Below are 230686 nucleotides of genomic sequence, written 5' to 3'. Positions count from 1 at the left end.
ATCGCCAATTGGCCGTACCCCAAGATCCAATCCAGCAACATATACAGGCGTATTCGATGATATACGCGACTTATATGCGGCGACAAACGAAGCAAAAGTAAGAGGATATAAAAAAGGTAGATTCAGCTTTAATGTAAAAGGCGGACGTTGTGAAGCATGTCGTGGAGATGGAATCATTAAAATTGAGATGCACTTTTTACCAGATGTCTATGTTCCTTGTGAAGTATGTCATGGGAAAAGGTATAACAGAGAAACTTTAGAAGTACAATACAAAGGCAAAAACATTGCAGAAGTATTGAAAATGACAGTAGAAGATGGATTAGTATTTTTTGAAAACCATCCGAAAATTAGTCGAAAACTACAAACGATTGTCGATGTGGGTCTAGGTTATGTGGAATTAGGTCAACCAGCAACAACACTTTCAGGAGGAGAAGCGCAGCGTGTCAAATTAGCTTCTGAATTGCATAAACGATCTAATGGTAAAACATTTTATATTTTAGATGAACCGACGACCGGTTTGCATGTAGATGATATTGCTCGTTTACTTGTTGTGCTGCAACGTCTTGTAGATAATGGTGACTCTGTACTAGTTATTGAACATAACTTGGATGTTATTAAAACAGCTGATTATATGATTGATTTAGGTCCTGAAGGTGGGGACAAAGGTGGCACCATAGTAGCGGTTGGAACACCTGAAAAAATCATCGAAGCAAAAAAATCATATACTGGTAAGTACTTAAAGCCTATTCTTGAAAGAGATCGCAAACGAATGGATGAAGTTGTGTTAGAAGCTTCTACGAAGAAATAACCAACCGTTCAATCATAAATGAAACTTTATTCAAGTTTAATCGTATTTAATAGAGTAAGTAACTCGTTTTATATTTTAAACTTATAAGGAGGCCTTTCACTATGCAAGAAGAACGAAAACGTATTTTAGATATGGTTGAAAACGGCACGATTACTGCACAAGAAGCATTGGCACTACTAGAGGAACTTGGTAAACAATCTACACCAGCCTTTTCACTAGAAAAGGAAGAGCCAAAACAAGAACAAAAACATGCACAAAACAAGCATCAAGGCGCAGATTTTATAGAGGATTTAAAGCGTGATTTCACGGTAATGGGTGAACGCTTTATGCAGTTTATGCAAGGAACTGTAGATAAGATGAAGGACTTTGATTTTGAAATGCCATTTGGCGAGCCAGTTGTTTTCGAAGAAAGATTAGCAAAAGAACAAGCGACTTTCGAAGATATTTCGGTTAATATTGCCAATGGTAAAATAGAAATTCTACCTACAGAAGAAGCTTACGCACACGCAACGGTAAAAGTAAAATCCTTCAGAAACTCAACTGAAGAAGAAGCGAAAGCACGTTTTGCAGAAGAATTTATCTTCACAACAGAAGGAAATAAATTACGAGTGTATAGCGATATGAAAACGACTTCTGTTCAAGTAGCGCTTTATGTACCGAAACAAACATATAATCATATTTCAGCACGATTGTTCAATGGAGAATTTTCTGCGAAGAATTTAGAGGCAAACTCTTTGAAAGTTAAAACAACGAACGGAAAAGTAACTCTAGATGCATTGACGTTTAAAAGAGCAGATATAGAAACGGTAAATGGATCCGTTCAAGTGCAACATGTTGAAGGAGATTCCATCGAAGTAGAAACAATGAATGGTCGTATTTATGTAGATGGAAAGCTGAAAGAGTTGGAAGGTTCTTCGGTTAGTGGGCATGTGATTTTAACGACAAAAGATAAAGACGCACGTAAAATCGAAGGTACTGCTGTTGCAGGAACGGTTGAATTATACGTACCAAAAGATGTGTCGCTAAAAGGAGAGGCTACTTCTCAATTAGGAAAGATTGATGTACAACTGTCAGATGTCACGCAGCTTAATCAATCAGAACAAATGTTGAACAAAAAAGTAGGATTTACTAAAATAGTGGACTCCGAAGCAGAACCGCTAAGAGTATACGGAGATGCAAAAACAGGATCCGTTCTTGTACGTTATACAGTAGACAGTGAATAAGAAACATCCAAAAGCCGTAAGGGGGCACCAAACCCCTTTCGGCTTTTTTTATGAAAGTATATACATGGAAAGATTCTATAAATAGCATTGGTTATGTTATTAACGCTCTTGCAGGGTCTCATACCATCATACAAAATTCCAAAGAATGGCTAAGGGCAATCAAACATCTATTGAAGGCAACTAATTTCAGTACGAAAGCAACTAAAATTAGCATGAGAGCAACTAAATTACCGATGAAAGCAACTAATTTCTTACAATAACAAGTTTACTTGGAGTGAGACGACGATGATTTCTACATATTATAGGAATAATATGCCTAAAAGCACGCCGAACTCCTTTAATAAATAGCAAACAAAAGATAAATGAATACAAAAAGAATGACTAATCATGCTAAAATAAGAACTATGTGTAGAAAGAAGTGGGAAGGAGTGGAGAGATATGCCTCATGTGACGACAAAGGACATTAAAGAAAAGTTCAATCTTTCATTAGTAAGTGGGGAGGAAGGAATTGGGCGACACGTTGCAATTAGCGATATTTCTCGACCGGGGATTGAAATGGCGGGTTACTTTACCCACTATCCATCCAATCGTATTCAACTAATGGGGAAAACAGAAATCTCGTTTTTTGCTTTATTAACTGAAAAAGAAAAAAGCGAGCGAATGATGAAATTGTGTGCATCCGATACACCTGTTATTATCGTATCGCATGGAATGGAAGTACCAGAAGAATTAATTGCAGCTTCCAATGCAAACTCAGTTCCTGTCTTAACAACAAGTATGCCGACTACTAGATTTTCTAGTATGTTAACCAACTTTTTAGAGAGCATGCTTGCACCTACGACTGCCGTGCATGGCGTATTAGTAGATATATATGGGGTAGGGGTCTTAATCACTGGGAAAAGTGGCGTTGGTAAAAGTGAAACGGCGCTAGAATTAGTAAAAAGAGGGCATCGTCTTGTAGCAGATGATTGTGTAGAGATTAGGCAAGAAGGGGAAGATACACTCGTTGGTAGTGCGCCTAAATTAATCGAACATCTTCTAGAAATACGTGGACTTGGTATTATTGATATAATGACGCTTTTTGGTGCAAGTGCTATTCGAAATTATAAGCGAATTACATTAGTAATCGAGCTTGAAATATGGGATGAGAAAAAGACCTATGATAGACTAGGCTTGGAAGAAGAAAAAATAGAAATTATTAACACGGCCATTACAAAATTAACCGTTCCAGTTCGTCCAGGTCGAAACTTGGCTGTTATTATTGAAGTAGCAGCGATGAATCATCGATTGAAGCGAATGGGCGTTAATGCTGCAGAAGATTTTGCCAAACGATTAGACGATGTAATCGGGCAAAATGGAGAAGCAAATTACTAATGAGCCAGTTGAAGGGAGTTTCGTATGAATTTATTACAAGCAATTGATCCGGTGGCTTTTTCATTAGGATCATTAGAAGTGCGTTGGTACGGAGTAATAATTGCATTCGGTATAATCGTAGCTTTTTTAGTAGCACAAAAAGAGATGGTGAAACGGGGATTTCATCCAGATTATTTAACCGATTTACTTATTTGGGCTGTACCAATCGCGATTATTAGTGCTCGTATATACTATGTCATTTTTAAATGGGATTTTTATGGTCAAAATCCGGGAAAAATTATTGAAATTTGGAATGGTGGAATTGCCATTCATGGTGCTTTAATCGGTTCATTTTTAACCGCGTATTTCTTTACGAAAAAAAGAGGGACTTCTTTTTGGAAAGTAACCGATATTGTAGCTCCTAGTATTTTAATCGGACAAACAGTTGGACGCTGGGGGAACTTCATGAACCAAGAAGCGCATGGTGGAGAAGTGACTAGAAGCTTTTTAGAGAATTTAAAGCTTCCGGACTGGATTATTAACCAAATGTATATAGAAGGTAAATATTATCACCCAACATTTTTATATGAATCGGTATGGAACTTAATAGGAGTTATCATATTAATTTTACTTCGTAAAGTGAATTTACGTCGTGGGGAAATGGTTCTGTTTTATTTAGTATGGTATTCCGTAGGACGTTTCTTTATAGAAGGAATGCGTACAGATAGTCTTTATTTAATAGGAGATTTACGACAAGCACAAGTTATTTCATTAGTAACAATTGCCGTCGCAATTATTATATTTGTATATAGAAGAATGACGGTTAAACCAGTCGTTCGATATCAGGATAAGTGAGTGAAAGAAGGGAAATAGTGTGGGGACATTACAGAGGGGGCTTTTAGCAGGTCTAAAAACGACGTGGACATTGAGTAAAGTAATTTTTCCAATTACTTTAATCGTAGTTATTTTGCAATACACACCAGTTCTCCCGTGGATAATAGATTTAATATCACCGTTCATGGGGCTACTCGGACTTAGGGGGGAAGCGGCTATTCCACTTGTATTAGGAAATGGAGTAAACCTCTATGCTGGTATTGGTGGAATCCTTGCTTTAGAACTGACGGTGAAAGAAGTTTTTATATTAGCAACGATGTTATCATTTTCACATAATATCTTTATAGAAACAGGGGTTGCACTTCGAGTAGGAGTGAAACTTTGGGTTGTTTTAGTCGTTCGTTTTGGATTAGCTATTTTGTCAGCGATAGTAATAAATTTAGTTTGGCAAGGTGGCGGAGAAATTGCTAAGTATGGTGCGATTACCGCTGTCGAGAAAATCCCGGATGGTTGGGGAGAGATTATTTTACTTGGCTTGCAAAAAGCAACTTTTGGCGTTTTACAACTAGCCCTAATTGTTATTCCATTAATGATTATTATACAAGTTTTAAAAGACCGAAATTATTTACAAAAGTTTTCTGAAAAGATCGCACCCTTTACAAAAGTTATTGGCATTCAACCAAATGCTTCTTTGACACTTGTTGCAGGGTTAGCAATAGGTCTTGCTTATGGTGCTGGCGTTATGATACAAGCAGTGCAAGAAGACGGAGTAAGTAAAAAGGATGCGACACTAGTCTTTATCTTTTTGGTGGCATGTCATGCTGTAGTGGAAGACACGCTAGTCTTTCTTCCATTAGGAGTGCCAATACTGCCCTTATTTTTAATAAGACTAGCAACAGCATTTGTATTGACGATAATTGTCGCTTACATATGGCGTAAATCGGAGCAAAGAAAAAAAGAGGAAGTGGTTACGCTATGAAGGGAAAAGCCTACAAAGCATTATTGTTTGATTTTGACGGAACATTATTAAATACCAATGATCTAATAATCGAAAGCTTTTTACATGTTTTAGGAGAAAGATTTCCCGGGAAATACGATAGAGATAGTGTTTTACCATTTCTCGGACCAACTTTGCAAGAAACATTCCATTCCATCAATCCCGAACTAACGGAATCACTCATAGCAGCTTATCGTGAATGGAATCTTCAACACCATGATGAAATGGTTGTGCCCTTTGATGGCGTTGTCGAAACTTTACAGAAATTAAAAGAAGAAGGCTACAAACTAGCCATCGTATCGACAAAAAGAAAAGAAATGATTGATAGAGGGATTAACCTGATGAAATGTGGAGCATTATTTGACACCATCATCGGAATTGACGATGTAAAAAATGCCAAACCAGATCCTGAGCCAATTGAACTTGCACTTGAAAGACTAGGTGTTGGAAAAGAAGAGGCATTAATGATTGGTGATAATTTACATGATATCGTGGGAGGACAAAGAGCGGGAGTAGATACGGCTGCTGTTGCCTGGTCCGCGAAAGGAGAAGCTTTTTTAGCAACTTACTTGCCAACGTACATGATTCATCATATAAGTGAGCTTCTCGAAATTGCTAAAGGTCAGACAGTATGAGGAGAACGGAAAGATATCCTGTAAGTGGTGCCAATTCATTATGGCATGTGTATGATACAGTTCCTTTTTGGAAAGTAGTGAAAAACTTTATCTTCATACAAGCAGCGAGATACTCTCCCTTTTTAAGTTGGAAAAACTTTTTTTATCGTGTATTTCTGCGAATGAAAGTTGGCAAAGAAACGTCTTTTGCTTTGATGGTGATGGTAGATGTTATGTTCCCAGAACGGATTAAAGTAGGGGATAACACGATAATTGGCTACAACACGACGATATTAGCACATGAATATTTGATAGATGAGTATCGCATCGGTGATGTAATCATTGGTGACCGAGTGCTGATCGGAGCCAATTCTACTATTTTACCTGGTGTTACCATAGGGAACGATGCAATCGTGTCTGCAGCTACACTTGTCAATGCTGATGTTCCAGAAGGTTGTTTTGTCGGAGGCAACCCTATGCGCATTATTTACACGAAGGAACAAATGATGGAACGAAATAGTAAGTAACGAAAAAAGCTATTCTTCATGTGAAGGATAGCTTTTTTTGCTTTAGGGCAGAGTAATTGCACCTCCTATTTATTGTAAGGATGGAAGCTGTCTTGCGATTTAGAGTGTGTATCTTGCGATTCCCAGCGGCAACCTTGCGATTCAAGCTATATATCTTGCGATTGGCGGTTATTGCGTAAAGGGAAGAAGTATTTATTCCACATAATCAATTTTCTCGATGCTAACCACTTTATTCACTACTAGCTAGAAAGCTACAGAAAACTATGGACTTACATTTTTCTTACTATTCTAAAAGGAACAATCGGAAAGATTGACGAAATGAATAATATAGGATAAAATCTATATAATTTAATATATTAGTACTCTAGCAAGGTGAAGTGAATTTAGGAGGGCTGAAATGGGTAAAATTCAAATGTTTGAAAAACCTTTGGGAATGAGAGATTCGTTTCCAGAAGTAAATGAACAAAAAGAATACATACGATCAACAGCGAGAAACTTTATACGAAACAAAGGTTACGATTTTATCAAAACACCATCTGTTGAGTATTTTGAAACAATCGGAAAAGCTTCCGCAATTGATGAATCGTCTCTATTTAAACTAGTGGACAATCAAGGGGAAACACTTGTATTGCGTCCCGACATGACAACACCTATCGCAAGAATTGCGGCTTCCAAATTGTTGAAAGAAAAAAATCCATTAAGATTAGCTTATTATGCAAATGTGTTTCGTGCACAACAACGGGAAGGCGGCCGTCCTGCTGAGTTTGAACAGCTAGGATTGGAGTTGATTGGTGATTTTAGCGCATACGGCGATAGTGAAATTATTCATACTGCAGCAGAACTAATAAAAACGATTGGTGTGGAAAGTTTTCGGATTACGATTGGGCATGCAGGATTATTAACGGCGTTTCTAACGAATAATACAAATACAGTGGAACAAGTAGATGCGCTAAGACAGTTATTAGTAGAAAAAAACTTTGTAGGATTCGAACAAAAGTTAGACCAGCTTGGCTTATTAGAAGAACAAAAAGGGAATCTTACAAAGCTAATAGATTATACGATTGACTTTAAAACATTTGAAAACTTCCGACCATTTTTAACGGAAAAACAGCAATATTTAATAGATCAATTGGAGCAGTTAAAACGTTTATTGGAACTTCAACTAAATGATCCATCCATTATCTCTTTCGACTTCTCACTTGCAAGTCATATGAGCTATTATACGGGCATGCTGTTTGAAATTTATGCTGCAGGAAGTGGCTTCCCGATTGGAAATGGCGGAAGATACGATGAATTATTCCAACAATTTGGCGAGCAGGTAGGGGCCATTGGATTTGGTATACGTGTAGACAGACTTTTAGAAGTTTTGAGCAAAGATGTCGTATTAGAAAAGAATACGCTTATTTTATTTACAGAAGGTGCCTATTTGAAAGCCAATGCTTTAGCAGAAGCGAGAAGGGATAATGCGGAACGTGTAACGCTTCAATATATAGATAGTGTCTATGATTTGGATGTATATAAACAAAGTTTTGATGAAGTACTAATTGTCTAAAGAAGGTGGTTCTTTACGTGAATGAGTTAACAATTGCCATGCCAAAAGGGCGTATTTTCGAAGAAGCATATCAATTATTTGTAGAAGCTGGATTTGATCTGCCACAAGAGATTAGTGACTCTAGAAAGCTGATTGTCGAAGCCCCCGAGGAAAGAATTCAATTTATATTAGCGAAGCCAATGGATGTTCCCGTTTATGTGGAGCACGGAGTTGCGGATATCGGCATAGCGGGAAAAGATGTTTTGTTAGAACAACTCCGAGATGTACATGAGTTACTTGATTTGCATATTAGCAATTGCTATATCGCAACGGCAGGACTTCCGAATACGACGATGAACGAAATAGCACCACGAGTTGCGACAAAATATCCGACTATTGCTACAAACTTTTATAAAGAAAAGGGAGAGCAAGTGGAAATTATTGAGCTCAATGGATCGATAGAATTGGCGCCGATGATCGGACTAGCTGATCGAATCGTGGACATTGTTTCAACCGGTCAAACATTAAAAGAAAATGGGCTAGTTGAATATGAAAAAATTGTGGATATATCCTCTCGTTTAATCGTCAATCCTGTCAGTTACCGAGTGAAAAGTGAACGTATCCGAGAATTTGTTGCACAATTAAAAAATGAATTGATTAAAAGGTAGGGGAATCGTATGAAAATAGAAAAGCTTACAAATACCATTTCACTACAACGATCTGTCGAGCAGGCAAACGAGAATCACTTAGAGATTGTGCGGGAAGTAATCGAGCAAGTGAAAAAATATGGCGATGAAGCCCTTTTTACATATACGGAAAAATGGGACGGTGCAAAACTTTCTTCTTTACAAGTAACAAAGGAAGAAATAGAAGAGGCATTTGCTAGCTTTGATCCACAATTGATTGAAGATTTAGAAGAAGCGGCTGCTAATATTCGTGCATTTCATTCACAACAAGCACGACAAAATATAGATTTCCCATTGGATAAAAATTCTTATATTCAATATAAAATTTCACCACTCGATGCAGTAGGACTTTATGTTCCTGGAGGTACTGCAGCGTATCCATCGTCGGTATTAATGAATGCAATCCCTGCTATTGTAGCTGGAGTGAAAAGAGTAGTCATTACTTCACCTCCTTCAAAAGATGGGAAGCTTCCGGCATCTGTATTGGTTGCTGCACGTATTGCTGGTGTAACCGAGATTTATAAAGTAGGAGGAGCACAAGCGATTGCTGCTCTTGCTTACGGAACAGAAACGATTAAAGCAGTCGATAAAATTACAGGTCCTGGGAATAGTTTTGTCGCACTTGCGAAAAAAGAAGTGTTTGGAAAAGTAGCGATTGATATGATTGCAGGTCCAAGTGAAATAGCAGTGCTAGCAGATAAAACGGCTTATGCAGACGAAGTAGCCTCCGACTTATTGGCACAAGCAGAGCATGACAAATTTGCCTGTTCGGTATTAGTTACAACGAGCGAAAAACTAGCAGAACAAGTTTCATTAGAAGTAGAGAAACAATTAAAGCAACTGCCTAGAGAAGAAATTGCTAGAGCTTCCATCGAAAATTTTGGATGCATCTATATTGCAGAATCATTAGAACAAGCGATTGCTGCTATTAATGAGCTTGCTCCGGAGCATTTAGAAATAATGACAGAACATGCAGAAGCAGTTTGCGAACAAATCCATCATGCTGGCGCAATCTTTATCGGCAGATTCAGTAGTGAGCCGGTTGGGGATTATTTTGCTGGTACCAATCATGTATTACCAACTAATAGCACTGCACGTTTTTCCAGTGGACTATGTGTCGATGATTTTGTGAAGAAAACGAGTGTTGTCTATTACTCAGAAGAAATGTGGCAAGCACAATATCCAAAAATTGCACGACTTGCAAGGTTGGAACAATTAGAAGGACATGCACGATCGGTCGAATCGAGAAGTTGGGATAAGGGGGATTCAAATTGACAAGTAAAAGAACGGCTAAAATAGAAAGAATGACAAATGAAACAAAAGTGTGGGTGGAAATAGATTTAGATGGAGAAGGAAAAGCAGAGATTGATACGGGTGTGCCATTTATGGATCATATGCTCGATCTGTTTACAAAACATGGCTTATTTGACGCAACGATTAAAGCGAATGGCGACACACATATCGATGACCACCATACGACAGAAGATATCGGAATCGTACTTGGTCAAGCAGTAAAAGAAGCACTAGGAGATAAGAAAAGCATCAAACGGTACGGAAATGCCTATGTTCCAATGGATGATGCCTTAGCTCAAGTAGTGATTGATATTTCCAACCGTCCGCATTTAGAATTTCGTGCACAATTTCCAACACAAAAAGTTGGCAATTTCGATACAGAGCTTGTGCATGAGTTTTTATGGAAATTTGCACTGGAAGCACGTATGAATGTGCATGTTATTGTACATTACGGAGTCAATACACATCATATGATTGAAGCTATTTTCAAGGCACTAGCTCGCGCAATTGATGACGCAATTACGAAAGACGAGCGAGTGAAAGGTGTACCTTCCACAAAAGGACTGCTTACATAAGAAAAGAGCAAGTGCTAAAGTCTAGACAGTTAATAGGGGGAAATAAAATGACGTCCATTCAAGTGTATCCAGCCATTGATATGAAAGGCGGAAAATGTGTCCGTTTATATCAAGGAGATTATGAGCAAGAAACGATTTATGGCGATTCACCATTTGACATGGCCAAGAAATTTGCAGATGAAGGAGCGACTTGGATTCATCTAGTCGATTTAGATGGTGCCAAAGATGGCGAGAAAATTCATACAAACGAAGTCATTCGAATCGCTAAGGAACTACCAGTTAGTGTTCAAATAGGTGGAGGTATTCGTTCTAAAGAAGATGTCAGCTACTATTTAAACAATGGTGTGACGCGTGTCATTATCGGAAGTCTTGCTATTTCACAACCAGAACTAGTAGCGCAATTATTAGAGGAGTTTGGCGGTGAACGAATCGTCATCGGGCTAGACGCAAAAGACGGCATGGTAGCAACGCATGGTTGGTTGGAGACATCTTCTCAATCTGCAATAGAAGTAGGACAATACTTTGCTTCAAAAGGTGCTAAGCATGTTATTTTTACCGATATCGCAACGGATGGAACGCTTCAGGGACCTAACTTAGCGGCAAACCAAGAGCTTGCAGAAGCAACCGGATTATCCGTTATCGTTTCAGGTGGGATTAGCTCACTAGAAGATTTAGGAGAAGTAGCGAAACTGGCAAAAAATTCGACGGTAAGTGGCGTTATTACAGGAAAAGCATTATACAACAATCGTTTCACATTGACGGAAGCATTGCAGGAGGTTACAAAATGGTAAAGAAAATTATTCCATGTCTAGATGTGAAAGATGGGCGTGTTGTAAAAGGGATTCAATTTGTTGGGCTAAGAGACGCTGGGGATCCAGCGGAGTTAGCTGCATTTTATGATAAAGAAGGAGCAGATGAACTTGTATTTTTAGATATTTCTGCGTCTGTCGAAGGTCGCGATACAATGCTGGATGTCGTGAAAAAAACAGCTGCTCAAATTTCTATCCCTCTAGTGGTTGGCGGTGGAATTCGTACTACCGATAATATGAAACAACTGCTAGATGCAGGTGCTAGTAAAGTATCTATTAATAGTGCAGCCATTAGCAATCCCGACGTTATTACGGAAGGCGCAAAAGCATTTGGGTCCAATAAAATAATTATCGCAATCGATGTGAAATGGTCGGAGGAAGAGCAAGATTGGTTCGTCTATACACATGGCGGTCAAAAGAAAACGGACTGGAAAGCGGTTGATTGGGCAATCGAAGTAGAAAAGCTTGGAGCGGGAGAAATATTGTTAACGAGCATGGACCGTGACGGAGAAAAAGACGGTTACGACATTGAAATTACAAAACGAGTGAAAGAAGCTGTTGCGATTCCAATTACCGCTAGTGGTGGAGCCGGAAATGTCGAGCATATATTAGCTGCGTTTACGGAAGCAAATGCGGATGCAGCACTTGCAGCATCCATTTTTCATTTCAAAGAAACAAGTGTAGCGGAAGTGAAAAATTACATACGCGAAAGAGGAGTCGAAGTGAAATGACCAATTTAAACTATGATGACAAAGGGCTTATTCCTGTAATTGTTCAGCATGCTATTACGAGAGAAGTATTAACACTCGCTTATATGAATGAGGAATCGTATAACAAGACGGTAGAAACAAAAGAGACATGGTTCTTCAGTAGAAGTAGACAAGAATTATGGCATAAAGGGGCAACATCTGGAAATACACAAAAAGTTGTATCTATTTGTACGGATTGTGATTCAGATGCTTTAGTGGTAGAGGTTTTACCTTCTGGACCTGCTTGCCATACTGGAGAAGACACATGCTTCCATAAGTCTTTAGAAAAGTTTGACGAGACTGTTGGTTATAATGTGGTCACTTCCCTTATTAATACGATTAAGGAAAGACAGGAAACGATGCCAGAAGGTGCCTATACGACCTATCTATTCGAAAAAGGCGTAGATAAGATTTGTAAAAAAGTTGGGGAAGAGTCTGCAGAAGTTATTATTGCTTCTAAAAACGATGATGCAGAAGAATTGAAATGGGAAGCAGCAGATTTAATTTATCACTTGCTCGTTCTATTACAAAATCAAAAAGTAAACTTTTATGATCTATTGCAAGTACTGCAAAAAAGACATGAAGAGAAAGCCGATAAAAAATAATACTTTATGATATACTGAAGAGTATACTAATAAGGGACGTTGAAACGTCTCTTATTATTTTTCGGAGGATTATCTTGAATAAAAAAAGTAAAAAGATTTTTAAAGAAAATATAATTTCATTTTTGCCTACGGGCGAATACTACTATAAAAAAGCATTAGATGAATTACAAAAAGAAAAATATGAAAAAGCACATAAATATTTAAAAAGGGCTGTAGATTTAAGTCCTGAAGATCCCGTCATTTTAATGCAATATGCCATTTTACAAATGGAGTTAGATAAATTCGATGTAGCCCATGAATTTTTAAGAAGTGCTTATAAAATAGATCCGGATGATCCTGAAATCGTTTTCTTTTTGGCAGAAGTAAATGCCCATATTGGCAACTTTATGGATGCAAACCGGTTTGCCAAAAGGTATTTGGAGATGAATATAAACGGGGAATACACCGAAGACGCAATGGAAATTGTAGATTTTACGGAGCAAGAAGATGTCATATCTCTTCAAATGGACGCACCTTCCAGTGAGGCCCTTTTTTTACAAGAAAAATCGCGTCGATTAATGGAACAAGGCAAATTTCCTGAAGCAGTCGAATTATTAGAGGACATTATTACACAATATCCTGATTTTTGGGCAGCATTTAATAATTTGGCGCTTGCCTATTTTTATATTGGCGAAGAGGAACAAGCAAAGGCATTACTTCATGAAGTGTTAAGAGAAAACAGAGGGAATATTCATGCGCTATGCAATTTAGCGGTCATTTATTATTATGAAAAAAATCAAGAAGAGCTAGAAGAAATAACGGAGTTTTTAAGTAAAATTAATCCTTATTTCATCGAACATCGATATAAACTAGGTGCTACCTTTGCGCTTATTGGCAAATACGAGCAAGCATTTAAGTGGTTAAGAAGTTTGCAACGTAAAGGTTTTGAAGGGGATCCAGGGTTTTATTTTTGGTTATCGCATTCAGCTCATTTTTCTGGACATGAAGAAATAGCGAAAAATGCTTGGAAGACATTATTAAAATTGGATCCAGAAAAAGCAGGTTTTGAACCTTGGTTGCCGCATTTAAAAAGCGTAGATGAATCACAGATGGAAAATCAAAAAGAGTTCATTTTAGAAAAGCTACATAGCCCACACTTAAGTGAGCGTATTTTAGGTTTTTATGTACTAGGTAAATCAGGGCATAGGCAAGAAATTATTTCCCATCCAAAATGGATTGTTGTAGAAGAATTGACGACAATGGAAAAACTATTTTTGGCCCATTCTTTAGGACACTCATTTGAGGAAAAGTCCGTTGCGGAAAAAGCTTTTTTAAGAGCAATTGCAGCCACAGATTTACTTTATGAAAAGCATAAATCGATGGAACAATCGGCTACGTTTTTATTTCAAATGTGGTTTGTCTTAGTGGAACGTGCATTGAAAAAGGCATATGCATTCAAAAATCCACGTGCATTAGCTGCTGCGACAGAGTATATGTTTGAATCTTCCAGAAAGAAAAATGTAACGAAAAAGCAATATGCAGAAGAATACGGGATTACGACTACCACATTGACAAAATATGTAAATGAACTTATGCAATTCTTGCCATTATTCGATGCGTAAGCATAAAAGTTGAAGCATGCATAAAAATCATTTAGATTGATGGTAGAAGCAATGTGGGAGGAATGTAAGATGACGGAAGAAAAAATTTATGATGTGATAATAATAGGAGCAGGTCCTGCAGGGATGACTGCCGCTGTATATACTTCTCGTGCGAATCTTTCTACTTTAATGATTGAACGCGGTATCCCAGGTGGACAAATGGCAAATACAGAAGAAGTAGAAAACTATCCAGGTTTTGAAATGATTTTAGGACCGGAGCTTTCGACTAAAATGTTTGAACATGCGAAAAAATTCGGTGCAGAATATGCATACGGAGACGTGTCTGAAATTGTCGACGGAGAAGATTATAAAACAGTTAAAGTGAGCGGAAAAGAATATAAAGCACTTGCAGTTATTATATCATCTGGTGCCGAGTATAAGAAAATGGGAATTCCAGGTGAAAGTGAACTTGGTGGACGCGGCGTAAGTTATTGTGCAGTTTGTGATGGTGCATTCTTTAAAGGGAAAAACCTTGTGGTTGTTGGTGGAGGAGACTCTGCTGTTGAAGAAGGTGCATTTTTAACGAAATTTGCAGATAAAGTAACAATTGTTCACCGTCGTGATGAGTTGCGCGCGCAGAAAATTTTACAAGACCGCGCATTTGCAAACGAAAAAATCGATTTCATTTGGAATACAACGTTAAAAGAAATTCACGGTAAAGATGGTAAAGTAGGAAGCGTCACATTAGTTTCGACAGTAGATGGTTCTGAAAAAGAATTTGAAACAGATGGAGTTTTTGTTTACGTTGGAATGCTTCCATTAACGAAACCATTTTCAAATTTAGAAATCTTAAACGAAAATGGATATATCGTAACGAACGAAAGAATGGAAACAGTGGTACCTGGTATTTTTGGAGCTGGAGACGTACGTGATAAAATGCTTCGTCAAATTGTTACGGCAACAGGCGATGGAAGTATTGCAGCACAAGCAGCACAACATTATATTGAAAATATGAAAGATAAAACAGCAACGAATGCTTAATTTAATTATTTCTTAATCGATTTGTAACCTTCTTGAAACAATTAAAGAGTATAGTTAGAAATATAAATTGACCCCCCTTTTTATATAAGAAATAGTTGAACAGGCTGTTTCGCGATTTTAATCGTGAAGCAGCCTCTTTTTGTGAAAATTAATGTATAATAAAATTATTAACACATGAAAGATGTGGAGTGACAAATCGTGCAAAGAATCGCAAATTTACTTATATGCAAAGATGACAAAGTGCTATTATTAAAAAAGCCTCGGAGAAACTGGTACGTAGCTCCAGGTGGTAAAATGGAAGCAGGAGAATCTATCCTCGTGGCTGCTATTCGAGAGTTTTCCGAGGAAACGAATGCAATACCTATTGACCCCCATTTAAAAGGGATTTACACGATGGTAATAGAAGAAGATGGAGAACGAATAGATGAATGGATGTTATTCACATTTGTTGCAAATGATTTGGAAGGTACGCCATTTCAAGAAACAAAAGAAGGTATTTTAGAATGGCATCCAGTAGAAGCTTTACACACGCTTCCAATGGCTGAAGGGGATCGAACGAACTTGTTATTTGCTGTGCAAGAAAAAGGAATGCAATATGGAACCTTTGTTTACACACCTGATTTTTCATTGATAACAGAAACGATTCAGCAATCATCGGAGGGAGAAGTACACAATGGATAGTACTATACAAAAGCCGGAAACTGAAGTGGTCATTATTACAGGAATGTCTGGAGCAGGTAAGACAGTTGCCATTCAAAGTTTTGAAGATCTAGGGTATTATTGTATTGATAATTTACCACCGGAGCTTTTAAGTACATTCATCAAGCTAATGATCGATTCCAATAAACAACCTCGCAATATCGCAGCAGTAATGGATTTACGTGGTGGTGAAATGTTCCATTCATTAGTTGAATCGGTCAATCAGCTGCAAGAAGCAACAACGATCACTCCAAAAGTATTATTTTTAGATGCCAAAGATGAAGTATTAGTGAGAAGATACAAAGAGACTAGACGGTCTCATCCACTAGCTAATTCTGGCCTCCCACTAGACGGGATAAAGAAAGAGCGAGAGTTACTTTCTAAGTTAAAAGGAAGAGCGCAATTTATTTATAATACTTCTACGATGAAGCCTCGTCAGTTAAGGGAAAAAATACAAGCTGAATTTTCGCCAAAAGGTAGTAAAGTATTTACTGTTAATGTTATGTCTTTTGGCTTTAAACACGGAATACCTATTGATGCTGATTTAGTATTCGATGTACGCTTTCTTCCCAATCCATTCTATATAGAAGAACTAAAGCCAAAATCAGGTCTAGATGAAGAGGTATCTAGTTATGTTTTAAAATGGGCAGATACAAAGACATTAATCGAAAAGCTGACGGATTTATTCTTGTTTATGATTCCACAATATAAACGAGAAGGTAAAACGCAGCTAGTCATTGCATTTGGCTGTACGGGCGGACAACATCGCTCCGTTACTTTAGCTGAATACTTTGGTAAACTATTAAAAGCGGAAGATAAAACGGTTATCACGCATAGGGATGTAACGATAAGAAAGGAATGAAGGAATGGAGCGTACAAAACACCGTAAGAAAATAGTTATTATTGGTGGTGGTACGGGACTATCTACATTGCTTCGTGGTTTAAAGAAATTCCCACTCGACATTACAGCAATTGTCACTGTAGCAGATGATGGTGGAAGTTCTGGTCGATTACGGGATGATTATGATATTCCACCACCCGGGGATGTTCGAAATGTGTTAGCGGCACTTTCGGATGTAGAACCTTTAGTGGAAGAAATGTTCCAGTATCGTTTTTCTAAATCAGAAGAACTTAAAGGGCATTCTTTAGGAAATCTAATGCTAGCTGCGCTAACTTCTATTACAGGTGATTTTGCTAATGCCATTAGTGAGATGAGCCGTGTGTTAAAAGTGCATGGAAAGGTTCTACCAGCAGCCAACCAATTAGTCACGCTACATGCACAATATGAAGATGAGACAATTGTAAGTGGTGAATCTAAAATCCCACTATATGGAAAGAAGATAGAAAAGGTATTTATTTCGCCAGCCAATGTGAAACCGTTACCAGAGACGATTAATACAATCCGCGAAGCCGATATTATCGCAATTGGACCAGGAAGCCTATATACTAGTATTTTACCGAATTTATTGGTGGAAGGTATAAAAGAGGCAATTATTCGTTCAAAAGCGAAGAAAGTATATATTTGTAATTTAATGACGCAAGCCGGGGAAACAAATGATTACACTGTATTTGATCATGTGAACGCCTTAATTGATCATGTAGGTGAAAATTTCTTAGATACAATTCTCATTAGCAATGAAGAAATCCCTGAAAATGTGCAGTATTTATACAAGCAGGAAAAAGCATCGCCTGTCAAAATAGATATAGAAAAATTAGAAACATTAAACTTAGAAGTCGTGAAAAAAGATATTTCCATCGTACATGGTGGCGCAGTGCGTCATGATGCGATGAAAGTAGCGAAATGGCTTAAAGAATATGCATAATGATTACATACATAATGAATCATTGTAATCATTAGCAAGGAAGGGGGAAACGGATTATGTCGTTTGCTTCTGAAACGAAAAAAGAAATGACGCAAGAAGAGTCCAAACCATGTTGTGCCAAAGCCGAATTATCGGCACTTATTCGAATGAACGGCTCGCTTTCATTTAGCAATAAGTCACTTAGTTTAGATGTGCAAACTGAAAATGCGGCAATCGCGAGAAGATTGTACACATTGATCAAATCATTCTATCCGTATCAAGTAGAATTGCTCGTTCGTAAAAAAATGAGATTGAAAAAAAATAATATATATATTTGTCGTATCCGTGAAGGGTCAAAAGAGTTGCTAGAAGATTTACAAATACTGAAAGATCATTTTCAATTTGAATATTCTATCTCAAAAGAACTAGTGAAAAAGAATTGCTGTAAACGTGCTTATTTAAGAGGTGCTTTTTTAGCAGGAGGTTCTGTAAATAATCCGGAAACGTCTTCTTATCATTTAGAAATTTATTCATTATACAAAACACATAGTGATGCACTAGTAGAATTGATGAATGGATTTGAGTTAAATGCAAAAACAATTGAGCGGAAAAAAGGCTTTGTTGCCTATTTAAAGGAAGCAGAAAAGATTTCTGATTTTCTAAGTATCGCCGGTGCTCATAGTGCATTATTAAAATTCGAAGACGTCCGGATTATCCGAGATATGCGAAATAGCGTAAATCGTTTAGTTAACTGTGAAACGGCTAATCTAAATAAGACGATTAGTGCAGCTATTCGTCAAGTTGAGAATATACGATATATAGAAAGTTCAATTGGTCTAGACCAATTACCGGAGAAACTACGGGAAATCGCACGTTTACGTGTAGAATATCAAGATGTCACGTTAAAAGAGTTAGGTGAAATGGTTTCTACTGGAAATGTTAGCAAATCTGGTATTAATCATCGGTTACGAAAAATAGATGAAATCGCAGATGCACTTCGTAGAGGCGAAACAATTTAGTGAAATGGAGCGTATTTTAATGACAGAGAAACAAGTCGAAGTGAAATTACCCGCAGGATTACAAGCAAGACAAGCAGCATTGTTCGTGCAAGAGGCAAACCGCTATATCGCGGATGTATACTTAGAAAAAGATGAGAAAAAAGTAAACGCTAAAAGTATTATGGGCATCATGAGCTTAGCAATAAGTAAAGGCATTACTGTCAACCTAAGTGCAGAAGGTTCCGACGAAGAAGAAGCAGTAGAAACATTAGCAAAATTCATTTCCAATGAAGAATAAAAAGAAAGGGCTATCCCATTTGGTCAACTTGGACTTAGGGATGGCTCTTTTTATTACTTAGATGCCAGTAAATGGCTTAGGGCAACCAATCGGTCAGTAAAAGCAACTAATTCATAAAACAGCTCTTTACTTGGAATGAGACGAGGATGACAGCAACTCGTTTTTGTAAACGTTGCGCAAATGGCCAAGAATGTTGCGCGTTTGAAGGGAAACGTTGCGCATATACAGTTCAATGTTGCGCGTTTATAAATTGACGTCAGTCTCCAGGTAAAAGAGCTGATACTTTGCCGCATACACGACGCTTAATGTCTCGACTAAAATATTTCCCACACAAAAATACCCAAGGAAAATAAGGCATCCTTGGGTACGATTTTTTTATTATGATTTTTTCATTTCGCTGCGTTCGATAATGTGGTCGATTAAACCATATTCTTTTGCACGTTCAGCAGTCATGAAGTTATCGCGATCAGTATCTCTAGCAATTACTTCAATTGGTTGACCAGTACGTTCCGAAATAATCGTATTCAATTTATCGCGTAAGAATAAAATGCGTTTAGCAGCAATTTCGATTTCCGTTGCTTGCCCTTGAGCTCCACCAAGTGGTTGGTGAATCATTACTTCTGCGTTCGGAAGTGCATAACGTTTTCCTTTTGTTCCAGCTGTAAGTAGGAATGCTCCCATAGAAGCTGCCATACCGATACAAATTGTTTGTACATCTGGTTTGATGAACTGCATTGTATCGTAAATTGCCATACCTGCTGTGATGCTTCCACCCGGGCTGTTGATGTAGATAGAAATATCTTTGTCTGGGTCTTCAGCTTCTAAAAATAGAAGTTGGGCAACGATTGAGTTCGCAACATTGTCATCAATGCCACTTCCAAGCATAATAATACGGTCTTTTAATAATCGTGAGTAAATATCATATGCGCGTTCCCCACGATTTGTTTGTTCGATTACTGTAGGAATTAAATTCATCCTGTTTGCCTCCTTCAAAGGTGGTGTTGTAAGTTGATTACTGAAAAGTATATCTCAGTTGTAACTTTATCATACACATTATGGTCAAGGAAGGTCAAATATTAAGCATTGAAAAGTTAGGTTGAATTATTTACAAATCATTTGTATAATAGATTAGTCGCTTGCCCTCGTAGTTTAATGGATATGACACAAGATTCCGGTTCTTGGGATGGGGGTTCGATTCCCTCCGAGGGCGTTATAAAGTAATTCAGTATTAAACTGGAATTATAGGGGAAAACACGCTAAAACGCTATTGTAACGTTTCGGCGTGTTTTTTTGATGTCTAAATGAATCGAGCAGAACTTTTCGCTTGTTATCTCCATAATATAAAGTGATAATAAAAGAAAAAGGCATTATCTTGGCATTTGAATTCGAAAAAGTGAATAGGGAGTTTTGCGGTATATGGACGTTGTAACGGAATTTTTTCAAAGAAAAGGAGTAAAAAGAGTTTTAATTTTTGCTTTAATTGTTTTCATACTCTATTGCATGAGGAGTATGATCAACTTAATCTTATTGACCTTTATTTTCACATTTTTGATGGATCGTCTTATAGAATTTGTAGTCAGATACATACGATTAAACCGGAAAACCCTTGTTATCATTATGTATGCACTTATTGTCGGGCTATTGACCTTAGGTATCGTGAAATACTTGCCTATCATCACCGTGCAAATCAGTCAACTTGCTAAGCAAATTACTGCTTTTTATACAGAGCCACAGGAAAATGTGTTAATTGGTTATATAGAAATGATTATTTCTAAAAATCAGCTTGCTGCTTATTTAGAAAACGGTTTTTCTTTCTTACTAAAATATTTTACGGGTATTAGTAAAATAAGTGTTCAAGTTATTATCGCTTTAATTTTGAGTCTGTTTTTCTTGTTAGAAAAACCTAGGTTAAAAGAGTTTACAAGCAAGTTTAAACATAGCAAGATTGCCCCTTTTTATTTTGAGGTTGAATATTTTGCATCTAAGTTTACTCGCACTTTTGGTAAAGTAATTGAAGCCCAATTTATAATTGCTATAGTCAATACTATTTTGACTGTTATTGCATTAAGTATTTTAGGATTCCCACAAATATTCGGGTTGGCAATTTTGATATTCTTTTTAGGCCTTATTCCAGTAGCTGGGGTAATTATATCGCTTATTCCGCTAGCTTTAATTGCTTTTACAATCGGAGGGTTGCTGAAAGTATTTTATGTCCTGCTAGCAATAATGATTATTCATGCGATCGAAGCATATATTTTGAATCCAAAGCTGATGTCTTCCAAAACAGATTTACCCGTTTTTTATACCTTTATCGTGCTCATATTTTCGGAAAGCTTTTTTGGTGTATGGGGATTAATCGTCGGAATTCCGATTTTCGTTTTCTTGCTCGATGTACTGGAAGTAACGAATAAAGAAACGATAAGTCACCCACCTGATCGAAAAAAATAGATTGAAAAACACCCTTTTCTAATTGGAAAGGGTGTTTTTGAAACCAATTATTCTTTTTCACGTATACATAGTATGTTTTATATTTTCAATTTTAAGGTACATTAACAATATACTTAGTTAGAGGTGAATAGGATGAAAAAAGTTTTAGGACCGTTAGTAATAATCATTGTGATTATAGCGATTTTTGCAGCAATATTAATACCGAGTTATAACGGTTTTGTGAATGGCGAAGAAGACGTGAATAGTGCTTATGCCCAAGTGGAAAATCAGTTGCAACGTCGTTTAGATTTAATTCCAAACTTAGTGAATACAGTAAAAGGTTTCGCATCGCATGAAAAAGAAGTACTTAGTAACATCGCGGATGCGCGTTCCAACTTAGCGGGTGCGAATACGCCGGAAGAACAAGCAGCAGCAAATGATCAATTATCCGGCGCTTTAAGCAGATTATTAGTAGTTGTAGAAAATTATCCAGAATTAAAAGCGGATGCGAACTTCAAACAATTAATGGATGAGCTTGCTGGGACGGAAAATCGTTTATCAGTAGCAAGACAAGACTATAATGCAGTAGTTGCTGGTTACAACAAAAAAGTAAAACGTATGCCTGGAAGTATTGTTGCTTCTATTTTTGGTTTTGATGAAAAAGAATATTTCAAAGCGGACGCAGCTGCACAGGATGCCCCAGTAGTGGACTTTGAAGGAGATGGGGAGTAATGAGTAAAGTTGCGCGTTTGCTTATAGCTGCGCTACTTATATTTGTTTCCATCCCAATAGTAGCTATGGCTGCTTCAGATATACCAAAGCAGATACCTGGAGAATCATATGTGCAAGATTATGAAGGCTTTTTATCTGAGTCGACTAAGCAACAAGTAGAACAATTAGGCAAACAATTGGATGACGCAACAGGCGCACAAATTGTTGTAATGATTATCAACTCTTTAAATGGACAGAATGTTAATCAGTTTAGCGTGGATGTCATACGAGAGTGGGGAATTGGTGATCCAAAAAAGAATAATGGTGTGTTGCTTGTAATTGAAACAGATCCTACAAAGCAAGGTCAACGCGACGTATATATTACAGTAGGTCAAGGTCTTGAAGGTGCTTTGCCTGATGGAAAAATTGGGCGAATAATTGATGAATATACGTTGCCTTTTTTAGAACAGGGTTCTGTCGATGACGCGGTTCTTTCCACATATCAAGTGCTATACAATGAAGTTGCAACAGAATACGGCTGGGACGGAGAACTAGTAGAACCGAAAGATCCTAATGCATCAGATGGCGGCTTCTCGTTTTCTACGATCATTATCATCATCGTTGTTATTTATCTCATTTACACGATGATGTCTGGTGGTCGTGGTGGCGGCGGTGGGAGACCAGGATCTGGTGGAGGACGCCCGAGAACGAGAATGTATGGACCAGGAAGTTTCGGAGGTGGCTTTGGCGGCTTCGGAGGCGGAAGCGGAAGAAGTTCGGGCGGTGGTTTCGGAGGATTTGGCGGAGGTAGCTCCGGAGGCGGTGGAGCAGGACGCAAGTGGTAATCCATTAATGAAAAAAGCCCTTTCGAGGGCTTTTTTCTGTTATTAATTGTCCGCAAATTCATCAAGCATCAGCTTGAGCTCCTCATATAAGAAAACATGCGGTTCTGTAGTGATGTCACCAGCAATTCCAAGGTTAGAATCGGGAGCGAACACCAAAATTCCATCTTCGTATAATGTAATAGTATACAAAGTCGTTTCTTGATCCACATCGTTTGTTAGGTATATCTGATAATTTTCAATCTGAGGGAGCAGTTCAGCCCTTTCATTGGTCTCTTGCTCAGTTGTTTCTTTAATGGGAAGAAGGTTAATTTTGTTCATGATGGCTTTAATTTGTTTTGTATTGGATGTACATCCCGACTCAAATTCTACTTTACCTTGTTGATCGGCCATGCGCCCATTGAAGCAAAGTGTGTCGAAAGAAACGTCAATCGATGGTGTTCTTACATCCCCGACATATGCTTTAAAACTAGCTATTTTCTCTCGAAGCCCTATGTCTTCACCATCTTTAATCATATTATACCTTCCTATTTTTCCGGGTTCTGTTGTAGAAAAGATAAATTCTTCTCGTATTGTATGATAAATTTTCTGTCCTTGGCTGTTTGTTAAGGATACCTCTATTATAGATCGATAAATATTCGGATAATCTTTCTCCTGTTTAATGTCCACGTTTTCTAAATGCATTTCTAAATCTGTATCCTCTAAATAATGATTATACTTGAACACCAAAACGGAAGAAATCACATGTTTCAACTCATCCTCCGTAAAGTATTCACCGAAAGCAGTATAATAATAATCTATATAATCTTTGTATTCCTTTGATTGCAGCAGTTGATCATACTCTTCTTGGCTCTTTGTATCTGTGTTACTTTGGAGGTTGAACCAATCATTTTTTAAACGTATGAGCTCCTTGTCTGGTCCGTTGTATTCCCTCTCTAATACTGCTCTAATAACTTCTGCATTAGAAAGTGGTTTAGCTGATTTCTCTGACTCCAAAGGATTAGCAAAAGTAAAGAATAGAAAAGAGGCAATTGCAATGATTGCTAATGAAATAAAAGCAGGAAATATAGGACGTTTTCTCTTTTTTACCATTCTATCCTTTAAGGCTATCCAAGTGTTATTCTTTGCTTTTTCGGAGCGCTGGACGTCTTTCATTTCTTCAAAAAGCTCATCGAATTCGTTTGATGGTTCCATTTGTATGGCCTCCTTCCTGATGAAATTCCTTTTTGAGTGCTACAAGTGCTCTTGTCATTTTCATCTTTACTTTTGCTTCCGTCCAGCCGAGTATATAGGCTGTTTCTTTGATGGAACATTCCTGTATTTTGCGCAGGAGCAACACTTCCTGGTAGTCTTTTTTTAATTTACTTAAGGCGTCATACATTTTAGCGAGCTGTTCTTTTTGTTCAAATCGGCTCTCTGGTGACATTGCGTTTATTTCTAAATCATGTTCTTTATCAAAAGTGAAAAATTGAATAACTCTTTTCCTTCGAAAATAGTCATAGGTTACATTACGTGCTATTTTTAATAGCCAAGTGGCAGTAGAGGCCTGTTTATTAAAAGAATCTAGACCTTTATATGCTTTATAAAAAGTTTCTTGTGTAAGATCTTCGGCACATTCTTTATGACGGACAAGTAAGTATATATAGTTGTAAATTCTATCGCTATGCTCTTTGTAAAGCTCTTCCATTCCCATCTTTTGACCTCCCCTTATGGCTATAGACGAAGCATCGAATAAAAAGTATCACTTTAATTGTAACCTTTATAAGGAATAAGAAATTTAAAAGGACTATAATAAAAATGAATCAATAATTTTTTGGAAGGATGGTATGTAATGGAAGTTTATTTCTATACAAGACCCGGCTGTCATTTATGTGATGATGCTAGACTTATGTTGAAACTTGTCCAAGAAGATGTTTCATTTGAAATAAAGGAAGTAAATATTGAAGAAGATGAGGTACTTCATGAAAAATATATGTTGATGATTCCAGTCATTGAGTTGGAAGGGAAAATTATTCAATTTGGTCAAATAGATTACCCAACAATTCTGGATGCATTACTTAGATGATGCTCCAGAATTTTTTGAAGTTTTTGGGAATCGCAAGATAGATAGCCAGAATCGCAAAATACGACCTACGAATCGCAAGATCCCCGCTCAGAATCGCAAAATAGCAGTCCGAAATCGCAAGATCCAAGCCCAAAATCGCAAAATCCACACCTTTATTCACAAAAAAGACAAAAAGTAATACACTTCAGTTGCGGAATTGCATATTCTATTATATGATGATTTATAGAAATTCACTTTTTTTTTAACTAAGTGGGACATTTTTTGACTAAGTGGGACAAAAACGTCATAACCAATGAGGAAGTGAAATATGGAATCATTGCTCACTGCTCAGCTAAAGCTAATACCGGAAATGAGTGAGTTGTTACAAAAGAGGTATCGAATACTTCAAACAATTCAGCTGACGAAAGGGATTGGCAGGCGAGTTTTAGGGGAACAATTAGGGTTGTCAGAAAGAGATACTCGAAAAGAGTTAGATACTTTGAGAAACCAAGGTTTAATCGATATTTCAAGAGACGGCGGAGCAATAACTCCTAAAGGAACACAATTATTAATTGACTTAAAAGAAGTTGTAAGAGTGTGGTCAGGAAGATTACAACTGGAACAACAACTAGAAAAACATTTACACATTAAAGAAGTAATTATTGTACCTGGAAATGTAGATACTAATACAAATACGGCCATGCTTTTATCACAAGAAGCAGCCAAGTATTTGGAAAGTATATTAACAGACGAAAAAATAGTCGCGGTTACAGGTGGTTCTACGATTGCTTCCATAACAAATTTTGTACAAGAAACAACGAAGTGGAAACAGTTACTGTTTATCGCTGCTCGAGGTGGAGTCGGAAAAGATGTTTCCTTTCAAGCAAATACGATTGCTTCCCTTTTTGCGGGGAAAATGAATGGAACATACCGAACCTTATATATGCCGGATAGTTTAAGTGAAGAAGCGTACACTACGATGAAGAAAGAGCCTTTCATTCAAGAAATGATGGATCTATACGAAAGAACCAATATTGTCATTCATGGCATTGGCGACGCGGAAGAAATGGCTCGTAGAAGAAATACAAACGAGCAAGAAATCGAGCGCTTAAAAGAAGCAGGCTCGGTCAGTGAAGCATTCGGCTATTATTTTAATGAACAAGGCGAAGCAGTTCACCGCATTCGAACAATTGGTATTCAGTTAAAACAGTTACAACATATAGAGCATTTACTTGCAGTTGCTGGTGGTGCAAAAAAAGCAAAAGCATTATTGTCTTACTTTAAACAAGCACCGAAGCAAACTGTGCTAGTAACAGATGAAGGTGCGGCAAATGAAATGATGAAAATCATCACAGAAACCAATTAGGAGGAATTTAACATGACAGTAAAATTAGCGATTAATGGATTTGGACGTATTGGACGTAAAGTATTTAGAGAAGCATTATTAAAAAATGATATAGAAGTAGTAGCGATCAATGACTTAACAGATGCAGCAATGCTTGCACATCTACTTAAATATGACTCCGTACACGGAATTTTAGATGCAAAAGTATCTTCAGAAGGCGAATACTTAGTGGTTAATGGGAAAAATATTCGAGTTCTTGCAGAGAAAGACCCAGCTGCACTTCCTTGGAAAGAGCTAGAAATCGATATCGTTATCGAATCTACTGGAATTTTCAGCACGAAAGAAAAAGCTGGCAAACATATTGAAGCAGGAGCGAAAAAAGTTATTTTATCTGCTCCAGCAAAAGATGATATGGCTACATTTGTAATGGGAGTAAATGAAGACAAATACGATCCAACAACAGATCATATCGTGTCAAATGCTTCTTGTACAACAAACTGTCTATCACCACTTGCAAAAGTGTTATCTGATAAATTTGGTATTAAACGTGGAATGATGACGACTGTTCACTCATACACAAATGACCAACGTATTTTAGATTTACCACATAGTGATTACCGTCGTGCTCGTGCAGCGGCAGAATCTATGATTCCAACGACAACAGGAGCAGCTTCAGCTGTAGCGAAAGTGCTTCCTCAACTAAAAGGAAAATTAGACGGTATGGCAATCCGCGTACCAACACCAAATGTTTCATTAGTAGACTTTGTTGCGGAGCTAGACAAAGAAGTAACAGTAGACGAAATTAATAACGTATTAAAAGAAGCAGCTGAAAATGAATTAAAAGGCATTTTGGCATTTAGCGAACTTCCATTAGTTTCAATTGACTATAATGGAAACACTGCTTCATCAACAGTAGATGGACTTTCTACAATGGTGCTTGGAGATAATATGGTGAAAGTATTATCTTGGTATGATAACGAATCAGGTTACTCTGCTCGTTGTATCGACCTTGCATTACTGATGGCTGAGCGCGGACTTTAATTTGTAAGGAAGAACCTCTATAATATAAGAGGGTAAAAGGAGCAAGGGTTACCCCTCGCTCCTTTTTTATACATAACAAGGGGGCTTATTCCATGAAGGAAAAACAATCATTAAGCGATGTAACTTTACAAGGAAAGCGTGTGTTTTGTCGAGTAGACTTTAACGTACCAATGGAAGACGGAGCAATTACAGATGATACTCGCATCCGTGCAGCATTACCGACGATTAACTATTTAATCGAACAAGGGGCGAAAGTAATTTTAGCTAGTCATATGGGACGCCCAAAAGGGGAAGTAAAAGAAGAGCTACGTTTGACAAAAGTAGGAGAGCATTTAGCGACACTTTTGAATAAGCCTGTAAAAAAATTAGATGAATCCATCGGACAAGCAGTGGAAGAAGCTGTTTCTGCAATGACAGATGGCGACGTTATTTTACTAGAAAATGTCCGTTTCCATGCGGGAGAAGAAAAAAATGATGCGGAGCTTGCAAAAGCATTTGCTTCTCTTGCAGATGTATATGTCAATGATGCATTTGGTGCTGCACACCGCGCCCATGCAACGACAGAAGGTATTGCGAAATTATTACCAGCTGTATCGGGATTATTAATGGAAAAAGAGTTAGATGTATTAGGTAAAGCATTATCCAATCCAGAACGTCCATTTACTGCTATTATCGGTGGGGCAAAAGTAAAAGATAAAATTGGTGTAATCGATCATTTATTAGATAAAGTAGATAATATTTTAATCGGTGGAGGATTATCGTATACATTTACGAAAGCACAAGGAAATGATATCGGTACTTCTCTTTTAGAAGAAGACAAAATCGAGTTAGCGAAAGGATTTATTGAGAAAGCGAAAGAAAAAGGTGTTTCTTTCTATTTACCAGTAGATGTTGTCGTAGCAGATGGGTTTTCAAAAGATGCCAACACAAAAGTGGTGGATATCGACCAAATTCCATCTGACTGGATGGGGTTAGATATCGGACCGAAAACAGCTGCACTATATGCGGATGTTATTAAAAATAGTAAGCTCATCATTTGGAATGGCCCAATGGGTGTATTTGAAATGGAAGCTTTTGCAAATGGAACAAAAGGTGTTGCAGAAGCAATGGCTGAAACGGCTGGATATACAATTATCGGCGGTGGAGATTCAGCTGCTGCAGTAGAGAAATTCGATGTTGCCAATAAAATGGACCATATTTCTACTGGTGGAGGAGCTTCTCTTGAGTTTATGGAAGGCAAAGACTTACCAGGCGTATCTGCTTTAAACGATAAGTAATGGAGGAGAATGTATATGCGTAAACCTATTATTGCAGGAAATTGGAAAATGTATAAAACACTTTCAGAAGCGAAAGATTTTGCTCAAGAGCTAAAAGAAAAACAAGTAGATAGCAGCAAAGTGGATGCGGTTATTTGTGCACCGGCGCTATTTTTAGATCAATTGGTGCAAGTAGCGAAAGATTCTTTTATCGGGATCGGTGCTCAAACAATGCATGAAGAAAAAGAAGGGGCATTTACTGGAGAAGTAAGCGGCCACCAATTGCAAGATTTAGGAGTTAACTATGTCGTTATCGGACATTCCGAAAGACGCCAATATTTCAATGAAACAGATGAATCTGTTCAGAAAAAAGTACAAGCGGCTTTTGAAAATAACTTAACTCCGATTATTTGCGTAGGCGAAACATTAGAAGAGCGCGAGCAAAATGAAACAGTAAATATTGTATCTGCACAAGTAATGGCAGCATTAGAAGGACTATCGGAAGAAAATGTGGAAAACTCCGTTATCGCTTATGAGCCAATTTGGGCGATCGGAACTGGGAAAACAGCAACTGCTGACGATGCAAATGATGTATGCCAAGCGATTCGTGAAACAATTCTCGATGGATTTGGAGAAGAAGTTGCAAGCAAAGTGCGCATTCAATATGGCGGAAGTGTAAAACCGGAAAATATTGAAGAATTGCTTTCAAAAGAGCATATCGATGGAGCTCTAGTAGGGGGAGCAAGTTTACAAGTAGATTCTTTCGTAAAATTATTGGAGGCTGGACAAAATGCCTAAAAGTCCAGTAGCCTTAATCATTTTAGATGGATTCGGACTGCGCCATGAAGCATTCGGAAATGCGGTCGCACAAGCAAATAAACCAAATTATGATCGCTATTGGAAAGACTTTGCCAATGCTACATTGATCGCATCTGGTGAAGCAGTAGGATTACCGGAAGGACAAATGGGAAACTCCGAAGTTGGGCATATGAATATCGGAGCGGGAAGAATTGTCTATCAAAACTTAACGCGTATTCATAAGTCTATTCGAGAAGGCGAATTCTTTATAGAGCCTAAGCTTTTAGCTGCAATTGAGCATGTAAAACAAACGGGTGGCAAGTTGCATTTGATGGGGCTACTATCTGATGGTGGCGTCCACAGTCACTACACGCATTTATTTGCTTTATTGAAGCTAGCAAAGGAGCAAGGGCTACAAGACGTATTCGTTCATGGCTTTTTAGACGGGCGAGATGTAGGACCTCAAACGGCTGTTGGCTTTGTCGAAGAAACGGAAAAGCAAATGAAAGAAATCGGGGTTGGAAAATTTGCTTCCATCAGTGGCCGCTATTATGCCATGGACCGTGACCGTCGTTGGGAACGTGTTGAACTTGCTTACCGAGCACTTGTAGACGGTATAGGAAGAACTGCAGAATCTGCAACAGCTGGTATTTTGAAGTCTTACGAAGAAGATGTGACGGATGAATTTGTATTGCCTTTTGTCATTGAAGAAAATGCAAAGCCGGCAGTAACAATCGATTCTGGAGATGCGGTTATCTTCTTTAATTTCCGTCCAGATCGTGCTATTCAATTATCGATGGCCTTGAATACTCCTACATTTGACAGTTTTGCACTAAGTGAAAAGCATCCAACGAATTTGAAGTTTGTAACATTTACCCACTATAGCGACGATGTTGTTTCAGATGTGGTATTTGAAAAAGGAAACTTAAATAACACGATAGGTGAGGTACTCTCCAAGCGCGGTAAAACTCAGCTGCGTATTGCGGAAACGGAAAAATATCCGCATGTAACATTTTTTATGAGTGGAAGTCGTGAGGAACCATTCCCTGGAGAACAACGAATTTTGATCAATTCTCCTAAAGTGGCAACTTATGATTTGCAACCAGAAATGAGCGCATATGAAGTAACAGACGCGCTTCTAAAGGAAATTGCCAATGATAAGTTCGACGCTATCATTTTAAACTTTGCCAACCCAGATATGGTTGGTCATAGTGGAATGCTCGAACCAACCATTAAGGCAATTGAAACAGTGGATGAATGCTTAGGAAAAGTAGTAGATGCTATTTTAGCAAAAGGTGGAAAAGCTATTATTACAGCAGACCACGGAAATTCAGACGAAGTAACAACACTAGAAGGGCAACCAATGACTGCACATACAACAAATCCAGTGCCAGTTATTGTCACACAAAAAGAAATTTCGCTTCGTTCTGACGGAATTTTAGCCGATTTAGCACCAACCATGTTACACTTGTTAGGGATAGAAACACCACCTGAAATGACAGGTAAAACACTAATCGAAACGGAGAGTTAAAAATGCCAATTATTACACATTTACAAGCTCGTGAAGTATTAGATTCACGCGGGAATCCAACAGTAGAAGTAGAGGTTTTTACAGATAGCGGAGCATTTGGTCGTGCAATCGTTCCATCTGGCGCATCTACTGGTGAATATGAAGCAGTAGAACTTCGTGATGGTGACAAAGAAAGATACCTAGGGAAAGGTGTTTTAAAAGCAGTTGATAACGTAAATAATATCATTGCTGCAGAATTAGAAGAGAACTTTTCGGTTCTTGACCAAGTAGGAATTGACCAAGCGATGATTGAATTAGATGGTACAGAAAATAAAGGAAACCTAGGTGCAAATGCAATTTTAGGTGTATCGATTGCCGTAGCACATGCTGCAGCTGACTATTTAGATATTCCTTTGTATCAATACCTGGGCGGATTCAATGCAAAACAACTACCAGTTCCAATGATGAACATTGTTAACGGTGGGGAACACGCAGACAATAACGTAGACATTCAAGAATTCATGGTTATGCCGGTTGGAGCAGAATCATTCCGTCATGCATTACGCATGGGAGCTGAAATTTTCCATAGCTTAAAAGCAGTTTTAAAAGAAGCAGGATTAAACACAGCAGTTGGAGACGAAGGTGGATTTGCACCGAACTTGAAATCGAACGAAGAAGCACTTTCTACGATCATGACTGCTATTGAAAAAGCTGGTTACAAACCAGGTGAAGAAGTACTTCTAGCAATGGACGTTGCCTCTTCTGAATTATTCAACAAAGAAGACGGAAAATATCATTTAGCTGGTGAAGGTGTAGTAAAAACTTCAGAAGAAATGGTAGCTTGGTATGAAGAGCTTTGCGAAAAATACCCAATCGTTTCTATTGAAGACGGTTTAGACGAAAACGACTGGGCAGGTCATAAATTACTGACAGAACGTTTAGGTAAAAAAGTTCAATTAGTTGGAGACGACTTATTCGTTACAAATACGAAAAAATTAGCACAAGGAATTGAACAAGGCGTTGGAAACTCGATTCTTGTGAAAGTAAACCAAATTGGTACTTTAACAGAAACTTTTGATGCAATCGAAATGGCCAAACGTGCTGGTTATACAGCAGTTATTTCTCACCGTTCGGGCGAATCAGAAGACGTAACAATTGCAGATATCGCAGTTGCTACAAACGCTGGTCAAATTAAAACGGGTGCACCATCTCGTTCAGACCGCGTAGCAAAATACAACCAATTACTACGTATTGAAGACCAACTAGATACAACAGCTCAATACTTAGGAAAAGATACTTTTTATAACTTAAAAAAATGATTAAAAAAGCTACTTAACGACACTTGTTGTTAAGTAGCTTTTTTCAGTTAAAACAAATAAGGTCCAATTAAGAAAAATAAAACGGTTAAGTTCATAAAGGTTGTATAAACGACAAATACATTAAAATTATCTTCCGATACCTTTTCACGAAGTATATAGATAGGTACAGTGGAAAGAATGCTTGAGAGCAGCAATAAAATCACAAAATGCCAATTTTCCGTTATAAAGGGAATATGGGATATGAGATTTTCGATAGAAGTGAAGTTAAATAAAAAATAAATTTGAATCACAGGTAATGCAACTATATGTACAAAAAATGCAATGGTATGGGAATGAGCATGTTTCCTCTTCAGCAAAATGAGTAAAGTGACATAGGTTAAGATTAAAGCAGTGACGATCCAAACAAATGATAAAAGGATAAGAATAAATCCATAGAACAGCTTTTCAATTAGTTTGTATAATGCCGCTTTATAATCTCCCTTCATAATCCCGCTGCTAGCTTGTACTTTTAATTCATCAGCAGATGAATAGGCAAGAGATCGATTTGCACCGCTCATTTTTAAATAAGCTACAGTTTGCTCATTCAAAAGAATAGGCCGTTCATATCGACCTTCTGATTTCGTAACTGCATGAGCTTGAATGGTCGTTTCAGAAAAATCACCTACAAAAACTTTCGTAACTTTTTCTCCAGAAGAATCAGTGAACGTGGAGGAAAACGTGATGATTGGTCCTTGTTTTCCCGGGAAAATAGTCGGAGCCTGAATATGTTTTAATAACAGAGCTGTTTGACCCTCAACAAAGGATAATTTGTTAAAAATAGGTGATTGATCCACGGAAAGATCGAATGATGCCATTTCGATATTCTGTGTACTCGTCCCGCCAGCGGATACTTTTTTATCTAATAGCAAAAAGTAATTAGTAGCTGATTGTTGGATAATTTGCATCGAGGAAAGAATCTCTGTTGCATTTATCTCAAATTGAAAAAGTTGATTCGACTCATCAGATAAGTTATATAAAGTAAATAGACTAGTTTTTTCATTTTTTGTTACAACAAAGATTTGGTCCTCAAAAATTTGAACAAATTCCACAGGCTCGCTCATATTGTAATGGCGGTCTTCGGCAGAAAAAGGACTGTTTAAAACGATGATTTTTTGATCATCGGTCCAATATACTATCCTATCTTCTGTCTTAGCAAAATCTAATACGTTTGGAGCAATTGTTTTTTCTCCGTCTGAGCTACTCCAATGAATCAGCGCATTATCCTTTATATAATAAGAATTTGTATCATCGTTCCAACTGTTTGCATATGTATTAAACGCGTCTATTGTCCGTTTCTCTTCGCAATCCAAATCCATATTACAAGATAGCACTATTTGCTTTTTGAAATTCTTCATACTTATTGTATAGCCATTTTCTGTTGGTACGCTTTGCAATTTGGAGAAATTACTTTCAATTGTGTCTACCGGAAAAGACCGACTCCACTGCTCGGATGGAAGTTCCGTTTGAATTTGTAGGGAAATCCAATACTGGAATCCAAATAAGCATAATACGATTAGTGTACAGATGATGATTAGTTTATTTTTCAACGTAAGCCTTCCTTTTTAGTTCAAATTTCATTGCTTTCTAATATCTTTAAATTCGATATAACCTAGGCTAATTCCTTTATTTAATAAATGTAAGTAGGAAAGATACAAGTTAAGTGTATGATATTTATGCTAGATTGTTGTATGTTTGCACACTTTTTGAGATGGAAAATCGTTAGTTGGAAATTCGGGCTGTTTAGTTGGAATCTGGAGTTACTTAGTTAGAATGCCCAGTAAAATGGAAGTGCCAGATAGATTAATTTTCTTAAAGAGTTGTATGTTCGCACACTTTTTGGTAAAATTACTTATGTTGTGAACGTTTTATCAGGAGGTGGAACAAATGCATACGTTACTTATGATTTTACTTGTCATTGTATCGCTCGCATTAATCGTTGTTGTATTGTTACAATCGGGGAAAAGTGCAGGTCTCTCAGGAGCCATCTCTGGTGGAGCTGAACAACTTTTTGGAAAACAAAAAGCTCGAGGCATGGACCTTGTGTTACATAGAATAACGGTTGTACTTGCAGTGTTATTTTTTATTTTGACAATTGCTATTACAAGATTTTAATAATTGATTCTAACCGAACCGCCTGACCGACATCTGCTTGGTTAGGCGTTTTCTTTTACATATAATAGTTGTGTAGTTGATTGGAGGTATTTATTATGAAAATTTCAACACCAAAACCATTTTTCTTTGAGGCTGGAAAACGTGCTGTTCTATTGCTGCATGGGTTTACAGGGAATTCATCGGACGTTCGCATGCTTGGTCGTTTCTTAGAGAAAAACGGATACACATCACTTGCGCCGCACTATAAAGGACATGGCGTACCGCCGGAAGAGTTGCTAGAAACCGGTCCAAAAGACTGGTGGAAAGATGTCATGCGTGGCTATGACCGTTTAAAAGCGGAAGGCTATGAAGAAATTGCCGTAGCTGGACTTTCACTGGGAGGAGTATTTTCACTCAAATTAGGGTATACAGTTCCTGTGAAGGGAATTGTCACGATGTGCTCTCCGATGACGATGAAGACAACAGACGTTATGTTCGAAGGAGTATTAAAATACGCCAAAGAATATAAGAAGTATGAAGGAAAAACAGAAGCGCAAATAGAAGAAGAAGTAGAAGCAATTCGAAAAATGCCCATGGAGACGCTGTCGGAACTAAGAGAGTTTGTCTACAATGTGCGTGATCATGTCGATCATATATACGCACCACTACTTGTCACCCAAGGCAAGAAAGATACGGTCATTGATATAAATTCGGCAAATACCATTTTTGAACAAGCAGAATCATTGGAGAAACAACTAAATTGGTATGAAAACTCCGGCCATGTCATTACACTTGGTCCGGAAAAAGAACAATTACATGAAGATATATTAAACTTTTTAGAGTCGCTTGATTGGAATGTGTAAAACAGTCCAAATGTGCACACGCTGAAAAAGGAGGGATGATTACATGGAAAATATGAAAGAAAAATTATTAGAATTAATGCAAACAGAAGAATATAAACCATTAACAACAAAAGAATTAGAGGACCATTTTGCATTAGAAGATGCAGAAGACTTTAAAGAATTCGTCAAAACTCTTGTTCAAATGGAAGAAGAAGGACTCGTTGTACGCTCAAGATCCAATCGTTATGGTACACCAGCTCGAATGAATTTAGTAGTTGGGAAATTTATCGGCCATGCCAAAGGATTCGGCTTCGTTGCACCAGAAGAAGATGGGATGGATGATATTTTTATCCCACCGACGGAAGTGAATGGAGCAGTGAACGGAGACAAAGTGCTTGTTCGTGTGTCCCGTGAATCACATGGTGACCGTAGTGAAGGTTCCATTATTAAAATTACACAAAGAGGCATTACTCAAGTTGTCGGAACGTTCCAAGACAATCGAGGGTTTGGCTTTGTTATCCCTGACGATAAAAAAGTGCCAATGGACGTATTTATCGCAAAAGGTGATACATTAGGTGCCATTGAAGGGCATAAAGTAGTCGTAGAAATTACGGAATGGCCAAATGAAAGAAAATCTGCAACAGGAATGGTAACGAAAATTCTTGGACATAAAAATGATCCAGGTGTCGATATTTTATCCATTATTTATAAGCACGGCATTACAATCGACTTCCCACAAGAAGTGGTTAACCAAGCAGAAGCAGTTCCAGATGAAATTGATGAAAAAGATTTGGAGAATCGCAGAGATTTGCGAGAGGAAGTAATCGTCACAATTGATGGAGCAGATGCAAAAGATTTAGATGATGCGGTTACTGTAACGAAGCTACCGGACGGTACATATAAACTAGGCGTACATATTGCGGACGTTAGTCATTATGTGACAGAAGGTTCCCCGATTGATCGCGAAGCGTATGACCGCGGTACGAGTGTGTACTTAGCAGACCGTGTTATTCCGATGATTCCACACCGTCTATCAAACGGGATTTGCTCATTGAACCCGCAAGTAGATCGTTTAACATTATCTTGTGAGATGATCATTAACGGGTCTGGTACGGTCGTATCTCATGAAATTTTCCAAAGTGTGATTCGGACAACTGAACGTATGACTTACCACGATGTATTTAAAATATTAGAAGAAAAAGATGCAGCGTTAATGGAGCGTTACGAGCCTTTAGTGCCAATGTTTGAACTGATGGGTGAACTTGCTGCGATTTTAAGAGAAAAGCGTCAAGAACGTGGAGCAATCGACTTTGACTTCCAAGAAGCAAAAATTCTTGTAGATGAAGACGGCTGGCCAACAGATATTGCAACACGCGAACGTACAGTTGCAGAACGTCTAATCGAAGAATTTATGCTTGTTGCCAATGAAACAGTAGCAGAGCATTTTAAATGGATGGACGTCCCATTTATTTATCGTATTCACGAAGATCCAAAGCCAGAAAAACTACAACGCTTTTTCGCATTCCTAACGAATTTTGGTCTTGTTGTTAAAGGAACGGGCAATGAAGTACATCCGAAAGCACTACAAGAAATTATTGAAAATATTGAAGGTATGCCGGAAGAACCTGTTATTTCTACCATGCTATTACGCTCTCTACAACAAGCAAAATATTATGGGGAATGTTTAGGACATTTTGGTTTATCTACTGAGTTCTATACGCATTTCACATCTCCAATTCGACGTTATCCCGATTTAATCGTTCATCGACTAATCCGAACGTACTTAGTAAATGGAGATGTAAGCTCAGCAACCATTAATCATTGGGGAGCAATCATCGATGATATCGCCGAGCACACATCGAAACGTGAACGCCGCGCAGTAGATGCAGAACGCGATACGGATGCGCTGAAAAAAGCTCAATATATGTCCGATAAAATCGGTGAAGAATTCGAAGGTATTATTAGCTCTGTTACAAACTTCGGTATGTTCGTCGAGCTGCCAAATACAATTGAAGGACTTGTGCACGTCACGAATATGACAGATGATTATTATCGATTTGATGATCGCCAAATGATCATGATCGGTGAACGTTCAGGCAAGCAATTCCGAATCGGTGATGAAGTAACGGTTCGTGTATCCGAAGTAAAACCAGAAGAATCAGCGATCGATTTTGAAATCGTCGGCATGAAAAAAGCATTCCATCGAACGAGAAAAGAAGCACCAAAAGTAATTCATGCAAAGAAAAAAGAAGGCGCAGGAAGAAGAAGTTCCTCTCAACCAGGCCCGAAAAAAGAAGTAAAACAGAAAAAGAAATTTTACGAATCCGTTGCCAAAAAATCGCAACGTCGTAAACGACCAAAGAAGAAAAAATAAAAGGAGCGCTTAGTCGCTCCTCGTAAGCTTTAAAGAGGTGAATGAGATGGCAGCAAAGAAGCATGACGATAAAGTGCTGGCACAAAACAAAAAAGCAAGCCATGATTACTTTATCGAAGAAACAATCGAAGCAGGCATTGTATTGCAAGGGACCGAAATAAAATCCATCCGTAACGGAAAAGTCCAACTAAAAGATGCCTTCGTACGCATCCGTAATAACGAAGCATGGATTTCCAATATGCATATTAGCCCGTACGAGCAAGGAAATCGCTTCAACCATGACCCATTACGATCTCGAAAACTACTTTTACATAAAAAACAGATCAATACATTAATCGGTGAAACAAAACGAGAAGGCTACACAATCGTTCCGTTAAAAATGTATGTGAAAAATGGCTATGCAAAAGTATTAATCGGCCTAGGTAAAGGGAAGAAAGACTACGACAAACGAGATGTCTTGAAGAAAAAAGAAGCCAAGCGCGATATGGAAAGAGCGTTCAAAGAGCGCAATCAATAAGGACTCTCCATTATTGGTAAGATGTATCACTTGAAAATTGACCATTTTTGATGTATAGTTAGCTATGTAACAAAGCTTACATTATTCCATAAACGGGGACGTTATGGATTCGACAGGGATAGTCTGAGCTTGAGTTGCGCGTCGGAGGCTCGGCTCCGCAAAAACGGACTTTATAATAACAGGCAAAACAAACAACAACTTAGCATTCGCAGCGTAAGCTCGGATCTGCTTTATCTATCCATCGCCCATGTGGCTAGGTAGAGCTCACTCTTAGTGGGATACGGTTGGCAGTGCCACTTGAGCTGTCAGCAAGAGATTTCCAAGTTAGCGTACATGACGCCCGCTTGTCGGCATAGTGCTACGCGAAACCTAAATAGGCAAGATACACGCGTAGAAGCTTAAGTGTTAGAGTTTCTGGACGCGGGTTCAAATCCCGCCGTCTCCATAGTTGAATATCATGGAGTTTCATTGAACGTCATAAACCTTGTCATATCAAGGTTTGTGGCGTTTTTTAGTGTCATACAATTTCATTGGATTTCAACGAAATATAGTCAAAACATAGTCAATCCATAGTCAAAACCATAGTCAAAAACAGGGTCGAAACATCGATGAAATCAGGCTTTGTGAAATTGAATGATCAACGAAAATTCATCAAACCATAGTCAAAAGTCGAATTTAGTTCGATAGGTAGTTATTGAACTTTTCAATCGTGCTTGCCTTTGCTTGTTTCGTAACGTGTGCATAAACATCCAATGTTGTTTTCACGTCTTTATGTCCTAAACGAACCTGAACTTCTTTAATTGTCGCACCCGCCTCAAATAACAAAGAACAATGCGTATGACGTAATCCATGTGTCGTTATAGGTTCAAGCCGATACTTATCTAAAACACGTTTTAGCCATTGATATGTTTTATTGGGTTCGTGCAAATCGTTTTCTGTATTTGGAAATACAAGCTGACTTTTTATCAACGTGTTAAAACCGCGTTCTAAATATTTCTTTGCTTGTTCCTTCTTCCAACTCTTTAACAGTTTCATCGTAGTATCATCCATCTTTATCGTGCGTGGTAATCCGTTTTTAGTTGGTCCAAGGTAAAGACCTTGCTCACCACGTGCAACTGCTTTATTAATGCGTATTTCACTGTTGACGAAGTCAATGTCCCGCCACATCAATCCAAAGCCCTCGCTCTTACGCATACCGGAAAACGAGAGTAAATGGAAGAAAGCATAGCGTCGTAAATTATTTTCCTTTTTAAAGCAATTCAGCAACTCGATCAATTGTTCTCGCGTATAAAAGTTTTCCTCTTCGTCTTCCTCAAGAGAGATTCTTTTCTTCAGGATTGGGATTTCAACAAGGTCAAAAGGATTTTTATCAATCAAACCCCGCCTTATAGCAAATGTAATAACCATCGCTGCATACGCTTTAACCATATTAAACCTTTTTAACTTCTTGGCCCATTGATCCACGTGTTTTTGACACACAACCACATCAATCTTGTTGATTTTGTATTCGCCCATTGCCGGTAAAATATGATTTTTAAAAATACGAGAAGTTTTTAAAAACGTACTGTCTTGGACTGTGTTTTCATAGTGATCAATCCAAATGTGATAAATATCTTCGTAGGTTTCTACAGCTTGTTTTTTATACGTTCCATTGTTCACTTGTACCTTTAACTCTGCTAATGCATCTTGGGCTTCTTTCCTCGTTTTAAAGCCACGTCGTGTTGTCGTCATCTCTTTTCCTGTTAACGGATCTACACCCATATAAAGTTGAAACATAAAGCGGGTCTCATTGTTGTTTTTGAGCTTGTAGCTTTTAATTGTGTTATTACTCATCTGTATCCTCCTGAAGCTTACGGAGACAAGAGGATGTAGCGATACCGCTACATGTTTATTCTATACAACTATAGACGTCTTAACAAATAGGAGTTAGGCGGGAATGGATTACTGCATTTCCAACAAATCATGGTAAATACATTGATATTAATTTACTGAATGTTTCTGAAGAATTGGAACTTATTGTGATAAGATGTGTATATTGGTATTCAATACACGGATAAATTAGAGGAATGAGTTATCAGGAAAAATTGGATTTTATAATAGAAGGGTGGGTTAAGGGGTAATGAATAAAAATATTATCACAAAAATTGGCCGTGAAAATAAGTTGAGTCGCTATGTAGACGCTGAAGGTAAAGCCTTCAGTAGAGAAGAAATTATTAATAGTTGGAAGTGTTCGTACCGGGAAAGGGTATCCCGAAACAAAGGCGAGAACGGTTTACGTATACCTCAATTCGGAGCATTATCTGCAATACGTGCGCATTGGGCAACATCAAATGCACCAGCAACAATAGTTTTACCTACTGGAACAGGAAAGTCTGAAACAATGTACGCTACGATTATTTCTGAAAGAATACCTTCAACACTAATCATTGTACCGTCTAATCTATTAAGAGATCAAATCTTTGAAGGTGCAAGTCATTTCGGTATACTTTCGAAATTAGATATGGTTTCGAATGAAGTTATTTATCCAACTACACTTCTTTATAAGTCAAAAGTAGAGGATAAGGATGAAATTACTATGATTGATGCAATTGAGGAAGCTAATGTAGTTGTTTCAACCCCCGGTATGATTAAAAAAATGTCTACATCTGTTTGGGATAAACTAATTGAAAAAGTAGAAGTTGTAATCTTTGACGAAGCACATCATCTCGCCGCCCCTGACTGGAGAACAGTGAAAGAAAAACTTTTAGGAAAGAAGATTTTACAATTTACTGCCACTCCATTTAGAAATGATGGCAAAAAAATTGATGGTAAGATAATTTTTAATTATAGTTTGGGATTGGCACAGAAAGCTGGATATTTTAAACCAATCGACTTTTATCCAATACAAGAATTTGATGAGCGAAAGTCTGATGAAGAAATTGCCAAAACTGCTATTCAACATTTAGGTGAAGATTTGGTAGAAGGATATGAGCATATCCTTCTAGCGAGAGCGAAAAGTCGTAAACGCGCTGATGAGTTATATGAAAAAATATACTCTCAATATAAAGAGTATAATCCAGTTGTTATTCACACTGGTATTCCACCTGCGAGGAGAAATGAATACTTAAATCAAGTTAAAGCGGGTAAAGCGAAAATTGTTGTATGTGTAGATATGTTTGGTGAAGGGATTGATATTCCAACTCTTAAAATCGCAGCAATTCACGATAAATATAAGTCGCTTCCGATTACCCTTCAATTCATTGGACGATTTGCTCGAACAAGTGGTAATAATTTGGGCAACGCAAAGCTCATTACAAACGTAGCAATGGATGATTTGAAGGAATCCATTGAAGAGTTATATCGCCAAGATTCTGATTGGAATCAGCTTCTTAATATACATTCACATCAAGCTATTGATAAAGAAGTAGAACTCAGTGAATTTATTAGTAAGTTTGAAAAAGGCCATGTTAAGGAGATAGATTTATCACAACTAAAGATGAAAATAAGTACACGAATGTTTAAATATCCTTCAAAGAGAACTTTCGAAGACGGATGGAAACTAGTATTAAATCCGGATAGAACTACACCATTAATAAATGAAGTAGATTCTGTTTATATCTTCATTGAGGAAATTGAAACAAAAGTAGTCTGGTCAGATCAAAAGGATATTGTGAAATATGATTATGACTTCTTTGTTTTATTTTTTGATAAAGAGAATGGGATCATTCATATAAATGAAACTGATCCTGGAAAAGGAAATCGACTTGTAGAAAACATGTTTCCGGAAGCACTAGCAATTAAAGGGGATTCGATATATCGAAGCTTAGATGGGATTAATCGATTGATGATTGGTACTTTGGGATTAAAGCAACAACCTAGTGGCAGGATTAGCTTTAGAATGTTTGCTGGGACTGATATTAAGTCTGGAATTAGTGAGGCAGTTGTGTCAGGTTCAACAAAATCCAATTTATTCGGTTATGGTTATCAAGGTGGAGGACGCATTAGTATTGGTTGCTCGTATAAAGGAAAGGTCTGGATGCGCTGGGTAGAACGGATAAACTTTTGGACAAGTTGGTGTCAGGAAGTAGGCAAAAAAGTTTTGGATAATACTATTGATACGAATAATATTTTAGAGAATTCTCTTACTTTAGAAGCTATTAAAGAATTTCCAGAAGGTGTCCCTTATAAAATATTGTTGCCGGAGTTGATCGAAGTTTCTAACTCCCGAACAAGACAGTTGTATATGCCTAAAGAACAAAAGTATTATCCATTTTTTCAAGCAAATTTAAAGAATCCTTGTATAGTTAATGGGAATCTTCGTTTTGAGTTTTGGATAAATGCAAGAAATTTTATATTTGAGCAAATTATCACTGAAACCTCCTATAGTTTTAAGCAAATCGAGGGTGAAGAGCTAAGAGTAAAATCTGGTAATAAAACTTATGAAATGACTGATTTTCTGTACGAATATTCACCGGAAATATCGTTCATAAAAAGTGATGGAACAATTTCTGTAGTTCAAGAAAATTTAAAGACAGTTATCAAACCAAAAAGTAATATCGAATTGCCATCAGACTCTTTCTTTACTATTGACTGGGATGGATTGGGAGTAGATATTAAAGCTGAATCTCAAGGAAGAGAAAGAAAAATTGATTCAATTCAATACGCTACGATACATAACATTGTAGATCAGACATCAGATATTATTTTTGATGATGATGGATCGGGAGAAATTGCAGATGTAGTTTCAATTAAAATTGATATGGAACATCGAAAACTAGTATTTCATCTGTATCATTGCAAATACTCACACGGAGAATTTCCCGGTGCAAGGGTTTTAGACTTATATGAGGTATGTGGTCAAGCCGAAAAATCAATTATGTGGAATGATAATGTCTTTGAAATTATTCAAAGAATGATAGAGCGAGAAAATATGAGACAAAGAAGCCATGACGAAACACGGTTTGAGAAGGGGGACATACAAACCCTACATACGTTGAAAAAAATGGTGAAATCTGGTTTTGAAACGGAATTTGAAATATCAATTGTTCAACCGGGGGTCTCGATATCGAAAATTTCAAGTTCAATGAAACAAATTATCTTAGCAACTGATGCATACTTAAAAGATACTTATGGTTTACGTTTAACATGTTATTTTAGTAATTAACTTTGGTCCATGAGGCGGTCTTGAATAGGGGATGATTAACTGTAAGCTCTCTGCTTTACGCAGGGTTTTCGAGGATGACTATATATTGTGATTGGTTCGTAGCATTTTAACTTTGGGGCTATTCTACAATTTTGTGAGAATAAAATTATGGTTGTCTTCTGCAATCGGGAGCGATAGTTGAGGTAAATAATAAAGCACAATATTAAAAAAGCCCAGAGTTTGTGTATGGAAACTCTGGGCGTTTTGTAGAGTTTTATCCTCTTACGTCAGGTGAAATTGTTTTGTTATGCAACATATATTCGATAAGTTTTTGGAGCGTGTCCATTTGAATCTTTTCAGTGGACTGGATATTCTTAGCTGTAGTCACCCCATGTATAGAACGACCTAGGCGTTGTTGGATACCCGTAGAGCAAGCCCCAGCTTCTGTAAGGACCTGGGCATGAGAAACTCTATACCCATGAGTTGTAATATGTTTCAGGTCATATTTCTCTAAAATCTTATCCAACCAAACCTGACCATGCCGAACATTCAAATACCCGTTTTTTTGATTATTAAAGACAATCTGCTTAGATTGTATAGCTTTAAAGTCACTAATCTGTAGAAATTGCTGCTGCTCTTCCCGCCATTCTTTTAAAACATCTATTGTTTTAGAATCAATTAATATAATACGCCAATTTTCAGCTCTAAGATTATTCGCATGTTTACCACCATAACTAAATGATTTATTAATGAGAATCGTATTATTTTCAAAGTCAATATCTTCCCATGTAAGTGCATAAGCTTCATTTGTTCTAACTCCGGAAAATCCGAGTAACCGATAGAAAGCATAGTACATCTTATTATTTTCTTTCTTGCAACAGGATAAAAATTCAAGTAACTGTTCGCGTGTATAATAATTATCTTGATTGTTCTTATTTCTTTTTTCGGGAACTAATACTAATTTATTTTGAAAAGTTCTATTTTGAGCTTCTAATTTTAAGCTAAGATATGCTAATTCAGCTTCTTTTTTTGTTTTAAATGAACGGCGTATCGTTTTTATGGATTTTCCTGTTGAAGGATTAATGCCATGATCTAATTTAAACATATAGCGAGTTTCTCCGCTTTTTAATTGATAAGAATTAATAGATGCCATTTTCATAAACAACTTCTCCTTTAACTTTACAAAATATTTTTTTATCGAATTCTCAATTTCTATTATAAAGACACCTCAAATTTCGGCAAACTCCAAAACCTCTATTCATTCGGAAGTAAAAACGCCATTGTTGGCCACTGCTTCTATCATTTTGTTAACATTTAATAGTCCATGTATTCGATAAACATATCAAGTGTGTCCGTCTTCATCTTTTCAGTAACGTGAATATAGGTTTTTGTAGTTGTGTCTTTGCCGGAATGTCCTAACCGTTGTTGAATAGATGGTAAGCTAGCTCCCGCTTCTGCTAGTAATGTTGCGTGAGTATGACGAAGACCATGAGTTGTCATGTACTTTAAGTTATACTCTGTTAGAATCTTATTTAACCAACCCCAAGTTCGGGAAGGTTGAAAATGTTTGTTTTCGGCATTTTGGAAGACAAGCTGTTTTGGTTGATTCACATTAAAGCTTAACAATTGTAATTTTTCGAATTGCTTTTCTTGCCAAGTCTTTAAAATATCCATTGTTTTTGAATCCATTTTGATTATGCGGGTTTCACCAGTTTTTGTTGATTTTACATAGAGTCCATTATCTTTTGAATAACCAATTGCTTTATTTATGTTGATTGAATTGTCAACGAAGTTAATGTCCTCCCATGTAAGGGCAAAGGCTTCGCTTTTTCTTATTCCGGCAAATCCGAGTAGGCGGAAGAAGATATATTTTTTAAAATCACCCTCATTTTCGGTACAATTTAAAAAATCAATTAGTTGTTCACGCGTAAAATAAATCTCCATCTTATTTTTTATTCTTTTGTTGGGTGTCTCTACTAATTTGAATGGATTTGTTTCAATTAAATTCAATTTGATTGCCTCATCCATTACCTTTGAAGCGTAAAACTTCACCATATTAAAGCGGACTAATTTTTCCATCCATTCATTCACATGTTTTTTGCATAATTGATAATTAATCTTCTCAACTCTATAATCACCCATTGCCGGCAATATATGATTTTTAAAAAGACCAGTAGTCTTATCAAAAGTACTTTTTTCAACATTCCCTTTGTAATCGTTAATCCATTCCTCGTAGACGTCTTGATACGTATTAAACTGTTGCTTTTTTAAAGTTCCATTGTGAAGTTCATACTTTAATCGATCATACGCTAACTGTGCTTGTCCTATAGTTCTAAACGAACGGCGAGTCGTATTCTTTTGTTTTCCGGTGAGCGGATCCGTGCCAAGGCTGATACGGAACATATAGCGAGTATCGCCGTTCTTTAATTTATAAGGTTTAATAGGTGTTTTTTTACTCATTACAAATTTCTCCTTTATTAAAAACTATTTTCAATTAAAAAGTTATCAATCTCCGTTTTTGAAATACGTTTAACCCCATCGATCTCAGCAACTTTCAATCTCTCTAAGCGGAACTTCATAAGTGTGTTATATGAAACGCCCGCATAAGCTGCGCCTTCTTTGAGTGTCATCCACTCTTTATTGGTTGTTAATTTTTTTTCAAAGTCTTTCTTCAGATTGTTTAACCCTTCAACGATTTCTTTTAAATCTTCGATGTGCATTTTTATTCTCCTTATTGTTGTATTCCTTAGTAAAATGGTATTTATCCGAAGGTGAAAACATTGTAGTCGCGGAATCTTAATATTTTAAGAGTAAATATGATTTTTTTTAAAAAAACTTCTCGTGTGATTATTAAGGTTGCAAATACAGTGTTTTCGTATTTGAATTGATGTAGGAGTTAATAACGAAGAACGAAGAAGTAATCACAAAAGATATGTTAAAGAATCCATTCCGAGTACGCGGCATGTAGTTTCAATCAATGAAATGATAGAAGGACTGATTCAATTAATAAAATGCAGGTACGGGATTTTTGTCAAAAGCCTGGTCAGGGTACGGCTTTTATTAAAAGGTTTGGTCGTTGGTACGGAGTTATTGTAAAAGCCTGGTCAGGGTACGACTATTATGTAAAAGGTTTGGTCGTTGGTACGGAGTTATTGTAAAAGCCTGGTCGAGGTACGACTATTATGTAAAAGGTTTGGTCGTTGGTACGGAGTTATTGTAAAAGCCTGGTCGAGGTACGACTATTATGTAAAAGATTTGGTCGTTGGTACGGAGTTTTTGTAAAAGCTTGGTCGAGGTACGACTATTATGTAAAAGGTTTGGTCGTTGGTATGGAGTTTTTGTAAAAAGCATTGTCGAGGTACGGCTTTATGTAAAAGGTAGGATCGTTAGTACGGGAATTATGTAAAAACTCCGCGGTTAACATGGTGTTGACACAGGGTAATTGTAAAAACACTCCCACTTTCATTGCATATTTGCATTATAGTATTAAAATAACAGTAACTAAAAAGTCTTTTGAAACGAGAGGAGTGGTCCTATGAAGAGTGTAATAGTAAACAAAGTACGTTGCAAAAAGTGCGATGATGTCATTGAATCAACACATAGCTATGATTTTAAACGATGCGGTTGCGGGGCAATATTCATCGACGGCGGAAAGGATTACCAACGTTTTGGTTGGGGGATGGATCAGCGGGAAGGGGGAAAACTTGAAGATTATATTGATTTTAGTTATTCCGTTTATGAGATAGAGTAAAGGGGATGGGAAATTGAAAAATACCAACCGAATTTTGTAATGCGTCGATCGTTCCATAACCTTTTCAAAAAAATTGTCTAAGGGCTTCCTGACAACAAGTATAAGGGAATAAGAAGGTGTGTTTTTAAAAATTGCTATCATTTTCCTCTATTTGTTTTAAAATAGTGGCAAAAGCGAAAAAATCCATCCGAAACTTTCACAAAGTTAAGCGGGTGGATTTTTATTTTTAAAACACTCTCTTTCGCAAGGGACAGGGAAATATCTGTACTCATAATCTTAGACCTCTATTCGTTCACTGTCTTTTCTTCTTGTTATGGGTATTGCTTTGCATTTAATCCTTCTATTATTTCCGTTGAAATGCCAATCCAATCCTCATCTTCCAAATAAAAAAATCACCTTTTCGATTCTGTTCCTTTAAATACACATGCTGCTGGCTCGAAATAAGTTGATTAAAAAGTACATCAGGTTGATGTTCCCAAATTGTTTTTAATAACGATAATGTTTTCGGAATACGGTTAGGATTCCTCAATTTCTCTACCTTCTTTTTTATTCGGATAATGCTTATTATTTTGCTCATATTTATTTTCTTCTCTTACTATTTCTATTCTTCCATCTGGATATGCTCTTACTGTCCGCCCGTCATCACGTGTATAGATAATATGAGTGTTATGCTTTCTTGCTTCTTCCATAGCAGCTTCCCCTGTTTTTTTGGCTAATTCATCAATCCAAGGATACTTTCTTTTTGGTTTATCCATATTTTTCACCGCTTTTCATCTGGGTAATCTAATCGTAATGAAAATATCCTCTTAATACAAATTTTAATCGCTTCAGGTATGGTAGATTTTACTTGACGCAATCGGGAAACAAATTTGAAAAATTACGGTATGAACTCTTTTTAGAGAATATTATTTGCGAAAGACATGGCGGATAACGTGGCAATCTCGCCTAATAAAAGCATAAAAGAGTGATTTGTAAAATGAATGAAATTTAGCTGAAAACTATGGTTTCAGCTTTTGAGGATAATAATTGAATGATTGCTCATAGTTTATATTTACCATATAATCAATATAAATGAGCCTAAAAGGGGAGCAAAAGAACTATGTTGAATAGTACACTAAAAAAAGAAGCAATTGAAAAGCTTGAACAAGCAATAAATGAATATGATGTGTCTTCGAAAACGTTACAAAATCAGGCAATTAATTTGCATAATGTTCGCTCATACGGTGTCGATGTTATTAAAAAAGTGGAAGTGTATGTGAACACACTTGCCAATACACCAAAAGAATTTGACAAGAGCTTTGAGCAAGTTCAAATAAACCTCGCAAGTTTCAAAACTCTAAGCGAAATTTCATATGACGAAAAAGAAATGATTAAGTTGGCAGGGGGTGGGGCAGCCGCAGGTGTTGCAGCGGGAGTCGCCACAGCTGCGCTTGCCCCCACAGCTGCCATGGCAATTGCGACAACGTTTGGGACGGCCTCAACAGGTGCGGCGATTTCTGGCCTGTCTGGAGCAGCCGCAACTAATGCTGCACTTGCGTGGCTGGGAGGCGGAGCGCTTGCGGCCGGTGGCGGTGGAATGGCAGGAGGCGGTGCCTTATTAGCTTTAGCCGGTCCGATAGGCTGGGGAATTGGTGCAGCAAGTTTGGCTGCTGGAGGCATATATGCAAATAAGAAAAATAAAGAAGCCGCTATTAAAGCTGACCAGGAGCGAATTGAAGTTGTGAAGGCAACAAAGATTCTTGATGCGACTTCACTAGAGGTCACGCAGCTAACATCTAGCACACAGAGCCTCTCTACAAACTTAGAACAAGGATTGCTTCAATTCACAAGTGGTGTAAAGCATATTGACTCTTATACTGCATTTTCTCAAGAAGAACGTAATATGCTAAGGAGCCTGATTAACTCTACAGAAAGTCTTTCTGCACTTTTCATGAAGGAGATCGGAAAATAATATGTCCACAGCTAATGTTTGGAAAGGACAGTTGTATGCTGCGGGAATTGAGGGCTTTAATAGCTGGAAGCAGCATTCCATTGCAAAGCAAATGGACGATGTTGTCAGGGAAACGATGGAAAGACATAAACTGCAAAATGTAAATTTTGAAAATGCATTACAGCATATGACAAAAATGCGTCAATTCCTATCCAATCCGGATGGAATACTTGGTTCAGTCCAAACAAAGCATGGGGAAGTCGCAGAGCATTTGGAGGTAAATGTACGAAATGCTTGGGCTACTTTAAGGGGGCAAGATGATGTTGCTACATTTGAAGGCGTTGGACGGACTGCACCAGAAGATTTTATATTGAACGGTATTAAGTATCAATCTAAGTTTATCAATGGATCGAATAACACGCTAAATCATGTTTTAGCTCATTTTGAGAAATATAAAGACGGTTCAATGAATTATTCAATTCCAAAAGATCAGCATGAACTTATCGAACAGATTAGGTCTGGTGTGAATCCTGAGCATTTAAATGAGAGATCAATTCGATCAATTTTGCAAAAAGTAGAAGAGATTGAACGGCAAACAGGAAAGCCTTTTCAAGATGTTGTAAAGCCTTCAATTGCTAATTATGATGAAGTGCAACTCGGAACGATAGGAAAGACAGTTTCTACACAACAGGCACAAATAGTCGATGAAAATCAAAAGATCCAAGATGATATACAAAAAGATGCTAATCACAAAAGCGAATCAATTCAAGCGAAACAGGGGGCTTCGGTAGGTGAAGGAGTGAAAATAGCTGGAGTAGCTGCGGCAATTTCGGCATCGTTAAACACCATAACTATCATTTATTCTAAAGTTAAAAACGGTAAGAAAATCAATCAGTTTAATCGATCAGACTGGGCCGAAGTCGGGATAAGTGCAGCCAAGGGAGGGGCAAAAGGTGCTGTAACCGCCGGAAGCATTTATGCAATGACAAACCTAACTTCATTATCTGCACCATTTGCAGGTGCCGTTACAAGTGCAGCGATGGGACTAGCTTCTTTATTAACAGAAGTTAAGAAAAATACCATTTCAATGGATGAGTTCGTGACCGAAGGCCAAATACTTTGCATAGAAGCCGGAATAGCTGCAACTGGCGGAGCAATAGGACAAACATTGATACCAATTCCGGTTCTGGGATCTATAATTGGAACAGTTACAGCCAATTTTGTGTGGGAATTTGCAAAGGACAAGCTGGGAGCAAGAGAAGAAGAATTGAAAAAAGTGTTAGAAACCTATACCGATTCGATTTTAGAGAAAGTTGATCAAGTCTATGTAGATATTATTGATAAAATCAACGAGGCCTACGCCCATTACGATAGTCTAATTGAAGCGGCATTTGATGTTCATGTCAATTCGAAAGTCCTTGCAGCAGCCTCTGTTAAACTTGCAGAAGAAGTAGGCGTGAAAAAGGAAAAAATTCTTTATACTGACGAGGATTTAGATGCTTTTTTCTTGAATTGATTTCATTTCATGTACGCTGAATAACTAAAGTGGCAATATTCTATTCGTATTAAGGAGAAACTCTGTACTTGTGTTTAATGGGACTCTTTTAGACACTTAGTAGCGTCATAATCTTATATACTTAATTAGAGTTAGCCCCTGAACACATCATAAAGAATCGAGGAGAGTAAAATGTATAAGATTGGGGATGTATTATACAATAAAATAGAAACAAAGCCTATGGGTAGTGGAGGAAATGCAATAGTTTTTAAAGCTAAATCAACTAATGGAGAAATATTAGCTTTGAAGGAATTAAAAACTCGTGGGCGCTACTTTACCAAGAAGAAAGAACGCTTTAAGTCAGAAATTAAAATAGTAAAGGAGATTCAGGACGAATTAATTGGAGTAATTCCTATTATAGATTTTGCATTGCCCGATGAAGAAGGTAAGTATTGGTATACTATGCCTATTGCTCAACCGTTAAATGACAAATTAACTTTAGAAGCGGGACTTGAAGAAATTGCACAGTGCATAATTCAATTAGCGAAAGTAATGGCTGAAATTCATGATAGAGATATTGTCCATAGAGATATAAAACCAAGTAATATTTATTGGTACAATGGTAATTATTGTTTTGGAGATTTTGGGTTAGTAGATTACCCTGATAAAGAAGATTTGACTGCCACTAGAGAATCGGTTGGTCCGAGGAATACCATAGCACCAGAAATGAAAAATGACGCGAAAAATTCTGACGGAAAAAAAGCGGATGTTTATTCTTTAGCGAAAACTTTGTGGATGTTATTAACTAAGCATCCTTATGGTTTCGAAGGTACATATGATGAATCAAGTAAAATCATGGGATTAAATAAATTCTATCCTAAACAACATCTAGTTGAATTAAACGCTCTTTTATATGATTCGACTAGGGAAGAGCCGGATTTGAGACCAACAATGAAGGAATTCTCTAGTAGATTAGAGGAATGGTTATTGGTTAGGACAGATTTTGAAAAGAGCAATTTAAGCCAGTGGAGATATATCCAAAATAAACTCTTTAAGGATTTTATTCCAGATACAGCAATCTGGACAGAAGCAAAAGACATAGTTAACGTATTAAATTTATTAGGGTCAATGCCTAGTTTGAATCATATGTTCATCCCCTCTGGTGGAGGTCTTGATTTAAGAAATGTTAGTCTTTCAGATGAAGATGGGTGTATTGAAATTGATGCAATGGGGAAATATGTTTTAAAACCAAAAAAACTAATTGCAGAAAATATTTCGAAAGATTATATTTGGAGTTATTTTCGGTTAGAGCTAGCTGAATTACAGCCTGTTTTTCCAGATGAAGTAAATAGAGATTATGAAATTTTAACGGATGATTCTAAAGGGAATTATTTGTCATGGATATGTGGAAATTATGGTTACTATGAAGATGGAACACCTTTACCGGAAAACTATAAAACGGTTAGCCGCTATCTAAGAGGAAGTTTTGTAATGTTTTCTAAGGCGTCAATTTATAATGAGATTTCTGGGACATATGATGCAAGACACAACAAATTTAATTCGGAGGAATTTAGGAATTATATCGGATTACTAAGAATTACATATTTAAGCGTCCCTGAAAGACTCTTTTTTGAATGGGTTAATAAAGATCCTTTTGAAATTGAAGATAAAGAAATGGACCGAAGCAAACAAGATGAATGGCGAAAAAGAAGAAAAATAGAACTGAAACTCAAAGAATTTATCGCTAAAAATATAACACACTATAACTTTTATTCTCTATTTATAACTAGTCACGGTGTAAATGGAAATATTGCCTATTTTTTCAAGTATATAGAAAGTGGTGAAGATGAATTTTGGAATAGAAAGGAGTGGTATCTTACTAAAGATGGAAGATTCAAATGTAATGTAAATGAGGATGATTTATATATACTTTATTCCGAAGAAGATGCTGTAACTTTCGTGGATCATTGCAATCAATTTCTGAAAAAGGAATGTCAAAATAATAGCATTGAACATATTAATGATTTTCGATTGTTTAAAGTCGAAGGTAAAAGAATTGGTCCTCCAGATCATCTTTTCACAAGAGATGAATTAAAAAAACTATTAATTAATGGAAATGATCATGTAAACAACACACTAGTTATAAATAATAAAGGATATTTGGAATTATTGGAGAATCATAGGTTCAATGATTTTGAATTTATAAAGTATCCGGTAAGACATGAAGGATTTCAAGCTTTCAATAATTATGTAGGTAAATATTCAAAGTTAAATCATTTTGAAGATACCTATATATCATCCTTACAAGGCTGGCTCCTATACTTAAAGAGAGGAGGGACAGTTTATTTAGATTATGTAAGAGAAAATAGGGATGAAAAATTATTATTAAAAGAAATTCTTTCATTCTACAAAACTGAGCCAACCCACACGTAATATTGTTCAGTTAATATAAAGGAAAATTCCGTTTGATTATTCTCTTTCGGATTGCCATTCGAAAGGAGGTTGAATATTTAAAATAATTATCACTTGTAACTCCAATGCTTTCTATTCCAATCGAACGTGTAGTTGCTTACCGAAGTTCTCATTAGAGTGCGAAAATAGCCATTATCGCAATCTTTATTTTCTTGAAAAACAATCAATAAGATAGATCGCTACGGCGATTTTTTCTTGTTCGATTAACTGTTAGATAAATAGTGGTGTTATATTGAAATGATAATTTGGTGGAGAGGTGTTAATGAATAGATGGTCCATTTCTACTTATCAGATATACTAAAACGGAGTCAATATAACTTGAATAGAACATTACTTATCCGTCATTCGTTGAAACATCAACGATTTATTAACGCGTATCGTGATGGCTTTATACGTGAATATACGCAAAAACAATCACCTCATTTTTTTGATGGGTATGATAAAGTAATTGTCTTTTCCGCAGATGAAGGTACAACAGCGAAGTATTTAAAATCGTACGAGATAAGACATGGCGAGACACCATCTATTTCACAAGATTGTTCTCCGTTTTTATTAGAGCCTTATAAAGATGAAATTATGCATCCTTTATTTGAGATTGACGAAGACCCATTAAATCAATACGAAAATAAATTATTTATTGAATGGGGCAAGGCAGCTGTGAAGTGGTATCAAAAAGGAACAAATGAAAAAATCATAACACAGCTAGTGAACACAAATCAGTTTGTCTTTCCAGGCTACGAAAATGTCCTATTAACGTATAACGAGCTAAAACAAATTATCGAAGACCGTTCAACGTATGCGGATTGGCACATCGCCCTTAGCTCGATTAATGCGGTTTATGCAATCACGGATTGCTCCAACGGAAAAAATTATATAGGCTCTTCATACAATAAAAACGGTTTACTTGGTCGTTGGTCGGAGTACGCAGCAACCATTGATGGCGGTAATGAAGTATTTAAGCAGCTACTTGTACAAGATTCTGGTGCGTATTTACATTTTCAGTATACTATTTTAAAAGTACTGCCGAAAGATATTACAGCAATAGAGGCAGTTGAGATTGAAAATTTATTTAAACGAAAGCTACAAACAATTCAGTTCGGTTATAACCATAATTAAAGAATGTATAAGTGATTTATGAAGATTATAAGAATTGGAGAAGATTACGGACAGGAAAAAGGGGGTGTTTATATTAACACTTCCTTTTGGAACATAAAGACCCCATATATTCCACATCGTTTACAATGTATCTATGTTCTTGAGGTTTACATATTATTTTCTTTTTTTCCATAAGAATATTCTTAGTCGCTCTAATATAGATGGCTTATAAGTAGGAATTACGCCGATTGCGTATTTATATTCATCCTTATTTAGATATTCCTCTCGCGGAACATAGTGAATCCCAATATCTTTTAATTCCTTGATGTTTTCCTCGTATTGTTGGTGAAGTGCTTGTTTCATTTTTTTCTTTCCACAATTCATTCGTTATCCCTCCCCGACCTTATTTAACTTTATTATACTGCTTTTCCGTATACATTTATTGAATACAATCTTCCGAATCTATATTTATGAACGGCTACAGTGGCGTAGAGGGAGGACGAAAGGCAACTTAGGTCAACATGCCCGATGATTGGGGGTTAATATTCAATCCAGGTATGAGTATGTAGGTATAGGATTGTTAAAGCACGATTAGGTTTAGCAGTGAATAAATAATCCCACATATTCTGTGATAGCCTTTCAGAATACATGGGATTATTGTTTTATAAAGGATTAATCATTATTGGTTACACTTTCCAAAAGCTGTTCTACTTCTACTATGAAATCTGACGCTGGAATATTTAAGTTTTCAGCGATAACGAAAAGCGTTGAAATAGTTGGTTGCCTTTCGCCTCTTTCTAACATTCCAACATAGGTGCGATCAAGGTTGCATTTAAAAGCTAATTTTTCTTGAGACAAATTTGCCACTGTACGGTGTTTTTTTAAAACAATTCCATAGGCCTCAATTACATTCATCTTATCACCTCTCAATTTATTAACAAATAAATTGAAGGTTTGTTCGACCGACTATAGTCATCTATAATGGGAGGTGATACAATTGATTTGTGCAAAGACCGCTAGGTTATGCGAATTGCTAAGAGGATGTAAGTAAATCAAAAATGAAAATAAAGGAGCCTGAAATCTTGAAGGAAACGATCTATCATTTTTCGATAAACTATAATATTAATCATTTAGGAACAGAAGTTGTAGAAACGCGTACTATTAAAAGGGAATATAAGCACGATGCGTCTAATTCATTACAATATCTTAAATCGGATATGAAAACATATTTCGTAAAAGAGGCAGATGATCGGATTGCAGAGATACTGGATAAGGAATCATTTCTGGGATTAACTAGTGAAATTACATCTGATCAATTCAATATGTTTATGGACAAGTCTTGTAACTTATTCTCGATTGATATGGCCGAGCTGAATTCACGTTAATAAATAGTGAAGAAGTTTGCAAAAATAATTGAATACAATAAAAAGGATACCAAGGTGCAACTACTGTGGAACGATATACTGGTATCATCATGTAGCAAAATCTCCTTTCCATTGGTAGTGGGAAGGAGATTTTTAAATTATGTTCAAATTAATCGACTATTTATGCCCTTTAACTGACCAGATACGTCAGGGGTATGGGATAAAGCTGATTAGTGTAGGGAAAACAAAACTAAAAAAGATAACTACTACTGGAAGCAATTAAAGGTCATTTTATTTTGCAGCACTCAAAAAAGAACTGTAAAATAGTTTGCGGGACAAGACCCGTAGCTTTTGAGATTTTTCGTTATAGTTACGCATGAAGGTCACCAATGACAGTCGCTAAATAAAAAAAGGGCGTAACGAAGTTAGTGGATTGCTGATGTTCCTTGTTGTCGTAATAGTATCCATTAATGGTAACTATATAGATATTCTTAGTTGTTTAATGGCGGATAGGTGTCATGCTAGTACATTACTTAGGCCAATGGTAACCATTAACAGTAACGTATAATCGTTATCATATTCAAATCGGGAGAAATTCAGCGAGGATAGAGTTGAGGAAAGACTGAAATGATCGTATTTTGGAATAGTAACCATTAATAGTTACGCCCTCCAAAATGCGGTGTCTGTCAATAGTAAATAACGTATTCAGGTATTCGTCTATGTATGCAGCCATTCATGGTGAATGACTGTCTTTGCATGGCCTATTAGGCTTTGCTTAAAATATCAGTTACTGTTTCTGTATTAAGTTTCAAAGGTCGAACAATGGGGATTAAACCAGACTCCTCCACCCTTTTAATAACAGCGGAATCCTCTCTGAATCTATTGATAATATTGTTCGCCCTCGTAATGCCGTTACTAAGTGTGGAACGATTTGAAAAGCTATTGTCTGCAATAACAATGTTCATGATGTGGAGAACATCGGGGTTCTTTTCAGCGACAATAGCATATTTAAATAACTTCTGTGCGAGTGTTTCAATAGGCTCTGTACCCATATCGAGTTCAATATTAATAATGGCATCTCTAGTTTCTTTAATTCCTTTTAATTCGATGATCCAATCCGGTTTAACAATTGTCATTGTAGACCCTCTTAACCCAGTTGCCGAACTATAGCCATTCATATATTTTGCTGTTTTTGCATGATAAGATCCGCTATTCTGGCGGTGTAAGTTCCTTTCCCTTCTTATCCATTCGGTGTATGGAAAATCCGCTGGGGAATGGGAAAAGGTTACTACATCGTATAAAATACCGTATTTATGTTCCTTTGTATTAATATCTGAAATCAATTTGCCATTCAGGCCACTGATTATGTTAATAACTGCCTGTTGTGTAGCCATGAAATGAATCAAATTCTTCTTTTGGTTGAACTTATAAATTCCTGTTTTATTGTATGAATGATCCAGAAATTCACGTTCGATTAGCAAGTCTATGCCTTTGCTTCCAATACAGAGGTATTTAAACCGTTCTCCCTCAAATCCCTCGCTGTAGGTTTTACTACGAATAAGGTAATACTCTTCGAATTTTCGAATCCGATTTTTAAAACTATACTCTTTCATTCTTATATCATATAAATGAACAGCGACTTTATAGAACTGCTGCAGCGTTAGCAGTCGATGTCGTTCTAGGAAAGCCAGCAGTTGTAAATCTGAATTTGAAAGCTCTAATCGCTGTCTTTTTCCCTTTCTCAAAATAATTTTCTTTGTCATGTTATTTCTCCTTTCAGATTTTAGGGTGAATTTTGTTTAGCTAACCGGAACACTTCCAATGAATCTATTTTAGCTACTATTGTAGGCTATACCGTAGGCTGATTACTTACGCGATAAACCAGCGGATAATGCACTTTGTGTAAGTAATAGGGTTCAATGCGTCATACAACGTCTATTTAAGTACATTACTTAATTGGTTATTGGTAAAAGGGAAGTGTTCTTTAAGTAGTATACTTTCAAGTTTTCGTATTTCTACCCCTATAAAAGAATGTGATTTAATTCAATAAATAGTGGTTAATAATAAAAAGAATGTAAAAGGACTTGCAAAATAAAGAGAGCGATGTATAATAATTGATAAATAAATTAATGGTTCGACTTTCTCAACAACAAGGGAAAAACCCAAGAGGAAGTAGTGAAATATGCACATCTAAATGTGCGTCTATTTTGCTACGTCTATCTTCGGTTTTTCTCTTTTTTTATTGCCGAAAATTACATCATCAAGATAGGCGTCGGAAAGAAGAAAGGATGATAACAAAATTTAGTAGGAATAAATGTGAAATTTATATTGCAAATTACTATAGCTCAATTCAAAAAAATGTGGTTAGGAGATGAGTTCTATTAAATCGACAAAATTAAAAAGGGTCGTTATAAAAGAAGAGTTATTCAAATTGACTGGGAGTATGGAAGAGGCTGTCATATTGAACCAGTTCATTTATTGGTCTAAAAGAACGAATGATACAGATCTATATATTGCTGAGGAAAAGAAACGATTAGAGGAGAATGGTGAGCCAATAAATTATCCTTTATCCAAAGGTTGGATTTACAAAACGGCTGAAGAGCTTGCCGATGAGGTGATGCTTGGAATATCCACCTCGACGCTTCGGAAGCGTTTGAACAAACTTGTGGACGAAGGTTATCTAAGCAGACGTAATAACCCGAGAAATAATTGGGACAAAACTTTTCAATACCGTGTAAATATAGTGAAACTAAAGTTTGATTTGCAAAAATTAGGATATGAATTGGAAGATTATCCTCAGTTGTCTCGAAACAATAAAATTGAAGCTTCGAATGTAGCCAGTAACAACTCGTATGCTCATAACGGGGATTCGAAGCACGAGGATTGTGCTGCAATACCAGAGATTACTTCAAAGATTACTTCAGATAATACTTTAGAGACTTCATCTTTCAAAGAAGCTGATGAGGATGATGATGGAAAATATAATTATTTAAATCAATTCGATTTAATCTGTGACACTTATTTAAGTTTAAGTAAGCAAAAAAGATTAACATCCCGTGATCGTAAAACAATGTTGGAGATAGTTGATAAAAATTGGGATGCTTATCAAGTGATCGGATGGATCAAAGAATGTTTCACTCAATTTAAACCGACACACGAGCGAGATTGTATCCGATCATTTCAGTATGTAGCAAACTATATTTTTGACCAAGCTTATAAAAATAATCAGGAGGTTTTACAGCATGAAGAGATTACAGAACATATTGCCGGAGATGAATACTTCCAACAATACGGAGCTAAATTTATGGAAAAAGCCAAGAATATTAACAAAGGCGTCTGATAAATGTATGTTTAAGATTTGTGATGGCACTGGACTCATTCATGTTGAAAAACAACCTGTGGATGTAATGGAAATATGTAAATGCAGAGAATATAAACAACAAGTGCGTAAAATTAAATCCGCCGGAATTCCAGTTGACTATTTAGACAAAAAGATGAATGACTTCAAAATTGAGATGTATAAGAACACAGAAAGTATTAGCTTAGCAAGTTTTGCTAAGCAGGCAGTCACAGGTTATCTTGACCGGTATCGTGAATTTGAGAAAATGGGAAAGGGATTCTATTTTTATAGCCAAACAAAAGGGTCCGGTAAGTCATTATTATCCATTATTATTTCTAATGAATTAATTATGAAGTATGATTTGAATGCTCTTTATATCTCAGTAGTTGATATGCTGACCGAAATGAAAGCCAAAATATCTCAAAAAAACCCAGAAGTAGGGGTGTATGAACTCATTGAAACTGTTAAAAAAGCAGACTTGTTGGTGTTGGATGATTTGGGATTGGAAAAAGCAACTGAATGGTCAGAAGAAGTGTTAACGCAAATATTAGATGAACGAATGAATTATCGAAGACCGACGATTATTACATCTAATATATCGATGATGGCATTGGAGAGAAAGTACCCAGCCGGCAGGATTAAAAGCCGTATTGAAAAAATGACATTTCCAATCCGTATGCCAGAGGAAAGTATAAGAGAAATATTATCAAAGCAAGAAAATGACAAGATGGCTGAAATGCTATTTAATTAAAGCGAAATAATATGTTTAATCTATTAAAATATGGTTAAAACCTTGATAAAGTAATATTAAAAGGGTTATAAAATAATATTCAACATGAAAAGTGAAAAACCCGTATCTAAAGATTATCAGCAAAACAAGTGAATGCGGTAGTCTTTGTAGGGCGATTCTCTTTAGTAAAATATCCGATTATAACAAAATATGAGAGGTGGGTTAATGATGAAGATAAAAGTTGTAGATTCAGTTAAATTACGGGCTTTGCTAATTGAAAAGGGCTTTTCCCAACGTGAATTCTCAAGACAAATTGGCATGAGTGAAAACTACTTTAACCAAATTATTAATCATAAGAAAAGTCCTAGTCCAGCAGTTGCCAAAAAAATCTCAAACCAATTAGGCGTTGAATTCTATGAGGTATTTTTAATCACACAGTAATACACATATTGAATTACTTTTAAGAGATCCCAGTAGCTATTATTTAAAGATATTTAGATATATCCTTGCTATACAAGGCAAATTGCAAAGCTGCATTACAGGTGGTAAATACCCCACCTCGTTTTTTTGAAAATCGTCGAAAAGTATAAACCTTTCGACGATTTTAGTTCTGAGTTCTTTGATCAGGCATCTTCTTCGGTAAGCAAAAGATACCGTTCATTATATCCAAGGTAACGAACATAGAGCTTTTTTTCTTTAAACAGCTGTTCTTTATTTGTTGTTAAATTGCAATAAGGAATGAAACCTAATTTATCCTCATTGGAACGGATGATTACTTCTATTCCATCTTCAGTTATTTTATGCACTCGAACCCTTGTATTTTGATTGATAAAAAGACCAGTCATATCTGGCTCGTCCGATAATATATACATAGAAAAGTTCTCCTTTCGATTGTCGGTAATGTGTGTTAGAAAATTGGGCCAGGTCATATGACGTTTCTATCTATAAAGTGACTTTATAGGCATGTTTAATAGCTTTCTTGCTGCATTATGAGCGCTTTTTGCGAAGGGATTATAGTATTTAAGGTCAGTTGATAAATATTCAATAGATATATTAAGACCTGGATTTTCCGACCGTTTCAAATTTAAAAGTTGTATTAATGACCTTTGCTGATTTATTAATGAGTCTACTTTGAAAGTCACTTGAGAGCTGAAAATATGATTAATATGATCGACATCGGAATAAATTATTACATTTTCATTGAATCTATCAATATGCTGCTCAAATTCCATTAGACCTGTAGCTAGAGCTACTAGTTCACCGTAAGTATTTTTACCTCTACAATCGCTTGGTAAATCAATAATGTGACTACTGACAGTTACAAAACCTCTTTGTACAAAGGAGCAGGCGATAGACATCCTATTACCATTTTCATTCATAGAACAATCACAATAAATATACAATGTTTCTTGGCTATAGTATTGACTGTAGATCATATCTTTAAAGTCTTGAGTAAGCTTACCCTTAGCTAGTCCCCAAAAATTTGGCGTTCTTCCACCTCTCTTTACTGAGCTTATTATGTTCATATCTCATACCCCCTTTTTAATTCCATGGGTATCACTATAAATCTTACTGAAGTAAAGATAAATACAATTACCATATCAGGTCGTTTTGGCGTCATGAACGATCATTTTAGGGGCATGAAAATAGGTATATAAATATCGCCCTTAAAAAGGTGGGTGTGTTTTGTATATATACCTGCAACCTTGAATTCCGCGGGCATTATCTTGTAATGTGTTCGTTATAAGTACACCTAGCAATACATAATGAATAATTGAGGTAATAAGGATTAGAGTGTACGATTAAAGTTGTATTGTGAAAGAAGAGGTGAATTTACCTTGAAAAGAGTATTGGCTATGTAAGTGTTAGTTCGGCGACCCAAAAACTTAACTAGTCTGATTTGGAAACCATGGGCTGTTGTTTAGGAGGAATAGAACGCAATTAAAATGAGTAAGTACATGGTACAATAAGATTGTATTTAACATAAATAAAAGGTGATACCTATTTTAGTCTTGTATGTTTAGATAAGTGAAATTTAGGATGACTAAAATGGTTGTTAGGAGGAAGAACATTGAGTGCAAAAATGAGCAAGCAAGAACTAGCAAGTCGTATATGGCAAATAGCAAATAAGCTTCGCGGGAGTATTGAAGCTTCGGATTATAAAGATTATATTTTAGGTTTTATTTTTTATAAGTATTTATCAGATAATGAGTACGAGTTTTTGATGCATGAAGGTTATGAAGACGAGGATATAAAAGAGATATCAGAAGAAAATAAGGATGAAGTTGAGTATATCAAAAACAATTTAGGGTATTTTATCGCACCACAAAACCTCTTTCAACATTGGGTAGATATTGAAAAAGATTTCACGGTAGATAATGTAATGACTGCTTTATCTGCATTCCAAAGAAATATCAGCACGAACGCACAGCACCAGAAAGTGTTCGGAGGAATTTTCAACACCCTAGAAACCGGAATCTCAGCACTAGGTTCTACTGCTACACAACGAACAAAAGAAGTGAGAGGTTTAGTAGATTTGGTTCGGGATATCCCAACAACGCATGATGATTACGATGTACTTGGTTATATTTATGAATATCTAATTGGGAAGTTTGCAGCGGGTGCAGGTAAAAGCAGTGGTGAGTTCTTTACCCCAGTAAGTGCAAGTGAATACATGAGTACTGTTATTGCTGAACACTTAAAAGACCGAAAAACGATTGAGATTTATGACCCAACATCAGGATCAGGGTCATTGTTGTTGAATATCGGTAAAGTGTTTGAATCGCACCAGGAATCAGAAGATAGCGTTAAGTTTTATGCCCAAGAGTATATTGGAGCAACAGAAATCCTTACTCGAATGAACTTGTTAATGCGAGGTGTAAAACCATCTAATATTGTAACGCGTAATGGTGATTCCCTAGAGCAGGACTTCCCATACTTCGATGAATCAGACCCAGAAGGTACATATGAGACAGTTTTCGTGGATGCAGTTGTCTCTAATCCGCCTTACAGTCAAACATGGGACCCGAATGAAAAGGACCAAGACCCGCGATTCTCAAAGTATGGGGTAGCGCCTAAGAGTAAAGCGGATTATGCGTTTTTACTGCATGGATTATACCATTTAAAATCTGACGGTATGATGGCAATTGTATTACCTCATGGTGTTTTATTCCGTGGTGGTGAAGAAGGAAAAATCCGTAAAAAATTAATTGAAAAAAATCATATTGATGCAGTTGTTGGTTTACCAGTAAACATCTTCTTTGGAACTGGGATTCCGACGACAATTCTGTTCTTAAAGAAAGAGCGTGAGGATTCGGACATTTTATTCATCGATGCTTCAAAAGGCTTTGAAAAAGTAGGGAATAAAAACGAGTTGAGACCTATGGATATTAAACGTTTAATTGATGTTACAGTTCACCGCCTGGAAGAAGATAAGTACTCAAGGTTGGTATCAAAAGAAGAAATTATTAAACATGACTATGACTTAAATATTCCACGTTATATCGATTCAAGTGATGAAGCTGAGAAATGGGATATCAATGCGATTATGAATGGTGGTATTCCGAAATCGGAACTGTCTCAGTTCAATAAGGTTTTCGAAGAGTTGCCTGGTTTATATGAAGAATTATTCGAAGAAATCAACAACGAATATGTTCAATTAAAGAGTGAAGATCTTCACACTCTAATGGAGAAAAGTGAATTGATTAAGGGTTATAAGACGGAGTATAAGAAGCACTTCTTAGGGATGGACAACTTCTTAGAAGAACTATTCATTGATGGTGCTGAAACCGTTAATTTAAATAAAGTAAAACAGGATGTTGTTGATGAACTGTTTTCACGTTTTGAAGGCATCGATTTGATTGATAAATATCATGCTTACGGCATATTTAATACGTCTTGGGATGTCATTTCAAACGATATCCAGTTGATTCAAGAAACATCTTTGAAAGTAGCTGCAAGAGCCATCGACCCTAATATGGTGTTTAAGAAAAAAGATGGTAAAGATATAGAGGTTCAAGAAGGAAACAAAGGGCGAATCTTCTCTTATGAGCTTGTTCAAGAAGTAATGCTGAAAGAAGAAAGAGATAATGTCAATCACTTGGAAGACAGAAAAGTAGAAATTAGTGAAGAGTTAGAGAGTATTATCGAGACACTTTCAGAAGAAGAAGGCGAGTTTGAAGTACTGAATGAATCGAATGATAAATTCTTGGTCAAGAATACTCGTGATGCTTTGAATACATTGTTTGAAGATATTGAGTTGGAAGAGTTAAAGACGCTCAATGTCTTTAGAAAATTGCCTAACAGAAAAGCTGCAAGAGTGGAATTTATCGAAGCACATCCAGAAATCAAATGGAACGAAATGGACCTAAAGATAGATGGTACGCCAACTAATAAAGGGTTAAATGATTATGAGAAGGTATTACAAGAGAACTATCAGTTTGAGGAGGAATCATTTGGGGCTAAACTTGTAAAAGCTTTGACTTTATTAACTGAAAGCACTGAAATAAATAGAGAGAGTAAAGAATTAGCAGAGGAGCTTGTACGATTAACAGAAGAGACGATTAGTAACCTTACTGATGATGAAGTGAATGCTTTGTTGTATGTTAAGTGGGTTGAGCCAATTATACAGGGCGTACATGGTTTAGGAATAAAACTATTCCAAGATGTTGAAAGAAAAATGATGGACCTTCACAATAAATACGCAACGACTATGGTAGAGGTTCAATCAAGCATTCAAGAATCGAATAAAGAGTTAGTCGATATGATGGACAATTTGGTTGGCAACGATTCTGATATGGCTGGTATTCGTAAATTTCAAGCCCTATTAAGAGGTGATGGTAATGACTAAAAAGATGGTGCCTGAAGTGAGATTTGAGGGATATGAAGAAGAATGGGAAGTAACATTACTCTCGAAACTGATGACTTTCTCCAATGGCATCAATGCTCCAAAAGAAAGTTATGGAAAAGGCAGGAAAATGATTAGTGTATTGGATATTTTAGATGATACTCCATTAAAGTATGAGGGAATACGTAATTCTGTTAGTGTAAATGTGGATATTGAGAATAGAAGTAGAGTGGATAAAGGTGATTTGGTATTCGTGCGTTCGTCAGAAGTAGTTAGTGAAGTTGGTTGGGGCAAAGCATATTTGGATGAAAAGTATGCTCTGTATAGCGGTTTTTCTATACGAGGTAAAAGAAAAGATAAATATGAAGCATTATTTCTGGAATTGTCAATCAATGAAACAGCTCGTAAACAAATAGAACGTAGGTCAGGTGGGAGTACTAGATTCAATGTAAATCAATCTATTCTAAACGAGCTAAAAGTTGCAATGCCTAGCTTAGATGAACAAAAAGAGATAAGTCATATTTTTAAGATATTGAACACCAATATAAACTCTCGAAAACATGAACTAACTAAACTACAAAACTTTAAACAAGCCATGCTCCAAAAAATGTTTCCGAAAGAAGGAGAAACCGTTCCTGAAGTTCGGTTTGAGGGGTTTAGTGGTGAGTGGAAACTAAACAGGCTTAAAGAAATATCTAATATAATTAGTGGTGGGACACCTGCTACAACTAATCCAGAATATTGGGATGGAGACATCAATTGGTATTCACCGACTGAGATTGGTAAAAGTCCTTATACTAAAACTAGTACAAGAAAAATCACCCAATTAGGGCTTGAGAAAAGTTCAGCAAATCTATTACCCAAGGATCGAACTGTTTTATTTACAAGTAGAGCAGGAATCGGAGATATGGCTATCTTAAAGGATAGCGGTGCAACCAATCAAGGCTTTCAATCATTAGTATTAAAAGACGATATAGATGCTTATTTTATATATTCAATGGGTTTTCAGATAAAGAAATATGCAAATAAAAATGCTTCTGGTTCTACATTTTTGGAAATATCAGGTAGGCGTTTAGGTGAAATGGAGTTAAGAATTCCTTCAAAAGAAGAGCAATTAATAATCGGTAGTTTTTTTAAAAGTTTAGATAATAAGATTGAACTAGAAGAACAAAACTTACAAAAACTAAAGCAATTCAAAAAAGCGATGCTCCAAAAGATGTTTGTGTAGAAAAGGGGGATACTCATGTCTTTTAGAACGGAACAAGAATTTGAAAATGCACTGATTCATATGCTTGTGACGCAAAAAGGTTGGAACGGTGGGGTCATTAAGAACCCAACCGAGCAAGACCTATTAGATAATTGGGCTGGAATTTTGTTCCAAATGAATAATGAAAGAGACCGATTGAATGATGTTCCTTTGATTAAAGAAGAAATGGACCAGATTATTCGAGAAATCAATAATTTGAACACACCACTTCTTAAAAATGAATTCATTAATGGACAATCAATTTTAATTAAAAGAGAAAACCCGTTAGATACTTTGCATTATGGTAAAGAAATTAGTTTGAAACTTTTCGACAAACGAGAAATAGCGGGTGGCGATAGTAACTATCAAATCGTACAGCAACCTAGATTCGCTGGGGAAAACAAAGTAAAGGGTGATAATCGAGGAGATTTCACATTATTGATTAATGGTATGCCTGTCATTCACGTCGAGTTGAAACGTTCGGGTACACCAATTACAAACGCAGTGAATCAAATCCAACGGTATATACACAACGGCATTTTTTCAAATGGTATTTATTCGCTTGTTCAAATATTTGTTGCGATGACACCAGATAATATGCGCTATTTTGCAAACCCGGGAACTAATCCATCATCAAAGATTAATTATAACTATGTATTTGAATGGGCGAACTTCAGAAATGAAACCATCAAAGATTGGAAGATTATTGCAGATACGTTTATGTCTATCCCATCAGCGCATCAATTAGTAGGTTATTACACAGTGGCCGATAAATCTGATGGTGTATTAAAAGTGCTCAGAAGTTATCAAATTTATGCAGTACGTGAAATTGTAGATAGACTGTATAAAATTAAATGGCATGACCGTAGTCAATTAGGTGGATACATTTGGCACACCACTGGTTCTGGTAAAACATTAACTAGTTTCAAAGCTGCTGAATTAATCTCATCTTATAGAATGGCTGATAAGGTTGTATTCTTAATGGATAGAGTTGAGCTTGGCACACAAACATTAAGAGAATTTAAGTCCTTTGCTGATTTTGAAGATGAGGTCCAGGGAACACAAAACACTGATGATTTGTTTAGTAAGTTAAGAAGTAATAGAACCTCTGACTCACTCGTTGTTACATCGATTCAAAAGATGTCTAGCATAACAGCAGAAGAATATGGTGAACAAACAATAGGTGATATTCAAAATAAAAAGATGGTTATCATTATTGATGAAGCTCATCGGAGTACATTTGGAGATATGCTTTATACAATAAAAGAGACTTTCCCAGATGCTATCTTCTTTGGATTTACAGGGACACCAATTCATGAAGAGAACAAGAGGAAAGATAGTACAACCGCAACGATATTCGGACATGAACTTCATCGTTATTCACTCTCTGATGGTATTCGTGATAACAACGTATTGGGTTTTGATATTACTCAAGTATCCACGGTCGATTATAAAGGGTTAAGGGAACAAGTTGCATTGTTTGAAGCGAATGCGAAAGATGTAACAGAGGTGTATGATAGCCCCGAAAAAACAAAGATTTACAATCACTTCATGGACCATAAGAAGGTAGGGATGCTTGGTTACTTCGATGAAGATGATAAATATCATAAAGGAATCGAATCGGATTACTTATCCAAAGGTCACTTTGAAGAAGAAGAGCATCGAAAACAAGTTGTGAAAGATATTGAAGAGAATTGGACCCATTTAAGTATGAATAGTAAATACTCTGCGATTCTTGCTACTAGCTCAAGGGAAGAAGCTATTCAATATTATCGATTATTAAAAAACAACCCGATGGATATAAAGGTCACTGTATTGTTTGATAGTAATTTGGATGAGTCTTCAAATTCTATCTTTATAGAGGATGGCTTAGCTGAGATAATAGAGGACTACAACGAACTGTACCAAAAAACATATACGATACCGAATCATCACTTATTCAAGCAGGATTTGTCGCAACGACTTGCTCATAAAGGTAGCTATCAAAATATAAAAGAGCAGGAAATTATTCATCTGGTAATTGTAGTTAACCAGCTACTAACGGGTTACGACTCAAAATGGATAAATACGCTTTATGTAGATAAAAGGATGGAATACCAGGATATCATTCAAGCTTTTTCTCGAACTAATCGATTAAATGGACCAACAAAGCCATTTGGGTCAATTAGATACTATAGGTGTATATATAGAATGGAGAAGAACATCAATGATGCCGTTGAATCTTATTCTGGGGGAAGAAGTGTTTCTCTCTATGTCGATAAGCTAGGTGGTAATCTCCGGGAGATGAATCGTATTACAGAAGATATGCACTCCGTATTTAGTGTAGATAAAATCGAGAATTTCGAAAGGTTACCAAAGGAAAAAGAATCCCGTAAGAAATTCGCTCAGTTATTTGTTAGTTTTAACCAATCACTTGATGCGGCTTTAATACAAGGTTTTTCTTGGGGAATTGATGAATACATTACTCGTGTATCTCCAAATGAGCCAGAGGAAAAAATCACAGTCATTTTCACAAAGGAAATGTATGATGTTTGGTTACTTCGTTATCAAGAGCTTGCAAGTGATGTTGGAAAAGTCGAAGGAGTAGATGACTTACCTTTTGATATTAATTACGAGTTGGCAGAAAAAAGTGTAGGTAGAATCGATTATGATTACCTGAATAACAACTTCCAACGTTTTGTAACAAGTCAAAAGAGTGGAAATAAAGAAGAACAAGAACGCATAAAGAACGATTTGCACCGTTTCTTTGCAACTCTTACAGCCGAACAACAAATCTATGCAAATATGGTGATCAATGATTTGGAATATGGTGATTTAGAGGTGCAAGAAGGAAAAGAATTCACTGATTATATCAATGAATATCGTGAACTTTCAGAAGATAAAAAGGTAGCGAGTATTATCGAAGCACTTGGTATAGATGAAGATAAATTAAGAGAAATGCTAAACCTGAAAATAACGGAAAAAAACATTAATGAGTATGGTCGGTTTGATAAGTTGAAGGGAACTATTAATAGGAAGCAAGCTAAATTATATATTGAAGATGTATTGTATGAAACAATTAAGCCCTACGAAGTTAGTATAATTGCGGATAGGCTATTACGTGGGTTCTTATTAGAAGGTGGTTTTGATATAGATGAATATCTTAAAAATGAAAATTGAACCTCATACTTATTGTGACTAATTAGAAGGTTATAAGATGGAGTTATGGTAAAGCACGTCAATTATGACGTGCTTTATGATGTGAAAAAATTGAAGTTGTATTTAGATTTTAAGGATGATTCTCTGACCGCTTATATGGAATAGAAATCCGTGGGAGAATCTAATGTTTTATTTCCTTCCTACTATACATCGGGTTCAAAATAAAAAAGACTTTTACGGTTGGTGAATTATTTGATTCTAACATAGGTAGTCACATCATTCTATTGTAATTAGAAATACCTTCAATATTGATGTCCCTATCACAAACTATAGCAACACTGTGTATTGCCCTTGTTAAAGCAACATATAATTTACATTTACTTTGAAATGGCAGCTTACTTGTAGTATGATCATTAAACCAATCTAGCATGGGCTTTGTTGGATATATTAAAACCCGTTCAACCGTTTTACCTTTGGATTCGCCAAAGTTTAAAACGGGATAATTATCGTTAACCTTTTTACTTCTGCTGTCCCTAAGTTGCAACGGTTTGTATTTTTCCAAGTAATGATCCACGTCTTTACTTTTCACAAAGAAAACCCCATCGTGACCAGATAATTCTTCTTGCAATGATGTATTGGCTGGAAAACTAGGAAAAACCCTATTCGAGACATCGCAGATTAGCTGATTATTTCTCCACGAATCTTTTAAGGTTATCATATCTATTTTACATTCCACTTTTTTATTTATACATTCGTTTCTAACGAACTCCTCAATATTCCCATCTTTATACTTTGGATATTTTCGAGAGAAGTGAGTGTAATATGTAACTTGTCGCGGATCACCTACCATTAAAACTTTTGACCCCGATTGCATTAACGCTTTAACAATTTCCAAATCATATCCTGCCAAGTCTTGTATTTCATCAATGAAAATATAGTCGAAAATTTTACTGATTCTATTAATTACTCTTCCTTTGTTTAACTCATTTGACTTAATGGTAAACTTTGAAATTTTATCAGAATATATTCTGTAATCTTGACTGAAATAATGTTTATCTACTTCTTTTTCCGGATAATATACAGGTTGTCTTCCCTTGACCCTGTATTTAACGCCTGATTGCTCTTGCGCTAGCAAAAGCCCATTAATCTTCTTATTTGTTAAAGCACCTTGATATGGTTTTACACCATGTCTCATTAAGAAGGAAAACCAAGTTTTGATGGTTATGTTTGGCGGAATTATACCCTTATTAAGTTGCCTGAATTTATTTCTGATTTCCTGTTCATTTTCTTGTGTAAATGTCGTAATCAGTACCTCCCCGGATAGGCTTAAAGATTCTTTAACTAAATGAGTTGTCTTTCCAGCGCCCGCTGATGCAATCAATAATTTATTACTCATAAAATAGCCCTCATTATATAGTCCGGATATGCGATATTTGATTCTGATTTGAATATTTTTAAAGCGCATTCAGTTTTATTATTTCTCATATGTAGCCTTAACTTATCCTCTGAATCAAATGTTGTCTTGAACACTTTATTTAGTTTCTCAAGGCTGTTAGCTTTCAGTAATAGCGGTTCTAAAGTGTTATAGTTATATGCCCTGTTATTTTTCCCTATCTTTAAATCGCCGCTGTGAACCTCATCATCAAAACAAATCTCAATATTTTCTTTATTATTTGCGCCTAAATAGTTTGCATATTTTTTGTTAATAGCCTCTAGGTCACCGTCATTATCAGTTACCACAGTGACAGAAATATCAAGATGCTCGGCAATTTCTAAAAACCTTAAAAAAGACGTACCAACTGAAATCACTTCAATACCATCTTCGATAGGTAATTTGCCCCCGTTTGAATCCATATATGCACGTTGAATAATTAGCTCATCGGAATCCCCTTCAACCAATATGGCTCTTTTCGATAAAATTAATCTTAATGTATCGTATCCTGCAATTTTTTCAAAGTATTCTTTGGACTTCAAGTCTTTAAAGGTAGTTATCTTTTGGTTGTTCAATAATATTAGATTATCTAATCCTAGTTTATTAGAAACAAAACTGCTGTGTGTGGAGACAATGATCTGTTTGTTTTCGTAGTTACTCTTTACATTTCCAAGTAATTGATTTAACCTAGAATGGCTAATATGTGACTCTGGCTCTTCAAGTAGTATCACTGTTGCATCTTCTGATTTTTTATTAGACAAAGCCAAATCTGTTTTGATAATTGCTTGTTCACCTTTCCCTACGAAATCAAATGGTATATCATCAATTTGTGTGATTAAACTTCCTTCCCAAGTAGAATTGGTGCCTAGGTCCACTGAAAGTTCTACTTTTTTCTCACTAAGTTTTGGGATATTCGTTATTTTATCATTTACAACTTTTATTGATTCATCTTGTGAGAATATCTCTTTAATCTGACGATATGCTTGTGCCACTTTGTTTTTTTCAGTGGTATCTAAAGTGTTTTGAACGATTCTTGATATATAAATATCTGAGCCATTACTAAATTTTCCAAAACCAACATCAATTAGTACTGATTTAATAGGAACACCTCTACTGGTCAAAGGTTTGCGTGCAAATGAATACCAATTTACCTTATAATACTCTATTGGAAGACTCTTTAACTCTCCTCCATTCACTAATTCTTCGTATTCCTCTTTATATTCTTCGTCAAACTCAATTTTTATTGCTATTCCTTGGGCAGTTGAAATAGTACTTTTTTCTGAGAATAAATCTCCCTCTAGTCGTGGATATTCTTCTTTGAAATATGCTTCAATCAAAATCTCAGGTAATTCACTGGGTTCTTTGCTATTAACCTTATGTAAATAATTTAAAACGACATCCCTATTAAACAAGTATTGACTTAAATTGTTCCTAAGATATTTCCCCCTAAAAACACCCGTAAGCACAAGATGTATAGCTTCCAAAACCGTAGATTTACCTGCATCATTTTGCCCGACTAAAATATTAAGCCCATCGTTTAGATTAAAGGTAATGCTGCCATTAAAGCCCTTGAAGTTTTTAATTTTGATCATTTCTATCATTTTTATAACTTCCTTTCTTAGAATAAGAAAATACCAAAGAATACTGATAACGATTTCAAGTGTGCGGTTCTGTAAAATTGCCGACCAATACTAGGATACCATATTAGGAATCTTCAAACATCATTATGATTTGCCTACATGAAAAAGGAAAAAGGTGTTATAATTAGGTTTGATAGTTCTGCATTTAGAAACAACTATTCCGTATCTGATTTGTAACAAACGAATTTAGATTTTTTACGGGATTAAGTTGGCTAAATGTAAAAGAGGAAATGATGAATTCCCTGGATCACCTATAAAAGAATCGTAATAAAGGGATTATGGATAAAGATATTTGAGATACCATAATCAAATCAATAATAGCGAGCATCCATTGTAGGGATGGGTTGAAACAATGCTTATTGTAGTCTGGACCTCCAAATTTCAGTTAAGATGTATGAAAAGCGGAATGCAGTTGTATCGACAAGGCTTCCTGAAGAAGGTATGATTGATGAAAGATATAAGCCTATTAAGGCAGAGGAAATGTGCTACGCTGAAATTGTAAACTAATCCTCGTGCGAATTAGAAAATGAATGATGATACAAAGGCCAAGAAAATGGTTTGTGTAAGTAGGGAAAATGAAACTGTGTAGGGCAGCCTTTATAGTTTTTTACTTCATAATGTAAAAAATCCTTTATCAAGAAAGCGATTAATAATCCTTGTCTCCGTAAGCAAATTTTTATAAACATAGTCAAAACCATAGTCAAAGATTTTTATAAGGGAAAAAAAGCCCTGTAAAACCTTGATATGACGGCATTCCTACAAGACGTGGGTTCGACTCCCGCCGTCTTCATAATTTATTTTCATTGAGTTCGGTGTTTCAATGAACGTCAAAATCCTTGATATAGAAAGGACTTTGACGTTTTTTTATTTTGTATATTTTAAATGGATATTATTGGAGAGTGGTCAAAAAACAAGAAATGGGACTTCCCTTGAATTTGTAATATGTATTCCACCTAACCTAAAATGGGGGTCATTATATTATTGTACAACACGATTTAGTTTACATGGATTCGGATAGGCTTTTCGAAGTGATTGAAAGAATGCGGCTTATCCAATTCCACATTGCGAGTATGAAACATCAGAAGGAAATCTGCGTATTCATGTGCATTGTTACAAATGAAGAAACATTTCTGTATTACTCGAATACTGAGCTAAAAAATTGGCTGTGATCAGGCTAAGGAAATGAATTTGTTATTGGAGCAGTTGTTTAGTGGAAAGAAGGTTAATTAATGATTGCCCCTCAAAAGGTGAGAGACAATCATTAATTAAAAGAATATGCTCATCAACTAAAAGACATGATCAGTTTAGCTTGAAATTGGAACTTTAAAGTTTAAAATAAACAATATTTAAATACTCATAAATTTCTTCAAGTTGTGTATAGCTTATTTTATTATCTTTCCATAAAATTTGTATGTCTTCTAATAAGCTATCAATTGAATCACCAGATGAAATTTTTTTGGTGATTTTAGGGAAATAAAGGTTTCTTTCATGAGCTTTCATGTATAGAAAATATTTATTATTTGAAACATGAAGTTCATAATCTGAATGCTGTTTTGGTAAGTTCAGATAGTTAGCAATTGAAATTGAGATAAGTGTTACACTTGAAATAATTTGCATTAAATGAACAAGTGAAACAAAACTTTCTATATTAAAAAGTGTGAATTTATATTCAAATGATATATTAAAAAATGCTATAGCAGTGGCTTTTAAAAAAGAATCAAATAAAATATTGAAAAATTTAAATATAGTAGCAAAATTGAAGTTTGAGCCTACTTTTAAGATATCATGAATCATATAAAGTAGGGTAGATAAAATAATTACTTCAATAATACTTTTAAGAGCTAATGTAATACGTTCAGATCCAGAAAGATATGTTCGTTTTAATTTAACATTAGGTTTTATATCATTATAAAATGCGAAACATATCTCAATGGATCGAAGTGATAATCGAATAAATATGAAAGAAAATGCTACTTTTAATAAAGTTTGTGAAAATTCAGTGCCAAAAAGTAGAAGAGAAGCCAGGTAAAAAACATTGAATAAAATTAATATTCCAATTGAGACAAATAAATTATTAGTGTTTCTAAACATAACACTTTCAGTCTTTTTAATTTTAATATTTTCATATGGTAAAGGTGTTAAACAATAAAAGCTGAAAATATTATTATAATTTTCAATAGATAAATTTAAATTCCTTAAAAAGTACCTGAAATCCCCTTTTTTATCTAAAGCTAATTGATATATGTTTAAAACTTGGTCAAGTTCTTTCGGTAGTACTTTTTTGAATTCATTACATTCCTTATTTAAGAATTCTAAAATTACTTTGTTTGTTATATTTTGTTTTGCGAAACTTGCAGCAGTGTATTCAGCCACTGGAATTTTTGTGAGATAAGTGAAAGTAATTTTAACTAAATATAGGATTAGATAAATAAAAGGCGTTATCTGAAATGAGAAAATAAAAAGCATAATTAAATACACTTGAGCATCATTAAAATCTAATGTAAAAATAGTTAAAGTAAATGAAAGTAAATATACAATGTAATAATGTATTTTTTTATTTTTAAGTGAGTCAAAAAAAATTAAAAAATTAAAAATAAATAATATTACTGAGTACAAAATCAATGAGTAAAAGCCTTTAGGAAATGCAAAAAGTATTACATAACTAATACTAACAAAAATAATATAGTAGTATGATTTGGTAGATTTAAAGACATATGAAATTAAAAAATAGACTAAAATTATATTAAGTGAAACTAATATTAAAGTACTTTCATGAAGAAACAAAAAAATTATATTAATAGAAGTAATTAACGAATATTTTTTTAATATGTACTTTAATTTGTAAAACGATTTATTAAAATCATTATGTAAAATTGTTTTAAAACTTTCTAGTGAATTAGATGAAAAATGATAATATATACCACCCATAAATAAAAGTAAAATTATCCCTAAAAAATCACTGATAAACATTGGAATTAATTCGCTGAAATCGAATTCTTTAGAGGTATCCTTGCCTGTAAGAAATTCTACTAAATTAAATGGTGCTTGAAATACAGCCGCAGATATAACAATGATAACTATCCAAAAAATAATTTGGAAGGAAACATTAACTACTAAATTTGTCTTTGATAAGTACAGACTCATGATTAGCCTCCTATAGTAAATTATATTAGAAATTAAATTTTTTTCTTAGTTCGTTGAGTAGTTCTAATGACTTGATATAATAATACCATGAAGGTTTAAGCGATTCTTTGTTTTTATGAGTATGAATAACCATGAAGAAAGTAGGTAGAACATTGACAGCAATTGAAGTACTTTCATGGCCGTTTAAACATGAAAGCATGAGCCAAATTAGCAATAATGAGCAATATTTAAATTATCCAGTCATTTATGTGTTAAATGGCAATAAGGAAGCTTACATCGGTGAGACGGTTTACTTTAAAAATCGAATGAAGGCACATTTAAAAGTACGTAAAAATATCGATCGAATTAATCTCATAAAGCATGAGGAGTTTAATCGTTCGGCAACGTTCCACTTAGAAACGAAACTCATTAACTACTTCCTAGGTGATGAAAAATATACACTCCAAAATAAAAGTAAAACGGTTAGTGATTTTACCCACAACTACTACAACAAGCCATATTACGATCAACAATTATTTAAGGAACTTTGGCAGAAGTTGCATGAACAAAAGCTTGTCGACCATGAGTTACATGTAATAGAAAACAAAGACATTTTTAAATTATCTCCATTTAAAGAACTATCCCTAGAACAACTCGAATTAAAAGAAAAAGTACTACAATTTTGTGAGAAGCAGGTAAAAGCAAATACAAGTGAATATGGCAGCTTATTAGTCATTGAAGGAGAGGCTGGCGTTGGAAAAAGCGTCGTACTAAGTTCGATTTTTAATACGATTCAGGAACGTGCGGAGGAAGTATCCTCTAATCTTTTTGGTACAGAAAATTATTTAGTCGTGAACCATGAAGAAATGTTCAAGACATACAAAGGCATTGCGAAACAAGTGAAACATCTAAAAGGGAAGAACTTTGCAAAACCAACACCTCTTGTAAATAAGTTGCAAAAAGAGAGCAAAAAAGTAGATATCATTTTCGTGGATGAGGCACATTTATTATTAACGAAATCTGATACATACAATAACTTTCATGGCAATAATCACCTAGAGGAATTACTGAAGTTAGCGAAGGTAGTTGTCATAATTTATGATCAGGATCAAGTGTTAAAGTTGAAAAGCCTATGGGGTGCAGCAACGTTACAGCAATTAAAGAAGCATAGTACCTATTATGAGGAATACCAATTAACAAACCAGTTCCGTATGCAAGCAAACGATGATGTGATTAACTGGATTAACTCTTTTAAACGTAAAAAGTTAAAACCACTTCCGAAAGATAAAAACTATGAATTTACAGTGTTTGAAAATATGAAAGATATGCACGAAAAAATAAAGGAGCAAAACAATGCATTTGGTCTAAGTCGTGTTGTATCAACATTCGATTACTTACATAAAAAAGATGGCGGTACATATTACGTAAAAGAATCCACCGGTGAATACAAAATGCCATGGAACACAACGAGTACCAAATACACATGGGCTGAAAAAGCGGAGACAGTTCATGAAGCTGGCTCTATTTATACAATTCAAGGATTTGATTTAAATTACGTTGGTGTCGTTCTTGGACCTTCTGTACAGTATGATGCTACCAAAGATGAGATTGTTATTGATACAAGTAAATACATGGATAAAGGTGCTTACACAGGTACGGAAGGCATTGAAAATATTAATGAAGCGAAAGAAAAAATCGTTCTTAATTCCATCAACATTTTGATGAAGCGTGGTATTAAGGGGCTTTATATTTACGCAAGTGACGAAGCATTACGTGAAAAATTATTAGAATATCAAAAAAACGATTGAAAAACATAAGTAACTTTAAGAAACTACCTTATTCTAGAAAGGTTCATGTTAATTCTAACAATCGTGAATGTTAGGATTCTCATGTTTGTTTCTAACAAAGTGAACGAAATAATAGTATTTGGAGCATTAAAGCAAATCGTAATATTATTATATCTAATGAAGTTGGAGGTTTTAATGTAAATGATAGAGAAGGAAGGCTCCAAATAAATTACTTCTGAGAGTGATGATTATTACGTAAAAGAAAATTTATTGGCTATCTGACACCGCAGCAGATAGAGTACCGATGCCGGGAAAGCAGTGTCTGCATTGCCTGACCCCCATTTTTCGAGAACGACATCCATGGTGCTTCTCCCCTTCGCAAGGCACAGGATCATCCCATATATAGAGGCCGTTCTGAAAAACTTAACTTTTTGTGTTCAAGTTATTGCCATAGATCCAATGCGGCAAATCAATTCTTTTCTGATATACGTTGCGGTTTCCAGAACTGCTCTAGTAATATGACCAGAATCGTTCCAACAAGAAGGCCATTGCTGACAATATCCTGGATGACCGCTGGCAGTGTGCTGAAAAGACCGGTCGGCAGGAACATGATGCCCATGCTGATCAAAAGTGTAATGCCAAGGATGGACAGTCTGCGCTGATCGAGTATTTCCTTCGTAAGTGAAGTTAGTGCAATCGCAATCATATTAATGAAAGAAGCCATCAAAGCTGCATTCGCAATCGGTCCTGGAAGAAGCGACAGTACATGGACGATGGACGGAATGAGTGCGAGAACAGCAAGTGCTATGCTCGCGAACAGGAATGGCTGGATCTTCTTCTCACCAGTCATTTGCAAGAAGCCAGCCGTGACAGGGAGCGGCACGACTACGAGCGATGAAAAGCCGGATGCAAGAATATGAGATATGCCGCCTGCAAACAAGCTGCGATTGATAGTCGACTCGAAATTCTTCGTATCATTGCCAAGGGATTGCCGGACTGCGGTAACCGCAGCAATCGTATTGGAGATGAGCAGGAAAGAAAACAGAATTGCTGTAACAATCATCCCGGCATTCAACTTCGGCAATCCCCAGGCAAACAGTTCTGGAACTTGGAATAGCGCTGAATGTGTTTGCGTACTGATTGATGCCTTGCCCAGGACAAGTGCAATAAGCCATCCTGCAAGAATACCGATAAGAACGGCGTAGCTCTTCACCCAGCCTTTCCCCTTGTTGGAGAGCAGGATGACCAAGATGAAGACGAAGAAGGCAATCGCTGCCATGCCATAGTCAGGCACAGCCGAGTCCCCTTTTGTTGCAAGCATCCCTTCAAGGAATACACCACTCAGCTGCAGGGCGAGCAGCAGTAGAAACGTACCAGTAACGAGCGGACTAAAGAGAAACAGAATTTTTTGCACAAGTCCGCTGATGCCGAGTACGATTAAAAGAATACCTGCGAAGAACACAGCCCCCATAAGGAGCGGCAAAGCTGTCTGTGGGTCACCAGTCTGTTGGATTGCGATTGCTCCCAGCATGACGAATATGCTGACCCATGAGCCAGCAGGACCGTCTGCAAGAGGGAGCCTGTGACCGATGAATCCTTGAAGGAATGAACTGATTCCGACGATGAAGAAGACACGCTGCATGAGCGAGGTTATTTCATCAATGGAAAGGCCGAACGCCCCGCCAATTACAATCGGCAGAGCAATCGCATTCGCCAAAAGGAAGATGAACCATTGGAACGTACTAAGTGTTCCGTTAATATATTTCTTATCCAAAACTTTCACCTGCACAATCTATGTAATTCAGCTTTGGAAAAAATTTGGCCATTATCAAGGTTTTTTCTGATTATGGTCTTTTTATTTTGCACCCGCTGTTAACAAAATTTCTTCAATTTCTTAAATCCTCTAACATTCTAAAGCCTAGGTATGCCCCCTATATCCTTATACAAAATACGAGAGATTGATAATTGAGAAATCATAAAGCAATGATAGTCTATTTGATATCATATGGGAAATATTAAAAAAGTAAGTTTTTCTTATCTTTTTCATATACAAAAAGGTTTCAGTATTGGATATAAGACAGTTACGGTATTTCATAGAGGATTGTGGAAGAAAGGTTTCAGCTACAGCCAAAAGATTACATATTTCACAACCTCCGCACAGCCAATATTAAAAGTGATGAAAAAAGGGTAAGTGACAAAACTAGTGGAGAGAGCTCGCAGATTTTAGAAGTGACAGAGGCAGGATCAGCAACCTCTATTATTCTTATCCCGTCATTCTATTGCTGTTTATACAATTTTTATATTTTGTTCATTTTGATTTTATATATTGTTTATATGGATTTTATACTCTTTGTTTATTATTTGGTTATACGAAAATTAAAGGAGATGTAAAATCTATGTTTACAAAGAAAAGTTTATCGATGGTCATTTTGAGTGGTGGCCTTGTTCTTGCGGGTTGTAGTGCAAATGAAAGTGTAAGTGAAGACAAAGAGAAGGAAACACCAACTCAGGAAGAAAAGAGTAAAGTTGAAAATGGATCGAATGGTGAAGAGCAAGCTCCAGTTGTAGAGCTTTCTAAAGGTGAAGAACAATCTAACATTCTGACTTCTACGAATTGGCAAGGTACTGAAGTATATGATGCAGAAGGAAATAATCTAACTGTAGAAAATAGTAATTTCATTGGTTTAGCAAAATACGATCAAGAAACAAATCGCTATGAATTTTTTGATAAAGCAACAGGTGAAACACGCGGGGATGAGGGTATATTCTTCATCACGAAGGATGGAGAAAAGAGAATTTTAATTTCTCAAAGTATGGGCTATCAAGCAGTTGTGGATATTACGGAAATCACTGATGAAATCTTTACTTACAAACGTATGGGTGTAGACAAAGATGGCAACGAAGTAGAAGTGTTTGTTGAACACGTACCATATACTGAGTCTGAGCTTGAGTTTACAAATGCTGGTCCTGAATTAACTAGTGAAACGGGCGAAATTGTTAAAGATATTCCAGGTGTGAATATTTTAGCGGATACTTTGTGGAATGGTACTAAAGTCTTGGATAAAGACGGCAATGACGTGACAGAGTTCAATAGTAATTTCATTAGTATTGCTAAATTTGATGCGGAGACAAGCAAATATGAATTCTTCGATGTAACTAGTGGAGAAAGCCGCGGAGATTTTGGATATTTTGACGTGATCAATGATAATAAGATTCGTACACATGTATCGATTGGTGAAAACAAATACGGTGCCGCTCTGGAAATCACTGAATTAAACGATGATCGCTTTACTTATAAACGAATGGGTAAAGATGCTGCTGGAAATGACATCGAAATCTATGTGGAGCATGAGCCTTATATAGGCGAATTTAATCCTTCCTTTGGATTTTAAAGAAATTTAAGTTATCCTAATGAAGAATTGGTACTTACTATAGCTAGGGGGTGAGGAGGCAATATGGATATGCGCACAAAATTTTTAATCACTTTTCTCGGTAGTCTGTTTGTTATTATATGCTCGATGGTAGCTATATTTTGGCTTTTGTTGTTTGCTATAAATGGACAAGTCTCCTCACCTGTTCAGCTTTATAAATCCGTTGCGCAGCAAAAACAAATTACATATGACGAGCAAGAAGCGTTGGTTACCTTTCGTAAGATTGCTAAGGAAAATCCGGATGATTTGATGAAACCCAACATTCAACAAAGTATTGATACCTATGAATTGAAAGATTTGAATATTGTTATCCGGAAACAAGATGAAATCCTTTATCATTCTCCTGACCTTGTTCTAAAATCTTTAATCGTTCATGCACCTAAATTTGATATTGAAAATATTTATACTCAGGGCACCATTGACAACAAAGGCAGCCTTTATCGCTATCTTAAGTTTGATTTTCATTTTTCCGATAACGAAAAAGGTAGTGTGATGATCTTAAAGCAAGAAAATAGCTTTGCTGAATTTTTACAAAGATGGGGGTTCTTTATAATCACCTTAATCCTAGCCATTGCTATTTTTCTTGTTATTATGTTTAACCGTTCTCTAAATAAGGCAATTATTGTCCCCTTACGAGAACTAAGTATAAAAGTGCAACAACTAAAAGAAGGTAAGTTGGAAGGGAAAATTGAAATTTCAACAGGCAAAAAAGGGGAAGTGAATGAGCTTGCCCAAGAATTTGAGAAATTGCGTGAGGCGTTAAACAGAGTCAGTAAAGAAAATAAAAAATACGAGGAAAATAGAAAGGAATTACTTTCTAATATCTCTCATGACTTAAAAACACCTATCACTTCGATTATTGGTTATGTAGAGGGATTAAAAGATGGTGTAGCAGATACAAAAGAAAAACAAGGTAAATACTTGAATATTGTTTATAATAAAGCGAAAAGCATGAACTTTTTAATTGATGATTTATTTGTATTTTCTAAACTAGACCTCCAAAAGTTACCCTTTCATTTTGAGTATATTGACTTGAAAAAATTTCTCGTCCATTTTGTTGAAGAATATCAATTAGACCTTGAGCAAATAAACATTCACCTTACTTTTCAAGATGATCATTTAAACAAAGCCATTGTACGAATAGATGTACAGCAAATTCGGCGAGTGCTAGACAATATGATCCAAAATAGTGTAAAGCATATGAACAAGAATGAAAAAAAAATAACGATTGTTGCAAAACAAGCAGTGGATGAAGCAATTATTACCATACAGGATAATGGTGCAGGGATGGCTGTGGAAAATTTAGAGCTGATTTTTGATCGATTTTATCGTATAGAAAGCTCCAGAAATAGTGATAAAGGTGGCAGTGGTCTAGGTCTTGCTATTGCAAGGCAAATTATTTTAGAGCACGGTGGAGTCATAAAAGCGGATAGCAAATTAGGTGAGGGTACAAGCATCACTTTTACGCTGCCCTTAAAGGAGAATGGACATAATGAAGGAAATTCTATTAGTGGAGGATGATCAGGATATAGCAGAATTGCAAAGGGATTATCTGGAGCTAAATGAGATGAATGTCAATATCGTTGCCGATGGATTAGTGGGTTTAGAAGAAGGACTCACCGGAAAATATGACTTAATCATACTGGATATCATGATTCCAAGTATGACTGGATTTGAAATTTGTAAAAAATTACGTGAGGAAGTGGATACACCTATTTTGATGGTATCTGCTAAAAAGGAAGATATCGATAAAATCCGTGCGCTTGGATTTGGTGCGGATGATTATATTACCAAACCCTTTAGCCCTAATGAGTTAGTTGCTCGTGTAAAATCACACTTAAATCGTTTTGAGCGTTTAACAAAGGGACTTCAGTCAATATCGGATGAAATCTTAGAAGTCAATGATATTCGTTTGAATACAAAATCACATAAAGTATTTTCCTTTGACCAAGAAATTAATTTGACGACAAAGGAATTTGAATTATTGAAATTTCTCATGAAGCACCCAAATCAAGTATTTAGTAAAGAAGATTTATTTGAACGAGTTTGGGGTTTGGATTCACTCGGTGATACATCAACCGTTGTTGTTCATATTAAACGACTGCGAGAAAAGATAGAATTCGATTCGAAAAATCCAGTATTTTTAGAAACAATCTGGGGTTCTGGGTATAGATTAAATAATAACTAAAAAGAACCCAATTTCTTTATTTATTAAGGAGAAATTGGGTTTTTCCTTTGTCATTTTCCTAGTTGGATGTGCAAAATAAAACCTAAAGTGAGTACTTTATACAGTTTGAATCATCTCTATAAAATTTTGAGCAGCCTTGGATAAATTATGATCTTTGAGCCATATTATTCCAACTGATCCAGTCAACTTGGTTGTGCTTGATATCCGATAAGCATTTACCGGATATCCTCGAAATCGTTCAAGTAAGGTTTCTGGAACAATAGATGCAGCAAAGTCAGCTGTAACTAGATCCATCAAAAGACTAATATCAGAACACTCTCCAACAATATTAGGTTTTAGTTTGAAACGGGAAAAAGCTTCTAAAATCAAGTAATGCACACCTAGTCCCTCTGTACTTGGAAAGAGGAGAGGGTGATGTTGAATATCAGTAAGGGAGATTTCTTCATCAAATGATGGATGTTCCTTAGACGTGACAAAATAAAATGGCTCGTTGCATAAATGAAGTACAGAAAAATCGTCTAGATTTAGTGGCATGCGGATAATTGCTAATTCTACCATTCGGTCCCTGACTAATTGGCAAAGATGGGAAGATTCATTTTGTTGAATTTTATATGTGATATTTGGAAATTGTTTTTGAAATTGCTCAAGAATATAAGGTAATCGGTTAACAGAAAAGGTGTTCACTCCAATAGTGAGCCTTCCATTTAAGCCTTTACCAACTTCCATTACTTCTGTTTTGGTTTCCTCCATCAATTGAGTTATTTGTAAAGCATTTTTGTATAGAGCATTTCCTGCCTCTGTCAGTTCTAAATATTTTCCACTTCTCTCCACTAATTTTGAACCGAGCTCCTTCTCCATAGCTTTCAGTTGCTGGCTTAATGGTGGTTGGGACATATGAAGTCTTTTAGCAGCAGCAGAGATCTTTCTTTCTTCTACAATTGCAATAAAATAGCGTAGTTGCTTAATATCCATCCTTAACATCCTTCCATTCTCTATATGAAAAAAGTTAGTAAAGCAAATTTTATTAATATTTTTCGTATAAGTATACTAATGATAACATGTTTATAAAGGAGGTGCAGGCTATTATGAAGCTGAAAGGGATTAGTATGAGTTTCCTCGTAGTTATGCTTACCGCATGTAGCACGACTCCAGACTCAGAAGAAGGTTCAACAGTTAAATTAGAAAAAAAGGGGGGAACTATTGTGGAACAACAGTTAGTTTCTGCAGCAACAGAAGGAGACATCGAAACCGTTTTAGAATTATTAGAAGGCGGAGCAAATATTAATGCCACAAATAATCAGGGAGTTACGGCAGTAATGGCTGCAACGCAAAAAAATAATGTAGATACTGTTAAGATACTTATCGAACAAGGGGCAGACATAGATATCCGCAATAACAATATGGATAATGTGCTTTTATATGCTGGAGCAGAAGGTTTGCTGGAAATCCTGAAACTTGCTATTCAAGCAGGAGCTGATACAACAATCACAAATCGTTTTGGTGGAACTGCGCTCATTCCGGCTTCAGATCGAGGACATGTGGATATTGTGGAGGAGCTTTTAACTAACTCTGACACGGACGTCAATCACCTTAATAACTTACATTGGACTGCATTATTGGAAGCAGTCATTTTGGGGGATGGAAAGGAAAATTATCAAGAAATCGTACAATTATTAGTTGAACATGGCGCTGATGTCAATATTAGTGATAGAGATGGGGTTACCCCATTAGAACATGCGGAAAGACGTGGATTTAAAGAAATTGAACGTATTTTGAAAGAAGCTGGTGCATAATCGTCCTATTTAAGCTTTCAAATTTGTGCCCTATTCTACATTAAAAAAAGAGAATTATAAAAGGGGAGAGATTCTTTTGACATTGTTATTAAAGAATGTGCGTTTGGAAACAGGGTATTTGTACGATCAATCGTTTGTCACGGCTACAGAAACGAAAATAGTTGATATCTTGATTGAAAATGGCAAGTTTATTGAAATAGCTCCAACTATCGAAGCAAGCGATGCAGTAGTAGATGCCAAAAAACAATTACTCGTTCCATCGTTCAAAGAAATGCATACACATATCGATAAAACATATTTCGGTGGTGAGTGGAAAGCGCCAACTCCAGCTACAGAAGGAATTTTTTCTCGTTTAAAAGAAGAAGCGACTTTATTACCTAAACAACTGGATGTAGCTGAAGAGAGAGCAGAGACCATCGTTCGACATTATATAAAAAATGGTCATACGCATATTCGTACACATGTGAATGTTGATCCACAAATTGAGACCAAACATATGGAAATAGCCAAGCGTGTTTTAGAAAGTTATCGAGATCAAATTACGTATGAAATCGTTGCATTCCCACAGCATGGTTTATTACGTAATGGACATGCATTTTTAGCAATTCTTGAAAAAGCTTTACAAATGGGGGCTACTCATATCGGAGGGGTAGACCCTGCTTTAGTAGATCGAAATAGCGGGGAAGTATTAAAAATAACTTTTCAATTAGCCGAAAAATATGATGTTGGAATTGACATTCACTTACATGAACGAAACACATTAGGGGAATTTGAAATTCAACAAATTCACAATGAAATCGAACAACGATCTTTTAATAAAGAAGTAACCCTCAGTCACGCATTCGCATTGGCCGATTTGCCCCAACAATCATTAGACAAGTTAATAGATCAAATGGTTGCAAATAATGTTGGAGTGACAACAACGGTTCCAATTGGTGCAGGTCCGATTACAATCCCAGTGAAGTATTTGTATGATAGGGGCGTAAAAGTTTCTTTCGGGCATGATAGCCTTGTTGATCACTGGTCTCCCTTTGGAAGTGGCGATACGATTCAAAAGTTAAATCAATTTATCCAGCGTTTTGGCTACATTGACGAATGGCATATTGGCCAGTCATTGAAATATGCTACAGGTGGATTAACACCATTGAATGAGGCTGGAGAGCAACAGTGGCCAAAAGTAGGAGACATAGCCAGTGGATTACTAGTAGATGCAATAAGTTCTGCACATCTGATTGCCAGACAATGTCCTATTTCGACAGTGATTTCAAAAGGAAAAATAATCCACGAAGAAGAGATAGAGCTAAAGGGGGAATTTCGATGAGTACCTGGCTACGAAATGTTCGATTGGAAACTGGTGAAGCAACGCGGGAAGATGGTAGCCTACAAACAAAATCCGAGTTGTTCCATATTCAAGTTGCAAAAGAAGGAGTAATTCAAACAATTATTCCTGGATCTGAAAATGTATCGGATGCAGATGCCATTGATATGGAAGGGAAATTAGCACTTCCTGCATTCAAAGAAATGCATAATCATTTGGATAAAACGTATCTCTCATTAGGATGGAGGGCTTGTCGTCCTGTAAAAAATTTATCTGAGAGATTAGCTATTGAAGCTGCTGAGTTAGAGGAACTTGCTGAAACTGTGGAACAAAGAGCATCTGCCATGATTGAATTGCATTTGAATAATGGTGTGAATCATATTCGAACACATGTCAATATTGATCCCTTCATTAAATTGAAAAATTTAGAAGGTGTAAAAAATGCATTAAAAGCCTATGAACAATATTTAACTTATGAAATTGTTGCGTTTCCCCAACATGGCTTACTGGCTCATGAAGAAATGCCTAACTTATTAAGACAAGCATTAGAATCTGGTGCAACAATCTTAGGGGGACTTGATCCGGCAGGCATTGATAAAGACATCGAAAAATCATTGCAAGTCACTATGGATATTGCTAAAGAGTACGGTGTGGATGTTGATATGCATTTACACGATAGAGGACAAGTAGGTTTCTATACGATGGATAAGTGGCTAGACATGGTAAAGGAACAAAATTATGCGGGGAATACTGCATTTAGCCATGCATTTGGTTTAAGTAAATTGTCGCCTCATCTACAAAAGCAATTTGCAAAAAAATTAAGTGAGCATGATGTGGAAATTATGTCTACCATCCCTATTTCCATTAACCATCAGCTGATTCCTCTTAATATATTAAAAACAGAAGGCGTAAAAGTTGCATTAGGTTGTGATGGTTTTTACGATTCTTGGAGTCCTAATTTTTCTGGAGATATTTTGGAAAAAGTGCATAATTTTTGTGACTATACAGGGAAATCGGACGAACGTTCGTTACGTCAGAGTTTAAGTTTAATTACGCAAGGGGTGACACCACTGAATATAGAAGGTACACAAGAATGGCCAAAGATTGGTGAGGAAGCAAGTTTTGTATTTGTGGATGCTAGTTGCAGTGCAGAAGCAGTTGCCAGACTACCGAAAAAAAGATTGTTGATGCATAAAGGTAAGTTGTACAAATCAAAACATTAGAAGTGTGTAGCTGAAAAACATCTAATGAATTGTGTTCACATGCAGGAGACGAGGAGCCAAGAAATCATCGGAACGGAGGGCAACCATACCTTTTATCGATCCGAGAATGATTTATTATGACGCAGATCCTAAGCGTTTGATGAATTGTTGTATTTAAGCGAATTATTAAAGAATAAGGATTCTATTAGGAAATTCATGGATGGATTGTGTATGATTAAAGAGTGGGATAAAAAGAGGAAAAGTTCCCTGTGTTAGATATAACTTCAAAAAAATTATGCATAGTTTCTAATTTGCATATGACGCAGGGAACATACACTCAAAAATAAAGTACAAAGGAGATTAAAACTATGTACCGAAATATTCTAAGACATCCGGGACCTACTCCAATACCTAAAAAAGTGGAATTGGCAATGGCTCAGGATATGATTAGTCATCGTACGGAAGAATTTGTTAAGCTCTATCGAGAAACTACTGCACGTGTGAAACCAATCTTTGGGACGAAGCAGGATATTTTGCTTATTCCTTCGGGCGGTACAGCAGCATTAGAAGCAGCTGTGGTAAATACAGTTTCCCCGGGAGAAGAAGTAGTTGTCATTACAGTAGGTGCATTTGGAGATTATTTTGTTTCCATATGCGAAAAACATGGCTTGCAAGTGCATAAACTTGAAAAAGAGTGGGGAGAGGCCTGTACCAAGGAAGATTTGATAGACTTTTTAAAGCCCTTATCCAATGTGAAGGCTGTGTTTGCCACATATAATGAAACTTCTACAGGAATCTTAAATCCTATTGAGCAATTGGCAGAAGTAGTACGTAATCATTCGGATGCTCTTTTTATAGTAGATGGAGTGAGCTGTATTGGAGGTTCCCCTGCTGAAATGGATGAGTGGGGTATTGATATTTTGGTAACAGGTTCTCAAAAAGCGATGATGCTTCCTCCGGGACTTGCCTTTGTAGCTGTAAGTGAACGGGCATGGAAAGTGATTGAAGCTAATCAAACTACTTCCTATTATTTAAATTTATTAAGCTATCGTGAATGGGCAGAAAAAGGAATGACTCCTAATACTCCAGCGGTTTCGCTCATTATGGGACTTTCCGCTGTGTGCGATTTAATCGAGGAGGAAGGCGGATTTTCGAAAACAGTTGAACGACATGAAATCATGAAAAATATGGTTCGGGAATCCATGAAGGCCTTATCCATTGATTTGTTAGCAAGTGATGAGTATGCATCACCGACAATTACGACGATCCGTACTCCAGAAGGATTGGATCTTGCAGACTTTTTAAGCCATTTAAAGAATAAGTATCACATAGATTTTGCTGGTGGTCTTGGTCCTCTTCAAGGCAAGGTTTTCAGATTTGGACATATGGGATATTGCTTCCCAAGCGACATACTTCAAGCAGTTTCTCTCATCGAAGCAGGCTTGCAAGATTTTTCTTATCCATTTGAGCCTGGAGCTGGAGTAAGTGCGGCACAGCGTGTTTTCTTGTCTTCATTAGGAAAGTAATATATTTGATTGACCGTTTTGATGCTCAAACATCATTCGGTCTTTTTTATACCGAAATTCACCAAAAGCACACATACAGAGCATTCGCCACGATGAATACCCATATCATTATGACGGGACCACTACAGAAGATTTTAGCAAAATGGATAAACATGACTTTATAAGAGCTAAGCTCAGCTTTTCGAAAACCAAATAAGTCCCCCTAACTGACCATTATAAGAATCCTTTCTTTTGGTTAAAGTTTAGTCGCAATAACCTTACCAGAAATGGATTTTTTTATCTTTTTGGAGAAAAAGAGAATCCCACAGAAAAGCCGACAAGTCAGCTTTTCTGTGGGAACTCGTGTTAGTTGGTGAATAATCTAGATTCATGATTGTTTTCTTGCTTCCACAACAGAATTTCATTAGCAACTTTATCAGGATAGTCCCAATGAAGTTGGTGTTGAGTGTCTTCTATACCTATTACCTTTAATGCTTTAATGCCTTTTTTAATTTCCAGTACTCCCTTTTTTCGGGCTGAATCTGTCGGTAGAATGGTTGCATGAAGTAATAAAACAGGGCACTGAATACTATCGAAAGTGGTCGAACAAGGTTCTTTATAGAATGCCTTAATAATTGCTGAAATACTGAAAACATCCGCCTTAAATATATAGTTATCTTCCACTTTTTTAAAGGAAGATGCTATTAGTGAATTAAGATTTGAATCCCATTGCCTTGTTGTGTAACTTTGGTATTCTTTGACCACTTCGTCCCAAGAACCATATATACTTGATTCCACGTATTTCTTCCAATCTATCAAGGCTTTTTCCTCTGTCAGTCCATCAACATGTTCAGGAAAGGCATATCCACCGTCTAATAAAATTACGCCACTTATCTTAGCTGGAAATATTTTTGCTAAGTTTAGGCAAAGGTCTGCTCCCCAAGAATGTCCCAACATGTAAAAAGGTTTGTTCGTAATCTTTTGTATTACTTGATACATACGCTTTGCTAAGGAGGAAAATAGATAATCCTCCTCCAGTTTAAGTGATTCAGTTTCACCATGTCCTGGGTTATCTATAAGAATAAGATGAAAATCTTTTATTAGGTATTCAATAAGCCCAGAAAAACTATTTAAATCACCAGTCATTCCGTGAAGACAAACAAGTGAAGGAAGGCTATTATCACCATATTCACATCCGTGAAAAGTATAGCCATCTACAGATATATTAAACTCTTTCAATTCCATTCTTCCCCCTTAACTTTACCTTTTTTGTTCTATTCCTCAATCAGTTTACCTTTAGCTAAATGTCCCGTTTGTTGAAGGCTATCTTTATCATAGTATCACACTTGTCATTTAACGAACGATCTTCTGTTGTTCAATTAATTGGATTGTCTAACTTAATAGGTCCTCTAATTCAATAGATTTAATATATTAGCCAATCCTAAAAGTGAATTTACTTACTGTATTTCTTCTTGGTGCCCATGCCCGGTCCATTTGTATCCCCATTCAGGTCAAATAAGCAATTTCTCTAAAATGTTCTCTATCCCGGATGCTGTAAACGAACGACCGATAAAATGAAAGTTTAGCTTAAATAGTTATTGACAAGAAATTAAAAGAAGACTAATATTTTGAATAGAAATGATTATCATTATCATTTGAAGGCGGTAGAGATGATAATCAAAATAAAGGAGAATCTTAAATTGAAAAAATTAATCATACCTTTCATTTTAATGTGTGTTCTTATCATTAGTGCTTGTAGCGATAGTACAAAGAACCAGGCAACAGAGGATGCAAGTGAAACAATTACATACCAGTCTGAAAATGGTCCTATAGAAGTACCTGCTCATCCGGAGAGAGTTGTAGTTTTGACTGGTAATGCAGGTGACTTAATCTCACTTGGCATCAATATCGTAGGGGTAGACGAATGGTCTATGGAAAGTCCATTATTTAAAGATCAATTAAAAGATGTAACAGTTGTTTCAGATGAGCAAATAGAGAAAATTATAGAATTACAACCAGATTTAATTATTGGAGCGAGTGATAATAATAACCTAGATAAATTGAAAAAAATTGCTCCAACAGTTATCTATACGTATAATAAAGTAGATTATTTAACACAGCATTTAGAAATTGGTAAAGCGGTAAACAAAGAAAAAGAAGCTCAAGACTGGATTGATGACTTCAAAAAACGTGCAAATACTGTAGGAAATAAAATTAAAGAAAAAATTGGTGAAAATGCAACGGTGACTGTAATGGAAAGTTACGATAAAGATATGGGTATTCTTGGTGATAGTTGGGGAAGAGGCACAGAAGTTCTTTATCAAGCGATGGGGATGAAAATGCCTGAAAAAGTAAAGGAAATGACAAGCAAAGAAGGATACTACATGATTTCCTCTGAAGTATTACCTGACTATGTTGGGGACTACTTGATTGTTAGTAAATACAATGGCCAAGATAATTCCTATCAAAATACGGATCTATATAAAGAAATGCCGGCTGTGAAGAACAACCATGTAATTGAAGTGGATGGAAATACCTTTTTGTTTAACGATTCTTTAACTTTAGATTACCAATTGAACTATTTTGAAGAACAATTTTTAAAATAGTCTGTTGTTTGTACCATAAAACAGCAAACTTTATGAAAAGAGCCTAAAAACAAAAAAGGAACGCAGAATGTAATAATTTAGCATTCTGTGTTCTTTTTTATATATGCTATCATACGTGTTGACTAACCAATAAAATTTGAAAAAGTCTAAAATACTAGTTGTTAATCCCCTGACAAATGCTCCTCGTCCTACAACTACCCCGGGTTAGAAACATCTATGTTAACACAAAGTAAAAAGGTTTACTTCAATAAAATTAGCTATATTATATTGGTTGAATAGATTTTCTTAAAAGACAAGAAAAGTAGGTGAACAAAGTGGGAAAATATCAATTGGATACAAAAGGTAAGATGGCTGTGGCTAAGTATCATGAAAAACACAAGCCTGCTAAATTTGATAAAAAGCAGCAACTTGAAAAAATACGTGCGGAGTATTTGAAAAAAAAACAAACAGATAAATAATATGAATGAAAACATATGAGGGCTATAAAAGCTCCCTATGTTTTTCTTATTTGAAATTCTTTTTTCAATTGATGATAGAGTTTATTATTCTCCTAAACTTCCGATTCGGTGACGAAAAACTCGTCATCAGATATTCATTCTTCGCTAATTCATTTTGACATTGCTTCTATAGCCATTAAATTCTGTCTCTTTGATAGAAACCATTTATATTAATTTAAACAAAGGTGGCAGTTGTAATTTTTATGATTGTTTCTGACATAGGGAACAAAAACTTACTTCGGAGCAACTTTTTGAGAAGTAAGATTCTTGGAATGAAGTCATTTATAGCAGCGTAAGCAGTAGCCTGGCAATGGATGTACTTTCAGGGCTATATATCTCCAGTTAAACCTCGAATATTATTGGTACAGAAATTATTAACAATGCTAATTTGAATGTCATTTTATGCGGAGAGGCGGCGGAGAAATGCCCGGTGATCATTTGAATAAAAAGGGAGAACACTGGTGATTTGGCGATTCTGAAAAGGTAGAAGGATCTAAAGAAGAAAATGTACGGGAATTTACATTAACTGGGAGTTAATAAATAGCAAAAACGTATCTATTAATCAGGTACGTTTTTTTTATTTGGTTTTATTTTTATAAAAACTTAACCTTTCAACTCAAAAAAATAGGATGAACCAAAATAGAGTTAGACAATATAGAAAATTATAAATATTTATTTACAACAAAAAAATTTATGGTAAAATTAAAAACAATTACAGTACCACAGTAATTATTCCTCGATTAGAAGAAAGGAATTCAGTTATGGAAGAAATTTTCAGAAAAATCAAGCAACTAAGATTTGAACAAGGAATGACTTTAAAAGATTTAAGTGAAAAAACAGACTTGTCGGTTAGTTTTCTATCGCAAATAGAGAGAGGGACATCTTCCCTGGCTATTACCTCTTTAAAAAAAATTGCCGATGCTTTCGGAGTAAAAATGATTCATTTTTTTGAGGAATCGGAGAGCTTAAATTATGCCGTAAAAAAGCAAGATCAAAAGCCATTTAAAATAGAAAGTTCCGATTCTACTTATATACGGTTAAGTAATAATTTTGCCGATCGAAAAATAGAGCCATTTCTTGTAACTATGCAGCCGCGTCAAAAGGATATTGAGTTAGTTAAGCATCCTGGTGAAGAATTTTATTTTGTATTAAAAGGAGCAGTACTACTTACTGTTGATCAAAGTGAGTATTACTTGCGAGAAGGGGAAGCGATCCATTTTCCGTCTACTCTTCCTCATATGTGGGAGAATCCGCTAGATCAAGAAACCATTCTACTTTCCGTTATTACTCCAGTTATTTTTTAACTGGGTAGAATAGAAACTACTTTTGAAAGGAGGAATGCCCCGTCATTCTAAAGCCTTTTACTACTTATGCAGTAGGCAATTCAGAAAACTTGATTTCATATTGTTAAAACAAGGATACGAGCTTAAGTGAACTAGAAAGGGAGGAAATACAAATGTCGCGTTATCGTCTTGGAGTGGATATTGGAGGTACTTTTACTGATTTGGTTGTCTATGATCGCATAAAAAATGTTTATCACACGAAAAAAACATTAACAACTCCACATAATTTAGCTGAAGGGGTTTTAGAAGCTATTGGTCACTATGTCATAGATTTATCTGAAATTGAATACTTTGTCCATGGAACAACATCTGGTTTAAATGCTTTCTTGGAAAGAAAGGGAGCAAATGTAGCACTTATTGTGACAAAAGGTTTTAGAGATGTTTACGAAATTGGCCGAGCTAATCGGACTGAAATGTACAATATTCAATTTAATAAACCAGCAAGCCTTGTAGAGAGGGAGCATATTTATGAGGTTTGTGAACGGGTGACATTTGATGGCTCTGTCGTAACACCATTAGATGAGGGAAATTTGCATCAAATCATTGAAGAACTAAAGGACAAAAATTATGATGCTGTTGCGGTGTGCTTAATGCATGCTTACCGTAATCCGGAACATGAGTATCTCATTCGAATGATGATTGAGAAAGAACTGGATATTCCTGTCTCTCTTTCTAGTGATATTGCAAGAGAATGGAGGGAATATGAACGGGTTAGTACAACGGTTATTAATGCGTACATTGCTCCAATTGTAAAAAAATACTTAAATATTCTGGAACAAGAAGTTGAAAAAAGAGGTTTCAAAAAGGATATCTATATTATGCAGTCTAATGGCGGGGTTATGACTTCAAAAATTGCTAAACGTCTACCGTTGCAGACGCTTATGTCTGGTCCGGTTGGTGGAACAATCGGAGGAATGAACTTAACAAAGCTGACAGGTGATCCTAACCTGATTTGCATAGATATGGGTGGTACCAGTTTTGATGTAAGTATGATTATCGATGGGCAACCAGATATTACAGCAGAAATAAATATGGAAGGCTTTCCTATCCTATCGCCAATGGTTAATATCCATACGATTGGAGCGGGAGGAGGTTCGATTGCTTGGGTAGAAGCAGGTGGATTGCGTGTTGGTCCGAAAAGTGCTGGCTCTTCGCCTGGACCGGCTTGTTATGGTAAAGGCGGAAAGCAGCCAACTGTAACGGATGCTAACTTAGTGCTTGGCCGTATTGATGAAAATAACTTCTTAGGTGGAGATATCAAGCTGGATAAACAAGCTGCAATCCTAGCGGTGAAATCAGTAGCTGACCAAATTGGCTTGTCGATACAAGAAACGGCAGAAGGTATCTGTGATGTTGCTAATGCCAAAATGGCGGATGCGATTCGTACATTGACCGTTAAACGGGGTATTGATCCTCGTGACTTTACACTAGTAGCTTTTGGCGGCGCCGGACCAATGCATGCCGTATTAATTGCGGATTTATTAGATATGAAGAAAGTGTTTGTTCCAAGCGTTTCGGGAACATTTTCTGCATGGGGAATGCTGCAAACAGATATCCGTTTTGATACGGTTCGAAATTACGTCGCAAGCATTAACCAAGTTAATTATGCTGAAGTAGAGTCTTTATATGAAGAAATGAAGCAAGAAAGTATTTCAGTATTAAACCAGCAGAACATTCAAACAGATGATATTAGATTTCAAAATAGTATAGATGTCCGTTATGAAGGTCAAGAGTATACGGTTAATATTGAAAACGATAAGAATGATCTTAAGGAAATTGAAAAGGATTTCCATCAAGCCCACTTAGATATATATGGGCATAATAATCCAATAGGGTTAATTGAAATTGTGAATCTTCGTGTAACCGCTTTTGGAGATTTGGAAAAAGTAGAATATGTAAAATCCACGAATCGGGTAGAACAACAAGCAATGCCGGCATCTAATCGCAAAGTTGTATGGAATAATACTGTAGATGAAACAAATGTCTTCTCTACAGATGATTTGTTGTACGGAAATTATTTTAGCGGACCTGCAATAGTGGAAGATAAAAACTCAACACTCGTTATACCGCCAAAACATTATATTTCAATTGATGAATATCAAAATATTGAAATTTTGAAGAAAACAGCAGAACAGGAGGTTTTGGTATGAGCACTAAACAGAAAGCTTACTTAGAAAATCCAATTACAACTGAAATTATAAGGAATGCACTTATTTCAGCAGCAGATGAAATGAATGCAAGTTTAGCTAGAAGCGCATTTTCTCCTATTATTTATGAAATGAAGGATTGCAGTGTTTGTATTTTTAACCGTGATATAGAGCTGTTAGGACAATCAGCAGGGTTGCCTATTTTTCTAGGAAATATTGATGAGTGTATTAAAGTAACGACTGATGTAATTGGTGGAATTGAAAAATATAAAGACGGCGATGTATATATTTTGAATGATTCGTATATTGGAGGAACTCATTTAAATGATGTCACAGTTTTCTCTCCGATTTTCTTTGAAGATGAGCTTGTTGGCTTCACAGCAAACCGTGCCCATTGGTTAGATATTGGCTCTAAGGATCCAGGATATCCTATGGATGCTACAAGTATATATCAAGAAGGAATTCGAATACCGCCTACGAAAATTTATAGTAATGGAAAGCCCATTGAAGATGTGATTCGTCTGATCATTTCTAACAATCGTTTTCGTGAAGCTGCACTAGGAGATCTTAATGCACAAATCGCCGCATGCAGAACAGGGGAGAAAAGGTTTAAGGAATTGATTGTACGCTTTGGGATTGACCGGATTAATCGCTGTATCCATGATATCTTTAAGCAATCAGAGGAAATGGATCGTAGTGTTATTCGCAATATACCAGATGGAGAGTATGAAGCGGAAGGTTATCTTGATAATGATGGGGTAAAGGATGAGCCAATCCTCGTAAAGGTTAAGGTAACGGTTAAAGGAGAATATATTACGATTGATCTCACTGGCTCTAGTAAACAGCGCTTTGGACAAACAAACTGCGGATATGCACAGACCATTTCAGCCTGCCGTGTAGCTTTTAAAGATTTAATTAGTCCAAATTCTCCAGTAACAGGAGGAAACTTCAGAACGATGAATGTTATTGCGCCAAAAGCAACGATATTCCATGCTGTAGAACCTGCTCCATGCGGTTGGTACTTCACTCCACTAGGCCTACTAATTGATTTAATTATTAAAGCGCTTTCACCTGTAATGAAGGATAAGGCGGCTGGAGCCCATTATGGAGATTCAATGGTTGTTACATTTGCGGGGATTGATGAGAAAACAAGTGAATCATTTCTAAGCGTAGAAGCAACTGCTGGTGGATGGGGTGCATTCCATAAAGGAGACGGTCAATCTGCTTTGATCAATCACGTAAGTGGTGACTTTAAAAACCTCCCTATTGAAGTATTTGAATCGAAGTATCCGATTAGGATTAATCAATACGGGCTAAGAGAAAATTCCGGAGGTGATGGTCAATATCGCGGAGGACTTGGGGTTGTGAGAGAATACGAGATTCTCAGCGAAGATACAACTGTTTCCCTATGGTTCGAAAGATCAAAGACTCCAGCTTGGGGACTTTTTGGTGGGCAGCCTGGCCAAAAGCCCGATGTAGAAATCATTTCTGATGGGCAAGTGGAACATTTGCTGAAGGTAAATGGCAAAAGGATCCGAAAAGGCGATATTGTCAAGGTCATGACTGGCGGAGGCGGTGGTTTCGGGGATCCGTCTGGAAGATCCGCTAAAGATAAGGAAATTGATAAGAAGAATCAGTATGTTACAGCAGAATAAGTATATCACGGACTGCTAAAATCGTAATATTACACCAATGTGGAAGGATATTCTTAAAAAATATTAAAGAGATTCCTTCCTATGTTATTTAATAATACAATACTGATTATTCGGTGAATTCATTTTTTAAGAGGATGTGCATTGACTTTGGAAAGAATTAAATTCAGCTTCGAAGGTGGAGGAGAGGTTTATGCTACATTGCTTGTGGAAAAAGCTCCATTAACATGTGAAAAGGTCTGGAATTCACTACCTTTTGAAACTGTTGCTACACAATCTCGTTGGTCAGGAAGGGAATTCAACTTTGCTTATGAAGAAACAGATTTGCCACCTAGAGAAAATCAAACCATTTATACAAGTATTGGAGAAGTTTGCTATTGGAGAGATTGGAACTGGGAAGAAGAAGGAACTTTACCTCAAGCACTAGCAATCTATTATGGGGCTGAAATGGCAAGAAGTCACAAAGGACATGAGCCGGTAAACATTTTCGCTCAAATTGATTATGGTGATTTCGAGAAGCTATTTAAGATTGGTGAAAGAATTTGGCTTGAGGGAAAAGAGAAAATTTTTATAGAGAGACATGAAGAATAGAATTGAAACGTAGAAGGATTACTCCATAGTCATACACCTAGAAAAAACATATTTAATTTAATAATGAGGAGGAAAAGGTATATGGCATCCATGGATGATGATAAGGCTTTGGCAAAAGTTCCTGAATCCGATAGGCAGCACTGGATTGTGCCGGCAACTATTTTTGGGGGATTGGAGTTTTCGGTTCCAGTCATCATGATAGGAGCGGCACTGGCAGGAAGTTTTGGATTGTCGAAGGTATTATTAATTCTAATAATAGGGCTTGTTGTAATACAGTGGGTTGGAAATGCGCTCCAAGGGTATCTAGGTGCAAAAACGGGTCTGCCTTCTGCAGTTATTGCAAGAACCAGCTTTGGATCTTTACAGGCAAGATTCTTAATCGGCTTGGCCCTTGTAATCTTAAATATCGGCTGGTTTGCTGTAAATACAGCTGTGGCTGGAAATGCGATTTCAGCTGTGCTCGGTGTGGATTACAAAGAACAGTGGTTGCTATGGGCACTATTAACTGCTATTGCAGGTATTCTTTTTTCATTACCAGCCATTATTGGCTATAATTCCATGAAGTGGACGGATTACTTGGCGGTACCAGCGGGATTGTTATTAATTTTTGCAGGTGTTTTCTACTCGTTAAAAGGTGCAGGCTGGGAAAAAATCGCTTCTTGGAATCCTGAACCTTCTTTGACCTTTTGGGGAGGAGTCAGTCTTATATTAGGAGCAAACGTTGCCCAATGGTTAATTGCTTCTGATTATACTAGATATTCGAAACCAACGTTTAAAGATCAAGCACTAATACCGCTCGGAATTATCGTAATTGGATTTGTTTTCTTCTTAACAGGTGCGGTCATGTCTGTAGGAGTGGGAAATGCTGATATCGTTGCTGTCATGCAAGATTTAGGGTTTCCTTTCTGGGGCTTCTTAATTTTATGGCTTGCTCTTTGGACTAGTCAAATTGTCGCTAGTTATTCAACAGGCCTTGCAGCAGCCAATATGTTTAATATTGATTCTGGGAAAGGGCGTGCTTGGCTAACTATCGGCGGATCAATCGCTGGAATCATACTAGCCTTAGCAGGAATTTTAGATTTCTTTATGGATTTCTTGATCTTATTAGGAGTCATTTATCCAGCCATTGCAGGAGTGATGTTTGCCGACTTTTTCTTTATCCGAAATAAAAAGTGGGTGGACAAAAACGGCTGGAATTGGATCGCCACCCTTGCACTATTAATAGGTGCCTTTGTTGGGTATTTGACTCAATATAAGGTGCCAATAGGAATACCTGCTGTTCAATCTCTAATCATTTCAGGAATTGTATACTTGGTTATGATGAGATTAAAGGCTAAGGTAAAGCCAGATCATTTTACAGAGTTTGATGATGTTATAAACGAAAATACGAATAAGGCAGTTAATAATTAAATTTGTTGAATGATACAAATTGTAAAAGTAAACTTTCGGGGCGGATTATTTTCGATCCCGAAGGTTTATTACTTATTTTAATAGCTAATCGTCTATGAAAGTAACCAATAACTAACGTACCTTCTGCTTCCTCATTCACTGCGTTGCAACTCGCTTCTCCTGGGTAAAAATTGGCGTACCCACATGGAATGTTTACTCGTTTAAAGATACACTCCCTACAACTAATTTAGGGGGAGATTTCGTTATTTTGCTAGATGATAGATCTAACTTCTTCCATGGATTAATCCACAAAAAATCATATGGCTCAAGTGAATTCAACCCCCAAATATGTACTTTTCGTTACAGACCATGTACCTTTTGTTCTAAATATGGGCACTTGGTTATAAAAACAGCCGAGGCAATATTTCCCCGATTATAATGTGTTTTGTATCCCAAATTGTTTGCATTTATTTGGTCATATAATTCACATTTCCGGAGGGGTCATCGTGCCAAATACACAGCAGCTGAATAGAGAAGAACAGCAGCCAGAAAAGAATAAGAAGAAATTTGAGATGCCGCATATTTATGTTATTTTATTTGTCTTTAGTGCGTTAGCGGCATTGACCACATATTTTATCCCAGCGGGGGAGTTTGAACGTGTGCCAGGACCAGATGGCAGAACGACCATCGATCCAAATTCCTTTCAATATGTTGATCAGACACCAGTAGGTATTCAGGACTTTATAACAGTTATTCCTCGAGGGTTGATCGATGCGGGAGAAGTTGTATTCTTCACCTTTATCATTGGTGGAATGTTCATGGTACTTAGACGTACAGGAATTATTGAAATTGCGGTTGATAAACTAGCAAGGAAATTTGCGAATCAAAGTATTATGCTCATTCCTGTTTTAACAACAGTATTCGCATTGATAGCTACATTGATCGGAACAGCTGAATTATCGCTCGTTTATATTCCAGTAATCATGCCGCTGATTATTGCGCTTGGTTACGATTCCATAACAGCAGCAGCTATTGCACTTTGTGGGACCGTTGTCGGGTTTACAGCAGGAGTATTAAATCCGATTAACACAGGACTTGGACAGAAGTTATCGGGACTGCCGGTTTTCTCTGGTCTTGGATTACGTTTAATCGTATTTATCGTGACGGTTACAGCAGCAATTTTATTCATTACCCATTACGCAAAGAAAATCAAAAAAAATCCAAAGAACAGTCTTGTGTATGAAGATGATATGGAAAAACGCTCATTGTATAACAATGTGGGTAAAGCTGAAGCAATTCCTGCTACAGCAAGACAAAAGTGGGCAGCGATTGTAGCACTTGTATTCTTCGCAGTACTTGTATACGGTGTCATTTCAAGAGGTTGGTTTATGGTTGAAATGGCGGGACTCTTTATCATTATGGGAATCGTCGTAGGGATTATTTCTGGTCTGAAAGTCGGAGATATTTGCGAAGCATTTAATCAAGGTTTTAAAGATGTTTTAATGGGTGCGTTCATCGTTGGACTTGCCCGAGCGGTCGCTGTTGTACTAGAGGACGGTAACATTATGGATACGATTGTCCATGCACTTGGTGCGGTCGTTGGTGATTTGCCGCCAGCATTAGCAGCAGTTGGTATGTATGTTGTACAAGTTCTTATCAACTTTGTTATTTCGTCCGGCAGTGGACAAGCACTCGTAACAATGCCGATTATGGCACCGCTTGCAGACATGGTTGGAGTAACAAGACAAACCGCTGTTCTTGCTTATCAGCTTGGAGATGGATTTACACATATTTTCTACCCGACAAGCGGATACTTCATGGCAGCATTAGCGATTGCAGGAGTAAAATGGCAAACGTGGATTCGTTTCTTCTATCCATTATTCTTAATATGGGCTGGAATTTCTATTGTCGTACTTGTCATCGCCCAATTAATTGGTTGGTCATAATAATTGTAAAAAAAGCATCCATGCATATGGGTGCTTTTTTTTATAATACGTTCGGTGATGGGAGAAGTAGGCTAATCAAACAAAGGTTAGCCTACTTCTTATTTTTGGCCAGACAAAGCAATAGTCGCTCATTTAAATCCTAATTTTTGCATAACGTTTTTGGCAAAGGAGCGGCTGACGGGTACTTTTGAACCGTCTTTTAAAAATAAATTATAGGCACGGTTAAACCATGGTTCCATGGCAGAAACATACTTGACATTGACAATGTATCCCCGATGTACTTGTAAAAAGTCGTCACCTAGTTTTTCAATCAATTGATAAAGCAATAAATCCGATTCATATTTGTGATGAGCGGTTTTAATGAAAGATTGGCGGTTTTCTGTTCCGATATAGTAAATCTCATCTGCCTGGACAATAATCATTCGATCTCCGTCTTTTGCCGGAATTGTTTTGGTTCCTTGCGGCTGAGTACTTTTTTGCTTTTGCGGATCATTATGGAACTGAGCATGTGTTAGTAATTTGTCTACGGTTTTGCGCAGTCTTGTTTCATCGATTGGTTTGACAATGTAATCAACTGCATCGAGATTAAATGCCTCGAGCGCATATTCATCGTAAGCCGTTGCAAATACAATCATCGGCTGCTTTTTCATATGTATAAATTGTTTGGCCAGTTCCAATCCATTCCCTTTGGCAAGCTCGATGTCTAGAAACACAACATCCGGTTGAAGATTATTAATATCCCATAGCGCCTCATGCATCGTTTCAGATTCACCGATGATTTCTATATCGCCTGTTTCGGTTAATAAATACTTTAATTCTTCTCGTGCAAATTGTTCGTCTTCTACGATAAAAGCTTGTAACATATCCATCTATCTCCTATTAAAAGTGTATCGGTAATGTGATAAAAATGGTTGTTCCTTGTCCTTGCTTACTTTCCATTTTAAAAGTGGCATCTTGACTAAATAGTGCAGTTAAGCGTTCTTTAATATTGAATAGCGCAGATCCGCTGCCGTTTTTCATTGAATTGACAACACGCTGACCTAAATCAGCAAGCCTTTCTGGTGGTACGCCAACCCCGTTATCTGTAACGGTTAATAGCAGTTTCGCTTCTTCTTGTTTAATATCAATGCGGATTTTTCCAATTCCTCCTAGGTCTTTTAACTCTCCATGTGTAATAGCATTTTCAACAAGCGGCTGCAGTATGAAGGGGGGGATGAGCGCATTATTCAGATGTGAATCCATTTCAATGGTAAGCTCAAACTTATCCGGAAACCGGGCGTTTTCTAATGCGAAATAAGCGTGGACATTTTCCAACTCTTTTTCAACACGAACAAGACGATCTGTAAGTCCCCTTAAATTATTCCTTAAAAAGGTCGATAAATGGAGCAGCAATTGACGTGCTAGCAAAGGATCCATTCGGCATAGCGCCACAATTGTATTTAAAGCATTGAACAAAAAATGCGGGTGAATCTGAGCATGAAGCGCTTTTACTTCAGCATCCTGCAACAAGTGATTATAACGTTCAACCTCGCCCAACTCCAATTGACTGGAAAACAGATTGCTGAGCCCTTCAGCCATTTCCCGATCTACAGATGTTACGTGAAATGGATGGTTAAAGTAAAATGTTAGGGTCCCAATCGTTTTCTTTTTAACAATTAACGGAAAAATAATAAACTCATACTCTGAGGAGTGAGCGCTTTCCATCTTCCCGGTTTTAAATACGAGCTCTCTATATTTTATTTCAGATTGGCTGCTAGGTCCGCCCGTATGTGCAAGCTCTCTAATGCCCCGTGTGATTGCCACATCGTCAACGTTTGTTAACTGCTGGATGATCTTCGTCGCTTTTGTCGCAGAGGATTCGTTTAATCCTTGGCGAAAAAGTGTCAACGTCTGATTTGCAATCGAGAGTGCAGTTGCCGTTTGACTGGCGCGTGAATGTTCCTCATCTTGAATAACGCTATTAAAAACAATGGCACAGATCCAGATTCCGATACTATTAATGATGATAATAGGTATCCCAGTATAACTGATCAAATGAAGAGCGGTACTGTGCTGGGAAGCAAACAAGGGGATAAGCAAAATTTGAATGAGAAGGATCAAAAGACCACTACCAAACATTGGAAATGGCCGCATTAAGCCTAGGCCTCGCAATTTACGACCAAACAGCCCTGCCAATCCGCCACCAATAAGTGAGGTGAAGAAAGTAGCATCGCTAATAAATCCTCCCATAATGAGACGATGTCCACCAGCAATCAATGCCGACCCAAGCCCAACTACTGGACCGCCTACCAAGCCACCTATGATGATGCCGATATTGCGTGTATCGGCAATAGCATTGTCCATTTCAAGCGCAGGATTCCACAAGTTGGAAATCATATGTGCTTCTGGATTGACGACGATGGCCGTATAATTTCCGATTACACCAAATAAACCAAAGAGCATAATCATGATAAAACTGTCTTTGATATTTAGATCTCGATAAATCATCTGTCTAAAAATGCGCAAACGTGTAATGAGGAAAGCAATCGTAATAATGAGTGTCATTCTTGATAGCATTTGTACTAGTAAATCCCACATGTCGGAATCCCCATTTCTTTTCTATTCTAATATAAAGGAGAGTTTCCTTCCGTTATTTTTAGTAATGTTTACATGAAAATTTAAACCAATTAAAGAGGCTTTTAAATAGTATCTCCTCTTTTCCCTTGTCTATTAATGACACAACAAGCGTAGTCGATGATTGCACAGCATGTGATGCACTGCCAAGAGCGAAGTCTTTGCCCTAGTTCCTATAAAAACGCACTAGTTCAGAACTGGGAAGAGATTTTGGGTGATGGAAAAGGTCAATGAAGAGGTGATCCCGAAGAGTTTAGCTAGGAGAGCGACAGTGACCATTCCAGAACTGGCTTCAACCAATCCACTTCCTACTTTGGGGAATGAGTCCTTTAATTTGGTTTTCTTTTTAGATAAGTCTATGTTTTGTTAAAGTAAAGAATCGTAATCATTCAACTTTTGATTTAACGCATTTAACATCTCAGTGAAATGTACCACTACTATTGTACATATCTTTACAAGTAAATAGGGTCATTTTGCAAAAATTGTATCAAAAAAATATCTAATTACTTTAAGTAAATAGTGTTATAAAAAACATTTGAAGATTTTTCTAAACATACCTTTACTAAATCTGGTTTATTAATTAAAAAAAACTGTCATTTCTTTTTAGTATGGGTGGAACAAATCAGCAATTAACGAAACAGGGTGATTCAAAGACTTAGTATAAGAAAGGAAGCGTCTGTTATGTTTGCCCCTCAAAATAAAAATACCTTGAATTCAAACATTTTTGTTGCATTATTATCACTTGAGTAGTAAAGTGATGGTGAAGAAAGGTAGTGATAAACAATATGCTCAAAAATACTCGTGGTTCATTAATTTGGTTGCGGCTCACTCGATTCACACATCAAAGTAACTTGTTATCCAATGATTTTTTAAAGAAATTTGATCTTACGACTGCACAATTTGATGTATTAATGCAAATATCAACCTACCAACCATTAACGCAAAGTGAGCTCGCAGAGAAAATTACGGTGACACAAGGCGGTATTTCGCGTATGCTCACTCGTCTTGAAAAAGAAGGGCTAATCGAACGGAAGCAAGATTGGAAAATAAAAACAATCTCGATAACGAAAAAAGGCCAAGAAAAACTGGATAATGCATTTGAAGCTCAGCTTGCATTTCAATCCTCTTTCTTTGATGATTGTTTATCAAAAGAAGAACAAAAAGTATTGTTTAGTCTCATATCTCGTGTACAAAAAAATAGCGAAAAAAAGAAATTGCTGAATAGGTAATTTTTTTTACAAAATCACTTGACTAGTAAAGTGATAGGGAGAAAGAACGAAAGAATCATGAATGGAAGAAAAATTAAAACAAATAAAGGAGAATTAACTATGGAAGCATATCGCATCGATACAACAAAAGGCCTGGAATTTGGACTATATTCATTGGGGGATCATATTCCCAACCCACTAACAGGTGAACAAATTTCAGCCCAACAACGAATCAATGAACTTATTGAAGCAAGTAAACTAGCAGAACAAGCAGGTATTGATGTATTTGGTGTCGGTGAGAGTCACCAAACGTACTTCACTACACAAGCACATACTGTTGTTTTAGGAGCCATTGCACAAGCGACAAAAAAGATTAAAATTACTAGCTCAGCAACAGTACTAAGTGTTTCTGATCCTGTACGTGTTTATGAGGATTTCGCCACAATCGATTTAATTTCAGATGGTCGTGCAGAGATCGTCGCTGGTCGTGGATCTCGTGTAGGTGCTTACCACTTACTTGGGGTTGATCTACAAGATTATGAGGAAATATTTGAAGAGAAATTAGAGCTACTAAAAAAAATAAATGAAGAACAGCGTATCACATGGCAAGGTGAATACCGTCCGTCACTACAAAATGCAGAAATTCTGCCGCAACCAAAAAATGGATCACTTCCAATTTGGCGTGCTGTAGGAGGGCCACCAGCAAGTGCCATTAAAGCAGGTTATATGGGAATTCCTATGATGCTAACTACATTAGGTGGACCAGCAATGAACTTTAAGCCTTCTGTTGAAGCCTATCGTGAAGCAGCGGAACGCAGTGGCTTTGATCCCAAAGCATTACCAATCGCAACAACAAGCTTATTTTACGTAGCAGATACAACACAAGAAGCATTACAAGGAATGTACCCACATATTAATGGGGGATTCCAAGCCATTCGTGGTGGTGGTTATCCAAAACAACAATTTGCTCAAGCACCTGATATACGTGATGCATTAATGGTTGGTAGCACCCAACAAATTATCGAAAAAATGCTTTACCAATATGAGCTTTACGGTATGCAACGTTTTATGGCACAACTTGACTTTGGTGGCGTTCCTTTTAAGAAAGTTATGAAAAACATTGAAATCATAGGGAATGAAATTATTCCAGCAATTAAAAAATATACAGCCTATTAAGTAAAGGGAATTCCATAAATTATTTATAAAGTAGGGAGAGATTATCTTATGAAAATCGTAGCGCTAGCCGGTTCTATCGTTGGCTCTAAAACTAAAACTGCAATGCTAAAAACAGTGGAACTGCTTGAACAAAAATATCCTGAACATGAGGTTATACTACTGGATTTAGCTGACTATAAATTGGAATTTAGTGATGGACGTAATTACTTTGAATATGAGGGAGACACAAAATACGTTACAGAGACAATTATGTTTTCAGATGCCATTATTATCGGGACCCCGACCTTCCAAGCATCGATTCCGGCAACATTAAAAAATATCTTTGATCTACTGCCAGTTAATGCATTCCGTGACAAGGTCGTAAGTATGGTCGTAACTGCAGGGACGGCAAAGCATTATTTAATGGTAGAGCAACAATTAAAACCTATCTTAGCGTATATGAAGGCTCACATCGTTCCAACGTATGTATTTATTGTAGAAAAAGACTTTTTACGCAAAGAAATCATAAACGATGATATTCTTTTCCGCTTAGACCGTTTGGTTGATGACACAGTACAAACTTTTAACGCAGATAGTATGATTCGTAAGGCAAAAGAAGACGAATATGGCTTTTAGTCCTGAAAAACGCCTGTTATCACAGGCGTTTTTGACCTAAGTCGAAATACTGCCTCTGTAATTATTAAATCTTTTTATGGTGAAATGAGTGACTGAATTTAATACACTCATAAAAAAGAAACTAGTAGTTAACTTTTTTCCTGATTAGCTACTAACACAAGAAGGATTGGAGTAAATTGTTGAAATTGTAAAATTTACTCCAATGGGAAGAGACCTACACTATGTTAGCCTTATAAAACAGTAAAAAAGTATAAAACATCTCGAATTCGAGATGTTTTAATTGAATATCATTGACACAATTATGTCACATATTATATTTTTGTTTCGAATCCGAGGGATATGAATTTAGGAAATATAGTTTCAAGGTAGTTTCTTACTTTAACTTGGATCTAAGTGATTGGTAAGGGGGTCTAAGTTTACAACGAAAACACTTTATGAAGAATCATAAGAGTGTTAGTTGGACTGGGTGTCGTAATTGACATACAAATTAGATATAAGCAAGGAGGGTTTCGATTGGAACAAATCAATCAGGAACAATTAAAAAAAGTAAGTTTTAACGAAGATATTTGCCGACGAAGCCAGAATATAGAAATTGGACGTTGGAGATTATGCGTCGATATGGATCAGTACAGTGCATGCAAACACTATATAGAGTGAAATAATTATATAGTGACGGGTTAAACTATTACTTATCGACCATAATAAACCTTCTTTAAATACATCAAAAGAAAAAAAGGAGTATGACATATGTCTACAACAGATAAAAGTTACGATACAGAAGTAACGCAAATTGAACATATCACGAAATTGGATGAATCATTACATCCGAAATCCAATCAGGCTAGGACTGTAAAGCCAAGAGACTATATTTTCATGTGGATGGGCGATGGAGTTAACATAGGGAATATGACGTTAGGAGCCAGTGTAATTATAGCGGGAGTGGCAACGTTAAATATCTTCCAAACAATGCTTGCAGCCCTTATCTCCATTGTAATTATTTCAACAGTTTTCGCATTGAATGATCGACTTGGTTATAAAAAAGGTATTCCATACGTTGTACAGCTTCGAATGTCATTCGGAATAAAAGGAACAATCATATCATCATTATTACGAGGTATACCTGCTATTGTCTGGTACGGTATTCAAAGTTGGATTGGTGGTACAGCATTAAATGAAATTGCAAAGAACGTTACAAATGGATCTTTTGATAATATTTTTGTTAGTTTCGTTATTCTTCAGCTGGTACAGATTGTCATCTCATTATTCGGCTTCCATGCAATTAAATGGGTAGAGACAGTTGCATCTGTTATTTTCACCATTGGGCTTATTTATGTATTTGGAATCCTGGTAACAAATTATGGCACTGAAATTACTCAAACATGGGTAAAAGCGGAAGGTTCATGGGGATTACCGTTCTTTGGATTCATTATGGTGTTTTTAGGAAACTATGCAGGTATCTTTGTTAGTGCTGGAGATTATTCTAGAGAGTTAAAAACTGGTCTAAGCAATAAAAAGCGGGGAGCATTATACTTTGTTCCAATTACACTTTCTTATGGTTTTGTGATTGTTATTGGTGCAATGTTAGCTTCTGCAACGGGTATAACGAATCCCGCAATCGCACTTCCAGTCGTTCTTGATAATGAAATTCTTGCTGTTGCAGTGTCTGCATTTATCGTCATTACAGTAATTGCAACAAATATGGTGGCAAACGTTTTTCCACCAACATATGTCATTCAATTGCTAACAAAATTAAATTACAAAGTTTCTGCTATTATAGCAGGATTGCTTGCTCTAGTGGCATTCCCTTGGTTACTTATACAAGAGTCATCAGCTGCAGGTCTAAACATGTTCGTTCTTATCTACTCAGCCTTCTTAGGACCAGTGATTTCAATACTATTAGTTGAGTATTTTATTTTAAGAAAAAGGAGAGTAGATACGGCAGATTTATACAATGAAGAAGGACCTTACAAAGGATATAACCCAGCAGGATTACTTGCGATGATTATTGGTGCAGCCGCTGCATTTATAGAGGTTGATTTGGCTTGGATCATTGGTTTAGTAGCAGGAGGAATAGCTTACTATCTTCTATCGAAATATGCCTTTAAAGGTTCGAGTTTCAAAAAAGGTACAATTTTCGAGAAATAAATATTTTTTTGCAATACCCCATCGAGAGTATCAGCACTCCCCCTTATGTTGGTATGACATTTAAAGGGAAAGTGAAAACTACAATTGTTGGTGGTCAAGTAGTGTTCGAAAACGGCCAACCGATAGAAAAATAAACAAGGGCCGGGATTTATTATTTTACATCCCAAGAAATTATGAAAATGAAAGAGAGGTATTATATTGACACCAAAGAAAACACAACATCAGATGCAAACAAACAAGAGATTTACAATTCCTTATTGGTGGAAAGTAGTTTTTGCTTTCACATTAGGATGGATGTTTATCAATGCCAATAAATATTTTTTGAATCCTATATTAGGGGAGATTGGCTTAGATTATAACCTGAATAATACCCAGCTTGGATTGGTCAATAGTATATTCTTTCTGACGTACACGATAGCGCAAATTCCAGCAGGAGCTTTTAGTGATAAATTTGGTAGGAAAAAGTTATTTGTCATCGGGTTTATTTTATATGGGATTTTGACAGGCGTCAGTGGTCTCATGGCTGGTTTCACAGGCTTTTTGGTAGCTCGTGCGTTTGCGGGACTTTCTTCTGCAACCTATTATGGTCCCCAATTCGCCCTATCATCTGAAGCAATTCCAGAAAAAAATAGAACGGTTGGAAGTGCCATTATTAATAGCGGATCGGGGATAGGGATTGCTTTCGGTTTTATCTTGTCGAGCACATTAGTGTTAGATAAGGGAATGAGTTGGAGCGTTCCGTTTTATATCTTCGGTGTGCTTACGGTTCTTGTCGGTATCCTTATTTCGATATTAGTAAAAGAAAAAAATCCAGAAAAGGTATCACAACAAAGTGAACAGCTAGAGAAATCGTTAGATAAAGGAAAAGAAAAAGTCACGATTTTATCTTTAATTAAAAATCGCAATTTGTTGATAACCTTTCTTGTCTTATTTTGTTCCATTTACGCTTTTACGGTCGTTGTCACCTGGTTGCCGAAGTTTTTGGAAACTGAAAGAGGCTTCCAAGGCAGTCAAGTTGGTTTGATATCAGCCTTGGTTCCATTGGCATCGATACCGGGAGCGCTTGCTGCAAGTTATATTTCGGATCGATTAGGTCGGAAGAAGCCTTTCGTTTTTGTGTTGATTCCAATTGCAGCGATTGCATTGTGGGCAACCGTCTATGTGCATAGTACAGCGCTATTGATCACGGCATTATTGGTTTATGGGTTATTTGGCAAGATAGCGCTGGATCCGATTCTGATTTCATCTGTATCTGAAAATGTTGATAAATCAGCGTATGGACTTGCTTTTAGTCTCTTTAACTTTATGGGGATGATGTCGTCGGTTATCGCTCCCTGGTTCGTTGGTTTTCTTGCCGATAAAACAGGCAGCATGGCTACAGGGTTTTACTCAGCGGTCATTGTGCTGGCTATAGGGCTCGTCCTTATGATGTTCTTTAAAGAAGGACCAAAAGTGAAGGAATTGGGTGCATAAATAATATCTAATAAAAAGCAAACTAATAACAATCGAAAGGGCAGATAAATATGAAAGATTTAACAAGGGAAGTTGCTCACCTAGTCGACTGGCTAGGTGAATATGGTAAAGATCCAGAAGGTGGTGTTACTCGACTACTTTATTCAAACGAGTGGATTGAGGCACAAAAAGCGTTAAAAGAATTAATGCAGGAAGATGGATTGACAACTCGTTATGATGAGATTGGAAATTTATATGGACGTTTAGAAGGAAGTAAGTATAAAGATGAAACCATTTTAACTGAATCTCATGTAGATACAGTTAAAAATGGCGGTAAATTAGACGGTGCATATAGATTCAAACCTTCTAATTCGTATGATGAATTAGAAGGTTTTTCTATTAAAGTTTATTACTAATTGAGGATTATTGGAGATCCCTTTTTACTAAATAAAGTCTCTTGTACTATAAAAGCTCAAATTTACGAATTTGATTCATCCAAAAAAATGTAACTTAAAGCCTTTTCTTACCGTATTCTCTGTTTTCTCATCCACTGCGTTGCAACCCATTTCTCACCAGTGATAACAGGTGTACCAGCATGTAAAGTTAACTCGTTTAAAGTTTGATCATTATAGAAATACTCGAAATAAACAGCCATTCCTTTTTTAGGAGATACGGAAATATTTAGTTTAGGGAAAAGAGTTTCTCCACCTTCTTCTACATCATTTAAATACATAACGAGCGTACTAATTCTATTATTGCTTGCTGCTTTACTTGTGGAAGAAAAGAAATCGTAATGCGCTTTATACTCTTGTCCTGGCGTATATCGAAGGATTTGAAGGCCTTCTCCGTGTTCAATCGGTATATTCATAATAGAGGAGATTCTTTTTTCGACTCTAGCGACAATTTCGTTTTCACTTTCTTCAATAAACATGCTGCTACTTGTTCTCAGTTCATTTACTTGGCGTGTCTCTCCGATTTTCGATCGTTTCATTTTATCCTTGGATAATCTGATTAGTTCCTCGCACTCTTCGTCACTTAATACATTTCCTAACATTACGATCAATGGCTCTTCTAATCTAGTAACTATGTCAATCTCTCTATCTGTAATTATTTTATTCCCAACGTGATCAAATATAGTTTGCTCTTTTTTCTCCGTTCTCATCTGCGAAGCTCCTCTTAAACAATTATTTTTTTAGACAACTACATTTTGGGTAATATATATACGTAGTAACGCCATTCTTTTACATCTTATGGAATTAATTTGAATTTATTTTATCATAGAATTTTTATATATCGCAACTTTGTGAAAAAATTCTCAAAGTGGTTTTTGGGACTAAAGGAGCTAATTGAGAAAAAAGTAGATAAGTTTTAAAGAAAATAGATGTTTTAAAGTGTTGTAGAAAGAATTTTTATGGAGTTGAATATAAGAAAAATATTTTAAATGTATCTGTTTGCTAGTTTGGCATCTATCTATATAGGGGGTGGATAAGAGTAAATGGTTCTCTAATGAATGGCTATTAATTTTACGTGACAAAATGTCATTATGGATATTTACATTTTGTCAAAATCATTAACAGAAGATTACTACAGAGAATACAACATATGATTAAAAGATATTGTTGTACAAGCTGAACGAAATCCTTTTTTCAAAAACAAAACATGCCTCGACGACTTCGCTCACGTAACTAAATGTGCAGTGAACGAGTGGCTGTAAACCCCTCCCATTTTAAAAATAAAATATCACCTTTTAGGTAGGAAATGTTTGGTTGATCACCGGTCAGATATGGGTACTTTTTGACATACCGAATTTGACAAATACTAAACAAATGAAGAATACCGTACATTGAAAACTTTATTTTAAATTATCACTGCTACAAGGATACTTATCTTATCCTGTTTTTTGGGGATGTATAATCCACTCTCATGATAGACAAATTAAAAATAAATTGTAATACGGTACAAAGAAATGATGCGCAATGAAAACGTATGATGTTTTTTTATAGGTTATGTGTGGCTACACATTCTCGTATTCGTTTTCATCTTATAATACCCATTTGAAGTTTAGATATTGCTGTTAGAGAGGTGAAGTTGATGACTAAAACAGATGTTAAAAAAGTGAGAAAGGGTATAGGCTTAGGGGCTACTTCTGCTATTGCGTGGGGCGTAGACACGGTTATCATTGGTTTTATCATTGCTAGTACGCCATTTAAAGAAGCAGTGATGCTTGCACCACTTATTGCTGCGTTCATGCATGATTTTTTCTCTTCACTTTGGATATCTTTACTTATGATTGTAAAGGGCGAATTTATAAATGTCTTAAAGTTGTTTAAAACAAAGAGTGGCGCTATTTTAGTATTAGGCGCATTGTCAGGTGGACCTTTGGCTATGAGCTTTTATTTTCTTGGTATCCAATTTGCTGGAGTAACTTATGCAGCAAGTATCGCTTCTATATTTCCTGGTATCGGAGCGGTGCTTGCCTTCTTTTTTTTGAAGGAGAAAATGAACAAAAAAACTTGGTCTGGTGTTGCTTTGAGTATTATAGGAGTAATTGTATTAGCCTATATACCAACCAAGTTTGACAGCGAAAGTAACTTTTTTATCGGTATATTGTTTTCATTAGGGGCTGCTATATTTTGGGGAATTGAAGGAGTAATCGGCGCTTGGGGGATGAGAGGAAGAGATGTCGTTCCTTTATACGCGATTAATATAAGGCAAATTACTTCTGCCCTCAGTTACGCGATTATAATTGTACCATTTATTCATGGCTATCCTTTAGTATTTGAAGCGGCGACATCTAATATTATATGGGTTATCGTCATTGCAGGTTTTTTAGGAACTGCTAATTACTCTTTATACTATTCATCCATAAATATAATCGGGGCAGCAAGGGGACAATCACTCAATAATACGTATGTGTTTTGGGCAATCGTAACCGAGATTGTGTTTATTGGAACCCCAGTTAATTTACAATTTGTTGTAGGTGCGATTATCGTACTTTTAGGTTCTATACTCGTATCAGGAAACCTAAAAAAGTAAGAAAATGATTAGGTCAAGACAATGAGGTCGGTATTTTATACAATGTAATTACAAGTTGATTATTCAAATTTGAGGTGATTAAAATAGCAGACATTAAGTTCGAAATCATAGAACATATTGGTGTGATTTCAGAATCAGCAAAAGGATGGACAAGAGAGCTAAATATTATTAGCTGGAATGGCAAGGAACCGAAATATGATTTACGGGATTGGGCACCTAATAAAGAAAAGATGGGAAAAGGGATTACATTATCCAATGAAGAAATAAATTCTTTAAAGCAACTATTAATAGAATTAGCATAAAAAGTGAAAAGTATTTGTATCGTGGCGGAACAGAAGGGAACTATTAAATAATAGAGCCCTTTCCATTCCGGAGGCGTTGCCCTTGAAGAAAATGATAAACTCATTTCTTGGAGGTTGGGGCTATGAGGTATTTGGTACTCATATTTTTTCATTTGGATTAACGGCATTCATATTAATGGGCGCGAGCATTATTTCATACCTAATTCCAGATAAACTCAAGCCGCGAATCATTAAACAATATAAACTTATAGAATTACGCGTAACAGATCATAATACTCAAAAGGAAACTGGTACAGGGCTCGTTCTGGTAGACTTTTTTGCAACTTGGTGTGGACCTTGTAAAATGCTTGCTCCAATATTGGAAGAACTGGATTCAGAAATAGGACACAAAGCCAAAATCGTGAAAATAGATGTGGAAGAAAGCGGAGTACCTGTTCTATGAAAATAACCATTATCCCTTGTCATTAATTAGGTTAAGTAATCTATGATTAATGATGTTTAACATTCCATTATATTTCTCAAAATCTTCAGCTGAATAATGTTCCAGGCTTTTTAAGTAATTTCCGTATTCTTGTTGATCTAACTTCTTATGATAGTCATAAACTAAATGCCCTTTTGGTGTTAATTCAATAATCAATTCTCGATAATTTTCTGGATTTCGATATTTAACTACTAAATCTTTTTTTATGAGTTTATCAACTATTTGAGAGACAGCACTTTTAGTTCGGTTATTAATTTCTGCAATTTCTGTAGTAGTTGTTTTTATTTTTTCTCCAATTAAATTGAGTGTATGTGCCTCTATCATATACAGTTCCTCTTCTGTGCCATACTTTCTCGGTATATTCTCGTAGGAATTGAGTAACCTTGAAGTTTCATAAAGCGTTTCTATTAGTTCATAAAAGGTTTTCTCTTTATCCATCATACATACCCTCTTTTAATTTGACTAAGTTGTACCAACTTACTCCACCATGTTGGGATTCAGATAAGCCGTGGTTATCAAATCCATGTTTTTCATAAAAAGAAATCAATTCCTGTTTACATGTTAAAGTAATTCCTTCTCTCTCATTTTCTTTCACAAGCTCTTCCATTTTCTCAAGTAAAACCTTGGCAATGCCTTGATTTCTAGCTTTTTTGGATACTGCTAATCCTAAAATACTTTGATAGCCACCTGTTTTTGGGTTTTCTTTGATTTCTTCGAAAAGATCATCTGTTATATATGGTTGGTGAATTATAGGACCGTTAATGTACCCAAGAATTTCTTCATTCTTTTCTGCCACAATAAAACTATCAGCTATCAACTGAATTCTCTCTATAAAAGCTTCCTTTGTAGCAGCTTCTTCTTTTGAAAAGCCTTCATTTTCAATACATAATAGCTGTTCTAAATCTGTCGTTTGAACGTTTCTTAATATAAGCATCTTTTCCAAACCCCTTTTATCTAGATTAATCAATAAAATAATACTTTCTGCTGCTAACAAGACGAAAGAATAGTATCAACTTAAGCATCAGTTTAGCACCTTAAATGATAATAGTTTATGATCTTACTAATGGTTTGTCAAGAAGTGTACTCCTTTATAAAATGATTCCACTTATCAAATTTAATTACTTTTTATCCTAATTTTTTTCTCGTCCGTTTGCTTTTTCATTTTGACTATTTCATGTTTATTCATTGTAAATACAAATATCCCGTAGGATAAACTTTTTAAGTGTCTATTCTACAGGTATATTTTTTATCTTCTGAGACAGCTTTTTGCATTTTATAGTTTCAATGCTTCTCGATTCACTTTTTCCATAAATTCTTGTACTACTTTATTATTACTTTTTTCGCTACCCAATTTAAGCATAGCTCTCCCTACAAAATTTACTCCTTTATTTTGCCCCTCGTAAATGAACTTTGTATGATTGTCATCTATTTTATGCAATGTAAAACTAAGAGTAATTTCAAAAGCTTTTCCTAATACAAAGCTAATTTCTTTATGTTTTTTCTCTGGTGAGTCTTCGTATGCTAATGTTTCAACGATATATGTCTCTACCCTTTTTCCTTCTCGATAACTTTGTCTATGTTTCGCTCCTACCTCATTTTCCTGCTTTTCTATTAGCACGTGATCTTCCACTTTGTCCATAATTTTATGAATGTTTGTATCCATAAATAAGCTCCATACTTCTTCAATATTAACCTCTATTATTGTTTCTTCTTTCCACTTAATCATGCTTCATTCTCCCTTCCTGACTCAAGAAATTCATCTAGTTCATTTAATTTGGCTGTTAGATTATCTATTTGAAGCGAGATAGCATTTCTTTTTTGTTGTAATAGCTTCTCTAAATTGGTAAACGATTCATCCTCCATAACAGAAACCATTTCTTGTATAGTAAATCCAAAACCTCTCAGTTTCACTAAAAGGATAGCTAGAAAATAGCTCCCATCGTCGTAATATCGGTATTTATTAACAGGATCAATGTATGCTGGTTCCAGTAATTTCACTTCTGCATAATATCGTAAGGTCTCCTTGCTTAACCCTGTAAGCTTTGCAAATTCACTTATTTTATACATTCTGTGCCTCCCATTTTATTATAAACTGTGGGGTGCACCACAGAGTCAATCCATTTAGTTTAAATATATCTCATTGTATAATAGATATAGCAAATTATTCAGAGTACTTAATAAAAGAAAGGTATGCAAAATAAAAATGGAAAACAAAATTGAAGAACTAACATTACTTCTACTTTATTTAACGTCTTGGAAGGAAGAAGAATTTTCGGATACAATGCGAAGAAGCTGGAAGGGCTATTCATTTGACGCACTAAATCAATTGACGGACCAGGATTATTTGCGTGGTGATAAAAAATCAAAATCTGTTTATTTAACAGAAGCGGGAATCGAGGAAGCAAAGAAGCTAATGGAGAAATATTTTGTGGGAGAGATGTATCGTGAATAATTTAGTCGCTTTTAGTGAACTGCATCAATATTTATCGAATTTTAACATGAGGTTGATGCTTGCCGAAAAGAATTTAATTATTGGGTATAAACCATTTTCTTATGCCGGAATGCAACCCAAGTTCGCTACGTTAAATGGAAGTAAAAATTATCAATGTTTAATCCTTCATGTGGCGCCTGGAGATAAAGAGACCGATCTAGGTGAAAGTCTTCAGCAAAAAATTCAGGAGGAGCTAGGTTTTGTTTTTACTGAACTAAGAAAGTTCAAATTGAAAAATAATGAAGTAGCTATACCTCTGGAAGTATTGGACTCCAAGGAAAAAATGAATATTTTAAAAGAGTTTATATTACAAACCTTTGAATCTAGGAAAAAATAAAGATTGGAGGATTATGCATATGAAGTGTGGAGCAAAGTGCTTTACTGTTCAAGCAGAAATTAATGGCGAGATGCAAACGATACCAGTATCAGCAAGGACTTCGATTCAAGCTCGGAAAGTTGTACGACTAGAATATGGTGAACAATTAAAGGTTATTGCTGTTCAATTAAAACAGATGAGTTAGATGAATTCTAGTTATTTGAGTTCCTGTCTTTCCTTTAAGCGTTATTAAAGAGAAAGGACAACTAGTGTAGTGTAACGATAATATTGTACCAAAAAAGGAGGAGTATGATGCCGGTTAATTCTTTTGAAAATTATCCGATGAGCTGGAAGCCGTCGATTGATCGAACGAAAAAGCCAATTTATCAAGTACTTGCTAACCAATTGGAGCAGGATATATTAAACGGGGTTTTATTACCGGGGACAAAACTTCCTCCACAGCGAGAACTGGCCGATTATTTGGATTTAAATTTGAGTACCATTTCCAAAGCATTTAAGGAGTGTGTGTTAAAGGGCTTATTAAGTACATCTGTTGGAAGTGGCACATTTGTATCTTATGATGCCTTATCGAATGCCTATTTACTGGAGGAAGCGAAACCGAAAAATTTAATTGAAATGGGAGCAACATTACCAGATAATGCTTCTTATGAGCCGCTAGTGCTTCAACTGAAAAGTATGCTGCAAGAGACGGATTACGAAAAATGGTTTGGTTATGGACGAGCAGGCGAAAGTCTTTGGCAGAAGGATGCCGCTATTAAGTTAATCCGCAGAGGAGGGTTTGAAACAACGGTTGATCATATTTTGTTTGCAAATGGGGGACAAAATGCAATGGCTGCTACATTGGCTAGTCTTTGTCAGCCAGGAGATCGTATTGGTGTCGATCATCATACATACCCAGGCTTAAAAACTGCTGCATCCATGCTTAGTGTGAAAATAGTTCCGATAAAATCGGAGAACGAAGAAATGAGTGCAGCTGCCTTTGAATATGCTTGTAAAAATGAGAATATTAAAGGTATTTACTTGATTCCTGATTATCATAATCCGACAGCTTGCCGTATGTCTGTAAAAAATCGAAAAGAGATTGCTGCTATTGCCAAAAAGTATAATCAATTCATTATTGAAGATGCGACATACCATCTCCATGACAAAGAACCATTTCCAGCAATCGCATCTTTTGCACCTGAACGAGTTATCCATATAGCCAGTTTATCGAAATCCATAGCACCGGGGTTACGACTCGCCTATGTTGCAACGCCGATTCAATTCAAGGAGCTAATTTCAAAAGCACTTTATAACTTAAATATTTCAGTCTCCCCTTTGCTAGCAGAACTTGCAGCACGTACGATCGTATCGAATGAGTTTGAAGTATTAATTGAGAATCATCGAGAAGAAACAATTCGTAGAAACCAAGTCTTCAATCGATTTTTAGCAGACTATACAAGTTTAGGTAATGAAGCGGGCATCTTTCGCTGGTTACGGTTACCAGGCAACATTACAGGGGCTGAATTTGAAAAACTAGCCGCCGAGAATGGGGTACAAGTGTATGCTGCGGAACGTTTTGTAGTTGGGAATAGTTGTCCAGAAAGAGCAGTAAGGATTGCTGTCTGTGCACCTGAAACAATGGAAGAGCTTGAGCAAGGATTGTCTATCATTAAACGTTTACTAAATAATCTTAGCTAATATTGTTCGCCATACACTTATGATGTTGTATGGCTTTTTTGTGCATGTTATCATGATTCAAATCCAGTTGGAATCTTTTTAGGATTATCTTTCTAGAAAGGTAGATACTTGAGTAAACTTTTAAAATGATTATTAAATTGGAGGAAGAAGGTATTCACTATGGTTGGTAAAACGAAAGTCTCTGCAGAAGCGTACATAAATGATCCGGAAAAACAGAAACAATTATATAAACGGACATTATTCATTATCGTTATCTCCCAAATGTTCGGTGGTGCAGGATTAGCTGCCGGAATAACAGTGGGAGCATTGCTTGCACAACAAATGCTTGGTACGGGTGCGTTTGCAGGTATTCCTGCTGCTTTATTTACGTTAGGTTCAGCAGGTGCTGCATTAGTAGTAGGAAGACTTTCTAATCGTTATGGAAGACGCAGGGGGTTATCCACAGGCTTTATAGTAGGTGGACTTGGAGCAATAGGTGTGGTGTTTGCCGCTGTCTTCAATAGTGTGTTTTTATTATTCGCTTCCTTACTCGTATATGGGGCAGGTACTGCAACAAATTTACAGGCCCGTTATGCAGGTACAGATTTAGCAACGAAAAAGCAACGGGGAACTGCTGTCAGTATAGCGATGGTCTCCACGACGCTTGGTGCAGTTGCAGGTCCAAACTTAGTAGGTGTGATGGGAAATGTTGCGCATTCTATTGGTGTTCCAGAACTCGCAGGTCCCTTCATTTTATCCGCAGCAGCATTTATATCGGCAGGGATTTTTTTGTTTATCTTTTTACGTCCTGATCCATTCATTATCGCATTAGAAATAAATGCAAATAAAGAAAGTACGGAATCTAAAGAGGTTTCGGAACCGAATCAAATAAATAAAAAAGGAATTATGGTTGGAGCTATCATTATGGTACTTAGTCAGATTGTGATGGTTTCCATTATGACGATGACGCCTATTCATATGGGGCATCATGGCCATGCTTTAGGAGCAATCGGACTTGTTATTGGTTTCCACGTCGGCTCCATGTACTTACCCTCACTCTTCACAGGAATTCTTGTTGACAAGATTGGTCGACCTGCCATGGCGATTGCTTCTGGAGTGACATTACTTATGTCAGGAGTTGTAGCAGCGATTGCGCCAGGAGATTCTATATTCTTCATGATTGTTGCACTTTCTTTACTTGGTATAGGATGGAATTTAGGTTTGATAAGTGGTACAGCTTTAATTATTGATTCAACAGAACCTTCAACACGTGCAAAAACGCAAGGTACAGTAGATGTTTTTATTGCTTTAGCAGGTTCAGCAGGCGGTGCTATGTCTGGTATGGTTGTTGCTGGTTCCAGTTATGAGATGTTATCTCTTGCTGGGGGAATTTTGTCCTTAATCCTTATTCCAATCGTCGTATGGTCTATTGGCAGTAAAAATAAACAGCAGCAATCTTTAAAAGAAGCACCTTTAAAAGTAAAGGGATGAAGGCACATGTAGTTTGGGGAAAATTAGTGTTTTAAGCTATTGGAGAGGTGGTAAACAGATAATAAGCTGATTTTCATATAGTAAGTTTGGCTTTTAGTTAAAAGAATAAAATTAATATAAAATAGGAGGAATTTTTGATGAATGAAATTAAAGTCTATACAACAAATACTTGCCCATATTGTACAATGATGAAAAATTTCTTAAACGAGAAAGGACTTCCTTTTGAAGAAGTAAACGTCCAACAAGATCCTATTGCTGCCGATCAATTAGTAAAAACAACAGGTGAAATGGGAGTTCCGCAAACTGAAATAAATGGCCAATGGGTACTAGGATTTGATCCGGAAAAAGTGTTGCAACTAGTCAAGTAAGCTACTTCTGATGTATGGTTGATTGATAAGAAGGGGTGCTTAGATTAATTAGAATATTAAAGTCACCTCAGCCGAATTAATGCATTGGAAAGAAGTAATAAAATGTAAGCGTCAAATAATGCCTCTCTTTGAATTAAGGGCAATATTTGACGCTTTCTTTTTTTGTATAAGGAAAATTATATATCGTTATAAACTTTTTCGTATTGGAGATAAAGAGAAAGCAGTATTACTATTGAAAATAGAAAGAATAATTAAAATTTAAATGAGATACAAATGAATATACTTTATCACCTTGGAGGTTTTAAGAATGGTTAAACTGACGAATGAAACATTATTTAGCAATGAATTGCTGAGTGAAATCAGAGAAAAATTTGCGTTTGTTGATATCGATCCTCTTACACAGAAAAAGCGGCTGTTTCTTGATAATGCAGGAGGATCTTATCGGTTAAAAAGTGCAAATGAAAAATTTGCGCAATACGATTTGATTCCTGATCATCCTCAACGTGATCATGAAACTGCTAAACTTTTGTTTGAAGTCGAGCAAAAGGGGATAGAAGATATACGAACAATATTTAATGCGAAAAAAGGTCGTATTGGAACTTACTTTACTGCTTCTCAAGCTATGTTTGATATTACAGGTGTGATTGCAGAAAATATAGAGGGAACAAATATTGTGACGACTGCATTAGAGCATCCATCCGCTTTCGACTCGGCCAAGTTTTATGCGGATAAGTTAGGAAAGGAATTTCGCGTGGCGCCAACAAATCCTGTAACTGGGGGAGTTGATGTGGAAGAAATAACAAAACTGATAGATAGTGATACTTGTCTTTTGAGTGTTATTTACGCATCCAATATATCTGGTGCTATTTTGGATATAGAGACGATTGTAAAAGAAGCTAGAAAAATAAAGCCAGATTTATATATTATCGTGGATGCTGTGCAACATGCTCCACATGGCATTATCGATATTGAAAAAACGCCTGTGGATGCAATGAACATTGCACCATACAAGTTTTTTGGTGTAAGGGGATTCGGGATTGCCTACCTTTCTGAAAGAGCCGCAAAGCTTCCGCATCACCGTTTATTTGGAAAGGAGGGCGGTGATTTACAGCTAGGTAGTCCGGCACCAGGCCATTTTGCTTCCATTAGTGAGGTTGTAAATTATGTATGTTGGATAGGAAGTCAATTTTCCGATGAGCAAGATAGAAGGAAATTATTTATAGAAGGTATGACTCGAATTGCTTTACAAGAACGCGCACTCCTTGAAACTATGTTGAATGGAACAGATAAAGTAAAAGGATTAAGAAATATTCCAGGGGTTACTGTCTATCTTGATTATGAAGATTTGTCCAAGCGAGACTTTATCATTGCTATAAGTATAGAGAATTTGGATTTTCAAGAAGCGGTTCGTCAATATGGGAATGAAAATGTTCTTGTCTATGATCGTGTAGCGACGAGCATTTATTCGAAAAGAATGTTGGAGTCATTTGGAATGGAAGGTGCTATAAGAGTATCGCCTTTACATTGTAATAGTGTGGAAGAAATAGAAGAGTTTTTAGAAGTTACACAAAAGATTGCGGAAAAGTATGCACAGAATATCCAATCGTAATAAAGTGGAAATCTCGTAATGAGATAGCTCAATTACTAGAAAAAATTAAAAAATGAACGCTCACTTATTCATTGGTGAGCGTTCATTTTGAGTTTATCTCAAATACCAACGAGCTTTTTCTTATTCATAAAATCAATGAAATCCATACCGACTTTGGAAAGAGGGGGTGATTTTTTATAATACAGCATAATGTTTCGATAGGAATTTTCATCATCAATTTTGTAAAAATATAATTTATCGGTTGCTTCTAAGAATTGTGTGACACCAGCCCTTACGAAAGCAATTCCTTTGCCGTTGCAAGCAATATAATAGGAAGTAAGCAGCTGATCAAGATACATGGATACGTTGGGGGTAAATCCTGCTTTTCTACACATTTTTAGACCCCTCTGGTACAGATCATTTCCTTTTTTCATAAATAGGAAGTTTTCATTTTCAAACTCTTTTAGGCTTACTTTAGGGTATTTTTCGCTCAAATATCGTCCACTAGCCACATCATCAAAACCGAGGCGATACTTTTCGAGACTATTATTCACTTCATAAGATATCGGAACTGCCAGCAAAATCTGTTCTTCCTCCCAAACAACAGATTCAAAGAGTTTAGTATCTCTTTTTTCCACGTCAATAATAATATCGACTATTCCTGTCCGTAGACATTTCATTAAATCATCTGCATTGGCTTCCAAAATATTTATCGTATAATCTGGATATTCCAGCTGAAAATTTTGTGCTATTGTCGGCAAAATAGAAGTGCAAAAGAAAGAAGCTGCCCCCACATTTATAGTCCCTCGGTTATTATCCAACAAGCTATCAAAATAGGATCTCATTTCTTTTTCTAAGTTCATGATGTTTTCTATATTTTGAATGTAATATTCCCCTGCCGGTGTTAATTGTATGGGGTTACTACTTCTATCAAAAATAGGAAGACCAATTTCTTCTTCTACCTTTTTAATCGTTGCACTAAGTGCGGGCTGTGAAATATAAAGTTCTTCGGCCGCTTTAGAAAAGCTTTTCTTTACATATACCGCATAAACATACTCCATATTTTTTAACATAAAAAAACCTCTCTTTTATCCGTATAAGGAAAAATGTATATCGTTATAAACTTTTTCGTATTGGAGTTATAGAGTGATAGAAACTACTATTAATACTATAAAGAATAACTGAAAATTAAGCAAAATTAAAAAAGAGGATGATGAATGATGAGTTTACTAGAAGAAAAGTTTTTAAAGCTTGGTGCTGAATACGCACCTGGACAAGAAGTACGCCAGGATACTAATGAAGTTGAACTGCGCTTTGAGAAAATATCGGGTACACCGGTCGACTTCTCACATGGGGATGTGGATGCATTTGAACCAATCCCAGGTTCTTTAGATGTTTTCAACGAAGGGGTTCATCTTGGCGGGAAGCAAGCTTACACTGAGTATCGAGGAAGTATTGATATCCGAGAGAATGTTGCTAAAAAGCTTTCTACATTTACAGGTGCAACGATTAATGCAGACCGTAATTTCATCATTACACCAGGGACGCAAGGTGCTCTTTTCCTAGCAATGGGATCGACTATTTCCAGAGGAGACAAGGTTGCGATTGTCGTACCAGATTATTTTGCTAACCGGAAATTAGTCGAATTCTTTGAGGGGGAAGTTGTTCCTATTCAACTGGATTATTTCAAGTCAGACACTTCTGCAGGGTTGGATTTAACACAGTTGGAGGCCGCTTTTAAAGTAGGAGTAAAACTCTTTTTATTCTCCAACCCTAATAATCCTACAGGCGTGGTTTATTCAAAGGATGAAATTCGTGGGATTGCAGAACTTGCTCAACAGTACGGAGCATCGGTTATCGTAGATGAACTATATTCTCGTCAGATTTTCGAGGGGCGATCGTATACACATCTATGTGCGCAAAATATTGTAGATCCTGAAAATGTCATTACGATTATGGGCCCATCTAAAACAGAATCACTTAGTGGATATAGACTAGGTGTAGCATTCGGATCAGCCAAAATTATTGACCGTATGGAAAAACTGCAAGCTATTGTATCTCTTCGTGCAGGAGGCTATAGTCAAGCCGTCTTGAAATCATGGTTTTCTGAACCAGAAGGATGGATGACCGAACGAATAGCACAACATCAAGCAATCCGAGATGAATTAGTGACAAAATTACGCGGTGCTGATGGCTTTAAAGTAAGAGCAACGGAGGCAGGAAGCTATTTGTTCCCGAGAATTCCTAAACTAGGTATTTCGATAACTGAATTTGTGAAGATACTTCGCCTCCAAGCAGGTGTTACAGTAACGCCTGGTACCGAATTTGGTCCACAGTTTACAGATAGTTTCCGTATTAACTTTTCACAAAATCACAAGTCAGCAGTTGACGCAATGGACCGTATCATCCAAGTGGTGGAGGCGTATCGAAATGAGCCAGTTAGATAAGGAAAGCAATCCTATTCCACAGGGAAACTATGTCCCGGCATCACGCTTTGGAAACATGATCTATACAGCTGGAATGACGCCACGAAAGGAAGGCGTGCTCATTCAAACCGGAAAGGTGCAAACAGAAGAGTCAGTTTCCATCTACAAAGCGGCAGTGCAACAAGCGGCAGCAAATGCATTGACTGCCGCATTGAATACACTTACTGCACAAGAACGGATAGAGCAGATCCTTTCGCTCACTGTTTATGTGAATGCGGCAGAAACCTTTCAAGCGCATACGAGTTTAGCGGATTTTGCATCTGCATATTTATATGAAAAGCTAGGGAGCAGAGGCATAGGGAGCCGGGCTGCAATAGGTGTTGCATCCTTGCCTGGCAATGCGCCTGTTGAAATTCAATTGGTTGCGGGCGTGTCATCTGAAGAGAAGGCCAATTAGAGCGTACTTCCAATATAGAAAGTCGCTACATATTCATCTAACTTAGGACAGGCGCTTTATTTGTAAGCGCCTTATCTTGAAAATATAAATGAAAGCGCTATCTTAATTTAATACTATTTTAAATAAGGGGGATTCATGATGAAATGGTGGTTCAAGAGACAATTGTATGTTCAAATTGCTATATGTGTTGCTATTGGGGTAGGCTTAGGCTTGATCTTAGGCCCTAATGCTGAGGTGTTAAAACCAATAGGTGATATTTTTATTCGTCTTCTTCAATTTCTCGTAGTGCCTTTAACATTCTTTTGTTTGATTGCTGGTGTGACTAAAATGGAAGATATTCGATCGTTAAGAGCAGTGGGAAGTAAAATAGGCATTTATTTTATTGTGACTGGTATTTTAGCAACTGCGGTAGGTGTTGTGGTTGCGTTGTTTATTAATCCCGGAAAAGGAACAACTGGATTGCTAAGTGGAAATGAAACTGTCGAGCCTGTACAGTTCAGTTTTATGGACCAAATTCTCGGATGGGTTCCAACAAATATCGTAGGCTCAATGGCTGAAACGAATATGCTTCAAATTATTATCGCTGCCATTATTATCGGTTTGGGTCTGCTTGCATTGGGCGACCGCGTGAGTGGTTTGCGAAAACTGGCTAATGAAGGTTCAGATTTGATGATAAAGATTACGGAGTTTATTATGTATATTTCTCCTTATGGAATTTTAGCTTTAGTAGCGAATATGGTTGGTACTTTAGGCACTGATTTACTTGCAGAAGTAGGACTCTTTATATTAGCAGATTATATAGCGTTAATTATTGTGCTAGGTGTGGTTTATCCTTTGATTATCAAGTTAGTAGCACGTAAAAATCCAGTTGGGTTTTTCAAGAAAATCTCACCTGCACTTTTAGTAGCAGCAAGTACTACATCGAGTAACGCCACTTTACCTGTATCGATGAATGTTGCGAACAAAAACTTGGGCATACCAGAGAAGGTTTATGGATTTACACTTCCACTGGGAGCGACAGTTAATATGGACGGTATGGCCGTGGCATTAGGTGTTATCTCCGTTTTTGCGGCAAATTTATATGATATACCTATTACGATTACGATGATTGTCCAATTTGTTTTCCTTGGTTTGGTTCTTTCCATTGGTGCTGCTGGAGTAAAAGGAGCAGGAGTTATCATGTCAACGATACTATTATCGACTCTAGGTCTACCGCTTACATTAGTACCAATACTAGCTGCAATTTGGCCAATTATTGATATCGGTCATACTACAGTGAATATAGCAGGAGACTTAACAGGAACAACAATGGTAGCCTCACGGTTAGATATGGTAGATGAGAAAGTTTATAACCGATCAAAAGAAGCTTCAGGATTAGTTACATCTGAATAACCTTTTTAAGGCAGCTGTAAGTTATTCTTTCTAACTTATAGCTGCCGGTTTCAATGTGGTAACATAATTTATTATGATAAAAAATGATTGAACAACAAGTAGAAGATAATGATCATTTTTAGAAAGAGGTTCGTCTTGCAAAAGGAAATTATTATTACAGGATACGGTGTAGTAGCAAAGGAGTTATGTAAACTCCTTCTGGATAAATCAGAAAGTATTATGGATGCGTTTGGAATCGAGTTAAAAGTAAATGGCATTATTGGGAGCAAAGGGATGCTTTATCAAAGGGAGGGGTTAAATCTTGCCTCATTGGTAATGGAAGAGGTGGGCTCCAAGGCACTTTCCAATTATGCGCAAAACCATCAGATCTCTTTTTTGGAGCCGAGATTTCAAGGAGATGTACTTGTAGAATGTACTCCAACTAACATTAAGGATGGAGAGCCAGCTCTTGCTTATATGTTAGAAGCAATGGATGGAGGTATGGATGTAGTAGCTATTTCCAAAGGTGCCCTCGTTCACTCCTATCAAACAATTAAAGACAAGGCAGAATCTACGCGTTCTAAATTGAAATTTAGTGGAGCTACAGCAGCGGCTCTTCCAACAATAGATATTGGAGAATACAATTTAGCAGGTTGTACGATAACTCGAATAGAAGGCATATTAAATGGTACATCCAATTTTATTTTGACAAGTATGTATGAAGATAATCTCTCCTTTTCAGAGGCATTAAAGATAGCACAAAGAAAAGGGATAGCGGAAGCAAACCCTAGCTTGGATATTAAAGGGTTTGATAGTGGTTGCAAAATATTATTGCTTGCGAACGAACTATTAGGGACAAATTATACAATAGACGATGTAAGCATAAATGGAATAGAACATTTGACCAGAGACGATATTGTAAAAACAAAAATGAAACAAAGCCGAGTAAAACTATTGGCTAGAGCGTATAAGGATGAGGAGAAGGTAGTGCTAGATGTACAACCTTGTGAACTTGACCAAGCACATCCTTTATATCATGTAAATGGGACCAATAAAGGCATACTTTTTGAAACCGAAGAAATGGGGACAATTTGTACAACTGGTGGCGCTTCTCATCCAAGAGGAGCAGCAGCGGCAGCACTAAAGGATTTAATTAATTTATATAGAAAGAGTTAAGGCGCGCACCTACACTAGAAGCCAATACTATTCCTACATATTAAATAAACAAGCGGTAAAAAACATTCACCTGAGAGGGGGGAATGTTTTTTTTTGCTTAGAAAACTATAAGATGTGGATAACCTTTACATGACATAAATAAGTTATGTCATTTTTTCGATCGAACTTAGTATAGATTAAATGTGTCTTAGTGAGTTAGATGGGGTAACGCTGTGATTTTTGTACTGCAGTCGAACGTTTTCTGCTGGTTGAGCGATGTTCCATCCCAATAGTTGGACAATCTTTCTTCGAAGTTGGACAATCTCGCTCGAAACCTGGACAATCTCTCCTCCATGTACTGCAAATATATGCGATTATGCACGACATTCCATTAATATTTATTATTTCCATACTGAGGAAGAGATAAGTCCATTAGCGTTTTTGTTATTTGATTACCATTCACAAAAAACAAAGGCAAAGCTTTCTCAATCTCTCTTCCGATAAGATACATATTCTAAAAATTGCTTAGCTGCGAGTGAAAGTGATTTTTGCTCTCTCATCGCAATACCGATAGTTCGGTAAGCTGGAACTTCAAGTTCTTTCGTGATTATCTGGTACGGAATACGCTGTAAAATCAGTTCGGGTAATATACTAATTCCTAGACCGTTTTCTACCATGGACATAATGGCATAGTCATCCCATGTCGTAAAATGAATTTGTGGGGTGATTTCGTGTTGGACAAAAATCTCGGAAATTTCTGCTTTTGCTCCCTTTTCCAATAGCATAAATGGACTGTTCGATAATTCGTTTATTGGAAACTTATCGCAATCCGCGTAAGGATGATCTTCCGGGATTACGACTAACAAACGGTCTTGCTCGACAAAGATTGTTTCCATCTCCGCTGTTGTCGGTAGTCGTAAAAATCCAAAGTCGACCCGACCTTCGATAATCCAGTTTTCGATTTCTGTATAATCCCCCAAAAGTAATTCAAAATCAATCCCCGGATAATCTTTCCTAAAAGTTTTAATGATGTTAGGCAACCAATGTGTCGCAACGCTTGAAAAGGTTCCAATCCGAATTATTCCAGACTGTATATCGTGTAAATCCTCAATTTGTCTCATGAGCATTTCATGTTCATTGCACACGCGTTTTAACTGCGGTAACAACTTTAAGCCGTCAGACGTTAAAGTGATACCACCGCGTCCTCTTTCAAATAGTAAAATTCCCCATTCTGATTCTAAATCGTTAATCATTCGACTGACGCCAGATTGCGTGTAGTTTAGATCTTGAGCCGCTCTTGTAAAGCTTCCATATTCAACTGCCTTCACAAAGGCCATATACTTTTGGATATTAATATTCTACACTCCTTTCCATGCAATTTTGTTATGCATGACATGACAAACATTTGATTTTGGAATGTTTGTTATTATGCTAAGCTACTACTACTGGAAAATCAAGTTGGAAGGAGGAGGGGGCCGATGAAATCTAAAATGCAGTTTATATTATCGATGATTATTTTCGGTACCATTGGTTTAGTCGTTCGATATATTGATTTATCAGCAAGCGAAAGAGCTTTATTAAGTAGTTTTTTAGGATGTTTATTTTTGCTGCTAATCTTCTTCCTGTTGAAGAAAAAAATAGCGTGGAACCTGGTTAAATCGAATGCTTTATTTTTAATACTTTCTGGTGTTGCACTAGGAGGAAATTGGATTTTTCTTTATCAATCCTATGACCATACGACCTTAGCCAATGCAACCCTAGGCTATTATTTTGCCCCTGTGTTTGTAATGATTCTTTCCCCACTTGTACTTCGGGAACCGTTATCTATGAAAAAAATCATGTGTATTATCGTTGCGATCATCGGTATGTTAATGATCATAGGGGAAGGCGTGAATGCATCCAGATCAGATGATATTGTTGGAATTTCTTTTGGTCTAATCGCTGCTGCCTTTTATGCGGCGCTATTGCTGTTAAATAAATTTATTAAAGAGATGGGAAAGTTAGAGTTGACTATCATTCAGCTTGGAACGACCACTTTACTATTAATACCATACGTTTTCTTAACGGAAGGCTTTGGCATTTTTGAATTATCAAGTTCCTCGATTCCTTTTATATTAATATTAGGAATCATCAATACAGGAATTGGATTTTTGTTATTTTTCTCAGGGATGGAAAAGTTAAAGGGGCAGAGTATTGCAATGCTAAGTTATGTAGATCCATTTGTAGCTATCATGATTTCTGCCATTATCCTGCAAGAACAGATGACAATTGTTCAAATAGTTGGTGGTGTATTGTTGTTGGGCTCCACACTTATTAGCGAAATTAAAGCAATCCACTTTACAAAACCACTAATGAAAAGAGAATAATAGTTTTCCAAATTCCACACATTTAATGACTTTAGGGAAAGACAAGGAATCACTTATTGAAGAAGTGATATCTTTTTTTTAGTATGATGTATTGAGTTGTTTTATTTAACTAACTCACTTGAGGCAATAGTGAGGGAAAAGATACATTTGAGCTGATTTATTTGTTTATTTCTAACATAGGGGCAAATAAATGATTCAAGAACAAATCACAAATATAGCAAGCTCTCCAATTAGCGGTTATGATAATATTAATAGATTGTTGAATTGCTAGTTAGGGAGTGTTCGATATATGCAAAGCTTCATTGTGATGCAGGGCCAAACGTATCTAGAAGAAAAAGAATTAGGGATGATTTGGGCAAGGAAACAAGGTAGTGGTGGGAGTTTGCCTCATTTTTGGCAACGTGTGCAGGAAGTAAAAGAAGGAGATCGCATATTACATTATGTTAAAGGAAATATTGTAGCGATCAGTGTGGCTAAAACGGGATGTAAGATAGCACCGAGACCGTCAAGTAAGCAAAATCATGATGAGCGGGATGATCATGGCTATCTGGTGGAATTGGACTATCATGAACTTGAAGTCCCTGTAAATATACGTTCGAAATTCGATGCTATTTTGCCACATTTGCCTATAAAGTACTCTCCATTTCAAGAAGATGGGAATGGGAATCAAGGCTATTTATATCCATGTAACGAAGAACTATGCATTAAATTGTTAGAGCTCATTAGTGATTCGAATATTTATCAAGTGGATGAAGAACAACTGGAGTTTGCCATTAGTACGGTCCGTCAAACAGAGCGTAACAGCTTTATTCCAATGCTTACTGCAACGGAAACAGAAGTGAAAACAAAAATACGTTTAGGGAAACAAAAGTTTAGACGAGCTTTAGTACCACTATGGGCTCAAAAATGTGCGCTTTGTGAGATTGAGTTACCCGAATTAATTCGGGCGAGCTATTCTAAGCCTTGGAAAGATAGTACGGATTTGGAACGAGTAGATCCCTATAACGGTGTCCTTCTTTGTTGCAATCATTATGCGCTCTATACAAAGGGTTTGATCGCATTTGATGGACAGGGGAGATTACATATTACAACTGAGATTCCAGAAGAGGATTATGGGAAATACAGTATTCATTCCAAAATGAAAATTGCTCGAAATGAAAAGAACAAGCCTTATTTTAAGTGGCATAAAAGGAATATATTTAGAGGATAAATTAAGACAAATGCTTTGTTGAAAAAACATCTAAAGAGCTGCCGAAATAATGGTAAGTGCCAGGTGCCAAACACCATGAACATTAAAAGCTACAAATACTGGAGGAAATTCAGTGTTTGTAGCTTTTATTTATGTTTATGATATTCCTTTTATATGTACCCAAAATTATGGCTGACTTTTGGTCAATTGTTTAAAGGTTTCCTAAATTTTGCAAATCGTGTTGTTCCTCTGAAATTTCCAAATGATATTTTATAGCGATATACTTAAATAATATCGGTTGAAATTATTTATCGGAGGTCCTTGAATGAATTTATTTGAAAGTATATATAAAAAGATGAGCTCCAAAACTAAAATCTTTATCGCCATACTCTTATGTTGTTTTATAGGTACGGTTATTTTTGTTTTTAATAATCATTCCTTTTATGATCGACCAATAGCAAAGGTCCTCAAAACAAATATTGAAAATGTGGAAAAAGTAAGTGATATAAACGGCAATGAAGATACAGTATATACACAACATATAATTGCAAAGTTACTAAATGGAGAAGAAAAAGGGAAGGAAATTCATTTAACAAATGAATACTCTGACTCCAAAGCTTATGACCATGAGTTTCAAATTGGAAATGAGTTGTTTATTAAAATCGATCCGCATGTAGAAGATGGTGCCGAATTAACAGGGACAATTCAGGAGGTCAAACGGGATAAATATTTGTTGTTAATTGGATGGGTATTTATTTTTGTCTTACTAATTGTAGGAAAAAAACAGGGGCTATTTTCAATCATCAGTTTAGTATTCAATGCCGTTTTGTTATCTTATGCGTTGGATATTTATATCCACAATTCAAGTCAAAGTCTATTATGGATTTGTGGGATAAGTATTATTTTATTTACGGTTATTTCTTTATTACTCGCGAACGGTTTAAATGAGAAAACATATGCAGCTATTATAGCGACTTTATTAGGAACTTTTATTTCGCTTTTGATTACGTATATTGTTCTACTGGTGACCGGAGAAAAAGGTCTCCGATATGAAGAAATGCAATTCATAACTCGACCATATCGAATGGTGTTTATGGCAGGATTATTCCTCGGTTCTTTGGGTGCTGTAATGGATGTAGCTATTACGATGTCTTCTTCGATTTTTGGATTGTATGAGAAAAATAACTATATATCCGCAAAAGCACTCATTAAATCAGGAATGGAAATCGGGAAAGATATTATGGGAACGATGACCAATATTTTGTTTTTCGCCTATGTAAGTGGGTCGATTCCTACGCTCATTCTATATTTTAAGAATGCTTCTCCATTTGGTTATACGCTTTCCTTAACCCTTTCACTGGAATTGGCACGAGCCTTAGCTGGAGGGATAGGAATTGTGTTAACCATTCCAATTGGACTCTATACGACGTTATTTTTCGTGAATAGAAAGAGGGCGAGACGATGAATGTATTAGTTGTATTGGCAGGGATATTATTCTTATTGATGACCTTAATTGGAGGGAGAAAGGGAGTACGTTCTTTTTTCGCTTTATTTTTCAATTTTGCTGTCATCATGATAACCGTTATTTTGATGAACGATCCGAATATTGATCCAGTGATTTTAACATTAATCGCATGTGTATTGATAAGTTGCATCAATCTTTTTTATATTAATGGCGTGAACAGCAAAACAAAAACTGCTTTTCTATCAACGATTATTTGTATTGTGGTTTTACTTTTATTTATTATTTTCATTACGAACAAGGCGATGATCCAGGGATTTGGAGAAGAAGAAATAGGGGAACTCGGCATGTTTTCCTTATTAGTCGAAGTAGACTTCGTGAAAATTATGGTATCTGTGATTATTATGAGTACAATAGGTGCCATTACAGATACCGCCATAGCTGTCTCCTCCCCGATGCGGGAAATACATTATCATCATCCGGATATTAGCCGAAAAGATTTATTTCTCTCTGGATTAGCTATTGGGAGAGATATATTAGGGACGAGTGCAAACACGTTGTTTTTTGCGTTTTTTGGAGGCTATTTAGCATTGCTCATATGGTTTAAAGATTTATCGTATTCTGTTGGTGAAATTGTTAATTCTAAGATTTTTAGCGCAGAAATGATTACCATCCTTTGTGCTGGGATCGGAGTAACATTAGTTATCCCGATTACGACATGGATTACTGCTTACTTTTTTGTGAGAAATAAAGAAACAAAAGAGAAGATTAGATAAAAAGGTGCGTTATTCCTTGAGAAGTTAAGCGCCTAGTATAAACTACTTTCTAACCTCCAAATAATTTGGAGGTTATCTTAGTTGATAGATAGCTCAAAGAGCAGAAAGGGAAAGACTTTATCTCTTCGAGTAGCTTAACAAAAAATAACAATGCAAAATTCTAATAATTTGTGTTAAAATAAAATATCAGTCTATTTTAAGGTAAAATAAGTACATCTTATTTCAACTGGGAGAAGTGGCTGTACTTTTTATCAAGTAAGGTTGAAGAAATTTTTGGGGGATAGTAGAATGAAAAATTTAGTAGGTAAGTGGAACCGAATTAGTCTAGTGAAAAGGATTGTTATCGGTATTATTGTTGGTGTTATTTTAGCTTTAGCACTTCCGAATGCCGCAAGTGGGGTCACTATTCTAGGTTCTTTATTTGTCGGTGCATTAAAGGCGGTTGCACCAGTATTAGTATTATTTTTAGTGATGAACGCTATTGCCGGTCATAAAAGTGGTAAGAAGACGAACATGAAATCGATTCTTGTTCTTTATGCCCTTGGTACATTTTTAGCAGGGTTAGTCGCTGTAGTTGCAAGCTTCATGTTCCCAGTAACTTTGACTCTTACAACAGGGGCAGAAGATCTTGCGCCACCTGAAGGTATTGTAGAAGTTGTTCAAACATTATTATTTAACTTAGTTTCTAATCCGATAGATGCAATAATTAATGCGAACTATTTAGGTATATTAACGTGGGCAGTCGTGCTTGGACTAGCATTAAAAAGTGCAAGCCAAAATACGAAAGACATGTTAGGTAATTTTTCAGATGCAATTACTAAAGTAGTGCAATGGGTGATCAATTTAGCACCTATTGGTATTATGGGACTTGTATTTGATGCAATTGTAACAAGTGGCGTTTCTGCTCTAGTTGAATATGGTAGATTAATATTAATTTTAGTAGGTTGTATGCTGTTTATTGCACTTGTAGTACATCCGTTACTCGTATTTATATATACGCGAAAAAATCCATATCCACTAGTGTTTATGGTATTAAGAGAAAGCGGTATAACGGCATTCTTTACACGTAGTTCCGCTGCAAATATTCCAGTAAATATGAAATTATGTGAAAAACTTGGCTTAGATAAAGATACGTATGCGGTATCCATCCCTCTAGGTGCTACTATTAATATGGCTGGAGCAGCCGTTACAATTGCTGTGCTAACACTTGCAACAGTAACAACGCTTGGTATTGAAGTAGATTTTGTAACTGCACTTTTACTTTCTGTTGTAGCAGCTATCTCTGCTGCGGGTGCTTCAGGTGTTGCAGGTGGATCTCTTTTACTTATCCCGCTAGCATGTAATTTATTTGGCGTTCCAAATGATGTTGCCATGCAAGTTGTTGGTGTCGGTTTTATCATAGGGGTTATTCAAGACTCTTGTGAAACTGCACTAAATTCATCCTCTGATGTACTGTTCACAGCGGCAGCTGAAAAAGCTAAAAAACGTAGGGAAGGTAAAGTAGGTAGTGTAGCTTCTATCAATTCCTAAAATCCAGTTCAATAAAAATTTTGAAAGCCACGATTACCGAGAATCATTCGGTGATTGTGGCTTTTTCGTTGTGTTATGGTTTATCTTGCTTCAACATGGGTAACATTTAAGAAATAGTATTTGGACAAAATGAGGAATAAATGTATACTTAGTAAGTTGAATGGTCAGACGTTCAACCTTCTAATATTACATCTTTGTGGAGGCATTAAATTAAATGAATTATTTAATCTCAATCGTAGGCTTAATAGTTGTGCTAGGTCTTGCCTGGATTGCAAGTAACAATCGTAAAAAAATTAAAGTCAGACCAATTATCCAAATGCTTATTCTTCAAGTAATTTTAACTTTTTTATTACTAAATACAAAAGTTGGGTTAATCCTTATTTCGGGCATCGCAGCTGGCTTTGAAAAATTACTTGAATTCGCTAATGAAGGTATCAATTTTGTATTTGGTGGACTTGCGAACGAAGGACAAGCTCCTTTCTTCTTAGCAGCTCTAATGCCAATTGTATTCATTTCGGCTTTGATAGGAATCTTGCAGCATATTAAAGTGCTTCCATTCATTATGAAATGGATTGGCTGGGCAATCAGTAAAGTAAATGGCATGGGGAAATTGGAATCTTATAACGGAGTAGCATCTGCTATTGTTGGACAATCTGAAGTATTCATTACTGTGAAAAAACAGCTTGGACAATTGTCACCTCAACGTCTATACACACTTTCTGCATCAGCGATGTCTACTGTATCGATGTCTATTGTCGGTGCTTATATGACGATGATTGAACCGAGATATGTCGTGACGGCAATCGTAATTAATTTATTTGGAGGATTCATCATTGCTTCCATCATCAATCCATATACTGTAACCGAAGAAGAAGACTTACTTATCGTGCAATCAGAAAAACAAAGCTTCTTCGAAATGTTGGGCGAGTATATTTTAGATGGATTCAAAGTTGTAATCATAGTTGCGGCGATGCTAATTGGATTCGTTGCATTAATGGCAGGCGTAAATACTTTATTTGATATGATATTTGGTATCTCATTCCAAGAGATTATGGGATTTGTTTTTGCTCCATTTGCGATTTTAATGGGGATTCCTGTTGCAGAATCAGTAACAGCGGGAGGTATTATGGCTACCAAATTAGTGACAAACGAGTTTGTAGCGATGCTCTCACTAAATGAAGTTGCGTCAAGCTTAAGTGAACGTTCTATCGGAATAATTTCTGTGTTCCTTGTTTCCTTTGCAAACTTCTCTTCCATTGGAATCATCGCAGGTGCTGTTAAAGGTCTTCATGAAAAACAAGGGAACGTGGTAGCACGATTCGGCTTGAAACTTTTATACGGAGCAACTTTAGTTAGCGTATTATCCGCTATAATTGTGAGCTTTATCCTATAATTAGAAAAGAAGATCCGCTATTCGTAGTGGATCTTCTTTTTCATATCCAATTATCCAATGAACATAATATGCAAAAGCGAACCCTCTACTACTGGTAGAAGGTTTAGTAATTGAGGAATATTTCAGTTATAAACAGATTTTCGAAGGTGATGGTACAATAGGAATTCAGATAGATTAGAACGATGAAAGTCTAATTGAATAGAAAAACTATCAGAGGTGCTAATATGAATAAAAAATGGACGATTGAACAAATCAGAGATTATGTAGCAAAAAATTCAGAGAGTGAATTATTATCAAAAGAATATACAGGATTCTCGCAAAAACTACTGTTTAAATGTTCGTGTGGAAATGAATTTGAAAAAACTTTTACAAAATTTAAAGGTAGTAATCAGAGAAAATGTTCGAGCTGTCAAGAAGCTAGACCGTCTCGATGAATGTATGGATTACTTGAAGTTAATAGGCCATTCGCCAAAAAACAGACCAAAGCATTGAGCTGAGGTCTGTTTTCATTTGAATGCTATTAGTGAAGCAGAAATTCCTGGTTAATATTGCGTAAAAAAGGGCTCGGTTCACCTACGCTATATAATTGCAAGTAATGCATAGCTCTAGTGCAAGCAGTGTAGAACAATCTGCGAACACTTTCATCACAGTATAATTTTGCTGATGCATTATAAATAAGGACTGCGTCAAACTCTATGCCTTTTGCCAAATAGGCAGGGATGACGACCACGCCTTGCTCGTATTCAGTGGAGCCTTTCTTTATGAGCTTAAGATCATCCACATTGTTCAGTGCTTCGTATGCGATATTGCTCTCTGCAGCAGATTTGCATATGATTGCAATCGTATTATATTGCTGATTCCTAAGGTCTTCAATTTTGGAAGCGATGGAGCGATGTAACTCAGCATGGTCTACCACTTGTGTTAACACTGGAGGTTCTCCGTCGCGTTCAAAAGCAGTAATACTTTCACCGTTAGGTACGAGTTGACGGGTGAATTCGACGATTGGTTTGGTGGATCTATAGCTACGGGTCAAAGTGATTGTATCTGTTTCATCCGGCCCATATAAATCTGTGAGCGTGTGGAAATCACCAGTTTCACTTGCATGTGCGAATATAGCTTGGTTAAAGTCGCCAAGTACGGTCATTTTTGCAGCAGGAAATAAGCGTTTTAAAAACTCAAATTGAAAAGGTGAATAATCTTGGGCTTCGTCTACAATTACATGTTTGATTGAGCTATTCATCTGAAATCCTTGAATTAACTCTTTTAACAATAAAAACGGGGTAGCATCTTCGTAATAGAGTTTGCCTTCATCCAGCATTTTCACTGACAGTCCACAAATATCCTCCCAGTTCTCAGGTGTTTTTCCCTCTAGCCAAATATTGATCTGTGTTGGATCTGTGAAAAGCTGCTTGTAAATTCCCTTCATATGGATAAAATGAAGCGATTGAATATGTTTACGTAAGGATTTTAACCTTTTACGAACAATTAAGCGGGCAAGTGCTTCGGTTTCGCTATCATAATTTTCAAGCATGTCTTCTGTAAAACCTTGTTGTTTTTGTATCAGGGTACGAGCCTTTTGGTAATCTTCGTTGCTAAGTAGCTCAATTTCTTCTTGTACCCATGATTCATTTAGTGCGTCCGTCTCTATTTCAGCCATTTTCTTGTTTAGCCATTCCACTAAGTTCTCAATCCTATTATAAAAGCGAAGTGAGGTGTCGTAACTATAAAACTTTTTTGTAATTTGTTCAGCTGTAACGATTGATTTTCCTCTAAATTTAATTCCTTTGAATATCATGCCGGATAATTCTAGAGATTCCCTATAAGCTTTAATGACCTCGAAATAGAGAGGGGATGCCTTGAATCGAATGCTTGCAGTTCTCGTATGGTAAGTTGGGGTGTCCGATGCAGTCAGGACATATTCCAATTGTTCATAGCTATTCTCGACTTGAAATGTGTCGCTTAGTCGATGGTCCAAATAATCTTGGAATGTGACCTGCTGCATATTTTCTTCTCCGAGCTCAGGCAATACAGTAGATACGTAGCTGTTAAACATTGCATTAGGAGAAAATAAAATAATTTGATCGGCTCTTAAGTTTTCCCGATATTTGTACAGCAAATAAGCAATCCTTTGCATTGCTGCAGATGTTTTGCCGCTACCAGCAGCACCTGACACGATGAGTAAACGCTTATGATCATGTCGGATAATACGGTTTTGTTCTTGTTGAATGGTGGCTACTATACTGTGTAAATGTTTGTCTGTACCTTTCCCAAGAACTTGCTGTAAAATTTCGTCTCCAATTGTAAGGCTAGTATCAAACATCGATTCAATAATGCCTTTATGAATGATATATTGCCATTTTTGTTCCAACATACCTTGGATAATTCCTTCGGGTGTGTTGTATTTCGCAAGACCAGGCGAGGAATCGTAGTAGACACTTGAAATTGGCGCTCGCCAGTCGTAGATTAGGAAATTCTCCTCGCTAGCATCTCTAAGTGTAGAGACACCGATATAAATACGTTCTGCATTTGATGTTCCTTCTTCAGTGAAATCGATCCGACCGAAATAAGGTACCTCCTGCATACGACGCAGTGCAGATAACTGATTAAAGGCTTGTTTATGAGTGCTTTGTGTTATGGAAAGATTTTGAGCCTGTTGTCGCAAACTGATAATCGTCTCCAAGTAATCATCGAACGTATCTGTGTTTACTTTAACGTCATCCCAAAAGTTTTTTCGAAAAGCAACAACTTCATCACGGCGCCGAGTAGTTTCGCCTTCCAGCTTGCTGATTTGTTCCGTAATTGTTTCCATTACGCTGTTTAAGCGTTCTTGCTCCTGCTGAAATTCTGTAGCCATACCAAGCACTCCTTTAAAATGAAATAGTAGTTGACTGAATAAAAAACTTGATGTATAATGATAATAGGGAAATTATGAGTTGTTATACATCAAGTGTTTATCTATATTAATTTACCACATATTTGTGTTCCTATCAATATATTTAAAACGATTGCTATTGAACGTTTATTTATAAAGCCAAAAAACTACCATCACCAGGTACAGTCGGTGATGGTAGTTTTTTTATTCACTTATTGTAAGGAATCTTCTCTGCGTATCCTTCTTCGGAATAGTTATTCTTAATACTTCCTTGTGAAAAGTAGTTAGTGCTTCTTTTTCGGGAATTATAAATGGAAGGGAAACAATATGCTCTCTTCGTGAGTAAAATTGTCTTCTACCAGTATGCGTTTCATATTTTATTTCCTCTTGAAGAGAGTCCTCAATCTGAATTCTTAACCGGTTGCCGATAATTTCTAATTGAATCTGATTACGTTTGCAACCCGGCAATGCCACTTCCACGATCACTTCTGATTCAGTTTCATATGTGTTCATTTGCAAGGAATTAGGGAGCAGATGCGTATCTAAGTGACTAAAAAATTGAGTGAAAAAAGAATCCATTTGCTGTACTAAATTCCAAAATGGTTTATCGCTAAAACTAGCTTTTTCAACAAAGTAATCGTTTTTCTCTGTTGGCAAGTTGTCATCACCATTTACCATTTTCATGCCTCCTTCTTTTATTGATTCTCATGCATAAATTATGTAATCGCAAAAGAATGGTAGTGGGCTATAAGTATAGGTGTTAAAAAATCCTTTACTTTTTTATATTAATATGATTTAATTCAATATATCTAACAAATCGTAATGATTACTATTTGAGTTGGTGGTATTTTTTTGTTATGAAAGATCTTTATGAGGAGGAGCAAACATGAGAGTAAATATAACATTGGCTTGTACAGAGACTGGTGATCGCAATTATATTACAACGAAGAACAAACGTACCAACCCAGAACGTATTGAACTAAAGAAATATTGCCCACGTCTACGCAAAGTAACGCTTCACAGAGAAACAAAGTAAAAATTAGACATTACAGGAGGCATTATAATGGCAAAAAAATCGAAAGTAGTCAAAGACAAAAAACAGCGGGAATTAGTCATCCTATATGCAGAACTTCGTAAGGAATTAAAGGGAAAAGGGGACTATGCAGCGCTCAGCAAGCTGCCTAAAAACTCATCTCCTACACGTTTGAAAAATCGTTGTGAAGTAACTGGAAGACCAAGAGGGTATATGCGTAAATTCAATATGTCCAGAATCGCTTTCCGAGAATTAGCACATAAAGGGCAATTGCCAGGTGTAAAAAAATCGAGTTGGTGAATAGCTTAGCTCCTGATTATAGGACTTGGAAAGAAGGATAAGAAACGTGAGTAAGTTGAATGAGCGGCTTATGGAGTTTTTGTTACGAAGTGAAGTAGCAAAGCTTCCAGATGACAAAAGAGAATTTTATCAATTTATTGTAAACACAGAAGATCGTTTAGCCGAAAAGGCAGGGACCGTAGATGAATTTTGTCAGCTTTTGCTCAAGCATTCACCTTTTCACTTGGCGGTCTCCCGCTTTAACTTGCCGTACGATCAGGTTGTAAAATGGATGGAAGAAATAGATGGAGAGCTTCATGAAAAAATACAGGCTAGATGCCAAAAAGTAGAATGGATAGACTACACAAACCATTTTCCACAAGTAGAAGGCAAACGTGTTTTTTTATTTATGAATTAAAAATATTTAAATTATTAATCGTCAGGATGCAGGTTGTTTTGCATAAGTTCTTGTACTTTGCCAATCTGTTCTATAGATGCAAGCTCGGTCTTATACCAGCCTTTATTGCCCATTATCTCAAAGAGTCGATAATGGTTCGAGTTCGCATTTTCAAAACATTGCTTATAAATTTCCCGTAGTTGTTGATGGGTGGTCTCTAATAGAGTATTGCTGATGCTTCGACAACGTCCCTTCTCCAGTTCTAAACAAAGCTGGAGTATTTCTCGGTCTGTTAAACCGCGTTCTCCGATATTATTTGGCATATGAATCCACCTTTTGCTGTTATTGGATGTTGTTTGTTCGGTTGAAGTATTGGGAGAGTTCGGCAATTTTTAACTGGTGTTTTTCTGCCATCTCCTCAAGTGTATTTCTTAGCTCTTGGTCTTTGCATTGCGTTGCACACCAGTTAATCGTTTTTGCGATAATCACCTCAGCACGAATTTCATCTTCTATAAATGCCAATTCTTTTATAGTCAGAACAGTCATCTTATTTCACCTCCGAAGGAATATAAAGTTTATTTTATTGAAACCCTTATGGGAATGGCTTAATCTTTTAACTCTTAAATAATTGAAGACAATTCATATCTTTGAGCATGTTCCTTTTTAGTATGTAACAAAAAGAATGGAAAATACGATGTGTATGAAAGATTCTAAACAAATAACATTATATTCTCCCCAAAAAAGAGAGAGATAAAAACCAGACAAAGGTCTGGTTTTTAAATGTTCATATTAAGAAGATGCTTCTCATTCAGCTGTTTGACTCATCCGCTGTTTCTTGGACTTTTTAAAATAAAGCAATTCATAGATACAAGGGATGACAATCAACGTTAGTAAGGTTGCCATCGCTAACCCACCAATTACTACAATCGCAAGGCTTTGGGATACTAAGCTGCCTGTTTCAGATTGCTTCATTAATAGTGGAAGCATTGCACAAATAGTTGCGAGTGCCGTCATGAAGATTGGTCTCATTCTTGTTGCGGTTGCTTCTACAAGTGCATCGCGGATAATCATTTTTTGTTCGTTTTGTTTTACTCTGTCTAGTAATACAATCGCATTTGTTACGACGATACCGATAAGCATTAAGGCACCTAGAAGTGCTGTAATATCGACGGAAATACCGCTAATAAGAATTCCTAAGATGGCTCCAATTGCTGCAAGTGGTAACGAGCAAAGAATGGCAATCGGCGCTTTGATCGATTTAAATGTGATGACCATTATGAAAAATACAATCCCGATAGAAACAAGCATAATAAGGAATAAATCGGTAAAATCTTCTGCTTGTTGACTACTTGAACCGCCAATCAAAACGTCTACATTTTCTGGAATATCCATTCCTTTGTTATCCTTATCATCTCCGAAAATTTCTATATTAATAGCACTTGAAATTTCCGATAGTTTTGTAGAATCCACAGATGCAGATACTCGAAGATAGGCATCTCCGTCTTTATGGAACTGGCTCGTAGAACGTTCTTCGCTTTTTAAAGTAGCAATAGTTGAAACAGGTACAGGCCCAGATTCGGTCATGACTGGTATATTTTTCAAGTCTTCCGGTGTCTTAGTATCCAGAATAGGCTCTAAAAATACTGTTTTTTGTTGATTATTTAAATTGATTGTTCCTATTGGTGTTTTGTTTAGCATGACACTTAGTTGCCCTGCGATTTGTTCTGTATTTCCTTTTGAAGGATCTACTACAAGGGAGTGCACGGTTTTCTTTTCATCTTGATTGGTTGTAACTTTTTCGACGCCGTCTATAGTCTCCATTTTGTCTTTAATAGTTGTTGCCGTTTTTTCCAAATCGGTTAAATTTTCACCTACGACATCGATTGTAATTGTTGCGCTAGCTCCTCCCATCATAAAAGATGCTGCAGTAACTTCTAGTAGGGCGTCAGGATATTGGTCTTTCTTCTTTTCCATTTCTTTTACGATAAAGTCGGTATTCTTTTTATCGTGCAATAAAATGCTGAAAGATGCTTCTGTCGGAGATCCAACCCAGCCATATTGTGCAGCTTCTGCCGGAGAGCCTACTTGTGAAAATACATGTTGAACTTCATCCATTGCTAAAATAGAAGATTCGAGCTCGATTGTTTCATCTTTTATTTCATCGATAGGCGTGTCACTTGGGTAACTTAATGTAGCCACAACATAATCGGCAGAGGAGTTATCGACTGCTCCTTTTGGAATAGCAAAATAAGTACCGATAGAACCTATGAATAGAATGATTGAAATGACGAAAACAATCCATTTATGATTCAGTGACCATGTCACTACTTTTGGAAAACGAACAGCTGGTTTGTGTTCCGGAATTTTCGTGTTTTTCAATAATCCTGCACTCATTAAAGGTACTACCGTCAGTGCAACGATTAAAGATGCGAGTAAAGAATAGGTAACTGTTAAAGCGAATGGTAATAAGAATTCTTGAAGCCCACCATTTAATAAACTCATCGGCAAGAAAACGGCAACTGTTGTTAAAGTGGAAGCCGTAATTGCGACACCAACTTGTTTCGTTGCATCTATAATCATTTGAACAGAAAATTTCTCCGTTTGCATTTTGCGGAAAATATTTTCAATCACGACAATACTATCATCTACCAGACGTCCAACTGCAACAGCGACACCGCCAAGCGTTAATATGTTCAAAGTTACACCAGATAAGGACAGTAAAAATAAAGTGAAACAAAGAGATAAAGGAATAGAAACAATCGTGATAAAAGTTGTGCGGATGTTACGTAAGAAAAGCATGATGACAATTGTTGCAAAGAGTGCACCTAGTAATACTTCTTTTATCATCGTATGAACAGAATTTTCTACTAAATCAGAAGAGGATACGTAAATGACAGATTCCTGTTGTTCATACTTATCGTTGATTTTTTTCGTTACTTTTTCAATTTCTTTACTAATCGTTACTGCATTGGATTGGCTATCTTTTGTGATGCTAATGTCTAAGCTATCTTTTCCATTGAAACGACTCATGAAATTTGCATCTGTTGTTTCTTGAATGGTCGCTATATCTCCTAACGTTACATCAGGAGCTACTGTTAATCCTTTTAGTTTTTCAATACTTGTTACATCACCGATCACTTTAATATTGCTCGTTTTGCCATCGATCAATTTTTCTCCTACTGCAATAGAAGTGTTTTGGCCATTTAGAACTCCCAAAACTGCTTGAAGGGGGAGTTGGTGCTCAGCTAATTTTTCATCATTTATTTTGACTGAAATGATGGAGTCTGTAGTTCCGTATATATCGACATTCGAGACGCCTTTAATATCTTGATAGAGGGCACGTAATTCATTACGTGCAAAATCTATATTTTCAGCTGTTAGACCATCGTCAAAAGTGACCGCGATATTCACTATCGGGATCATAGAAGTATTCAGCTGGGAAATGATTGGTTTGGATACATAAGCAGGTAGAGCCACATTGTTCATCGCATCCATTACATCTTGTTTTGCTTGTTTCATATCATATCCTGCTTCAAAAAATAGATCTACTTGGGAAAATCCATCTCCGGTTTTAGAAAAGACAGATGTTTTTCCGTTCAAACCTGTAACTGCTCTTTCAATCGGAGTGGTGACTTCCGATTCCATTGTTTTGGAATCCGCCCCTTGCCCCATCGAAATAATGGTAACTTGCGGGTTATCAGCAGATGGTAAAAATTCCATAGGCAATCTAAAATAACTAACAACCCCAATTACTAATATCAATACTGTTAAAACAGTTATGGCGGCTTTGTTGCCAAAAGCCCACTTCGTGAATGTCGACATCGAAATAATTCCTCCTAGAAATAATGAATTCGTTTAATGAACTTGCATGATATAAAAGGTTTTGTGCATAATATTAAAAATTTTTTGGAAATTGAATGGGACAAAAAAACTCCTTTCTATTGTTTCAGTAGCATCTTCATTGTAGAAAATAGAAAAATGTTCCACATTGAACCTTAGAATTAATTTTATCTACGCCCTGAGACCTAGTGCTTGCGTTTAACTTAAAAAGTCACTGAATTGAAGTTTAGTTAATTGCGTTTGTAGTTACCCTAAGTGATATATAATTGAATAGACTAGAAAGTTTAAAACAAACAGGGGGTACTGCATATGAACTTTATTACATCATTATTTGATTCGCATTTTGACTTATATATAAGACTAGTGGTGGCAACGGTTGTCGGATTTTTTATTGGTTTAGAAAGAGCGATTAAAAATAAGCCAGCGGGAATCAGAACTCACATATTAGTATGTTTAGGTTCGACATTAGCAATGTCTTTATCTACTTTGAATCAAGGACCATATATGGACCCGATGCGATTAGCAGCCCAAGTAATTAGTGGAATTGGTTTTCTTGGTGCTGGCGTTATTTGGATTGATAAGGGGAATGTCAAACGTGGACTTACTACAGCTGCAAATCTTTGGATCACTGCTTGTGTCGGTTTGACAATAGGTTATGGAGCATATGATTTAGCGATTATCACAGCAATTTTAATGTTCATTGCGATGAACTTACCAAGGCTTGTGGTGAAAATGGGGATTTTGTCATCCAGAGAAAAAGATGATGATAGTGATGGGGAGTAACCGAATCGTTTAAATAGGATAAATGAAAATAGTAGTTATAGAATAGGGGATAAATACAGTGGAACAAAAAAATAGCCAAAATGGAAAATTAATCGATGAATGGATTACTCACTTCCGCCCTTTTACTTCACAAGGGAAAAATGCCTCCTACATACCAGCTTTAGAAAAGGCGAACTCGATGCATTTAGGAATAACCATCATAGAGCCTGATGGAAACGTTGTAAGATCCGGTGATTGGGAAGTAACATTTACGCTACAAAGCATTTCCAAAGTAATTAGTTTTATCGTTGCATGTATGCATTATGGTACTCCTTATGTTTTGGAGAGAGTTGATTTGGAACCAACAGGAGATCCTTTTGACTCGATTATTCGTTTAGAAATGCATAAGCATGGAAAACCATTTAATCCGATGATTAATGCAGGAGCCATCACGGTTTCTTCAATTCTTCCGGGGAAAACTCCAAAAGCAAAGTTAGAATCCGTATTAACCTTAATGGAGAAAATGGTGGGGAAACCATTTACTTATAATGAAGAAGTATTTCGCTCCGAATCGGAAACAGCAAATCGAAACAGAGCGCTCGCTTATTATTTAAAAGAAACAGGCTATTTGGAAATGGACGTAGAGGAAGCATTAGAAGTCTATTTGAAGCAATGCTCGATAGAAGTAAACACAGAAGACATTGCTTTGATGGGGTTAGTTTTAGCGAATGATGGATATCATCCTATTCGTAAAGAGCAAATTCTTCCGAAAGAAATTGCTAGATTAGCAAAGAGTCTAATGCTGACTTGTGGAGTCTATAATAATTCTGGTCGCTTCGCTGCATTCATTGGAATCCCAGCAAAGACTGGGGTGTCAGGTGGAATCATGGCAGCAGTGCCTCCACGTGCAAGACAAGAGGAATCTCCGCTACTACAAGGATGCGGGATAGGAATTTATGGACCGGCTATTGATGAGTATGGGAGTAGTGTAGCAGGAGTTTTATTACTAGAAAAAATAGCGAATACATGGGATTTGAGTATTTTTTAAAGTAGAAATTTAAAAGGCTCTATAAATTTTCTGATTTATAGGGCCTTATTCCTTTATGCCATCCTATTTAGTTGTTGATACCTTGTGGAAACAGTCGTATAATACTTAGTGGAACCAAGCTCTAAGAAAGTTTCCAAACATTCCAAACCCACGCACTGGTAATCTACCGTATTACCAAAACACAACTTTAATCATGCCGATTATATTTTTCTTCCATCTTCCATATACAAATGAATGATCCCATTCATCAACTTGCTTTCAAAATTGTTCGATTAGTAGTTACTTAACGAGAAAGAATATTTATTTGCCATTCTATGCGTATGTCCGTGTTACAAAAGATAAAAAACGTGTCACGAATTATGAGATCCAATTAAATAATGGGGGTAGCCAAATGCAAGATTCGTCATTAAAGAGATTTGGTGTTTCAATGGAGGGAAATTTGCTGAGGAAGTTTGACGATTTAGTCAAGCAGAAAGGTTATGAAAATCGTTCTGAAGCCGTTCGAGATCTTGTGCGAGATGCAATCGTTAAACAAACTTGGGAAGATAGTGAACAAATTATTGCGGGAAGTATTCTGTTGTTTTATAACCATCACCAACGAAATCTACTGGAAGAAATGACAAAAATTCAACATAGTGTTCACGATGTCATTCTTGCAACGACACACTTTCATTTGGATCATGATAGTTGCTTGGAACTAATTGTTGTAAAAGGAAAAGTAAAAGAAGTTCAAGAGTTAAGTAATAAGCTGACGAGTCTAAAAGGCGTCGGATACGGAAGTTTTACAGTGGCGCCTGTAGAACAAGTATAAATTTACAAGAATAATATCTAAAGGAGAATGGATATATGACAAAGAAATTTTTCGGGTTAATAATAGCAGTAGTAGTTTGTTCCATTCTATTGGCTGGTTGTTCCACATCTAAATCTAGTCAAGACAATGGTAACAATAAAGACAAGCCAAAAGACGAGCTTGTTTTAGCTTTTGGATCAGAACCTGAAACTGGTTTCGATCCAACTACTGGCTGGGGACGTTATGGTTCACCACTCTTCCAAAGTACTCTGTTAAAAAGAGATGACAAGCTAAATATCGTAAATGATTTAGCGACAAGTTATGAAGTAAGTGAAGACGGAAAAGTGTGGACAGTGAAATTACGCGATGATGTGAAATTCTCAGATGGCGAGCCATTAACAGCAGAAGATGTGAAATTTACATTCGAAACAGCAGCTGCTAGTGGATCTGTTATCGATTTAAATGGATTGGAGAAAGTAGAAGCTGTTGATAATACGACAGTGACCTTTACTTTAAAAGAAGTACAATCCACTTTTGTTAATAATCTAGTGGCAACAGGAATTGTACCAAAACATGCATATGATAAAAATTATGCGGAAAATCCAGTAGGATCAGGACCTTTTCAGCTCGTACAATGGGACAGAGGCCAGCAGATGATTGTTAAGGAAAATCCTGAATACTATGGGAAAAAACCTTATTTTAAAAAGGTAACTTTTGTGTTTTTAAATGAAGATGCTGCATTTGCTGCTGCACAAGCGGGCGAAGTAGATCTTGCTTATATACCTGCTGCATTTAGTAATAGAAAAGTGCCTGGTATGAAACTAGAAGCAGTTAAAACAGTGGACAACCGTGGGATTGTATTCCCTTATGTAAAATCAGGCGATGTTACGAAAGATGGTTTTCCGATTGGAAATGACGTAACAGCCGATCCAGCTATTCGTCATGCCATTAATATTGCGGTTGATCGAAAAGCTCTAATTGACGGTGTATTGGAAGGACAGGGAACGCCGGCTTACACTTCCGTTGATGGTCTTCCTTGGTGGAATCCGGATACAGTTATTAAAGATGCCGATTTAGATGGAGCACGTAAACTGCTAGAAGAAGCAGGCTGGAAAGATATAGATGGCGATGGAATTTTGGAAAAAGACTCTTTGAAAGCTGAATTTAGTCTATATTATTTGGCGGATGATGTAGTAAGACAATCTCTTGCGATTTCTGTTGCAGATATGATGAAACCTCTCGGTATAAATATCAAAGTAGAGGGTGGCAGTTGGGATGTTATTGGGCAGAAAATGTATTCAGAGGCTGTACTAATGGGATGGGGAAGTCATGACCCACATGAAATGTACAACATATACTCTAGCAATAATGCCGGAGTAGAGTACTACAATACAGGTTATTATAAAAATACCAAAGTAGATGAGTATTTTAAAGAGGCGCTTCAGGCTAAAAGTGAATCCGAGGCTATAGAATTTTGGCAAAAAGCACAATGGGATGGAACGACTGGTTTAAGTGCAAAAGGAGATGCTCCTTGGGCGTGGTTAGTCAACATTGATCACTTGTACTTAGTGAAAGATGGCTTAGATATTGGACAACAAAGAATCCATGTACATGGGCATGGATGGCCAGCTACAGATAATATTGCTGATTGGAAATGGAGTAAGTAAGTTGGGCAAAAATGTTGGTATAAAGATTGGAATCTTTCTATTATTGAAAGGTTTGAGAATGCTTTCATTATTAGTCGCTATCTGTTTAATCTCGTTCTTATTAATAAAAAACTCTCCGATTGATCCCATTCAAGCTTATATTGGGGCGGACATGTTAAAAGTAAGTCCAGAGCAACGAGAGAAGATAGCGGAATATTGGGGACTCGACAAACCAGTAATGGTGCAGTTTTTGAATTGGGGTTCTGCTTTACTGCAAGGAGATTTAGGCACTTCTATGACGTATCGTCGCCCTGTTGCGGATATAATTGGTGAACGATTTCTAAATTCACTTGTTTTAATGGTAACAGCATGGGTTTTATCAGGAATAATTGGGTTTATTATGGGTGTTGTATCCGCGATGAAAAAGGATACTTGGATTGACCGAATAATTAAATGGTACTGTTATACACTTGCATCAACGCCTACTTTTTGGATGGGACTTTTAATGCTGATTGTTTTTGCAGTTTGGCTCGGATGGTTTCCGATCGGACTAGGGGTGCCAGCTGGTGTACTAGCAGAAGATGTTACTTTAGCGGATCGCATAGAGCATCTTGTACTTCCAGCGATTACACTTAGTATAATTGGCGTTGCGAATGTAGCATTACATACGCGCCAGAAATTAATCGATGTTCTTTCGAGTGATTATGTGTTGTTTGCAAGAGCGAGAGGGGAACGAGGTTTCACTTTGTTTTGGAGACATGGGTTGCGAAATGTAGCTTTGCCTGCCATCACTTTACAATTTGCTGCGTTCAGTGAATTGTTTGGTGGTGCAGTGCTTGCTGAGCAGGTATTTTCTTACCCGGGTCTCGGCCAAGCGACAGTTGAAGCCGGTCTTAGAGGTGACGTTCCACTTTTATTGGGTTTAGTAATATTTAGTACGTTCTTTGTTTTTGCAGGAAATTTAATTGCCGATTTAATCTACTACATAGTAGATCCGAGAACGAGGGAGAGTAGAATGTTATGATTCCAAGTCTCAAAGTGAAAAGTAAAAATCAAAAGATGAAACTATTTTCTCTCAATCGAAGACAGAGAACGCTTTTTACAATTCTTTTCTTCGCTATTTTCTTAATAACGGTTGTTCTAGTTGGTGCGCTACTTGATAGGGATCGAATTGCTACGGATCTGATTGCACGGAATTTGGCACCTTCACTAGATCATCCCTTTGGTACTGACTGGTTAGGTAGAGATATGTTTACCAGGACGATAATGGGCCTTTCTTTAAGTATTGGGGTTGGACTGATTGGAGCAGTTGGTAGTACATTAATCGCTCTAATGCTCGGTATGGCTGCAGCAACAATGGGAAAAGTAGCAGATCGTGTGATTTCTTGGCTAATCGACCTTTTTCTAAGTGTGCCGCATCTAGTTACGCTTATTCTGATTGCCTTTACGTTGGGCGGAGGATTCAAAGGAATTGTCATGGGACTTATGCTAACCCATTGGCCAAGTTTAGCTCGGGTCATTAGAGCAGAAGTTATGCAAATTCGCTCAGCCGAATATGTGCAAATATCTCAGCAGATGGGGAAGTCCAGATGGTGGATTGCGATTCATCATATTCTTCCCCATTTGACACCGCAAGTTTTAATTGGCTTTATGTTGCTGTTTCCGCATGTGATTTTACATGAGGCTGCAGTGACTTTTATAGGTTTGGGGTTATCGCCACATGAACCAGCTATCGGGATTATTTTGTCAGAATCTATGAAGTATTTGTCTGCAGGTATGTGGTGGCTTGCCTTTTTCCCAGGACTTTGTTTACTCATTATCGTTCAGGCATTTGATCGAATTGGAGAAAATCTTAGATTACTAATAGACCCTACCAAAAGCAATGATTAATAGAAGGAGGGGAAATGATGCCTATCCTTGAAGTGGAAAATTTATCAATATCTTTTAACCAATACACAACTGGTTTAAAGCAGAAAAATATACAAGTTATTTCAAGTTTAAATGTCACGTTAGAAGAAGGAGAAATACTGGCAGTAGTAGGGGCCAGTGGTTCAGGTAAAAGCTTACTCGCTCATGCTATTCTTGGAATTCTCCCTAACAATGCAACAGTAAGTGGAACAATCAAATACGACGGGGAAGTGCTCACTACTTCACAGCAAGCTTCGTTACGTGGGAAAGAAATTGCACTTATTCCACAATCGACAAACTATTTAGACCCGCTTATGCGCGTAGGAAAGCAAGTTCGTACTTCCGTAAAAACTGGTGATGCTACTTTAGCACAACGAGCGGTTTTTAAACGACTTCACTTAAAACAAAGTGTAGAGAAAATGTTTCCTTTTCAGCTTTCTGGTGGAATGGCACGTAGAATGCTTCTATCGACCGCAATTGTAAGCGATGCGAAAGTAATTATTGCGGATGAACCTACACCTGGTCTAGACCCGGTTGTCATGAAAGAGGCATTAAGTAATTTCAGAGAATTTGCTGACAATGGATGTGCGGTGATGCTAATTACGCATGATATTGAATCTGCTTTAACAATCGCTGATAAAATTGCTGTGTTTTATGCAGGTACGACGGTAGAAGTAGCGCCTGTAGAAAATTTTAATGGGGATGGTGAGGCCTTGCGACATCCATACAGTAAAGCGCTATGGAGAGCATTGCCACAAAATGATTTTATCCCTATTCCTGGAACTCAACCCCATCCGAGTGCGTTGCCATCTGGTTGTCTGTTTGCACCACGTTGTATAAAGGCGACTGCGGCGTGTAGTGAACAACAACCGGCGATGCGTGAACTTCGTAATGGAATGGTGAGGTGTATCCATGCAACTTGAAGCGAAAAATGTTGGATTTCGATATGGCAAAGGACCGTGGTTGTTTCAAAATTTCAATCTAACGGTGGAACCAGGAGAAATTGTAGGACTCACAGGACCTAGTGGACGTGGTAAAACAACTTTTTGTCGAATCTTATCGGGATATCAAAAGCCCTTGGAAGGAAGTATTACCATAGGCGGTTTGCCAGTATCTACTAAAGGAATTCATCCAGTACAATTAGTTTTCCAACATCCAGAAAAAGCAGTAAATCCACGCTGGAGAATGGAAAAAGTGCTGAATGAAGGAGGAAGACCTGATCAAGGACTGCTCGATTTATTAGGAATTAAGCAAGAATGGCTCTCGCGGTATCCAAACGAGTTATCCGGAGGAGAATTGCAACGATTTTGTGTAGCAAGAGCATTGGGTTCACACACTCGTTATCTCATTGCCGATGAAATGACAACTATGCTCGATGCCATCACACAAGCCCAACTTTGGCATGCCGTTCTTGAAATTGCAAAAGAAAGGGATATGGGGATTATTGTAGTCAGTCATGAAGCTAAGCTTGTTCAGAGACTTTGTAATCGAGTGATTGCATTAACTGATGCAGATTAAGTGACTAAAGTAGATTTAAAAGAATTTAGCTTATTAGGTAAAAAGATATATATTGATTGATTTTATTTTAATATGTCAATAAATTAACAAGCCGTTCTAACGTGAAAACGTTGGAGCGGCTTGTTTTTGCTTAAATAGAACTTGTCTTATAAATTATTTTTCTTAGTTCTTTTTTAGTACCAAACGATAATATACTAATTTCAATAGCACATATTTAACTATGTAAAGGAGACCATGCATTGGAAAGTATGAAAGAAGTTGTGCTTTCGGAATCAGTCCATAATTTCTATTCCCGCTTCGGTAAAAGAATCGCCGATATCATGGCTAGTATTATCCTTCTACTACTCTTTGCCCCATTACTTTTATTATTTTCGATTCTTGCATTGTTACTTTCAGGTAGGCCTATTTTTTTTAGGCAAATTAGAAGTGGTATAAATAATACGTCTTTTTTAATTTGGAAATTCCGAACGATGCAACCAATAATGGATGAGTCTAGCAGTCATCAATATGAATGGGGAAATGGCGTTCCAAAAGACTTTTCTTTTGTAAAACCAATAGATCAAGAAGTGACGAAAATTGGAAAAATATATAGGAAGTATAGCATTGATGAATTTCCTCAGTTATGGAATGTGCTAAAAGGTGATATGAGTTTTGTCGGGCCAAGACCGGAGATGGTTGAAATTACGAGTCATTATTCGGAAGAGCAGAAGAAGCGATTACGAGTAAAACCCGGTATAACAGGCTATGCACAAATAAATGGACGTTCCGAAATAAGTCATGGTCAAAAAATGGAGTTGGATCGATATTATGTGGAAAATTGCTCCCTAGCTTTAGACATAAAAATCATAGCTCGTACCATATTATTAGTTATTCGGGGGAAGGGGGCGTATTAGATTCGTGATTGTTGATATTCATAACCATATATTACCGGGACTGGATGACGGAGCTCAGACGATGGAGGACGCGATATTACTAGCGGCTAATGCAGTAGAAAATGGTGTAACACATATTATTGCAACACCGCATCATAATGAGAAATATTGGAACGATCCAAAACAAATAAAAGAAGCGGTATTAAATCTAACTAGAGAAATAGCTTTGAAAAAAATTCCTATAAAAATCTTACCGGGACAAGAAATTAATTTTTATAATGGAATGCACGGAGATATCGGAGATCAATTATTAACGCTAGCTAATAGTGGAAAATATATTTTAATAGAGTTTCCTAATTATCAATTGCCTTCTTTTTTGTTTGATATTCTTTTTCAAATACAATTAAAAGGTTTTATTCCTATTATTGTACATCCGGAAAGAAATCTAGTACTCCGAAAAAATAAACAGTTGGTGTATGAATTAGTAACAAAGGGGGCTTTGATCCAAATTACAGCATCCAGTTTGATAGGCGTAGATGGATTTAAAATAAAAAAATACACAAGAGATTTATTAAATCATAATTTAGTACATTTCATATCATCCGATTCACATCATCATTTATCTCGTCCTTTTTTGTTAAAGGAAGCGTATCAATATGTACAGAAAAAATTTTCAGAAAAACTGCTAACTTATTTTATTGAAAATGCAAAACATGTCCTCTTTGGCACAGAATTTCAACCCCTGACACCTATTGGTTTCAAAAAAGTGAGTAATTAGAAATATCCTCCTAACCAAATTAAGCGCTCCTATCTAACATTCATACGGAAAAAATCTAATAGAAGGAGGAGGAATTCGTATGGAAGATAAAATGAGCATTCATGACTTGTTCAAAGCAATAAAAAAAAGACTAGCACTTATTATAAGTGTTTTTCTAATAATAGTGACTGTGATTACTTTAATCAGTTACTTCTATTGGCCGCCAACTTACGAAGCTTCCACACAAATATTAATAAATCAAAAGGCATTTGAGAAAGAACAATTAAATACACAAGATATCCAAACGAATCTTCAGTTAATCAACACATATAACGTCATTATTAAAAGTCCAGTTATTTTATCTGAAGTAATTACCAACTTAAATTTAGATACAACTCCAGATTTACTTACTAATAAGATTTCTTTAATTAGTGAACAAAATTCACAGGTCGTAAATGTGATCGTAGAAGATCAAGAACTAAAAAAAGCTGTGGAAATTGCTAATATGACAGCAAAGGTATTTCAAGAAGAAATTAGTGTTCTTATGAATGTCGATAATGTAACGATACTCTCCCCAGCACTGGATAAAGAATATATAAAGCCTATTTCACCAAATATTCCTTTAAATGTAGTAATAGCAGCAGTAATTGGCTTAATAATTGGAGTTGGAATTACGTTCATAATGGAATATTTCGATACTACAGTTAAAACGGAAATGGACATTCAAGAATTAGTGGGAATTCCGGTTCTTGGCCTCATAAGTCCGATTACCCAAAAGACATCGAAGAAATTGAAAAGGGGCAAAAAGACAAGTGTTTAAGAAGACAAAGCAGAATCGGACGGGCAGGAAACTTGTGACAAGCAACTATTCTAAATCAATCGTATCCGAGCAATTTAGGACGATTCGGTCAAATATTAAATTCTCTATGAAGGACAAGGAATTTGGAACATTACTAGTCACTTCATCTTCTGTGGGCGAAGGTAAATCCACCATTGCTGCAAACATCGCTATTGCATTTGCTCAAGATGGAAAAAATGTTCTCTTAATAGATGCAGATTTGAGAAAACCAACTATGCATTATACTTTTAATCTTTTTATTTCCCCGGGTTTTACAAACTTACTTATGAGCAATTGGGCGTTTGAAGATATAGTAAAAGAATCGGGGATAAAGGGATTAAAAATAATAACTTGTGGGCCAATCCCATCGAATCCAGCTGAACTTCTTGGATCTAATTCAATGGATAAATTTATGAAAGAAATGAAAGAAAGATTTGATATTGTCATTTTGGATGCGCCTCCACTCCTATCGGTAGCTGATGCTCAGATTTTAGCTGAAAAATGTGATGGGACAATTGTAGTTGTTAGTTCTGGATTTACACAGCGGAAAAACATTTTAAAAGCTAAGGAAGTTCTTCTTTATTCTAAAGCAAAGACTATCGGGGTTATTCTTAATAACTTTAAACTTGAGAAGGATCATTATTATTACGATTATTATATTGAAACAGAGTAAAAAAATGTATTCTTCTTTTTTCATTTTCTTTTAAGAATACAAGAAAGGAGGAAGAAATGAAAAAAAAGGTGTTACATGTCCTAAGTTCAAACGATTTTGCGGGGGCAGAGAATGTAGCTATGTGTATAATAAGTAATTTGTCAGAATCCTTTGAGTGTGCTTATGCATCTCCAGCTGGTGGGATTAAAGACATTTTAGCGAGTAGGGATATTACTTATATTCCAATTGAAAAATTCTCTTTTGCACAAATTAGAAAAGTAATAAAAGAATGGAAACCAGATATTATTCATGCGCATGATTTTACAGCTACTATAAAGTGTTTATTGGCATCGCTCACTATTCCAGTGGTATCCCATATTCATCAGAATCCAGCGTGGCTTAAAACTGTTAATATGTACTCTATCTTATTTTTTTTGGCCTGCTTAAAAATTAAAGAAATAATTGTAGTTTCCCCAGCAATCCAAGAAAAGACATTTTTATCGCACCTATTTAACAAAAAAACTAAAGTGATAAAAAATATTATAGATATTAATTGGATTACAAAAAAAGCTGCATCGTATACGGTTAAAGCATATGATATAGCCTTCATAGGAAGGTTTGAGGATATTAAAAATCCGTTAAGATTTATTAATATAGTTTCCAAAGTAACAGTAGAATTTCCCGGATTGAAAGTCATTATGATGGGGGGGGGAACACTAGAGGAAGAATGTAGGAAAGTAATTATAGCAAAGAAATTGCAGGGAAATATTGATTTAAAAGGTTTTTTAGTAAATCCATATCCTATACTTAAAAATTCAAAAGTTCTTGTAATGACATCTAAATCAGAAGGATTACCGATGGTTGCAATCGAGGCATTATCCATGGGAAGGCCCATTATTGTTCCACACCTAGTTGGCATAGAAAATGTTGTAGATAAAAGCTGTGGTTATATATGCAAGACAGATAAGGACTTCGTGGATAATATTGTCACACTATTAAATTCCGATGAAAATTACTTAAAGATGTCTTTGGCTGCTTCCATAAAAGCGGAAATTATATGTGATATGGACAAGTACAAAGAGCAGGTGAAACAGGTATATAGAAATGCTATCTGAAAATGACAATAAACATAAGCATATAGATGATTATCGTATCCATGATAGAAATGAATTGTACTTTAGTTCTATTGATATAGTTGTTACAGGGATCTGTCTTTTAGGTGACAAACTGTTTCATAGTACATTCCTTATATATTTTTTAGTCACCTATTTTAGTATACGATTATTCTACAGTACTATTGCTCGTAACTTTGCATTATTGATGTTACTAATTCCTAATTTGGGAGTTATGTTTATTCATGTTGCCGGGTTATCGGTTCCAATCTTAAATATTTTTATTTGTTTAGCATTACTTAAATTAGTTTTTTCCTTCATACACGAACCAATAAAAAAAACATATATATTCATCATAGGATTTTTTATTGTATATGAATGGATTCACGCTATTTACTATAATTTTAAATCTCTACTGCTGCTTTTTAGTTGGAGTTCTGCAATTTTATATGTTTCATTATTTTTACTTCATTCTAAGAAAACATACAATCATCAAGTTGTGGTCAAACACTTCCTAGCAGGGGTATTTATTTCAACAATGTATGGTATTTTAGATTTTTTTGATCGGTATGGCTCCCTTCTTAATAATAATGCCACGATTAGATTCCAAGGGGGAGCAGGTGATTCTAACTATTATTCTATGTATATTATGATTGCAATGTTTGGTATGTTGTACGTCGTGAATAGAGAAACAAAAAAGATAACTAAAATAGTCTATCCTATCTTGTTTGTTTTTTTTATAGCTTTCGGGATATTAAGTTTATCTAGAATGTTCCTATTAGTAGTTACTTTAATGTGTTTTTTATTACTAATTAAGGTTTTACTTTCGGTGAAGAGAAGCAAAAAACTATTTACGTTTATTTTGGTAGTAGTATCTTTTCTTACCTTTTTTACTTTTTATTTTAGTGAAGAAATTTCATCTATTATCGAATTACTTTTCTCTAGGTTTACAGATTTTATAGATGACCCTGCAGCTCTTACAAGTAATCGAAATATAATAGCGGAGCAATATATTCAATTAATCACTTCAAGTCCCATACAAATGATCTTCGGAATTGGGATTCAAGATTATCACTTAAGATCAGGAGTTTATCTTGAAACACATAATATTCTTTTAGAGTTATTTGTAGTTTGGGGAGTCGCTGGTTTTGTTGTATTTTTTGTTTTTCTTACGGCTATTTTTAGAAATATTGAGTCTCCAAGAACCCTTTCCAATACGAACTTTATTGGCTGGTTACCTATTGTGTGTATGGGGATTAGCTATATGTCTATTAATGCCATGTCTAATGAAAGTTTTTTTCTATTACTTCTATTTGCGATTAAAAATATATACGAGTTTGACTAAAAGTGCTAACTGGAAGAAAGCAGAAATATAAATTGGGTTTCAAAGAAATTCAGATGACAGGTTGCAATATATTTTGATTATCGGCTTATTCATACATTATTTTAGTTCTGATAGTCTATCTGAGGTGAATATAATATTAGCAAACATTATAGAAGAGAATGAAATACTTAAGATGAGCGGAGGGCTAAAAAATGTGATAAGTGACGAATCCGTTATTTTCATTTTAGTAATATGCAAGATAAATAACATAGCAGAGAAGGACATACCATTGAAACTATGAAAAAAACAGCTGTACTTTTGATGATCATTGCCGTTCTATCAAAAGTATCTGGATTCCTACGCGACATAACACTATCTTTTTTTTATGGTGCAACCTCTACAAGTGACGCATATATAATTTCCATTACCATTACATCAGTATTGTTCAGTCTTATAATTTCAGGGATATCCACAGCTTATATTCCAATGTTTAAACAAATCGAACATGATAAAGGTCATCGATCAGCATCTCTTTTTACTAATAATCTAATCAATATCGTATTAATAGTTACAACAGGAATTATATTATTAGGACTTCTTTTTTCTAATTTACTCGTAAAATTATTTGCTCTAGGTTTTGACGGAGAAACTCTAAAAACTGCGGTACTATTTACTCGTATTGGATTAGTCGGTATTTATTTCACGAGTCTAACTCAACTTTTTATTAGTTATTTACAATTGAATGGAAAATTCACTATACCTGCTTTGATCGGTTTTCCTTTTAATATCATTATTATCATTTCAATTTTTATAAGCTCCCAAACTAATATTATTATTTTGGCTATTGGAAGCGTTCTAGCTGCTTTTTTTCAAATGCTTTTTTTATTCCCTACATTATGGAAAACGAATTATCGATATATTCCAATCGTACAATTCACAGACAAAAATATAAAGAAAATGGCTATAATTGTCTTTCCAATTATGATTGGTATATCTATAGATCAAATTAACTTGATGGTTGATAAAACTCTTGCTTCCACTTTAGTGGAGGGAGGGATTTCTGCTTTGACATACGCTAGCAGATTAAATGATTTTGTTCAAGGTATTTTTGTTCTTTCATTTGTCACGGTTATGTTCCCACTTATATCAAATATGGCAGCAAAAAAAAATGACGAAGACTTTAAAACGTCTATTAGTGACGTTATTTCAAGTGTAATTCTTATAGTTGTGCCAGCAAGCGTGGGGATAATGATTTTAGCAGACCCTATTATTAGATTACTATTTGGACATGGTCATTTTGATGAACGTGCAATTGATATGACTTCCCATGCGCTATTTTTCTACTCTATAGGGATGATTGGATATGGTTTTCGCGAGATTTTAAATCGTACATTCTATTCTCTTCAAGATACGAAAACCCCTATGTATAATGCGTCTATTTCTGTTGTCTTGAATATAGTGTTAAATTTCGTATTATCTTCATATATGGGGATAAGTGGACTTGCACTTGCAACAAGTATTTCAGCACTTTTTTGCTCGACTCTTTTAGTTATCAGTCTTCGAAAAAAAATTGGAGCTTTCGGTTTGAAAGGGAACTTTATTACTTTTGTAAAAGTGACTTTTGCTTCAACTGTGATGGGGAGTATTGTATACGTCTTATACGTGTATATAATTCCAGAATGGAATGCTTTATTAAAAATGACAGTAGTCATTTGTGCAGGAAGTGTAGTCTATTTCATTCTCGTAAACTTTTTAAAAGTGAAAGAAACGAAATTAATCCTAAGTTATTTTAAGAAAAAAATTCACTTGTAATAACTATGCTAATTTTTATTAGAAAGGAGGAGGAGTTCTGAAAAACTTGAATCACATAAAGATTTCATCTTTAGAACAACTGAATCAATTTAGAGGTGACTGGTCTTTCATTTTGGAAGAGACAAATAATACAAATCCATTTATTGAATTTGACTGGGTATATGAATGGTGGAGAAACTTAGGTGCAGAGCGAAATGTGGAAATTATTGCAGTTTTTGATTGTACAGAGATAATCGCTTTTTTCCCTTTTCTTTACGATAAAAATGGATTGTTATACAAATATAGTTTTATTGGGTTTGGCCATGCAAACTATATGGATATCATCTCCTATGAACATTCCTTGGAATATGTTCTAGAGCTCGTAATCGATTCAATAGTGGCTGAAAGAAAAAATGTTGTTTTCCATTTACATGGATTATTAGAGAGTAGCTTATCGCATGGAACATTGGAAGTATATTTGCGGAAAAGAAAAATCGCATATTCTACACATCGTGTAATTACACCTTACATTAATTTGGAAAAGATTAAGATGGAAGAATATATAAAGAAGAGGCAAAAGCTACATCGTTTAGACCGAAGAGAGAAACGAATTAGGGAAAACGGAGATGTTGAAGTATTACTAACGGGTCCAGACAGTATGGAAACTATCTTCAATTTACATGATAAAAGATGGAAAAAAAAGCATGATACAAGTGGGTTTACTAATAAAAAAGAAAGGAATTTTTATCAAAGTCTAGCTCAGCTTCCTGAAGGACCGTTAAAGACAGAGATTGACGGATTATTTATGGATGGTAAAATGATTGCTTTTAATTATGGATATAAATGCAGGGGAAGATACATCAGTTACGTATTAGGATTCGATGATGATTTTGAAGTATTTAGTCCCGGTAGAATTTTAGAGAAGGAAAAAATTCTTCAATGTAGTAAAAATGGTATTAATATTTTCGATTTAAGTATTGGTTATGAGACATATAAGTTTGAGTGGAATACTGATCTTGATTATACAAGAAAAATAGTTTTTTCTTCTAAAACCCCACTTGCTCAATTAGCAAGATTTTATTTGACACTAAAAGAGTCAAGTATCTCACATATAAAGCGTCATCAAAAACTAGTTTTATTCAAGCGGAATAAAATAGGAAAACTTCTTTACATTTTAAAAAATATTTTTAAAAAATCAGAGTCTGTAGGTGCAAAAGAAGTAATCAAAGCATTCATACATCCAAAGTTAAAGCGTTTGTACGAATGGAAGCATTACACAATTTATGAGATTGCCCGAAAGGATGTACCTGATAATAGTGAAACTAATCATTATTTGGAGCTAACAATCAAAGATTCCGTGAAGAACTTTGATAGTATTGGCTACCATATGCGTGATGTTTGCACGAAAATATACGGTGCATATAAAGGATATTATTTACCCGACCAATTTACTTTTGAAAAAATATTTTGGACTAATGAAAAAGTTATACGTATTGATGATATTTCTTATCTAAAGGATTTTAGAAAAAGCTCCGTCTTTATTGAAAATTGGCGTTTAGATAATTTAATCGATATTTGCTCATTTGTAAAACAGAAAAGTAAAGCCAATAAATTCTTAATAAGTGTAAAAACAAAATCGACAAAAGAAATTAGGCAATTGGAGAAATTAGGATTTACTATCAATAAAGAAATTGCAAAACGGACAATTTTTGGATTCTCAAAAACTATATTAATACCAGATGATCATTCTTGATGATTATTCGCCAATATAATAAAAAATTATATGTTTCATATATTTTGCATCGATTCCATCAAGGAAAAAGAGGGATTTTAGATGAGAATTGTTCAATTGATCACACATATGGATGAACTAGGTGGAGCTCAAGTGCATGTCCGTGATTTATCGAGGCAGCTTATAAAAGATGGCCATATTGTAACCATTGTTTGCGGAGGTATAGAAAAAGTAGACGAAAGCTTGTATATTCCTTCTATTACTTATGTGCGTAGTAAGTTTTTAGGACGAAATATTCATCTAGTAAAAGATTTTTTTGCGCTACTAGAAATACGCCGTAATATAAAAAAACTACAACCAGATATTGTGGCAATTCATTCTTCGAAAGCTGGTATTTTAGGCAGGATTGCCTGTTGGTCTCTTCGCATCCCTTTTGTATTTACCGCACATGGTTGGTCCTTTACAGAAGGTGTAGCGAAAAAACAGCAACGCTTGTACAGAAAAATTGAAAAATGGGTAGGGAAGATTAGCAAAACTGTAATTACTGTTTGCGATTATGATCGAAACCTAGCCTTAAAACATCAAGTACTACCATTTGAAAAGCTAAAGACTATTCATAATGGTGTGAGAGATATGAAAAATGGACAATTAGAAAGTACCCCTAGAGAAATTGTGAATATTTTAATGGTCGCTCGCTTTGAGAAACCTAAAAAACAACGAGAACTTTTAGAGGCTCTGTTACCTCTGAAGGAATTAAACTGGCATATGATTTTTGCAGGCGATGGAAGTTTAAGAACTGAATCCGTTCAATTTGTGCAAGAAAATAATTTAGGGGACAAAGTAACCTTTGTAGGCAATTATTCAAACATCCAGGCGTTATTAAGTGACTCAGATATTTTCACCCTAACTTCCTCATGGGAAGGTCTGCCATTAAGTATATTGGAGGCAATGTCACAAGGACTTCCGATTATTGCATCAAATGTGGGAGGGGTAAGAGAGCTTGTCAGAGAGTGGAGAAATGGTTTTTTAATTCATGAAAACTTATCAGAGAAGCTATCCTTATTGATAAACGATGAGTTACTTCGTCAAAAAATGGGAAACAAAAGTCGTGAATTATATGAGACAAGTTTTACATTCGAAAAAATGTATGAAAAAACACTTTCTACGTATTACAACTTAACTTTATCGGAGGAGAAAAATTGAAAGTATTAGTTACTGGAGCTGCTGGTTTTATCGGAACTTATGTCGTACAAGCCTTATTAAAACAGCAATTTACCGTTGTTGCAGTAGATAATTTATCGACGGGTACGAAAAGTAATATTGTGAAAGATACACGATTTTATGAATTAGATATTACAGAAAATGATTTAGAGAATGTATTCCTACGTGAACAACCAGACTATGTCATTCACTTAGCTGCACAATCATCTGTATTTAACTCCATGTTGAAACCTATGGAGGACTGCCAAGCAAATTTACTTGGTACACTTAATATTCTTCGTTTTTCCAAACAATATAATGTAAAAAAATGTGTTTTTGCATCAACTGCTGCAGTGTATGGAAATCCTTCTATATTACCTATAAAAGAAGATTCGAAGCTTGCTCCACTATCCTTTTATGCCTTATCTAAACTCTCCGCTGAAAATTATATACTACTATACGAAAAACTATTTAATTTAAAGAGTTGCATCTTAAGATTTTCCAATGTGTTCGGTCCTTTACAGGCAGGTGGTGTAATTACAAGCCTCCTTGATCGTCTGTTAGAAGGAAAAGATCCAGTGATTTTTGATGGCAGTCAAACAAGGGATTTCATCTATGTAAAAGATGTAGCAGCTGCTTGCATTCAATCATTAACATCAGAAAGTACTGGAATATTTAATATTAGCTCTTCAACGGAAATATCGATTCAACAAGTGTTCGAGGGATTAACGGAGCTTACGGGAGTTCGAACCAATCCTATATACCAACCATTACGTGAAGGAGAAATTGAAAGAAGTGTGCTATCTAACGAAAAAGCTATAGCATCTTTTGAATGGCAACCAACATATAGTTTTGCATCAGCCCTAGAAGAGACCATTAATTATTATACGCATATAAAACAGACTTAACTTGAAGGGAGGATTACTTGGAGCTCGTTCTGATTAAATCGTCTAAGCATTTAAGATTATTTGAAAAAGAATGGAATACTATTTTAGAGGAAAATAATAATTCAAACCCCTTTATCGAACTTGAATATGTTTGTAAGTGGTGGGAAGTTTCGGGTAGAAATGCGGAAGTGGAAATTTATGCAGTAAAAGAGAATAATCGAATGATTGCTTTTTTTCCGTTTCAATTGAAAAGAACTTGGTTTGGTTACATCGCCCACTTTTTAGCTTTTGAAGAGGCCTTGTTTATGGACTTAATAGTACGAAAGAGAGATATAGATCGAGTTATTATGTTTGTTTTAGATTCTATTATTACTCAAAAGAAGAGTATCGTATTTTACTTGCATGGGTTATCAGAGAAAAGTATTACTACACATAAATTATCCAACTATTTGCAAGCGAGAAATATAAAGGAGAAATCAATTCGAACTTTAACTTCTTATGATGAGTGGGATGAATGTACAAGAAAAACTATCTTCTCAACTAATAAGTTGGGTGCAAAAACTTATCGTGACTTTCTTTGGGCAAAAGAGATAATTATCTCTAAATAATTTAAGGAAACAAGAACTTAATTGGAAATCCCGAATATGTAAAATGAATGATATGTAAGTAGAATAAGAGAGAAGGTATTTTTATAATCCTCTTAGAGAGAAAGTTTTTGAATATAAATATGGACATGTATTATTTTTTGGATGAATACAAGGTGGATGAAAAATCTACTGATATTCTAGGATTTTCTCATTCATTAATTCCCAAAAATGCTTTACAAAGAACAGAGACGATTCATATTGATTTAACAAAAAGTGAAGTGGAATTGTTTCAACAATTGCATCGAACAAATAGAAAACAAATTAATAAAGCTGCGGGTCACCAATTTCGGATCGAAGTAATCGATAGGCCAGAAATGGCAGATATACGAGCTTTCCAAAAGTTTTATAATCATTTTGCAAAGTTTGCTAACACTTACCCTTGTAATTCCTTTCATGTGAATACGATGAGGATGTTAAAAGACAAGGATGCCCTTGTGATTACCAAGCTTTTGAATCATTTAGATGAAGTTCTGTGCTATAGAGTGTATATTTCAGATGGTAACACTACTTTTTCTTTGTATTCGGCTTCTCATTTTCGTTTAAAGGAAAAAAGGGAAGAAAAAAGACTTTTAAGTGAAGCTAGTCGCTTTTTACTATGGCGTAACATTTTATATTTCAAAGGGCATCATCATACAACTTATGATATGGGGGGACTTACTACTAATGAAAATATTCGCAAATTCAAATTAGAATTCGGTGGAGAAATTACGGAAGTGTACTCTGGTTATGAGGCAAATTCAATCGTAGGCAAGCTAATTCTTTGGCTAAGGTCAATTAAAATAAAGGAAGGATGAAGTCCTGGGGGCACTCGTTATTTCTTTAGATATGGAGCTAAACTGGGGAGTCCATGATGTATTTACTCTAGAAGAATATGGAGAAAATATACTGGGAGCTCGTCTTGCTATTCCACGGATTTTGCAGTTGTTTCTACAGTATGATATTCACGCAACGTGGGCAATTGTTGGAATGCTCTATTGTCAAAGTAAAGATGAACTTTTAGCAAGGTTAGAAAGTTTGGATACACCGTATGAAAATGAAGCTTTTTCAGCTAAATCCAATCTATGGCAAGTTGGAGAAGATGAAATACAAGATCCGTATCATTATGGAAAATCACTTGTCGATATGATCAACGTAATACCTAATCAAGAAATTGCTACCCATACATTTTCACATTATTACTGTTTAGAAGATGGGCAACAAACCGCTCATTTTGCAAAAGATTTACAAGCAGTTTTTCAACTTGGCGAGGGCATTACCTCTTTAGTTTTTCCTAGAAATCAGACAAATAATGATTATTTAAACCTTTGCAAAACATACGGGATCAGCGCCTATCGTGGAAATGAAGAAAGCTGGATTTACAGAGCTTACACGAGTAAAACAAATCCAGTAACAAAGCGAATGTTGCGTTTAATCGATGCATATGTAAATCTGACTGGGCACCACACGTATTCATTGAAAAATATCCAAAAGGAACCGATTATCAACATAAAATCGAGTCGCTTTTTAAGACCCTATAGTAAACAACTTGCAGTATTAGAAAGTTTGCGTTTGAGACGTATAAAAAATGGATTAACAAAAGCTGCTAAAAACAATGAACTATATCATCTTTGGTGGCATCCACATAATTTTGGAAAGAATATTGAAGAGAATTTGCAGTTTCTCGAAGAAATCTTAAAGCATGTAGATTATTTAAAAGCAAATTACAATTTTCAAAGTATGCATATGCGAGATGTAGCGGATGTATTGAAAATTATTTCATAAAAAGCACGAAGGGAGTGCTACTCACCTTCGTGCTTTTACGTCACTCCATATTTCCTACGCAATCCAACAATCTCCGCATCTTCATTTCTTTTCCCAGTGATCAAATCCCTTAAAATTTGAGACCCTAACATACTGTACACCGTTCCGTTCCCACCGTAGCCTAATAAATAGTAGTGATTGTTTTTGGTTGGGTGTTCGCCGATGAATGGCAGATTATCAATGGATTCTCCGAAGCTTGCTGCGTAAGCATATTCGATGTTCACGTCATAATTTGGGAATAATTTCTTTGTTTGATTTAATAAATTGTTTGCTCGCTTCATGATTAATTCATCTGAAACTGGGGCTTCTGGTATATCCTCATCTAATCCACCGACAATCAGTCTATTGTCTACAGTTGTCCGCATATATAGATATGGTCTTTTCGTTTCCCAAATGAGAGCTTTTTTATACCAGTCCGATAAATCTTCTATTTGATTACTTACAAATACATATGAGCGGTTAATATCTGCTCCTATTCTGTTGCCGACAGGTGTTGTTTCGTAGCCAGTTGTATATATGATGTGTTTTGCTTGGAAAGATTGTTCAGAAGTTCGGATGTCGAGATGATTGTCTTCATTAAATACATCCTGTACATCAATATGTGGGAATAAATGGGCTCCTTTTGCTTCTACTTTCTCTAGAAGTCCTTGTACAAATTTCAATGGATTTACTTCTGCATCGTTAAAGGTAACTAAAGCACCTAGTTTTGAGAATGGAAACTTTTTTTCTATATCATGTTGTTCGAAATAGTCACATGGAAATCCATACTTTTTCAAAGTAGCGTATTCTGTTTGGATCTTATTCACATCTTTTTCATCACTTGCGTAGCAAATACTTGGTCTACGTATTAACTCGGCATCCAAATTTAGTCGATTTACTATTGTTTCAATATCATCTACTGCTTCGTAACAAAGCTTATAAAAGCGAACAGCCTCTTTTTCACCAATTTGATCAATTAACTCATGTAGCATGATATCATTCGAATACTGTAGTAAACCCGTGTTTGCACTTGTGCTGCCGGAGCCCATCTCCCGTTTATCTAATATGGCGACTGATAGACCAGCTTCTACTAAAGCGAGTGCTGTTAGTGAACCGGACATGCCAGCACCTACGATTACTACATCATATAAATCGAGCTTTTCTTTCTTACTTCGAGGTTTAAAAGAGGGTGTTGTTGTGGGCCAAAAAAGTGTGCCATTATGTATGTTCATTGACTTATCCTCCAAATATATATTTCTAGTTATATACCCGTATTCAATCGATTTCACACACATGTTATACTAGTGTTTAATCAATGAAAAAGGATGTTGAATATGAATCAAGATAAACCACATGTACTTATAATAGATGGAATGGCACTACTATTTCGCTCATTTTTCGCAACCGCGATGTCTGGAAATTATTTTAAAAATGATAAAGGGATTCCAACGAATGCAGTGCAAGGATTTGCCCGCCATGTACTTGCTGCACAAAATTTAATGCAACCGACGCATATGGCAATTTGTTGGGATAAAGGGATGCATACTTTTCGCAATGAAATGTATGACGGCTATAAAGCAAACCGCCCGAAACCAGCAGAAGAACTAATTCCACAATTTGATATGGCACAAGATTTGTCCGAGCATTTGGGATGGATGAATTTTGGGGTAGTCGGAATGGAAGCGGATGATACAATTGCTTCTATTACACATAAATGGCAAGATGACGCAAGGTTTACGATTGTAAGTGGGGATAAAGATTTATTGCAGCTACTACATCCATCTACAGAAATTGCCTTTACGAAAAAAGGATTTACAATCTATGATGTGTACAATGAAGCCCGTTTTATAGAAGAGTATGGCATTTCTCCATTGTTATTCCCTGATGTAAAGGCATTTATGGGGGATACTAGTGATGGCTATGCCGGCGTGAAAGGAATTGGACCGAAAACAGCTTTACAATTAGTACAAACATACGGAACTGTGGAAGCGGTTATAGATTCCCTTCATTTATTGAAAGCAGGACAACGAACGAAAATTGAGACAGACTTAGAAATGTTGAAACTATCGAAAGAACTTGCAACAATCAGAAGGGATGTCCCGATTGAAGCAGAACTAGATCACTTAGTTGTTCAGGACATCGCATCTTCGAAATTCGATTATTTGTATGAGCATGGCTATACGATATTAGCAAGACAGCTTCAAAACTAAAGGGCAGCCAATGGAGTTACTTGTATGAAAGTTAAGATCGATGCATTTGGGGAATAAGGAACTTTACGAATTTTGCTTTCACGGTTTCGACCTCCATTATCATGAATGACTAAGACAAGTTCATCATCTTCTATTTCATATCCGATAAGGGGTACCCAGTGATAAGCGAATGTTGATTTTTTATTCCATTGTAAGGAAAAGTATTTATCGAATTTGAGTGCAACTGGTCGTCCGTTTTTAAGTTCCTGTAGGGCAGTATGTAGGGAACATTTTTCAATTTGCCAATTTGGACCAAGTATTTTACGCATATTTCGAATAAATCGGTAGGTGAATAAACCAATTCTTGTTCCACCTAACTTTCTATACAAATCATTTGGTTGAAAAGGATTCGCATTTGGCAACAAATAGTTTAATAGAACAAATGCAGTAACAGGACCACAAGCTGATGCTTGAAAATTAGCATGAATCGATGAATCATATTGAGAGATACCTTGAACATGCAATTGTGTTTTCATATGTAAGCTCCTCATAAGAAGAGTTTTTCCTAATCTATTGGGAAGAACTCTTTTTTTATCGCTTAGGAAACTATAAAATTTTTGACATGTGGTTACTTTAAAAAACATGAAATTTGGATTTATAGTTTTGAGCGTAGTATAGGGATAATGTGTCTTAGCGACCGCTGTGATTTTCGCTGCAGTCGTACGCTTTCCACCGGGTGAGCGATGAGCCATCCCCGCCGCCAAAAGGCGTACGTTGGGATGGCTCATTTTGCTCCCTCATCCGGTAGGAGTCGACGTCTGCAGCGAAAATCAATAGAAATTGCCCACTTATTAAGTATCGTCTCGATTAAAACAATTATCCTTTCATGTAGTGTATCCAGTAAATGGCTTAGAGCAATCAACTAGTCATTGAAAGCAACTAATTTTACACTGAAAGCAACTAAAAACAGCATGAGAGCAACTAAATTGCATATGAAAGCAACTAATTTCTAACAATAGCTCTTTACTTGGATTGAGACGACCATGGTTTAGGCATATTATAGGAATAATATGCCTAAAATCCCGCTGAACTCGCCTGACCAGCAACTGCTCGACTAGTTTGTCGTGTTCAGCTGTCTTATTATCAAGTTCGCAGTGTATATTGTCTCGTTCAACCGCTTATTGTTAATTTCGGACATTGATTAGTTAGTAATCTCCATTGGATTTTCGCAGCAGGGAGGCGACTCCAGTAGGATCAAGTGAGTAAGATGAGCCTTCACAACGTACACGCGTAGGCGTGGCGGTGAAGGCTCATCGCTCACCCTACGGAAAGCGTCCGCCCTGCTGCGAAAATCCCTGCGGACACTTCATACAACTCACTACTGCGCAGTATCCCTATTATGCGTTTCATTCCATTCGAAATTCTTTTTACTAAATCGGGGCAGAGACAGGTGCATGCGCTTTTGTTCTTTATGCCAATTGCTTAAGTATAAATTAAATCATACATTGATAAGTTGCAACCATATAGTAAAAACTATTATCAAAACATTGAGAATAAAATATAATTACATTATGTTCAGTATCAATATAATTTTTCAAGGGGGGGAACGACTTGATTCGACTTTTACAACAGACAGACTTGGAGGCTGTGAGTAACATTGTTGCCTTTGCATATCCAGGCATGAACATCCAAACAACAGAGAAGAAAACGGAATTTGTAGTTCGTTTAACGAAAGAGTTGGAAGAACAAAATGGTATTCAGTATTTAGGATATTTTAATGACGAAGAAGAACTGTTAGGCATGTATCGTCTGAACGATTTTGAATGTAATGTAAATGGAAAATTCCAACGTATTTTTGGTATTGGGATGGTTGCCGTGCATCTTCTACATAAAAAAGAAAAAATTGCATTGAAGCTTCTTTCTCATTTCCATGACTTTGCTAGAGAAGAAAATGTGAGCCTAGTTTCACTATATCCTTTCAATCCAGGTTTTTATCGAAAGATGGGGTATGGCTATGGACCTTTGAAATATGAATTTAAAATAAAACCGAATGCTTTAATTGTCACTGGTGAGAAAGGATTGGTTACCTTTTTGACACCACAAGATGAGGAGGCAATCGTTTCCCTCTATAACAGCTATGCTCAAAAAAATCATGGAATGATTAAAAGAACGTGGACCGAACAGCAACGAATTAAGAATGGGGTGACTAATTATGTTGGCGTGAAAGAAAATGGGCAACTAGTAGGTGCATTAGCATTTACATTAGAATCTGTAAAAGATAGTCACTTTTTACATCAACATATGATCGTCCATGAGTGGATATGGACAAAACCAGATGCCTACCAACAACTGGCTTCTTGGTTACATTCCCAACAGGATCAAATGGATCGAGTTATTTTTCGGACAAATGACCAATCTTTCGTGTATGCACTGACCAATCCATTGAATGGTTCCAATCATCTTATTCCAAGTGTATATCACGAAGTGGCAACTTCGGGAACAGGACTCATGTATCGAATAACAAATGTCATTGATTTTATTCATGAAATGAATTTTCAGCAACTTAGAAAACCAGATCAATATGTAAAAATAGTTATAGAAATAGAAGATACATTTTTACCAAAACAAAATGGTCTATTTGAAGTCATTTATAAGGATGAAATGTGGAGTGCTACGAAATTATTGAATTACGCAGAAGGAGCGAATATTAAAATAGGCATTCAAGATATTAGTTCTTGGTGGATGGGATGTATTTCTATAGAAACGCTTTATAATTATGGGAATGTTTCTATAAATAATATAAATCCTCAATTGTTAGACGAATGGTTTATGCCGAAACGAAGTCCTATTTGTTTCACATCATATTAAAAGGAGGGATAACATGATTACGTTTAAAACAATGGACCAGATCACCTTTCAAGAAGCATACGAACTTTTTACGAACGGGTTTGAAGGCTATTATATTCCGATGAAAATGCCATTGGATGCTTTTGTTGCTCGTTTTGGAAATGAAAACCTTTCCCCAGCACTATCGATTATTATGTTGGATGAAGGTAAGCCGATTGGATTTGTATTACAAGGCATTCGAGAAGTAGATGGACAGAAAGTTGCTTGGAACGGGGGAACTGGTATCATTCCAGCGTATAGAGGAAAAAAGCTTGGTGTTTCGCTCATAGAAAAAGCTCTAAATATTTTGAAGCAGGAAGATGTAAAAATTGCTACATTGGAAGCTTTGTCTGTAAATCAACCAGCTATTAAACTATATGAAAAAGTAGGATACAAAGTAATCGATACACTGCATTTTTTAGAGGCAGCGGGAGAGCTTATTTTTGATGAAAAAATAGCCAATGAATTTTCCATACAAAGAATTCCAGCATTACAAGCGGTAGCTACAAGCATCTTTCCTTCTGTTGCTCCGTGGCAAGTTGATCCTTCTATTATTCCGAAAGTCGGTGGCGAAGCGGTTATTGCAAGGAAGGGGAATGAAATACTAGCTGCTTGTTTAGTAAGAACAAAGCAGCAGTTCGGCTTCGAAGCGGAAGCGGTCACTTTATTTCAAGCTACTATTAAGAAGGAAAATGAAGAAGGAGAGCGTGCACTCCAAGCAGTTCTCCAAGAAGGCTTACTTTTTCAAAGCTCCCTTAAAAGAACAACCTATAATTTAATGGATCATTCTAAAAAAGTAATTCCTCTTTTACAAGACAAAGGATTTAAAAATACGGAAATCTCTCAAGTGTTTATGGTAAAGGAATTATAAAAGCGATAATAGGAAAAGACTGCTCTGCAATAGAACAGTCTTTTTCAAATTAGTTTTGAGCATCTAAGAATTCTGTAACTTGCTCAGGAGACTTAGCGTTGGCACTATGTAAATGTGCTTTTTTCTCGCCATTTTGATAAATAAGAAGGCTTGGAATACCCATTACTTCGTATTTTTCAGCGATTTCCGGTAATTCATCTCGGTTTACTTCATACCATGTGTATTGGTTATACTTTTCAATGATTGGATCGATGAACATTTCCATGCGTCGGCAATCTGGGCACCAACCAGCTTCGAATTTTACTAGTACTTCGTTGTCACCAGAAATAATTTCGTTGAATTGTTCTACAGTTGTAATTTTGTTCATATTAAAAACCTCCTATGATTTGTTTTCCTATTTAGGTTCCAGGCGACGGCCTCAAAATCAAATGTCAATCTTCTGCTCTTGCACAAGCTCCTTGAAGAAGAACTAAGTCGCTGCTAAGCAGGCGCCTTCACTTTTCTAAATTAGTTTACACTGTTTCAGAAAGAGTAGAAAGAAAATTGCTCGTTTTTATTCATTTTATTATTGCGAAAATTTAAAAATTGTTCTAAACTAATAGTCATAGAGAGTGTTTCTATTTTTTTTATGAATAAAATGAATGAGCATTCATTCAAAACAAAGGGGAGGCTTTTGCACGTGACATTTCAAATTAAAAAAGCAGCGGTTCTTGGCTCGGGGGTAATGGGGTCTGGAATTGCAGCTCACTTAGCGAATATAGGTATTCCAACATTATTGTTAGATATCGTACCAAAAGAAGTGAGTAAAGATGAGGAAGCTAAAGGATTAACATTAGAGCATTCAGCAGTTCGTAATAAATTTGCCAACACGGCATTGCAAAAATTGTTGAAACAAAAACCAGCGCCTCTTACTTCGACTAAAAACCTACAACTCATTACTGCTGGAAACTTAGAAGATGATTTAGACAAATTAAAAGAAGTTGACTGGATCATTGAAGTAGTCGTGGAAAATTTAGACGTGAAAAAAAGCTTATATGAAAAAATAGACGCGGTACGAAAAGCAGGGACTATTATTAGTTCCAATACTTCAGGCATTAGTATTAATGCAATGGTGGAAGGACGCTCGGAAGATTTTGCTAAACATTTTTTAGGAACGCATTTCTTTAATCCACCACGTTATTTAAAGCTATTAGAAGTGATACCTTCTAAAACAACTGATATCAAAGTTGTAGAATATATGAAGCAATTTGGAGAAGACGTTTTAGGAAAAGGGGTAGTATTAGCAAAAGATACACCTAACTTTATCGCCAATCGAATCGGCACGTATGGTTTACTTGTGACACTACGAGAAATGCAAGCACGCGGATATTCTGTAGGGGAAGTGGATTCAGTTACTGGACCACTAATCGGACGCCCAAAATCTGCGACGTTTCGTACATTAGATGTAGTTGGATTAGACACCTTTGCACATGTTGCGAAAAACGTATACGACCAAACAACTGGCGAAGAGCAAAAAGTGTTTGAAGTACCGGCATTTATGCATAAAATGCTTGAGAATAAATGGCTTGGTGCCAAGACAGGGCAAGGTTTCTTCTTAAAAGAAGGTAAAGAGATTAAAGAATTAAATCCAGAAACACTTGAATACGAGCCAGTTAAAAAGCTAAAAACACCATCGATGGAAATGGCAAAACAGCAAAAAGGTTTAGCGGCCAAAGTGAAAACGTTAACATATGCAAAGGACCGTACTGGCGAACTGCTTTGGAGCATTTTAAGCCCGACACTTATTTATTCAGCTGACTTACACGGGGAAATTGCAGACGATATTGTATCCATTGACCAGGCGATGAAATGGGGATTTGGTTGGCAGCAAGGGCCATTTGAAATATGGGATGCAATCGGTGTCAAAGAGTCAGTGGAAAAGATGAAAGCAGAAGGAAAGGAAATCCCTGTATTCGTACAGTCGCTTTTAGATAAAGGGTACGAATCCTTTTATAAAGAAGAAAATGGAGATCTTTATTACTTTGATGGAAATGACTATAAGATCGTTTCTTTCAATGAAAAAGTAATCGATCTGAAACGTTATAAGAAAAAACATGGTGTTATTAAATCTAATTCTGGTGCTAGTTTAATAGATTTAGGTGATGGAATTGCTTTACTAGAATTCCATTCTAAATCGAATGCAATAGGGCTCGACATTTTACAAATGATTAACTTTGCAATTGAGGAAGTGGAGAAAAACTTTAAAGGTCTTGTTATTGGAAACCAAGGGAAAAACTTCAGTGTTGGGGCAAACCTTGGAATGATTTTGATGGAAGCACAAGACGATAACTTATTTGAATTGGATTTTGTTATTCGTAGCTTCCAAAATGCAACGATGAAAATTAAATATTCCTCTAAACCAGTAGTAGTTGCACCATTTGGGATGACACTTGGTGGTGGTGCAGAAGCTTGTTTACCGGCGGCGCATATTCAAGCAACGACTGAAACCTATATGGGGCTAGTGGAAGCCGGTGTTGGTCTGATCCCTGGTGGAGGAGGCAACAAAGAGCTATATATGAAGCATTTAAAAGGACTACCAAAAGGCGTTCAAGTCGACTATCAATACGTTGCCAATAAAGTATTTGAAACAATTGCAATGGCAAAGGTTTCAACATCTGGAGACGAAGCGCTTGAAAATAACTTCTTAAACTTTGCGGATGGTATTAGTGTGAACCCGGATCATCAATTGTATGATGCAAAACAAGCAGCACTAAGTCTTGCAAATGCTGGATATAAAGCTCCGTTACGAGAAAAGGTTCCTGTAACAGGGTCTCCTGGATATGCAACTTTACTTTTAGGTGCTGAAGGCATGTTCTTATCGGGCTATATTAGTGAGCATGACTTGAAAATTGCGAAAAAGCTTGCCTATGTGATTGCTGGTGGAGAAGTTCCATACGGTACTTTAGTAGATGAGCAATACTTACTTAACTTGGAACGCGAAGCATTTTTGAGCTTGGTAGCAGATCCAAAATCGCAAGCAAGAATGCAACATATGTTAGTGAAAGGTAAGCCATTACGCAACTAATTGTGCGTAGGTGATAAAGGAGGAAAACTCATGCGTGAAGCAGTTATCGTAGCAGGTGCAAGAACACCAGTTGGTAAAGCGAAAAAAGGATCTCTCGCAACTGTTCGTCCAGATGATTTTGGAGCATTAGTTGTGAAAGAGACGTTAAAAAGAGCAGGAAACTATGATGGGCCAATCGATGATTTAATATTAGGCTGTGCCATGCCAGAAGCAGAACAAGGGATGAACGTTGCCCGTAATATAGGGGCTATAGCAGGTCTTCCTGATTCTACACCAGCGATTACAGTAAATCGTTTCTGTTCATCTGGTTTGCAATCCATTGCATATGCAGCAGAGCGTATAATGCTTGGCCATTCCGAGGCAATTATTGCAGGTGGAGTAGAATCGATGAGTATGGTGCCGATGATGGGAAATACAATTCGACCGAATGCCAAACTAGCAGAAACAGCTCCGCAATACTATATGGGGATGGGACATACAGCGGAACAAGTGGCAAATAAATACGGTGTGAGTCGCGAAGACCAAGATGCATTTGCAGTACGTTCACATGAATTAGCTGCAGCTGCCATTGCTGCTGGTAAATTTAATGATGAAATTGTTCCAGTAGAAGTAGTGAAGCATTTTGTAGATGAAAATAACAAAGCACAAGAGAAGAAGTTTTTATTTGAAATGGATGAAGGAGTTCGAGTTGGTACATCGATTGAAACACTTGCAAAGTTGCGCCCAGCATTTAATGTACGCGGCTCGGTAACAGCAGGTAATGCTTCGCAAACTTCAGACGGGGCAGGAGCGGTACTTGTCATGGACCGGGAAGTTGCAGAAGCGCAAGGATTAAGACCAATTGCTAAATTCCGTTCGTTTGCAGTAGGAGGAGTAGCACCGGACGTAATGGGGATTGGTCCGATTGTAGCGGTTCCAAAAGCATTGAAACTTGCAGGATTATCTGTCGATGACATCGATGTTTGGGAAATTAATGAAGCGTTTGCTTCTCAATCGATCCAAGTTGTACGTCATTTAGGAATTGATATCGATAAAGTCAATGTGAATGGTGGAGCCATTGCACTGGGACATCCACTAGGGGCAACTGGAACAATTTTGACATTAAAAATGATGGGTGAGCTTAAACGACAAGGGAAACAATTCGGAGTAGTCACAATGTGTATCGGTGGGGGAATGGGAGCTGCCGGAGTGTTCGAACTGCTATAACCAAACTTTTCAAGGGGGAATTTAACATGACGGAAGTAAAACAAATGATTAAAGGTGGAAGCTTTTTAGTAGAAGATGTAGATGCAAACCGTATATTTACACCTGAGGATTTTACAGATGAGCAAAAAATGATTTCGAAAACTGCTGAGGACTTTGTAACAAATGAAGTATTACCTGTAGTAGAAAAATTGGAAAATCACGAATTCGAGCATTCGGTTCGATTACTTAAATCTGCTGGAGACCTTGGTTTATTGGCAGCGGATATTCCAGAAGAATACGGCGGAATTGCATTAGATAAAATTTCTTCTGCATTAATTGCGGAAAAATTATCTGTAGCAGGTGGTTTCTCGATTACACATGGTGCCCATGTAGGGATCGGAACTTTACCAATTGTCTTATTTGGTAATGAAGAACAAAAACAAAAATACTTACCAAACTCCGCTTCTGGAGACAAAATTTCTGCGTATGCACTTACAGAGCCAGGTTCAGGTTCAGATGCTTTAGGGGCGAAAACTACTGCAAAGTTAAATGCAGAAGGTACGCACTATATTCTAAATGGAGAAAAACAATGGATTACGAATGCAGGGTTTGCAGATGTATTTGTTGTTTACGCAAAAGTAGATGGGGACAAATTCACTGCATTTATCGTAGAGCGTGAATTCCCAGGCGTTTCTGTTGGAGCAGAAGAGAAGAAAATGGGGATTAAATCTTCTTCTACGCGTACGCTTATTTTACAAGATGCTCAAGTACCAGTTGAAAATTTACTTGGGGAGATCGGCCGCGGCCATGTCATTGCCTTCAATATTTTAAATATTGGTCGTTACAAATTAGGAGTTGGAACTGTTGGGGGTTCTAAACGTGCATTAGAATTAGCAATTTCTTATGCTAATCAGCGTCAACAATTTAAAACACCTATTTCTTCCTTTAATTTGACCAAACAAAAATTAGCTACAATGGCTTCGAAATTGTATGCAACAGAAAGCTTAATCTACCGCACTGTTGGATATTTTGAAGAGCGTATGAGCCAGTTGAGTGAGGAAGAACAGAAAGATGGAAAAGCGATTGCAGCATCTATCGCAGAATATGCAATTGAATGTTCTATTAATAAAGTAGTAGGTTCAGAAGTATTAGATTATATCGCAGATGAAGCTGTCCAGCTACATGGTGGATATGGCTTTATGCAAGAATATGAAGTAGAGCGTATTTACCGTGACTCTCGTATTAACCGTATTTTCGAAGGAACAAATGAAATTAACCGACTAATTGTTCCTGGTACTTTCTTGAAAAAGGCAATGAAAGGTGAATTACCACTTCTTCAAAAAGCGCAAAGCTTACAAGAAGAGTTACTTATGATGATGCCAGAAGAGGTAAGTGATGCACCACTAGCACAAGAAAAAGTATTAGTAGCGAATGCAAAGAAAATTGGTTTACTGGCAGCTGGACTTGCAGCACAACGTTTCGGCACTAAACTGGAAGCGGAACAAGAAGTACTTGTGAACATTGCCAATATCGCAAACAACTTATTTGCAATGGAATCGGCAGTTCTGCGTACCGAAAAAGCGATTGGTCGTGATGGAGCAGAAAAATCAAACCAAAAACTGCTGTATACGCAAATCTTCTGCCAAGAAGCATTTGAAGCGATCGAAAAGGATGCTAAAGAAACGCTAATCGCATCCGTAGAAGGTGATACATTACGCATGATGTTATCTGCTCTTCGTAAATTAACACGCAATACACCATACAATGTTATTGCTAAAAAACGGGAAGCATCTGTTAAATTGATTGATGCAGAGAAATATGTCGTTTAAGTAGCTCCTTATAAAAAACGATGGACCGATGTGCGGTTCATCGTTTTTTTTGATATGATAAAAAGAAAAAAGGTGAGAAGTAATGACAATTCAATTTTTTGGTTACCCTAAATGTAGTACATGTAATAAAGCAAGCAAATGGTTAAAAGACCATAATATAGAGTTTGTTCAGCATCATATCGTAGAAACACCCCCTTCTAAAGAGCTTATAAAAGAGATGCTTTCTACAAGTGGAATAGAATTAAAGAAACTTTTTAATACAAGTGGTATGAAATATAGAGAGTTACAATTGAAGGACAAACTACCGAGTATGACAGAAGAAGAACAAATAGAACTGCTAGTATCTGATGGGATGCTAGTGAAGCGACCGCTTGTTTTTGATGGTAAGCATTTGACGCTTGGTTTTAAAGAAGAAGAGTTTGAACAAATTTGGTCAAACAACTAAAGTGGCTTGTTTTTAACAGAAAAATATGTGAATATTATAGGTGAATGTATAACCAATTTGAGAGGGGTATAATTATGAGCACACCAAAAGAATTAAAGTATTCAGAAGAACATGAATGGGTAAAAACAGAAGGTGGAAATGCACGTATCGGTATTACTCATTTTGCACAATCTGAACTAGGAGATATCGTATTTGTTGAACTTCCACAAGTGGGAGACGATATTAAAGCAGGAGATCCATTTGGTAGTGTTGAATCAGTAAAAACTGTTTCAGAACTTTATGCTCCAATAAGCGGAAAAGTTATAGAAGTAAATAGCGAGCTAGAAGATAGCCCTGAATTTGTAAACGAATCTCCGTATGAAAATGCATGGATGATCGTCGTTGAACCATCAGATGCTTCAGAAATTGATGGTTTATTATCCGCGGAAAAATACGAAGAATTAATTTCAGAATAATAATGAAAACGCCGGTTAATTGTCGGCGTTTTTTTCATATACTAAGTTAACGATATAATTAGGGAGAGAAGCTAATTGGCTAATGTTTTTAGTGAAAAAGTAATTCTCGTTGAAGGAAGGTCGGATAAGCTTCAACTTTTACGACTTCTTGATGAATCCCCAGAAATTATTTGTACGAATGGCACGATCTCCAATGTAAAACTAGAAGAAATTTTAAGTCCCTATGATGATTTTCCAATTTATGCTTTTTTAGATGCAGATAAATCGGGGGAGCAAATACGTTCGATCGTCCGAAAAGAATATCCAGAAGCAATTCATTTATACACAAATCCGATGTATTGTGAAGTGGCCAACACCCCTTTCAAAGTTTTGGCTTCTATACTGAAACGTGTTAACATTAAAGTGAAAAAAGAATTTCTACTTTAGGATGATGTTTTGTGAATGAATGGACGCGCGAACAGTGGGAGTACTATAAAAATGATGGACAGCTTTCGCTATTCTATCTGTATACACCGATGTGTGGTACTTGCATGGTAGCAAGTAAGATGATGCAAGTGATCAATGAATTAGTGCCAAATCCAGTAGGTCAAGCAAATATAAATTATTTAGAAAACCTAGCAATGGAATATGAAATAGAGAGCGTCCCATGTTTGTTAATCGCCAAACAGGGACGCGTCTATAAAAAAATATACGCATTTCAATCTGTGCCATATTTGTTAGAGACCATTAAAGATATTGACAAGCAAGTAATGGCATGATAATATTCAACTTAATCGAATAGTGTCGCTCTTATTAAGAGAGGTGGAGGGAAGTGCCCGACGAAGCCCGGCAACCGTCATGTAAATGAAATGGTGCCAAATCACACAAAGCGAATGCTTTGGAAAATGAGAGAATGGATAAGTTCTATTTAGATAGAAAACTTACTTCCCTTCTGCTCTATTGCAGAAGGGATTTTTTACGGTTTAAGGAAAGGTGAGATTTACATGATTCGTTTAAAAGACGTTTCAAAGAAGTTCCAAACGAAACAAGGTACGATTATTGCTGTTGATGATGTAAATCTTGACATAAAGCAAGGCGAGATTTTCGGTATTATTGGATATAGTGGTGCCGGAAAAAGTACATTAATCCGTTTACTCAATGGATTAGAGAAACCAACGGCCGGACAAATAATAGTAAATGGCAAAGAAATCACTACGATAAATGAGGACAAGCTTCGTCAAGTTCGACATAAAGTAAGTATGATTTTCCAACATTTTAATTTGTTATGGTCCCGAACGGTTGCAGAAAATATTGCATTTCCACTTGAAATTGCGGGTGTTCCAAAAGATCAGCGAAAAGCTCGCGTAGATGAATTGATCGAACTGGTTGGGTTAGAAGGTAGAGGAAATTATTATCCTTCCCAACTATCAGGCGGGCAGAAACAGCGCGTAGGGATTGCGCGTGCATTAGCAAATCGTCCAGAAGTTTTACTCTGTGATGAAGCAACATCTGCACTAGATCCAGAAACAACAGATGCAATTTTAGATTTATTAGTTAGCATCAATGAAAAACTGGGTTTAACAATAGTATTAATCACGCATGAAATGCAAGTCATTCAAAAAATTTGTAATCGAGTGGCCGTAATGGAAGGTGGTCATGTTGTAGAAGAAGGCGACGTGCTAGAAGTCTTCCAAAACCCACAACAACCGATTACGAAGCGATTTGTATCGCAAGTATCAGAAACAGGACAAGCACAGCAGACGTTACAAAATTTAGTTGATCTATATCCAAATGGAAAGCTGATCAAGCTTGTTTTCGTCGGAGAACAGACGGAACAACCAATTCTTTCAAGACTTATCAAACAGTTTGAATTAGAAGTAAATATCGTCCAAGGAAATATTTCGCATACAAAAAGCGGTGCATTTGGTACGTTAGTTCTTCAAATAGATGGAGATGCATTAGCGGTCGATGAAGCGATTCGATTTATACATGAACAAAAAGTAAGTACAGAGGTGATCAACAATGATTAATACGCTTTTTCCGAATGTTGATTGGCCTAAGATGTGGGAAGCAGCACTCGAAACATTATATATGACAGCAATTTCTACTATATTAACAGCCATTTTGGGTTTAGCACTTGGTCTCTTATTGTTTTTAACAAGTCCACATCAAGCATGGGCAAATAAACTGGCGAACTGGTTAACGGGTGCTTTTGTTAATATTTTCCGTTCTATTCCTTTTATTATTTTAATCATATTATTAATTCCTTTTACAAAATTACTTCTTGATACAATCCGTGGTCCGAATGCAGCGTTCCCAGCCCTTGTCATTGGTGCTGCCCCGTTCTATGCACGTATGGTGTTAATAGGTTTACGAGAAATTGATAAAGGTGTTTTAGAAGCGGCAAGATCAATGGGTGCTAAAACCTCTACTATTATATGGAAGGTTTTACTTCCAGAATCGATGCCAGCTTTAGTTTCTGGGATTACAGTAACTTGTATTTCGCTTGTTGGTTATACGGCGATGGCGGGAGTAATTGGGGCCGGTGGTTTAGGGACACTCGCTTTTCTAGATGGTTTTCAACGTAATAGAGAAGATGTTACTTTAATGGCAACGATTTTAATATTGATCATTGTATTTATCATCCAATGGGTCGGCGATATGATTACAACAAAAATAGATAAACGTTAGGTGTTCGCGGGTTTACCCGATCACATATAAAAATGGGGAAAATTTAAAGGAGAGAATACAGATGAAGAAATTTTTAGCAGGAGCATTATTATCAGTAAGTGCATTAACACTTGCGGCTTGTGGAGATGACGATAGCAGCAAATTAGTAGTAGGTGCTTCTAATACACCACACGCTGTCATTTTAGAAGAAGTAAAACCAATCCTTGAAGAACAAGGGATTGAATTAGTGATAGAATCTTATCAAGACTATGTATTACCAAACAAAGATTTAGAATCTGGTGAGTTAGATGCAAACTATTTTCAACATATTCCTTATTTAGAAGATCAAATTGCTACATTCGGTTATGATTTCGTAAACGCTGGTGGAATTCATATTGAACCAATCGGATTATATTCGAAGAAATATAGTTCTGTTGATGAGCTTCCAGAAGGCGCTACAATTTTAATGAGTAACTCAGTTTCAGACCACGGTCGTGTTTTAGCAATGCTTGAAAGTGAAGGATTAATCACTTTGGCGGAAGGTGTAGATAAAACAACTGCCGAAATTTCTGATATTGTGGACAATCCAAAAAATCTTGAATTTGATCCAAACTATGAACCAGCATTAATGGTTCAATTATATGAAAATGACGAAGGCGATGCATTACTTATTAACTCAAACTATGCAATCGACGCAGGGTTAAACCCAATTGAAGACTCTATCGCAATTGAAAACTCCGATTCACCATATGTAAATATCATTGCAACAAAAGCTGGTAAAGAAAAAGATAAAAACATCAAAGCATTAGTAGACGCATTACACTCACAAGAAATCCAAGACTTCATCCAAAATGAGTGGGGCGGCACAATCGTACCAGTAAACAAATAATTTATATAATCAAGCAGGCACGCGCATGAAGTGCCTGCTTTTTTATATGCTTTATGGAGATAAGGCGTCGTAGAAAGACCAATAAGAAGGCCGCCGCCCGGCAAGTGGCGATCCACTACGTCGCTAACGCTCTTGCGCGGTCTTTCACCTTTGTGCAAAATTCCAAAGAATGGCTAAGGGCAATCAAAAAGCTGGTGAAAGCGACTAATTTCAGTATGAAAGCAACTAAAACCAGTATGAGAGCAACTAAATTGCCGATGAAAGCAACTAATTTCTTACAATAGCAAGTATACTTGGATTGAGATGAATATAGTTGCAGCTCGTTTTTGTATATGTTGCGACAAAACTCTACAATGTTGCGCATTTTTGCTAGGGCATTCATCTATAGCTAAGTATAGTGGATATATTTACCGTAGCGCGCCGAGTAGCATGATTGCGGCAAGCGCGAAGGCTAGCGATCACCTTTTGTGACGCTTTACCCCTATACTGTACATATCCCACGATAAGCTTTCAAATTGGAATACATATAAAAAACCCTTATATTTTTTATGAGGACATTTAAGTGGCTTTATTCGAGCGATCTCCAGTTCTATCTGTGTATAAAACACTATTTCAATAGAAGCTAATAATATTTTTATAATCGCTTATAAGTTTTCCCCAAAAAAATGTTTAACATATATGTACAAGGGTATGTACCATAGTGTAGGTGTAAAAAATGGAAAGGAATGATTCATTATCAGTTCAGAAGGCTTACCTTACACGGAGCAGATGGACCACGCATTTAGAGGGGTGCACGGATTCGGATATGACGAATTACGAAACAGCCAAAATTTGCGAATGAAAGTTGAAAAAAGAAGACAACGAGATTATGAGAAAAGTATTCAAGTTCTTGCTAAAATTGATGCCGGGGCCTTTAAAGGCTAATATGATTAAATCCATGAAGTCATGTGCTTCATGGATTTTTTTGCATTAACACTATATACATAGTGAAATCGATTCTCAATTAGATAATGGTATTGAAAATATCAACATATTCCAATTTCATCAATAGTTTACGAGAAAATCTTTAATTATCAAGATTTTTGTATGTTTTATATATTAAATTTGAAACTGTTTCAAAAGATTTGCCAGAGACATCAGTTTGGGTTAAGATTAGAATGATAATAAATTAGAATGGTTACACATTCATAGTTACTTAATGGAGGTTATTCAATGTCAACTTTAGTGATTAAGGATTTACACGTTGCAATCGACGGTAAAGAGATACTTAAAGGTGTTAATTTAACAATTAATACAAATGAAATTCACGCAGTTATGGGTCCAAATGGTACTGGGAAATCAACTTTAGCGTCTGCTATTATGGGTCACCCTAAATATGAAGTAACTTCCGGTTCAGTTGAATTGGATGGCGAAGATGTATTAGAAATGGAAGTAGACGAGCGTGCACAAGCAGGTCTATTTTTAGCAATGCAATACCCAAGCGAAATTACTGGAGTAACAAATGCAGACTTCTTACGTTCAGCGATTAACGCTCGTCGTCCAGAAGGTGAAGAGATTTCATTGATGAAATTCATCCGCGAATTAGATAGCAAAATGGAATTTTTAGAAATGGACCTTGATATGGCACAACGTTATTTAAATGAAGGATTTTCAGGCGGAGAGAAAAAACGTAATGAAATTCTTCAGTTAATGATGTTACAACCAAAATTCGCTATTTTAGATGAGATTGACTCTGGTCTAGATATCGATGCACTTAAAGTTGTTTCTAAAGGGATCAATGAAATGCGCGGAGAAGGCTTCGGAAGTCTTGTAATCACTCACTACCAACGTCTACTTAACTATATTACTCCAGACTACGTACACGTAATGATGCAAGGTCGCGTAGTAAAATCAGGTGGACCTGAGCTTGCTCAAAAATTAGAAGCACAAGGTTATGATTGGATTAAAGAAGAGTTAGGAATCGAAGACGAGACAGTTGGACAAGAAGCATAAGAGAGGGGACGAATAAACATGACGGTTGAAACAAAACTGGCATTAACCGAGCAAGATATCCGCTCCTTTTCAGAAGGTAAACAAGAGCCAAGCTGGATGACGGAACTTCGTCTAAAAGCATTTGGTGAACTTGAAACACTTCCAATGCCAACACCAGATAAAACAAAAATTACAAACTGGAATTTCACTGAATTTCCTACACATACTGTAGAAAGTAGTGTATACGCTTCTTTGGAAGAACTTCCAGAAGAAGTGAAAACACTTGTGAATACAGAAGAACAAAAAAACATCTATATTCAACATAATAATACACCTGCATTTTCTTCTTTATCAGAAGCTTTACAAGCAAAAGGTGTTATTTTAACTGATATTTATACTGCTATGCGTGAACATAGTGATCTTGTTCAACAATACTTGATGACTGATGGCGTTAAAGTAAACGAACATAAACTTACTGCATTGCATGCAACATTATTAAACGGTGGTGTCTTTGTATACGTACCGAAAAATGTGGTAGTAGAAGAGCCGATTCAAGTAATTTATTTACACGATGATAGCAACGCATCCCTATTTAACCATACCCTTTTAGTGGCAGAGGAAAACAGTGTTGTTACTTATGTGGAAAACTACTTGTCTACAGTTGAACATGCTAATGGCCAAGCGAATATCATTTCAGAAGTAATTGTTAAAGATAATGCAAAAGTTACATTTGGTACAGTAGATGTATTAGCAGAAGGATTTACTACGTATGTAAACCGTCGCGGTGTGACTAGTCGTGATGCAGTGCTTGAATGGGCACTTGGAATGATGAACGACAGCGATACAATTTCTGAAAATGTGACACATCTAGTGGGAGATAATTCAGAAGGTCATGTCAAAATGGTTGTTGTAGGTCGCGGAAAACAAAAACAAAACTTTACAACAAAAGTAATCCATTGGGGTAAACATACAGAAGGTCAAATCTTGAAGCACGGTGTAATGAAAGAGGAAGCTTCTTCTATTTTCAATGGTATCGGGAAAATTGAATTCGGTGCGACAAAATCGAATGCAGAACAAACATCCCGTGTCCTTATGTTAAGTGAAAAAGCTAGAGGGGATGCAAACCCAATTCTTTTAATCGATGAAGATGATGTAACAGCAGGTCACGCAGCTTCTGTTGGCCGAGTAGATCCACTTCAGTTGTACTATTTAATGAGCCGTGGTATTTCTAAACACGAAGCAGAGCGTCTAGTAATTCATGGATTCCTTGCTCCAGTAGTGAACGAATTACCGATCGAAGGCGTGAAGAAACAGCTGACGGAGGTTATTGAAAGGAAAGTTCGCTAATGCTCAGTAAAGAGATTCAAAGCTATTTTCCCATATTAAATCAAGAGATTAATGGCCATCCACTTGTTTATCTAGACAGTGGAGCCACTTCTCAAAAACCAGTACAAGTCATTGAAGCGATTAAAAAGTATTATGAATTTGAAAACTCCAATGTTCACCGTGGTGTTCATACACTAGGTAACCGTGCGACAGAAAGTTATGAAGGAGCACGTGAAAAAGTTCGCAAGTTTATAAATGCTAAATCTACCCAAGAAATTATTTTCACTCGTGGTACAACGACTTCTCTTAATACAGTTGCACAAAGCTACGGCCGCGCAAATGTAAAAGAAGGCGATGAAATTGTTATTACGCATATGGAGCACCATTCCAATATCATTCCTTGGCAACAACTAGCCAAAGAAACTGGAGCCACACTGAAATATATCGACTTAGAAGCTGATGGGACATTATCGTTAGAAAAAGTCCGTGCAACTATTACGGATAAAACGAAAATCGTATCGATTGTCTACGTTTCCAATGTACTTGGTACGATGAACCCGATTAAAGAAATCACACAAATTGCACATGAACATGGAGCTATTATGGTTGTGGATGGAGCACAAGCTGCACCGCACTTAAAGTTAGATGTTCAAAACCTAGATTGTGACTTCCTTGCTTTTTCTGGTCATAAAATGTGTGGTCCTACTGGTATTGGTGTATTATACGGAAAACAAGAATTGCTAGAAAACATGGAACCAATTGAATTCGGTGGAGAAATGATTGACTTTGTAGGTTTATATGAATCTACATGGAAAGAGCTTCCTTGGAAATTTGAAGGGGGAACACCAATTATTGCAGGTGCGATAGGTTTAGCAGCTGCCATTGATTTTCTTGAAGAGATTGGATTAGATGAAATAGAACAACATGAGCATGAACTTGCTGCGATTGCGATGGAGAAAATGTCTACTGTAAATGGTGTGACAATTTACGGACCTGTAGATCCATCTAAACGAGCAGGAATCGTAACATTTAACTTGGATGAAGTACATCCACATGATGTTGCAACTGTGCTCGATATGAATGGTATTGCAGTTCGTGCGGGTCATCATTGTGCTCAGCCTTTGATGAAATGGTTACAATGCACGGCAACTGCGAGAGCAAGTTTTTATCTTTACAATACAGAAGAAGATATTGACAGACTTGTAGCTGGACTGCGTACTGCAAAGGAGTATTTTAGCGATGTCTTCTAATAATTTAGATCAACTATATCGACAAGTTATAATGGATCATTATAAAAATCCTCGCAACAAAGGAAGTATTGAGGATGGCGCATTGACAATTGATATGAATAACCCGACTTGCGGTGACCGTATTCATCTGACGCTTCAAGTAGAAGATGGTGTCGTTCAAAATGCCAAGTTTGACGGGGAAGGTTGTTCTATTTCCATGTCATCTGCATCGATGATGACACAAGCGATCAAAGGAAAGAAAATTGATGAAGCACTTCAATTATCTCATATCTTTTCTGATATGATGCTTGGGAAAGAATACGACGATTCCATTGACCTCGGTGATATTGAAGCATTAAACGGGGTTGCCAAGTTTCCTGCGCGTATTAAGTGTGCGACGTTAGCGTGGAAAGCAATGGAAAAAGGCGTTTCTGAAGAACAACAATAAAAGTAGAACGGAGGAATTACGATGGCAAAAAAAATGCCTGAAATTGGTGATTATAAATATGGTTTCCACGATAAAGACGTATCCATTTTCCGTTCAAAACGTGGTTTGACGAAAGAAATTGTCGAAGAAATTTCACGTATGAAAAGTGAACCACAATGGATGTTGGATTATCGTCTGAAAGCTTTAGAAATTTTCTATTCTAAACCAATGCCACAATGGGGTGGGGATTTAGGATCATTAGATTTTGATGAAATTACGTATTACGTAAAACCATCAGAAGCTACACAGAAATCATGGGATGAAGTACCAGAAGAAATCAAAGCAACATTTGATAAACTAGGTATCCCGGAAGCAGAACAAAAATACCTTGCTGGTGTTTCTGCACAGTATGAATCAGAAGTTGTTTACCACAATATGAAAGAAGAACTAGAAGATATGGGAATTGTATTTAAAGATACAGACTCAGCACTTCGTGAAAACGAAGATATTTTCAAAAAATACTGGGGTACAGTAATTCCTTCCTCAGATAACAAGTTCTCGGCACTTAACTCAGCAGTATGGTCAGGTGGATCATTTATCTATGTACCACCAGGCGTAAAAGTGGATACACCACTTCAAGCGTACTTCCGTATTAACTCGGAAAACATGGGTCAATTTGAACGTACACTTATTATTGTAGATGAAGGTGCTTCTGTACATTACGTAGAAGGATGTACAGCTCCTGTTTATACAACAAACTCACTGCATAGTGCGGTTGTTGAAATCATTATTAAAAAAGATGCATATTGCCGTTATACAACAATACAAAACTGGGCAAACAACGTTTATAACTTAGTTACGAAACGTGCTGTTTGTGAAGAGAATGCTACAATGGAATGGATTGACGGGAATATCGGATCTAAGTTAACGATGAAATACCCAGCAGTTATCCTTAAAGGAGAAGGTGCTCGTGGTATGACACTTTCAATCGCGATTGCTGGTAAAGGGCAACACCAAGATGCTGGTGCGAAAATGATGCACTTAGCTCCAAATACGTCATCTACTATTGTTTCGAAATCCATTTCTAAACAAGGTGGTAAAGTAACATACCGTGGTATCGTACACTTTGGACGTAAAGCAACTGGTGCACGTGCGAACATCGAATGTGATACATTAATCATGGATAACCAATCTACATCAGATACAATTCCATACAACGAAATCTTGAATGATAATATTTCTCTTGAGCATGAAGCGAAAGTTTCTAAAGTATCAGAAGAACAATTATTCTACTTGATGAGTCGTGGATTAAGCGAAGAAGAAGCAACAGAAATGATCGTAATGGGCTTCATCGAGCCATTCACAAAAGAACTTCCAATGGAATATGCGGTTGAGATGAACCGTCTAATCAAGTTCGAAATGGAAGGATCAATCGGTTAATCAATAATAAACAATAATAAAAGGAGGCGAACTTCATAGTTCGCCTCCTTTTTGCATGTAGGATGAATTTTTTGGGTTCTGTGCAAAGAAAAATTCAGAATTGTTTGTTGCACAGGGACGTTAATCGAAAGGGAACGTTATATTACCGGCTTCTCACAAACAATAATTTATACCACTGATTTACGATAAATGGCAAAGCAGATAATGCATAGATATATACCAATTGAACACTATTTAATGTAGCAACATCGAACATATCGGAAAGTGCTGGGATAAACAAGACGAAATGTAAACATAAAACCCCGATTAAAAATGCTAGCCACGTAAATTTATTTGAAAATACACCAATCTTGAAAATTGATTCTTTCGATCGGGAGTTGAAGCCATGTATTAATCTGGACAAACATAAGGTTGTAAATGCCATAGTAGTTGCAGTTAGTGTATCACCCGTCTGCAATCCCATTCGAAAAGCAACAATAGTAGCAAACGCAATCAACAAACCTTCGACTATCACTTGCGTTGTAAACTTTTTATTCAATAATGGCATGCGAATATCTCTAGGCTTGTCCTTCATGGCATTTTTATTTTGTGGCTCTAAGCCTATTGCGATTGCAGGTAAACTGTCGGTAAGTAGATTTATAAACAGTAGATGTACAGGTGCAAAAGGGAGTGGTAAGCCTAAAATAGTAGCATACAACACAACAAAAATAGCACCGGCATTACCTGATAATAAGAATAGAATCGCATTTTTGATATTCGTATAAAGGCTTCTTCCATTCGATATCGCTTTGACAATTGTTGAAAAATTATCATCTGTTAAGACCATCGAGGATGCATCTTTTGCCACTTCGGTACCGGTTATCCCCATAGCGACACCGATATCGGCTTGTTTTAAAGCAGGACCATCATTGACACCATCTCCGGTCATGGCGACGACATTTCCTTTTTCTTGCCAAGCTTTTACGATACGAATTTTATGTTCTGGTGTTACTCGGGCATAGACGGAGATATCTTGAACTCTTTCTTGTAGCTCTTTATCGGTTAGCTGTTCAATTTCATATCCTTCCATTGCTTCAGATGGATCTTGTAAAATCCCGATTTGCTTAGCAATAGAAATGGCGGTTACTTTATGGTCCCCTGTTATCATGACAGGTTTAATCCCTGCGTTAATACAGCTTTCAACGGCAGCTTTGGACTCTTTTCTAGGAGGGTCCATCATTGCTATTAGTCCGGCAAAGATTAAATCTTTTTCGTCTTCTGCACTAATTGTACGACTTTGATTGATTTCTTTGTAAGCAATTGCAAGCACTCTTAAACCATTCATCGAAAAATTATGATTTACTTCTTCAATTTTTCTTCGATCGAATTCAGTTAGATCTACTATCCCGTTTGAAGTAATGATTTTTTTCGTTTTATTTAGAAGAACATCTAATGCACCCTTTGTGATCATCACATTTTGGTGATTAAGGCGATTCACTGTACTCATCAGTTTTCTATCCGAATCAAAAGGAATTTCGGCTATTCTTAAGTTATGTTCTCTTATGTTAAGTGCGTCAAGGTCATATTGCTTTCCTAATTTTACAAGCGCAATTTCAGTAGGATCTCCGATTTCTTTTTGATCTATTAGGGAAGCGTTATTACATAATAAGCCCATTAAGATTAGATTTCTCTCTGATGTATTTTTAGTTTGTATTTGGTCATATGGAATGATTTTTTGATCGGCGTATATATGTTGGACGGTCATTTTGTTTTCCGTTAATGTTCCGGTTTTATCGGAACAAATGACAGATACACTACCTAAACTTTCGACGGCATAAAGCTTTCGTATTATCGCGTTTTCTTTAGCCATCTTTTGGGTTCCAAAAGCAAGCACGATGGTGACGATGGAACTTAAAGCTTCTGGAATTGCTGCAACTGCAAGTGCAACTGCAAACATAAATGAATCTACGAGCTCGCGTCCTCGAAAAAGATCGATCGTGAAAATGGCCAAACAGATTATTGTTATGCCTAAAGCTAAATTACCGCCGAAATGATCGAGACTAACTTGTAGTGGAGTTTTCTTCTCTTTAGCTGTATCGAGTAAATTGGCGATTTTTCCGATTTCTGTTTCCATTCCGATAGCCGTAACAATGACAATTCCACGTCCGTTAGTAACAAAGCTTCCAGTGAAAACCATATTTTTTTTATCAGCCGTCATTATATTATCTTTATTGATGGCTACGGTATTTTTCTCTACAGAAAGTGATTCGCCAGTTAATGAACTTTCGTTAATATGGAGGTTATAGCTTTCTAATAAACGACCATCCGCGTTTATATAATCCCCGGCGTCTAAATAAAGAAGATCCCCAACAACTATCTCTTCTGAAGGAATTTCAACTAGTTGATTGTTTCGTAACACTTTTGCGATTGGGGTCGTTAATGCTTTTAGCTTGTCCAATGACTGCTCAGCTTTTACATGTTGTACGGTCCCGAGTATTGCGTTTAATATGATGACGATCATAATGACAATTGTGCTTTCTACTTCTCCTAAAAGAAATGATATCAAAGCAGCAATCATTAAGATGATGACTAGTAAATCTTTAAATTGGCCTAAGAAAACAGCGAATGTACTTGTCCTTTTTCCTTCCACCAGTTTGTTATAACCATATTCTTCTTGTCTTTTTTGGACATCATAATCATTTAATCCTTGATTTGTCACATCCAATATCTTCATAACTTCTTGCGATGAGTGTTGATGATATTCCGACATTTGATTCTCCTTCCAGTGTAAAATGATTGGACACTGTAACAATCCTATTCTTGTTTTAATCTCCGTATGCTAGAAATCTATTAAATTTTAGAAGAAACTATATATCCGACATGTAAGTAATGTTTTAACAAATAACTTTTTGTCGCATATGCTTTATGTGTAAATGGATTTTGCAAGGAGGATTTTTATGCATTGGATAACCATTGTACTAATTGGCATAGCAGCAAATTTAGATAACTTAGGGATTGGGCTTGCTTATGGAGCCAAACAAACGAAGATCCCAATTGGTTCGAATTTAATGATTGCTTTAATATCAATGTGCGTTACTTATGTTGCTGTTTTTACTGGAGGTGCTTTTACAGCATATATTTCTCCAAGTGTAGCGAACTTTTGGGGAAGTTTTTTGTTATGCCTCATCGGTTTATGGACTTTATGGTCCAGTCGAGTTTCCAACAAGCATTCTAATAAAGATCCAAAGAAGTTTGATAAGGATAATAATTCGATTATCTCTCTTAAAGAAGCGGTATTATTAGGGTTCATCTTATCTATCAATTGTCTGGCAAGTGGAATTGGAATTGGCGCTAATGGTATTTCTGCTATTTGGACAGTAATTTCTATAGGTTTTTTCTCCATTCTTACTGTAGGGCTAGGAAGTCACTTCGGTTATTTGCTAATGAAAACTTTTATTGGAAAATATTCAACTATTATTTCAGGATGCTTACTTATTTTTATAGGTGTGTTTGAAATGTTTGCTTGATCGAAATCATTTTTTCATTTCACTGTAACTGGAATAAAAGCAATGATATGATATGAATATATGAATAAAGAGGTGAAAGAATGATTCGAATAGGATTAACAGGTTGGGGAGATCATCCTGACTTATACGTTTCAACAGCTAAAGAGAAGCTACAAGATTATAGTGCACATTTTCCGGTTGTTGAATTGGACACATCTTTTTATGCGATTCCACCGGTTAAAAATACATTAAAATGGATTAAGGAAACACCAGATAATTTTCAATTTGTTGTAAAAGCGTATCAAGAGATAACCGGTCATTTACGCGGGGAGTCTCATTATGAATCAATGGACGACATGTTCGAGCGTTACCGAGAGTCTATTTGGCCTTTTAAAGAAGCAGGCAAACTTTCGATGGTGTTAGTGCAATTTCCGCCTTGGTTTACATGTGTGAAAGAAAACGTGGAATATATCCTTCGAGTGAAAGAGGAATTGAGAGAGTTCGAGCTTGCTATAGAATTTCGCCATCAATCTTGGTACTCGTCTACATATCAAGAAGGAACATTAGATTTTTTGAAAAATCATCATCTCCATCATACGGTGTGTGATGAACCGCAAGTTGGGGAAGGTTCTGTACCGCTGATATCTATCGCAACGTCGGATAAAGTACTTATACGTTTACATGGTCGAAATACATATGGCTGGATTAACCCTGGAAATAACGAAAAATGGCGAGAAGTACGCTATTTATACGATTATAATAAAGAAGAGCTTGCATTTATTCAAAAGAAAGTAGAGCAGTTGCAAAAGCAAGCAAAAGAAGTAGTTGTCCTCTTTAATAATAATTCCGGAGGACATGCTGTGAAGAATGCGAAAGCTTTTCAACAAATGCTTGGTATTGAATTTGAAGGACTTGCTCCGAAACAATTAGACTTATTTGAAGGTGGGATATAATGGAGTGGGTATTATTAGTAGTCGCGGGGCTATTTTCTGGTATAGTTGGGGCCTTAGTAGGTTTAGGAGGGGGCGTAATTTTAGTTCCAGCAGTGTTGTTTTTTGGGACAACATTAGCATTAATTCCTGATATTACGCCACAGAGTGTGGTTGGGCTTTCGGTTGTTATGATGATTTTCACGGGTCTTTCTTCTACGCTTTCGTATATGAAAACGAAGACGGTGGATTTTAGAAGTGGATTTATCTTTTTTATCGGAAGTATACCGGGGACCATACTCGGTGCGTGGGTGAATAAGGGACTAGATTTACCATCATTTAATTTATATTTTGGCATTTTACTTATTGTTTTATCTACCCTTCTATTAGTTCGAGATCGGTTAAAACCAGTGAAATGGTTTGTTGAAAACGGGAAAAAACGAACATTTATAGATGGAAAAGATACTTATGTGTATGGTTACCCAATTTGGTTTGCATTACTGTTAACATTTGGAGTTGGGTTTGCTTCTGGTCTATTTGGTATCGGAGGGGGATCGATTATTGTACCTGCTATGATACTACTGTTTCTATTTCCTCCTCATGTTGCAGTTGCAACGTCTATGTTTATGGTTTTCTTGTCTGCATTGGTGAATTCTGCCACGCATATATCTTTAGGAAATGTACCATGGTTATATACAATTCCGGTCATTCCTGCTGCTTATATCGGAGCAAAAATAGGAGCAAAATTGAATAAAAAATTAAACTCCGATACATTAGTATTGGCACTAAGAATTGTGCTGCTTTTATTAGGGGTACGCTCGATTATTGCAGGGTTATTATAAAAAAGGGGCTTAGAAAATGAGAGAGACGATTCATATTTATCATACGAATGATATACATAGTCATTTAGAAAATTGGCCGACTATTCATCAGTTTCTCTTAGAGCGCCATAATAGTCATGGACCGAGCGATTCTTATTTAACTTTGGATATTGGAGATCATATAGACAGATCTAATGTATTCACTGAAGGGACGCTTGGAAAAGGCAATGTTCAATTGCTAAATGATGCGAGATATGATTATGTCACGATTGGTAACAACGAAGGGATTACACTCAGTCATGACGATTTAGATACGTTATATTCCTCTGCTAACTTTGAAGTGATTGTCTCTAATTTTACAGATTTAAATGGGAATATACCTTCTTGGGTGCTGCCTTATAAAATTCATGTTACTCCTACCGGAATACGGATTGGTATTGTAGCTGCGACCGCAGATTTTGGATTGTACTATGAGCAATTAGGTTGGCGAATTCAACAGCCAATCGACCGATTAAAAGAAGTTTGCAAAGAGATAGAAAAAGAAGTAGATGTGCTTATTTGTTTATCTCATTTAGGGATATCACAAGATGAAATCATGACCGAGAAGATTCCGGAAATCGATCTAATTTTAGGTTCACATACGCATCATTACTTTGAAGAGGGTAAAATGGTTGGAAACACATTACAAGCTGCTGCAGGTAAGTATGGTGCTTATGTGGGGCAAGTGACAATGGATTATGATCATGACTCCAAAAGAATTGTATCCAAAAAAGCGAGGTTACACGCCATACATACACTGTCAAAACCGGAAGATGCCGAGTTGCAACTGGAAAAATGGGAAGTACTTGGAAACGAGGAACTTTCTGAAACTGTTCTCCATAATGATGGCATCTTACATAAAGAGTGGTTCGGTCATTCGGATATGTCTCATTTTTTCGGTAAAGCTTTGCTTACATTTACGAAAGCGGATTGTGCGATGTTTCCTGCGGGTATATTTTTGACGGATTTACCAAAAGGGCCAATTACAGCAAGTGACTTGCACCGTTGTTTACCGCATCCCATCAATCCATGTGTTATTACGTTGACAGGGGCGGAATTATTGGAAATTGTGGAGTTGTCTAAAAATGAGAAATGGCCACATTTAGAAGTCAAGGGACTCGGGTTTAGGGGCAAATACTTGGGAGCCATGCTTTTTGAACAACTCGTAGAAGATGAACAAGGGGACATATATATTGGAGGAGAAGTGCTCATGCTCGAAAAAGAGTATACACTTGTTACGCTAGATATGTTTACATTTGGTTACTTTTTCCCTTCCTTCAAGTTTGCTACGAAAGAATATTTTATGCCGGAGTTAATACGGGATGTTGTGAAATGGTACGGCAATCGGTTATTAAATCAGGCATAACACTCCCTCTTATTACATAGTAGTAATAAGGGGGATTTTTTGCTATTCTATCGAAAAAAAAAGCGTTTAACTATTTTTACTGCTCAGCGAAAACTAGCTATATTATTGGCACTTTTCATCTTATCCGTCGCTGGCGTATTTTATGTTGTTAACTATCGTTTGACTCCGACATATCTGGAATATGCGGAAGTGCAAACGAATAAAATTGCATCGATGGTTATTAGTAAAGCGATCAATTCAAGAACTGCCAACGTTTTAGATGTAAACGATATTATCGAGGAAGTGCCATCTACAAATGGCAGTACAAATATGGTAACGACGAAATTTAATACTGAAATCATTAATCGTGTTTTATCGGATACGAATAGTCTGGTGCAATCGCATCTAGAACAAGCAGAAAAAGGGAATTTATCAAGTTTGCCTTATCTGGATGATATTGAATATGATAAGCAAACGATGGAAGATCAAGGAGGAGTCGTGTTTTTTGTGCCGATGGGGCAGGCAACGAATATTCCGCTTATCGGTAACTTAGGTCCTAAAATCCCGATTCGATTTCATGTAATTGGTAACGTACAGTCAACCGTAGTGCCGACCATAACAGAATTTGGAATTAATAATGCATACGTTGAAGTAAGTATTCATATTAAAGTAAATGTCCAAGTCATTGTTCCGCTTGCAAGTAAGATGAGCGTTGTCGAACAAAACATTCCGGTTGCAATGGGATTAGTGCAAGGGCAAGTTCCTCACATTTATACAGGTGGAGATGGTTCTTCTGCGCCATCCGTAGAGGTGCCTATCCCGTTACCTGAAGATTAAAACTTCCGGGAATAGCAGAAATTACTGTTACAATAAAGAAAATGAATAATAGGTAGAGGCTGCAAAGCTTAATAGTACTATACGAAGAAGATGACACATATGATCGTATACGAAAGGAAGGTTTGCCGAAGCTAAATATTGTATGTCAAACGATATTTAGTTGGGGTTATTTTGAAAAAGAATAACACTGTTATTTATAGAGAATATAAATGTTGAGCTACGAAAGATAAATACTCATTTTAATGCTTAATTTCTATAGTGGAAGCCAACCTATGTGGATGACTAGGTTGGCTTTTTTATTTTTTGAGGAGGAACAGGTTTTGGAAAATACGATTTATTCATTATTACCACCGTTATTAGCGATCATCATGGTGCTTGTGACGAAGAGGGTGTTATTATCTCTTGGTGTAGGAATTGTCTCTGCAGCATTACTTGTAGAGAATTTTGCACCGGTCAGTTCGGGTTTACTATTATGGGAATCATTTAAAACTTCTTTTTGGGATGAAGGGATAAATGCTTACAATATTTATATTTTGTCCTTTATATTATTGCTGGGTGTTGTTACAGCGTTTGTTAGTTTATCTGGGGGAAGCACGGCATTTGCAGTATGGGCGATTAAAAAGATTAAAACTCGACGAGGATCGAAATTATTAACAGCATTTTTAGGAATACTTATATTTGTAGATGACTATTTTAATGCATTAGCAGTAGGTCAAATTGCAAGACCAATTACTGATTCGCATCGTGTGTCACGTGCAAAGTTAGCATATTTTATCGATTCTACTTCTGCTCCAGTATGTGTAGTGTCACCAGTTTCCAGTTGGGGAGCTTTTTTAATCAGTCAGCTGGGTGTTATTTTTGCAACACATGCAGTAACTGCTTATACCCCACTGGAAGCATTTATACTAATGGCTCCAATGAATTTTTATGTGATTGCGACGTTAGCTATTGTGTTTTTCATAGCTTGGACAGACTTTGACTTATTAGCAATGAAAAAACAGGAGAAAAGAGCGATTGAAACAGGTGAACTTTATGATTCAAGTAAACCAAATCCAGGAGATCTACAAGGAAATTTTCCAGAAAATAATTATGGAAAAGTAGTAGATTTAGTGTTGCCGATTGTTTCATTAATCGTCGTGACACTATTTGCAATGTTTTGGACAGGTTATAAACTTTCAGGTTATAATTTGAATTTATTTGTTATCTTTGAAAACACAGATGTTCCACTCTCTTTATTTGTTGGTGGTTTGACAGCGACGATTTTAGCTATTGCACTGTATGTACGACAATTTAATACGAATCCGGAAGCAAATATAAGATTCGTGTGGAAAGCACTCGTAACGGGTGTTCGTTCGATGCTCCCTGCTATACTAATTTTAATTTTTGCATGGTCTTTATCTTTCTTGATCAATGCATTAGAAACAGGTGCATTTTTAGCTAATTTAGTGACAGATCATAATATTCCTGTAGGAGTTATCCCTGCTTTGTTATTTGTATTAACAGCATTTATGGCATTTGCAACTGGATCGTCATGGGGGTCATTCGGTATTTTATTGCCAATTGGCGCAAGTATTATCATGGCGATAGAACCGGAATTACTATTACCAATACTGGCAGCTGTTTTAGCAGGAGCAGTTTTTGGGGATCATTGTTCACCAATTTCGGATACAACAATCATGTCAGCAACTGGTGCAGGAGTAAATGTTATTGATCATGTTATGACGCAATTACCTTATGCCATTATTAGTGCCATTATTGCGACAATCGGTTATTTAGTTTTAGGATTGACTGGTTCAGTAGTCTTAGGAATGCTTACGGTGGTGGCTATTATTATAAGTTTATTCATCGTTTGGAACGTCAAAAGTAAAAGCAAAATAGAAGCAAATAATTAATTATCGCACCCCATTTTTTAGTCCTAGAATGTGAGTTCAGAAGGTTGTTTGAATTCTAATAATATGGTACATTGACAACAGTGTGGTTAGTTTATAAAGAATGGGGTCGCTATAAATGACATCTTGTAAGCCTACGAAATCAGAGCATCAACGTAAACCAGATTGGTTAAAAATTAAACTAAATACGAATGAAGACTATAAAGGTCTAAAAAAATTAATGCGTGAAAATAATTTACATACGGTTTGTGAAGAAGCAAAATGCCCAAATATTCATGAATGCTGGGGTTCACGAAGAACTGCTACTTTTATGATTTTAGGAGCAGTTTGTACACGTGCATGTCGTTTCTGCGCGGTAAAAACAGGCCTACCAAATGAATTAGATTTAGCAGAACCAGAACGGGTTGCAGATTCAGTTGTCATTATGAATCTAAAACATGTCGTTGTAACAGCTGTTGCTCGTGATGATTTAAAAGATGGTGGTTCGGAAGTGTTTGCTGAAACGATTCGTGCAATTCGTCGTAAAAATCCATTTACGACAATTGAAGTATTACCTTCTGATATGGGAGGGGTTGAACAAAATATCCAAAACATTATGGATGCAAAACCCGATATTTTAAACCATAACATTGAAACGGTTCGTCGATTAACGCCAAGAGTTCGTGCAAGAGCCAAATATGATCGTTCACTTGAACTATTACGTCGTGCAAAAGAAATGCAACCGAGCATTCCAACGAAATCATCGTTAATGTTAGGCTTAGGAGAAACGCATGAAGAAATACTAGAAGTAATGGATGATCTTCGTGCAAACAACGTAGATATTATGACAATCGGTCAATATTTACAACCGTCGAAAAAGCACTTACCTGTACTAAAATATTATTCACCTGCTGAGTTTGGGGAATTACGTAAAATTGCAATGAGTAAAGGATTCTCCCATTGTGAAGCAGGTCCGCTCGTTAGAAGTAGTTATCATGCGGATGAGCAAGTAAACGCTGCAGCGAAGCAAAGACAAGCGCAAGGCGAAGAACTTCTAGCTATTCAAAATAGCTAATGGAAGGTGATAGAATGATTGTTGCAGAAGGTTTTACGTATGAAATAATAGAAAATTACCGAGATGCATTTAAAGAAGAGGCTTTTTTGGATCGATACAGCGAAATTCTTTCGAAGTATGATTATATTATGGGAGACTGGGGATATGGTCAGCTTCGTCTGAAAGGATTTTTTGAAGATCGAAATCATAAAGCAACATTTGATACAAAAATAAGTACGATGAAAGATTATTTATATGAGTATTGCAATTTCGGCTGTGCCTATTTTCTGATTAAAAAAACGGGAGTTGCCCCGAAAGTGAAACAGGTAATAGTAGATGAGACAATACAAGAAAACCTAGAACAAGATCGATTATGATCTTGCTCTAGGTTTTTTATTATCCGATGTACTATTAAATCCGAATTTATGTAATTTCCATTTGGAGATTGAGTTTAGTTGGAAAATGGTCTTTCAAGCGAACTATGGACAATTGATAAATATAGAATTACAAAAAAGAGAGGCAAGAAGTGGATTGCAACTTCCTGCCTCTCTTATGATATGTTCATGGCAACTTTCTTAGTTTAGTAATTCTCTTAAGTAATCTCTTAATTCTTCCGCTTCTACTTCTGTTCTATTATAGACATGCTCTAAATAGCCTGGTTCTTCTAAATCATCTGGTCCGAGTATGGCTGCTCTGCCATATTGAATATCCATTACAAGCACTTTTCCAAAAAAACGAGAGCTTTGTAAAATAGCTAGATCATATCTTTGGGAATCTCCCGTAAACCCAACGAATCTCGTTTTTGTATCTTCTACATCATCGTATAAAAAAAATCGCTCCATCTAGTGACACTCCTTCCGTCCTACGAATTATGGTACTATAGAAGAGAGGTATATATCAACTGAACATGACTCAGGAGGCTTTCCAATGTATTTTGTAGATCGTAAAAAAATAGCTGAGACAATTGCACATATGAATAAGTTATTAACGCTAATTGAAGGTAACACCGATTGGCAAAGAGATGAGCATTCTAAATTAGCTTTAGAGCGCGTAGGTCAAAACATGATTGAATCCATTATCGATATAGGCAATTCAATGATTGATGGTTTTATCATGCGAGATCCAGGTGGCTATGATGATATTATCGACATTTTAACAGATGAAAAAGTTATTACATCCGAAATGGATGCTCCATTAAAAGAAGTTATTGAATTTAGAAAAGAATTAGTGCGTCATTTTTATTCGGTAAATCATGAAAAATTAGAGCAACTACTTGTAAAAAATTTATCTTTCTTAAAACAGTTCCCTACACAAGTTGAAAATTACTTAGTCCATGAATTAGGACCTGTTTCGGCTTTCTTACCGGAGGATTCTAATGTTAAGTTATAAAGCCTATTTTTTGGATTTAGACGGAACAGTGTATAAAGGGAAAGCACCGATTAAAGAAGCGGTAGATTTTATTCATTATCTGCAAAGTAATGGGATCGAGCCTTTTTTTGTAACGAATAATTCTTCCATGACACAAAAACAGCTACAAGAAAAAATAGCAGGGATGAATATTCATACAGATACAGACCATATTATTTCTTCTGCTATAGCAGCTGCCAATTATATCGAGGAACATTTTCCAAAAAAATCGGTATTTATGATTGGCGAAAGTGGCTTACAAGATGCACTGGACGCAAAACAAGTCAAGCGCACAGAAGAAATTGCGGATGTAGTAGTAATGGGGATTGATCGGGCTATCAATTATGAAAAGCTCGCAAAAGCATGTCTTTCTATTCGAGCGGGTGCTGCATTTATCTCGACGAATAGCGATCATGCTTTTCCAGATGAAAGAGGTTTAGTTCCAGGAAACGGTGCTTTTACAAAACTAGTAGAGCATTCTACTGGTGTAAAACCAATATTTATGGGAAAACCAGAAGCCTATATGTTAGCGTTTATTCAAAAGAAATACGGGTATAAAAAAGAAGAGATGATTATGATTGGAGATAATTATCAAACAGATATATTAACGGGTATTCATCTGGGCATTCATACTGCGCATGTGAACAGTGGGGTAAGTCGAACAGAGGAAGTTCAACTTCAACCTTCGCCACCAACGTATTGTTTAGAATCTTTACATGAATGGATAAAGTGAAACTTCAATCAGTGGGGGTTTTCTTCATCCCCCACTGATTGTTAGTTAAACCAATCGGGCTTTTACGGGCAGTTGATCTCCCACTTATCTTTTCGCTTATCTTCAATCTTGAAGTGGGAGTCTTACTGCCCGTTAATGCGGGATAAAGTAGAATGAAAGAAAATCCACTATTAAAATAGCGGATTTTCTTCAATATATGCATATATATTTTTCACAAGATCTTCAGGAGAGTTCCCTTCGACAACGTCTCCATTTACGATCGCAAGTAACGTTTCGGAGCATAAGGAACAATGACTTAGGCAGCCATATTCTAGTACATCTAAATTAGGATCTTGTTCTAAAATGTCAAAAGCTTCTTGAGAACCATTTGCAAGGTTGCTTATACAAAATTCAACCATAGGATTCATAGCTGTCACCTCACTACATCGTCATGCTACTCCTTTTTTCAGCATCCGTCAATTTAGAAGCTCTCTTGTGAAAACCATCACAATCATTTATAATTTGAGATGACATTGAAAGATGAGGGAGATTATTATGCAAAAATTAGTATTATTAGGTGGAGGATATGGTAATATGCGAATTTTATCGCGAATGTTGCCGAATAATTTACCACTTGATGTAGAAATCACCTTAATAGACCGTACACCGTTTCATAGTTTAAAAACCGAATTTTATGCATTAGCAGCAGGAACGTCGTCTGATCATGAAGTTCGAGTAGGATTTCCAGAAAGTGAAAAATTAACGGTGAAGTATGGAGAGATTACGGAAATTGATGTAGAAAGTAAACAAGTATTATTAGCAAATGGCGAAGTGGTATCTTATGATGATCTTGTTATCGGACTAGGTTGTGAAGATAAGTATCACGGAGTACCAGGTGCAGATGAATTTACGTATAGTATTCAAACAATTGGTCGATCTCGTGATACATATACGAAAATTGGCGGACTTCCTGCCGGATCGATTGTTGGAATTGTAGGAGCAGGGTTAAGTGGAATAGAGTTAGCTAGTGAACTTCGAGAGAGTCGACCAGACTTAAGGATTAAATTATTTGATCGTAGTCCTCGTATTTTAAGGGATTTTCCTGAACGACTAAGTAATTATGTGAAAAAATGGTTTGATTCGAATGATGTGGAAGTAGTAAGCAATTCTAATATTACAAAAGTAGAACCAAACAAATTGTATAATCATGAAGAAGTTATTCCAGTAGATGTAGTAGTATGGACAGCGGGTATTCAACCAGCGGCAACGGTACGTGCATTACCAGGGGAAAAAGATAATTCAGGACGAGTTATTTTAACACAATATCATGATTTACCGAACTATGAGAATGTCTTCGTCGTTGGGGATTGCGCGTCTCTTCCTTTTGCACCAAGTGCTCAATTAGCGGAAGAACAAGCAGAGCAAATTGTGAAAGTATTGCAAGCTCGCTGGAGAGGACTACCCCTACCTGATAAAATGCCGGACATTAAATTGAAAGGTTTTATGGGATCACTCGGGAAGAAGCAAGGATTTGCATACATGGCAGATATCTCAGTAACAGGTCGAATTGCAAGATTGATGAAGTCGGGATTACTGTGGATGTATAAAAGACATAATGGATAATAAAAAACTTCGAAGCGACGTTACTACGCCGTATCGAAGTTTTTTTATTATTCTTTTTCGCTCACATACCCATATTTCTCGAGTGCTGCATATACTGGTTTTAGTTGAATATAGCCTTCACCGATCACTTCTTCATTAATCATCACAAGTGGGTAGAAAAATTCATCTTCTGTAATTCGGTTTGCGATATCTTGATGTTTGTCATTCTCAATTGGTTGCTCGATATCAATATAAGTAAAGGTTACTTCATTTGCTGGAAATTTCCGGTCGATAGCTGCTTGAAGCCATTCGTATGTATCCTTAGAGGATGGCGCATTTACGCAACTAGCGCATATTATATCAGCACCATAAATTTCTATATTTAACGGTTGAGGTTTCATAATCGTTTAGCTCCTTCGAATTCTTTATTGGATTTTTTCCCTTACTGATATTATAATGATTATAATGAAAGGAGTCGATAGATATGACTGATACAATGAATGAACAAGTTCAAGAAGTTTTAGATAAATTGCGCCCATTCTTACTACGTGATGGGGGAGACTGTGAGCTTGTTGACGTAGAAGATGGTATTGTAAAATTACGCCTTCTTGGAGCTTGTGGAACTTGCCCAAGTTCAACGATTACATTAAAAGCAGGTATTGAACGCGCTCTTTTAGAAGAAGTACCTGGAGTAGTAGAAGTAGAACAAGTATTTTAATCGAACAATACAAAAGAAGCCATTAGTAATTGGCTTCTTTTTGCTTACTATCTCGTATTTCTTGCCAGCGCTCTTTCGCCATTTCTACAACTTTGGGTTCGAAAGATGAACTTTGTTTTTCAATTACTTTCGAAAAATAACGGGTAGCGTAATCCGTATCACCAATTCTTCGAGATAACTCTGCTATTAAGTAAAGTACTCTTGTTTCAGACATTTGCGTTCCGCTAAAATCTCCGTTTATATAGGAATTCTCATAACGATCTCTTGCTATTTGCATGAAGCGCTGTTCTTCTGCATCCTTATGTTGCAAACGATACAGCCAAGCAGTGCGTAGTGCCAATCCAGCAATATTAATAAACTTTTCTTTTTTCATCGTCCCACAAAAAATACCTAGTTTGTAAGTGATAATGCCTTCTTCTATATTTCTTTCTTTTCCATAAGAACGTGAAATCCATTTGTTAGCAATCTTTACTTGGATTTCATCTTTTGTTCCAGGGGCAAAATACCTAGAAAACTCTTCTGTAAATGAAAACCCACATTGCTCGCAAACGAATATATTATAGAGTAAAGGATTCACGTCCTTATTTTGATATATAGGTTGAAAGTCCGAAGCATAGGATTCTACTTTAACAAATTTAGACCGGACTTTAGTAGTTTTAAATTGTTTTTTACAATGTAAGCATTCAATGCTTGTTTGATAAAATGGAGAAATTTCCATAAAAAAACCTCTTTTCAGCTAGCTTGCATATAGTTCTATTATACTTTATTTTTCTCTTGAAAGCGAAGTAATTAAATTTAGATTGAGTATAGTCTATTCAAGTAGTTTTCCTTGTCTAGATAGTAAAAACACTGATATGATATACTAAAGGAAGGAATGGTGATTCAGATGACAGAAGTAGTGATTATATCTGAAGCGGCAGCTTACCGTGTAAAAGAAATGATGACGCATAATGATGAGGAAGGTTCAATGCTTCGCGTCTCGGTAAATGGCGGTGGATGTAGCGGTCTTTCTTATGGAATGGGCTTTGAACATGAAAAAAAGGAAGACGACATAGAACTTTTACAGCATGGTATCGATATTGTTGTATCTAAAGAGGATGCTTCGATATTAAATGGTACGACAATTGATTATAAAGAATCTTTAATGGGTGGAGGATTTACAATAGAAAATCCCAACGCCATCGCATCTTGCGGATGTGGTTCTTCGTTTAGAACAGCTAAAAAAGCAGGTACACCGGAGAATTGTTAAAATATAGAGAACATTTTCTTTCCTAAAGAAAATGTTCTCTATTTCAATTCCTTATCTGTAAATTCCAAACTTTACATTATACTAACAATGTATTGAAATAGCACGGTAAAAGGTCTAATATAAGAGATAAGAGGTTTTTGTCGCAAATTAGACAAAAGAAAACGTTGTAGGATGAATAATTTGTGTCATAAAGGTCTTCTAAAAATATATAAAAGGTGGTTGCGATTTTCTTGAAAAGACCAACAATTCTAGTCTTAGGTGCAGGATACGGTGGATTAACTACTGTAGTGAACCTTCAGAAATTAGTAGGAACAGATGAAGCAGATATTATATTAGTGAATAAAAATGATTACCATTATGAGTCTACTTGGTTGCATGAAGCTTCTGCTGGTACATTACGTCCAGACCAAGTTCGTTACGATGTAAATAGTGTCATTAACGCAAGCAAAGTAACTTTTGTGAAAGCAACAGTTGATGGAATCGATGTAAATACAAAGAAAGTTGCAACAAGTGCTGGTGAGTATACATATGACTACCTAGTAATTGGCTTAGGTTTTGAAGGGGAAACTTTCGGAATTCCTGGATTGGACAAGTATGCACTTTCGATTGCGAATGTAAATGCTGCTCGTCATATTCGTGATCATATTGAATATCAATTTGCTAACTGGTCAACAGATGAAGTGCAAGATGATACACGTTTAACAATCGTTGTAGGTGGAGCTGGATTCTCCGGTATTGAGTTTTTAGGTGAATTAGGAAACCGTATACCTGAACTATGCAAAGAGTACGATGTACCAAAAGAAAAAGTACGCGTATTATGTGTAGAAGCTGCACCAATGGTATTACCTGGATTTGATCCACAATTAGTAGAATACGCAGTAAGACAATTAGAAGCTAAAGGAATTGAATTCTCTATTGGAACACCAGTAGTAGAAGCAACTCCAGAAGGCGTTAAAATTAAAAAAGGCGAAGACGAATTCGAATTCATCACAGCTGGTACAGTTGTATGGGCAGCTGGAGTTCGTGGAAATCGCTTAATCGAATCATCTGGCATTGAAAATATGCGTGCTCGCGTTAAAGTAGAAAAAGACATGCGCGCACCTGGATTCCCAGATGTATTCATCGTTGGAGACTGTGCTCTTATGATTAATGAAGAGATTAATCGTCCATATCCTCCTACTGCACAAATTGCAATGCAACAAGCAGTTACAATTGCCAAAAATATTGTTTCACTTATGAAAGGCAATGATACAGAAGAGTTTGTACCTGCCCTAAAAGGAACGGTATGTTCACTTGGTGAGCATGATGCAATCGGTGATGTAATGGGTAGAAAACTTACTGGAACAAAAGCTTCGATTATGAAAAAGGTTATTGATAACCGTGCTCTTTATATGATCGGTGGAGTTCCACTAGTATTGAAAAAAGGTAAATTTAGTTTATAATTTGTAAATAATGATCGGCTCCCCCTGTATTTAAGGTGGGAGCTTTTTTCAAAAGGGGATAGTTTATATATGGTGAGAGAAGACCGTGGAAGTGTATGGCTAGGGGTAGCTGGTTTGGTGATTAATGAGATAGGCGAATGGCTTGTAGTGAAAAAAAGATATGGCGGACTTCACGGTAATTGGTCACTTCCTGCTGGCTTTGTTAACAAAGACGAAACAGTGGATGAAGCTGTTTTTAGAGAAGTGAAGGAAGAGACTGGTGTTGAATGCCTTGTACAGCATATGATCGGTTTTCGGAGTGGCGTTATCCAAAATAAGATAAGTGATAATATGGCCATTTTTTTACTGCGACCAATCGAAAAAAATCCTATTCTTCAAGCTCAATTATCAGAGCTTTACGAAGTAGAATGGATCCATCCGTCTAAACTATTGCACGATCCAAATGCTTCTGTGATGATTCATGAGCTTGCAGAAAAGAAGTTTGAGGATGGGTTTAGCACACTGGATGGTATAAATCCTGGGGATGTTTTCGGTTATACCAGTTATAAACTATATATTAAATAGATTCTATAGATTAACTTGGAGTTTCTTATCTAGTAATGCTTTTATTAATATTTCGCAAAAAGATAGTGGCGCTTTGTAAAGCTAACGCCACTATCTTTTTAATTTCGGTAATTAAGTTATTTGTATTTATCTGTCTTACTATAGAGATACTGCGTCGTAGCGACCGCTGTGATTTTCGCTGCAGGACGGACGCTTTCCGTGGGGTGAGTGATGAGCCTTCACCGCCGCGCCTACGCGCGTACGTTGTGAAGTCTCATCTTACTCACTTGATCCCTTCGGAGTCGCCGCCCTGCAGCGAAAATAAATGGTGAAAACTTACTTATCGTGGTCTCGTATTAACAATAAATGGTTGAACGAGTCCTTTTTCACAGTGTGCGTGACAATCACAACTCCGAACATTACAATGTACACCCCGAAAGAGAAAACATGGCAGCTGAACACGACAACCCCAGTCTATCCGATACTAGCTTGCGTGCTCAGATGGCTTTATAACGTATTGTTCCAATAATATATAGAAATTATAGTCGTCTCACCCTAAGTAAAGAGCTGATTTAAGAATTTAGTTGCTTTCATCGGCTATTTGATAGCTCTCGTGATGATTTGATTGCTTTCAGACTGGAATTGGTTGCTTTCCATGAATGGTTGGTTGCTCTAGGCCATTTACTGGATAAAATAGACCCATAAAATGTAATAAGCTTTGTTATTAGCAAGCAAATATTGAATAGGCAAGTGATTTCCATTGATTTTCGATGCAAGCGTCGACTCCAGCCGGATAAGTGAGCAAAATGAGACATCCCAACGTACGCCTAAGCGGCGGGGATGGCTCATCGCTTACCCGGCGGAAAGCGTACGATTGCAGCGAAAATCTTAGCGGCCACCTAATAGGGCTTTACGACGTACTATCCCTTCAAAGAGACAGAAACATTCAACTGTAAAGCAATGTATATTACTTTTTAATTTACATATAAATAAATGTATGCTATATTATCAGAATATTAAAATAAGTAAAAGGGGCTGTTTGAATGGAAAAAAGGAAGCAAGAAGCGGTTACTAGAAATTGTCCGTATTGCAAAGGGGAAGGATATTTTCAACTGCGTTTAGGTGGGTCAGAAACTTGTAATTGTTGCAATGGATCAGGGAAAAAATAAATCCTTTATGACAAAAAGGTGAAAGTGAACAAGTACATTGAATACTCCCCTCCGTTAAGGTAAACTAGTAAAAGATGCTACGGAGGTAATAGATTATGGGAGATTTTATGCTTGTACAAATGATCATTTCGGTGCTCATATTTTTTGTCATGTTTTTTGGAATCGCTTTTTTATTAAATATGCTACTTAGAATGACGTGGTTTATGGCAATTCTTTATCCAGTTGTTGTTGTATTTATTATTGATGAAGTTGGTTTCTTTGATTATTTTACAAAGCCAGGATTTGCTTTCTCAGCGCTTGGAGATAAATTAGTGTCATTGCATGCAGCAGATATTATTATTTTGTCTAGTGGACTTGTAGGGGCAATTGCAGCTGGGTTTGTTATTAAATACTTAAGAAAAAATGGCTATCAAATGTTTTAAAAGGATGACTCGTATCAGAGTCATCCTTTTTTCATACAATCACTGTATAAATAATGATGGAAATCGCAATTCCAGTTAAGGCACCCATAAAGACTTCAATCGGTTTGTGACCTAATAATGTTTTCAACTCTTCAATTTTTTCTTCATTTTTCATATGCGACCATTCTTTTGTTTGCGCCACAAAGTTTTGAAAATCAGCACGCATTTGATTGATAACTAGCGCTTGTTTTCCCGCTTGGAAACGAACTCCAGTTGCATCAAACATAACAATAACAGCAAATACAGTTGCGACTGCAAAGAGGTTAGAACCGATTCCCGATTCATACGCAATAGCGGTACAAAGTGAAGTTACGGCAGCTGAGTGAGAACTAGGCATTCCACCGGTAGATGTAAAGAGCCTCCAGTCCAGTTTTCTCGTCATCAGAAAATGAATCGGAATTTTTACGAATTGAGCAAAGAAAATAGAAAAAAGTGCAGCCATTAATGGTGTGTTTTGGAGGATTGCCAAAGTAGACACCGCCTTTCGATATAAGTTAAGTAAGTTTAGTATAACACACTCATACCATTCGAAAAATGAATCTTCTTCCTATATAATAAGAATATATCTGAATAAGTAGGGGGAAAAATAATGATTATTAGTACAAATGATGTATTATTCGATGAAATTCAATCTGAAACGCTTGTCGTTGCTGTTTCAAAACATGCCGAGAACACAACAAAATGGGAAGCATTTTTAAGTAGTTTTGGTGAGCATATTACAGAGTGGGTAAAGACTGGAGATATATCATCGGAACTTAAAAAGATTGTAAAAGTTCCTGTAGCGGACAAAGATGGAGTGAAGAGAATTCTTTTTGTAGGAATTGGAGATCGTAAACAATTGACACAAGAAAATATTCGCGAAGCATTCGGTCTCGTTGGAAAAGAATTGTTAGTAAGTAAACCAGAGTCTTTGGCAATTTGGATTCCTTCCTTTAGCACTGAATCCATTTCGGATATAGATGTAGCTTATTTAGCAGCTGAAGGGCTTGGAATGGGATCATTTAAATACGAAGGGTATAAAACTTCCTCCAATGTTCCGGACTATTATTTACCAGCTATTGAGTTGTTAACAGATGAGGATAGTGACGAAATAGTTTCTTATTTTGAAGTAGGGACTATTTATGCGGATGCAGTAAATGAAGCAAGAATTTTAGTAAATACCCCAGGCAATGTCCTAACATCTACACAGTTAGGAGAGTATGCAAGAGAACTAGGCAATACATATGGTTTTGAAACTGAAATTCTAGGTAAAAAAGAAATCGAAGAACTAGGAATGGGTGCTTTGCTTGCGGTCAACCAAGGATCTGTTGAAGAACCAAGATTCATCGTGTTAAAATACCAGGCAACGGAAAAATGGGAAGATGTTGTAGCGCTTGTAGGGAAAGGTATTACATTTGATACGGGTGGATACTCTATCAAAACGAAAACAGGAATTGTTGGGATGAAAGGTGATATGGGAGGAGCAGCGGCTGTTTTAGGCGCAATGCAAATCATTGGAGAGCTACGTCCAAACAAAAACGTCATCGCAGTTATCGCTTCAACAGATAATATGATTTCTGGAAATGCATTTAAACCAGATGACGTGATTACTTCGATGAGTGGGAAAACGATTGAAATATTAAATACAGATGCAGAAGGCCGTTTAGTGCTTGCGGATGCCGTAACGTATGCTAAACAACAAGGTGCTAATTATATCGTGGATGTTGCAACATTGACAGGTGGAGTGATTACAGCTCTTGGATACGATAAAACAGGAGCACTTACAAATAATGAAGAATTCTTCGAGATTTTCATGGAGTCTTCACTTGAAACAGGCGAATTTACTTGGAGATTACCATTAACGGAAAGTGACAAAAAGCGTATCCGTAAAAGCGATGTAGCGGATTTAAACAACTCACCAGGTAGCGATGGTCACATGATTTTCGGTGGCGGATTTGTCGGTGAGTTTGTAGAAGAAACACCATGGATTCATTTAGACATAGCTGGGACTTCGGATGCAAATGCAGCTTATGATTTCGGACCAAAAGGCGGTACTGGTGTCATGGTACGAACACTTGCTACATTAATCGAGCGAATGGCTGACGAAGAGTAGGGAAAACGCACAGCCTATTACTCCTAAACCGCATACACTGTTGGGAAAGGAGGAACAGCATGGTACGATTTAATCGAGGTGGCTTTGGTGGTGGCTACGGAGGCTTCAGAGGTCCTGGTTTTGGATTTGGAGGTTTTGGTGGTCCGTTTATAGGAGGCTTGGTTGGAGGTCTTTTAGGTTCATCATTATATGGAGGTTATGGTTATAACAGATATCCATATTATCCACCATACCCAGTTTATCAACCATATCCATACTATCCTTATCAGCCGTATTACGGTGGTTATTACTAAAAAACGAAAGCTTTTGCAACACGTGATATCCGCGGGTTGCAAAAGCTTTTTCTTCTTTTCTACTTTTTATAGATAGACTACTACTTGCAGAATGTATCTTCCCTTCGTTATGATAAAAATGAATACTTTATAGAATAAGAGGATTATGATGAAAAACCCATATGTGTTCGGATTTCTGCCATTAATTACGATTTTATTATTTAGTTTAACCTTCTCTGTATTCACGATGAATAAAGCAATTGAATTGTTTAAAGTCATAGGTGTCTATAGTGGTATGCGAGAGTTTTTATCGGATTTAGAATTGAAAATCTTTCTGCTCATTATTTTAGTGCTCGTATATTTTATGCTTTTTTCTGCTTTGAAACTGATTGCGGAAACGATTCATGAAATCGGTATGTTATTTTTTTCGAAAGATTTAGAAGGGAAGACCATTTCACAAGCTCGAGGCGGTTATGTAATCTTTTTTGTAGGAGCAGTCATTTCTGCTGTAGGTTTGCAATCGATTCAATTATTGTTACTCATTTTTCTAGCTACTGCATTTATCTATTTTATATATGTCGTATTTAAATTGAGTCATTCCATGAGTCTATTAGGTACGGTAGGGTTAATCATGTTCGAGATTATCATTTGGAGTTTATTTTTAGCTTTAATCATCTATGCTATCGTTAAGCTATACAATGGAGTTATCGCAAGCTTGCCATTTTTGTGAAAGGAAAAGAAGCTACGATTTAGTAGCTTCTTTTGTCGTTCTTCATAATTTGATTGAAGATAGAGTGATGTATTTTTTTCGATTCGATGGCTTTCATATTTTTCGGCATATCGTAGCCAATCCAAACAGCAGACGTATACGTGTCAGATAGTCCGGCTATCCAATAGTCGACATAATCGTTCGTCGTCCCCGTTTTGGCACCAATATAGGATGATTGTACAGAAATACCTTTCCCCGTTCCATTTGCCACTACATCACGTAACAAATGACGCATTGTTTGTACGGTTTTAGGTGACCAAACCTCTTGTTTTTCTTCATTCCATGTATATAAAATCTCGCCATCTTTGTCTACAACTTTACGAATTGCATGCGCAGGTTTATACATCCCGTTTATAAAACCTGTATAAGCATCTGCCATTTCTAGTGGCGTTACGCCTTTTGTAAGCCCTCCTAAAGCAGCTGCATATGAATAATCTTCTTTTACAATATGGCTAAATTGGAAAGGTGCCAACTTATCAAATGCCGTTTCGATACCAGTCGTTTGGAGTAAACGAACAGCAGGTGTGTTATGACTGAATCGAAATGCTTGTTGTATCGTGACATTCCCATAAATCGCTCCGCCGTAATTTTGAGGACAATAAGTGCCAATGCAGAACTTTCCTGCATTCACCGTATTTTGCGGTGTTACAGATGTTGTTTCAAACAAAGGAGCGTATACAAGTAATGGTTTGAATGCAGAACCTGGCTGTCGAACTGCTTGGAATGCCCGATGAAAGTCAAACTTTTTATAGTTAGTTCCTCCATACAAACTGATAATCTCTCTTGTTTCATTATTAATAACAGCGGTCGCTGCCTGTAGGCCAGCTGTTTTACTTAATAAATCATTTACATACTTCTCATCTTTTCGCTGTTTAATGGGGTCGAGGGCAGTATATATAGAAACTCCTTGTGTGCTGATTTCATTTACACGAGCTTGCAGTTTCTTTTCGAAATGCTGTTTTTGTTGCTCGTTTTGTGCGGTAGCTATTTTTTCTGCGAAGCCTTCTGTATTCGCGATTAGATTTTTTAATTCTTCCAACACATATGTACTATAGGCCGGATACAGTTGTGTTTTCGTTTTTGTGTGTAAAATAATTGGCTCCGCTTTTAGAGCATCTCCATTAGTAGCAGCTATTTTTTCATTTTTAACTAATACATCAATAAGTAATTCCTGTCTTTTTTTCGTTGCATCGAAATTTACTAATGGATCATAAAGTGTCGGGTTATTTGGAATGGCACTTATAAAAGCAAGTTCTGCATCTGTTAACTCATGTAATGGTCTACTAAAATAATAGGTTGCCGCGGCTCCAATTCCATACACTTGGTTTCCGAAGTAGATTTCATTTAAATAATTGGTTAGTATTTCGTCTTTTGTCGATTGTTTTTCCAATTCATAGGCATATAAAAGTTCCGTTATTTTACGTTCATATGTTTTTTCGGTAGTCAAATAACGCAATCGAACAAGTTGTTGGGTGATGGTGCTTGCACCTTGGTCTTTTGAATTGGCAATGGCGTTTGCAAAAACTGCGCGAAAAATCGCACTAAAATTAAATCCGATATGATGATAAAATTCCACATCTTCACTTTGAATAAACAACTCTTGTACAAAGAGTGGAATTGTTTCAAGGGGAATAGGGTCTCGCCATTCAATATAGTCTTCCGAGAAAACTTCTCCTTGTTCATCTAGAAATACAATAGGGGAAGAAATCGTTGGGCTCGATAATTCAATAGACTCTGCAAGATTTTCTTTATACGAACTTGCTACTAGTATTTCTGTATGAATGAAAGAATATAAGATCCATATGAATGGAAAGCAAAGTAATATGATGATAAACCCGATTGCTTGGCGCATATGTTGTACTCCATTTCACTATTAATCCATGTTAAAAGAATAGCACACTTTCCAGTCGAAAGTGTGCTTGTTTTTTACGTTGTTTTTGCATGAAGTTCTTCCTCCAACAATACATCTTCAAAATCCTGTACTGGTTTCTTTCGTGCAAAATAAATAATGAGAAAGGCGATTAAAAATAAACTGCCAGTGACGAAAAATACAGAAGATATACCGATATATCCACTTATAAAACCACCAAACATAGGACCGATAATATTTCCTAAAAAACGGAAGCTTGTGTTATAGCCCATTAGTTCTCCTTGTACTTCGATTAGTGCTTCTCTTCTGATTAAAGCAGTTGTGATAGGAATTAGTCCGCCAGATGCTATCCCAAATAAGAAACGAAGTACGATCAATTGCCATAGATCGGTAACGAAAGCTTGCGGAATGATAAATATAAAAGCGATGATTAGTAAAGCGGATAAGATTTTCTCATATCCAATCGAATCGCCAAGTTTTCCCCATGTTCGAGCAAACAGTAAACTACCAACCCCGGTAGCACTAAACGTAATACCTGCTAGTAAAGCTACTTCATTAGAATTCGTTAAATGCGAAACATATAAAGACAGAAGTGGCTGAATACTAAATAAGCCGATTTGAACAATCGACGTAATCATTAATACATTTAAAATGAGTCGGTGGTGAAAAATGCCGGAGATAACTGTTTTTCTCGAGAATTCATGATCATTCTTTTTCTTTTCTTTTCTAATCTCTTGAATTCCGAAAATAACGAGCAGTGCAGCGATTGAAACAGCAGAAGAGGTAATGATAAAGGTGTATTGAAAACCGAAAGTGTCTGCCAAAAATCCGCCCATTACTGGACCGAAAAGTGTACCAGATACACTACCCATTTGTAGTGTTCCCATGGTTTTCCCAGCTATATTTCTTGGAGTTTGTGCGCTTATGAAAGCTAGTGAAGTAGGGATAAATCCAGTAACAATTCCCATAAATAAACGAAGCACAAAAAATGCTTCGACGGAATGAACGAAGCCCATTAAAAAGACGCATGTTGCGATACCAAAGCCATTAATAATGAGTATTGGCTTGTACCCATATTTATCCGCAATTCTTCCCCAAACGGGCGACATTAAAAAGGCAGTAACGAAAGTAACCCCGAACACGAGCCCTGCCCATTTTTGAACATAGCTTTCCGAAAAGTCACCCATACTGTTTATATATAATGACAAAAAGGGCATAATCATTGTCATTGTGCCCGATACGAGAAAGTTAGAAAACCACATGATCGTAAAGTTTCTCTTTTGTACGCTCATCGAAATCCCTTCTTTCTTTTTATTAACGTACTTTATAGTCACATACTATTATAGAACATTTCGAGTGACTAAGAAAGTTAGATACTTTGTCACTGAAATTAAGAAGCTTGTATGGTAAAATAATTTGGGGTGAATAAGTCGTGAAAAAGTTACTTATATTCATGTTAATATGTACCGTATTTTTCTTAGGCGCCTGTGGAAAAACTGCCACGGAAGCACCGAAAGAGGAAGTCGTAACGGAAGATGAAACAGCTGAAAATACAAATTCAGAACAACAAGGAGAGATTGGCGTGTATCCACAACTAAGCACAGAAGTAGCATCAAACGAGGCTTTAGTTATTATGCATACATCTATGGGAGATTTGAAGATCAAACTATTCCCGGAATATGCACCGAAAACAGTAGAAAACTTTTTAACACATGCCGAAAATGGTTATTATGAAGGCATCATTTTCCATCGCGTTATTCAAGATTTTATGATTCAAGGTGGCGACCCAACTGGAACTGGAATGGGTGGCGAAAGTATTTATGGACAAGAGTTTGAAGATGAATTCTCGATGAATTTATTTAACTTAAGAGGCGCATTATCAATGGCAAATGCTGGTGCTAATACGAATGGTAGCCAATTCTTCATCGTTCAAGCGTCTGAGCCACCAGCAACAGTGGAACAATTAACAGCAGGTGGATGGCCTGAAGAAATTGCAGAAGCGTATGCAAAAAATGGCGGTACTCCACACCTAGATCAAAAACATACCGTTTTCGGACAAGTTATTGAAGGTATGGACATTGTTGATCAAATTGCAGCGGTAGAAACAGGGGCACAAGATAAGCCAGTAACAGATGTTACGATTGAGTCCATTGAAGTTATTCAAAAATAAGTAAGGAAGTGTAAAGATGTTTACTTTTTTACAACCAGCGTTCCTTTATTTGTACTTTCCCGAAGATAAAACAGAATATATTCCAGTAGTACTTGAATTTCTTATATTATTGGTTATTTGTATATTTGTTTTCCGATGGTTCAAAAAGAAATCAGCTAGGGATGCAGAAAAAGCAAAAGTACTAGAAGAAAAGATTATGAAAATGCGAAAAGAAGAACTAGAAAAGCAGTCATCTCAATGAGGTGACTGCTTTTTAATATTTAATAACTATTCCAATGCTTTCGCAAAACGAGCGACACCATCTTGTATAGTTTCAAATGGACAAGCGCAGTTCATTCGCAAAAATCCATCAGCTGCTTGACCATATTTCGTGCCAGGTTCCAATGCAAGTTTCCCTTTTGTTAACAAACGCTCCATTATATCTTGCTCAGAAAGTCCGGTATCTCGATAATTAATCCATAATAAGTAAGTGCCTTCTGGTTTTACTACTTGGATTCCATCTATTTTGGATAAATGCTCTACTGCATAATCCATATTAGAAGATAGAACTTCCATGAGTTCTTCTAACCATGGTTCGCCTTCTTCATAAGCTGCTTGTAAGGCAGTTAAAGCAAAAATATTTAATCCCATTGCGCCACGTTTCGTAGAAAAATGCTCCAATACTTTTCGCTTTTCTTCATCTGGTACGATAGTAGCCGCCGCTTGAATTCCAGCGATATTAAATGTTTTAGTAGGCGCAAAGAAAGTAATAATATTCGAAGCATCTTCTGCAGCATTTAGCAAAGGTGTATGTTTAAATGGTTTATAGGTGAGATCTGAATGGATTTCATCCGATAAAATAAGGACATCATATTGTTTACAAAGTGCGGCCATTTGTTGTAAATCTTTTTTGCTCCATACTTTTCCACCTGGATTATGTGGGTTACATAAAATAAATACTTTTATCCCTTGTTGTAAGCACTCCTCAAAAACATTGAAATCCACTTCATATGCGTTATTTTTTTCTGACAGACGGCATGTGATGACTTCTCGTCCTAAGTTTTGAGGGATACTTGTGAATGGAGGATAAACAGGAGTATGGATAAGTACTTTATCACCTAGTTCTGTAAATGCTTCAACTGCTTCAGCCATGGCTGGTATAACCCCTTGGCGAAATAATATCCATTCATTATTAATTGTTAATTGATGTTTGTTTAAAAGCCAATTAGTCAGGGCAGATTTTGCTTCGTCAGGTGTAACGGCGTAACCAAAAATAGGATGTTCCATACGTTTATGAATAGCATCTCTAATAACTGGTGCAATAGCAAAATCCATATCCGCAATCCACATAGAGAGCACATCAGATGAATCCTCCAGTGAATATATTTGATCAAGCATGTCCCATTTTACAGAAAATGTGTTTCTTCGATTATAAACAGTAGAAAAATTAGACAAAGTAATTTCCCCTTTCAATTTGAGATTATTATGTTATTATAACCCTAACCAATAAAACTAGTAAGGTGAAACTAAATGGACACAATTGAGATGAATAGAAAAGCAGTTTGGACGCTACAAGAGTGGGATCCGTTCAATCTTGGAGTAGACAGTTATGAAACAGAAACAGCTGATGTTGTTGCTGATTTACAAAATATCGATCATCCATCAGAGCTCGCCAAACGAATTCAAGAGATTTATGAGCACTCGTTCGAGGAGTGGATTCCACTTGAGAAATGTGTAGAGATTTCATACAAGTTAATTGCCTTAAAATATGAAATGAAATGCATAATTTAATAAAGAAAAAGCTTTCGGTTTAGTTTAACAAACCGAAAGCTTTTTTTGTTTTACGCCTCTTGTAGACCATCTAATAAATTAGATGCTGGGACTTCTAATGCGTTCGATAATTTTAAAATAGTTTGTACAGATGGTGTTTCGTTACCTGATTCATATGCTTCTAGTTTTCCAGTTCCAATTCTTGTTTTTAGGGCAAGTGTTTCTAATGAAATATTGCGTTCTTCTCTGAGTTGACGTAATTGTTCATGCAATTCTTTTTTCATGCAATGATCCACCCCTTTAAAAGTCTTAATTGTTACTATATTATAGCACAATTCTTTTTAGAACAGCTTTAAAGTATTGTCAGAAAAAGTACTTTTTTTACAAAAACAATTTAATGATCCCTTGCACAAATATGATAAAAATTGCAATAGGAGCAGCAAAGCGAACGATAAAATACCATGCTTGGAACATTGGTTTATTTAGTAGCAACTCATTGGAAAGGTCCGTTTTAGATAATTGGTACCCTGCAAATATAGAGGTAAATAATGCACCTATTGGTAGTCCGAAGCTGCTAGTGATAAAGTCTGCAAAATCAAAGATCGTCATTCCTAAAATATGAGCATCCGAGAGCACTCCAAATGAAAGGGCACTAGGAATTCCAACTAAGAAAATAATAAAACCATAAATCCAAGATGCTTTTCTACGGCGTTCGTAGTTAGAGCGAATGCCGATCGATACGGATATTTCTAACATTGAAATAGACGATGTCAGCGTTGCAAATAATAGTAAGACAAAGAAAATAATCATAAAAAATGCACCAAACGGTATTTGTTCAAATACTGCTGGCAAGATGATGAATGCTAAACCAGGTCCTTGATCGGGCGTATATCCAAGTGCGAAAACAGCGGGGAATATGACGAGACCAGCTAATATTGAAACCCCAATATTCATCAGTGCAACGTTTAAAGCAGAACTTCCCAGTTTTTCTTCTTTCGATAAATAAGAAGCATACGTGATCATCACGGCCACTCCCACACTTAATGAGAAGAAAGCTTGTCCAAGCGCTAGCAAAATGGTTTTTCCATTAAAATAAGACCAATCTGGGACAAACAAGAATTTAATCCCTTCCATAGCACCTTCTAAAGTTAAAGATCTGACCACAAGTGCGATGAAAAAGACAAATAATAGAGGCATCATCCACTTACTAGCTCGCTCAATACCACCTTTAATACCGCCTTGCACGATCCATATCGTTAACAGCATAAATGCTCCTTGTGCGATAATCACTTCCCAAGGATTTTGGATGATGGAACCGAACAACTCACTGAAATAGTTTTCGCTTCCGCCTTTCAGTTTAAAAAATATAGATCGCACTAAATAGCTTAAAATCCATCCACCAACTACACTATAAAAGGATAAAATAATAGATGAAAATATTAATCCAGACCAACCTAGCAGGTACCAAGGTTTTCCAGGTGCTTGTTTTTTAAAAGAAGTGACTGGATCTGATTGTCCACGTCTTCCGATTACAAACTCTGCAAGTAAGATAGGAAGTCCAATTAACAGTGTACTGATGATGAAAAGTATAAGAAAGACACTACCACCATTCGTACCTGCCATGTACGGAAACTTCCAAATAGCCCCTAAGCCGATTGCACTTCCGGCTGCGGCTAATATAAATCCAATTTTCGAGCCGAAATGATCTCGTTTTGCCAAAAATAACTCCTCCTTCAAGTAGAACGGTCTTATTGTACACGAGGTTAAAGAGAAAATATAGACTAATTTATGAAACATCCTAGAACTATCTTTCGTATCACCTATACAACAAGAGAGAGTGAGGGGGAAAAATGCTTGATAGCGATTTAATCATGCGTGCACAAAAGGGCGATAAAAAGGCGTATGCAGAGCTAATCCAAATACATCACCGAACGGTAGAAAAGTTTGCCTATCAGTGCGGAGTGAAAGTAAATGACCTACCAGACGTTACCCAAGAAGTATTTGTAAAACTATATCGCTTTTTGCATCAATTCAAGCATGAGCGTTTTACGACGTGGTTATACAAAATTACATTGAATACAACTAGAGACTATTACCGTAAAGAATCGCGAGAAAAAGCGAAAGAAGAAAAACTGTCCAGAACTACTGCAGCTTATAGTGCAAAATCAGCAGAAGACAGAGTCCTAGTCTTTGAAGAAGACCAAGAACTACACAAGGCAATTCAGTCGCTAGATGAAAAATATCGCCATCCTATTATTCTTTTCTATTTCCATGAATTGTCCTATGCACAAATAGGCGAAGTACTAAATGTTCCAATTTCAACGATCAAAATCAGATTACTTCGAGCAAAAGGTCATTTGAAAACGGCCTTGGAGATGAACGGAGGTGCTGAACATGGACGATAAACAACTAGAAGAACGCTTACATTTACTAAAAGAATCATATGAGCGGACTCCAGCAGAAATAGATGTAGACAAAATATTAGACAAATTAGATGAAGTACCATATGAAAAGACAAACAAAGGAACGAAATGGCAGCGTGTGACAGTTTGGGCTGTAAGTATCGCAAGTGTTTTTATTATTACTATTCTTGGAGCGAGTTTTTTATATGATGAGACCAATATAACTACAGATGAAAAGGAATATACAGAGCAAGATATTGAGAAATTAGTACAAAGCTATACAGCAGAAAGGCAAGAGCGTCAGAAAAAACTTGAAATGTCAGAAGAATCGTTTTCAAGTTTAGGATTTGTCCGGTACGCAGACACTATATTTTCAGCCCAAATCAGCCCAGGTACTTTAGAAGGGAAAAATGATAATCTCTCCATAGAGGAAGCTTATGAAAAAGCCATAGAAGGATTAAAGCTTCCTTCCGAAATGGTGGAAGATGTGAAAAAGAAAGGAAAGTTGAATGCACAAGAAAGTATAATTTTTGTAGATGATTTCATTGCTAAAACGGAGTATTTGATAGAATACTACGATTTTCAACTTTGGGAACATAAAGAGGTACTACAAAAAGCCACAGTAAATGATAGACCAAGTGCACATGTATTTATTTCGAAGAGAAATGAAATGCCAGAAGATATACAAACTTTGATCAAAATATTACCAGAGCAAGGTTTAAAAGTGGCGATAAATAATGAAGAGAACGGCTTCCTTATTCGCCCAGCTTGGAATATTTTTTACGGAGATATAAAAAATGCTTTAACAGAGCATGAGTTTTCGTATTTGGCTCTTTATAGCGACATGCCTGGATACGATGGTTTAACGACGTTATTGCGAGAACAGCACGTATCTTCTTTAAGTGCTTATTTAAGCACTATAGAAAAAACTTTGTTAAGCACGGATGACTCATCAGCTATCCATCACAGATTTGAGAATTATTATTTTGAGTTAACGAAACACTTGTTATTTCCAGAAGATTTAAGTGAAGTATTTAACGAAAATAATGAAGTCCAGCCATATGCGAGAACGGTTTGGGAATCACTAGGCAATCTATCAGGAATTTCACCTTTAGGCACTTTCTTTAAACCATTAGTTACTTCGATGGAGGCTAATGGATGGAAATATAACGCTACCTATAAAGAGTTAAATATGGAACAACTAAGATCCTATTACATTCAAGCTCTTGATGGAGAACTTGATATTAAAAAGTTGGATTGGGAAAGTATTTTACCGCAATCACTAATTAGCAATCTCCCTGATGCAATTGACCATAATGGATTTGGGGAATTATATGATAAGTTTAATGAAGATTTTGATCCACTAGTATTACATGGTATTGATCCAATGCTTATTGCTCTTTTATATGAATACGCAAGCATTCAAAACAATCATGAAATGATGTGGAATTTAATAAGTGAAGCAGCTATTTTAAGTTGGAATAAGGAGGCCTTTTTAGAAGAGCCAACTGTGAGAATTAGTATTCCACAGTCAGCGGACAGTATGTATTATCATTCGTTTCAAACTAAAAAGGAGAAAGGAATATTAACGACAACATTAGGTACAGAAATAGATGGGAAAATAGAATTTTATATCCCATTTAGATTGGATAGCGACGATATTTGGCGTTTAAATATTTCCAAGTATGTTAGCGTGGATGAAACAAAGGAGTCTGAAGTAGATGTGAATGATGATTTTATTCAACGTGTGCACGTTTTATACAAACAGTTTGCAGAAAAGCATGATCAGAAAGTTTTGAAAGATACAACAGCAAGTGAAATTGTTGGTCTATATTACTATACAGAACAGCTCGAAGACTTTGAGACCCAGTATGAGTTATATATTAAAGGAGATAAGCATTTAACCATTTCGAAAGAAGAGTTTTTAAGTGCAGAACATCCGACTCCAATAAAGGTTACAAAATTGTTTACACATATTAGATTTGAAGAAAGAGAAGTAACAAATTCCGCAGAAGGTAGATCAGGTGTTGCGTATTTAACTGTTCACCCGGATCAGCTAGAGGGAGAAAGAGACTTTATGTTAGGATTCCAGCTCATTCACACTGAAAATGGTTGGCGAGCTGCCTTCATGCCAACTCAGTGAATTTTGCTAGGGGACTTACCGATATGTTATAATTTACCGTGACTATAACGTATATAAAGAAAGTAGGAAACGGGTATTATGACAAAAATTTATAAGGTAGGAGATGTGGTCACGGGCAAAGTAACTGGCATTCAGCCTTACGGAGCATTCGTTAGTTTAGATGAACATACACAAGGACTTGTGCATATTTCGGAAATAACCTATGGATATGTGAAAGAAGTAGCTGAGTTTTTAACAGTTGGTCAAGAGGTCGATGTGAAGATTCTTGAGATAGATGGCGAGGCCGGAAAAATTAGTTTGTCTATTCGAGAGCTACAAGAAAAACCGGTTATTCCTAAAAGAGAAGATAAACCTCGTAAAACACTTCAAGCCCGTGTAGACGAACACGATGTCGAAGGCTTTAACACACTAAAAGAAAAACTAGGCGAATGGATAAAAAAATCAATCTAACCGCTCTTTGGTCAACAAAAAAATGGAAGCAACTCTTATTGAGGGGTGCTTCCATTCTTTATTTTACGTAATCGATATTGTAAGTTTTGACGACTCATTCCTAGAGCTTCCGCAGCTTTCGTCACATTACCATCGTATTTATCCATTGCCTTTTGTAAATAATATACTTCCGCTTCGCGTAAATAAGCATCTAAGGGAAGTAATTCTTTATCAGACGATACAACAAAATCCTCTGCTTTTTTTGACGTTTCATTAAAATCCTGCACCTTTAACTTAAAATGTAAAGGCAACATATCGATTCTCAATACACTCTCCGTTGTAATCATCGAACTAATCTCATCTAAAAGTAATTCTAATTCTTTTAAATTTCCGGGCCAATCATAGCTTAAAAAAGCTTGAATAACTTCTTCTTCAATTTCTTGAATAGTAGAGCCATAACGGTTTAAATAACGTTGAAAATAATCTTCCACAAAAGGTAATATGTCATCCGTTCGTTCGCGGAGCGGCGGAATATTAATGGTGACGGTAGTAAAAAAATAATATAGTTCCTTGCTTAATTGTTTTTTGGCGATCAAATCAATGGGGTCTAACCCAATACTTGCGATATATAAATTTTGACTATCGCTATTTGAGCTTAAAATGTCCAACAGCTTATTTTGTAAGTCAATGGATAATAAATCGATTCTTTCACAAAATATAGTGCAGTTAGTTAAATGCGCTAGTTCTTTTTCGAATTTATGGATCAAATGCATATCTGAACTATGACAATACAAACTGATAAATTGTTCATTTGGAGGAGAAAGCTGATGGTGAATCGCCTCAGCGATCAAGTCTTTGCCAGTACCTGCTTCTCCTGTAAGAAGTACGGGCATTCGTACATGGGCTGCTTTAATAGATCGTTCCTTTACGTCTTTCATAAGCTGGGAAGCGGCCGTAATGGTGGAAAGGGTAATCGCTTCGTTATATCTTTTTAAAGGCTGGTAGATGAGCCGTTCTAATGTCGTAATATCTCGTGAAAATTCAATAGCCCCAATCAGTTTATCATTTTCAAAAACAGGGTACGTATCATTGATTGTAGTTATTTCTTGCCCATTTCGATTCCAATATGTTTGTTTGACACGTAATATTGATTTTTTACTATGTAACACTTTTAGTAAAGTACTCTCTTGCTGTTCGAACTGAAAAAGATCCAATATAGAGCGATCGACTACATCAATGGAATCCAACCCTTCGATTTCTTTCATTTTTTCGTTGTAAATAATCGTCTTACCTAACAAGTCAACAGCGTGAATTCCCACAGATACGTGCTCTGTAGCAAATTTATAAAAAGGGAGAAGCTTACACAATTGATCATTCATCTAGCTCACCTCAAAAATATTTTAACATTTTAAAATTTAATACTTGAAAAACGCAACAATCTTTTGCATTATTATATATGTAAATGATTTATAAACGCAAATTATTTTTGCACTAACTATTAAAGGAGGATTTACATGTTACCTTATAAACACGAACCATTCACAGACTTCTCGAAAGAAGAAAACAAACAAGCGATTAAAGAAGGATATAAAGTAGTTGAATCATACTTGGGCGAAGAGTATCCATTAATCGTCGGTGGAGAGCGTATTACAACAGAAGGTAAAATCACTTCTTATAACCCAGCAAACAAAGAACAAGTAGTAGGTGTTGTTTCAAAAGCAACAAAAGACATTGCTTCAAAAGCGATGGACATTGCAGATGAAACGTTTAAAACATGGAAAAAAGTAAAACCAGAAGTACGTGCAGATGTACTTTTCAAGGCAGCAGCAATTATGCGTCGTCGTAAAGCAGAATTCTCTGCATTACTTTCAAAAGAAGCGGGTAAAACGTGGGTTGAGGCTGACGTTGAAGCTGCAGAAGCAATCGATTTCTTAGAATATTATGGTCGTCAAATGCTACGTTTAAAAGATGGCGTTCCAGTGGAAAGCCGTCCGGGCGAGTACAACCGTTATGACTATATTCCATTAGGAGTGGCAGTAGTTATTTCTCCTTGGAACTTCCCATTTGCGATTATGGCTGGTACTACAGTTGCAGCATTAGTTGCTGGTAATACAGTATTATTAAAACCTGCATCAACGACACCAATCGTTTCTTATAAATTTGTTGAAGTATTAGAAGAAGCTGGTATGCCTGCTGGAGTAGTTAACTTCATTCCTGGATCAGGTGCTGAAATTGGTGACTTCTTAGTAGAACATCCACGTACTCGTCTAATCAGCTTCACTGGTTCACGTGATGTTGGTTTAGGAATTGTGGAAAAATCTTCTAAATTGGCGGATGGCCAAATTTGGATTAAACGTACGATCCTTGAAATGGGTGGTAAAGATACGATCGTAGTAGATAAAGAAGCTGACTTAGAATTAGCTGCACAATCTATCGTGAAATCTGCATTCGGTTTCAGTGGTCAAAAATGTTCTGCATGTTCACGTGCTGTAATCGTGGAAGATGTATACGATCAAGTTGTAAATCGAGTAGAAGAGTTAACGAAAGCATTAACTGTTGGTGTTCCGGATAATGATGAGCACTTCGTTGGTCCAGTAATCGATGGTTCTGCGTTCAATAAAATTATGGAATACATTGAAATTGGTAAAGGAGAAGGTCGTTTAATCGCTGGTGGTACTGGTGATGATTCACAAGGTTACTTCATTCAACCGACTGTCATTGCAGACCTTTCTCCAACTGCGCGTATTATGCAAGAAGAAATCTTCGGACCAGTTGTTGGACTTACAAAAGCTAAAGACTTTGATGAAGCAATTGAAATTGCAAACAATACAGAATACGGCTTAACAGGTGCTGTTATCACAAATAACCGCATGAACTTAGAAAAAGCTCGTGAAGATTTCCATGTAGGGAACCTTTACTTCAACCGTGGGTGTACAGGAGCAATCGTTGGATATCAACCATTTGGTGGATTTAACATGTCCGGTACAGATTCAAAAGCTGGCGGTCCTGATTATATCGTTCTGCATATGCAAGCAAAAACAACTTCTGAAATGCTTTAATCAGTATTAAAGTTTACCAAATAGGCAGACACATCTGGGATGAGTCTGCCTATATTAAAAATCTGGGGGAATGAAGATGACGAACTCACAACATGTGATTGAACAAACAGATAAATTTGGTGCAAATAACTACAACCCACTTCCAATCGTTATTTCGGAAGCAGAAGGGGTATGGGTTAAAGATCCAGAAGGCAATAAATACATGGATATGCTTTCTGCATATTCTGCAGTGAACCAAGGGCATCGCCATCCTAAAATTATTCAAGCGTTAAAGGATCAAGCTGATCGTGTTACTTTAACATCTCGCGCATTTCATAATGACCAATTAGGGCCATGGTATGAAAAAGTGACTGAAATAACAGGAAAAGAAATGGTATTGCCGATGAACACTGGAGCAGAAGCAGTAGAAACTGCGTTTAAAGCTGCACGTCGTTGGGCTTATGATGTAAAAGGCGTTGCAGAAAATCAAGCAGAAATCATTGCATGTAATGGCAACTTCCATGGTCGTACAATGACAGCAGTATCTCTTTCATCTGATCCAGAATACAAACGTGGCTTCGGACCAATGTTACCTGGTATTAACTTAATCCCTTATGGAGATTTAGAAGCACTTAAAGCTGCTATTACACCGAATACTGCAGCATTTTTAATCGAACCTATTCAAGGGGAAGCTGGAATTCTTATTCCACCGGCTGGATTTATGAAAGCTGCTTACGAATTATGTAAAGAAAATAATGTGCTATTTATAGCAGATGAGATTCAAGCAGGTCTTGCTCGAACTGGTAAAATGTTCGCTTGTGAATGGGAAGATGTAAATCCGGATATGTATATTTTAGGTAAAGCACTTGGTGGTGGCGTATTCCCAATCTCATGTGTAGTTGCAGACCGTAATGTACTTGGGGTATTTAATCCAGGATCACATGGTTCTACTTTTGGAGGAAATCCTTTAGCATGTGCTGTTTCTGTTGCTTCATTAAATGTGTTAACGGAAGAAAAACTTGCAGAACGTTCATTAGAACAAGGTGAGTACTTCATGAATGCGTTAAAAGAAATTCAACATCCTTCTATTAAAGAAGTTCGTGGACGTGGATTGTTCATTGGTATGGAGTTAACTGAAGAGGCGCGCCCATATTGTGAGCAGTTGAAAGAACTAGGTTTATTATGTAAAGAAACGCATGATACTGTTATTCGTTTTGCACCACCTCTAGTGATATCAACAGAAGAACTAGATTGGGCTATAGAAAAAATAAAAAAAGTATTTAGCAATCAGTAAATCTTAGACAAATAGCAAGTAATATATGTTACAATGATTCCGAAGAAATAATTATGAATTAAAGAGGCGAAATAATCAAATGGCTGAAAATTTAAACCTGTTCACATCAACCCAGGCTGTCATTAAAGAGGCTCTGCAAAAATTAGGTTATGACGAAGCAATGTATGAATTACTAAAAGAACCACTTCGCATGATGGAAGTACGTATTCCGGTAAGAATGGATGACAATACGGTAAAAGTATTTACTGGCTACCGTGCTCAACATAATGATGCAGTTGGACCTACTAAAGGTGGGGTTCGTTTCCATCCGGCGGTAACGCAAGAGGAAATGAAAGCACTTTCTATGTGGATGACTTTGAAAGCTGGAATCGTTGACCTTCCATATGGTGGAGGTAAAGGTGGAGTAGCTTGTGATCCACGTGAAATGTCTATGGGAGAAATCGAACGATTAAGTCGTGGTTATGTACGTGCGATTGGTCAGATCGTAGGACCAACAAAAGATATTCCGGCTCCAGATGTGTTTACAAATGCACAAATTATGGCATGGATGATGGACGAATATAGTCGCATGGACCAATTCAACTCGCCAGGCTTTATTACAGGTAAACCACTTGTACTTGGAGGATCACAAGGTCGTGACCGCGCTACAGCACAAGGTGTTACCATCGTTATTAATGAAGCAGCGAAAAAACGTGATATCGACATGCAAGGTGCACGTGTAGTAATCCAAGGTTTTGGTAATGCTGGAAGCTTCTTAGCTAAGTTTTTAAGTGACCAAGGTGCAAAAGTTATTGGTATTTCTGATGCTTACGGGGCGTTACATGATCCTAATGGTTTAGATATTGATTATTTATTGGATCGCCGTGATAGCTTTGGTACAGTAACAACATTATTTGAAAATACAATTTCTAACCAAGAATTATTAGAGTTAGATTGTGATATATTAGTTCCAGCAGCAATTGAGAACCAAATTACCGCTGAAAACGCGCATAATATTAAAGCTACTATTGTAGTAGAAGCTGCAAATGGTCCAACAACTTCTGAAGCTACTAGAATCCTTTACGATAGAGGTATTTTATTAGTTCCTGACGTTTTAGCTAGTGCCGGTGGAGTAACCGTATCTTACTTTGAATGGGTTCAAAATAACCAAGGTTATTACTGGACTGAAGAAGAAGTAAATGAAAAACTAGTGAAAAAAATGGTAGAAGCATTTGAAAATATTTATGAAGTAGCAACAACTCGCAACATTAATATGCGTTTAGCAGCTTATATGGTTGGGGTACGCAGAACGGCAGAAGCATCACGCTTCCGCGGTTGGGTATAATAATTTGTCACATGTAAAAACCGCTTGTAAAGTACAAGCGGTTTTTACTATCATGAAAGTAGATAGATTTAAAGGAGGAAGTTTCAATGAATGCATTCTCATTTTATAATCCGGTTAAGTTAATATTCGGTAAAGGGCAATTAGCTAAATTACCAACAGAGCTTGCTAGTTATGGGCAAAAAGTGCTTGTAGTTTACGGCGGAGGTAGCATTAAGAAAAATGGTCTATATGATCAAGTGATGGTTGCTTTAAAAGAAGCGAATATGCAAGTATTTGAATTACCAGGGGTGGAACCGAATCCTAGACTTTCTACAGCAAAACGCGGAGCAGAAATTTGTAAAAAAGAAGGAATTGACGTTGTATTAGCTGTTGGTGGTGGTTCTGTAATCGATTGTACGAAACTCATCGTAGCTGCTGCAAAATATGATGGAGATGCTTGGGATTTAGTGACACGTAAAGCAGTACCTAAAGAAGCACTTCCTTTCGGGACGGTTTTAACATTAGCAGCGACCGGTTCGGAGATGAATTCTGGTTCTGTTATTACTAATGAAGAAACACAAGAAAAGTATGGATGGGGAAGTCCACTCGTTTTTCCGAAATTTTCGATTTTGGATCCCGTACATACATTTTCGGTTCCGCTGGATCAAACAGTTTATGGAATTGTCGATATGATGTCTCATATGTTTGAACAATATTATAATGAAGCAACAAATACGCCGGTGCATGATGAGATGATTGAAGGTGTCCTTCGTGCTGTGATTGAAACGGCACCGAAGTTAGTAAAGGATTTGGAAAACTATGAGCTACGAGAAACAATTTTATACGCCGGCACATTAGGATTGAACAATTTCTTACGAATGGGTTATATGGGAGACTGGGCTAGCCATAATATTGAACATGCTGTTTCAGCTGTGTATGATATTCCACATGCTGGTGGCTTGGCAATTATTTTCCCTAGATGGATGCGTCATAATATGCATGTGAATCCTGAACGTTTTGCAAAATTAGCCGTAAATGTATTTCATGTGGATCCAACTGGTAAGTCGGCAGAGGAAGTCGCACTTGAAGGTATTGATCGATTAGTAGCGTTTTGGACTTCACTCGAAGCACCGACTAACTTAGCAGACTATAATATAGATGACTCCAAAATAGATCTAATGGTTGAAAAAGCAATGGTCAACGGTGAATTTGGTAATTTTAATAAGTTAGACGCTGAGGATACAAAAGCAATATTAACTGCATGCCTATAAAAAAGAAAACACATGAGAGAGCAAATGCTCAATCATGTGTTTTTAATATTGTCTGTTTATCTCTATGAGTGGTCCATGTTCTAATACCGTCATCCTCATCGAACGCGATGGTGACGTCTGTTACCCCTTGCTGATTTAAAATAATTTCTTTTAACACATCATGTATATCATCTACTTTGGCGAACGAAAGAGTTGGATCAATTTCTGCAATTAACTTGACATGCAAAAATTCTCCTTCTTTAATTACTTCCAATTCTTTAATATCTTTTACATTTGGATTTTCGGATATAACGTGGGCAATATGGACAAGCATTTGCTCATCTGTTTCTCCTAAAACCCCTCTTGCATTGTCTAAAAATACTTTTCCTACTACATAAAACATCATAACTCCGATGAGTATGGAAGCAATTCCTTCTGCTTGCAAAAATCCTGTAAAATGTGAAATCAATACAGCGATAAATGCAAGCACACCTCCAGAGGTAGCTACTAAGTCTTCCATAAATACAAGTTTCGTTGCTGGTTTGGCACGATTTAAATGTGCAAAACTCGTCGTCAGTGGAGCAAGTAACCCACCTTTTATATTAACATCGTGTAAAATTTCTTTTCCGGCTTTATATAATACAGCAAATTCTAAAATAATCGAAATTCCTAAAACGATCAAACTAATGGCAAATCCACTAGAAGCAGTTGGATGTTGAATATGATGCCATCCTTCTTTAATTGTCTCGTAAGAAAGGATACCAACTAAAAGTACAGCTCCTAAACAAACGAGATTGACTAAGCGACCAAATCCGTTAGGAAATCTGGGAGTAGGGGCTTTCTTTGATAAGGCGGAACCGATAAATACGAAAAATTGATTCGCTGCATCCCCGATGGAGTGCATCATTTCTGCAAACATTGCTACATTTCCCGTAAGAAAGAATGCACCTGCCTTTAATGCGGCAATAATAGTATTAACAATTGCGGCAGTTAGAGAAGGTTTATTTCCTCCTTTTAGTAGTTTAAAAAATTCACTCATATTTATGACTCCTTTCGTCATATAGATTCAACTTCCACAGTCTCTATAAACGTTTGTTTTTTTATTGTATTATAAAATTCCACCGTATTTTTTTTAGTTACTACTGATAACCGCAAGTCTATTTCATGTTTGATGATATTATTGTCTAAAACAACATCTTTTATCCGAATACCTTCTATATGAAGCCCGCTTGCTTGAAGGAAATCGTATACCTTTTCGATATTTTCAGTATTTGAAACGATTACGATTAACGATAATTCTTTTGACCTCAATCTTTTTGGTCCAATTTTAGCCAGCAATGGTGGAATTATTTCAATGCCGATTAGAACCAGACAAACACTAAATGCGGCTTCAAAGTAAAAACCAGCTCCTACCGCAATACCGATCCCGCCAGCTCCCCAAATCATGGCTGCAGTCGTAAGACCAGTAATACTATCATTCCCTCGACGAAGAATTACCCCTGCACCAAGAAAACCAATCCCGCTTACAATTTGAGCAGCCAAGCGAAGAGGATCCATTGTGATGTTTATATTTTCGTTAGAGTGGGCTTTGTATGCGGATTCGATCGATATGTATGTGAGTAAACAACTAAATGTAGCGATAACGATACTTGTTTTTAAGCCAACTGGTTTCTTTTTTAATTCCCTTTCTATACCTATTATTAAACTTAATAGTGCAGCAACAGTTAATTTAAGGATTATTTCTGCGCTCCCACTTATGTTTGGTAACCATTCCATTATGTATTCCTCCTCTATTCTTTAATTGGTAAGTTGAGTATTTTATATAATATGAGGAAAAATATCGACTTATATCATAATAAATTCTTTAGAACTCTATTGATATGTAATACCCAAGAATAGCAAGTTTAATCCACTTAGTTACTGTGCGTACCTAGTTTTATAAGTAGTACTGAATAGAATTTATAAATTTATTGAAGTTTTTTTAGAAAAAGGGTTGCTTTTTGTTTTATAAAAAGGTATATTAATACATGTCCTTCGGAACGACAATCAAACAATTTGAAATGTTTCAAAAAAATGTTTGACATCTAATCCGAAAGAAGTTATACTAATAAAGTCGTCAAAAAGAAACGACAACATGAACATTGAAAACTGAACATGCAAAACGTTAAGACATATAGCTTATTGATTAATTTCATAAGCAAACAAATTTGACATCATTTAATGATGATGCCAGCAAAACAACATGAGCTTTTTAAGTTCTCTATTATGGAGAGTTTGATCCTGGCTCAGGACGAACGCTGG

General features: G+C 36.5%; 215 protein-coding genes, 1 tRNA gene, 1 other RNA gene, 2 pseudogenes and 2 riboswitches (1 of these 221 cut by a window edge). Of the genes and pseudogenes, 167 read left to right on the top strand and 52 right to left on the bottom strand.

The window, feature by feature from the left end:
* From uvrA to ACIQ38_RS10350, 21 genes are all read left to right on the top strand, one after another.
* Positions 1-808: the 3' portion of an excinuclease ABC subunit UvrA gene (gene uvrA, locus ACIQ38_RS10450; protein WP_402821992.1), read on the top strand. 2063 nt of this gene lie to the left of the window's left edge; the window shows 808 of its 2871 coding nt (coding positions 2064-2871); the start codon falls outside the window, past its left edge; the stop codon is at positions 806-808.
* A gap of 101 nt (positions 809-909) precedes the next feature.
* Entirely contained in the window at positions 910-2031 is a 1122-nt protein-coding gene (locus ACIQ38_RS10445) for a DUF4097 family beta strand repeat-containing protein (RefSeq protein WP_402821989.1), read from the top strand.
* A 438-nt stretch (positions 2032-2469) separates the two neighbouring features.
* Positions 2470-3405 (top strand): HPr(Ser) kinase/phosphatase, encoded by a 936-nt coding sequence (gene hprK, locus ACIQ38_RS10440; protein WP_402821986.1) that lies wholly within the window; start codon positions 2470-2472, stop codon positions 3403-3405.
* A 24-nt stretch (positions 3406-3429) separates the two neighbouring features.
* Positions 3430-4239, top strand: coding sequence for a prolipoprotein diacylglyceryl transferase (lgt, locus tag ACIQ38_RS10435; protein WP_402821983.1), 810 nt, complete (start codon positions 3430-3432; stop codon positions 4237-4239).
* Between the two features lie 19 nt (positions 4240-4258).
* Positions 4259-5197: a nucleoside recognition domain-containing protein gene (locus ACIQ38_RS10430; protein WP_402821980.1), complete on the top strand. Its 939-nt coding sequence runs from the start codon at positions 4259-4261 to the stop codon at positions 5195-5197.
* The gene (gene ppaX / locus ACIQ38_RS10425; protein WP_402821978.1) at positions 5194-5850 is read left to right on the top strand and encodes a pyrophosphatase PpaX; all 657 of its coding nucleotides are present in this window, start codon (positions 5194-5196) and stop codon (positions 5848-5850) included. Before ACIQ38_RS10430 ends, ppaX begins: the two co-directional genes overlap by 4 nt.
* Positions 5847-6356: an acyltransferase gene (locus ACIQ38_RS10420; protein WP_402821976.1), complete on the top strand. Its 510-nt coding sequence runs from the start codon at positions 5847-5849 to the stop codon at positions 6354-6356. Before ppaX ends, ACIQ38_RS10420 begins: the two co-directional genes overlap by 4 nt.
* Before the next feature lie 397 nt (positions 6357-6753).
* Positions 6754-7908 (top strand): ATP phosphoribosyltransferase regulatory subunit, encoded by a 1155-nt coding sequence (locus ACIQ38_RS10415; RefSeq protein WP_402821974.1) that lies wholly within the window; start codon positions 6754-6756, stop codon positions 7906-7908.
* Positions 7909-7925: 17 nt separating this feature from the next.
* Positions 7926-8555: an ATP phosphoribosyltransferase gene (hisG, locus tag ACIQ38_RS10410; RefSeq protein WP_402821971.1), complete on the top strand. Its 630-nt coding sequence runs from the start codon at positions 7926-7928 to the stop codon at positions 8553-8555.
* 9 nt (positions 8556-8564) lie between these two features.
* Positions 8565-9848, top strand: a complete 1284-nt coding sequence (gene hisD / locus ACIQ38_RS10405) for a histidinol dehydrogenase (RefSeq protein WP_402821969.1) — start codon at positions 8565-8567, stop codon at positions 9846-9848.
* The gene (gene hisB / locus ACIQ38_RS10400; RefSeq protein WP_402821966.1) at positions 9845-10441 is read left to right on the top strand and encodes an imidazoleglycerol-phosphate dehydratase HisB; all 597 of its coding nucleotides are present in this window, start codon (positions 9845-9847) and stop codon (positions 10439-10441) included. The genes hisD and hisB overlap by 4 nt, the downstream gene beginning before the upstream one ends.
* Positions 10442-10488: 47 nt before the next feature.
* Positions 10489-11232: a 1-(5-phosphoribosyl)-5-[(5-phosphoribosylamino)methylideneamino]imidazole-4-carboxamide isomerase gene (hisA, locus tag ACIQ38_RS10395; protein ID WP_402821963.1), complete on the top strand. Its 744-nt coding sequence runs from the start codon at positions 10489-10491 to the stop codon at positions 11230-11232.
* On the top strand, positions 11226-11981 hold the full coding sequence (gene hisF, locus ACIQ38_RS10390; RefSeq protein WP_402821960.1) for an imidazole glycerol phosphate synthase subunit HisF: 756 nt from the start codon (positions 11226-11228) through the stop codon (positions 11979-11981). The genes hisA and hisF overlap by 7 nt, the downstream gene beginning before the upstream one ends.
* Positions 11978-12604: a bifunctional phosphoribosyl-AMP cyclohydrolase/phosphoribosyl-ATP diphosphatase HisIE gene (gene hisIE / locus ACIQ38_RS10385; protein WP_402821957.1), complete on the top strand. Its 627-nt coding sequence runs from the start codon at positions 11978-11980 to the stop codon at positions 12602-12604. Before hisF ends, hisIE begins: the two co-directional genes overlap by 4 nt.
* Positions 12605-12678: 74 nt before the next feature.
* Complete coding sequence (locus tag ACIQ38_RS10380) at positions 12679-14205, top strand: tetratricopeptide repeat protein (protein WP_402821954.1); 1527 nt, start codon at positions 12679-12681, stop codon at positions 14203-14205.
* A 51-nt stretch (positions 14206-14256) separates the two neighbouring features.
* Positions 14257-15225 carry a thioredoxin-disulfide reductase gene (trxB, locus tag ACIQ38_RS10375; protein WP_402821951.1) on the top strand — a complete coding sequence of 323 codons (969 nt, stop codon included), beginning with the start codon at positions 14257-14259 and terminating at the stop codon, positions 15223-15225.
* A gap of 198 nt (positions 15226-15423) precedes the next feature.
* Positions 15424-15906 (top strand): NUDIX domain-containing protein, encoded by a 483-nt coding sequence (locus ACIQ38_RS10370; RefSeq protein WP_402821948.1) that lies wholly within the window; start codon positions 15424-15426, stop codon positions 15904-15906.
* Positions 15899-16786, top strand: a complete 888-nt coding sequence (rapZ, locus tag ACIQ38_RS10365; protein ID WP_402821945.1) for an RNase adapter RapZ — start codon at positions 15899-15901, stop codon at positions 16784-16786. Before ACIQ38_RS10370 ends, rapZ begins: the two co-directional genes overlap by 8 nt.
* A 4-nt stretch (positions 16787-16790) precedes the next feature.
* Complete coding sequence (locus ACIQ38_RS10360; RefSeq protein WP_402821942.1) at positions 16791-17747, top strand: gluconeogenesis factor YvcK family protein; 957 nt, start codon at positions 16791-16793, stop codon at positions 17745-17747.
* A gap of 56 nt (positions 17748-17803) precedes the next feature.
* A complete protein-coding gene (gene whiA / locus ACIQ38_RS10355) occupies positions 17804-18745 on the top strand; it encodes a DNA-binding protein WhiA (protein ID WP_402821940.1) in 942 nt (313 codons plus the stop codon).
* Positions 18746-18764: 19 nt separating this feature from the next.
* On the top strand, positions 18765-19022 hold the full coding sequence (locus ACIQ38_RS10350; protein ID WP_402821937.1) for an HPr family phosphocarrier protein: 258 nt from the start codon (positions 18765-18767) through the stop codon (positions 19020-19022).
* A gap of 378 nt (positions 19023-19400) precedes the next feature.
* Here ACIQ38_RS10350 and clpP read toward each other — a convergent pair whose 3' ends face one another.
* Entirely contained in the window at positions 19401-19997 is a 597-nt protein-coding gene (gene clpP, locus ACIQ38_RS10345; RefSeq protein WP_402821935.1) for an ATP-dependent Clp endopeptidase proteolytic subunit ClpP, read from the bottom strand.
* Between the two features lie 163 nt (positions 19998-20160).
* On the opposite strand from clpP, the gene ACIQ38_RS10340 reads away from it, so the two are divergent.
* From ACIQ38_RS10340 to ACIQ38_RS10325, 4 genes are all read left to right on the top strand, one after another.
* Positions 20161-20232: transfer RNA gene (locus ACIQ38_RS10340), tRNA-Arg, on the top strand.
* Positions 20233-20438: 206 nt separating this feature from the next.
* Positions 20439-21470, top strand: coding sequence for an AI-2E family transporter (locus ACIQ38_RS10335; protein ID WP_402821933.1), 1032 nt, complete (start codon positions 20439-20441; stop codon positions 21468-21470).
* A gap of 132 nt (positions 21471-21602) precedes the next feature.
* Positions 21603-22181, top strand: coding sequence for a LemA family protein (locus ACIQ38_RS10330; protein WP_402821931.1), 579 nt, complete (start codon positions 21603-21605; stop codon positions 22179-22181).
* Positions 22181-23005, top strand: a complete 825-nt coding sequence (locus tag ACIQ38_RS10325) for a TPM domain-containing protein (RefSeq protein WP_402821928.1) — start codon at positions 22181-22183, stop codon at positions 23003-23005. The genes ACIQ38_RS10330 and ACIQ38_RS10325 overlap by 1 nt, the downstream gene beginning before the upstream one ends.
* A 42-nt stretch (positions 23006-23047) precedes the next feature.
* Here ACIQ38_RS10325 and ACIQ38_RS10320 read toward each other — a convergent pair whose 3' ends face one another.
* Both ACIQ38_RS10320 and ACIQ38_RS10315 read right to left on the bottom strand, forming a co-directional pair.
* Positions 23048-24196 (bottom strand): hypothetical protein, encoded by a 1149-nt coding sequence (locus ACIQ38_RS10320; protein ID WP_402821925.1) that lies wholly within the window; start codon positions 24194-24196, stop codon positions 23048-23050.
* The gene (locus tag ACIQ38_RS10315) at positions 24171-24695 is read right to left on the bottom strand and encodes an RNA polymerase sigma factor (RefSeq protein WP_402821922.1); all 525 of its coding nucleotides are present in this window, start codon (positions 24693-24695) and stop codon (positions 24171-24173) included. Before ACIQ38_RS10315 ends, ACIQ38_RS10320 begins: the two co-directional genes overlap by 26 nt.
* Before the next feature lie 138 nt (positions 24696-24833).
* Here ACIQ38_RS10315 and ACIQ38_RS10310 point away from each other — a divergent pair, with 138 nt between their 5' ends.
* From ACIQ38_RS10310 to eno, 7 genes are all read left to right on the top strand, one after another.
* Entirely contained in the window at positions 24834-25067 is a 234-nt protein-coding gene (locus ACIQ38_RS10310) for a glutaredoxin family protein (protein ID WP_402821919.1), read from the top strand.
* A gap of 307 nt (positions 25068-25374) precedes the next feature.
* Positions 25375-26412 carry a sugar-binding transcriptional regulator gene (locus ACIQ38_RS10305; RefSeq protein WP_402821916.1) on the top strand — a complete coding sequence of 346 codons (1038 nt, stop codon included), beginning with the start codon at positions 25375-25377 and terminating at the stop codon, positions 26410-26412.
* 12 nt (positions 26413-26424) lie between these two features.
* A complete protein-coding gene (gene gap / locus ACIQ38_RS10300; protein WP_402821913.1) occupies positions 26425-27432 on the top strand; it encodes a type I glyceraldehyde-3-phosphate dehydrogenase in 1008 nt (335 codons plus the stop codon).
* A 92-nt stretch (positions 27433-27524) separates the two neighbouring features.
* A complete protein-coding gene (locus ACIQ38_RS10295; RefSeq protein ID WP_402821910.1) occupies positions 27525-28709 on the top strand; it encodes a phosphoglycerate kinase in 1185 nt (394 codons plus the stop codon).
* 15 nt (positions 28710-28724) lie between these two features.
* Positions 28725-29486 carry a triose-phosphate isomerase gene (gene tpiA, locus ACIQ38_RS10290; protein ID WP_402821907.1) on the top strand — a complete coding sequence of 254 codons (762 nt, stop codon included), beginning with the start codon at positions 28725-28727 and terminating at the stop codon, positions 29484-29486.
* Positions 29479-31017 carry a 2,3-bisphosphoglycerate-independent phosphoglycerate mutase gene (gene gpmI, locus ACIQ38_RS10285; protein WP_402821904.1) on the top strand — a complete coding sequence of 513 codons (1539 nt, stop codon included), beginning with the start codon at positions 29479-29481 and terminating at the stop codon, positions 31015-31017. The genes tpiA and gpmI overlap by 8 nt, the downstream gene beginning before the upstream one ends.
* Positions 31018-31019: 2 nt before the next feature.
* Positions 31020-32315: a phosphopyruvate hydratase gene (gene eno / locus ACIQ38_RS10280; RefSeq protein WP_402821901.1), complete on the top strand. Its 1296-nt coding sequence runs from the start codon at positions 31020-31022 to the stop codon at positions 32313-32315.
* Between the two features lie 47 nt (positions 32316-32362).
* Here eno and ACIQ38_RS10275 read toward each other — a convergent pair whose 3' ends face one another.
* Entirely contained in the window at positions 32363-33901 is a 1539-nt protein-coding gene (locus tag ACIQ38_RS10275; protein ID WP_402821898.1) for a hypothetical protein, read from the bottom strand.
* A 337-nt stretch (positions 33902-34238) separates the two neighbouring features.
* Between ACIQ38_RS10275 and secG the strand changes: the two genes are divergently transcribed.
* The 5 genes from secG to ssrA all read left to right on the top strand — a co-directional run bounded on the left by secG (position 34239) and on the right by ssrA (position 38626).
* Complete coding sequence (gene secG / locus ACIQ38_RS10270) at positions 34239-34466, top strand: preprotein translocase subunit SecG (RefSeq protein ID WP_402821895.1); 228 nt, start codon at positions 34239-34241, stop codon at positions 34464-34466.
* A 95-nt stretch (positions 34467-34561) separates the two neighbouring features.
* Positions 34562-35308 (top strand): alpha/beta hydrolase, encoded by a 747-nt coding sequence (locus tag ACIQ38_RS10265; RefSeq protein ID WP_402821891.1) that lies wholly within the window; start codon positions 34562-34564, stop codon positions 35306-35308.
* A gap of 43 nt (positions 35309-35351) precedes the next feature.
* Positions 35352-37661, top strand: a complete 2310-nt coding sequence (rnr, locus tag ACIQ38_RS10260) for a ribonuclease R (RefSeq protein WP_402821888.1) — start codon at positions 35352-35354, stop codon at positions 37659-37661.
* Positions 37662-37707: 46 nt separating this feature from the next.
* Entirely contained in the window at positions 37708-38178 is a 471-nt protein-coding gene (smpB, locus tag ACIQ38_RS10255; RefSeq protein ID WP_142540004.1) for an SsrA-binding protein SmpB, read from the top strand.
* 94 nt (positions 38179-38272) lie between these two features.
* Positions 38273-38626, top strand: a transfer-messenger RNA (tmRNA) gene (ssrA, locus tag ACIQ38_RS10250).
* A gap of 227 nt (positions 38627-38853) precedes the next feature.
* On the opposite strand, the gene ACIQ38_RS10245 is transcribed toward ssrA, so the two are convergent.
* Positions 38854-40011 (bottom strand): site-specific integrase, encoded by a 1158-nt coding sequence (locus ACIQ38_RS10245; protein WP_402821884.1) that lies wholly within the window; start codon positions 40009-40011, stop codon positions 38854-38856.
* A gap of 286 nt (positions 40012-40297) precedes the next feature.
* Here ACIQ38_RS10245 and ACIQ38_RS10240 point away from each other — a divergent pair, with 286 nt between their 5' ends.
* A complete protein-coding gene (locus tag ACIQ38_RS10240; protein ID WP_402821881.1) occupies positions 40298-43321 on the top strand; it encodes a DEAD/DEAH box helicase in 3024 nt (1007 codons plus the stop codon).
* Positions 43322-43574: 253 nt separating this feature from the next.
* On the opposite strand, the gene ACIQ38_RS10235 is transcribed toward ACIQ38_RS10240, so the two are convergent.
* The 3 genes from ACIQ38_RS10235 to ACIQ38_RS10225 form a co-directional block, all read right to left on the bottom strand.
* Positions 43575-44459, bottom strand: a complete 885-nt coding sequence (locus tag ACIQ38_RS10235; RefSeq protein WP_402821878.1) for a site-specific integrase — start codon at positions 44457-44459, stop codon at positions 43575-43577.
* Positions 44460-44614: 155 nt separating this feature from the next.
* Positions 44615-45760 carry a tyrosine-type recombinase/integrase gene (locus ACIQ38_RS10230; protein WP_402821875.1) on the bottom strand — a complete coding sequence of 382 codons (1146 nt, stop codon included), beginning with the start codon at positions 45758-45760 and terminating at the stop codon, positions 44615-44617.
* 17 nt (positions 45761-45777) lie between these two features.
* Positions 45778-46020 carry a DNA-binding protein gene (locus ACIQ38_RS10225; protein ID WP_402821873.1) on the bottom strand — a complete coding sequence of 81 codons (243 nt, stop codon included), beginning with the start codon at positions 46018-46020 and terminating at the stop codon, positions 45778-45780.
* Positions 46021-46835: 815 nt separating this feature from the next.
* Here ACIQ38_RS10225 and ACIQ38_RS10220 point away from each other — a divergent pair.
* Positions 46836-47051 carry a DUF7695 domain-containing protein gene (locus tag ACIQ38_RS10220; protein ID WP_402821870.1) on the top strand — a complete coding sequence of 72 codons (216 nt, stop codon included), beginning with the start codon at positions 46836-46838 and terminating at the stop codon, positions 47049-47051.
* A gap of 343 nt (positions 47052-47394) precedes the next feature.
* Here the strand turns inward: ACIQ38_RS10220 and ACIQ38_RS10215 are convergent, their stop codons facing one another.
* Positions 47395-47580 carry a hypothetical protein gene (locus ACIQ38_RS10215; RefSeq protein ID WP_402821867.1) on the bottom strand — a complete coding sequence of 62 codons (186 nt, stop codon included), beginning with the start codon at positions 47578-47580 and terminating at the stop codon, positions 47395-47397.
* Positions 47567-47806, bottom strand: a complete 240-nt coding sequence (locus ACIQ38_RS10210; RefSeq protein WP_402821864.1) for a hypothetical protein — start codon at positions 47804-47806, stop codon at positions 47567-47569. Before ACIQ38_RS10210 ends, ACIQ38_RS10215 begins: the two co-directional genes overlap by 14 nt.
* 344 nt (positions 47807-48150) lie before the next feature.
* On the opposite strand from ACIQ38_RS10210, the gene ACIQ38_RS10205 reads away from it, so the two are divergent.
* From ACIQ38_RS10205 to ACIQ38_RS10190, 4 genes are all read left to right on the top strand, one after another.
* Positions 48151-49002 (top strand): hypothetical protein, encoded by an 852-nt coding sequence (locus tag ACIQ38_RS10205; RefSeq protein WP_402821861.1) that lies wholly within the window; start codon positions 48151-48153, stop codon positions 49000-49002.
* A gap of 1 nt (position 49003) precedes the next feature.
* Positions 49004-50497 carry a hypothetical protein gene (locus ACIQ38_RS10200; RefSeq protein ID WP_402821858.1) on the top strand — a complete coding sequence of 498 codons (1494 nt, stop codon included), beginning with the start codon at positions 49004-49006 and terminating at the stop codon, positions 50495-50497.
* Between the two features lie 171 nt (positions 50498-50668).
* Entirely contained in the window at positions 50669-52909 is a 2241-nt protein-coding gene (locus ACIQ38_RS10195; RefSeq protein WP_402821855.1) for a protein kinase domain-containing protein, read from the top strand.
* A gap of 357 nt (positions 52910-53266) precedes the next feature.
* Positions 53267-54064 carry a GIY-YIG nuclease family protein gene (locus tag ACIQ38_RS10190; RefSeq protein WP_402821852.1) on the top strand — a complete coding sequence of 266 codons (798 nt, stop codon included), beginning with the start codon at positions 53267-53269 and terminating at the stop codon, positions 54062-54064.
* A 153-nt stretch (positions 54065-54217) separates the two neighbouring features.
* Here ACIQ38_RS10190 and ACIQ38_RS10185 read toward each other — a convergent pair whose 3' ends face one another.
* Both ACIQ38_RS10185 and ACIQ38_RS10180 read right to left on the bottom strand, forming a co-directional pair.
* Positions 54218-54427: a hypothetical protein gene (locus tag ACIQ38_RS10185; protein WP_402821850.1), complete on the bottom strand. Its 210-nt coding sequence runs from the start codon at positions 54425-54427 to the stop codon at positions 54218-54220.
* Between the two features lie 288 nt (positions 54428-54715).
* Positions 54716-54958: a helix-turn-helix domain-containing protein gene (locus tag ACIQ38_RS10180; protein WP_402821847.1), complete on the bottom strand. Its 243-nt coding sequence runs from the start codon at positions 54956-54958 to the stop codon at positions 54716-54718.
* 167 nt (positions 54959-55125) lie between these two features.
* On the opposite strand from ACIQ38_RS10180, the gene ACIQ38_RS10175 reads away from it, so the two are divergent.
* On the top strand, positions 55126-55428 hold the full coding sequence (locus ACIQ38_RS10175; RefSeq protein WP_402821844.1) for a hypothetical protein: 303 nt from the start codon (positions 55126-55128) through the stop codon (positions 55426-55428).
* A gap of 743 nt (positions 55429-56171) precedes the next feature.
* On the opposite strand, the gene ACIQ38_RS10170 is transcribed toward ACIQ38_RS10175, so the two are convergent.
* Positions 56172-57170 (bottom strand): replication-relaxation family protein, encoded by a 999-nt coding sequence (locus ACIQ38_RS10170; RefSeq protein ID WP_402821841.1) that lies wholly within the window; start codon positions 57168-57170, stop codon positions 56172-56174.
* A 608-nt stretch (positions 57171-57778) separates the two neighbouring features.
* Here ACIQ38_RS10170 and ACIQ38_RS10165 point away from each other — a divergent pair.
* From ACIQ38_RS10165 to ACIQ38_RS10155, 3 genes are all read left to right on the top strand, one after another.
* Entirely contained in the window at positions 57779-58747 is a 969-nt protein-coding gene (locus ACIQ38_RS10165) for a hypothetical protein (protein WP_402821838.1), read from the top strand.
* A complete protein-coding gene (locus ACIQ38_RS10160) occupies positions 58650-59498 on the top strand; it encodes an ATP-binding protein (protein ID WP_402821835.1) in 849 nt (282 codons plus the stop codon). Before ACIQ38_RS10165 ends, ACIQ38_RS10160 begins: the two co-directional genes overlap by 98 nt.
* A gap of 207 nt (positions 59499-59705) precedes the next feature.
* The gene (locus tag ACIQ38_RS10155) at positions 59706-59918 is read left to right on the top strand and encodes a helix-turn-helix domain-containing protein (protein ID WP_402821832.1); all 213 of its coding nucleotides are present in this window, start codon (positions 59706-59708) and stop codon (positions 59916-59918) included.
* Between the two features lie 182 nt (positions 59919-60100).
* Here ACIQ38_RS10155 and ACIQ38_RS10150 read toward each other — a convergent pair whose 3' ends face one another.
* Positions 60101-60349, bottom strand: coding sequence for a hypothetical protein (locus tag ACIQ38_RS10150; RefSeq protein ID WP_402821829.1), 249 nt, complete (start codon positions 60347-60349; stop codon positions 60101-60103).
* A 66-nt stretch (positions 60350-60415) separates the two neighbouring features.
* On the bottom strand, positions 60416-61003 hold the full coding sequence (locus ACIQ38_RS10145) for a hypothetical protein (RefSeq protein WP_402821826.1): 588 nt from the start codon (positions 61001-61003) through the stop codon (positions 60416-60418).
* A gap of 545 nt (positions 61004-61548) precedes the next feature.
* Here ACIQ38_RS10145 and ACIQ38_RS10140 point away from each other — a divergent pair.
* Genes ACIQ38_RS10140 through ACIQ38_RS10130 form a run of 3 tightly spaced genes read left to right on the top strand, consistent with a single transcriptional unit; the run spans position 61549 to position 68728 of the window.
* Complete coding sequence (locus tag ACIQ38_RS10140) at positions 61549-64326, top strand: type I restriction-modification system subunit M (protein WP_402821823.1); 2778 nt, start codon at positions 61549-61551, stop codon at positions 64324-64326.
* Complete coding sequence (locus tag ACIQ38_RS10135) at positions 64319-65551, top strand: restriction endonuclease subunit S (RefSeq protein WP_402821820.1); 1233 nt, start codon at positions 64319-64321, stop codon at positions 65549-65551. Before ACIQ38_RS10140 ends, ACIQ38_RS10135 begins: the two co-directional genes overlap by 8 nt.
* 15 nt (positions 65552-65566) lie before the next feature.
* A complete protein-coding gene (locus ACIQ38_RS10130) occupies positions 65567-68728 on the top strand; it encodes a type I restriction endonuclease subunit R (RefSeq protein WP_402821816.1) in 3162 nt (1053 codons plus the stop codon).
* 250 nt (positions 68729-68978) lie between these two features.
* Here the strand turns inward: ACIQ38_RS10130 and ACIQ38_RS10125 are convergent, their stop codons facing one another.
* The 3 genes from ACIQ38_RS10125 to ACIQ38_RS10110 all read right to left on the bottom strand — a co-directional run bounded on the left by ACIQ38_RS10125 (position 68979) and on the right by ACIQ38_RS10110 (position 74923).
* Positions 68979-70103, bottom strand: a complete 1125-nt coding sequence (locus ACIQ38_RS10125) for a UvrD-helicase domain-containing protein (RefSeq protein ID WP_402821813.1) — start codon at positions 70101-70103, stop codon at positions 68979-68981.
* Entirely contained in the window at positions 70100-71740 is a 1641-nt protein-coding gene (locus tag ACIQ38_RS10120; RefSeq protein WP_402821810.1) for an ATP-dependent nuclease, read from the bottom strand. Before ACIQ38_RS10120 ends, ACIQ38_RS10125 begins: the two co-directional genes overlap by 4 nt.
* A 1362-nt stretch (positions 71741-73102) precedes the next feature.
* Positions 73103-74923, bottom strand: a complete 1821-nt coding sequence (locus ACIQ38_RS10110; RefSeq protein ID WP_402821807.1) for a hypothetical protein — start codon at positions 74921-74923, stop codon at positions 73103-73105.
* 131 nt (positions 74924-75054) lie between these two features.
* Here ACIQ38_RS10110 and ACIQ38_RS10105 point away from each other — a divergent pair, with 131 nt between their 5' ends.
* The gene (locus ACIQ38_RS10105) at positions 75055-76710 is read left to right on the top strand and encodes a DNA/RNA helicase domain-containing protein (protein WP_402821804.1); all 1656 of its coding nucleotides are present in this window, start codon (positions 75055-75057) and stop codon (positions 76708-76710) included.
* 448 nt (positions 76711-77158) lie between these two features.
* Here ACIQ38_RS10105 and ACIQ38_RS10100 read toward each other — a convergent pair whose 3' ends face one another.
* On the bottom strand, positions 77159-78463 hold the full coding sequence (locus ACIQ38_RS10100; protein ID WP_402821801.1) for a purine/pyrimidine permease: 1305 nt from the start codon (positions 78461-78463) through the stop codon (positions 77159-77161).
* Positions 78464-79085: 622 nt separating this feature from the next.
* Between ACIQ38_RS10100 and ACIQ38_RS10095 the strand changes: the two genes are divergently transcribed.
* The 3 genes from ACIQ38_RS10095 (at position 79086) to ACIQ38_RS10085 (ending at position 82308) form a co-directional block, all read left to right on the top strand.
* Complete coding sequence (locus ACIQ38_RS10095) at positions 79086-80081, top strand: DUF4822 domain-containing protein (protein ID WP_402821798.1); 996 nt, start codon at positions 79086-79088, stop codon at positions 80079-80081.
* Positions 80082-80207: 126 nt separating this feature from the next.
* Positions 80208-81641, top strand: coding sequence for a sensor histidine kinase (locus ACIQ38_RS10090; RefSeq protein ID WP_402821795.1), 1434 nt, complete (start codon positions 80208-80210; stop codon positions 81639-81641).
* On the top strand, positions 81613-82308 hold the full coding sequence (locus ACIQ38_RS10085; RefSeq protein ID WP_402821793.1) for a response regulator transcription factor: 696 nt from the start codon (positions 81613-81615) through the stop codon (positions 82306-82308). Before ACIQ38_RS10090 ends, ACIQ38_RS10085 begins: the two co-directional genes overlap by 29 nt.
* Positions 82309-82404: 96 nt before the next feature.
* Here ACIQ38_RS10085 and ACIQ38_RS10080 read toward each other — a convergent pair whose 3' ends face one another.
* Positions 82405-83280: a LysR family transcriptional regulator gene (locus tag ACIQ38_RS10080; RefSeq protein ID WP_402821790.1), complete on the bottom strand. Its 876-nt coding sequence runs from the start codon at positions 83278-83280 to the stop codon at positions 82405-82407.
* Positions 83281-83393: 113 nt separating this feature from the next.
* On the opposite strand from ACIQ38_RS10080, the gene ACIQ38_RS10075 reads away from it, so the two are divergent.
* The 4 genes from ACIQ38_RS10075 (at position 83394) to ACIQ38_RS10060 (ending at position 88147) form a co-directional block, all read left to right on the top strand.
* Positions 83394-84101 (top strand): ankyrin repeat domain-containing protein, encoded by a 708-nt coding sequence (locus ACIQ38_RS10075; RefSeq protein ID WP_402821788.1) that lies wholly within the window; start codon positions 83394-83396, stop codon positions 84099-84101.
* A gap of 76 nt (positions 84102-84177) precedes the next feature.
* Complete coding sequence (locus ACIQ38_RS10070; RefSeq protein WP_402821785.1) at positions 84178-85422, top strand: amidohydrolase; 1245 nt, start codon at positions 84178-84180, stop codon at positions 85420-85422.
* Complete coding sequence (locus tag ACIQ38_RS10065) at positions 85419-86642, top strand: amidohydrolase (RefSeq protein ID WP_402821782.1); 1224 nt, start codon at positions 85419-85421, stop codon at positions 86640-86642. The genes ACIQ38_RS10070 and ACIQ38_RS10065 overlap by 4 nt, the downstream gene beginning before the upstream one ends.
* 347 nt (positions 86643-86989) lie before the next feature.
* Positions 86990-88147 carry a pyridoxal-phosphate-dependent aminotransferase family protein gene (locus ACIQ38_RS10060; RefSeq protein ID WP_402821780.1) on the top strand — a complete coding sequence of 386 codons (1158 nt, stop codon included), beginning with the start codon at positions 86990-86992 and terminating at the stop codon, positions 88145-88147.
* Between the two features lie 345 nt (positions 88148-88492).
* On the opposite strand, the gene ACIQ38_RS10055 is transcribed toward ACIQ38_RS10060, so the two are convergent.
* Positions 88493-89365, bottom strand: a complete 873-nt coding sequence (locus ACIQ38_RS10055) for an alpha/beta fold hydrolase (protein ID WP_402821777.1) — start codon at positions 89363-89365, stop codon at positions 88493-88495.
* 461 nt (positions 89366-89826) lie between these two features.
* Here ACIQ38_RS10055 and ACIQ38_RS10050 point away from each other — a divergent pair, with 461 nt between their 5' ends.
* The 8 genes from ACIQ38_RS10050 (at position 89827) to ACIQ38_RS10015 (ending at position 100297) form a co-directional block, all read left to right on the top strand.
* Positions 89827-90732, top strand: coding sequence for an ABC transporter substrate-binding protein (locus ACIQ38_RS10050; RefSeq protein ID WP_402821774.1), 906 nt, complete (start codon positions 89827-89829; stop codon positions 90730-90732).
* Between the two features lie 314 nt (positions 90733-91046).
* Complete coding sequence (locus ACIQ38_RS10045; protein ID WP_402821772.1) at positions 91047-91190, top strand: hypothetical protein; 144 nt, start codon at positions 91047-91049, stop codon at positions 91188-91190.
* An 800-nt stretch (positions 91191-91990) separates the two neighbouring features.
* Positions 91991-92533, top strand: a complete 543-nt coding sequence (locus tag ACIQ38_RS10040; protein WP_402821767.1) for a helix-turn-helix domain-containing protein — start codon at positions 91991-91993, stop codon at positions 92531-92533.
* Positions 92534-92685: 152 nt separating this feature from the next.
* A complete protein-coding gene (locus ACIQ38_RS10035) occupies positions 92686-94722 on the top strand; it encodes a hydantoinase/oxoprolinase family protein (protein ID WP_402821764.1) in 2037 nt (678 codons plus the stop codon).
* Positions 94719-96374: a hydantoinase B/oxoprolinase family protein gene (locus ACIQ38_RS10030; protein ID WP_402821761.1), complete on the top strand. Its 1656-nt coding sequence runs from the start codon at positions 94719-94721 to the stop codon at positions 96372-96374. Before ACIQ38_RS10035 ends, ACIQ38_RS10030 begins: the two co-directional genes overlap by 4 nt.
* A 141-nt stretch (positions 96375-96515) precedes the next feature.
* The gene (locus ACIQ38_RS10025) at positions 96516-96962 is read left to right on the top strand and encodes a DUF3830 family protein (RefSeq protein ID WP_402821758.1); all 447 of its coding nucleotides are present in this window, start codon (positions 96516-96518) and stop codon (positions 96960-96962) included.
* A gap of 81 nt (positions 96963-97043) precedes the next feature.
* Positions 97044-98372 carry a purine-cytosine permease family protein gene (locus tag ACIQ38_RS10020; protein ID WP_402821755.1) on the top strand — a complete coding sequence of 443 codons (1329 nt, stop codon included), beginning with the start codon at positions 97044-97046 and terminating at the stop codon, positions 98370-98372.
* Between the two features lie 551 nt (positions 98373-98923).
* Complete coding sequence (locus ACIQ38_RS10015; protein WP_402822549.1) at positions 98924-100297, top strand: YfcC family protein; 1374 nt, start codon at positions 98924-98926, stop codon at positions 100295-100297.
* A gap of 128 nt (positions 100298-100425) precedes the next feature.
* Here the strand turns inward: ACIQ38_RS10015 and ACIQ38_RS10010 are convergent, their stop codons facing one another.
* On the bottom strand, positions 100426-101160 hold the full coding sequence (locus ACIQ38_RS10010) for a LytR/AlgR family response regulator transcription factor (RefSeq protein ID WP_402821752.1): 735 nt from the start codon (positions 101158-101160) through the stop codon (positions 100426-100428).
* Positions 101161-101176: 16 nt separating this feature from the next.
* On the bottom strand, positions 101177-102874 hold the full coding sequence (locus ACIQ38_RS10005; protein WP_402821750.1) for a LytS/YhcK type 5TM receptor domain-containing protein: 1698 nt from the start codon (positions 102872-102874) through the stop codon (positions 101177-101179).
* 821 nt (positions 102875-103695) lie between these two features.
* Between ACIQ38_RS10005 and ACIQ38_RS10000 the strand changes: the two genes are divergently transcribed.
* The 7 genes and pseudogenes from ACIQ38_RS10000 to ACIQ38_RS09970 form a co-directional block, all read left to right on the top strand.
* Complete coding sequence (locus ACIQ38_RS10000) at positions 103696-104139, top strand: MarR family winged helix-turn-helix transcriptional regulator (RefSeq protein ID WP_402821747.1); 444 nt, start codon at positions 103696-103698, stop codon at positions 104137-104139.
* Positions 104140-104238: 99 nt separating this feature from the next.
* Complete coding sequence (locus ACIQ38_RS09995; RefSeq protein ID WP_402821744.1) at positions 104239-105294, top strand: LLM class flavin-dependent oxidoreductase; 1056 nt, start codon at positions 104239-104241, stop codon at positions 105292-105294.
* Positions 105295-105342: 48 nt separating this feature from the next.
* Positions 105343-105909, top strand: a complete 567-nt coding sequence (locus ACIQ38_RS09990) for an NADPH-dependent FMN reductase (protein WP_402821742.1) — start codon at positions 105343-105345, stop codon at positions 105907-105909.
* 513 nt (positions 105910-106422) lie between these two features.
* Positions 106423-106566, top strand: a complete 144-nt coding sequence (locus ACIQ38_RS09985) for a hypothetical protein (RefSeq protein ID WP_402821739.1) — start codon at positions 106423-106425, stop codon at positions 106564-106566.
* A gap of 90 nt (positions 106567-106656) precedes the next feature.
* Positions 106657-108054: an NCS1 family transporter gene (locus ACIQ38_RS09980; protein WP_402821737.1), complete on the top strand. Its 1398-nt coding sequence runs from the start codon at positions 106657-106659 to the stop codon at positions 108052-108054.
* 198 nt (positions 108055-108252) lie between these two features.
* Entirely contained in the window at positions 108253-109527 is a 1275-nt protein-coding gene (locus tag ACIQ38_RS09975) for an MFS transporter (protein ID WP_402821734.1), read from the top strand.
* A gap of 50 nt (positions 109528-109577) precedes the next feature.
* A pseudogene (locus tag ACIQ38_RS09970) lies at positions 109578-109859 on the top strand (Zn-dependent hydrolase); the annotation flags it as partial.
* Positions 109860-110029: 170 nt separating this feature from the next.
* Here the strand turns inward: ACIQ38_RS09970 and ACIQ38_RS09965 are convergent.
* The gene (locus tag ACIQ38_RS09965) at positions 110030-110668 is read right to left on the bottom strand and encodes a 2OG-Fe(II) oxygenase (RefSeq protein ID WP_402821731.1); all 639 of its coding nucleotides are present in this window, start codon (positions 110666-110668) and stop codon (positions 110030-110032) included.
* Positions 110669-111597: 929 nt separating this feature from the next.
* Between ACIQ38_RS09965 and ACIQ38_RS09960 the strand changes: the two genes are divergently transcribed.
* The 3 genes and pseudogenes from ACIQ38_RS09960 to ACIQ38_RS09950 all read left to right on the top strand — a co-directional run.
* On the top strand, positions 111598-112542 hold the full coding sequence (locus tag ACIQ38_RS09960; RefSeq protein ID WP_402821728.1) for a DMT family transporter: 945 nt from the start codon (positions 111598-111600) through the stop codon (positions 112540-112542).
* A gap of 83 nt (positions 112543-112625) precedes the next feature.
* Entirely contained in the window at positions 112626-112844 is a 219-nt protein-coding gene (locus ACIQ38_RS09955) for a YdbC family protein (protein ID WP_402822546.1), read from the top strand.
* Between the two features lie 247 nt (positions 112845-113091).
* Positions 113092-113268 (top strand): annotated as a pseudogene (locus ACIQ38_RS09950) (thioredoxin domain-containing protein); the annotation flags it as partial.
* A 27-nt stretch (positions 113269-113295) separates the two neighbouring features.
* On the opposite strand, the gene ACIQ38_RS09945 reads toward ACIQ38_RS09950, so the two are convergent.
* The 4 genes from ACIQ38_RS09945 to ACIQ38_RS09930 all read right to left on the bottom strand — a co-directional run bounded on the left by ACIQ38_RS09945 (position 113296) and on the right by ACIQ38_RS09930 (position 115392).
* Positions 113296-113766 (bottom strand): MarR family winged helix-turn-helix transcriptional regulator, encoded by a 471-nt coding sequence (locus ACIQ38_RS09945; RefSeq protein WP_402821725.1) that lies wholly within the window; start codon positions 113764-113766, stop codon positions 113296-113298.
* Positions 113756-114259 carry a GNAT family N-acetyltransferase gene (locus ACIQ38_RS09940; protein ID WP_402822543.1) on the bottom strand — a complete coding sequence of 168 codons (504 nt, stop codon included), beginning with the start codon at positions 114257-114259 and terminating at the stop codon, positions 113756-113758. Before ACIQ38_RS09940 ends, ACIQ38_RS09945 begins: the two co-directional genes overlap by 11 nt.
* Positions 114260-114598: 339 nt before the next feature.
* On the bottom strand, positions 114599-115051 hold the full coding sequence (locus tag ACIQ38_RS09935; protein WP_402821722.1) for an SRPBCC family protein: 453 nt from the start codon (positions 115049-115051) through the stop codon (positions 114599-114601).
* On the bottom strand, positions 115048-115392 hold the full coding sequence (locus ACIQ38_RS09930) for a MerR family transcriptional regulator (RefSeq protein WP_402821719.1): 345 nt from the start codon (positions 115390-115392) through the stop codon (positions 115048-115050). Before ACIQ38_RS09930 ends, ACIQ38_RS09935 begins: the two co-directional genes overlap by 4 nt.
* A 136-nt stretch (positions 115393-115528) precedes the next feature.
* Between ACIQ38_RS09930 and ACIQ38_RS09925 the strand changes: the two genes are divergently transcribed.
* The 7 genes from ACIQ38_RS09925 to ACIQ38_RS09895 all read left to right on the top strand — a co-directional run bounded on the left by ACIQ38_RS09925 (position 115529) and on the right by ACIQ38_RS09895 (position 121280).
* Entirely contained in the window at positions 115529-115777 is a 249-nt protein-coding gene (locus ACIQ38_RS09925; protein WP_402821716.1) for a DUF6429 family protein, read from the top strand.
* A complete protein-coding gene (locus tag ACIQ38_RS09920) occupies positions 115770-116153 on the top strand; it encodes a hypothetical protein (protein ID WP_402821713.1) in 384 nt (127 codons plus the stop codon). Before ACIQ38_RS09925 ends, ACIQ38_RS09920 begins: the two co-directional genes overlap by 8 nt.
* 19 nt (positions 116154-116172) lie before the next feature.
* Complete coding sequence (locus ACIQ38_RS09915) at positions 116173-116337, top strand: hypothetical protein (RefSeq protein WP_402821710.1); 165 nt, start codon at positions 116173-116175, stop codon at positions 116335-116337.
* A gap of 107 nt (positions 116338-116444) precedes the next feature.
* Positions 116445-117833, top strand: a complete 1389-nt coding sequence (locus tag ACIQ38_RS09910) for an aminotransferase-like domain-containing protein (protein WP_402821707.1) — start codon at positions 116445-116447, stop codon at positions 117831-117833.
* A 159-nt stretch (positions 117834-117992) separates the two neighbouring features.
* The gene (locus ACIQ38_RS09905) at positions 117993-119303 is read left to right on the top strand and encodes an MFS transporter (RefSeq protein WP_402821704.1); all 1311 of its coding nucleotides are present in this window, start codon (positions 117993-117995) and stop codon (positions 119301-119303) included.
* Positions 119304-119440: 137 nt separating this feature from the next.
* Positions 119441-119671 (top strand): glutaredoxin family protein, encoded by a 231-nt coding sequence (locus ACIQ38_RS09900; RefSeq protein ID WP_402821701.1) that lies wholly within the window; start codon positions 119441-119443, stop codon positions 119669-119671.
* Between the two features lie 307 nt (positions 119672-119978).
* A complete protein-coding gene (locus tag ACIQ38_RS09895) occupies positions 119979-121280 on the top strand; it encodes an aminotransferase class V-fold PLP-dependent enzyme (RefSeq protein WP_402821698.1) in 1302 nt (433 codons plus the stop codon).
* Between the two features lie 98 nt (positions 121281-121378).
* Here ACIQ38_RS09895 and ACIQ38_RS09890 read toward each other — a convergent pair whose 3' ends face one another.
* The gene (locus tag ACIQ38_RS09890; protein WP_402821695.1) at positions 121379-122332 is read right to left on the bottom strand and encodes a LysR family transcriptional regulator; all 954 of its coding nucleotides are present in this window, start codon (positions 122330-122332) and stop codon (positions 121379-121381) included.
* Positions 122333-122476: 144 nt separating this feature from the next.
* Here ACIQ38_RS09890 and ACIQ38_RS09885 point away from each other — a divergent pair, with 144 nt between their 5' ends.
* From ACIQ38_RS09885 to ACIQ38_RS09870, 4 genes are all read left to right on the top strand, one after another.
* The gene (locus tag ACIQ38_RS09885; protein ID WP_402821692.1) at positions 122477-123706 is read left to right on the top strand and encodes a pyridoxal phosphate-dependent aminotransferase; all 1230 of its coding nucleotides are present in this window, start codon (positions 122477-122479) and stop codon (positions 123704-123706) included.
* Complete coding sequence (locus ACIQ38_RS09880) at positions 123690-124142, top strand: RidA family protein (protein WP_402821689.1); 453 nt, start codon at positions 123690-123692, stop codon at positions 124140-124142. Before ACIQ38_RS09885 ends, ACIQ38_RS09880 begins: the two co-directional genes overlap by 17 nt.
* A gap of 138 nt (positions 124143-124280) precedes the next feature.
* The gene (locus ACIQ38_RS09875) at positions 124281-125534 is read left to right on the top strand and encodes a dicarboxylate/amino acid:cation symporter (protein ID WP_402821686.1); all 1254 of its coding nucleotides are present in this window, start codon (positions 124281-124283) and stop codon (positions 125532-125534) included.
* Positions 125535-125669: 135 nt separating this feature from the next.
* Positions 125670-126689 (top strand): homoserine dehydrogenase, encoded by a 1020-nt coding sequence (locus tag ACIQ38_RS09870; RefSeq protein WP_402821683.1) that lies wholly within the window; start codon positions 125670-125672, stop codon positions 126687-126689.
* Positions 126690-127153: 464 nt separating this feature from the next.
* On the opposite strand, the gene ACIQ38_RS09865 is transcribed toward ACIQ38_RS09870, so the two are convergent.
* Positions 127154-128023, bottom strand: coding sequence for a LysR family transcriptional regulator (locus ACIQ38_RS09865; protein WP_402822540.1), 870 nt, complete (start codon positions 128021-128023; stop codon positions 127154-127156).
* A gap of 123 nt (positions 128024-128146) precedes the next feature.
* On the opposite strand from ACIQ38_RS09865, the gene ACIQ38_RS09860 reads away from it, so the two are divergent.
* From ACIQ38_RS09860 to ACIQ38_RS09830, 7 genes are all read left to right on the top strand, one after another.
* Positions 128147-129034 (top strand): DMT family transporter, encoded by an 888-nt coding sequence (locus ACIQ38_RS09860; protein WP_402821679.1) that lies wholly within the window; start codon positions 128147-128149, stop codon positions 129032-129034.
* Between the two features lie 289 nt (positions 129035-129323).
* A complete protein-coding gene (locus ACIQ38_RS09855) occupies positions 129324-130244 on the top strand; it encodes an HNH endonuclease (protein WP_402821676.1) in 921 nt (306 codons plus the stop codon).
* 304 nt (positions 130245-130548) lie between these two features.
* Positions 130549-131688 (top strand): YibE/F family protein, encoded by a 1140-nt coding sequence (locus tag ACIQ38_RS09850; RefSeq protein ID WP_402821673.1) that lies wholly within the window; start codon positions 130549-130551, stop codon positions 131686-131688.
* Positions 131685-132461 (top strand): YibE/F family protein, encoded by a 777-nt coding sequence (locus tag ACIQ38_RS09845; RefSeq protein WP_402821670.1) that lies wholly within the window; start codon positions 131685-131687, stop codon positions 132459-132461. Before ACIQ38_RS09850 ends, ACIQ38_RS09845 begins: the two co-directional genes overlap by 4 nt.
* A 288-nt stretch (positions 132462-132749) precedes the next feature.
* Positions 132750-133991 (top strand): serine/threonine transporter SstT, encoded by a 1242-nt coding sequence (gene sstT / locus ACIQ38_RS09840; RefSeq protein WP_402821666.1) that lies wholly within the window; start codon positions 132750-132752, stop codon positions 133989-133991.
* A gap of 214 nt (positions 133992-134205) precedes the next feature.
* Positions 134206-135384 carry a NupC/NupG family nucleoside CNT transporter gene (locus ACIQ38_RS09835; RefSeq protein WP_402821660.1) on the top strand — a complete coding sequence of 393 codons (1179 nt, stop codon included), beginning with the start codon at positions 134206-134208 and terminating at the stop codon, positions 135382-135384.
* 224 nt (positions 135385-135608) lie between these two features.
* A complete protein-coding gene (locus tag ACIQ38_RS09830) occupies positions 135609-135818 on the top strand; it encodes a hypothetical protein (protein WP_402821657.1) in 210 nt (69 codons plus the stop codon).
* Positions 135819-135904: 86 nt separating this feature from the next.
* Here the strand turns inward: ACIQ38_RS09830 and helD are convergent, their stop codons facing one another.
* Positions 135905-138238: an RNA polymerase recycling motor HelD gene (gene helD, locus ACIQ38_RS09825; protein WP_402821654.1), complete on the bottom strand. Its 2334-nt coding sequence runs from the start codon at positions 138236-138238 to the stop codon at positions 135905-135907.
* A gap of 222 nt (positions 138239-138460) precedes the next feature.
* Entirely contained in the window at positions 138461-138934 is a 474-nt protein-coding gene (locus tag ACIQ38_RS09820; RefSeq protein WP_402821651.1) for an Hsp20/alpha crystallin family protein, read from the bottom strand.
* Positions 138935-139142: 208 nt separating this feature from the next.
* On the opposite strand from ACIQ38_RS09820, the gene rpmG reads away from it, so the two are divergent.
* From rpmG to ACIQ38_RS09805, 3 genes are read left to right on the top strand one after another with little or no spacing between them, the layout of a single operon-like run.
* On the top strand, positions 139143-139292 hold the full coding sequence (gene rpmG, locus ACIQ38_RS09815; protein ID WP_142540081.1) for a 50S ribosomal protein L33: 150 nt from the start codon (positions 139143-139145) through the stop codon (positions 139290-139292).
* A gap of 27 nt (positions 139293-139319) precedes the next feature.
* The gene (rpsN, locus tag ACIQ38_RS09810) at positions 139320-139589 is read left to right on the top strand and encodes a 30S ribosomal protein S14 (protein WP_402821648.1); all 270 of its coding nucleotides are present in this window, start codon (positions 139320-139322) and stop codon (positions 139587-139589) included.
* 46 nt (positions 139590-139635) lie between these two features.
* Complete coding sequence (locus ACIQ38_RS09805; RefSeq protein ID WP_402821645.1) at positions 139636-139986, top strand: hypothetical protein; 351 nt, start codon at positions 139636-139638, stop codon at positions 139984-139986.
* A 14-nt stretch (positions 139987-140000) separates the two neighbouring features.
* Here the strand turns inward: ACIQ38_RS09805 and ACIQ38_RS09800 are convergent, their stop codons facing one another.
* The 3 genes from ACIQ38_RS09800 to ACIQ38_RS09790 all read right to left on the bottom strand — a co-directional run bounded on the left by ACIQ38_RS09800 (position 140001) and on the right by ACIQ38_RS09790 (position 143787).
* The gene (locus ACIQ38_RS09800; protein WP_402821642.1) at positions 140001-140288 is read right to left on the bottom strand and encodes a spore coat protein; all 288 of its coding nucleotides are present in this window, start codon (positions 140286-140288) and stop codon (positions 140001-140003) included.
* A 19-nt stretch (positions 140289-140307) separates the two neighbouring features.
* The gene (locus ACIQ38_RS09795) at positions 140308-140511 is read right to left on the bottom strand and encodes a hypothetical protein (RefSeq protein WP_402821639.1); all 204 of its coding nucleotides are present in this window, start codon (positions 140509-140511) and stop codon (positions 140308-140310) included.
* Positions 140512-140769: 258 nt separating this feature from the next.
* On the bottom strand, positions 140770-143787 hold the full coding sequence (locus ACIQ38_RS09790; RefSeq protein ID WP_402821636.1) for an efflux RND transporter permease subunit: 3018 nt from the start codon (positions 143785-143787) through the stop codon (positions 140770-140772).
* A 327-nt stretch (positions 143788-144114) separates the two neighbouring features.
* Between ACIQ38_RS09790 and ACIQ38_RS09785 the strand changes: the two genes are divergently transcribed.
* From ACIQ38_RS09785 to ACIQ38_RS09685, 21 genes are all read left to right on the top strand, one after another.
* Positions 144115-144588, top strand: a complete 474-nt coding sequence (locus ACIQ38_RS09785) for an MgtC/SapB family protein (RefSeq protein ID WP_402821633.1) — start codon at positions 144115-144117, stop codon at positions 144586-144588.
* 49 nt (positions 144589-144637) lie between these two features.
* Positions 144638-145615, top strand: coding sequence for a glutaminase (locus ACIQ38_RS09780; protein ID WP_402822537.1), 978 nt, complete (start codon positions 144638-144640; stop codon positions 145613-145615).
* A 391-nt stretch (positions 145616-146006) separates the two neighbouring features.
* Positions 146007-146426 carry a nickel-responsive transcriptional regulator NikR gene (nikR, locus tag ACIQ38_RS09775; RefSeq protein WP_142609162.1) on the top strand — a complete coding sequence of 140 codons (420 nt, stop codon included), beginning with the start codon at positions 146007-146009 and terminating at the stop codon, positions 146424-146426.
* Positions 146427-146461: 35 nt separating this feature from the next.
* The gene (locus tag ACIQ38_RS09770) at positions 146462-148072 is read left to right on the top strand and encodes an ABC transporter substrate-binding protein (protein ID WP_402821628.1); all 1611 of its coding nucleotides are present in this window, start codon (positions 146462-146464) and stop codon (positions 148070-148072) included.
* Complete coding sequence (locus ACIQ38_RS09765; protein WP_402822534.1) at positions 148047-149075, top strand: ABC transporter permease; 1029 nt, start codon at positions 148047-148049, stop codon at positions 149073-149075. The genes ACIQ38_RS09770 and ACIQ38_RS09765 overlap by 26 nt, the downstream gene beginning before the upstream one ends.
* Positions 149072-149941, top strand: coding sequence for an ABC transporter permease (locus tag ACIQ38_RS09760; RefSeq protein WP_402821625.1), 870 nt, complete (start codon positions 149072-149074; stop codon positions 149939-149941). The genes ACIQ38_RS09765 and ACIQ38_RS09760 overlap by 4 nt, the downstream gene beginning before the upstream one ends.
* A 17-nt stretch (positions 149942-149958) precedes the next feature.
* Complete coding sequence (locus ACIQ38_RS09755; protein ID WP_402821622.1) at positions 149959-150882, top strand: ABC transporter ATP-binding protein; 924 nt, start codon at positions 149959-149961, stop codon at positions 150880-150882.
* Entirely contained in the window at positions 150872-151477 is a 606-nt protein-coding gene (locus tag ACIQ38_RS09750; RefSeq protein ID WP_402821619.1) for an ABC transporter ATP-binding protein, read from the top strand. Before ACIQ38_RS09755 ends, ACIQ38_RS09750 begins: the two co-directional genes overlap by 11 nt.
* Before the next feature lie 248 nt (positions 151478-151725).
* The gene (locus ACIQ38_RS09745) at positions 151726-152370 is read left to right on the top strand and encodes a sugar transferase (RefSeq protein ID WP_402822532.1); all 645 of its coding nucleotides are present in this window, start codon (positions 151726-151728) and stop codon (positions 152368-152370) included.
* A 4-nt stretch (positions 152371-152374) separates the two neighbouring features.
* Positions 152375-153127 carry a tyrosine-protein phosphatase gene (locus ACIQ38_RS09740; protein WP_402821616.1) on the top strand — a complete coding sequence of 251 codons (753 nt, stop codon included), beginning with the start codon at positions 152375-152377 and terminating at the stop codon, positions 153125-153127.
* A 79-nt stretch (positions 153128-153206) separates the two neighbouring features.
* Positions 153207-153926 (top strand): YveK family protein, encoded by a 720-nt coding sequence (locus ACIQ38_RS09735; protein WP_402821614.1) that lies wholly within the window; start codon positions 153207-153209, stop codon positions 153924-153926.
* Complete coding sequence (locus ACIQ38_RS09730) at positions 153919-154617, top strand: CpsD/CapB family tyrosine-protein kinase (protein ID WP_402821611.1); 699 nt, start codon at positions 153919-153921, stop codon at positions 154615-154617. The genes ACIQ38_RS09735 and ACIQ38_RS09730 overlap by 8 nt, the downstream gene beginning before the upstream one ends.
* A 56-nt stretch (positions 154618-154673) precedes the next feature.
* A complete protein-coding gene (locus tag ACIQ38_RS09725; protein WP_402821608.1) occupies positions 154674-155711 on the top strand; it encodes a glycosyltransferase in 1038 nt (345 codons plus the stop codon).
* The gene (locus ACIQ38_RS09720) at positions 155701-157053 is read left to right on the top strand and encodes an O-antigen ligase family protein (protein WP_402821605.1); all 1353 of its coding nucleotides are present in this window, start codon (positions 155701-155703) and stop codon (positions 157051-157053) included. Before ACIQ38_RS09725 ends, ACIQ38_RS09720 begins: the two co-directional genes overlap by 11 nt.
* Positions 157054-157329: 276 nt before the next feature.
* Positions 157330-158844 carry a murein biosynthesis integral membrane protein MurJ gene (gene murJ / locus ACIQ38_RS09715; RefSeq protein ID WP_402821602.1) on the top strand — a complete coding sequence of 505 codons (1515 nt, stop codon included), beginning with the start codon at positions 157330-157332 and terminating at the stop codon, positions 158842-158844.
* 196 nt (positions 158845-159040) lie between these two features.
* Positions 159041-160576, top strand: a complete 1536-nt coding sequence (locus ACIQ38_RS09710; RefSeq protein WP_402821598.1) for a GNAT family N-acetyltransferase — start codon at positions 159041-159043, stop codon at positions 160574-160576.
* An 81-nt stretch (positions 160577-160657) separates the two neighbouring features.
* Positions 160658-161758 (top strand): glycosyltransferase family 4 protein, encoded by a 1101-nt coding sequence (locus ACIQ38_RS09705; RefSeq protein WP_402821595.1) that lies wholly within the window; start codon positions 160658-160660, stop codon positions 161756-161758.
* Entirely contained in the window at positions 161755-162663 is a 909-nt protein-coding gene (locus ACIQ38_RS09700; RefSeq protein WP_402821592.1) for an NAD-dependent epimerase/dehydratase family protein, read from the top strand. Before ACIQ38_RS09705 ends, ACIQ38_RS09700 begins: the two co-directional genes overlap by 4 nt.
* 17 nt (positions 162664-162680) lie before the next feature.
* Positions 162681-163250 carry a GNAT family N-acetyltransferase gene (locus ACIQ38_RS09695; protein WP_402821588.1) on the top strand — a complete coding sequence of 190 codons (570 nt, stop codon included), beginning with the start codon at positions 162681-162683 and terminating at the stop codon, positions 163248-163250.
* 107 nt (positions 163251-163357) lie between these two features.
* Positions 163358-164083, top strand: coding sequence for a hypothetical protein (locus ACIQ38_RS09690; protein ID WP_402821585.1), 726 nt, complete (start codon positions 163358-163360; stop codon positions 164081-164083).
* Positions 164084-164114: 31 nt separating this feature from the next.
* A complete protein-coding gene (locus tag ACIQ38_RS09685) occupies positions 164115-165050 on the top strand; it encodes a polysaccharide deacetylase family protein (RefSeq protein WP_402821582.1) in 936 nt (311 codons plus the stop codon).
* Positions 165051-165085: 35 nt separating this feature from the next.
* Here ACIQ38_RS09685 and ACIQ38_RS09680 read toward each other — a convergent pair whose 3' ends face one another.
* The gene (locus ACIQ38_RS09680; RefSeq protein WP_402821579.1) at positions 165086-166300 is read right to left on the bottom strand and encodes an NAD(P)/FAD-dependent oxidoreductase; all 1215 of its coding nucleotides are present in this window, start codon (positions 166298-166300) and stop codon (positions 165086-165088) included.
* A 102-nt stretch (positions 166301-166402) separates the two neighbouring features.
* On the opposite strand from ACIQ38_RS09680, the gene ACIQ38_RS09675 reads away from it, so the two are divergent.
* Positions 166403-167278, top strand: coding sequence for a 5'-3' exonuclease (locus ACIQ38_RS09675; RefSeq protein WP_402821576.1), 876 nt, complete (start codon positions 166403-166405; stop codon positions 167276-167278).
* Here the strand turns inward: ACIQ38_RS09675 and ACIQ38_RS09670 are convergent.
* Positions 167275-167793 carry a C39 family peptidase gene (locus tag ACIQ38_RS09670; RefSeq protein ID WP_402821573.1) on the bottom strand — a complete coding sequence of 173 codons (519 nt, stop codon included), beginning with the start codon at positions 167791-167793 and terminating at the stop codon, positions 167275-167277. The two genes, ACIQ38_RS09675 and ACIQ38_RS09670, sit on opposite strands and share 4 nt — an antisense overlap.
* A 1075-nt stretch (positions 167794-168868) precedes the next feature.
* Between ACIQ38_RS09670 and ACIQ38_RS09665 the strand changes: the two genes are divergently transcribed.
* Positions 168869-170125 carry a GNAT family N-acetyltransferase gene (locus ACIQ38_RS09665; RefSeq protein WP_402821570.1) on the top strand — a complete coding sequence of 419 codons (1257 nt, stop codon included), beginning with the start codon at positions 168869-168871 and terminating at the stop codon, positions 170123-170125.
* Between the two features lie 13 nt (positions 170126-170138).
* Entirely contained in the window at positions 170139-171014 is an 876-nt protein-coding gene (locus tag ACIQ38_RS09660) for a GNAT family N-acetyltransferase (protein ID WP_402821567.1), read from the top strand.
* Between the two features lie 49 nt (positions 171015-171063).
* Here ACIQ38_RS09660 and ACIQ38_RS09655 read toward each other — a convergent pair whose 3' ends face one another.
* Positions 171064-171381, bottom strand: a complete 318-nt coding sequence (locus ACIQ38_RS09655) for a thioredoxin family protein (protein WP_142540102.1) — start codon at positions 171379-171381, stop codon at positions 171064-171066.
* A 270-nt stretch (positions 171382-171651) separates the two neighbouring features.
* Here ACIQ38_RS09655 and ACIQ38_RS09650 point away from each other — a divergent pair, with 270 nt between their 5' ends.
* The 16 genes from ACIQ38_RS09650 (at position 171652) to sufB (ending at position 187923) form a co-directional block, all read left to right on the top strand.
* On the top strand, positions 171652-174078 hold the full coding sequence (locus ACIQ38_RS09650; RefSeq protein ID WP_402822530.1) for a 3-hydroxyacyl-CoA dehydrogenase/enoyl-CoA hydratase family protein: 2427 nt from the start codon (positions 171652-171654) through the stop codon (positions 174076-174078).
* A gap of 30 nt (positions 174079-174108) precedes the next feature.
* Entirely contained in the window at positions 174109-175284 is a 1176-nt protein-coding gene (locus ACIQ38_RS09645) for an acetyl-CoA C-acetyltransferase (protein WP_402821563.1), read from the top strand.
* 26 nt (positions 175285-175310) lie between these two features.
* Positions 175311-177092 carry an acyl-CoA dehydrogenase family protein gene (locus ACIQ38_RS09640; protein ID WP_402821560.1) on the top strand — a complete coding sequence of 594 codons (1782 nt, stop codon included), beginning with the start codon at positions 175311-175313 and terminating at the stop codon, positions 177090-177092.
* Positions 177093-177174: 82 nt separating this feature from the next.
* Complete coding sequence (locus tag ACIQ38_RS09635) at positions 177175-177537, top strand: arsenate reductase family protein (protein WP_402821557.1); 363 nt, start codon at positions 177175-177177, stop codon at positions 177535-177537.
* Positions 177538-177611: 74 nt separating this feature from the next.
* Positions 177612-177992 carry a glycine cleavage system protein GcvH gene (gcvH, locus tag ACIQ38_RS09630; RefSeq protein ID WP_402821554.1) on the top strand — a complete coding sequence of 127 codons (381 nt, stop codon included), beginning with the start codon at positions 177612-177614 and terminating at the stop codon, positions 177990-177992.
* Positions 177993-178067: 75 nt separating this feature from the next.
* Positions 178068-178418, top strand: coding sequence for a toprim domain-containing protein (locus ACIQ38_RS09625; RefSeq protein ID WP_402821551.1), 351 nt, complete (start codon positions 178068-178070; stop codon positions 178416-178418).
* An 11-nt stretch (positions 178419-178429) separates the two neighbouring features.
* Positions 178430-178750 carry a thioredoxin family protein gene (locus ACIQ38_RS09620; protein ID WP_402821548.1) on the top strand — a complete coding sequence of 107 codons (321 nt, stop codon included), beginning with the start codon at positions 178430-178432 and terminating at the stop codon, positions 178748-178750.
* A 28-nt stretch (positions 178751-178778) separates the two neighbouring features.
* A riboswitch (SAM riboswitch) is annotated at positions 178779-178883 on the top strand.
* A gap of 92 nt (positions 178884-178975) precedes the next feature.
* Positions 178976-180001: a methionine ABC transporter ATP-binding protein gene (locus tag ACIQ38_RS09615; protein ID WP_402821545.1), complete on the top strand. Its 1026-nt coding sequence runs from the start codon at positions 178976-178978 to the stop codon at positions 179999-180001.
* A complete protein-coding gene (locus ACIQ38_RS09610) occupies positions 179994-180662 on the top strand; it encodes a methionine ABC transporter permease (protein ID WP_402821542.1) in 669 nt (222 codons plus the stop codon). The genes ACIQ38_RS09615 and ACIQ38_RS09610 overlap by 8 nt, the downstream gene beginning before the upstream one ends.
* Positions 180663-180723: 61 nt before the next feature.
* Entirely contained in the window at positions 180724-181530 is an 807-nt protein-coding gene (locus tag ACIQ38_RS09605) for a MetQ/NlpA family ABC transporter substrate-binding protein (protein WP_402821539.1), read from the top strand.
* A 768-nt stretch (positions 181531-182298) separates the two neighbouring features.
* Positions 182299-182454, top strand: a complete 156-nt coding sequence (locus ACIQ38_RS22490) for a YuzK family famiily protein (RefSeq protein ID WP_483880208.1) — start codon at positions 182299-182301, stop codon at positions 182452-182454.
* Between the two features lie 288 nt (positions 182455-182742).
* Positions 182743-183522, top strand: coding sequence for a Fe-S cluster assembly ATPase SufC (gene sufC, locus ACIQ38_RS09600; protein ID WP_402821536.1), 780 nt, complete (start codon positions 182743-182745; stop codon positions 183520-183522).
* Between the two features lie 18 nt (positions 183523-183540).
* A complete protein-coding gene (sufD, locus tag ACIQ38_RS09595; protein ID WP_402821533.1) occupies positions 183541-184848 on the top strand; it encodes a Fe-S cluster assembly protein SufD in 1308 nt (435 codons plus the stop codon).
* Positions 184848-186077 carry a cysteine desulfurase gene (locus tag ACIQ38_RS09590; protein ID WP_402821530.1) on the top strand — a complete coding sequence of 410 codons (1230 nt, stop codon included), beginning with the start codon at positions 184848-184850 and terminating at the stop codon, positions 186075-186077. The genes sufD and ACIQ38_RS09590 overlap by 1 nt, the downstream gene beginning before the upstream one ends.
* Positions 186067-186504, top strand: coding sequence for a Fe-S cluster assembly sulfur transfer protein SufU (sufU, locus tag ACIQ38_RS09585; RefSeq protein WP_402821527.1), 438 nt, complete (start codon positions 186067-186069; stop codon positions 186502-186504). Before ACIQ38_RS09590 ends, sufU begins: the two co-directional genes overlap by 11 nt.
* Before the next feature lie 21 nt (positions 186505-186525).
* Positions 186526-187923: a Fe-S cluster assembly protein SufB gene (gene sufB, locus ACIQ38_RS09580; RefSeq protein ID WP_402821524.1), complete on the top strand. Its 1398-nt coding sequence runs from the start codon at positions 186526-186528 to the stop codon at positions 187921-187923.
* Between the two features lie 142 nt (positions 187924-188065).
* On the opposite strand, the gene ACIQ38_RS09575 is transcribed toward sufB, so the two are convergent.
* Positions 188066-190672, bottom strand: a complete 2607-nt coding sequence (locus ACIQ38_RS09575; protein WP_402821522.1) for a cation-translocating P-type ATPase — start codon at positions 190670-190672, stop codon at positions 188066-188068.
* 187 nt (positions 190673-190859) lie between these two features.
* On the opposite strand from ACIQ38_RS09575, the gene ACIQ38_RS09570 reads away from it, so the two are divergent.
* From ACIQ38_RS09570 to ACIQ38_RS09535, 8 genes are all read left to right on the top strand, one after another.
* Positions 190860-191429 (top strand): manganese efflux pump, encoded by a 570-nt coding sequence (locus ACIQ38_RS09570; RefSeq protein WP_402821519.1) that lies wholly within the window; start codon positions 190860-190862, stop codon positions 191427-191429.
* An 80-nt stretch (positions 191430-191509) separates the two neighbouring features.
* Positions 191510-192361: a DUF72 domain-containing protein gene (locus tag ACIQ38_RS09565; protein ID WP_402821517.1), complete on the top strand. Its 852-nt coding sequence runs from the start codon at positions 191510-191512 to the stop codon at positions 192359-192361.
* Positions 192361-193179 (top strand): sulfite exporter TauE/SafE family protein, encoded by an 819-nt coding sequence (locus ACIQ38_RS09560; RefSeq protein WP_402821515.1) that lies wholly within the window; start codon positions 192361-192363, stop codon positions 193177-193179. Before ACIQ38_RS09565 ends, ACIQ38_RS09560 begins: the two co-directional genes overlap by 1 nt.
* Before the next feature lie 16 nt (positions 193180-193195).
* Positions 193196-194563, top strand: coding sequence for a bifunctional metallophosphatase/5'-nucleotidase (locus ACIQ38_RS09555; protein ID WP_402821512.1), 1368 nt, complete (start codon positions 193196-193198; stop codon positions 194561-194563).
* Between the two features lie 39 nt (positions 194564-194602).
* Positions 194603-195379, top strand: coding sequence for a sporulation protein YunB (gene yunB / locus ACIQ38_RS09550; protein ID WP_402821509.1), 777 nt, complete (start codon positions 194603-194605; stop codon positions 195377-195379).
* A 45-nt stretch (positions 195380-195424) separates the two neighbouring features.
* Positions 195425-195607, top strand: a riboswitch (Lysine riboswitch).
* Positions 195608-195699: 92 nt separating this feature from the next.
* Positions 195700-197271: a Na+/H+ antiporter NhaC family protein gene (locus ACIQ38_RS09545; protein WP_402821506.1), complete on the top strand. Its 1572-nt coding sequence runs from the start codon at positions 195700-195702 to the stop codon at positions 197269-197271.
* Between the two features lie 115 nt (positions 197272-197386).
* A complete protein-coding gene (gene lipA / locus ACIQ38_RS09540; RefSeq protein WP_402821503.1) occupies positions 197387-198322 on the top strand; it encodes a lipoyl synthase in 936 nt (311 codons plus the stop codon).
* Positions 198323-198336: 14 nt separating this feature from the next.
* Positions 198337-198678: a YutD family protein gene (locus ACIQ38_RS09535; protein ID WP_402821500.1), complete on the top strand. Its 342-nt coding sequence runs from the start codon at positions 198337-198339 to the stop codon at positions 198676-198678.
* A gap of 198 nt (positions 198679-198876) precedes the next feature.
* Here ACIQ38_RS09535 and ACIQ38_RS09530 read toward each other — a convergent pair whose 3' ends face one another.
* Entirely contained in the window at positions 198877-199143 is a 267-nt protein-coding gene (locus ACIQ38_RS09530; protein ID WP_093269763.1) for a DUF3055 domain-containing protein, read from the bottom strand.
* An 85-nt stretch (positions 199144-199228) separates the two neighbouring features.
* Here ACIQ38_RS09530 and ACIQ38_RS09525 point away from each other — a divergent pair, with 85 nt between their 5' ends.
* Entirely contained in the window at positions 199229-199690 is a 462-nt protein-coding gene (locus tag ACIQ38_RS09525) for a DUF86 domain-containing protein (RefSeq protein WP_402821496.1), read from the top strand.
* Positions 199677-200441 carry a TIGR01457 family HAD-type hydrolase gene (locus tag ACIQ38_RS09520; protein WP_402821494.1) on the top strand — a complete coding sequence of 255 codons (765 nt, stop codon included), beginning with the start codon at positions 199677-199679 and terminating at the stop codon, positions 200439-200441. Before ACIQ38_RS09525 ends, ACIQ38_RS09520 begins: the two co-directional genes overlap by 14 nt.
* Before the next feature lie 170 nt (positions 200442-200611).
* Here ACIQ38_RS09520 and ACIQ38_RS09515 read toward each other — a convergent pair whose 3' ends face one another.
* The gene (locus tag ACIQ38_RS09515) at positions 200612-200848 is read right to left on the bottom strand and encodes a YuzB family protein (protein ID WP_402821491.1); all 237 of its coding nucleotides are present in this window, start codon (positions 200846-200848) and stop codon (positions 200612-200614) included.
* 127 nt (positions 200849-200975) lie between these two features.
* Here ACIQ38_RS09515 and ACIQ38_RS09510 point away from each other — a divergent pair, with 127 nt between their 5' ends.
* The gene (locus ACIQ38_RS09510; RefSeq protein ID WP_402821488.1) at positions 200976-202043 is read left to right on the top strand and encodes an NAD(P)/FAD-dependent oxidoreductase; all 1068 of its coding nucleotides are present in this window, start codon (positions 200976-200978) and stop codon (positions 202041-202043) included.
* A gap of 47 nt (positions 202044-202090) precedes the next feature.
* On the opposite strand, the gene ACIQ38_RS09505 is transcribed toward ACIQ38_RS09510, so the two are convergent.
* On the bottom strand, positions 202091-202423 hold the full coding sequence (locus ACIQ38_RS09505) for a YuzD family protein (protein ID WP_402821485.1): 333 nt from the start codon (positions 202421-202423) through the stop codon (positions 202091-202093).
* 83 nt (positions 202424-202506) lie between these two features.
* On the opposite strand from ACIQ38_RS09505, the gene ACIQ38_RS09500 reads away from it, so the two are divergent.
* Entirely contained in the window at positions 202507-202740 is a 234-nt protein-coding gene (locus ACIQ38_RS09500) for a NifU family protein (RefSeq protein ID WP_100353777.1), read from the top strand.
* Positions 202741-202762: 22 nt separating this feature from the next.
* Here the strand turns inward: ACIQ38_RS09500 and ACIQ38_RS09495 are convergent, their stop codons facing one another.
* Entirely contained in the window at positions 202763-203458 is a 696-nt protein-coding gene (locus tag ACIQ38_RS09495; RefSeq protein ID WP_402821480.1) for a DUF2225 domain-containing protein, read from the bottom strand.
* Between the two features lie 168 nt (positions 203459-203626).
* Here ACIQ38_RS09495 and ACIQ38_RS09490 point away from each other — a divergent pair, with 168 nt between their 5' ends.
* The 5 genes from ACIQ38_RS09490 (at position 203627) to ACIQ38_RS09470 (ending at position 207565) form a co-directional block, all read left to right on the top strand.
* Positions 203627-203989 carry a HesB/IscA family protein gene (locus ACIQ38_RS09490; protein WP_402821477.1) on the top strand — a complete coding sequence of 121 codons (363 nt, stop codon included), beginning with the start codon at positions 203627-203629 and terminating at the stop codon, positions 203987-203989.
* A 230-nt stretch (positions 203990-204219) separates the two neighbouring features.
* Complete coding sequence (locus ACIQ38_RS09485; protein ID WP_402821474.1) at positions 204220-205431, top strand: NAD(P)/FAD-dependent oxidoreductase; 1212 nt, start codon at positions 204220-204222, stop codon at positions 205429-205431.
* A gap of 69 nt (positions 205432-205500) precedes the next feature.
* On the top strand, positions 205501-205995 hold the full coding sequence (locus ACIQ38_RS09480; protein WP_402821471.1) for an NUDIX domain-containing protein: 495 nt from the start codon (positions 205501-205503) through the stop codon (positions 205993-205995).
* 1022 nt (positions 205996-207017) lie between these two features.
* A complete protein-coding gene (locus ACIQ38_RS09475; RefSeq protein ID WP_402821468.1) occupies positions 207018-207143 on the top strand; it encodes a YuiA family protein in 126 nt (41 codons plus the stop codon).
* A 95-nt stretch (positions 207144-207238) separates the two neighbouring features.
* Entirely contained in the window at positions 207239-207565 is a 327-nt protein-coding gene (locus tag ACIQ38_RS09470; protein WP_402821465.1) for a YuiB family protein, read from the top strand.
* Positions 207566-207596: 31 nt separating this feature from the next.
* On the opposite strand, the gene ACIQ38_RS09465 is transcribed toward ACIQ38_RS09470, so the two are convergent.
* Positions 207597-208073 (bottom strand): divergent PAP2 family protein, encoded by a 477-nt coding sequence (locus ACIQ38_RS09465; protein ID WP_402821462.1) that lies wholly within the window; start codon positions 208071-208073, stop codon positions 207597-207599.
* A 120-nt stretch (positions 208074-208193) separates the two neighbouring features.
* Here ACIQ38_RS09465 and ACIQ38_RS09460 point away from each other — a divergent pair, with 120 nt between their 5' ends.
* The 3 genes from ACIQ38_RS09460 (at position 208194) to ACIQ38_RS09450 (ending at position 210698) form a co-directional block, all read left to right on the top strand.
* Entirely contained in the window at positions 208194-209696 is a 1503-nt protein-coding gene (locus ACIQ38_RS09460) for a leucyl aminopeptidase (protein WP_402821459.1), read from the top strand.
* 59 nt (positions 209697-209755) lie between these two features.
* Entirely contained in the window at positions 209756-209989 is a 234-nt protein-coding gene (locus ACIQ38_RS09455) for a hypothetical protein (RefSeq protein WP_402821456.1), read from the top strand.
* A 148-nt stretch (positions 209990-210137) separates the two neighbouring features.
* Complete coding sequence (locus ACIQ38_RS09450) at positions 210138-210698, top strand: DUF5366 family protein (RefSeq protein ID WP_402821453.1); 561 nt, start codon at positions 210138-210140, stop codon at positions 210696-210698.
* A gap of 19 nt (positions 210699-210717) precedes the next feature.
* Here ACIQ38_RS09450 and ACIQ38_RS09445 read toward each other — a convergent pair whose 3' ends face one another.
* A complete protein-coding gene (locus ACIQ38_RS09445; RefSeq protein ID WP_402821450.1) occupies positions 210718-212589 on the bottom strand; it encodes a transglycosylase domain-containing protein in 1872 nt (623 codons plus the stop codon).
* Positions 212590-212663: 74 nt separating this feature from the next.
* Positions 212664-213899 (bottom strand): MFS transporter, encoded by a 1236-nt coding sequence (locus ACIQ38_RS09440; protein WP_402821447.1) that lies wholly within the window; start codon positions 213897-213899, stop codon positions 212664-212666.
* A gap of 140 nt (positions 213900-214039) precedes the next feature.
* On the opposite strand from ACIQ38_RS09440, the gene ACIQ38_RS09435 reads away from it, so the two are divergent.
* Positions 214040-214777: a peptidylprolyl isomerase gene (locus ACIQ38_RS09435; protein ID WP_402821444.1), complete on the top strand. Its 738-nt coding sequence runs from the start codon at positions 214040-214042 to the stop codon at positions 214775-214777.
* 16 nt (positions 214778-214793) lie between these two features.
* Positions 214794-215018 (top strand): hypothetical protein, encoded by a 225-nt coding sequence (locus ACIQ38_RS09430; RefSeq protein WP_402821441.1) that lies wholly within the window; start codon positions 214794-214796, stop codon positions 215016-215018.
* 26 nt (positions 215019-215044) lie between these two features.
* Here the strand turns inward: ACIQ38_RS09430 and ACIQ38_RS09425 are convergent, their stop codons facing one another.
* The gene (locus ACIQ38_RS09425; protein WP_402821438.1) at positions 215045-216211 is read right to left on the bottom strand and encodes a MalY/PatB family protein; all 1167 of its coding nucleotides are present in this window, start codon (positions 216209-216211) and stop codon (positions 215045-215047) included.
* Between the two features lie 75 nt (positions 216212-216286).
* Here ACIQ38_RS09425 and ACIQ38_RS09420 point away from each other — a divergent pair, with 75 nt between their 5' ends.
* Positions 216287-216547, top strand: coding sequence for a DUF1871 family protein (locus tag ACIQ38_RS09420; protein ID WP_093269698.1), 261 nt, complete (start codon positions 216287-216289; stop codon positions 216545-216547).
* A gap of 50 nt (positions 216548-216597) precedes the next feature.
* Here ACIQ38_RS09420 and ACIQ38_RS09415 read toward each other — a convergent pair whose 3' ends face one another.
* Entirely contained in the window at positions 216598-216810 is a 213-nt protein-coding gene (locus ACIQ38_RS09415; RefSeq protein WP_402821434.1) for a helix-turn-helix domain-containing protein, read from the bottom strand.
* A 97-nt stretch (positions 216811-216907) separates the two neighbouring features.
* Entirely contained in the window at positions 216908-218245 is a 1338-nt protein-coding gene (locus tag ACIQ38_RS09410; RefSeq protein WP_402821432.1) for a sodium-dependent transporter, read from the bottom strand.
* A 131-nt stretch (positions 218246-218376) separates the two neighbouring features.
* Between ACIQ38_RS09410 and ACIQ38_RS09405 the strand changes: the two genes are divergently transcribed.
* From ACIQ38_RS09405 to yugI, 3 genes are all read left to right on the top strand, one after another.
* Complete coding sequence (locus tag ACIQ38_RS09405; RefSeq protein ID WP_402821429.1) at positions 218377-218931, top strand: RNA polymerase sigma factor; 555 nt, start codon at positions 218377-218379, stop codon at positions 218929-218931.
* Positions 218921-221071: a hypothetical protein gene (locus tag ACIQ38_RS09400; protein WP_402821426.1), complete on the top strand. Its 2151-nt coding sequence runs from the start codon at positions 218921-218923 to the stop codon at positions 221069-221071. Before ACIQ38_RS09405 ends, ACIQ38_RS09400 begins: the two co-directional genes overlap by 11 nt.
* A gap of 78 nt (positions 221072-221149) precedes the next feature.
* Positions 221150-221521 (top strand): S1 domain-containing post-transcriptional regulator GSP13, encoded by a 372-nt coding sequence (gene yugI, locus ACIQ38_RS09395; RefSeq protein ID WP_402821423.1) that lies wholly within the window; start codon positions 221150-221152, stop codon positions 221519-221521.
* Positions 221522-221556: 35 nt separating this feature from the next.
* On the opposite strand, the gene ACIQ38_RS09390 is transcribed toward yugI, so the two are convergent.
* Positions 221557-222879, bottom strand: coding sequence for an AAA-type ATPase lid domain-containing protein (locus ACIQ38_RS09390; protein ID WP_402821420.1), 1323 nt, complete (start codon positions 222877-222879; stop codon positions 221557-221559).
* 135 nt (positions 222880-223014) lie between these two features.
* Here ACIQ38_RS09390 and pruA point away from each other — a divergent pair, with 135 nt between their 5' ends.
* The 4 genes from pruA (at position 223015) to ACIQ38_RS09370 (ending at position 228406) form a co-directional block, all read left to right on the top strand.
* Positions 223015-224559, top strand: coding sequence for an L-glutamate gamma-semialdehyde dehydrogenase (gene pruA, locus ACIQ38_RS09385; RefSeq protein ID WP_402821417.1), 1545 nt, complete (start codon positions 223015-223017; stop codon positions 224557-224559).
* Positions 224560-224635: 76 nt separating this feature from the next.
* A complete protein-coding gene (locus tag ACIQ38_RS09380) occupies positions 224636-225832 on the top strand; it encodes an ornithine--oxo-acid transaminase (RefSeq protein ID WP_402821414.1) in 1197 nt (398 codons plus the stop codon).
* A 79-nt stretch (positions 225833-225911) separates the two neighbouring features.
* Positions 225912-227156: a Glu/Leu/Phe/Val family dehydrogenase gene (locus ACIQ38_RS09375; protein WP_402821411.1), complete on the top strand. Its 1245-nt coding sequence runs from the start codon at positions 225912-225914 to the stop codon at positions 227154-227156.
* 86 nt (positions 227157-227242) lie between these two features.
* Positions 227243-228406, top strand: coding sequence for an iron-containing alcohol dehydrogenase (locus ACIQ38_RS09370; protein ID WP_402821408.1), 1164 nt, complete (start codon positions 227243-227245; stop codon positions 228404-228406).
* Between the two features lie 28 nt (positions 228407-228434).
* Here ACIQ38_RS09370 and ACIQ38_RS09365 read toward each other — a convergent pair whose 3' ends face one another.
* Both ACIQ38_RS09365 and ACIQ38_RS09360 read right to left on the bottom strand, forming a co-directional pair.
* The gene (locus ACIQ38_RS09365) at positions 228435-229424 is read right to left on the bottom strand and encodes a cation diffusion facilitator family transporter (protein ID WP_402821406.1); all 990 of its coding nucleotides are present in this window, start codon (positions 229422-229424) and stop codon (positions 228435-228437) included.
* A gap of 17 nt (positions 229425-229441) precedes the next feature.
* The gene (locus tag ACIQ38_RS09360) at positions 229442-230161 is read right to left on the bottom strand and encodes an MgtC/SapB family protein (protein WP_402821404.1); all 720 of its coding nucleotides are present in this window, start codon (positions 230159-230161) and stop codon (positions 229442-229444) included.
* Positions 230162-230686: the final 525 nt, after the last annotated feature.

It is taken from the genome of Psychrobacillus sp. NPDC096389 (genome assembly GCF_044762855.1).
GTDB lineage: Bacteria > Bacillota > Bacilli > Bacillales_A > Planococcaceae > Psychrobacillus.
This window is presented reverse-complemented; position numbering and strand designations above follow the sequence as displayed.

What these genes read in the sequence shown, in the direction of transcription:
- helD (WP_402821654.1), bottom strand. Translation starts at nt 138,238, where the DNA reads ATGGCTACAGAATTTCAGCAGGAGCAAGAACGCTTAAACAGCGTAATG.
- murJ (WP_402821602.1), top strand. Translation starts at nt 157,330, where the DNA reads ATGAAAAAAACAGCTGTACTTTTGATGATCATTGCCGTTCTATCAAAA.
- ACIQ38_RS10210 (WP_402821864.1), bottom strand. Translation starts at nt 47,806, where the DNA reads ATGGATAAACCAAAAAGAAAGTATCCTTGGATTGATGAATTAGCCAAA.
- ACIQ38_RS09660 (WP_402821567.1), top strand. Translation starts at nt 170,139, where the DNA reads ATGATTACGTTTAAAACAATGGACCAGATCACCTTTCAAGAAGCATAC.
- sufB (WP_402821524.1), top strand. Translation starts at nt 186,526, where the DNA reads ATGGCAAAAAAAATGCCTGAAATTGGTGATTATAAATATGGTTTCCAC.
- ACIQ38_RS10020 (WP_402821755.1), top strand. Translation starts at nt 97,044, where the DNA reads ATGGCATCCATGGATGATGATAAGGCTTTGGCAAAAGTTCCTGAATCC.
- ACIQ38_RS09785 (WP_402821633.1), top strand. Translation starts at nt 144,115, where the DNA reads ATGAACTTTATTACATCATTATTTGATTCGCATTTTGACTTATATATA.
- ACIQ38_RS10015 (WP_402822549.1), top strand. Translation starts at nt 98,924, where the DNA reads ATGCCGCATATTTATGTTATTTTATTTGTCTTTAGTGCGTTAGCGGCA.
- ACIQ38_RS10245 (WP_402821884.1), bottom strand. Translation starts at nt 40,011, where the DNA reads ATGAGTAATAACACAATTAAAAGCTACAAGCTCAAAAACAACAATGAG.
- ACIQ38_RS10080 (WP_402821790.1), bottom strand. Translation starts at nt 83,280, where the DNA reads ATGGATATTAAGCAACTACGCTATTTTATTGCAATTGTAGAAGAAAGA.
- ACIQ38_RS10110 (WP_402821807.1), bottom strand. Translation starts at nt 74,923, where the DNA reads ATGAGTCTGTACTTATCAAAGACAAATTTAGTAGTTAATGTTTCCTTC.
- ACIQ38_RS09605 (WP_402821539.1), top strand. Translation starts at nt 180,724, where the DNA reads ATGAAGAAATTTTTAGCAGGAGCATTATTATCAGTAAGTGCATTAACA.
- ACIQ38_RS10195 (WP_402821855.1), top strand. Translation starts at nt 50,669, where the DNA reads ATGTATAAGATTGGGGATGTATTATACAATAAAATAGAAACAAAGCCT.
- gap (WP_402821913.1), top strand. Translation starts at nt 26,425, where the DNA reads ATGACAGTAAAATTAGCGATTAATGGATTTGGACGTATTGGACGTAAA.
- ACIQ38_RS10310 (WP_402821919.1), top strand. Translation starts at nt 24,834, where the DNA reads ATGGAAGTTTATTTCTATACAAGACCCGGCTGTCATTTATGTGATGAT.
- ACIQ38_RS10295 (WP_402821910.1), top strand. Translation starts at nt 27,525, where the DNA reads ATGAAGGAAAAACAATCATTAAGCGATGTAACTTTACAAGGAAAGCGT.
- ACIQ38_RS09635 (WP_402821557.1), top strand. Translation starts at nt 177,175, where the DNA reads ATGACAATTCAATTTTTTGGTTACCCTAAATGTAGTACATGTAATAAA.
- ACIQ38_RS10420 (WP_402821976.1), top strand. Translation starts at nt 5,847, where the DNA reads ATGAGGAGAACGGAAAGATATCCTGTAAGTGGTGCCAATTCATTATGG.
- ACIQ38_RS10085 (WP_402821793.1), top strand. Translation starts at nt 81,613, where the DNA reads ATGAAGGAAATTCTATTAGTGGAGGATGATCAGGATATAGCAGAATTG.
- gpmI (WP_402821904.1), top strand. Translation starts at nt 29,479, where the DNA reads ATGCCTAAAAGTCCAGTAGCCTTAATCATTTTAGATGGATTCGGACTG.
- ACIQ38_RS10320 (WP_402821925.1), bottom strand. Translation starts at nt 24,196, where the DNA reads ATGGAACCATCAAACGAATTCGATGAGCTTTTTGAAGAAATGAAAGAC.
- hisD (WP_402821969.1), top strand. Translation starts at nt 8,565, where the DNA reads ATGAAAATAGAAAAGCTTACAAATACCATTTCACTACAACGATCTGTC.
- ACIQ38_RS10160 (WP_402821835.1), top strand. Translation starts at nt 58,650, where the DNA reads ATGAAGAGATTACAGAACATATTGCCGGAGATGAATACTTCCAACAAT.
- ACIQ38_RS10315 (WP_402821922.1), bottom strand. Translation starts at nt 24,695, where the DNA reads ATGGGAATGGAAGAGCTTTACAAAGAGCATAGCGATAGAATTTACAAC.
- ACIQ38_RS09530 (WP_093269763.1), bottom strand. Translation starts at nt 199,143, where the DNA reads ATGGAGCGATTTTTTTTATACGATGATGTAGAAGATACAAAAACGAGA.
- ACIQ38_RS10150 (WP_402821829.1), bottom strand. Translation starts at nt 60,349, where the DNA reads ATGTATATATTATCGGACGAGCCAGATATGACTGGTCTTTTTATCAAT.
- ACIQ38_RS09835 (WP_402821660.1), top strand. Translation starts at nt 134,206, where the DNA reads ATGAATTATTTAATCTCAATCGTAGGCTTAATAGTTGTGCTAGGTCTT.
- ACIQ38_RS09685 (WP_402821582.1), top strand. Translation starts at nt 164,115, where the DNA reads ATGGAGCTAAACTGGGGAGTCCATGATGTATTTACTCTAGAAGAATAT.
- clpP (WP_402821935.1), bottom strand. Translation starts at nt 19,997, where the DNA reads ATGAATTTAATTCCTACAGTAATCGAACAAACAAATCGTGGGGAACGC.
- ACIQ38_RS10040 (WP_402821767.1), top strand. Translation starts at nt 91,991, where the DNA reads ATGGAAGAAATTTTCAGAAAAATCAAGCAACTAAGATTTGAACAAGGA.
- ACIQ38_RS10120 (WP_402821810.1), bottom strand. Translation starts at nt 71,740, where the DNA reads ATGATAGAAATGATCAAAATTAAAAACTTCAAGGGCTTTAATGGCAGC.
- ACIQ38_RS09875 (WP_402821686.1), top strand. Translation starts at nt 124,281, where the DNA reads ATGAAATGGTGGTTCAAGAGACAATTGTATGTTCAAATTGCTATATGT.
- ACIQ38_RS09910 (WP_402821707.1), top strand. Translation starts at nt 116,445, where the DNA reads ATGCCGGTTAATTCTTTTGAAAATTATCCGATGAGCTGGAAGCCGTCG.
- ACIQ38_RS09670 (WP_402821573.1), bottom strand. Translation starts at nt 167,793, where the DNA reads ATGAAAACACAATTGCATGTTCAAGGTATCTCTCAATATGATTCATCG.
- ACIQ38_RS10305 (WP_402821916.1), top strand. Translation starts at nt 25,375, where the DNA reads ATGGAATCATTGCTCACTGCTCAGCTAAAGCTAATACCGGAAATGAGT.
- ACIQ38_RS09365 (WP_402821406.1), bottom strand. Translation starts at nt 229,424, where the DNA reads ATGAGTGAATTTTTTAAACTACTAAAAGGAGGAAATAAACCTTCTCTA.
- ACIQ38_RS09360 (WP_402821404.1), bottom strand. Translation starts at nt 230,161, where the DNA reads ATGGAATGGTTACCAAACATAAGTGGGAGCGCAGAAATAATCCTTAAA.
- ACIQ38_RS09470 (WP_402821465.1), top strand. Translation starts at nt 207,239, where the DNA reads ATGGGAGATTTTATGCTTGTACAAATGATCATTTCGGTGCTCATATTT.
- ACIQ38_RS10415 (WP_402821974.1), top strand. Translation starts at nt 6,754, where the DNA reads ATGGGTAAAATTCAAATGTTTGAAAAACCTTTGGGAATGAGAGATTCG.
- ACIQ38_RS09455 (WP_402821456.1), top strand. Translation starts at nt 209,756, where the DNA reads ATGGTACGATTTAATCGAGGTGGCTTTGGTGGTGGCTACGGAGGCTTC.
- nikR (WP_142609162.1), top strand. Translation starts at nt 146,007, where the DNA reads ATGCAAGATTCGTCATTAAAGAGATTTGGTGTTTCAATGGAGGGAAAT.
- ACIQ38_RS09505 (WP_402821485.1), bottom strand. Translation starts at nt 202,423, where the DNA reads ATGAAACCTCAACCGTTAAATATAGAAATTTATGGTGCTGATATAATA.
- ACIQ38_RS09555 (WP_402821512.1), top strand. Translation starts at nt 193,196, where the DNA reads ATGAGAGAGACGATTCATATTTATCATACGAATGATATACATAGTCAT.
- ACIQ38_RS10265 (WP_402821891.1), top strand. Translation starts at nt 34,562, where the DNA reads ATGAAAATTTCAACACCAAAACCATTTTTCTTTGAGGCTGGAAAACGT.
- pruA (WP_402821417.1), top strand. Translation starts at nt 223,015, where the DNA reads ATGTTACCTTATAAACACGAACCATTCACAGACTTCTCGAAAGAAGAA.
- ACIQ38_RS09520 (WP_402821494.1), top strand. Translation starts at nt 199,677, where the DNA reads ATGTTAAGTTATAAAGCCTATTTTTTGGATTTAGACGGAACAGTGTAT.
- ACIQ38_RS09405 (WP_402821429.1), top strand. Translation starts at nt 218,377, where the DNA reads ATGCTTGATAGCGATTTAATCATGCGTGCACAAAAGGGCGATAAAAAG.
- ACIQ38_RS09820 (WP_402821651.1), bottom strand. Translation starts at nt 138,934, where the DNA reads ATGGTAAATGGTGATGACAACTTGCCAACAGAGAAAAACGATTACTTT.
- ACIQ38_RS09750 (WP_402821619.1), top strand. Translation starts at nt 150,872, where the DNA reads ATGCAACTTGAAGCGAAAAATGTTGGATTTCGATATGGCAAAGGACCG.
- ACIQ38_RS09790 (WP_402821636.1), bottom strand. Translation starts at nt 143,787, where the DNA reads ATGTCGACATTCACGAAGTGGGCTTTTGGCAACAAAGCCGCCATAACT.
- hisIE (WP_402821957.1), top strand. Translation starts at nt 11,978, where the DNA reads ATGACCAATTTAAACTATGATGACAAAGGGCTTATTCCTGTAATTGTT.
- ACIQ38_RS10360 (WP_402821942.1), top strand. Translation starts at nt 16,791, where the DNA reads ATGGAGCGTACAAAACACCGTAAGAAAATAGTTATTATTGGTGGTGGT.
- ACIQ38_RS09615 (WP_402821545.1), top strand. Translation starts at nt 178,976, where the DNA reads ATGATTCGTTTAAAAGACGTTTCAAAGAAGTTCCAAACGAAACAAGGT.
- ACIQ38_RS10005 (WP_402821750.1), bottom strand. Translation starts at nt 102,874, where the DNA reads ATGTGGGATTTACTAGTACAAATGCTATCAAGAATGACACTCATTATT.
- ACIQ38_RS09560 (WP_402821515.1), top strand. Translation starts at nt 192,361, where the DNA reads ATGGAGTGGGTATTATTAGTAGTCGCGGGGCTATTTTCTGGTATAGTT.
- ACIQ38_RS09845 (WP_402821670.1), top strand. Translation starts at nt 131,685, where the DNA reads ATGAATGTATTAGTTGTATTGGCAGGGATATTATTCTTATTGATGACC.
- ACIQ38_RS09880 (WP_402821689.1), top strand. Translation starts at nt 123,690, where the DNA reads ATGAGCCAGTTAGATAAGGAAAGCAATCCTATTCCACAGGGAAACTAT.
- ACIQ38_RS10130 (WP_402821816.1), top strand. Translation starts at nt 65,567, where the DNA reads ATGTCTTTTAGAACGGAACAAGAATTTGAAAATGCACTGATTCATATG.
- ACIQ38_RS09655 (WP_142540102.1), bottom strand. Translation starts at nt 171,381, where the DNA reads ATGAACAAAATTACAACTGTAGAACAATTCAACGAAATTATTTCTGGT.
- ACIQ38_RS10240 (WP_402821881.1), top strand. Translation starts at nt 40,298, where the DNA reads ATGAATAAAAATATTATCACAAAAATTGGCCGTGAAAATAAGTTGAGT.
- sufD (WP_402821533.1), top strand. Translation starts at nt 183,541, where the DNA reads ATGACGGTTGAAACAAAACTGGCATTAACCGAGCAAGATATCCGCTCC.
- lipA (WP_402821503.1), top strand. Translation starts at nt 197,387, where the DNA reads ATGACATCTTGTAAGCCTACGAAATCAGAGCATCAACGTAAACCAGAT.
- ACIQ38_RS09770 (WP_402821628.1), top strand. Translation starts at nt 146,462, where the DNA reads ATGACAAAGAAATTTTTCGGGTTAATAATAGCAGTAGTAGTTTGTTCC.
- ACIQ38_RS09760 (WP_402821625.1), top strand. Translation starts at nt 149,072, where the DNA reads ATGATTCCAAGTCTCAAAGTGAAAAGTAAAAATCAAAAGATGAAACTA.
- ACIQ38_RS09450 (WP_402821453.1), top strand. Translation starts at nt 210,138, where the DNA reads ATGAAAAACCCATATGTGTTCGGATTTCTGCCATTAATTACGATTTTA.
- ACIQ38_RS09795 (WP_402821639.1), bottom strand. Translation starts at nt 140,511, where the DNA reads ATGACTGTTCTGACTATAAAAGAATTGGCATTTATAGAAGATGAAATT.
- ACIQ38_RS09375 (WP_402821411.1), top strand. Translation starts at nt 225,912, where the DNA reads ATGGCTGAAAATTTAAACCTGTTCACATCAACCCAGGCTGTCATTAAA.
- ACIQ38_RS09445 (WP_402821450.1), bottom strand. Translation starts at nt 212,589, where the DNA reads ATGCGCCAAGCAATCGGGTTTATCATCATATTACTTTGCTTTCCATTC.
- lgt (WP_402821983.1), top strand. Translation starts at nt 3,430, where the DNA reads ATGAATTTATTACAAGCAATTGATCCGGTGGCTTTTTCATTAGGATCA.
- ACIQ38_RS10065 (WP_402821782.1), top strand. Translation starts at nt 85,419, where the DNA reads ATGAGTACCTGGCTACGAAATGTTCGATTGGAAACTGGTGAAGCAACG.
- ACIQ38_RS09475 (WP_402821468.1), top strand. Translation starts at nt 207,018, where the DNA reads ATGGAAAAAAGGAAGCAAGAAGCGGTTACTAGAAATTGTCCGTATTGC.
- ACIQ38_RS09720 (WP_402821605.1), top strand. Translation starts at nt 155,701, where the DNA reads ATGCTATCTGAAAATGACAATAAACATAAGCATATAGATGATTATCGT.
- ACIQ38_RS10220 (WP_402821870.1), top strand. Translation starts at nt 46,836, where the DNA reads ATGAAGAGTGTAATAGTAAACAAAGTACGTTGCAAAAAGTGCGATGAT.
- rpmG (WP_142540081.1), top strand. Translation starts at nt 139,143, where the DNA reads ATGAGAGTAAATATAACATTGGCTTGTACAGAGACTGGTGATCGCAAT.
- ACIQ38_RS09680 (WP_402821579.1), bottom strand. Translation starts at nt 166,300, where the DNA reads ATGAACATACATAATGGCACACTTTTTTGGCCCACAACAACACCCTCT.
- ACIQ38_RS10200 (WP_402821858.1), top strand. Translation starts at nt 49,004, where the DNA reads ATGTCCACAGCTAATGTTTGGAAAGGACAGTTGTATGCTGCGGGAATT.
- sufC (WP_402821536.1), top strand. Translation starts at nt 182,743, where the DNA reads ATGTCAACTTTAGTGATTAAGGATTTACACGTTGCAATCGACGGTAAA.
- ACIQ38_RS09755 (WP_402821622.1), top strand. Translation starts at nt 149,959, where the DNA reads ATGCCTATCCTTGAAGTGGAAAATTTATCAATATCTTTTAACCAATAC.
- ACIQ38_RS09610 (WP_402821542.1), top strand. Translation starts at nt 179,994, where the DNA reads ATGATTAATACGCTTTTTCCGAATGTTGATTGGCCTAAGATGTGGGAA.
- ACIQ38_RS09745 (WP_402822532.1), top strand. Translation starts at nt 151,726, where the DNA reads ATGAAAGAAGTTGTGCTTTCGGAATCAGTCCATAATTTCTATTCCCGC.
- ACIQ38_RS09500 (WP_100353777.1), top strand. Translation starts at nt 202,507, where the DNA reads ATGACTGATACAATGAATGAACAAGTTCAAGAAGTTTTAGATAAATTG.
- ACIQ38_RS09925 (WP_402821716.1), top strand. Translation starts at nt 115,529, where the DNA reads ATGGAAAACAAAATTGAAGAACTAACATTACTTCTACTTTATTTAACG.
- ACIQ38_RS09960 (WP_402821728.1), top strand. Translation starts at nt 111,598, where the DNA reads ATGACTAAAACAGATGTTAAAAAAGTGAGAAAGGGTATAGGCTTAGGG.
- ACIQ38_RS10445 (WP_402821989.1), top strand. Translation starts at nt 910, where the DNA reads ATGCAAGAAGAACGAAAACGTATTTTAGATATGGTTGAAAACGGCACG.
- ACIQ38_RS09895 (WP_402821698.1), top strand. Translation starts at nt 119,979, where the DNA reads ATGGTTAAACTGACGAATGAAACATTATTTAGCAATGAATTGCTGAGT.
- ACIQ38_RS09420 (WP_093269698.1), top strand. Translation starts at nt 216,287, where the DNA reads ATGGACACAATTGAGATGAATAGAAAAGCAGTTTGGACGCTACAAGAG.
- ACIQ38_RS09490 (WP_402821477.1), top strand. Translation starts at nt 203,627, where the DNA reads ATGACAGAAGTAGTGATTATATCTGAAGCGGCAGCTTACCGTGTAAAA.
- ACIQ38_RS10135 (WP_402821820.1), top strand. Translation starts at nt 64,319, where the DNA reads ATGACTAAAAAGATGGTGCCTGAAGTGAGATTTGAGGGATATGAAGAA.
- ACIQ38_RS10030 (WP_402821761.1), top strand. Translation starts at nt 94,719, where the DNA reads ATGAGCACTAAACAGAAAGCTTACTTAGAAAATCCAATTACAACTGAA.
- ACIQ38_RS09935 (WP_402821722.1), bottom strand. Translation starts at nt 115,051, where the DNA reads ATGATTAAGTGGAAAGAAGAAACAATAATAGAGGTTAATATTGAAGAA.
- ACIQ38_RS09495 (WP_402821480.1), bottom strand. Translation starts at nt 203,458, where the DNA reads ATGGAAATTTCTCCATTTTATCAAACAAGCATTGAATGCTTACATTGT.
- ACIQ38_RS10075 (WP_402821788.1), top strand. Translation starts at nt 83,394, where the DNA reads ATGAAGCTGAAAGGGATTAGTATGAGTTTCCTCGTAGTTATGCTTACC.
- ppaX (WP_402821978.1), top strand. Translation starts at nt 5,194, where the DNA reads ATGAAGGGAAAAGCCTACAAAGCATTATTGTTTGATTTTGACGGAACA.
- smpB (WP_142540004.1), top strand. Translation starts at nt 37,708, where the DNA reads ATGGCAGCAAAGAAGCATGACGATAAAGTGCTGGCACAAAACAAAAAA.
- ACIQ38_RS09940 (WP_402822543.1), bottom strand. Translation starts at nt 114,259, where the DNA reads ATGCTTATATTAAGAAACGTTCAAACGACAGATTTAGAACAGCTATTA.
- ACIQ38_RS09535 (WP_402821500.1), top strand. Translation starts at nt 198,337, where the DNA reads ATGATTGTTGCAGAAGGTTTTACGTATGAAATAATAGAAAATTACCGA.
- ACIQ38_RS10010 (WP_402821752.1), bottom strand. Translation starts at nt 101,160, where the DNA reads ATGTTACAAGCTTTTATCGTAGAAGACGAACAATTTGCACGAGAAGAA.
- ACIQ38_RS09905 (WP_402821704.1), top strand. Translation starts at nt 117,993, where the DNA reads ATGGTTGGTAAAACGAAAGTCTCTGCAGAAGCGTACATAAATGATCCG.
- ACIQ38_RS10185 (WP_402821850.1), bottom strand. Translation starts at nt 54,427, where the DNA reads ATGAATTGTGGAAAGAAAAAAATGAAACAAGCACTTCACCAACAATAC.
- ACIQ38_RS09930 (WP_402821719.1), bottom strand. Translation starts at nt 115,392, where the DNA reads ATGTATAAAATAAGTGAATTTGCAAAGCTTACAGGGTTAAGCAAGGAG.
- rnr (WP_402821888.1), top strand. Translation starts at nt 35,352, where the DNA reads ATGGAAAATATGAAAGAAAAATTATTAGAATTAATGCAAACAGAAGAA.
- ACIQ38_RS10180 (WP_402821847.1), bottom strand. Translation starts at nt 54,958, where the DNA reads ATGAATGTAATTGAGGCCTATGGAATTGTTTTAAAAAAACACCGTACA.
- ACIQ38_RS09830 (WP_402821657.1), top strand. Translation starts at nt 135,609, where the DNA reads ATGAATAAAAAATGGACGATTGAACAAATCAGAGATTATGTAGCAAAA.
- ACIQ38_RS10165 (WP_402821838.1), top strand. Translation starts at nt 57,779, where the DNA reads ATGAGTTCTATTAAATCGACAAAATTAAAAAGGGTCGTTATAAAAGAA.
- ACIQ38_RS10170 (WP_402821841.1), bottom strand. Translation starts at nt 57,170, where the DNA reads ATGACAAAGAAAATTATTTTGAGAAAGGGAAAAAGACAGCGATTAGAG.
- ACIQ38_RS09400 (WP_402821426.1), top strand. Translation starts at nt 218,921, where the DNA reads ATGGACGATAAACAACTAGAAGAACGCTTACATTTACTAAAAGAATCA.
- ACIQ38_RS09675 (WP_402821576.1), top strand. Translation starts at nt 166,403, where the DNA reads ATGAATCAAGATAAACCACATGTACTTATAATAGATGGAATGGCACTA.
- ACIQ38_RS09900 (WP_402821701.1), top strand. Translation starts at nt 119,441, where the DNA reads ATGAATGAAATTAAAGTCTATACAACAAATACTTGCCCATATTGTACA.
- ACIQ38_RS09850 (WP_402821673.1), top strand. Translation starts at nt 130,549, where the DNA reads ATGAATTTATTTGAAAGTATATATAAAAAGATGAGCTCCAAAACTAAA.
- ACIQ38_RS09570 (WP_402821519.1), top strand. Translation starts at nt 190,860, where the DNA reads ATGCATTGGATAACCATTGTACTAATTGGCATAGCAGCAAATTTAGAT.
- ACIQ38_RS09480 (WP_402821471.1), top strand. Translation starts at nt 205,501, where the DNA reads ATGGTGAGAGAAGACCGTGGAAGTGTATGGCTAGGGGTAGCTGGTTTG.
- ACIQ38_RS10230 (WP_402821875.1), bottom strand. Translation starts at nt 45,760, where the DNA reads ATGAGTAAAAAAACACCTATTAAACCTTATAAATTAAAGAACGGCGAT.
- ACIQ38_RS10330 (WP_402821931.1), top strand. Translation starts at nt 21,603, where the DNA reads ATGAAAAAAGTTTTAGGACCGTTAGTAATAATCATTGTGATTATAGCG.
- ACIQ38_RS09645 (WP_402821563.1), top strand. Translation starts at nt 174,109, where the DNA reads ATGCGTGAAGCAGTTATCGTAGCAGGTGCAAGAACACCAGTTGGTAAA.
- rpsN (WP_402821648.1), top strand. Translation starts at nt 139,320, where the DNA reads ATGGCAAAAAAATCGAAAGTAGTCAAAGACAAAAAACAGCGGGAATTA.
- ACIQ38_RS09565 (WP_402821517.1), top strand. Translation starts at nt 191,510, where the DNA reads ATGATTCGAATAGGATTAACAGGTTGGGGAGATCATCCTGACTTATAC.
- ACIQ38_RS09995 (WP_402821744.1), top strand. Translation starts at nt 104,239, where the DNA reads ATGGAAGCATATCGCATCGATACAACAAAAGGCCTGGAATTTGGACTA.
- ACIQ38_RS09990 (WP_402821742.1), top strand. Translation starts at nt 105,343, where the DNA reads ATGAAAATCGTAGCGCTAGCCGGTTCTATCGTTGGCTCTAAAACTAAA.
- ACIQ38_RS10225 (WP_402821873.1), bottom strand. Translation starts at nt 46,020, where the DNA reads ATGCACATCGAAGATTTAAAAGAAATCGTTGAAGGGTTAAACAATCTG.
- ACIQ38_RS09800 (WP_402821642.1), bottom strand. Translation starts at nt 140,288, where the DNA reads ATGCCAAATAATATCGGAGAACGCGGTTTAACAGACCGAGAAATACTC.
- ACIQ38_RS09380 (WP_402821414.1), top strand. Translation starts at nt 224,636, where the DNA reads ATGACGAACTCACAACATGTGATTGAACAAACAGATAAATTTGGTGCA.
- ACIQ38_RS09510 (WP_402821488.1), top strand. Translation starts at nt 200,976, where the DNA reads ATGCAAAAATTAGTATTATTAGGTGGAGGATATGGTAATATGCGAATT.
- ACIQ38_RS09460 (WP_402821459.1), top strand. Translation starts at nt 208,194, where the DNA reads ATGATTATTAGTACAAATGATGTATTATTCGATGAAATTCAATCTGAA.
- ACIQ38_RS09515 (WP_402821491.1), bottom strand. Translation starts at nt 200,848, where the DNA reads ATGAATCCTATGGTTGAATTTTGTATAAGCAACCTTGCAAATGGTTCT.
- whiA (WP_402821940.1), top strand. Translation starts at nt 17,804, where the DNA reads ATGTCGTTTGCTTCTGAAACGAAAAAAGAAATGACGCAAGAAGAGTCC.
- ACIQ38_RS09735 (WP_402821614.1), top strand. Translation starts at nt 153,207, where the DNA reads ATGGAAGATAAAATGAGCATTCATGACTTGTTCAAAGCAATAAAAAAA.
- secG (WP_402821895.1), top strand. Translation starts at nt 34,239, where the DNA reads ATGCATACGTTACTTATGATTTTACTTGTCATTGTATCGCTCGCATTA.
- ACIQ38_RS09860 (WP_402821679.1), top strand. Translation starts at nt 128,147, where the DNA reads ATGAAATCTAAAATGCAGTTTATATTATCGATGATTATTTTCGGTACC.
- ACIQ38_RS09370 (WP_402821408.1), top strand. Translation starts at nt 227,243, where the DNA reads ATGAATGCATTCTCATTTTATAATCCGGTTAAGTTAATATTCGGTAAA.
- hisA (WP_402821963.1), top strand. Translation starts at nt 10,489, where the DNA reads ATGACGTCCATTCAAGTGTATCCAGCCATTGATATGAAAGGCGGAAAA.
- ACIQ38_RS09725 (WP_402821608.1), top strand. Translation starts at nt 154,674, where the DNA reads ATGAAAAAAAAGGTGTTACATGTCCTAAGTTCAAACGATTTTGCGGGG.
- ACIQ38_RS10060 (WP_402821780.1), top strand. Translation starts at nt 86,990, where the DNA reads ATGTACCGAAATATTCTAAGACATCCGGGACCTACTCCAATACCTAAA.
- gcvH (WP_402821554.1), top strand. Translation starts at nt 177,612, where the DNA reads ATGAGCACACCAAAAGAATTAAAGTATTCAGAAGAACATGAATGGGTA.
- ACIQ38_RS09590 (WP_402821530.1), top strand. Translation starts at nt 184,848, where the DNA reads ATGCTCAGTAAAGAGATTCAAAGCTATTTTCCCATATTAAATCAAGAG.
- ACIQ38_RS09965 (WP_402821731.1), bottom strand. Translation starts at nt 110,668, where the DNA reads ATGAGAACGGAGAAAAAAGAGCAAACTATATTTGATCACGTTGGGAAT.
- ACIQ38_RS09640 (WP_402821560.1), top strand. Translation starts at nt 175,311, where the DNA reads ATGACGGAAGTAAAACAAATGATTAAAGGTGGAAGCTTTTTAGTAGAA.
- ACIQ38_RS09650 (WP_402822530.1), top strand. Translation starts at nt 171,652, where the DNA reads ATGAATGAGCATTCATTCAAAACAAAGGGGAGGCTTTTGCACGTGACA.
- ACIQ38_RS10350 (WP_402821937.1), top strand. Translation starts at nt 18,765, where the DNA reads ATGACAGAGAAACAAGTCGAAGTGAAATTACCCGCAGGATTACAAGCA.
- ACIQ38_RS10145 (WP_402821826.1), bottom strand. Translation starts at nt 61,003, where the DNA reads ATGAACATAATAAGCTCAGTAAAGAGAGGTGGAAGAACGCCAAATTTT.
- ACIQ38_RS09945 (WP_402821725.1), bottom strand. Translation starts at nt 113,766, where the DNA reads ATGATGGATAAAGAGAAAACCTTTTATGAACTAATAGAAACGCTTTAT.
- hisF (WP_402821960.1), top strand. Translation starts at nt 11,226, where the DNA reads ATGGTAAAGAAAATTATTCCATGTCTAGATGTGAAAGATGGGCGTGTT.
- yugI (WP_402821423.1), top strand. Translation starts at nt 221,150, where the DNA reads ATGACAAAAATTTATAAGGTAGGAGATGTGGTCACGGGCAAAGTAACT.
- ACIQ38_RS10335 (WP_402821933.1), top strand. Translation starts at nt 20,439, where the DNA reads ATGGACGTTGTAACGGAATTTTTTCAAAGAAAAGGAGTAAAAAGAGTT.
- rapZ (WP_402821945.1), top strand. Translation starts at nt 15,899, where the DNA reads ATGGATAGTACTATACAAAAGCCGGAAACTGAAGTGGTCATTATTACA.
- ACIQ38_RS09980 (WP_402821737.1), top strand. Translation starts at nt 106,657, where the DNA reads ATGTCTACAACAGATAAAAGTTACGATACAGAAGTAACGCAAATTGAA.
- eno (WP_402821901.1), top strand. Translation starts at nt 31,020, where the DNA reads ATGCCAATTATTACACATTTACAAGCTCGTGAAGTATTAGATTCACGC.
- sstT (WP_402821666.1), top strand. Translation starts at nt 132,750, where the DNA reads ATGAAAAATTTAGTAGGTAAGTGGAACCGAATTAGTCTAGTGAAAAGG.
- ACIQ38_RS10095 (WP_402821798.1), top strand. Translation starts at nt 79,086, where the DNA reads ATGTTTACAAAGAAAAGTTTATCGATGGTCATTTTGAGTGGTGGCCTT.
- ACIQ38_RS10155 (WP_402821832.1), top strand. Translation starts at nt 59,706, where the DNA reads ATGAAGATAAAAGTTGTAGATTCAGTTAAATTACGGGCTTTGCTAATT.
- ACIQ38_RS09575 (WP_402821522.1), bottom strand. Translation starts at nt 190,672, where the DNA reads ATGTCGGAATATCATCAACACTCATCGCAAGAAGTTATGAAGATATTG.
- hprK (WP_402821986.1), top strand. Translation starts at nt 2,470, where the DNA reads ATGCCTCATGTGACGACAAAGGACATTAAAGAAAAGTTCAATCTTTCA.
- tpiA (WP_402821907.1), top strand. Translation starts at nt 28,725, where the DNA reads ATGCGTAAACCTATTATTGCAGGAAATTGGAAAATGTATAAAACACTT.
- ACIQ38_RS09415 (WP_402821434.1), bottom strand. Translation starts at nt 216,810, where the DNA reads ATGAAAAAAGAATTGCATGAACAATTACGTCAACTCAGAGAAGAACGC.
- ACIQ38_RS10125 (WP_402821813.1), bottom strand. Translation starts at nt 70,103, where the DNA reads ATGAGTAATAAATTATTGATTGCATCAGCGGGCGCTGGAAAGACAACT.
- ACIQ38_RS09390 (WP_402821420.1), bottom strand. Translation starts at nt 222,879, where the DNA reads ATGAATGATCAATTGTGTAAGCTTCTCCCTTTTTATAAATTTGCTACA.
- ACIQ38_RS09705 (WP_402821595.1), top strand. Translation starts at nt 160,658, where the DNA reads ATGAGAATTGTTCAATTGATCACACATATGGATGAACTAGGTGGAGCT.
- sufU (WP_402821527.1), top strand. Translation starts at nt 186,067, where the DNA reads ATGTCTTCTAATAATTTAGATCAACTATATCGACAAGTTATAATGGAT.
- ACIQ38_RS10000 (WP_402821747.1), top strand. Translation starts at nt 103,696, where the DNA reads ATGCTCAAAAATACTCGTGGTTCATTAATTTGGTTGCGGCTCACTCGA.
- ACIQ38_RS10035 (WP_402821764.1), top strand. Translation starts at nt 92,686, where the DNA reads ATGTCGCGTTATCGTCTTGGAGTGGATATTGGAGGTACTTTTACTGAT.
- ACIQ38_RS09430 (WP_402821441.1), top strand. Translation starts at nt 214,794, where the DNA reads ATGTTTACTTTTTTACAACCAGCGTTCCTTTATTTGTACTTTCCCGAA.
- ACIQ38_RS10235 (WP_402821878.1), bottom strand. Translation starts at nt 44,459, where the DNA reads ATGAAAATGGCATCTATTAATTCTTATCAATTAAAAAGCGGAGAAACT.
- ACIQ38_RS09890 (WP_402821695.1), bottom strand. Translation starts at nt 122,332, where the DNA reads ATGTTAAAAAATATGGAGTATGTTTATGCGGTATATGTAAAGAAAAGC.
- ACIQ38_RS09885 (WP_402821692.1), top strand. Translation starts at nt 122,477, where the DNA reads ATGATGAGTTTACTAGAAGAAAAGTTTTTAAAGCTTGGTGCTGAATAC.
- ACIQ38_RS09855 (WP_402821676.1), top strand. Translation starts at nt 129,324, where the DNA reads ATGCAAAGCTTCATTGTGATGCAGGGCCAAACGTATCTAGAAGAAAAA.
- ACIQ38_RS10325 (WP_402821928.1), top strand. Translation starts at nt 22,181, where the DNA reads ATGAGTAAAGTTGCGCGTTTGCTTATAGCTGCGCTACTTATATTTGTT.
- ACIQ38_RS09915 (WP_402821710.1), top strand. Translation starts at nt 116,173, where the DNA reads ATGAAGTGTGGAGCAAAGTGCTTTACTGTTCAAGCAGAAATTAATGGC.
- ACIQ38_RS09525 (WP_402821496.1), top strand. Translation starts at nt 199,229, where the DNA reads ATGTATTTTGTAGATCGTAAAAAAATAGCTGAGACAATTGCACATATG.
- trxB (WP_402821951.1), top strand. Translation starts at nt 14,257, where the DNA reads ATGTGGGAGGAATGTAAGATGACGGAAGAAAAAATTTATGATGTGATA.
- ACIQ38_RS10090 (WP_402821795.1), top strand. Translation starts at nt 80,208, where the DNA reads ATGGTAGCTATATTTTGGCTTTTGTTGTTTGCTATAAATGGACAAGTC.
- ACIQ38_RS10205 (WP_402821861.1), top strand. Translation starts at nt 48,151, where the DNA reads ATGTTGAATAGTACACTAAAAAAAGAAGCAATTGAAAAGCTTGAACAA.
- ACIQ38_RS10105 (WP_402821804.1), top strand. Translation starts at nt 75,055, where the DNA reads ATGAAGAAAGTAGGTAGAACATTGACAGCAATTGAAGTACTTTCATGG.
- ACIQ38_RS09440 (WP_402821447.1), bottom strand. Translation starts at nt 213,899, where the DNA reads ATGAGCGTACAAAAGAGAAACTTTACGATCATGTGGTTTTCTAACTTT.
- ACIQ38_RS22490 (WP_483880208.1), top strand. Translation starts at nt 182,299, where the DNA reads ATGGACCACGCATTTAGAGGGGTGCACGGATTCGGATATGACGAATTA.